The following is a 230,686-nucleotide window of genomic DNA, read 5'->3' as shown; positions in this document are numbered from 1 at the left end:
GCCATCGCGGCCACGGCCATCACCCAGCTCCTGCGCATACCCGGCACGCTAGCCGGAGTGGAGCTCTCCGGCACCGTTCGGCACGGGCTGCTGATTGCCTCGCTCCAGGAAGTGCAGCAGCTCCACCGGGATGGGCAGGACCAACGTGGAGTTCTTCTCGGCGGAGACCGCCATGACCGTCTGGAGCAGCCGCAGCTGCAGCGCGGCGGGGGTGTCGGCCATCTGCTGGGCGGCCTCGGCCAGCTTCTTGGAGGCCTGAAGCTCGGCGTCGGCGTTGATGATCCGGGCCCGGCGCTCCCGGTCGGCCTCGGCCTGGCGGGCCATGGACCGCTTCATCGTGTCCGGCAGGGAGACGTCCTTGATCTCCACCCGGTCGACCTGGATGCCCCAGCCGACGGCCGGGCTGTCGATCATCAGCTCCAGCCCCTGGTTGAGCTTCTCGCGATTGGAGAGCAGATCGTCCAGATCGCTCTTGCCGATGATCGACCTGAGCGACGTCTGGGCCATCTGCGACACCGCGAACTTGTAGTCCTCGACCTTGACCAGGGCGCTCTCCGCGTCGATCACCCTGAAGTAGACGACCGCGTCCACGCGGACGGTGACGTTGTCCCGGGTGATGCCCTCCTGGGCCGGGATCGGCATCGTCACGATCTGCATGTTGACCTTCTGCAGCCGGTCCACGAAGGGGATGATCAGCGTGAAGCCCGGCGTTCTCGCATCACCGGTGACGCGCCCGAGCCGGAACAGCACACCGCGTTCGTACTGCTTGACGACCCGCGCCGCCATCGCCAGATAGACCACGCCGGCGGAACCCGCCGCCGCGATGGCGCCCAGCAGCTCCTGGAGCATGGTGACCTCCTCACGGAGAGGTCTGCTTTTGTCCGCTGCTGTAACCATAAGCCGGTTCGGCCGCTCTGCCGAGGGGTCCGGGCGGACCGGGCCGGGATACCGAGGGGCGTCGGCATCCCGGCCCGGCATCCGGGCCCGGGGAAGCGGCCGTCAGACGGCCTGCGCCGCCGTGACCTTCACCGGTTCCGTCCCGGCCGCGCTGTGCCGCTCCGCCCAGTTCTCCAGGGCCGTACGGCAGGCGTGGTCGAGGTGGTGCAGGCCGGACAAGTCCAGCCGGACCGGGCGGTCCCGGGGGAGCGACTCCAGGCTGTCCAGGATCTTCGGCAGCCGCAGGAAGGTCGCGTTGCCCGCGAGGTAGGCGTCGACCGGGCCCGCGCCCTTGTCGATCACCTCCAGCTTGACGTGCGAGGCCTCCCAGGCCGTCTTGGCCACGGCGAGCGCGAGACCGATCAGCACCCCCTCGAACATGCTGACCGCCACGATGGACAGGGCGGTGACGGACAGGATCAGCGCCTCGCCCCGGTGTTCGCGCCACAGCCCGGCCAGCGCCCGGACCGGGACCAGCTTGGTGCCCGAGTGGATCAGGATGCCCGCGAGCGCCGGGATCGGGATGTAGGCCAGCACGCCCGGCAGCAGCGCCGCGAACAGCAGCAGCCATACCCCGTGCAGCACCCGCGAGGCCTTCGTACGGGCGCCCGCCTGGACGTTGGCCGCGCTGCGCACGATCACCGCGGTCATCGGCAGCGCGCCCAGCAGCCCGCACACCGTGTTGCCGGCGCCCTGGGCGAGCAGCTCCTTGTCGTACGCGGTGCGCGGCCCGGTGTGCAGCCGGTCCACGGCGGCCGCGCTGAACAGCGACTCGGCGGAGGCGATCAGGGTGAAGGCGACCACGGTACCGAGCAGTCCGACACTCGCCAGCTCGCCGAACGCGCTGAGCGGCGGCGGCTGTACGGCCGTCAGCAGGCCCTGCACCTCGACCGTGGCCACCGGCAGGTCCAGCGCGAACGTGGCCACCGTGGCCAGGCCGACCGCGGCCAGCGGGCCGGGCAGCGTCCGCGCCTTCGCCGGGACGTGCTTCCACAGCAGCAGCACCGCGATCGTGCCCGCGCACACCGCGAGCGAGGCCACCGCCTTGTCGTCGCCGAAGGCGTCCAGGAGCGCCCCGGGCAGCCCGGCGATTTTCCCCAGTCCGGAGTCGGGGGCCTTGGCCGCCAGCGCCGGGTACAACTGCCCGGCGACAAGCACCAGTCCGATTCCGGCCAGCATGCCCTCGACGACGGAGACCGAGATGGCGCGGAAGTAGCGGCCCAGCCGCAGCAGGCCCATGGCCATCTGGAGGACTCCGCTGGCCAGCACGAGCACGCCGAGCACGGGCAGCCCGAACTCCTTGACCGCCTCGAAGACGAGCACGGTCAGGCCGGCGGCCGGGCCCGACACCTGCAGACTGCTGCCACGCATCAGTCCGGTGACGAGCCCGCCCACGATGCCGGTGATCAGGCCGAGTTCGGCCGGGACCCCGGAGGCGACGGCCACGCCCACGCACAGCGGGAGCGCGACCAGGAAGACGACGAGAGAGGCGGCGAAGTCCTGCCGCAGATACGGGAAGCGGGACATGCGGGATATGAGGGTGGTGTCCTTGCTGGTCATCGGCGCGCTCACAGGGACTCGAAGGTGTCGGTCTGCGGGCGGTGCGTCCGTACGGCGCCGGTGTGCACCTCGTAGTACCAGGCATGCAGGCCCAGCCGGCCCGCGGCCAGCTTCCGCTCGACACAGGGGTACGAGCGCAGCCGCAGCAACTGGGTGAGGACGTGCGCCTGCACGCCCTGGGCGACCGCCGGATCCTCGACCGCGCCGGCCGGGCGCGGGGTGGCGTGCGCGAGCCAGTCACGCACGGCGGGTACGGCGGTCAGGTCGTCGCCGCGCACCAGCGCACCGACGGCGCCGCAGTGCGAGTGACCGCAGACGACGACGTCGCGGACGCCGAGTACTTCCACGGCGTACTCGATGGTGGCGGCCTCGCTGGTGGGGTGGAGCGAGTTGTGGGGCGGGACGATGTTGCCCGCGGTGCGCAGCTCGAAGAGCTGGCCGGGGCGGGCGCCCGTGATCAGGGCCGGGACGACCCGGGAATCGGAGCAGGTGATGAACAGGACCTGCGGGGACTGGCCTTCGGCGAGCTTGGCGAACTCCTCAGGGCGCTGTCCGAAGGTACGGGCGTTGTCGATGAGGGGCTGCATGTGTATGGGTTCCTCCTGGCGCGCCTGCACGGGCGCGTCGGACTTGAACGACATTTGTGGGGGGGGAAGGGCCCGGATTCCCCGGGCCGGTGCCACGGCTCCCTGACCGGGTGCCGCACCGGCTGGTCAGCAGCGGAAGACCTGAAGCGCTGCCGGGGTGTGGGCTCTGGAGGTTCTCGCGGCGTGGGGGTGCGGCCTGCCCGGGGTGTCCGGCGTGTCCGCACCGGCCGCACGGCCGGCTATTGACTCCGGCTGCTGGGCCCGGCCGGAGGCCGAGCCGCGCTGCCGGTCGCGAAGGTGTGGGGTGCTCACGGGGAGGCCCGGGCGGCACGGGGTGCGGGCCGAGTCCTTGTCCTCGCGCACCGGCGGTACGGAGGACGGCAGAACCGGCCCGGCCTTGGCCTGTGCATCACTGAGCGTGTGCGCGGATGCGAACGTTCCCGTGGGAGCGAAGAGTTGGAGTGCGAGCAGGAGCACGGCGAGGAGCGCGAAGCGGGTCGGGGTCGTCGTACCTCGGAACATGCGCCCCCCTTACGGATGCTCGCGCCTCTTGTCTAGACCAAGCATTGGTCAATGGATGGTCAAGAAGCACATTAACCCTGCAAAGTCCTTTGCAGGGTTAACAGCGCGTTACAAGCGCAAGGAAGCGTGAAAAGTGCCGGTCGCGTGGCGTGATCTGACTCTTGACCCGGAGTCCGCGAGAGGCTAAAGGCGTGAGTGGCTAGGAGCCCACGAGCCCCTTGGCGTCGCGGGCCAGCGCGGTGAGCCGGGATATCGCGCGGAAGTACTTCTTGCGGTAGCCGCCGTTCAGCATCTCCTCGCTGAACAGCTGGTCGAACGGCAGCCCCGAGGCCAGTACCGGGACCTCGCGGTCGTAGAGCCGGTCCGCGAGCACCACGAGCCGCAGCGCGGTCGACTGGTCCGGCACCGGCCGCACATCGGTGAGGCACACCGCCGTCAGTCCGTCGGTCAGCGCGCCGTACCGGCTCGGGTGCACCTTGGCGAGGTGCTCCAGGAGATGCGGGAAGTCGTCCAGCGCGGCGCCCTCGGTGGCGTACGCCGCCTTCGTCACCTCTTCGTCGGTGAAGGGCTTCGGCGCCTCGGGCAGACCGCGGTGGCGATAGTCCTCGCCGTCGATGCGCAGGGCGCGGAAGTGGGCCGAGAGGCCCTGTATCTCGCGCAGGAAGTCGGCCGCCGCGAACCGGCCCTCGCCCAGCTTGCCGGGCAGCGTGTTGGAGGTGGCGGCGAGCGCCACGCCCGCCTCGACCAGCTTGCCGAGCAGCGTCGAGACGAGGACCGTGTCGCCCGGGTCGTCCAGCTCGAACTCGTCGATGCACAGCAGGCTGTGGCCGGAGAGGGTCTGCACGGTCTGCTGGAAGCCGAGGGCGCCGACCAGGTTCGTCAGCTCCACGAAGGTGCCGAACGCCTTGCGGGCGGGCTCTGCGGGGGTGGCGTGCCACAGGGAGGCGAGCAGATGGGTCTTGCCGACGCCGTAGCCGCCGTCCAGGTAGACCCCCCGCGGGCCGGCCGGGGTCTTGGGCGCCCTGGGCCTGCCGAAACCGAAGAAGCCGCGCCGGCCGGCGCCGGAGGCGTGCGCCCCGCCGAGTCCGCCCGCGAAGCCTTCGAGGACCCGTACGGCCTCGGTCTGGCTGGGCTGGTTCGGGTCCGGTATGTACGTCGAGAAGCGGACCGAGTCGAAGCGCGGCGGCGGCACCATCTCGGCGACCAGCCGGTCCGCGGGGACGCGCGGCTCACGGGCGCACAGGGAGAGGGGGCCCGCGTCGGTCACAGGGCTGGGTCCGGGGGCGGCGGTGGAGGACGACACGGTTGTTCATGGTAAGCGCCGTGCCACACTGCACGACATGCGACGCCTGTTCCCTGTGACCTATGAAACACCAGCCCAGGCCTCCGGCGGGGCACCCGAGGGGGAGGGGGCGAGGGGGACCGGAGGGACCGGTGTGCCGGATGCGCCTGGGACTCGGGTGCCGCAGGGGCCCGGGGTTCGGGTGCCGGAGGGCTCCGGGGCACGGGTGTCGGATGCCCACGAGATCCCGGTGACGGGTGCGCCAGGAGCCCCGGAGTCGGGTGCGCCAGGGGCTCCGGTGACGGGTGGGCCCAAGGCTCCGGTGGCGGGTGAGCCCAAGGCTCCGGTGACGGACGTGCCCGGAGCCCGTGTGACGGATGTGTTCGGTGCGCCCGGTGCCGACGCGTTCGTCGATCGTGAGTGGAGCCTCGCCGAGCTGGCCGCCGTCTACGCCTACCCGGAGCCGGTGCCGGGCGCCCCCAGGTCCTGGCTGCGGGCCAACATGGTCTCCACGCTCGACGGCGCCGCCCAGCACGAGGGGCGCTCCCAGCCCATCTCCAGCGCCGCCGACATGCGGATCTTCGGCACGCTGCGGGCGCTCGCGGATGTGATCGTGGTGGGTGCGGAAACGGTGCGGCAGGAGGTGTACCGCCCCGCACGCGCGCGTGCCGAGTTCGCCGCGGCCCGCGAGGCCGCCGGCCAGGCCCCGGCTCCGGCGGTCGCCGTCGTCTCCGCGAGCCTGGACCTGGACTTCTCGCTCCCGCTGTACACCTCGCCCCTGGTGCCCACGCTGATCCTGACCGGGGCCGCGGCCGCCCCCGACCGGATCGCCGCCGCCGAGAAGGCCGGCGCCAAGGTCGTGATCGCCGGTGAGGGCAGGGGCATCGAGCCCGCGCGCGCGGTACGCGCCCTCGCCTCTCTGGGCCACACCCGGCTGCTCACCGAGGGCGGTCCCCGGCTGCTCGGCCAGCTGATCGCGGCCGGGGTGCTGGACGAGATGTGCCTGACCCTCTCGCCCATGCTCACCGCGGGGGACGCACAGCGCGTCGCCGGGGGGCCGTCGGTCGCCGTGCCGCGCCGGTTCGAGCTCGTGTCCCTCCTCGAAGACGCCGGATTTCTGTTCGGTCGCTACCGTCGCTCCTGAAATCAGCGGAATGTGTCGTTCCGTTTAGCTTCCGAGGGGCAGACTTAGTCCGGCAGAGCCCTGCGATCACGGGGCAGGATGGTTTCCGCAGGGGCCTCGTCCGGGCCCACGGAGGAGAAGAGGCGTTTGGTGTTCACAAGCGTTCTGATGATCGAGAAGGCCTTGACGTCCGCCGACGTGGAGTTCGTCACCACCTTGCACGGGGACGAGCAGGTCACTTTCCACGTGCTCCTCCAGCCGCGCGGCGACCAGGCGGACCGCCTGCTGCGGGCCATCGACGACATCGCGCTTGGCGAACTCGACGAGGCGGTGCGCGAGCGGGAGACCCCGGAGGGGGAGGACGCCAGGAGCGTCGGACGGCAGGCCCTGGACGTGTCCGTACAGGCCCTGCGGGCGGCCGGGAGTCAGGCCGAGGGGCGGTTGGTCGAGGACCATCCGCTGGATGCGCTGAAATCGCTGGTCGCGGAGGTGTCCGCGGACGAGGTGATCGTGCTCACCGACCCCCACTACGTGGAGGAGTTCTTCCACCGGGACTGGGCTTCCCGGGCTCGGCACAAGGTGGGGGTGCCGGTGCTGAAGCTGTTCTCGCACAGCAAGGCGTAGTGACCTCGGCTGTCGGAGAAAGTGCGGGGCTCGGCATAGGCTAGGCCTGCTTCAGCTCGTATTCGTCTCTGGGGAGATACGCATGGCACCCGGCCTTCCTGCCGCCATGGACCGACCGCACTTCATCGGCATCGGCGGCGCCGGGATGTCGGGGATCGCCAAGATCCTCGCGCAGCGTGGGGCCGAGGTGGCCGGCAGCGATGCCAAGGAGTCGGCGACCGCCCAGGCGCTGCGGGTGCTCGGGGTCACCGTGCACATCGGGCATGCCACGGAGCACCTCGCCGACGACGCGAGCTGTGTCGTCGTGTCGTCGGCGATCCGCGAGGACAACCCCGAGCTGGCCCGCGCGGCCGAGCTGGGCATCCCGGTGGTGCACCGCTCCGACGCGCTCGCCGCGCTGATGGAGGGGCTGCGCCCGATCGCCGTGGCCGGTACCCACGGCAAGACCACCACCACCTCCATGCTGGCCGTCTCGCTCTCCGAGCTGGGTCTGCGGCCGTCGTACGCCATCGGCGGCGACCTGGACGCGCCCGGCTCGAACGCGCTGCACGGCGACGGCGACATCTTCGTCGCCGAGGCGGACGAATCGGACCGCAGCTTCCACAAGTACGCGCCCGAGGTCGCCATCGTCCTCAACGTCGAGCTGGACCACCATGCCAACTACGCCTCGATGGACGAGATCTACGAGTCCTTCGAGACCTTCGCCGGAAAGATCGTGCCCGGCGGCACGCTGGTGATCTCCGCCGACCACGAGGGCGCGCGGGAGCTGACCCGGCGGCTCGCGGGCTTGGTGAAGACGGTGACGTACGGCGAGGCGGCGGACGCCGACGTGCGGGTGCTGTCGATCGTCCCGCAGGGGCTGAAGAGCCAGGTCATCGTGGTCCTGGACGGGCAGGAGCTGACCTTCACGGTCTCCGTGCCCGGCCGGCACTACGCCCTCAACGCCGTCGCCGCGCTCACCGCCGGTGCGGCGCTCGGCATCCCGGCCACGGAACTGGCGCCCGCGCTCGCCGCGTACACCGGGGTCAAGCGGCGTCTGCAGCTCAAGGGCGAGGCCGCCGGGGTGCAGGTCATCGACTCCTACGCCCACCACCCCACCGAGATGACCGCCGACCTGGAGGCCATGCGTGCCGCCGCCGGCGACGCCCGCATCCTCGTCGTCTTCCAGCCGCACCTGTTCTCCCGCACCCAGGAGCTGGGCAAGGAGATGGGCCAGGCGCTGGCCCTCGCCGACGCTTCCGTGGTCCTCGACATCTATCCGGCCCGCGAGGACCCGATCCCCGGCGTGACCAGCGAGCTGATCATCGAGGCCGCGCGCGCCGCCGGTGCCGACGTCACCGCCGTGCACGACAAGGACGGGATCCCCGCGGTGATCGCGGGAATGGCGAAGCCCGGTGATCTCGTTCTCACCATGGGCGCGGGCGACGTGACCGACCTGGGCCCGCTGATCCTGGACCGCCTGTCGCAGCAGTAGAGGGGCTGAGGCTCATGTCGTACGACGTCGAGAAGCCGGACGAGGAGTGGCGCGCGGAGCTGAACCCGGCCGAGTACGCCGTACTGCGCCAGGCCGCCACCGAACCGGCCTTCACCGGTGAGTACACGGACACCAAGACCAAGGGCGTCTACTCCTGCCGCGCCTGCGGAGCCGAACTGTTCACCTCGGAAACGAAGTTCGCGTCGCACTGCGGCTGGCCGAGCTTCTACGATGCACGCAACTCGGATGCGGTGGAACTTGTGGAAGACCGTTCCCACGGGATGGTGCGGACGGAGGTGCGATGCGCTCGGTGCGGGTCGCATCTCGGGCATGTGTTCGAGGGGGAGGGGTATCCCACTCCGACGGACCAGCGGTACTGCATCAACTCGATCTCGTTGCGCCTGGTCCCTGACGAGGGCTGATCACAGGGAGCGGCCACCCGGCGCATGGGCCATGCTGGTCCTGTCCCGGCGGGGCGCGCGGCGGAGTTGCGCCCCGCCGGAGGTGTTCGTCCACCGGCTACGTCCGTGAAGAGCAGCCCTCGGGTCCCCTAGGCTGGCGGAGTATCAACCGCACTACCGCAGTCGGGCGGATGAGGATTGTGCGTGCTCTGACCGAGGCGAGCCTCAAGAAGCTGGCCGGTGCTCGTTCCTTCGAGCGTGGCCTCGGGTACCTCGACGCGGTGTCCGGGGTCGAAGTCGGTGACGGCTGGGTCACCGCGACCGTTCACGGCACTGAACGGTACGAGGTGGAGCTGACCCTGGAGGGGCCCGGAGGATTGGCCGGCGAGTGCGACTGCCCGTTCGGCCTGGAGGGCAACTTCTGCAAGCACCTCGTCGCTCTCGGCCTGAGGGTGCTCACCCAAGGGGAGAGCCTGCCGCGGCAGAGGAAGGCGGCCCGGGAGCGTGCGCAGGATCTCGACGGATGGCTCTCTGTCCTGTCCAAGGACGAGTTGCTCGCTGTACTGCGGGAACAGATCGAGCAGGACCGGCAGTTGCGGCGGCGCCTGGAACTGCGGGCCGCGAGCGTGCGCGGGGATCTTGCCGCGGTCCGGGCCCGTATCCGCGATCTGCTCGACATCGGCCCTTTCGCGCAGTACGGGTACGTCGAGTACGCCGATGCCCGCGCCTACGCCGACCAGGCCGGGCAGGCGGTCTCCGCGATCAGGGCGCTCACCGGCTCCGGCCGGGGCGCCGACGCGATCACCCTGGCGAGGAAGGCGATGCGGCTGCTCGCCGAGGCGGTGGAGAGCGTCGACGACTCGGACGGCTGGCTCGGGCAGATCGGTGCGGACCTCGCCGACGCCCACCTCGAAGCGTGCCGTGCGGCACGCCCCGACCCCGAAGAGCTCGCGCGCTGGCTGGTCGGCCATGCGCTCGGCGACATCGACGACGGCCTGACCGACATCGACCCGCTCGATTACGAGGACGTTCTCGGCGAAGAGGGAATGGCCGTCCTGCGGAAGTCGGCCGTCGAGGCGTGGCGGGGCAATCGTCGTGGCTGGGCGGAGAAGTACCTGATGGAGCGTGTGGCCAAGGCGGGAGGCGATGTCGACACGGTGATCGCCGTCCACGCGGCCGACCTCGCGCCGAACGGCCACACGCACCTGGTCATCGCCCGCGAGCTGGACACCGCCCGGCGCTACGACGAGGCCCTGAGCTGGGCGCAACGCGGCATCCGGGAATCCGGGGACCTCTCCGCCGTCGACACCGCCCTCGTCGACTACCTCGCCGACCGCTACGCCCGAGCCGACCGTCTGCCGGATGCCGTCGCCCTGCGCCGCGACCACTTCGGTGCCCGCCGCTCTCTGCTCGCGTACCAGCAGCTACGGGCCGCCGCGCAGGCCGCCGACCGCTGGCCGGCGGAGCGCGACGGGGCGCTGGACCTGCTGCGCGCCGACGCGGGCCGGCACGAGGGCTGGTACGGCGGCCCTGTCCTGATCGACGCCCTGCTCGACGACAAGGACGTCGACGCCGCCTGGCAGGCCGCCACCCGATCCGGCGCCCACGACCGGCAGTGGCTCACCCTCGCCGACCAGGCACGCGACGGCCGTCCGGCCGACGCGCTCGGCGTCTACCGGCGCCTGGCCGAGCCACTGGCCAAGCAGACCGGCAACACGGTCTACGAGCAGCTCGTTGCCCTGCTGCTGAGCATCCGCGACTGTCACCGCCGCCTGGGCACAGACGAGGAGTTCGCTGCGTACGTCACGGCGCTGCGCACCGCCCAGAAACGCAAGCGGAACCTGATGCGGCTGATGGACGAACACGGTCTGTGAGCCGGACCGGTGGCATCTCTGCCACCGGATGGTGCTCTTCACGCTTTTCAGGTGAACAGCCGTGAGCGTTCTTCAGGCTGAGAACTGTGAATCCGAGAAGCACGACGGCTGGCCGAGCTTCTACGATGCACGCAACTCGGATGCGGTGGAACTGGTGTCCGACCATTCCCACGGAATGGTGCGCACGGAGGTGAGGTGTGCGCGGTGCGGGTCGCATCTGGGGCACGTCTTCGAGGGCGAGGGGTATCCGACGCCGACGGATCAGCGGTACTGCATCAACTCGATCTCGTTGCGATTGGTGCCGGACGAGGGGTGAGCCGGAGACCGGCCCCAGTCCTGCGGACGTTGCAGGTGCCCCCTCCTCGGCGAGCTGGACTGGCTCTACGACCGGGCAGCGGGGCGATCCTGCACCGGCTGGACGAGGCCGGACCGATCAACGTTTCGCGCGTCGTCTCGACTCGGCCCACGTGAGGGTGAAAAGAGCAGGACACGGTCTTGTGGCGCGTCGGGCAGCTCTGCTCGAATCGCACCGTCTCGTCGGATTCCAAGCCTGAGGGCTGTGAAGATGGCGCCATGATGCGGAGGGACGTACGCAACCATTTCTCGGGCAGGGCCGAGACCGTGGTGCAGGCAGGCACCATTGAAAACCTGCACGTAGGAGTCCAAGCATCACCCTTCGGCAGAGGGCACGTGCCGGTCCCCCTCATGGCGCCTGCGGTGCCGTCGCGGTTTGTCCCCAGGGATGACCAAGGCAGACTCTTGATGGCCGCTCTGCGGCGGCGCGAGCGGCATGTGGTGCTGCATGGTCCAGGAGGGTTCGGGAAGACGACACTGGCCAGCTGGGCTTGTGCCAGCGCCGAGGTACGCGAGTGGTACCCCGGTGGGATCTTGTGGGCAGAAGTCGGACAGAGGCCTGGAACGGACCGGGTTGTTCGTCTGCTGACCGGAATGGCGATCCTGCTGACTGGTTCCTCGTCTGACACATATGCCGATGTCGCCTCCGCTGCCCAGGCGGTGAGATCGGCGTTGGCGGGCCGTCGAGTTCTTGTCGTCGTCGACGACGCGTGGAGCGCAACGGACGTGAGTCCCTTTCTCAACCTTGGTGACAGTGTCTCTGTGCTCATCACTACTCGCCGCGGAGGGCTGCCGGGCGGAACCCACATCGCGGTGGGAGAGATGACGGTCGCCGAAGCCACCGAACTGCTCGGTGTGTGCGAGGGCGATGGACGTGCCGTGGAGCCGTTGCTGTGCCGGACCGGCCGTTGGCCGCTGGCCCTGGCCCTTGCCTCGGGACTGTTGCGTAATCTCGTGGACAGGCACTGCAAGTCCGTTTCCCTCGCCGTGGACGAACTGGCACGTGAGCTCGCCGACCAGGGCATTGCTTCGCTCGACGACCTGACTGTCGCCGATGCCGTAAGCGGTATTACGCGCACCGTTGAGTTGAGTCTTGAGGACCTCAGGGCACTCAAGGACAGCAGCGAAGGCCGCTTCGTCGACCTGGCGGCGTTTCCTCCGGGAGAGACGATCCCGTATCGACTGCTTCGGTTGCTCTGGGGGGTCAGTGAAGTGCGGGCTCGGGCGGTTGGAGAACGCCTCATCAGCCGGTCCCTGGTCGTTGATGTCGAAGGGGTGGGTCTTCGCCTGCATGATGTGATGCGTGAGGCGCTGCGTGCGATGAGGCCGGAGGGCGTGCGCAGCGCAGGCATTCGGGTTCTCGATGCTCTGCGGCCGCCCGGAGGATGGCACGGACTGGCCGAGGAGTACTGGTTCTTCGCGGACAGCCTGTCTTTCCACCTCATCCAAGTGAATCTGACGGAGGAACTCGGCTGCACACTACGGGACCTTCGGTTTCTGTCCCGGCGAATCGCGGTGTCCGGTCCGACCGCCGCCGATGCGGATCTCGTGCGGTACCGCGAACTGGTCGATACGGACGCGGGGTCTCAGGAGATGGTCGATCTCCTGAGGCGAGAGGCGCACTTGCTGACAGGCGCTCTCTCTCCACGCGACGTGGCGGTCACCCTCGAAAATCGCTCACTGGGGAACACGGCTGTCTGCGGCTGGCTGCGTGAATCAGGGCGGACTCACGGAAGGCGTGGACTATGGGCACTGCACCCGCCGATGGACCATGACGACAGGGCACTGACACGAACCCGTGCGGTGACCGCCCCGGGTGAGTGCCGTGACGTCGACTGGCATCCGGAGGGACGGCTGCTCGCGATCGCGGGGGCGATGCCGACCCTGGAGATTGTCGATGTGGATCGTGGGTGGGCGTCGGGCGCTGCCGTCGAAACCGTCTGCACGGCGGTGGATCGGGTGCTGTGGAGCCCTGACGGGTCCAGGTTGGCATTTCTCGGGCTGGGGAACCGCTGCCCGACAGCGCATGACAGAGAGAGCAACCCTCGGGAAGGGCTGCGCAATTTCGGCTATGACCTGTACGTCTACGACGTGGGGGCAGGTAAGGAGGTGAACGGGATTCACGTGCCTGCTCCCGCAGCGTTGCTGACTCTGACCGCGCCCGCCTTGTGCTGGTCCCCTGACTCGAGGACGCTGGCTGTGGCTCGTGAGTCCGAGGTGTGCCTGTGGGACTCTTCTGACGACGCCGGATTGAAACCGCTGACCGCCGGCCGTGGTTTCGACAGGGAGGGAGAACTGTCTCTCGCCTGGCACCCACGCCACGGTCTCGTCGCGCACACTCGCGTCAAGGACTCCAGCAAGCGTTCTGCCGGCGTACTGCGCAGGTGGGCTGATCCCGTGCACAGTCAAGACGAGCCGGACATCTGGCTCGCCGCGTCTCTGTCGGGTCGTGGCCGTTCCTTGGCGTGGAGGCCTGGCGGGAGCACCGCCGCATTGGAACTGGATGGCACGGTCGTCATCGTGGACCCGCTCGCACGTCGGGTCCTGTGGCGGGCGGCTCATCGTGCTGTGGCTACAGTCCATTGGTCGCCTGACGGCAGACGGCTCGCTGTGAGGGAGGCCGTCCCGTGGCCGCGGCGAGGGCACAGCACGCTTACGCTGTGGGATGTGCCCGCCGATGCCGATATGGATCGCGGCTCGGCGCCTGTGCCGTCACGGTCCATCTCACTGAGCAGAGAGCACAACAGCCGAGACCAGGTGGCCTGGCGCCCGGACGGCGGGTCCCTCACCACAACAGGCGATCGACGTGGGGTCCAGATCTGGGATGCCCGACGGCAGGATTCAGCGATTGCGTCGTCACATCGCGCAGTTGCTATGGCGTACGTCCGTTGGAGCCCCGACGGTCGGTCGCTGGCCGTTGCCGGTGAGAGGGGCGACTGGGTGACTCAGGGTCTCTGGTCGCAGGAGCCTGCTCAGGCTCACGACAGGTTCCCCTTCTCCGGACGAGACCCGGCCGGGCGCCACATGTGGCCCGAAGAAGTCGGTGTTCCGTCAGAGCTGCGGCCCCGCGGCGGGCCTCCCGTGGTTGTCGACTTCGCCGCTGATGACCAAGGCCACCTGGTCGGCGTATGGCGGCAACCTCTTCGGGTCTTCTCCGCGCCCGGGAGACCGCTGACCGAGCTGGCCCCTCCTGCTGGTGCTCGGATGTGGTGGGATGCCTGCTTCACACCGAGTGGCGACAGGGTTGTCGCAGCTGCCGGAGACGGCTCATGGAACGACACCGTCTTCGCCGTCTGGCCGGTGACGGGAGAGGCGGTGTCGGCGGCGACCGCGTGGTCGAGGCAGAGTGAAGCCCGCCCGGGCCGCAGCGGTGTGGTCTGGCGTATCTCGGCAAGTGAGACACATGCCGTGGTACTGGCCAACCCGGGATACGTCGGCCTCTTCCGGCTGACGGACATGACTCCGGTCTGCTGGGTCAGAGTCAACGGCTATGTGTACGACGCTTCCTTTGATCCGTCGGGGCACTACCTCGCGGTGACCGGTGACGGCGCCCTCCACGTGTTCGCAGTTCACGACGGTTTGCCGCGACGGGAGGCGTAGGCCTCAGCTGGTCTGGTTCGGAGTGACGCCGTCCGAGCTGTGGAATGTCAGGCTTGAGAAGGAATGCCCTTGGAATACCGGACCGTGCACCGTGCCACCAGTGATGCTGTTGTGTACCGTGACCGTTGCCCGGGCCTCCGCGGCAGGTGCGAATTCCTCGATGAGGAGCCGGAGTTCCTCGGCCGCCTCGGGATCCCGTTGCAGCAGACTCCGCAGTCGGAGCCGTACCGTCGCTGTGATGTCGGAGGTGAGGCCCTCCTCGTCGGGGGCCCCGGTCGCTGCGAGCAGGGCGTCACGGGACTGGTCCAGTTCCCCTTCCACCGTGGTCGCGTCGCTGCCGCGTGAGAAGAGCCGTACGAGGCGCTGCTTCGCCTGCTCCCATGTCTCGGTGACCATGAGGCCGACTGCCGTCGTCGCCCCGGTTGCGACGAGCGTCGCCAACTCCGCTTCCACAAGCGCTCCCCCTTGTCCTTCGGGCACCACGTGGCGTGTTCAGTCCGTCCACCGTAAGCGGAAGCCGCTGATGCCGCCATCGCGAGATGACATCAGCGGGGTTGGTCATGGTAGTAGGTTTGGATTCCGGTGGCGGGTCTGACGGAGGATGAGCAGGTGAGCGAGCACAGAGGTGGGGGAGCGGCGACGCACAATTCCCTGCTGTTCCACCATGCGTAGCGCCTCGCCAGGTCCCGCCGCCCAGCTCATTGTTCGTCAATCGCGAGACTGAGCTCGACCGTTTGCGCGCTACCGAGGCCGACCGCCGAACGGGCGGCACATCGGGCATCGTTGTTGTCTCCGGCCTCGGGGGAGTGGGCAAGACACAGCTGGTGGCGCAATGGGTTGCCAGGGCGCTCGAGCAGTCCTATCCCGGCGGCCACCTCTATGTGGATCTTGAGGTGGGACGACGGGACGGCGCTGTCGATGTGAGCGGCGTTGTCGCCGGCTTCCTGCGCTCCTTGGGGGTTCACCCGGAATTCATCCCGTCGAGCCTGGGTGAGCGCACCGCGCTCTTCCGTAGCGTCACCGCTGGGCGTGACACCCTCGTCGTCGCCGACAACGCCCGGCAGGCGGCCGAAGTCCGGCCCCTGATCCCGTCCGCCGGTCTGCTCGTGGCCACCAGCCGCAGCAGCCTGCCCGCTCTGTCGATGGACGGTGCGGTGCGTATCACCCTCAATCCGCTCGACGAGCGGGCCGGGGTCGAGTTCGTGCACAGCTGGCGGGTCGCAGACGCGGACGGCGCGGCCGCGGCGTTGGTCCGGCTCTGCGGCGGCCTGCCGCTGGCGTTGCGCGCCGTCGGTGAATGGCTGGCACGGCGCTCGCACCTGGGTCTGAACGACGCCGTGCGTGCGCTCGGTGCCAGTGGCTTACCGCACCTGGAGGACGGGACCACATCGGTGAACACGGTTCTTGGCATGGCCTACATGAGTCTTCCTGACCACACCCGGCGGCTGTACCAGCTGTTTGGCTGGTTGCCTGGAACGACGGTTACGGGCAGCCTTGTGGCAGCGGCCGGTGTGCCGGATGCGGACGACGCGATGGGTGATCTGCTCACCGCGCATCTGGCGGTCATCGTCGAATCCTCCGACAGGCCGCGTCGCCTTCAACTGCATGATGTCGTCCGGGCGCACGCGCGTGAGGTGGTGCGTGAACTCCCGGATGCGGAGCGCGCTGCCGCTCTGCGGGCCGTGGCTGACTTCTACACGGCCGCTGTAGCGCACGCGGACACCCTTGTACTCGGTCCAGGACGTTTCCGGCTCCAAGCGCCACCCGCGCGAGCCCTGGAGGAACTTTTCCTGGAAGAGGAGCTGTTCACCGACAGTGCGGACGCGCTGGAGTGGCTCGACGCCGAGCGCGGCAACCTGTTGGCCCTGTTGCGGGTCGCTTCGGAAGAGAGGTGGTACCAGACGGTGTGGCAGCTGTGCGAGTCGTTGTGGGCGCTGTACCACAGCCGCAAGCACCATCTGGACTCCATCGAAGCGCACCGCCTGGGCATCGAGGCGGCGCAGTGGGCCGGTCGTGGGGACGTCGAGGTACGGATGCGCAACCAGTTGGCGCGCGCGTACCACGGGTTGGGCGCGTACGACGAGGCCCGGCAGGAGCTGGCCGCAGCCGAGGAGCTGTTGGACACGGTCGCCGATGCGCGGTTGAGCGGCGTGATCTGGGAGACACAGGGCCTCGTTGCCCTGGCCACGGAGTGCCCTGCGGATGCCCGTGAGCTGTTCACACAGGCCCTTCAGGCCAACTCGGCCGCCAACGACCGCCACGGCGTTGTCGTGCAGACGTACAACATCGGGCAGGCCCTGCTTGCCGAGGAGCGCTGGCAGCAGGCTCTCGACGTGTTGGGCGAGGCGAGAGCGACGGCCGTCGACAGCGACCCGAGTGGTGCCTTCGCGAGGCCGAGGGAAATCCTGGTGCCGCGGTGCTGGTTGCCCGTATCGACGAGGCTTCGGCTGTCGTATGGCTGCGTGGCACTCTGCTCGAAGCTCGCACGGCGCGGCCCTGGGGTGTGTCGCAGCCGGCTCTCGACCCTCTGGTTCTGGGCGCGGCCGTCAATCTGTGGCTGATGGAGGGAAGGACCGGAGAAGAACTCTTGGCGGGACTGGTGGTTCGTACAGGACAGCGTCGTGTCCACGTGATGTTCGCCAGCCCCACTGGCGACGGAACCGACTGAGAGACTGCCCGCGGAATCCGACCGGTCTCGCCGCAGGACACCGGGAATGTCCGTACGTCGACGTATCTTCGGCGGCATGCATGAGAGCAGCAGAGCAAGCAACCACATCAACGGGACGGTCGGTGGTCCTGCTGTCCAGGCCAAGGTCGTCTACGGTGACGTGTCGATCACCGCACCGGCTCAGGTGGCGGACGCGATCCGAGGAGTCCGGTCACTGCGGATCACAGCGACCGTGTTTCGCCTCGTCGTCTCTCTCGCGGGCTGCGCGGCTGTCTACGGGGTGTGGCACGGCAGTACTCCGCTGTCGGGTCTGGCCAAGTGGTGCGACGCTTTGTCCGTCCCTTCGGACTGGACGAGCGCAGTGGCAGCATGGATGGACAACCACGCCGGAGGGCTAGGACTCGCCGCCACGGCGATGGTCACGTTCGGGCTGATCACGATGCCTGCCCCACGGCGCGTCGGTGAGGATCTGGGCAGGATCCTGGAGTGGCGCGGGCCGTCGACGACCGTCCTCGGACTCGCCGTGGCCGCACAGTGCGGAATACTGATGGATTTGGTGGTCCAGACACTCCTATGGTCTGCCGTCGCCCTCTGGCTTCTCGGTCGGTCCGAGGGAGGGCGGTTCAACAGGACAGGCCGTATGCGGGTCGCTGTCGTGGGTGTCCTTCTCGCGGTGCTGTTCACGCCGATCGCCCTGTTCGCCTGGGGCTACGGCAGGGATTCCGACAGTTCGGCCACGGCTGCCTGATGCAGATCGATCAGGGCTCTGCCGGGCAGGTGGTGCCCCATGAACTTCGTCGAGGAGGGTGAACACAGCAGAATCCACGCCGGTGAGCCTGCGCGCGCCGGCCGGTTCGTATCCAGGGTTGGCGAAGAACCTCAGATGCGACAGGTCTGCACCGAGCGCGGCCAGTGGTTGCTCGACGGATTGCGGATTCAGGGCCGTGCTCCGCGACTCCACGTGGAGAGCCACCTCGCGGCAGAACCGGGCGATCGGGATGTACGGCACCGACGTGTCGAGCTTCAGGGTCCCGGAGGCGAAGCCGCGGAGTACCTCGTCGACGGCGATGCTCAGGCGGCCGTCATAGGCCTTCTGCTCCGAGTGGCAGGCGGCGAGCACCCAGACACGGCGGCGCTCCGGTCGGACCAGCGACCGCAGATGCTCGGTCACCACGGCGCCGGAATGGCACAGATCGAGGATCAGCAGAACGGCCGGATCGCCCCTGCCGTCCGTCTCCTGGTGCTCCGCCATATTGACCCAACGGGCCAGCTCCTCAGTGAGGCGGCCGTACCCGCCCACCGCCTGGATACCGTAACCGTTGCGGGTCGGTTCTCCGTGTGCGAGGAGATGAATGACACGGTGAAGTCGGCCTGGCTGCTGATGGCCTGAGTCAGGGCGTCACCCAGCGCGGCGGCAGTAGTCGCGGGGTCGTGACCGGGCTCCAGGAGGACATAGGCGTACTCTTTCTCCAGTGCCTCAGCCACCCGTTGTGCTTTCGGCGCCGCATAGGTGAGCGGCTGCCACTGCGGGGGTGTGTCGTCGGCGGGGTCCGCGGCAGGTCCTTCGATGCCGACCACCAACGCCCGACGCCGCATGGCGCATCCCCGTTCTCGGGCTCCCCTGCCCGGTAGGCGGCACGTCGTTGTTCGAGTCCGTCGTTGAACTCCCTGACCGCGCGGGCCTCGTTTTCCTGCGCCGCCTGATGTGCGCGCTTCTTCTTCTGGACCATGGCACGGTGTTCGGCCTCCGCACGCTCATGGCGTGCCTGCGCCTTGCCGAACCGCTCCTCTTCCTGAGCCAGACGCTCCTCGTACCGCCGCCGACCACCGAAGAGAGCCGACAGGGCGCCGGGCTCGGGAGGTGCGAAGTCTTCCCAGCGTGGTGCGGGGCCGGGGCCCGACCAGTGCCCCTCGTCGAAACGCTGAGGACGGTGCACACGCCGCAAACCGTCGAACGAGACGAGAGGGTCCGCCACCACCGCGTGGCGGAGAAGCCGGCCGAGCTGCTCGGCCTCGTGCTCGACCGCCGTGGTGCGGTCGGCGGCGAGCTGCGTCTGCTGAGCCACGTAGGCCTGCTGTCGCTCCCGCTCCTGTCGCTTGCGCTCCTGTCGGAGTTGTTCGCGGCGGGCCACTGCCTGCTGGCGTTCCCACTCCCGTGCCCAGTTGTTCCCCCGGCGCTGCGCCACGGCACCCTCCCCCTGTACTGACTGCGGCGATTCGAAATGTTACGTGGTGTGAGCAGTAGTGGACCAACCGCCCGCTGGTCGCGGCCGACTAGCCGTGGCTAGGCTGATCGACTCGACGCGGTGCGGGCACGAAGGGGGACGGTCGGGTGGCTTCGGTATCCGGCGAGGAGCGGCGCAGGGCGGACGTGGTGCGGTTCTGGCGGGCGGTCGAGTTGTTCAGTCCGCAAAAGGTGCCCGCTGTGCGACCGGACGATCAGGTCTTCGCCGTCCGTCCGGACCGGCCGCTTCCCTGGCAGGACGGGACCCGGCTGCCGCCGCTGCGGTCGAAGCACACCTGGCAGCACACCATCTACTGCGGGGTGTTCCCCATCGAACGGGTGCGGGACGTGCTGGCCGAGGTCTTCCCCGACGCCACCGACGAGGACCGCGACGGGCGGATCGGCGGCGACAGCGCCCTGCTGTCCTTCACCGTCAACCAGGACGGCCTGCTCCTGAAGGACTCGGTCTTCTTCTCGGCCTGCGCTTGGGCGGTGGGACGCACCCGGTCGCCGGGACCGTCCGATGCGCGCTGGCTGGACGGCTTCGCCGAGGAGGCCGAGGCGTGCGCGCAGCGCATGCTGGACCTCGGGGACGGAAAGCTCAGGGTGAGCGGCGGCCGTTCCGGTGCTGGGGGACTTCTCGCGCTGGCGGGGACACTCGTCGTCGACGCGGTGGCCGGCGGGATGGTGACCGGTCTCGGTGAACTCGCGCGGGGTGTCGTCGGCGACGCGGTCTCCGGCACCGTCGGCAAGGCGGCGCAGTCGGCCGCCGGCAAGGCCACTGAGACGCTCGCTCAGGGTGCGATCGACGCGGCCCGCAGCGGGAGGGGCGCCGCGGGCGGTGAGGAGGGGGAAGGCGGGCAGCAGACGCCCGAGAGCCTTGGCGCCCGGCCCCTGGCCTTCGAGGACATCGCCGCGTTCACCGCATGGCTCGCCGACCGCCTCGGGGTGACCGAGGACCTGATCCCTGACGCCGCCCGGGTGAAGAGTGTCCAGGTGCGCGAGGACCGGGACGACGAGGCCGCGCCGCAGGACTTCCTCAACAGCTTCATCGCAGACGATCTGGATCGGGTCGCGGGGGAGCTGGCGCAGGGGCGGGCGGGCCGCGCTCTGGAGTCGTATCTGACCGACGCGGCCCGGATCGACACCCGGTTGCGTCAGGATGTACGCGAGCGGCCCGAGGTGGTGTGGGAGGGGGTGGCACCTGAGCACACCCCGCTCGGCAGATGGCCGTCGGCCACCGGCCGCTCGCTGGTGCTCAGCCAGCAGTTCGCGGTCAACACGCTCCTTGCCGAACTGGGAGAGGGCTACGGCGTGTTCTCCGTGAACGGGCCGCCCGGGACCGGCAAGACGACCATGCTGCGGGACGTCATCGCAGCCCTGATCACCAGGCGTGCCTGTGCCCTGTCCGAACTGAGCGACCCCCAGCAGGCATTCGGCCGGACCTACACCTGGCGCAGCGAGCAGTTCTCCCGGACCGTGCGGGAGCTGAAGCCGCAGCTGGCGGGCTACGAGATGGTGGTGGCGTCGGCCAACAACGGGGCGGTACAGAACATCACCGACGAGATCCCCTCCGCCGGAGCCATCGCCGACCAGTGGCGGGACGAGGCGGCGTACCTGTCCGAGCAGGCGTCGCTGATGCTGGGCGGCGCCGACGCGTGGGGCGCCATCGCGGCCCGGCTGGGCAACCGCAAGAACCGGGGGGAGTTCACCGAGAGCTTCTGGTGGGGCAACCTGCGTGAGCGGACCCCGCGCGGGGGAAACAGGCGCGTCCGCACCGACAAAGGTCTGTTCCATGTCCTCAGCGGCCGCGGTGAGCAGCCCGCCGAACCGGTGGACTGGCCGGAGGCCGTACGCCGCTTCAAGGCCGCGCGACGCGCGGTCGAGCGGATGCGCGACGAACGGCAGCACGTGGCACAGGCGCTACGAGAGCTCGGCCGGGAGCGTCCCGGGCTGGCCGAGGCGCTGCGGCGGGCGACGCAGCTCGCCGAGACGCTGCCTTCGCTGCGCCGGCGGGCAGCCGAGGCGCTGAGCGAGGTGCAACGGCTGGAAGCGGCCGAACGAGAGCACCGCGAACACCGCCACGCTCACCAGGCTGCCCAACCGGGCCTGCTCCAGAGCCTCTTCACCGGTGGCCGCGCCAACCGAAGCTGGCAGGACGAGGACGACCGCCTCGCCGCTCTCGCCGAGGCGGCCTCCGAAGCCGCGGCGCATGCGCGCGTCCGGCTCGACGCGGTCCGCGATGAAGCAGCGACGGCCCAGCGTCTGGTCGAGACCGCACGTGCCCGCCAAACACGGGTGGCCGAACGTGAATCGACGGTACGTCAGGCACGCGAGCGCTGGGGCGTGCACGTCCCCGACCCCGCGGACTTCACTCAGGACGCCGACCGGGAGAGCATCGAGCGCCGCGAGAAGTCCGCTCCCTGGGCCGACGAGGAGTTCGCGGCCGCACGAACCCGGCTGTTCCTGGAAGCACTGCGCCTGCACCGGGCCTTCCTCGGCGCGGCGGGGAACCTCATGTTCAAGAACCTTCAGGCGGCCATGGACGTCGTCGGCGGGGATGCTCCGAAGGATCTGAAGCCTGCGGCCGTACGGGCTGCCTGGCAGAGCCTCTTTCTCACCGTCCCGGTCGTCTCGACCACCTTCGCCTCGTACGACCGGCTGTTCTCGGGCCTCGGCCGCGAGGACCTCGGTTGGCTGTTCGTGGACGAGGCGGGCCAGGCCTCGCCGCAGATGCCCGTGGGGGCACTCTGGCGCAGTCGCCGAGCGGTCCTCGTGGGCGACCCTCTGCAACTGGAGCCGGTCGTCGTCCTGCCGTGGACGGCCCAGCAGCGGCTGCGGGAACACCACCGCGTCGCCCAGGAGTGGGCTCCCTCGTGGACCTCCGCCCAGCAGGTGGCGGACCGGCTGGGGCGCTGGGGCACGATGCTGCCCGCGGCGCTCCCCGACGGATCGACCCAGGTATGGGTCGGGTCGCCGCTGCGGGTCCACCGGCGATGCGACGACCCGATGTTCTCGGTGAGCAACGACATCGCCTATGGCGGACTGATGGTGCACGGAGTGCACGACAGGGGGGCCTTCGACCCGCTGCCCCGCAGTTTCTGGTGGGACGTGCGCTCCCAGGAGTCGACCGGGAAATGGGTGCCCGCCGAGGGGGAGGCGCTCGTCGACGCGGTCAACCGTCTCTTCCGCGAGGGACTGCCGAAGGACGAGCTCTACGTCATCAGCCCCTTCCGGGACGTCGCGGCCCGCGCCGCGCAGACACTCCGGGGCATGGTCGCCCCCGACCGTGTCGGCACCGTGCACACCGCGCAGGGCAAGGAGGCGGACGTGGTGATCATCGTGCTCGGCACCCACCCCGATGCCGCGGGGTCCCGACGCTGGGCCGCCGCCAAACCCAACCTCCTCAATGTCGCCGTCAGCCGGGCCAAGCGGCGTCTGATCGTGATCGGCAACCGCGAGTCCTGGCACGGACAGCGCCACTTCTCCGTCCTCGCCCGGCGACTTCCGCACTTTGCCCGGTGAGCGGGAAGATCGGCCGATGCCTCTGACAGGCCCTCTCGAGCGGGCAGGCGTAGGCGTGAGGCGGGCCGGCTGCGGCGTTGGCGGTGGCAAGTCGGCCCGGAGATTCCTGTGGCGCGGGAAGGGCACTGCTGGGTCGAAGGGTAGGCGGCTGGCCGAGCTTCTACGACCCCAAGGAAACCGACGCCGTGGAGCTGATCGAGGACCGCTCCCACGGCATGGTCCGTACCGAGGTGCGGTGCGCCCGCTGTGGCTCCCACCTCGGGCACGTCTTCGCGGGCGAGGGCTACCCGACCCCCACCGACCAGCGGTACTGCATCAACTCGATCTCCCTGCGGCTGACGCCCGACGAGGGCTGAGCGCGCCCGGCGGCCGCCTCCGCCGTGCCGGACCGGGCGTCCCCTCGATCGATCGACACTCCGAATCTGGCAAAAGAGATGCTAGACAGGGCCCGCTCGGTCGAAGATGAACGCCGTCGGAGATCGGAGCGGGAGGGGCGGGGGAGCGTGGGTACGGACGTTCACCACGATCCGGACCCTCGCTCCGAGTGCGCCGCGGCCACGCGGTGCGACATCCGGCCCACACCCTCGCACGGGGCTCCCGAGGGCGCTGGGAAGAATGCGGCTTGTGCCCCACTCGCCCCGTTAGAGAATCTGTGAGGATATTGGGTGTGGCGCGCTGGATTCAGTCCCGTCGCAGGCCTGTGCCCGCCGACAGCGGCCACCACCGTGAGAACGGCGCGGGCCGCGAGGGCACTGCGACGTCCGCGCAGTCCGGGGATCCCGCGGACACCGAGGGATCCCCGGATGCGACGGAGGGCGTGCCGGCTGTCGGTGCCGAGGCGGCCGGTGCGCGGCTGGGCGTGCTGCGGGACGCACTGGCCCACATAGGCACGACTCTAGACGAGGCGAAGACCTGCACCGAGCTGACCGGGGTCGCGGTCGGCCTGGCCGGCGGCACGGCCGCCGTGATGCGCCGCACCGGCCAGACCATCTCCGGGTACGAGGCGATCACCGGGGACGCCGACGCGCTGCCCGACGCCCGCTGGGCCGCCGCGGTGGCCCGCGAGGCCGCCGTACCGGCACTCGGCGTGGAGCCGGAGCCCTGGCTGGAGTACACGGCGGGCACCCGGCCCCGTACCGCCCTGTGCGCGCCGCTGACCAGCGGCGACGACGTGTACGGCGTCCTGGTGTGGGCGCGCTCCGGGGCGCCCCTGCACCCGGCCGAGGGCGAGCTGCTCAGCCTGCTCGCCGAGCGCGCCGCCTCCCACATCCGGCATGCGCGCGCCTACGAGAGCGTCAATCGCACCGCCGGTGACCTGCAGCGGGCCCTGCTCTCCGAGCCCGGCCGCCCGCACCCCAACCTCGACATCGCCATCCGCTACCTCCCGGCCGGCGGCGGTGTCCTCGTCGGCGGCGACTGGTGCGAGACGGTACGCCTGCACTTCGGGCGGAGCTTGCTGGTGGTCGGCGACGTCATGGGGCACGGCCTGGAGGCCGCCGTCGACATGAACGCCTACCGTTCCTCCCTGCGCTACATCGCCTCCGCCGACCTGCCCCCGCACCGGGTCCTGCGGCAGATGGACGAGATCTCCTCCAAGGAGGCGGAGCTGCGGCCCGCCACCTGTCTGCTCGCCCGGGTCGACCCCGGGCGCCACCAGGTCACGCTGGCCAGCGCGGGGCATCTGCCGCCGGTTCTCATCGCCCGGGACGGCGAGGCCTCGCTGCTGCCCGTCCCCGTCGGACCGCCGCTGGGCACCGGGCTCGGCGGGTACGAGTCGGCCAACCACCGGCTGGAGCCCGGGGAGACGCTCGTGCTGTTCACCGACGGGCTCGTGGAGCGCCGTGGTGAGGACATCGACAACTCCCTGGCCCGGCTCTCGGCCGTCCGCTTCCCCCTCGCGGGCGGGCTGGAGAACGTCCTGGACACGATTCTCAGCCGGCTGGACGCGCGGCATGCGGAGGACGACGTCGCCGCGCTGGCCGCGCGGCCGCACATCAGGCAGGGGCCGGCTGTCGACGCCGACGCGCCGTAGGGGCGGGGTGCGTCCGCGTCTGCGGGTCCGTTGCGGTCGCTCGCGCCCACCCGGCGGAGCCGCAGAGCGCTACGGCCCCGCGCCCTCGGGGGAGTCGCAGTAGTCGAAGATCCGGTCCCGGTCGGTGTCCGGGATGCCGGGCCCGGCCTTGGTCACCCGCACGCACACGCCGGCACCGTCGGCCGCGACCGTCAGGGAGACCGCCGTGCCGGGCGGGGTGTGTACGGCCGCGTCGGTACGCGGCTACGCCGACCTGTTCCAGTACGCGGCCGCCAACGAACCCGCCGAACGCGACCGCCATCTGGCCCGGCTGCGCGCCGAGGCGGCCCGGATGGGCGTCCTCCTGGACGATCTGCTGCTGCTCGCCCGGCTGGACGCGGCCGAGGCCGGGACTCCGCTGCGGTGCGCCGACACCGACCTGACGGAGCTGGTGCGCGAGGCCGCGGACGCGTTCGCGCGGGTCGGCCCGGCCACCCGCCGACCGTCGACACCGGCACCCGAGGTGCGCAGTTCGTGCGAGGCGTCCGCGACGAAGCGGCGCAGCCGCCGCTCGGCCTCCGCGCGCACCGCGAGGGAGTCGTCGATGTGCTCCAGCATCGTGTTGAGGGCTGTGCGCAACTCCTCCACCTCCGGGCCGCCGCCCTTGCGGTCGGCGCGCAGCAGCAGCCGGGCCATCAGCTCCTCCACCGCGAACGGCTTGACCAGACAGTCGTCCCCGCCCCGGGGCAGGCCCGCGCCCCGGTCGGCGACGCCGTCGCGCGCGGTGAGGAACACCACCGGCACCATCGTCCCCGAGCGGCGCAGCCGGTCCAGGACGCCGAAGCCGTCCACGTCGGGCAGCATCAGGTCGAGGACCACGATGTCCGGGCCGAACTCGGCGGCCCGGCGCAGCGCCTCCTCGCCCGAGTAGGCGCAGGCCGCCTCCCAGCCCTCGTACCTCGTACCGGGCGACGGTGGCCACCAGGTCGGCGATCGGCGGGTCGTCGTCCACGACCAGCAGGCGTCCTTTCTCCACCTTTCTCCCCCCGCCCATCCCGCGCCACCCGTTCGGACCCGTCCGGGCTGCCTGCCCCCGCCGGCCCTGTCGATACTCAAGTGAAAGTCGTCCGACAGGAGATCGAAGCCAACCGCGCGCGAAGCTCGTCACCCAGGACCCGATCAAGGAGCTGCCGTCCGTGACGACCCTCCAGACCCGTCCCGCACCCACCACGGCGATACGTCCCCGCGTCGTGGCCCGTACCGGCCTCTACACCCTGCTCGCCGCCAACGCGGCGGTGGTCGCCTGGTTCTTCGTCCAGGCCGGATTCGCCTCGAACCCGCTGATCGTGCTCGGCCGCCTCGCCGGCCTGTACGGCTCCCTCCTCATGGCCTTCCAGCTGCTGCTGGTGGCCCGGCTGTCCTGGCTGGACCGCCGGATCGGCATGGACCGGCTGACCTCATGGCACCGCTGGACCGGCTTCGGCATCCTGTGGACCCTGCTCACGCACGCCGTGTTCATCACCTTCGGCTACGCCCAGGCGTCCTCGATGGACCCGGTGAACCAGATCGTGGACCTCGCCGAGACCACCGAGGGCGTGCTGCGCGCCATCGTCGCGCTCACGCTGATCATCGTGGTCGGCGCCGCCTCGGCCCGCTGGGCCCGACGCCGACTCGCCTACGAGACCTGGCACTTCATCCACCTGTACACCTACGTCGCCGTGGTCCTCGCCTTCACCCACCAGGTCGCGGTCGGTACGACCTTCACCTCGTCGCCGACCGCGAAGACCTACTGGTACACGGTGTGGGGCGTGGCCCTCGGTTCGGTGCTGCTGGGCCGGCTGGTGCTGCCGCTGTGGCGGAACCTGCGGCACCGGCTGCGGGTCTCGGCGGTCGTACCCGAGTCCGACGACGTCGTCTCCGTCTACGTCACCGGCCGCGACCTGGACCGGCTGCCCGCCCGGGCCGGTCAGTTCTTCCTCTGGCGGTTCCTCACCAAGGACCGCTGGTGGCAGGCCAACCCGTTCTCCCTGTCGGCCGCCCCCGACGGCCGCACCCTGCGCCTCACCGCCAAGGCGTCCGGTGCCGGCAGTGCCGCCCTGCGGCACCTCAAGCCGGGCACCCGCGTCTTCGCCGAGGGCCCCTACGGCGCCTTCACCACGCTGCACCGCACCCGCCCGGAGTCCGTGCTGATCGCCGGCGGCGTCGGCGTCACCCCCATCCGGGCGCTGCTGGAGGACCTGGCGGGCCACGCCGTGGTCATCTACCGCGTGTCCAGCGACCGCGACGCCGTCCTCTACGACGAGCTGTGCGACCTCGCCCTCACCAAGGGGGCCGAGCTGCACCTGGTGACCGGGCCGATCGCCCCCGACAAGCTGGCGCCGAGCGAACTGGCCCGGCTGGTCCCGGACATCGGCGACCGCGACGTCTTCCTGTGCGGGCCGCCCGGGATGATGACCGCCGTGCTGCGCAGCCTGGGCGACCTGGGCGTGCCCAAGCGGCAGATCCACTTCGAGCGCTTCAGCCTCGCGGGCTGAGAGAGGCGTCCCACCGTGAAGCGAGCCATACCCGTCTTCCTCCTGACCGTCGCGGGTCTGATCCCCGTCTGGCGCTACCAGCCGTCGACCGGCACGTCGTCCACGACGCAGGCCGCAGAGCCCGCCGCGCCCCCCTCGCCCTCCCTGGCGACTCCCTCTTCCCCGTCCTCCTCCTCGTCCCATTCCCCGTCCTCTTCCTCGTCCCATTCCTTGGCCTCGACGTCCGCGAAGGTCGTCCCGGGTACCGCGGTGGACACCGTGAAGGGCGTCTTCCAGGTGGAGGTGACCTTCCGGGGCGACCGGATCGCGTCCGTGCGGATGCTGCAGGCGCCGCACCATCCGCAGACCAAGTGGGCCGTACCGGAGCTGATCGCGGAGACGCTGAAGGCGCAGAGCGCCCACATCGACTCGGTGTCCGGGGCCACGGTCACGAGCCGGGGCTACAAGGAGTCCCTCCAGGCCGCGATCGACGCCAAGGCCTCCTGACGTGCGGCGTGTCGAACACGTCATGGGGTTCCCCGTCTCGCTGCGCATCGACGACGAGGGAGACTTCGAGACTGACTTCGAGAGTGGCTTCGAGAGTGACTTCGAGGCGGCCGCGGACGCCGTGTTCGCCTGGCTGCGCGAAGTCGACGCCCGTTTCAGCCCGTTCAAGCCCGACAGCGAGGTGTCCCGGTACGGCCGCGGCGAGCTGGCGGAGGGCGAGCTGAGCGCGGACCTGACGGAGGTGCTCGGCCGCTGCGCGGACCTGCGCAGCGCGACCGGCGGCGCCTTCGACGTCCGGCTGCCCGGCCGGGACCTCGATCCCTGCGCGGTGGTCAAGGGCTGGTCGGTGCAGCGGGCCGCCGAGCTGCTGACGGCGGCCGGGGCGCGGCGGTTCTGCCTCAACGCCGGTGGGGACGTGGTCGTCTCGGGCGGGCCGTGGCGGGTCGGGATACGGCATCCCGAACAGGCCGACCGGGTCTGTGCCGTGCTGGCGGTCACCGACGGGGCGGTGGCGACGTCCGGGCAGTACGAGCGCGGCGACCACATCCTCGACGGCCGCACCGGACGCCCCGCGACCGGGCTGCTCAGCCTCACCGTGGTGGCCCCGACCCTGACCGAGGCGGACGAGACCGCCACGGCCGCCTTCGCCCTCGGCGCCGAAGGCCCGGCCTGGGCCGCCGCCCGCACCGGCTGCGAGATCTTCGCGATCGACACCGCACACCGCGTGCTCCGCACACCGGGGCTCCCGGTGGCGTAGCCATTCACCCGCCAAAACGCCGAAACACTCGCGGTCTAGACTCTCCCCGCAACGGCCTGCGCACCGACGACCTTGGCCGAAGACGGGCGGAAAGCTGCCAGACCCGAAGGGTGTTCGGCGTTTTGATACGCATAGATTCAGTCACGAAGCGGTATCCGGACGGCACGGTCGCGGTCGACCGGCTGTCGCTGGAGATACCGGACCGCGCGATCACCGTTCTCGTCGGGCCCTCCGGCTGTGGCAAGACGACGACCCTGCGGATGATCAACCGGATGGTGGAGCCCACCGAGGGCAGCATCCTCCTCGACGGCACCGACATCCGGCAGCAGCCGGTCAACACCCTGCGCCGTTCGATGGGTTACGTCATCCAGAACGCCGGGCTCTTCCAGCACCGCACCATCCTCGACAACATCGCCACCGTGCCCCGGCTGCTCGGCACGCCCAGGAAGGAGGCCCGCGCCCGGGCCACGGAGCTGATGGAGCGGGTGGGGCTCGACGCCACGCTCGCCAAGCGGTACCCGTACCAGCTCTCCGGCGGCCAGCAGCAGCGCGTCGGCGTGGCCCGGGCGCTCGCCGCCGATCCGCCGGTGCTGCTGATGGACGAGCCGTTCTCCGCCGTCGACCCGGTGGTCCGCAAGGGGCTGCAGGACGAACTCCTTCGCATCCAGGACGAGTTGGGCAAGACCATCGTCTTCGTCACCCATGACATCGACGAGGCGATCAAGCTCGGCACGATGGTGGCCGTACTGCGCACCGGCGGTCGGCTCGCCCAGTTCGCCCCGCCCGCCGACCTGCTCAGCGCGCCCGCCGACGCCTTCGTGGAGGACTTCCTCGGCGCCGACCGCGGCATCCGCCGGCTGTCCTTCTTCCCGTCCGCCGGACTGGAGCTGGAGACCACGCCGATCGTGGGCGTCGACGCCGACGCCGGCCGGATCGCCTCCCGGGCCGAGGGCGCCCCCTACCTCCTCGTCACCGACACCGACGGCAGGCCGCTCGGCTGGAGCGAACCGGAGCGGCTCACCGCCGGGGCCGTGGACCGGGGTCAACTCCTCGACCACGGGCGCCCGTTCGTGCCCGGCACCGACTCGCTGCGCACCGCGCTCGACGGCGCCGTACTCTCCCCGACCGGCTGGGCCGTCGCCGTGGACGGCGAAGGGCGCGCCGTCGGTGTCGTCTCCCAGCAGGTCATCGGCGAGGCCATCCGCGCCGCCCACAGCCGGGTCGCGGCCGACACCGGCGCCGAGCGAAGCCAGGACACGGCCGACGCCGACGCAGAGCGCCGGCAGGACGAGGACGACGCCGGCGCCGAGGCGGTCCGGTGAAGGGCTTCTTCGACCTCCCGAGCGACCTCCAGCACAGCTGGCTCGGACTCGTCGGCCTGCATGTGCGCGAGGGCCTGCTGCCGGTGCTGGCCGCCCTGCTCGTCGCGCTGCCGGTGGCCCAGCTCTGCGTACGCTTCCGCTGGGTCTACCCGCCCGTGCTCGGCATCACCACCGTGCTCTACTCGATTCCGTCGCTGGCCTTCTTCGTCGTCCTCATCGACTACTTCGGCCAGAGCGAGATGACGGTGATGATCCCGCTCGCGGTCTACAGCCTGGTGGTGCTGGTGCCCGGCATCGTGGACGGCGTCCGCTCGGTCCCGCAGGAGACCCTGGCCGCCGCACAGGCCATGGGCTTCGGCCCCGTACGCCGTTATCTCCAGATCCAGCTGCCCATCGCCGCGCCCGCGATCATCGCGGGCCTCAGGGTGGCGGTCGTCTCCAGCCTCTCCCTGGTCAGCGTCGGCATGCTCATCGGCAACCAGGGCGCCCTCGGCAACCTGCTCAACGACGCGACCACGTACCACCGTCCGGCCCTGGCCGTGAACTCGGTGCTGACGACGGCGGTGCTGGGCATCCTCGCCGACGGCCTGCTGGTCCTGGTCCGCCGTCTCCTCACCCCCTGGATGCCGAGGAAGGGTGCCACCCGGTGAACGTCCTCAACTTCGCGCACGCCTTCTTCAGCGACAGCGCCCACTGGCACGGCTATGACGGCATCCCCACCCGGCTCGCCGAGCACATCACGTACGCGCTGGAAGCGCTGCTGTTCGCCGCCGTGATCGGCCTGCCCATCGGCCTGATCACCGGCCACTACGGCCGCGGCGGCAACGCCCTCGCGATGATCGCCACCGCGGGCCGGGCCCTGCCCAGCTTCGGTCTCCTCGTCCTGATGTTCATCTGGATCGGCTTCGGACTGCTGCCGGTGATGATCCCGCTGGTCGTGCTCGCCGTACCGCCGATCCTGGTCACCACCTACGAGGCGATCCGCTCCGTCGACCCCTCGCCCGTGGACGCCGCGCGGGGCATGGGGATGCCCGAGGCGCGGGTGCTGTTCCAGGTGGAGGTGCCGGTCGCGCTGCCCCTCATCCTGAGCGGCCTGCGTACGGCGGCCATCCAGATCGTCTCCACCGCCACCATCGCCGCCTATGTCAGCCTCGGCGGGCTCGGCCGGTACATCATCGACGGCCTCTACCAGAAGAACTACGACAAGGTCGTCGGCGGCGCCACCCTGGTCGCGGGCCTCGCCCTGGCCACCCTCGTGGTGTTCTGGGCGGTGTCCCGGATCACGGTGTCTCCGGGCGTGCGCAGGAGCGGTTGAGGCGACTACCGCTCGGTGCGGGCCAGGGCCAGTTCGAGGACGACGAGCAGGGCGTCCCGCACCGAGCCGCGTTCGCGGGCGTCGAAGACCACGACCGGCACGCCGGCGGAGACGTCCAGCGCCCAGCGGACCTCCTCCAGGGTGTGTTCCACCGTGCCGTCGAAGGCGTTGACCGCGACGGCGAACGGGATGCCCTTGTGCTCGAAGTAGTCGACGGCCGCGTAGCAGTCGTCCAGCCGCCGGGTGTCGACGATGACGAGCCCGCCGACCGCGCCCTCCACGAGGTCGTCCCACATGAACCCGAACCGCTCCTGCCCGGGCGTGCCGAAGAGGTACAGCTTCAGCGTCGGGTCGATGGTGAGGCAGCCGAAGTCCATCGCGACGGTCGTGGTGGTCTTGCGCGGCGTGTGCGCGAGGTCGTCCACGCCTGCCGCTACCTCGGTGATCGACGCCTCGGTGGTCAGCGGCTCGATCTCCGAGACCGAACCGACGGTGGTGGTCTTGCCCACGCCGAAGCCGCCCGCGATGACCATCTTCACCGGCAGCGGCGGCCGTACGGCGGTGGGGGGTTCGGCCGGCGCGTCCCCGACGAGCGGTTCAGTCGATGTCACTCGGTATTCCTCGGGAGTCGGGGATGGCCCTGAGGCCATCGATGAGCCTGCGCAGGACGGACGCGTCGTGGGTGGCGGCGACGTCGGGCACGTACACCGCCAACTGGCCCGCCTCGCACAGATCTTCGGCGAGGACGCGGACCACGTTCAGATGCAGCCGCAGCCGGGCCGCGAGTTCCGCGAGCGACTGCGGCAGCCGGCAGGCGGCGACGATGTCGTGCCGCTCGAAGGAGAGCCGGCCGAGCGCGTCGAGCCCGGCGACGGTGGCGACAACCTGGGTCTCCAGGGGCATCGCCCGGCCGGAGCCGGTGTCCGCGATCCGGCCGGCGGTGACGAGGTACGGCCGCACGGCGGGCGCGGAGGAGGGGCGGACCGGGTCCGGGAGAGGAGTGCCGTCCGCCCTGTCCATCAGCCGTGTCCGCCCTGTCCGCCCGGTCCGAGCCTGCTCAGCGGCCCGACGCGGCGGCGACGGAGTTCTTCAGCTCCAGCACCAGCTGCGGGCTGAGCGCGGCGCCGGCGCGGTTGGCGAACAGGGTCATCTCGTAGGCGATGTTGCCGAGCTTCGCCTCCTTGCCGGTGACGACGCCGAGCACGGCGCCGCTGCCGATCGCGGAGACGATCACATGGCCGCCCTCGAGATCGATGATGACCTTGTTGAGGCCGCCCAGACCGTAGTTGCCGGAGGCGCCCGCGGCCAGGCTGGTGATGCCCGAGACGATCGCCGCGAGCCGCTCGGAGTCGGCGTGTTCGCGCAGCTCCGACACCGCGATCAGCAGGCCGTCGGAGGACACGGCGATCGCGTCCACGACGCCCGCGGTCCCGGTCGCGAAGCGGTTCAGCAACCAGGTGAAGTCGGCCGCGGCCGCCTGCAGATCGGCCGGCGCGGCGCCGCCGGGCGGGGTGTCACCTGTCGACGTGCTCAACTGTCGGCTCCTTCGGGGAGGGGGGTGTGCTGTTCGGGGGCGAGCGGGGGGCCGGCCTCGCCCGGGGCGGGCGGGGGTGCGGGGTGGTCGTGCGGCGGGCGGGGGTGGCTCGCCGTGTCGCAGTCGCGGTGGGCGCGGGCGACGGCGGCCTCGAACTCCTCCAGCGCGCGGCGCTCGGCCTCCGCGTCCCGGGTGCGGACCGCCTGCGGCACGGAGTGCGCCGCGCCGGCGGTCGTGGCGAGGGTGGCACCGCGGACGCGGCGGCGCAGCGGGCGGGAGGCGCCTGAGCCGGATCCGCCGAGAGGGGCCGGGCCGGCCGGGTCGGCAGGGTCGGCCGGAGCCGGTTCGCCGTGCGCGCCGGTGGCTGCAGGGGCGGAGGCGGGAGCGGGGTCGGGGCCGGGGGCTGCCGTTCCGCTGGGCGACAGGGGCGGTGTGTCCGGCGATGTCCCCCTGGCCGGCGTAACGGCCCCCGGGCTCACCGTCAGCAGCAGTGCGGCCGGCAACGTCGCCTTCGCCGTCACGCCGCCGCCCGGGGTGTGGGTCAGTTCGACGCCGATCGCCCGGCGGCGGGCCAGTGCGCCGACCACGAACAGGCCCAGCACCTTCGTCGGTACCAGGTCCAGGCGTTCGCGGCGGATCAGGCGGGCGTTCTCCTCGTCGAGCCGGTCGGCGCTCATGCCGAGGCCGTGGTCGGTGATCACCACGTGGGCACCTTGCGCGCCGCACCGGACCGTCACCTCCACCGGGCTGTCCTCGGGCGAGAACGACACGGCGTTCTCCAGGAGTTCGGCCAGCATCAGGGTGAGGTCGCCGATGATGTCGGGCTCGACCATCGCGTCCGATGCGACGTACAGCCGTACCCGCTGATAGCCCTCGATCTGCCCGAGCGCGGCCCGGACGACATTCGACAGCGCCGTCGGTGCACCGTCCAGGACGGTCTCGCGGATGCCGGCCAGCAGCATCAGACTGTCGGCGTTGCGGCGCAGTCGTACGGCGATGTGGTCGATGGCGTAGAGGCGTTCCAACAGCGCCGGATCGGTCTCACCGCGCTCCACCGAGTCGATCAGCGCGAGTTGACGTGTCGTCAGGTTGCTGACGCGGCGGCCCACGTTCCCGAACATCTCGGCGGTGTTGCGCCGGCTGAGCACCTGCCGCGCCAGCAGTGCGGCGGCGGTGGTCTGCACCCGGTTGAACGCCTCGGCCAGGTCGCCGATCTCGTCACGCGCGGTCACCGGCATGTCCCGCAGCCGGGGCGGCCCGTCGTCCTCGGCGTCGTCGTCGGCCACCCGGGCCAGCTCGCGCCCCGCCACCTCGGCGACCTCCCGCGCGGCCCCGGTGAGCGCCTGCACGGGCCGGATCACCGAGCGCCGTACCAGCACCGCGAAGGCGATCCACAGCGCGAACGCGATCAGCGCGCCGCTCAGCAGCAGCCAGGCCCGCCCCCGCGCGGAGCCGGCCGCGGCGTCGGCGCGGTCGGCGATCCGGCCGATCAGCGCGGTGGTGATCTTCAGTCGGGCGGCGGCCTGTTCGGGATAGTCCGGGTACTCGTTCAGTGCGGTCTGGACCGCCCGCTGGATCTTGGCCGGGGTGTCCGCCTGCAGTTGCCCGGCGTCGACCTGCAAGTCGGCGTAGGAGGCGGCGATACGGCGCTGCGCCGCGCTGTGCTCGATGCCGCCGAGCAACTCGGCCTGCGCATCGGAGGCGAACCGGGCGAACCGGTCGGCCTGGTGGGTGTACTGGTCGTAGGCGCCGACCGCGTTGGTGAACTCGATCAGCGCGTTGGTGTCCCCCGTGGTCGCGGCGAACACATTGGTCTCGAAGGCGCCGTGGGCCGCGTCCGCGCGCAGCAGCGAGTCCAGCAGATTGCCGGTGAAGGTGGTGGCCAGGTCCGCGTCGCGGTCCAGGCCGAGGCCGTCGATCAGCCGCTGGGCGGCGCTCGTGTAGGCGGGGTCGATGTTGTCGGCCGGCAGATACGACTGCTCCACCGTGCCGCGCAGGCTGGACAGTCCCGCCACCTCGCGCAGCGCCTGTGCCTCGCTGTCCGGCAGCCGGTCGCCGAAGGCCGCGCGCACCGTCGTCACCTGTGCGTCGACCGCCTCCTGCGCCGCGCGGTAGGCGGATGCGGCGGGCCGGGCGGACCCGGACTCGTAGCGCGCCGAGAGCAGGATGGCCTGCTGGTGTTCGGCCTCGACCCGGTCCACGAGCCGTGCCACCTGCGCGCTGTCCCGTACCAGCCGGGCAGCCGAGGCGGCGCCGGCCGACTCCTGCACCTGGTCGGTGAACAGGTACGACAGCAGGACGGCGATGACCGTCAGCGGGATGCCGACCAGCAGGTTGAGCTTGCGCCGGAAGGGCCAGCGGTCGGCGAAGCTCCCTGCACCGGCGAATCCCTGTGCACCGCCGCGTGCGGGGGCGTGCCGGGCGGGCGGGTCCACCTGCTTCGTGGACACCGGGCCTCCTTCATGGGTGTGTTTCCGACACCGAAGCGGGCCCCGTCACGCCGCTGTGGCCGATCTCAACTGCCCCAGAGACTACAGTCGCTTGAAGGATCAAGCAGTGTGCCTTTCATCAAGAATCAGTTACGAAGGGACCGCTGTCCGTACACAAGTGAGCACAGATCGAGGCCAATCGGTGACCTGCGGCCCTTGACTGACGGAGAACCGGCTGGATTGGATCAGTGGGTGACTTCCACCAACCGCATCAGCAGGTCCATCCGGAGGAACCGAGGCGCGACGATGGTCGCCCTTGCGGCGGCGACGGCTCTGCTGGCGGGCTGTTCCTCCACCGGCAAGTCCGGCGGCAACCCCCTGACGGACGACGGCAAGGCCGCCGACGGCAGCGTCATCGTCGGGTCCAACAACTTTCCCGAGAGCACCCTGCTCGCCGACATCTACGGCGAGGCCCTCAAGGCCAAGGGGATCAAGGTCTCGTACAAGCCGAACATCGGCAGCCGCGAGACCACGTACGGCCTGCTCAAGAACGGTTCCATCAAGGTGCTGCCCGAGTACAACGGCGCGTTGCTGGCCTACCTCGACCAGAACGCGAAGCCGAAGACGGCCGCCGCCACCACGACGGCCATCGAGGCCAAGCTGGACTCCAAGCTGGCCCTGCTGGAGCCCGCGGCGGCGCAGTCCAAGGACTCGGTGACGGTCAACGCGGCCACCGCGGCGAAGTACCACCTCACCGAGAAGTCCTCCATCGCCGACCTGAAGGACCTCGCGAAGGACCTGGTCATCGGCGCGTCGCCGGAGTTCCAGACCCGGCAGCAGGGCCTGGTGGGCCTGAAGTCCGTCTACGGCCTCGAGTTCAAGTCCTTCCGGGCGCTGGACGCGGGCGGCCCGCTCACCCAGGCGGCACTGAAGAAGGACGCCGTGCAGGTCGCGGACATCTTCACCACCGACCCGACCATCTCCACGCAGAAGTTCGTCGTCCTGCAGGACCCGAAGAACCTCTTCGGCTACGAGAACGTCCAGCCCCTCGTCTACAAGAGCGCCGTGTCCAAGAAGGGCGTCGACGCGCTCAACGCGGTCTCGGCCAAGCTCGACACCGCGACCCTGCTGGACCTGGACACCCAGGTGCAGGCCCAGAACAAGGACCCGCTGGACGTCGCCAAGGCCTGGCTGAAGTCCTCCGGCCTCTCCTGACGTCTCCTCCTCCGCCGCGACCCTGAACGCGCCGACGCGGGCGCCCCCGGAAACCGGGGGCGCCCGCGTCGTGCAGGCCCTGGCTCCCGGCGCCGGTGCACCCCCCCGGACCCCGTCGATCGCCGTGGGTTTTCCGCGGCGACAGCCGACGCGATGGAAGAAATCCGCAGACTGGCCGCTCCCGGTGGAGTCTGCTCGCCCGCCCCTCCCACGCTGGCCCCGGGCCGGTCGCTTCCGGTCCCGTAGCGAGCGTGAGAGGAACCCCATGACGACGCACCACCTGCCTTCGGCCACTCCCTACCGCCGGCGCTGGCCCGGCCTGGCCGCCCTGTTGCTCGGCGAGGCGATGAACCTGCTGGACGCGACCGTCGTCCAGGTGGCCGCGCCGGCCGTCCATGCCGACCTGGGCGGGCCGGTCTCCGACGTCCAGTGGTTCGGCGCCGCCTACACCCTGCCGTTCGCCGTGCTGCTCATCACCGGCGGCCGGCTCGGGGACATCGCGGGCCGGCGCCGGATGTTCGTCCTCGGCGTCACGGTGTTCACGGCAGCGTCCGTGGCCTGCGCCCTCGCACCGGCGCCGGGCCCGCTCATCGCGTTCCGGGCCGTGCAGGGCGCCGCGGCGGCGCTGATCATTCCGCAGACCATCGGGCTGATCAAGGCGATGTTCTCGGGGGAGGAGACGGCGAAGGCGCTCGGCAGCATCGGACCGGTGATGGGCCTGGCCGCCGTCTGCGGACCCGTCGTCGGCGGTGTACTGACCCACGCCGACCTGTTCGGCTCGTCGTGGCGGTCCGTGTTCCTGGTGAACGTGCCGGTGGCGGCGATCGTACTGACTCTCGCCCGCAACCTCCCGGAGAACCGCGCCCCGCACCGCCCGTCCCTCGACTGGCCCGGCACCGTCCTGGCGGCGCTGGGCACCGGCCTGCTGGTGTACCCACTGATCGGCGGCGACCTCCTCGAACTCCCCCTGCGTGACTGGTTGTCGCTGTCGGCCGGCCTGCTCGTGCTCGCTGGATTCGTCCACCGTCAGCGTGGTACGGCCCGCCCCCTGCTGGAGCCGAGCCTGTTCACACATCGCGGATTCCCGGCCGCGCTCGTGACCTCCACGGCCTTCTTCGCGGTGACCAACGGACTGACCGTCGTGGTCGTCCTCCAGCTCCAACTCGACGCCGGAGCAGGCGTGTTGACCTCCGGCCTGAGTCTGCTGCCGTGGTCGGCCGGGCTCGCGGTCGCGTCCTGGTGGGCGGGTTCGCGACTGGTACGGCGGTACGGGCGCCGGGTGATGCCGTACGGACTCGGGGTGCTGCTGGCCGGACTGCTCGCCGCCGTGGCCGCCTACCGGACGACGACCGAGCCGAGGCACTTTCCGCTCGCGCTGCTGCCCGCCCTCGCCCTCGTCGGCTTCGGCGCCGGCCTGTTCACCCCGGCCTTCTTCACCCTCGCCCTACGACCCCTGCGCCCCCACGAGATCGGCTCCGCGGCCGGGCTCCTCAACGCGGTACAGCAACTGGGCGCCACGCTGGGGGTGGCCCTGCTCGGCAGCGTCTACCTGACCTGGCCCAAGGCGCACGCACCAGAGGCCGCCTGCTGGGTGGCAACGGCACTCCTGACCGTGGCCTGGGCGGCGAGCGCCAGGGTCGGGACGGGAGAGGAGGCTTAGCCGGAGGATGCCTGGGCGGGGCGGCTGCACCCCCAGGGGCGCGGGGCTGTACCGATGTGCGGCTCCGCCGCGCCGGGGGTCCCCCGGATTCGAGCGAAGCCGAGAACTCGGGGGAGCGACCAGCCGCGACGCACCCGCGGTCGCGGCCGCTCTCAACCGGCCCCGTGGGCAGGCGCGCGCGGCCCCCGAACCAGGACCGGACTCGCCGCCTTGAGCGTGCGCAGCACCGGACTGGATTCCAGCGCGTCGATCTCCCGCAGCGAGCCGAGCCGCCGCGTCAGGTACCGGTGCAGGTCGGCCGGATCGCGGCACAGGGCCTGGGCGACCAGGTTGGTCCGCCCGGTGGTCGCGGCCACGAAGGCCAGCTCGTCATGGCCGGCCAGGGCGAGCGCGACCCGCTCCAGGTCCGCCGGACGCACCGACAGCCACAGCAGGGCCCGGGTGCGGACGCCGAAGAGTCCCGCGTCCACTTCCACGTCGAAGAACAGTGCGCCCGCCGCCCGCAGTTCGGCGAGCCGCCGGGCCACGGTCGTGGGCGACCAGCCGGTCGCCCGGGCCAGTTCCCCCTGCCCGGCCCGTCCGTCCCGTTCCAGCGCGGTGAACAACTCGGCGTCTGCCGAGCCCGGCGTACGCACCCCGTCCGTACCACCGCCCGACTCCGGCGCGGACGCCCCGGCGGGCTCCGGGCACTCCTGCCCGGCCGCCCCTCCCCGGTACGCCAGCGCCCGCTGCTGCTCCTCGTCGAGCGCCTCGGCGCTGCGCCTCCAGTTGGCGGAGCCGCCCAGGTAGGTATGGAGCAGGCAGTGCGCGGAGACGGCGGTGATGCCGCCGGTGCGCGGGATGTCGTGCAGCAGGAGGGAGCCGGGGGAGGCGTCCTCGGCCGGGGCGTGGATCACGGCCGTGATCTCCGTGCCCCCTGAAGTCAGCTTCACCCAGGACGTGTCCGCCCGCCGCACCAGCGCCCCGGCGATGTCCTGCGCCGAACGCGCCGTCGCCGTCAGCCGGACCAGCCACTGCGCGCGGCCCGCCCGGTCCGGGTCGGCGAGGCCCACCACACGCAGCCCGGCCTCCGCACGAAGCCGGCGATAGCGGCGGGCCACGGTCTGCGCCGAGACCCCGAGCACCTCGGCGATCCTGCTGAACGGCGCCCGGCCGTCCAGGTGCAGGGCGTGGATGAGGGCACGGTCGAGAGCATCGAGCATGCCCCCATCCTCGCGCGGTCCGGCAGGCTCAGAGGTCGAACTCGTGCGGCGGCAGGTCCAGCGTGTAGCACGCCTCGCGCACCACGGCCTGCTCCGTCTTGTCGAAGTCGCCGTCCGCGCCGCCGATGACGATGCCGATCTGGACCACGGCCCGCGCCTCGGCCGGCTTCTTCTTCGCCTTGGCGATCTCCTGCAGCACGCTCACCTTGCCGAAGTCGAAGTCGGTCGTCAGCTTGTGCAGATTCTCCTCGAAGCGGCGCCGTAGGTCGTCCGCCGGGAAGTTCTGCAACACCTCGTTCGTCGCGATGAGCTGGGCCACCCGCTGCCGCTCCGACGGGTCGACGGTCCCGTCCGCGGCGGCCACGAGGGCGCACATCGCCATGCTCGCGTCGCGGAACGCGCCGCTCTTCAGGTCGTTCTTCTTCGCCTCCAACTGGGTCTGCATCTGCGACGCGGACTCCTTGATGCGGTCCCACAGGGCCATGTGCACTCCTCGTATCTCACAGGAACTACCGGTGGCTCCCCCAGCACACCGGCGGCAACTTCTACAACACCGTAGAAACTCGCGGGGCGCCCGGGAAGTTCCTGCCGACCTAAACTGAATCCCCGCCCACAGACGGAACACGGCACGGCGAACAGACCGCACACGGCTCGACACACACGACACAGAGGAAGGCGACAGTGGTGACAGCGCCCGGTACCGGCCGGCAGGACCCCTCCGCCGAGGTGCTCGCCGAGGCGGCCGCCGCCTTCGGACTGCTCGCCTCGCCCGCCCGGCTGCACATCGTGTGGGCGCTGATCCAGGGCGAGAGCGATGTCACCGGGCTCGCCGAGCGGGTCGGCGGCGCGCTGCCCGCCGTCAGCCAGCACCTGACCAAGCTGAAACTCGCCGGACTCGTCCGCTCCCGTCGCGAGGGCCGCCGCCAGGTGTACTTCGTGGACGCCGCCGGACAGGCCGCCGTCGACGTCGTACGCCTGCTCGTCGGGCGGCTCACCGAACAGGACGCCGCCACCACGGCCCCGGCCCGCCGCCTCCGTGGCCTCTGAGCCGGCGGGCGCAGCGTCGCTCCAGGTGCTGCGACGCCTGGACACCGGCCCGCGCGGACTCACCGACGCCGAGGCCGCCGCCCGGCTCGTCGCCCACGGTGAGAACACCCCGCCCCGCACCCGCGCCCCCCTCCGCGCTCCGGCGCGCCCTGCGGGGCCTGCGCGACCCGTTCACCACCGTCCTCCAACCTCGGCAACGTCCTCGCCACGCTCGCCGCCGGACTGCTGCTGCCCTTCCTGCCGATGCTCCCGGTCCAGGTGCTCGCGCAGAACCTGTGCTTCGACACCGCCCAGCTCGCCTTTGCCCACGACCGCAGGCAGCCCGACGCCCCGCGGGAGCTGCGGCGGCCGGTCGCGCTGCGGCCGCCCGCCTTCCTGCGGTTCATCACCGGCTTCGGCGTGCTCGACGCGTTCGCCGACCTCGCGACCTTCGGCGTCCTCGCGTTCGCCCTGGAAGGCCCGGTCGCCCTGGAGGACGAATCCGCGTTCCACTCGGGCTGGTTCACCGAGAACCTGCTCACCCAGGCGCTGGTCATGCTGCTCCTGCGCGACGGCCTGCGCCTCGCGCGCGGCGGCCGGCCCGGACCGGTCGGCTGGGCCGCCGTCTTCCTCGCCGCCGTCGGAATCGCCGTACCGCCCGGCCCGCTGGGCGCGGTGCCCGGCCTGACCGCCCTGCCGGCCGCGTACCATCTGCTGCTCGCCGCCGTCCTCGGCCTGTACGCGCCGGCTCTCGTCGTGGCGAAGGCCCGCCCCGGCGGCTGAGGGTGCGGGTTGCGCAGTTGCGCAAAGGGGCTCGGTCACGGCGCCGTGGGCGGCGCCCACGGCGCCCACCGTGTCAGGCGGCCGTACCCGTCGCCCCCTCCGCCGCCCGTGCCTGCTTGCGGCGTTTGCGGCGGCTGACGCGCGGCTCCTGGTCGGGGAGCCAGCCGAAGGCGAGGCAGCTGCCGGTGATGCCGAGCAGGAGGCCGATGAAGAAGCCGCCCAGGTTGGACGTCAGCCAGCTGCCCAGGGAGAGCAGCACGCCGGTGATGGAGTAGAAGAGCCGCTGCGTGGGGTTGAAGAGGATCAGCAGACCCAGCAGCGCCATCAGCGTCGGCAGCAGATACCCGGCCAGCCCCTGCATGCCGATGTGCATCACGACCTTCAGCGATGCCTTCTCGGTCAGCAGGATCTCCCCGCCGGCCAGGGCGAGCAGCAGCCCGCCCCAGAACGGCCGGCGGGCCCGCCAGCCGCGGAACGCGGCCCGCGCTCCCCGTCGTGGACGGTCCGCCACCGGGCTCAGCAACCCGAGCCGCTGAAGCGGAGCTTGAGACCGGGAAGCTTGAACACACCGGCCGTCGTCGCGTAGTTGGTCTGGCGCAGGTTGGCGATGCGCACGGTGTCTGCCTGCTGGCTGAAGACCCCGATCGGGCCCTTCACACCCGCCTTGGTCAGCGTGCTGGCGTCGTTGCCGATCTCGATGTTGTTGAACGCCGCGTCGCCGGTCAACTGCGTGGAGTCGGTGGTCAGGTCGCTCGCCGTCACCTTGGTCGCGCCGCTGCCCGCCGTGATGAGCAGGTTGGTGCCGCCGAGGTCGACGCTCTGGCACAGATGGTCGAGCGTGGCGTTCCTGATGGCGGAGGTCACCACGAGCACCTGCCCGCCGGAGTCGCCGGCGTTCGGGCTGCCGTCCGCCATGTTGTCGAGGCCGCCGAACTGCTCGAAGCCGGTTCCGTTGAGCTCGGTCGCGGTGACCGTGAACGGCATGCCGGAGACCGCGAACTGCACACCCAGCGCCCCCTGCGCGGTGAGCACCGCGAGACCCGCGACGACGAGGGTGGCGGGCACCGCCATCACCGCGGCCCGGCGGGCCCGGACCCGGCCCCGCTTCTCACCGCCGGGGGTCTGCGCCGCCGCGGTGGTCTCCGGTGCCCCGGAGGCTCCGGCCGGCTGCGGCGCTTCGGACGGGGAACCGTTTCCCGGGTTCTCGGGGGTGTTGCCGGCGGACGGAACGTCCGGGGACGTGGCCATGTCTGCTCCCATGGGCAAAGTGCGGGTTGGGCTTCAGCGGCGCGGTGTCCTGGCGCGGACAGCGACTGTCGCGCACGCCTCCTCGCACCCCGGCGGAGCAAGGGCTTTCTCGTTACGCGGCAGTAGCCTTCCAGGAAGTTACCGCCGGTTACTTCGGGGGGTCAAGGGAGATGTGAAAAAAGGGTGTCGGATGTGCGTGGGACGCGACCACGGACCTGCAACTCCCTTGTCACACCTTGACGTTGATGGTTGATCAGGTCTACAACTTGCCCTGCTTCACGGATCCGTGGCGCCGGATCCGCCGAGCGGCATCGGCCGTGTTTCCCGGCCCTGTCATGCCGGCCGCTCACCACGGTTCACGGAAAGCGTTCCCTTCCCTGCGGCTGTGCACGGCCCCATCCCCCTGGCCGCGCCCGACCGCTCCGCCGGCCCGGTCGAAGACCTTTCCCCCGAGGTCTTCGACCGGCGCCCGGTCTGCCGCCGTCGCCGGTCCGTCGCGTACGGAGAAGGCGCCACGGCCCTGCGTCGGCGGCACCGCGCACACCATCACGCACCACCACGTGCACGTACCGCTGCGTGCACCCATCACGACGTGGACGCACCAGCACGTGCACCGATCACCACGTGCACGAGCAAGCACGTGCACCGATCACCACGTCCACGTACCGCCACGTCCACGTACCGCCACGTCCGCGCACCACCACGTGATGCCGCACGGCATCGTCCGTCCCCCACCGCCACCCCCACTCCGCCCCACCCCGCCCCACCTCATCCGGACCCCACCCAGGAAAGAGGCACCCGCATGCGTACTCGAACTCGATCCCTCCTCGCCCTCGCCGGCACCGCGACCGCGCTCGCCCTCGCGATGGCCGCCCCCGCCTCCGCCGACGGCGGCGCCGTCCTCACCACCGGCGGTGCGGGCGGCACCGCCGCGGCGACCGGTGACACCCTCACCGCACCCCTGGCGTCCGGCACCTCCGCGACGCTCTACTCCAGCGCGACCGGCACCAGCGGTGTCAGCTGCACGTCCTCGCAGTTCACCGCCAAGGTCACCGGCAATCCGACCGCCCCCGGCACGGCCACCGAGTCCGTCGCCGGGCACACCTTCGACGCCGCTTCCTGTACCAGCAATGTCGTCGGGGTCACCGGCGTCAGCAGCATCACCGTCGACAACCTGCCCTACACGGCGACGGTCGCCTCCGACGGCACCCTCACCGTCTCCCCGGCCAGCGGCTCGACCATTCAGACCACGGTCAAGCTGAGGACCCTGCTGGGCACCATCACCTGCGTCTACCAGGCGCCCTCCCTAACCGGGAAGGCGGACAACACCGACAGCAGCATCAGCTTCACCAGCCAGCAGTTCACCAAGTCCTCGGGTTCTTCGCTGTGCTTTGCCAGCGGCTACTTCACTGCCAAGTACGCGCCCGTGACGGACGGCGGTGCCCGGGTCTACGTCAACTAGGGTCGAGCAAAGGCAAGTTCAGCGTCGCCGTCAGCGGACGGTGAGGGCGGCGCCCTCGGTGCACATCGGCACCGTGGGGCGCCGCCCTTCGGCATGTGCGGAGTCTCCCGAGCCCGCGCTCTCGGCCTCGCTCCCCTCCTTCTGTCACCGCGCGAGCGCCCTCGCCGCCGCGGCGCACGGCTGATCCGGGGGCGTGAAAGTACCGACCGATTGGGATGTTTCGCGCCTGCTTCGAGGCCCCGTTGAGGAGCCGGCGGTCGGCCTCGTATCGTGGCGATCACGGGTCCGGCACCCGCGGCCCCTGCGGCTGTCGAGAACAGTCGGCAACCGCTGGGCAACGAAAGGGGGAACCGTCCTGGTTTCGTCCGCTCACGGACCGCCGAGGGGGCCGTTCGCTGTCGGATCCGCAGGTGACACGTGTCGTATCGCCGGCCCGCACCCCGGGACTCCCGCTATCGCTCGGTGAGTTATCGTGTGCAGGGGGTTAAAAAACATACCGCATGTCCTGTACTTTTCAGTCGCGAGGAGGGGTCCCAAGGATGGCGAGGCAATTACGCGCCGAGCAGACCCGGGCAACGATCATCACGGCCGCCGCCGATCTGTTCGACCGGCACGGCTACGAGTCCACCAGTCTGAGCGACATCGTCGCACACGCGAAGGTCACCAAGGGCGCGCTGTATTTCCACTTCGCCGCCAAGGAGGATCTCGCCCAGGCCATCCTCGAACTCAACGCCAGGGCCGGGAAGAAACTCGTCACCGAGGTCGAAAGCCGCGGTTACTCCTCGTTGGAGACCCTGATGCGCACCACGTTCGGGGTCGCCAGGCTCGCCGTGGAGGACCCGGTGCCCCGTGCCGCGATCCGTCTCGCCACCGCCGACATCGCCGTACGGCCGCCGCTCAGGCACCCGTTCACCGAATGGCTGGAATTCGCGAACCGCAAGTTCATGGCGGCGGTCAGGGAGTCCGATGTGCACAGCGATCTCGACGTCGGCACCGTCGCGCACTCCCTCGTCTTCTTCTTCGTCGGCACCCGGGTCGCCGGCCGTTCGCTCGAACCGGTCGGGCGGCTTCCGCGCCGGGTCGCCGAGATGTGGCACCTGCTGATCCGCGGTCTGGTCCCGGTGCACCGCCGCCCCCGCTACGTCACCCTCGCCACGCAGCTGGAGCGGGAGATCAGAACCGTCTGAGGCCCGCGATACGGTGACGGACATGCCCCACACCCCGCTCGCACCCGTGATCTTCGGCAACGAACCCGGCTCGTTCCCGCACAGCGTGCTGGCCGAGCGGCATCCCGCGATCATCCGGCAGGTGCGGGACGCCTTCCCGTACGGCCCCGGGCAGCACCGGGCGTTGGACGAGCTGCTGAGGAGCTGCACCGAGGGGACGGTCGAGCCGCTGCCCGCCGACGCCCCGGACCTGGACCGCTGGCAGGAATGGGGCCTGGCGGACTGCGTCGGGCGCTCCTGGTTCGACGTGCCGTGGCTGTGGTCCGAGAGCTACTTCTACCGCCGGCTGCTCGACGCGGTCGGCTGGTTCGGCCCCGGCGCCTGGCGGGGCATCGACCCCTTCCGCCCGTTCAAGCGCGCCGAGCTCGACGCCCCGGAGACCGATGCGGAACTGGCCGCGCTGGACGCCCTGCCCGGCCTGCCGGAGGAGGAGCGGGCGCGCGCCCTGCTGCACGGCTCGCTCTGGGGCAACCGCGCCGACCTCGGCTTCCGGCTCTCCGCCGAGGGCGTCGAGGCCCGGGACCCGGCGCCCGCCCTGGTGGCCGACGACAGCGCGGCCCTGTGGTCGCTGCTGCCGCCCGGCGGCGCGGCCACACTGGTCCTGGTCGCGGACAACGCGGGCCGCGAACTCGTCCCGGATCTGCTGCTGATCGCCCACCTCCTCGCCGAGGGCCGGGCCGCGCGTGCGGTGCTGCACGTCAAGCCGTACCCGTACTACGTCTCCGACGCCACGACCGCCGACGTCGTCGACGCGCTGCACCGGCTCCGTGCGACGCCGGGCGCGGCCGGCGAGTACGCGCGCGTGCTCTGGTCGGCCCTGGCGGACGGCCGCCTCGCGGTGCGCGCCCACCCCTTCTCCTGCGCCCCGCTGCCGTACGAGCGGATGCCGGACGACCTGCGCGCCGAGTTCGCCGCGGCCACGCTGACCGTCTTCAAGGGCGATCTCAACTACCGGCGCCTGGTGGGCGACCGGCTGTGGCCGCCGACCACGCCCTTCCGGGAGACGACCGGCTATTTCCCCGGCCCGGTCGCCGCGCTGCGCACCCTGAAGTCGGACGTGATCACCGGCCTGTCGGCGCCGACCGAGGCCGCGCTGGTGGCGGCCGAGGACCGGCGCTGGCGCACCAGCGGTACGCACGCGCTGATCCAGGCCGACATCAAGTGACGTGGACTCGCAGTGACTTGATGCCGTTGATGAAGTTCGACACGAGCCGCTCCGGCGGCGCGGCGAGCCGCGCCTCGGGGAGCGCGCGCAGCACCTCTTCGTAGAGCAGCCGCAGCTGCAGCCGCGCGAAGTGGGCGCCCAGGCACACATGCGGGCCGTCGCCGAAGGACACATGCGAGTTGGGGGAGCGGGCGAGGTCGAGCAGGGCGGGGTCGGGGAAGACCCGTTCGTCCCGGTTGGCCGAGGCATGGAAGACCACGACCTTGTCACCGGACCGGATCCTCCGCCCCGCCAGCTCGGTCTCCCGCGCGGCGGTCCTGCGGAAGGTCAGCACGGGCGGATGCCAGCGCAGCAACTCCTCGACAGCCGAGGGGAGTTCCATTTTTCCGTCGCGCAACGACGCGTACGACTCCGGGTGTTCGGCAAGAGCCAGCAGTCCGCCGGGGGCCGCGCTGCGCACGGTGTCGTTGCCCGCGACGGTGAGCAGGAAGAAGAACATCTCCAGCTCGGCGTCCGAGAGTTCCGCGTCGGCGGCGAGCGTGGTCATGACGTCGTCCGCCGGGTGGCGCCGTTTGTACGCGGCCAGCCGGCGCGCGTAGTCGAACATGTCCTTCAGCATCGCCGGGGAGCGGGGATTGACCGGCTCGCCCGCCTCGTCCAGCACCGGGAGACCGGCCTCGTCCGGGTCCTGGTAGCCGATGACCCGCTGCGTCCAGTGCAGCAGCAGCCTCCGGTCGCTCTCCGGGACGCCCAGCAGATCCGCCAGGTTGAGCAGGGCGTACTCGTCGGTGACCCGGGCCACCAGATCGACGGTGCCGTCCCCATCCCGCGCTTGCCGCAGCGCCCCGGCGAGCAGGGTGCGCGCCCGCTCCCGGGCGAGCGCCGCGAACCGGTCGATCCGGCCCGGAGTGAACGCCCGGCTCACCAGCCGCCGCAACCGGCCGTGCTGCGGCGGATCCTGATTGAGCATCGTGCTCCGGATGAACGGCAGGTCCGCCGGGTCCGGGTCACGGATCTGGGTCGCGCCGAGGTGGGAGGAGTACGTCGTCGGGTCCTTCAGCACCCGTACGACGTCCGCGTGCCGGGTCACCGCCCAGAACCCCGGCCCAGCCGGCCAGCCCAGCACCTCTGGCTCCTCCTGCCAGGCGACCGGATGGTGGTCGCGCAGTACGCGGTAGTCGTCGTGGGGCACACCGGCGGCGTACCGGCGCGGGTCGAACACGTCGGGCACGGGCGGGGCGTCGCGCGCACTCACGCCGGGTCGCTCTCGCCGGCCCCGGTCAAGGGATCCGCGGCGGCCGTGGTGTCCCTGGCGGATGTGGCGTCCGTGGCGGATGTGGTGGCGGTGGCGTCCGTGGCGGACGTGGCGTCTGCCGAGCCTGCGATGTCCGCCGTATACCCGGTGTCGGTGTCGGTGCAGGAGTCGGTTTCGGTGTCGGCCCGCAGGAAGTCCTCGACCACGCGGATCAGTTCCAGCGGGCACTCGTCCATGGCGTAGTGCCCGGCGAACGGCAGGGCCACGAGTTCCGCCCGCGGATACCAGGACAGCCAGGTCTGCCGCATGACCTCCGGTGAGAGGGCCGGGTCGAGTCCGCCGGCCACGGCCAGGGCGGGCACCTCGCTGCCCTCGACGTCGGCGTGGAAGTCGTCGCCCGCCCATGAGTCCAGCCAGGCCCGGAAGGCCTTCGCGTCGCTGCGCTCCAGCGAACGGGCCACCATCCGGTCCAGCCAGGCGGCGGGACGCCGGCCTCCGGTGGTGACGTCGAGGATCGCGCGCCGGTTCTCCGGCTTGTGCGCGGCGTCGGTGAACAGTGCCGCCTGCTCACCGGCCAGCGGCACGCCCGAGGCGGGCACCGGGGAGACACCGACGATCCGGCGCAGCCGGTGCGGGACGACGGCCGTCAGCCGCTGGGCCACCGCGCCGCCCATGGAGTGCCCGACCACCGAGAACCGCGCCCAGCCCAGCCGGTCGGCCAGCTCCACCAGGTCCGCGGCCGCCTCGGCCGTCGTGTACGGGCCCGCCGCGTCCCGGGCCTCGCCGTAGCCGCGCAGGTCGACCAGTGCGTAGGTGAAGGCGGCGCGGTCGAGGTCCGGCAGGACGGCGGCGTAGGCGGACCGGTCGGCGAACCAGCCGTGCACGGCGAACACCTTGTGGGCGCCGTCGCCGTGCACCTCATGGGGCAGCACAAAGGAGGTCATGCGCCTACCGTGGCCCGCGCGCGAGGACACGGCAAGGGCGCGCGCCGAGCCGTGAACGCCCGTGAACGACGCGGAAGTTCCCTGCTTCCGGGGCGGTTCACGCGATGGTGTGATCATGTGTGGCGCGGCGGATGGCCGTCGGAAGCCACGGGTAGGGCCCGGCCATGACGCAGCCGTTCGAACTCCCGCGCTTCTACATGCCGTATCCCGCGCGGCTCAACCCGCACCTCGACGAGGCCCGTGCCCACTCCACCGAGTGGGCGCGCGAGACGGGCATGCTGGAGGGCTCCGGGATCTGGGAGCAGGCCGACCTGGAGGCGCACGACTACGGGCTCCTGTGCTCCTACACCCACCCCGACTGCGACGGACCCGCTCTCTCGCTGATCACCGACTGGTACGTATGGGTGTTCTTCTTCGACGACCACTTCCTCGACATGTTCAAGCGCACCCAGGACCGCGCCGCCGCAAAGGCCCACCTGGACCGACTGCCGCTGTTCATGCCGCTCGACCCGGCCACCCCCGTGCCCGAGCCGCGGAATCCCGTCGAGGCGGGCCTGAAGGACCTGTGGGCGCGCACCGTCCCGTCGATGTCCGTGGACTGGCGCCGCCGCTTCTCCGTGGCCACCGAGCATCTGCTCAACGAGTCGATGTGGGAACTGTCGAACATGAACGAGGGGCGGATCGCCAACCCCGTCGAGTACATCGAGATGCGCCGCAAGGTGGGCGGCGCCCCCTGGTCCGCCGGGCTCGTGGAGTACGCGACCGCCGAGGTTCCCGCCGCCGTCGCCGGCACCCGGCCGCTGCGGGTCCTCATGGAGACCTTCGCCGACGCCGTCCACCTGCGCAACGACCTGTTCTCGTACCAGCGCGAGGTCGAGGACGAGGGCGAGAACAGCAACGGCGTCCTCGTCCTGGAGACGTTCTTCGGCTGTACGACCCAGGAGGCCGCCGAGACCGTCAACGACATCCTCACCTCGCGCCTGCACCAGTTCGAGCACACCGCCCTCACCGAAGTCCCCGCCGTGGCCCTGGAGAAAGGTCTCACCCCGGACCAGGCCGCCGCGGTCGCCGCCTACACCAAGGGACTTCAGGACTGGCAGTCCGGCGGCCACGAATGGCACCTGCGCTCCAGCCGCTACATGAACAAGGGCGCGCGCCCCGACGCGCCGTGGCAGCTCCTGACCGGCCCCGGCACCTCGGCCGCCGACGTCGGCGCGCTGCTCGCCTCTGCCGCCCGGGAACGGCTGCGCGCCTACAGCCACGTGCCCTACCAGCAGGTCGGCCCCTCGATCCGGCACGAGTTCCACATGCCGTACGAGCTGGGCCTGAGCCCTCATCTGGACAGCGCCCGGCGCAATCTCCTCGCCTGGTCGCACCGCATGGGCATCCTCGAAGAGGGCGTCTGGGACGAGGACAGGCTCGCCGCCGCCGACCTCGCGCTGTGCGCCGCCGGCATGGACCCGGACGCCACCCCCGAGGCCCTCGACCTCAGCGCCCAGTGGCTCGCCTGGAGGACGTACGCCGACGACTACTACCCGCTGGTCCACGGCCGCCGCCGGGACCTGGCCGGCGCGCGGCTGAGCACGGCCCGGCTGTCGGCGTGCATGCCCGTCGAGGGTGAACCGGCCGTCGTCCCTGCCGGCGCCTTGGAGCGCGGGCTGACCGATCTGTGGGCGCGCACGACGGCCGGGATGAGCGCCGAGCAGCGGCAGACCCTCAAGGACGCCGTGAACGTGATGACCGAGAGCTGGGTGTGGGAGCTCTCCAACCAGCTGCAGAACCGAATCCCCGACCCGGTCGACTACCTGGAGATGCGGCGCGCCACCTCCGGCTCCGACCTCACCCTGAGCCTGTGCCGGACGGGCCACGGCCCCGCGATCCCGCCGGAGGTGTACCGCAGCGGCCCGGTGCGCTCACTGGAGAACGCCGCCATCGACTACGCCTGCCTCGTCAACGACATCTTCTCGTACCAGAAGGAGATCGAGTACGAGGGCGAGATCCACAACTCCGTCCTGGTCGTGCAGAACTTCTTCGGCGTCGGCTATCCGGCCGCGCTCCGTGTCGTCCACGACCTGACGACCCAGCGCATGCAGCAGTTCGAGCACGTCGTCGCGCACGAACTGCCCGTGCTGTACGACGACTTCGAGCTGTCGGAGGATGCGCGGGCGGGCGTGGACGGCTATGTCCTCGATCTGCGGAACTGGCTCGCCGGGATCCTGAACTGGCACCGCGAGATCGACCGTTACCGGCCCGAGTGGCTCGGCCGCCGGGCGCACGGCTTCGTGCCCGACCGCGCGCCCGCGGTGCCGTTCGTACCGCCCGCCGAGCCGCCCGCTGTGCCGCCCGCTGTCCCGGCCCTGTCGCTCGGCTGACCGTCGCGGAATCTTCGCGTACGGAAGCGGGCATTCTGGGAACTTCAGTGAGTCCTCGGGAGTCTTGTGGAGTAAGGGGAACAACGGACCGAGAACACACGGGGGTGTTCGACCTTGACCGAGACCATCGGCAGGCTCACCGAAGAGACCACGGGAGACACGGGGGAGCAGGCGCGGGCGGCCGACGAACTGGAGCCGTACGTGGCGCCGTTGACCGTGCCGCCCCTCCTGCGTCCCGCCGCGGACGACGTCTTACGCGAGACCGAGATCGCCGTGCGCCCGACCTGGGTGCGCCTCCACCCGCAGCTCCCGCCGACCCTGATGTGGGGGTACGACGGCCAGGTGCCCGGCCCGACCATCGAGGTGCGCCGCGGACAGCGCGTCCGTATCGCCTGGACCAACCGCATACCGAAGGACGCCGAGTACCCGGTCACCTCGGTCGAGGTGCCCGCCCGCGCGCCCGGCACCCCGCCCGCCTCGACCGAACCGGGCCGCGAGGGCGTCGAGCCGGACAAGGACGTCGCCGCCCTGCCCGCCTGGACGGTGACCCACCTGCACGGCGCGCAGACCGGCGGTGGCAACGACGGCTGGGCGGACAACGCCGTGGGCCACGGCGACGCCCAGCTGTCGGAGTATCCGAACGACCACCAGGCGGTGCAGTGGTGGTATCACGACCACGCCATGAACATCACGCGGTGGAACGTGATGACGGGCCTGTACGGCACCTACCTCCTCCGTGACGACGAGGAGGACGCCCTTCATCTGCCGTCCGGGGAGCGGGAGATACCGCTGCTGCTCGCCGACCGCAACCTCGACACCGACGAGGACGGCCGTCTCAACGGCCGGCTGCTGCACAAGACGGTGATCGTCCAGCAGAGCAACCCGGAGACCGGAAAGCCGGTCTCCATCCCCTTCACCGGCCCGTACACCACGGTCAACGGCCGCATCTGGCCGTACGCCGAGGTGGACCCCGCCTGGTACCGCTTCCGGCTGGTCAACGCCTCGAACGCGCGCATCTTCCAGCTCGTGCTGATCGACGAGGACGGCAACCCGGTACCGGGTGTCGTGCACCAGATCGGCAGCGACGGCGGGCTGCTGCCGCGTCCGGTGCCGGTCGACTTCGACGGGGACCTGCCCACGCTGACCGCCGCGCCGGCCGAGCGCTTCGACCTGCTGGTCGACTTCCGCGCGCTGGCGGGCCGCACCCTGCGCCTGGTGAACAAGGGTCCGGGCCGGCCGGCGGGCGTGCCGGACCCGGCCGGCGACGTGCGCTACCCGGCCGTCCTGGAGTTCCGGGTCGGCGAGACCTGCGAGGAGGACACCTTCGAACTGCCCGAGGTGCTCTCCGGCTCCTTCCGCCGGCTGACCCACGATCTGCCGCACGGCCACCGCCTCATCCTGCTCACCCCGCCCGCCACCAAGGGTGCCGGCGGCCACCCGGAGATCTGGGAGCTGACCGAGGTCGAGGACCCGAGCGGCTTGCAGCTCCCGGCCGACGGCATCGTGCAGGTCACCGGGCCCGACGGCACCACGAAGACATACCGGCGCGGCTCCCGGACGTTCAATGACGGACTCGGCTTCACCATCCCCGAGGGCGGCTACGAACAGTGGAGCTTCCTCAACCTCGCGCCCATCGTCCACCCCATGCACATCCACCTGGCCGACTTCCAACTGCTCGGCAGGGACGCCTACGACGTCTCGGGCTTCGACCCGGCCGTCGGCGGCACCCGCACGCCGCTGCGGTACGACGCCGGCCGGACGATCCCGCTCGCGCCCAACGAGCGGGGCAACAAGGACGTCTTCCGGGTGCCGGGCAGTCAGATGCTGCGGGTCATGGGCCGCTTCGACGGGGCGTACGGCCGGTTCATGTACCACTGCCATCTGCTGGAGCACGAGGACATGGGCATGATGCGGCCGTTCGTCGTCATGCCGGCCGAGGCCATGAAGTTCGACCACGGCGCGGGACACGGCGGACACGGCGGGCACGGCGGCCATGGCGAGGGGCACATGGGCTGAGACACGACCCGGGGTCGACACCGTGTGGGCCGACACCCGCCCGGGGCGTGGTGGGCGTCGGCGTGCGGCGACGGTCCCGCCGGCCCGACCGCGCTCGGCCCCGGAGTCCTCGCCGTCCTCCCGCCAGCCGGCGTCACTCTGCGCGTGCTCACCCGTGCGGAGATCCCGGCCGCCGTCCCGCTGACCGCGCCCCGGGTCGTCCACCGCACGGAACTCGTCCACGGCGGAAGTCCCCGGGGAGCGGCGGCGGAGGAGGTGGTGCAGGGGCCGGGCCGGGTGGGCTGACGGCGGCGCTGTGAGGGTGGTCCCGAGCCGTCGGGAGCGCATTCCCGGGCGCTCGTCGTGGGCACGCCCCCAAGGATGATGGCTACCCTCCGCCGCCCTCCGGCAAGTCTCACTCGTTCGTGTCTCGTCGCGGCCCGGCACCCCGGGTAGGCACCAGCCGGAGGCGAGCGAACCATGGAACACACTGCGTTGCGTCCCAAGCCCATGCCGGGCCAGGACCGACGAGAGGCCGACACCCCCGGCCCCGCCCACCGCCCGCACGCCGCGCCCCGGCGCGGACGGCGACTGCGGACCGTGCTGTTCGGCCTGGTCACCGGCACCGTGCTGGTGCTGTCCGGCGTGGGCATCGGCACCGTCGGTGCCACGGTGATCAGTATGAGCAGGCTGGCCGAGCTGCAACGCCAGGCGTCGTCGGCCGCGCCGTCGGCCAAGGCCACGCCCACCACCCCCGCCGGCACTCCTGGCTCCGCCCCGGCCGCCCTGCCCTGGGCGACCCTGGGCATCGAGGCCGTCGACGCGGGCAAGCCGGGTGCGCTGGTCGTGGGCGTGCATGTGCCCGGACCCGGCTATACGGCCGGTCTGGTCCGCGGAGACGTCCTGCTGCAGTTCGGCTCCGCCCGCGTCGACACCGCCGCCGACCTCGCCCGGGCCGTGTCCCATGCCCGGCCCGGAAAGCCGGTGCTCCTCACCTTGCGTCACAGCGGCGGGGGCTATCAGCAGTTGGCGGTCGTGCCCGGGGTGGTGACCTGAGCCGGGGCGGCGCGAGCCCGTACCGCCGGCCCTCTCGGTGACGCCGGCCGCTCTCTCGGCCACCCCGGGAACCCGTTGGCCTGTCACCCCGGGAAATCTGTTGGCCGGGCACCCCGGGAAATCCGTTGCTCGGTAACTCCGGGAAACCCGTTGGTCACCATCCGCCCCGCGCGCCATGATGGCCCCATGCCGAGTCCCTTCCGTGCCGACCGCAGCCCTCGGGGTGCATCGGCGATCGGCTCGCGTGACCCGGTCCGGCCGGGCAGGATGCTGCCCGAGACGCCGTCGCCCGTTTCCGCACCCGCGCCCGGAGGCCCGGATGACCGGTAGTACGCCCGCGCCCTTCACCGCCGCCGACTACAGGGCCCGTATGGAGCGGGCCGCGCGCTCCGCGGCCGACGCCGGCCTCGCGGGGCTGCTCGTGGCACCGGGACCGGACATGGTCTGGCTCACCGGTTACACGCCCACCGCCGTCACCGAACGGCTCACCGTGCTGGTCCTCACCCCCGGCCACGATCCCGTGCTCGTCGTGCCGACCCTGGAGGCCCCGGACGCCGAGCACGCGACCGGCGCGTCCACGCTCACCCTGCGCGACTGGACCGACGGCAAGGACCCCTACGCCGTCACCGCCGCCCTCCTCGACGGCCGCGGCCGGTTCGGCATCAGCGACAACACCTGGGCGATGCACCTGCTGGGCTTCCAGCGGGCCCTGCCCGACACCTCCTACGCCGCTCTCACCGACGCCCTCCCCATGCTGCGCGCCGTCAAGGACGCCGCGGAACTCGAACTCCTCGCGGCGGCCGGAGCCGCCGCCGATGCAACGTTCGAGGAGATCCGGAAGGTTCCCTTCGCCGGCCGCCGCGAGTCCGACATCGGTCACGACCTCGCGGACCTGCTGCGCCGCTTCGGCCACTCCCAGGTCGACTTCACCATCGTCGGCTCGGGTCCCAACGGCGCCAATCCGCACCATGAGGTCGGCGACCGCGTCATCGAGCACGGCGACATGGTCGTCCTGGACTTCGGCGGCCTGAAGGACGGCTACGGCTCCGACACCACCCGCACGGTCCACGTGGGCGAGCCGAGCGAGGAGGAGAGCCGGGTGCACGACATCGTGCGCGAGGCCCAGGAGGCGGGCTTCTCGGCCGTACGGCCCGGCGCCGCCTGCCAGGAGGTCGACCGCGCCGCCCGCGCGGTCATCACCGACGCCGGATACGGCGCGTACTTCATCCACCGCACCGGGCACGGCATCGGCGTCACCACACACGAGCCGCCGTACATGATCGAGGGCGAGGAACAGCCGCTCGTGCCCGGCATGTGCTTCTCCGTCGAGCCCGGCATCTATCTGCCCGGCCGCTTCGGGGTGCGCATCGAGGACATCGTCACGGTGACCGAGGACGGCGGCCGCCGCCTCAACAACACCACGCGCGACATGGTCATAGTGGACTGAGAGACCACGGACGGACCCAGGAGACACCTCTTCGACGACATCCCGGAACGGCGACGCGCGACTCATGACCCAGGCACCGACCCCCACCGCGGAGACCGTCCGCAGGCTGGTCCGTTCGCTGCTCAAGGAGGGCGGCGGCGGTCCGGCGGGACCTGATGTGCGGCCTGTGACGGAGGGCGGTGAGCACTCCACGTGGTGGGTCGGCACCCGCCATGTGCTGCGGTTCGCCCCCGACCGCGAGGCTTCCCTGCGCCAGCGACGCGAACTGCGTCTGCGCGACCTGGTACGGCCGCACCTCCCCGTCGCCGTCCCGGCCAGCGTGGCGCACGGCGAGTGGGCACCGGGCCTCGGTTACACGCTCGACTCCGCGATCCCCGGCGGCAGCGCCGAGGAGCACGACGTCTCGGCCGTCGGCGAGGCCGACCTCGCTGCGCTGCTCACCGGAATGCGCGCGGTGCCCGTACGACAGGCCGAGGCGCTCGGCGTGCCGCGCACCGCCCCGCGCTCCCTGGAGGCGCTGCGCCGTATGGCCGTGCACGCGGCCGAACACCTCGCCGCCGCGGACGAGTTCGACGCCGCCCGGCTGCACCAGCTCACCCCGCCCGGCGCGGCTCAGCTCGCCGCACAGACCGGCACCGCCGTACTCGTCCACCACGACCTCAAGGGCGAGCATCTCGTGGTCAGTGCCGACGGCAGGGTGCGCGGCGTCCTCGACTGGACCGACGCGGCCCTGGGGGACCCGGCCGAGGACATCGCCGGGCTCGTCCTGGCCGTCGGCTCCGGCGCGGCGGTCCGCGCGGCCACCCTCGCCGGCTACGGCCCCCGCCCCTGCCTGCGCGGCTTGTGGCTGGCCCGCTGCGACACCGTCGTCCGCCTCGCCGACCGCCTGGCGGGCCGTGACGACAGCCCCCTGCCCCTGCTGCGCACCCAGCTGGAGCGCGCCTGGGAGCCGATCCTGCTGGAGCGCCTGACGGACTTCAAGGAGGAGGAGCAGGACCCTTAGGGACCGATCGCCGGTGCCCGCTCCCTGATGGCCGGCGGCGAGCTCCTGCGGGCCCCGGAGCCGTCATGGGTCCCTGGACCGCCCCACCGCTCACCTCAGGGTCCGGTCCGGCGCTGTCCTCGCCCCGGCCAGGCCGTAGGCCTCCCCGCCCCGGATCCAGGCCGTAGGTCTCGCCGCCCCGGATCCAGGCCGTAGGTCTCGCCGCCCCCGCTCAGGGCTGGCTGAGGATCACGCACGACTCTCCGGGGACGTGGAGGAGGCCGTCGGGGCCCGCGGGGTCGACCGGGTCCCAGGCGGCGAGGACCAGCGCGGGGCGGGTGCCCAGGGGGATCGCCGCCGCTTCCTTGCCGAGGTTCACCGCCACGCGTACGTCACCGCGCCGGAAGGCGAGCCAGCGGGACTCCTCGTCGTACGCCACCCGCGTGTCGGCCAGGTCGGGGTCGGTGAGGTCCGGCTGCTCGTGCCGGAGCGCGATCAGCCGCCGGTACCAGGCGAGCACGCGCGCGTGGGGCTCGCTCTCCGGTTCCGACCAGTCCAGGACGGAGCGGTCCCGCGTCGCCGGGTCCTGCGGGTCCGGTACGTCCTCCTCGGCCCAGCCGTGCGCCACGAACTCCCGCCGCCTGCCCCGCCGTACCGCCTCGGCCAGCTCCGGATCGGTGTGGTCGGTGAAGAACTGCCAGGGCGTGCCCGCCGCCCACTCCTCGCCCATGAACAGCATCGGCGTGAACGGCGAGGTCAGCGTCAGCGTCGCCGCGCAGGCCAGCAGCCCGGGGGAGAGGCGGGCGGACAGGCGGTCGCCCTGGGCGCGATTGCCCACCTGGTCGTGGGTCTGGCTGTAGCCGAGCAGCCGGTGCCCGGCCACCCGCGCGCGGTCCAGCGGGCGGCCGTGGTGCCGGCCCCGGAAGCTGGAGTACGTGCCGTCGTGGAAGTAGCCGCCGGTCAGTGTCTTGGCGAGGGCGGCGAAGGGAGCCTCGGCGAAGTCCGCGTAGTAGCCCTGCGACTCGCCGGTCAGCGCGGTGTGCAGGGCGTGGTGGAAGTCGTCGTTCCACTGCGCGTGCAGCCCGAGGCCGTGCTCCGCGCGCGGGGCGATGAGCCGCGGGTCGTTCAGGTCCGACTCGGCGATCAGGAACAGCGGCCGGCCCAGTTCCCCGGCGAGGCCGTCCACGGCCGCCGACAGTTCCTCCAGGAAGTGGTACGCGCGCGTGTCGTGCAGCGCGTGCACCGCGTCCAGCCGCAGCCCGTCGATCCGGTAGTCCCGCAGCCACGCCAGCGCGCTGCCGATGAAGTACGCGCGCACCTCGTCCGAGCCGGGCGCGTCCAGGTTCACCGCCGCACCCCACGGCGTGTGGTGCGTCTCGGTGAAGTACGGCCCGAAGGCGGGCAGGTGATTGCCGGACGGGCCCAGGTGGTTGTGCACGACGTCCAGGACGACACCGAGCCCCCGTTCATGCGCCCGGTCGACGAAGCGTTTCAGCGCCTCCGGGCCGCCGTACGGCTCGTGCACCGCCCACGGCGACACCCCCTCGTAGCCCCAGCCGTGCCGCCCCGGGAACGGACACAGCGGCATCAACTCCACGTGGGTGATGCCCAGTTCCACCAGGTGCTCCAGCCGGGCGGCCGCCGCGTCCAGGGTGCCCTCGGAGGTGTACGTGCCCACGTGCAGCTCGTACAGCACGGCACCCGGCAGCCCCCGCCCCGCCCACCGCGTACGCCACGCGTGGCGCCCGTGGTTCACGACCGCGCTCAGCCCGTCCGGGCCGTCCGGCTGGCGGCGCGAGCGCGGGTCGGGCCGCACCGGACCGTCGTCCAGCGCGAACCCGTACCGGGCACCGTCCCCGGCCTCCGCCTCCCCCGTCCACCAGCCCGCGCGCTCGGGATCGCGCGCCAACGCGCGCGTGGTGCCCTCGCAATGGAGCGTCACTCGGTCTGCCTGCGGTGCCCACACCTCGAACTGCACGGACGGTTCCCCTTCGTCTGTGATGGATCGCCTGCTCACCGTGATGTCCCGCGGTCCCCATCGTGCCCGCCCGGACGATCGATCCGCCTTCGAATATGCCCTTTCCCGGTGGTGTCGTGGGTGTACGCGCGGTTCGGCGCCGATTCCCCGTTTTCTGGACACCCAGGGTTCACTGACCGACAATCACCAGCGTGACGTCGTCTTTCGAGTTCTCCACGTACCCCGCGCGGCTGTCCGACGCGGAGCGTGACAAGGCGCTGCAGGTGCTGCGGGACGGCGTCGCCATGGGCCGGCTCTCGCACGACACGTTCGTGCGCCGCATGGAGCTGGCGCTGGCCGCCCGCCGCAGCGACGAACTGGCCGCCCTCGTCGCCGACCTGCCCCGCGAGAACCGTTTCTCCCGTGCCGTCCTCGGCACCGTCGAGGCCGTCTCGGGGTTCACCGTACGGCTGCGCCGGGCCTGGCAGGCCGAGCGGCTGCCCAAGCTGCTGCTGCCGAACCCCGCGCGCACCCACCCGCTGCGCATCGGCCGCGACCCGGCCAACGGGCTGCGCCTGAACCACGAGACCGTCTCCCGCGTGCACGCCGAACTCAGCCGCCAGGGCGGCATGTGGGTCCTGCGCGACCTCGGTTCCACCAACGGCACCACGGTCAACGGCCGCCGGGTGATCGGCTCGGTCGTCGTCCGCGAGGGCGACCAGGTCGCCTTCGGCCGGATGGCGTTCCGGCTCGCCGTGAGCTGAGCGTCGTCGGCCGGCCCTGCCCGAACTGGCGCTCCCCTGCGCGCGCGTGCCTCCCGATCGGGTGATCAGGTCTGTGGAACGGGGTCCTGTGTGCCGATGCTTCCGTCATGACGTACCTCACCCGAGTGACCTCGGCCGCCGGTGCCCTGCTGGCCTGTGCCGGCCTCTTCGCCGCGGCCCCGGCCCAGGCGGCACCCCGCGCGAGCTTCCCCCTCTCCGACAACTGGCTCTATCTCACCGTCGTCCGCGGTGAGACCCCCCAGTCCGGCGACAAGCACGGCACGCTGCTGCTGTGCGACCCGCTGCCCCTGGGATACGCACGCGCGGCGGAGGCCTGTTCCGAACTCGCGGCAGCGCACGGCGACATCGCACGCATCCCGCAGAAGAAGGAAGTCTTCTGTCAGATGATCTACGCCCCCATGACCGTCCACGCGCACGGGGTGTGGAACGGACAGCCGGTCGACTACGAGAAGACCTACCCCAACAAGTGCACCATGGAGGCACGGACGGGAGCGGTGTTCGACACGGGACACTGACCCCGGCTGGCGGGCGGCGCGGCGCGGCACGGGTCCGGGCGGGGCGGGGGCGGGCAGAGGGGCTCGGCTGGCGCGGGCAGGCGGCACGGGCGGTGCGAAGGCCACGGGCGGTGCGAAGGTCCTACACCATCCGCTCCCGGGCCTGCTGCGCCGCCACCAGCACCGTACGGGACTGGTGCTCCACCTGGTGCTCCAACGGCACCCAGCGGGCCCGGAACCGCGCCGCGAAGGCCTCGCACCAGGTGGCGACGAGCTGCTCCAGGTGCGGCGCCGCCCGGTCGTCCGTCTCCCGCAGCACCCGCAGCAGCATCGCTGCCGCCCGCAGCGGCAGCCGCCGGCCGAAGGCGTCCACACTGCCGACGTACGCCATGGTCGTGGCGGCGGGTGCGGTGTGGGTCCAGTCCTCGGCCAGGCCCGGGATCAGCTCCAACGCCCAGCGCGCCGCCCGCAGCAGCGGACCGTCCACGCCGTCGAGGCGGGGCAGCGCGTCGGTGAACACCCCCTCCACCTCCAGCGCGTCCCGCAGCAGCCGCTGCGCCAGGCGCCGCATCGCCGCCGCCGGTGCCGGGTGCGGCGCCGGGTCGTCCACCAGGTCGCTGGCCCACATCGGCACCTCCACCACGGCCGTCAGACCGCCGTAGCGATGCGCGTGGTACCAGGTGCTGTGCCGTGCGTCGTCCGGCATGCTCGGGTAGGCGGCGCCCGTCTCCGGGCCGGGCATGACATGCACCCCGGGGCCGGAGGCCGGCCAGCCGGCCGCGTCCGAGGCGCCCGTCTCCACCGGGATGTGCAGTTGCGCCGCGGACTTGGCGAACGGTTCGGCCAGCCCCGGCACGTCCCTGGTCAACTGCACCCAGCTGCCGCCCAGATCGGTGCCGTGCAAGGTCACCTGGAGGTAGGGCCGCAGCTCGTCGATGAGCCCGGTCAGCGCCCGGGTCTCGGGCGGCAGCCGGTCCGGCGGCAGCACGGACGGCGACCACTCCGGCTGCTCCGCGCCCGGCGGCCGGTAGAAGCCGAGGTGGTAGTCGAGCAGACTGCGCGGCGCCGGCGTCACATGCAGGCTCGCGCCGTCCGGATCCGCGCACAGCAGGAAGTGCCAGGACGTGTCCGCCCGCAACTCCCGTTCGGCCAGCACGCGTTCGGCGAGCACCCGCAGGGTGGAGCCCCCGGTCGGCTCGTTGGCGTGGGCACCGGCCACCACCAGCACCGCCCGCCGGGCGTGCCCCACCGACAGCAGGTGCAAGGGTCTGCCCGCGCGCGAGACGCCTACCTGCCTGAGCGAACACAGCCCTGGTCCCTGAGCGGCCAACGCCTGTGCGGAGGCGACCAGTTCGGGAACGCTGGGGTAGCGCAGCTCCGGCAGAAGACTCACCCCCGACTTGTTCCGCCCGGCTTCGCCCTCCAAGTCCCGCACGGGAAGGGTGAACTGTCAAGCATCCGGCGGGGGAGGCTACCGGGGGCGCCCGGACACAGGCGCGGGGCGCGCCGCGGGCCGTGCGTGCCGTGGGCTCACTGCTGATGCAGTCCGCGACCCGCGAGGGTCAGGAACACCTCGCCCACCGCCTCCGACAGGGTGGGGTGCGCGTGCACATGCCGGGCCACGTCCGCGGGCTCGGCGTCCCAGCCGACGATCAGCTGGCTCTCGGCAATCATCTCGGACACGTGCAGGCCGGCCACCGGAGCAGCCGAAGCCTTCGTGAACCTCCTGCAAGCCACCTGCGCCGAGCTGGGCGCACTGCCGGAACGGCCGTACGAGCGGTGCCGGCTGGCCACCGGCCCCCGCTGAGCCGCCTGCTCCTCCCCGACCCGCTCCGGCGGCACCACCGGCAGCCGGTCGAAGGGCTCGCAGCCGTAATGCCGTCAGGTGGACCAGGGCGGTGCCGAGGGCGTCGGCTCGGATGGGCGGCCCGGTGTCTTGCGGAACGCGGGCATGCGTTCGCCCGGCGGCGAACGCGGTCACCGCCTCCTCGTACGGCGGCTCCCTCTCCGTCCGGCCGGTGCACATGCCTGCCTCGGCATGGTTGCCCGCGGTCGCAGGAACATCCATGTTTCCGGCGCGGGTGTGCCGGGGCACAGAACTACTCTCAAGGCGGTGCGGCGCGCGGTGTCATCGTGGCTGCGGCAGTTCCGCGGAATCGGGGTTGGGGGCGGCCCGGTGTGAGGTACGTTGCGCCTCCAGGGGTGGGGTAAGTAGGGGGGAGCCGTGGGGACGACGGCGAAGCCACAGCTGTTGTTGGTACACGGGATCGGGGGATCACGCGACGCCGAGGAAGAGCGCCGCGACTGGAAGCGGGCCTTGGCCGAGGGTGCCCGCTCGGCGGGATACCAGAACCACATTTCAGCGTTGACGGCGGACTGGCTCGCGGACAGCCATTTCGCGGACTACAGCGATCTCTTCAGGCGTCGGGGTGCTCAGGGCGCCGCGGCGAACGGGGACGAACTCGACGACGACGCCGCACTGGTGACGCTCGCCCTGGTCGTCGAGTACATCGACACGATGGACGGAGCCGGTCCACCGTCGACGGAGCTGACACGCATTCGTGCGCAGGCCTGCCTCTATCTGGAGTCGGAACCCCGGGACAGGCGTGCTCAGGGACTTCTGTCCCCGGCGCGGCAGGCGGCCGCGGTGTGTGCCGCGTTGGCTCGCGTACCGGGGGTCCAACTGGGGCTGCAACGGGCCAGCGCGGCGCGGTGTCTGTCCATCCTGTCCCAGCCGGGCCGCTATCTGCGACGCAAAGAGCGGACAACCGACGAGAACGGGACCGTCACGACGCTGGACGAGCGGATCCGTCACCGGATCACGCGTGCCCTCGACCCTTCCCGGCCGGCGGTCGTCATCGGCCACTCGCTCGGCTCCGTCGTGGCTTTAGAAGCGCTGGCTTCCTATGCCGGGCAGGTGGAACTGTTCGTCACCGTCGGGGCGCCGATCGCCATGAACGCCTTCATATGGCCGCGCCTTAGCCCGCATCCGCCGGCCGTACCTTCCGGAGTGAAACGCTGGCTCGACGCCTGGGACGGGGATGACCCCGTGGTGCCACTGCGGCGCCTGTGCGACGTCATCCTGCCCAATGAGCACGGGGTGCTTCCCGAGCCCCTGGCGTTGTCGTCGCGAGCCTTCTGGACGCATTCGGCCCTGTCCTACCTTCGGCGACCTGAAATAGCGGGTCCGGTCATGCAGACGCTGACGCGCCTTGGGCAATCCGCCTCATGAGACGTGCTCTGGGAACCGAGTTAAGACATCCCCGGCATGCTCTGGTCGTGGCAACGCAATGCGCGGACGAGGACGAAGAGTTACCGGACCTGGCGGACACCGCCGCGGCACTGCACGCGGTGCTGACCGACCCCGCGCTCGGCGCTTGTGAGTCCAGCCCGGCGCCTCTGGCGTCGGAAGTCCGCTCGGGCCATGCGGCGAGCAGCACTGTGGAAGCGGCGGTCAAAGAGGCGATCATACGTGCCGGCGAGGCTCATGCCGTCCTGGTTCTGGCTTTCATGGGCCATGGACAGTCTCCGCCCGGTTCCAACACCCTCTATTACATGGCCGCCGACACCCAGTGCGAGGACATCACCTCCTCGGTGAACGTGAATCACTTGATTACGTGCGCGGTCGACCGAATGGGCATTCCGGGAGTCATCGTCCTTTTGGACACATGCAGTGCCGGTGCCGGACTTCCCGACTCGGCCGCTCTGCTCGGGGGCTATGCGCAGGGGCGAAAGCGCCTGTCCGTGCTCACGGCATCACAGTCACAACAAGCGGCTTACAACCTGGATTTCACCCGCGAGATCGTCCGGTGGATCAGTGACGGTTTCGACGACACCGACGAGTTCGTGCCGTTGCGCAGATATCGCCTGGCGCTCATGCAAAAGCTCGACCAGCAGGAAGCCGCGGCACTGGACTACGACGGGTCGCTGACCGCGGCCGAGGAAGGGCTGTGGCTGGCGCTGAACGCCCGGTATCACGCGCCGCAGTCCTCCGCTCAGCTCAGCGAGATCGGTGCCCTGGATCTGCGCGCCGCCCTGCGTGTCTGGCCGGAGGCATCGGGACCGTGGCCGTCGGACGGTCAGGTGGACCTGATGGACCTGCGCGAGCGGGCCCGGCACAGCAGCGCACTCGGTGCAGGGCGCGTCGTAGAGGTGACTCATGCGCTCATACAGGCATGCGAAGCGGAGAAATTTGCGACCGGCTGGCCCGGTAGAACATTGTCGACCTTTACAGTTACCCGTGCCATGAAGGAACTCAACAAACGTCGTCGCATCGGAACGAATCCTTTGCGACCTCCCGGTGACTTGCTGGGAGGTGACCTCCTGCGGTACTTCCTGCAGCACGAAGCCCTCAGAGGCATGAGCATGGACGGCATGTTCAATTGCGATCTCGCGCTGGCTCGGTGCATCGTGGCTCTCGCGCAGGTGTGCGGAATGAATCTCGACGACGTATCGCTCGACGACTGGGCGGCCAAGGGTGATTTCGGCGTGGCACTCAATGACGCGCGTGAAGAAGTCCGAGCAGCGCAGGAAGAGCAGCAGGCCAGTGCCGTGATCAGTTTGCATGCGGCGCGACTGGACTGGCCGGAATCCGTCTCGGCCTGGGTTCGGCACGGCAGTGGATGTTCCGCCCCGCGGCACTTTTCCTGCGGCCCCACTCAGGCCGGTGTGGAACAGGTGCTGCCCGAAGTGGTGCACTGGGCCGAGGATCAGCTCCCGGCGGGGGTGCGCCTCGGGCATATCGACATCGTCGTTCCGGCATCGCTGTTCCCGCATTGGCGGCCCGAGGAGATCAAGGTCGGTCTCTACCGGCTCGGTGTCGATCGCAGCGTCACATTGCGCTGGTCGGACCGGCTCCTGGAACCCAGGCATCTGAGAGGCATGAACGACCTCGCCCAACGTCAACTCGACGTGTGCAGCGCCGATGCCTTCAGCGACGTCGCGCCCATCGACTGGCTCGGTATGCAGCAGGTAGAGGACATCGAGCGACTGACGGATGCCTTGGCAATGGGGCGCTACCCTCGGGCCATCGGTGTCTGTGAACGCGACCAGAGCTTTCCTGTGCTCCTGCAGACATTGCTGCCGTATACGCCGGTCCTCCTCTGGCCGGCGGACGAGCAGACAATCCTTTGTGAACCGCTGGCGGAGTTGGTCCGTAACTGGGAACGACTGCCCGCTGAGTTCACACACGCCTACCGATGGCGCTGGTGCAAGGAGCACGGCGCCACCCAGGGGGTGATCGAGGACTGTGATCACACGAGCTGGGCCGAACTCGCCCTGCTGCGCGCGGCATGGCACGACAAGCCCTGGCTTGAATTCTGCCGCTGGTTCCAGACGAGTGCGGCACCGGCCGCGAGGAGTGTGTGATGGCTTGGAACAGCTTTTATCGAGGCACCGGCGAACCGCATGACACCGAACTGCCGCCCCCTCCACCTTGGCGGACCTTTCCGCGCCACTCCGCCCCGCGCACTTTCCAGCCGCCGAAGGGGCTGCCCGACGCCGTGAACGCGGCGCTCTTCCTGCACCGGCCACTGCTGATCACCGGTCCGGCCGGCAGCGGGAAGTCGTCAGTGATCGAGCAAGTGGCGGACGAGTTGCACCTCGGTCCGGTGCTGCGCTGGCACATCACCTCCCGCAGCACGCTGTCGGACGCTCTCTATCGCTACGACGCCCTGGGGCACATTCACACCCTGCGTCTTGCCCAGTCGATGGCGAAGGCCGACCCCGTCGAGGACGACATCGCGCAGTTCCTCCAACTCGGCCCGCTGGGCACCGCGCTGCTGCCGGGCGGCGACCGGCCTCGTGCGCTCCTGATCGATGAAATCGACAAGAGCGATCTCGACCTGCCCAGCGACCTGCTCGATGTCCTGGAACGAGGTCAGTACGAGATCCCGGAACTCGTGCGGCACGCCCGCAAGGAGGTGGAGATCAAACGATGGCGCGGGGACGGCGAGGACCCGTCGGGAGACTCCGAGCCCTACCCGGTCGTCAACGGCCAGGTCAGCTGCGACCGTTTCCCCTTCATCGTGATGACCAGCAATGGCGAACGGGAGTTCCCCGCCCCGTTCCTGCGCCGTTGCATCCGGTACGACATGCCCGCGATGACGCCCGACCTGTTGCGGGCCGCAGTGGCCGCACATCTCGAACTGGCCGTGAGCGAAGAAGCCGAGGCCCTCATCGAGGAGTTCGTGCACCGGATCGCCATGGGGGAGGCCCTCGCCGTGGACCAGCTCCTCAACGCGGTCAAGCTCATCACCGACAGCAACGCCCCGATCGAGGCTCAGCGCGACAGGCTGCTCGGCCTGCTCCTACGGGATCTGTCCAGTGCCTGAGCCGCTCGGGCGGGCCCTCGACGCCCTCATCGCCTGCCTGGACCAGGACGTCGACGCACGCACTCTGGCCGACGCCCTGTGGCTGGCTGCGGCTTCGTCGTCGTCGGCTGACCCCACGGCGCGCGCTGACCAGCGGCCGGATGCCCGAGAGGGCACCGCACAGGTCGCCGACGCCCCCACGAAGCCCGAACCGGAGCCTCAGGGCGCCGGCCCTTCCACCCGCCCCTCCGGCCCGGCGACCAAGCGGGTCCGCTCCTACCCGCTGTACGAGGAGTTCGAGGACATCTCCACCCCACTGTCCGGACCGTCCGTGTCCGTCGCGGCCGGGCGGGCCCTGTCGCAGACGGTGGAACTGGGACGCTCGCTACGCCCTTTCATGCGCCGCTACCCGCGGGGCCGGCAAACAGGGCTCGACATGCAAGCCACCATCGATTCCTACGCTCGTGGTGGTGAACTCATGCCGGTTCTCGCCCCGTTGCCGGAGCCGTGGTTCGACGTCGTAGTCGTGACCGACACTCATTTGACGACCGAGGTATGGCACGGCGCCATTGAGGAATTCATCAATCTGCTGGGAAACACGGGTGCCTTCCGCCACGTCCGTCGCTGGCATCTGACCACCGACGGACACGATCCCTATGTGACGGACGCACGAGGCCATTTCGTCAACGCAGTGCATGCGGCGGGTCCGGAGAACCGCCGTCTGTTCCTGATCATGTCCGACTGCACCGCGCCGGCCTGGTACGAGTCCGCGGTGTGGCAACTGTTGCGCCAGTGGGCCATGCGGGCTCCGCTGTCCATCGCCAATCCGCTTCCTTCAAGGCTCTGGCACCGAACCGCCCTCGACCTGCCTGCAGTGCATGTCCGCAACCGGATTCCAGGCAGCAGCAACGCGGCCCTGCGGGTGAAGCTTCCCCCACACTTGAAATGGGTGGTGAACCTCCGCGAGCCCTATATGGCCATTCCCACCCTCACCCTGACCGCCCACTCCCTGCAACGCTGGGCTCACGGGTTCGTCCGTGGCGCACCCGAGGGCTATGAGGCCGTTCTCGTCGGCCCTTACGGACACGCCACCTCGCCTTTCCTGCGCTTCAGCAGAGATATGACCGAGGCCGAGAGCGCTGAAGCTGCCGAGAACGCCGTGCAGGCATTCATGAACACGGCCGAGCCCGCGGCCGTGCGCCTGGCGGCCCTGTGCTCTCCGTTCCGTCGACTCAGCCTCCCGTTGTTGCAGCTCATCCGGCAGGAAGTCATCCGGGACGCCACGAACTCCGACGTCGCCGAGTTGCTGACCAGTAGCCTGCTGAACGTCGACACCTCGGGCACGGGACCGCCCGTGATCACTTTCACCGATCAGGCCCGCGCTCGACTGTCCTGCCTGGTCAGCCGGCACGATGCATGGCGCACCTATGAGACGCTCAGCCGCTATATCGCGCAGCGAACACGCCTGCCCGCACAGAGTCTCGACGCGATCGCGGCTTTCCCTGCCGATCGACTGCCTGAGGAACTGCAGCCCTTCGCCCATGCCTCACAGGAGCTGCTCAAGGCCCTGCGAAAAGGGGCGGCCAATCTGCATATGACGCACCAGGCGATCGGGGCCGACCGCCCACAAGAGCAGCACGTGCAGCACAGGGAAGCCTACTCGGAGGCGTTCTCCGAAGAGGCGTTCCCCGAATCTCCATCGCTTCGTGATCCACTCGTCGAGCAGGAATTCGGCCGCCTGCGTGGCGAGTTGTGGGAGGAAGCCGTTACCGATCAGTTCGGTGCGCACAGCCGTCAGGCGGCGGATCAGGTCCTCAGAGCCTTCCTCTACTTCCTCACAGACTGCCTCACCAGTCCGGAGGGAGAGCTGCGGTCCACGGAACTGCACACCTTCACCGCCCACCTGGCTCGCTTCGCGGAACTGTGCGGCGTTGTCGTCGAAGCGGGTACGGACCCCGCCTTCATGCTCCGTGCCAGTGCTCCCGGCATCGATGACAGCGTCACCGTGCTGGGGGAAATCTTCACCTTTGGCAGCCAATTCTCGCGCCCGCAGAGTTCGACCGACGCCGCCCCTGACGCCCGTGCCGGATTGCGGGTCGCTCCGTTCGCCATTCTCATCACCTTCTTGGAAGGCGGTGGTCACAGCGGTCCGGACGTACTCGGCAACTGTGTCGCCGTCGCCCGCAGCCGCACCGCCAAGGTGGTCGTCCTTCGCTTCCCGACCTGGCTCTCATCCCCGTCCTGAGCATGCGACCGGCCCGCACGACCCGGCGTTCCTCACTCCGCCCCGACGCGCTCCAGCAGCACCACCGGCAGCCGGTCGAAAAGTTCCGTCACGCGTGCGTGCCCCGTGAACTCCCGGCCCTCGGTGAGCACGTCCGACCACCGGCCCGACGGCAGCTCCAGCCGGGTCTCCCGCCAGCCGCCGGCCTCCGCGAGCCGCAGCGACAGCCGGGTCACCGCCGTCACCACCGCACCGGAGCGCGCGAACGCCACACAGTGGCCCGCCGCCGGGCCGTCGGCGGCCAGCGGCTCGTACGACGCCGCGGCACCGAAGGCGTCGGGGCGCCGGGCCCGCAGCCGTAGCGCCGCCGCCGTCAGCGCGTCCTTCTCGCCGGGCACCTCGGGCGGGAACGCGACCGGCCGGCGGTTGTCCGGGTCCACCAGCGTCCGGTACTCGCCCTCCGTGCCCTGATACAGGTCCGGCACCCCCGGCATCGTCAGGTGGACCAGGGCGGTGCCGAGGACGTTGGCCCGGATGTGCGGCTCCAGCGTCTTGCGGAACGCCGCCACGCGCTCGCCCGGCGGCCCGCACGGACCGGCGGCGACGAACGCGGCCACCGCCTCCTCGTACGGCGGCTCCTGCTCCGTCCAGCTGGTGTACATGCCCGCCTCGCGCACATGCTTCAGCAGCGCCTGCCGGACCCGCTCCTCCTCGGCGGGCCCCAGCCCGAACACCGTCTGCCAGGCCGCCCAGGCCAACTGCCCGTCCGGCACGCCCAGGTCCTCGCCGGAGCGGGTCACCCCGGCCAGCAACTCCGCCCACCGGTCCGGGCATTCGGTGAGCACGGCCAGTGCGGCGCGGACGTCGGCGCTGCGCTTGGTGTCGTGCGTGGAGACCACCGTGCCCGTGACCGGCCAATCACGCTGCACGCGCGCGCAGTACGCGTGGAAGTCCTCCGGGGACACCCCCGGCCGGCCCGGATCGCCGCCCACCTCGGTCGCCGACAGCAGCGGCACATAGCGGTAGAAGGCCGTGTCCTCCACCGACTTGGCGCGCAGCGCCGACGCGGTCTGCGCGAACCGGGTGCGGAACTCCGCGCGGTCGGCGTGGTCCGGCGCCGACGCGTCACCGGGCGGCTCGACCAGCAACCCGCGCACGATGCCGACGGCCGCCGCCTCCTCGGGCACCACGAACGCGAGCCGGGCCTCCTCGGCGGCCTCCTCGGTGACCACGGTGGCGGCGTCACCGGAGTCGTACGGCCGGTACACCCGCATCCGCACCAGTAGCTCCTCCACGGCCGTACGCAGCGCCCAGGGAGCCCGGTCGCGCAGCGCGAGGTCCGGCGCGGACGCGCACAGCCGGGTGGCGACCCGGGTGAGCCGGTCGGCCTCGGCGGCCAGCTCGTGCGTGAGCACCTTGTAGGCGGCGCGCCGTACCGTCGCGTCCCAGTTCCCGCCCCGGTCCGGCTGCGGGGCCGCGAACGCCCGGTACCGGCCCAGCAGTTCGTACGCCCCCGTCCGGTCCGTGAACAGGCCGTCGACCTGGCGCAGGGCGTCGTAGCCGGTGGTGCCCGCGACGGGCCAGGACCGCGGCAGCCGCTCGTCGTCGGCGAGGATCTTCTCCACCACCGTCCAGCGCCCGCCGGTCGCCTCGTGCAGCCGCGCGAGGTAGCCGTCGGGGTCGGCGAGCCCGTCGGGATGGTCGACGCGCAGCCCGTCGAGCACGCCCTCGTCCAGCAGTTGGAGGATCTTGGCATGGGTGGCGTCGAACACCTCGGGATCCTCCACGCGCACCCCGATCAGCTCCGAGATGCTGAAGAACCGCCGGTAGTTCAGCTCGGTACGGGCCAGCCGCCACCACACCGGGCGGTACCACTGGGCGTCCAGCAGCTTTGGCAGCGGCAGCCGGGCCGTGCCGGCGCGCAGCGGGAAGGCGTGCTCGTGGTAGCGCAGCACGTCACCGTCGACCACGAGGTGCTCCACCTGTGAGCCGACCGGACCGCCGAGCACCGGCAGCAGCACCCGCCCCTCCTGCGCCTCCCAGTCGATGTCGAACCAGCGCGCGTACGGCGAGCCGGGCCCCTCGCGCAGCACCTCCCACAGGGCGTGGTTGTGCCGGGGCACCATCGCCATGTGGTTCGGCACGATGTCGGCCACCAGGCCCAGACCGTGCTCCCGCGCGGTCCGCGCCAGCGACCGCAGGCCCTCCTCGCCGCCCAGTTCCGCGCGCACGCGCGCGTGATCCACGACGTCGTAGCCGTGCGTGGAGCCGGGCACCGCCTCCAGGACGGGGGACAGGTGCAGGTGCGAGACTCCGAGCGACGCCAGGTACGGTACGGCCGCGGCCGCGGCGGCGAACGGGAACGCGGGCTGGAGCTGCAGCCGGTAGGTGGCCGTGGGCACCCCCGGTCCGGGTCGTACAGACGTCATGGAGACCTACGTACCCAACCCGCCGCCTTTCGCGTCATCGGTCCCTGCGTGCACCCACGCACGCGTGCCTGGCTTCGAGTGAGGGAGACCACGGGGGCCATCCAGTTCGCCAGCGTGCTGCTCGCCGCCCGGAAGTGCGGCTCCCTGTCCGCCGAGGGGCTGACCGGCGGGGCCCTCGCGTTCGGCCAGGTGGCCTGCGGGCCGCTCGTGGGGCGGCCCGCCGACCGGCACGGGCAGCGCACGGTCGTCCTGGCCTTCTCACTCGCCAACGCACCTCGCCGTGGCCCTCTTTGGTCGCCGGGGCGCTCGCGGGCCTGCCTGCGCCCGTCCCGGCCCTTCTCGGGGCCGCCGCGGGCGCCACCGTGCCGCTCGTGGGCCCGCCGGCTCGTACCCGCGAGGTCGCCCTGGCCCGCCGCGCCGGCGCGCCCGAGGCCACCGTCGGCGCCGCGCTCTCCTTCGAGAGCACGCTGGACGACATGTCGTTCCTGCTCGGCCCGGCGCTCGTCGGCCTGGCGGCGGTCCTCGCCCATCCGGCCTACGCGATGGCCGGCGCGGCACTCCTGGTAGCCCTCTGCGGCACCGCCTTCGCCCTGCACCCCACGGCCCGCCTGGTAGCCCCCGCGTACCGGACGAGCCGGCGGGCACGGCCCCCTGGACACGCCTCCCTACGGCACCTCCCCGCTACGTCGGCCGCTGCAGCACCGCCAGGCTCCGGTCGGGCAAGGTGATCAGGTCACCCGCCGCGACCTTCGTGCCGGACCCCGGTGGCACCCCGTCCGGATGCGCCGTGTCGACGACCACCTGCCACTGCCGGCCGTGGTCGGCCGGCACCAGGAAGTCCAGCGGCCCGGGCGAGGCGTTGAACATCAGCAGGAACGAGTCGTCGCTGATGCGCTCCCCGCGCGGGCCGGGCTCGGAGATCGCGTTGCCGTTCAGGAACACCGTCAGCGCCGAGGCCCGCGCCGAGTCCCAGTCCCGCTGGGTCATCTCCGTGCCCTCCGGAGTGAACCAGGCGATGTCGGACAGCTCGTCATGAGTGCCCTCCACCGGACGGCCGTGGAAGAAGCGCCGCCGGCGCAGGACCGGATGGTCCCGGCGCAGCCACACCATCGCGCGCGTGAACTCCAGCAGCTCGCCCGGGTCCGCGTCGTCCTCGGGCCAGTGCACCCACGCGATGTCGTTGTCCTGGCAGTAGGCGTTGTTGTTGCCGTGCTGCGTGCGGGCGAACTCGTCGCCGTGGCTGATCATCGGCACGCCCTGGGACAGCATCAGCGTGGCGACGAAGTTCCGCATCTGCCGGGCGCGCAGCCGGAGCACCTCCGGGTCGTCGCTCTCGCCCTCCGCCCCGCAGTTCCAGGACCGGTTGTGGCTCTCGCCGTCCCGGTTGTCCTCGCCGTTGGCCGCGTTGTGCTTGTCGTCGTACGAGACCAGGTCGTCCAGCGTGAAGCCGTCGTGGCAGGTCACGAAGTTGATCGAGGCCAGCGGCCGGCGGCCGTCGTCCTGATACAGATCCGACGATCCGGTCAGCCGGGAGGCGAACTCGGCGAGCGCCCGCGGCTCGCCCCGCCACAGGTCCCGTACCGTGTCCCGGTACTTGCCGTTCCACTCGGTCCACAGCGGCGGGAAGTTTCCCACCTGATAGCCGCCCTCGCCCACGTCCCAGGGCTCGGCGATCAGCTTCACCTGGGAGACCACCGGGTCCTGCTGCACCAGGTCGAAGAACGACGACAGCCGGTCCACCTCGTGGAACTGCCGGGCCAGCGTCGCCGCGAGGTCGAAGCGGAAGCCGTCGACACGCATCTCGGTGACCCAGTACCGCAGCGAGTCCATGATCAGCTGCAGCACGTGCGGGGACCGCATGAGCAGCGAGTTCCCGGTGCCCGTGGTGTCCGTGTAGTAGCGCGGATCGTCCGCGAGACGGTAGTACGACGGATTGTCGATGCCCTTGAAGGACAGCGTCGGGCCCAGATGGTTGCCCTCGGCGGTGTGGTTGTAGACGACGTCCAGGATGACCTCGATCCCGGCCTCGTGCAGCGCCCGGACCGCCGACTTGAACTCCAGCACCTGCTGGCCGCGGTCGCCCCACGAGGCGTACGCGTTGTGCGGGGCGAAGAAGCCGATGGTGTTGTAGCCCCAGTAGTTGCTCAGGCCCAGGTCGGCCAGCCGATGGTCGTTCACGAACTGGTGAACGGGCATCAGCTCCAGGGCCGTCACCCCGAGCTTCGTCAGATGGTCGATGACCGCCGGATGCGCGAGCGCCGCGTAGGTGCCGCGCAGCTCCTCCGGCAGCCCCGGGTGACGCATGGTCAGGCCCTTGACATGGGCCTCGTAGATCACCGTGTGGTGGTACTCGGTGCGCGGCGGCCGGTCGTCGCCCCAGTCGAAGTACGGGTTGATCACCACGGATGCCATGGTGTGCGGCGCCGAGTCCAGGTCGTTGCGGCTGTCCGGGGCGCCGAAGTGGTAGCCGTACACCTCCTCGCCCCACCGGATCTCACCGCTGATCGCCTTCGCGTAGGGGTCGAGGAGCAGCTTCGCGGAGTTGCAGCGCAGACCGCGCCCGGGGTCGTACGGGCCGTGCACGCGGAACCCGTACCGCTGTCCCGGCATCACGCCCGGCACGTACGCGTGCCGCACGAAAGCGTCGCTCTCGCGCAGTTCCACTGCCGTCTCCGAGCCGTCGTCGTGCAGCAGACACAGCTCTACTCGGTCCGCGGCCTCCGTGAAGACCGCGAAGTTGGTTCCGGCGCCGTCGTAGGTGGCGCCGAGCGGATACGCCTGTCCAGGCCAGACCTGCATGGATACGACTCTCCCAGGTGTGCCGCCGTCCTGGGGCCGCGTTGGCCCCCGAGTCGGCCCGAAAGTGACGGAACCACCCGTGACTTACGTCCCTCTTACCCACCGACCGGCGCACGCGACGGCTGCCGTACCCGCCCGTACTGCTGACCGACCAACAGCCCGTGCCGGTGCACTGGCAGTGCTTCGCCGTCGCACCGCATCGCCCGGCGGGACGTCACCGCTATGAATCCGCTCACTCCCCGTGACCTGGCGTGACAGAACGGCCCTGGGGAATGGCGGAGTTGACGAAAACAGTTGAGAAACCGACCTGTCCATCGGGCTGCACCGCCCACCCCTCGCGGAGTACCCTTCCTTGATCGTTGAGACGGAAAGGCCCGGGGGGCGGAAGGCGGTGCACGGGTGGGCTCGGGAGGGCTGGAGCTGCCCCCTGGTGACGAGGGTCACGAGGGAACCTCCACAGACGTCCCGCCCGGCGCGGTGTCCCTGGCCAGACCGATGAACGCGGGATCCATCGGGCCGGAGCTGGACTGGGACGCCGACGCCTGGCGCGAGGTGCGCACCCGCGCCCAGCGGGCCGGCCGGGCCTACATCTGGCTGAACCTCGTCGAACAGCGGCTGCGCGCGGTCGTGGCCGCCGTACTGCGCCCCATCTACGAACCCGTCCACGGCGACGACTGGGTGGTCGCCGCGGCCGGACCGGCCGGTCAGGAGTGGGTGCAGCGCGCGGTCGCGGTACGCGAAGTCAGCCGCCGCAAGGGCTATCTGCTCGACCCGGCCGACGACAACGTACTCAGCTTCCTCACCCTGCCCCAGCTGCGCGAGCTGATGGTGCAGCACTGGCCGTGCTTCGAACCGTACTTCGACGAGCGCCGCGATCTGGAACTCGCCCTGGACGAGCTGGAGGTGACCCGGAACGTCGTCTCCCGCAACCGGGCGCTGTCCGAGGCCGTCCTGAGCCAGGCCGAGCGGGCCTCGGCCCGGCTGCTGGAGATGCTCGGCTCCGCCGGTGACGTGCCCTCCGCGCGCCGGCTGCCCGTGGACGCGGTCGAGGACCTGGTCGGCGACCGGTACGCCGACGTGGTCGCCGTCCACCCGGACCGGGTACGGCTCATGCGCCAGTTCCCGGCCGAGGACATCTTCGGCTCCGCCCGCCGCCTCGACGCCATCGGCATCGGCCTCAATCTGCTGGTGCAGAACTTCTCCGGCCGCCGCCTGGTCCGGCTCGCCGAGTCCGGCTGCCGGGTGCGGCTGCTCTTCCTCAACCCGGCCTCCAGCTCGGTCAAGCGCCGCGAGCGCGAACTGGGGATGAAACGGGGCGAACTGAGCCGGTCCGTCGAGATGAACATCCTGCACATGCGCCGGGTGCGCTCCCGGCTGCGCGACCCGGGCGCCTTCGAGATCCAGGTCTACGACGAGACACCGCGCTTCACCGCCTACCTGGTGGACGGCGACGGCGCCGACGGCATCGCCGTGGTGCAGTCCTATCTGCGCGGGGCGCGCGGGATGGAGTCGCCGGTGCTGGTGCTGCGCAACGGCGGCAAGCTTGTCAAGTCGGACGATGTGCTCGAAGCCGGACTCTTCCCGACATACCGCGAGGAATTCGAGCTGTCCTGGGCGGATTCGCGCCCGGTGTCCTGAACCGTCCGCTCCGGCAAGCGGAACGCGATCCTCGGATTGTCAGTGCCACGTGCGATGGTGGAAGCCACTGGGGGAAAGCACCACCAAGAAGGGGGGCCGCCCATGGGCTGGCACCGGGAGCTGCTGATCGGCTTCGACCTGGAGACGACCGGGACCGATCCGCGCGAGGCGCGCATCGTCACCGGCGCGGTGATCGAGGTCAGGGCCGGTGAGCCCATGGGCCGCAGGGAATGGCTGGCCGATCCGGGCGTGGAGATCCCGGCCGACGCGGTGGCGGTGCACGGCATCAGCAACGAGCGGGCGACGGCCGAGGGCCACCCGGCCGACCGGGTGGCCGACGCCATCGCCGACGTCCTGGTGGGGTACTGGAAGACGGGCGTCCCGGTCGTGGCCTACAACGCCGCGTTCGATCTCACCCTGCTCTCCGCCGAGCTGCGCCGGCATGCCCTGCCGTCCCTCTCCGACCGCCTCGGCGGCGCCCCGCCCGCCCCGGTCATCGACCCGTACACCATCGACCGCCGGGTCGACCGCTACCGCCGCGGCAAGCGGAACCTGGAAGCGGTCTGCGCCGAGTACGGCATACCCCTCGACGCGGCCCACACGGCCCCGGCCGACGCCCTCGCCGCGGCGCGGCTCGCCTCCGCGATAGCCGACCGCCACCCGAAGGTCGCGTCCCTGAGCCCGGCCGAACTCCACCAGCACCAGATCGAGTGGTATGCGGAGTGGGCGGCCGACTTCCAGGCGTTCCTGCGCCGCAAGGGGGATGCGGGAGCCGTGGTGGACGGGGCGTGGCCCCTAAGGGAGTTGACCGAGAGCGAGGGCCAGCCCGCGTAGACCGCGGGCGGCGTCCCCGCGCAGCTACGGGCAGTCGTGCCGCTGGGGTACCCCTGGGGGCACCCTCAGAACGGATACCACCGCACCGTCTCGTCCCCGTCCCGCAGGGACCCCACCCGCCGTCGGAACTCGGCCAACGCCTTCGGATTGCTCGGGGCGTGCTGGGCCACCCAGGCGCAGCTGGCCGTCTCCCGCGCGCCCCGCAGCACCGCACAGCCCTCCCATTCCCGCACGTCCCACCCGTACGCCGCGGTGAAGGTGTCGTACGCCTCGGCGGGCAGCCCGTACCGGTCCCGGGAGAGGGCCATGACCACCAGGTCGTGCTCGCGCAGGTCGGCGGAGAAGGTCTCCAGGTCGATCAGGACCGGTCCGTCCGGCCCTATGTGCACATTGCGGGGCAGCGCATCGCCATGGATCGGGCCCGGCGGCAGATGGGGCGTCAGCGCGCCCGCGGCCGCCGCGAAACCGTCCCGGCGCGCACGGAGAAACGCCGCGTCCCCGGGGTCGATCACATCGCCCGCGAGCCGCAACCAGCGCTCCACACCGCCCAGCAGCTCGCGGGGCGGCAGCACGAAGGAAGGAGAGGGAAGTGCGTGCACCATGCGCAGCAGCTCCGCCAGGTCCCGCGGCTCGGCCGGGCGTACGGGCTCCGGCAGCCGGTGCCACATCGTCACCGGGTGCCCGTCCACCAGCCGCGGCTTCGGCTCGGCCGCCCGGACCGCCGGCACGCCCGCCTCGGCCAGCCACCCGGCGATGTCCAGCTCGCGCCGGGCCCGCTGCAGCAGCTCGGCGTCCCGGCCCACCTTCACCACCAGATCACCGGCGGCGAACACCGCGTTCTCACCGAGGGCGAGGAGCCGCGCGTCCCGGGCGGCCGGGCCCGGCAGTACACCCGCCGCGGCCAGTACGTCCCGTGCCCGTGCCTCGTCCATCGTGCTTCCTCCGTGCCGTCCCGGTGTGGCGGATCTGCCGTACCCGGCCAGTCTTGCATTCGTACAGGTCGGACGGTGTACGCGGTCCCTTGACGCGGCATCGGGCCTTCAGGGCCATGAACACACCAACCCTCCTCGGCCGCGGCGGGCAACTGGTCGAAGAGGAACTGGTTGAAGGCGAAGCCCGCGGGCGGGGCGATCTCCGATGCGTGGGTGCGTGGTACTGGGCCCACCGCCGTCCCGCCGCCGGGTGGACGGAAAACACTTTGAACGATACGTCTCGTCTCGCCTACGGTGTCGATCATGACTACTCCTCCCGCCCATCTCGCCATGTTCTCCATCGCCGCGCACGGCCATGTGAACCCCAGCCTGGAGGTGATCCGCGAACTCGTCGCCCGGGGCCACCGGGTCACGTACGCCATCCCGCCGGCGTTCGCCGAGAAGGTGGCCGCCACCGGGGCCCGGCCCGTGCCGTACATCTCCACGCTGCCCGGACCCGACGCCGACCCGGCGGCCTGGGGGACCACCCTGCTCGACAACGTGGAGCCGTTCCTGGCCGACGCGATCCAGGCGCTTCCGCAGCTCATCGAGGCCTACGCGGGCGACGAGCCCGATCTCGTGCTGCACGACATCGCCTCCTATCCGGCCCGCGTCCTCGCCCATCGCTGGGGCGTCCCGGCGATCTCCCTGTCCCCGAACCTCGTCGCCTGGGAGGGATACGAGGAGGAGGTGGCCGAGCCGATGTGGGCGGAGCCGCGGAAGACCGCGCGCGGGCAGGCGTACTACGCCCGGTTCGAGGCGTGGCTGGCGGAGAACGGGATCACCCAGCACCCGGATCCGTTCGCCGGGCGCCCGGCCCGCTCGATCGTCCTCATTCCGAAGGCCCTGCAGCCGCACGCCGACCGGGTCGACGAACGCGTCCACACCTTCGTCGGCGCCTGCCAGGGCGACCGCTCAGACCAGGGCGACTGGCAGCGGCCCGCCGGTGCGGAGAAGGTCGCGCTGGTGTCCCTTGGCTCGGCGTTCACCAAGCAGCCCGCGTTCTACCGCGAGTGCGTCCGGGCCTTCGCCGACCTGCCCGGCTGGCACCTGGTCCTCCAGGTCGGCCGGCATGTGGATCCCGCCGACCTGGGCGACGTACCCGGCAACGTCGAAGTGCGCAGCTGGGTGCCGCAGTTGGCGATCCTGCGGCAGGCCGACCTGTTCGTCACGCACGCGGGCGCCGGCGGCAGCCAGGAGGGGCTGGCCACCGCCACCCCGATGATCGCCGTACCGCAGGCCGTCGACCAGTTCGGCAACGCCGACGTGCTCCAGGGCCTCGGCGTCGCCCGCCGGCTGGACACCGAGGAGGCCACCGCCGACCGCCTCCGCGAGGCCGCACTCGCCCTGGTGGGCGACCCGGAGGTGGCCCGCCGCCTGAAGGAGATCCAGGCACAGATGGCGCAGGAGGGAGGTACCGGCCGAGCCGCCGACCTCATCGAGGCCGAACTGACGGGAGCGGCACGGAAATAGGCGCGGGCCCGTCGGCAGCCGAGTGCCGACGGGCCCTTGAGGACGTGTCCGGGCGGGATCAGACGGGCAGTCGCTCGCCCTCCTCGCGCGTGGGCGGCGCGGCGGCCGGCTCCGGCGACTCGTCATGGGTGAGGTCGGGGAGGCGGTGCAGCCACTTCGGCAGGTACCAGTTGCGCTCGCCGAGCAGTGCCATCACGGCCGGCAGCAGCACCCCGCGAATGACGGTCGCGTCGATGAGGACCGCCGCGGCCAGGCCCACGCCCATCTGCTTCATGGACTGCATCGACAGCGTGCCGAAGATCGCGAACACGGCGACCATGATGACCGCCGCGCTGGTGACGACACCGGCCGTGGTGACCACGCCGTGCCGGATCGCGTCCGCCGTCGTACGGCCGCGCATGCGGGCCTCGCGGATCCGGGAGACGACGAACACGTGGTAGTCCATCGACAGCCCGAACAGGATCACGAAGAGGAACAGCGGCAGCCAGGTCACGATCGCGCCGACACCCTCCGCGCCCACCAGCGAGGCACCCCAGCCGTGCTGGAAGACGGCGACGAGGACGCCGTACGCGGCGCCCACCGACAGCAGGTTGAGCACGATCGACGTGAGCGCGACGGTCAGCGAGCGGAACGACAGCAGCATCAGCAGGAAGGCGAAGACGACCACGAACGCGAAGACCGGGAGGACGGAGCCGAGCAACTGGTCGTTGAAGTCGTGGCTGCCGGCGACCTGTCCGGTGACCGGCGCCTGCACGCCGTCCACCTTGCCGAGCGTGGCGGGCCGGACCTCGTCCCGCAGCTTGTCCAGGCTCTTGACCGCCCGGTCCATGTCGGAGCCGCCGACCAGTGGCACGGAGATCAGCGCGACGTTCTGCGCGTCGTGCAGCCGGATGTCGACCGGGCCGTGCGAGGCGCCCGAGGCGATCGCCTGCTTCTTGAAGTCGGCCAGTGCCTGCCGTACTTCGGGGGCGTTGATGTCCTTGGCCTTGACGACGACCTGGGCCGGCTCACTGCCGCCAGGGAAGGCCTCGTTGACCCGGTCGTACGTCTGCACCATCGGCAGTGACTTGCCGAACTCCTGGTCCAGGGTGAGCTGTTGCGTCTTCATGCCCAGCGCGGGCGCCGCGATCGCCAGCAGCGCACCGGCCGCCACGACGACGGAGACCAGCGGCTTGGCCAGCACGCCACGCAGGACGGCCGTCCAGAACCGGCTGCCCTCGTTCGCGCCGTGCTTGCGGCTCCGGCGGGCGAGGAACGGGATCCGCCCCTTCTCGACGCGCTCGCCGAGCAGCGAGAGGAGGGCGGGCAGGACGGTGACCGAGCCGACCATGGCGACCGCGACCACCATCATCGAGGCCAGACCCATCGCCTCGAAGGTGGCGAGACCGGTGAACAGCATGCCCGCCATCGCCACGCACACCGTGACACCGGAGACGATGATGGCCCGGCCGCTGGTGGCGGCGGCGATCCGCAGGGCGGTGCCCGGGTCCCGCCCGGCCTGCCGCTCCTCGCGCTCGCGGCGCAGGTAGAAGAGGCAGTAGTCGACGCCGACGGCCATACCGACCAGCAGCATCACGGAGTTGGCGGTGTCGCTCATCGGCTGCAGATGGCTGACGATGCCCATCAGGCCCATCGTCGCCATGATCGCGGTGATCGCGAGGGCCACCGGCAGCAGCGCCGCCACCAGCGCCCCGAAGGCGATCAGCAGGATGCCGAGCGCCACCGGCACCGCCGAGTACTCGGCCTGCTGGAAGTCGTCCCCGAAGGCGTCCTTGTACTGCTTCTGCATGCTGGCGCCGCCGATCTCCTCGATCCGCAGCGAGCCGTGCGCCTTCTGCACCCCCGCGACGGCGTTCAGCACCGGTTCGACCCGGTCGACGGCCGTCTTGGCATCGCCGCGCATGTCGAACTGCACCAGTGCGCTGCGGCCGTCACGGGAGATCGTGTGCGTGTCGTACGGCGAGGTCACGCCCGTGACCTTCCCGGTGTCCTGGACGGCCTTCACCACGTCGGTGACGGCGGCCCGGAACTCGGACCCGGTCGCCGTCAGGGTCGTGTCCTTGGACTGGATCAGGACGGTCTCGCCGGCCGGCTCCTTGATCCCCGCGTCATCGATGATCAGGGCGGCGGTGTGTGTCTCGCCCTTCAACTGGTTGTTCTCGTCCACGTCGACCCGGCCCGCCGCCGAGCCGAGCCCCATCGCCAGCACGACGAACAGCACCCATATGCCGACGGCCGCCCAGCGGTGCCGGGCGCTCCAGCCGCCGGCGCGGGCCGCCAGCCCCCGCACCCGCATGTCCCTGTTCCCCATCGCGGGTCTTCCCCCCTGTGTGCGGTGGCGGCCCCCTGCCGCCACATCTGCGCTTGCTCCGGTACGACCGTATGAGCCGGATAAACGCCGCTCCTCGTGCTGCCCGGTGAACTCTGCGGCCGGTCCGTCACCACTGGGGAGGACGACGGTCCCTTACACCTATCCGCACGTCTCGGGGACACGTCTCGGGGTTCGCGCAGCCGGCGCCACAACGAGAGGACATGGGTTGTCCGTTCTGCCGCCGGCGCGCGGTTTGTGATTACGAAGACTTGTTGAACAAGTCACAGGTGCGTGTAGAGGTTGATCCAGTGCCCGCCGATCGGCGAGAGTTTCGCGCAGTCCCGTCCCGCACGGGCCCGGCCGTCGTGCCCGCCCCCACGGGGCACGACGGCCGCAGGACCTGTCCGGCGATTCCCCCCCCACGCTCGGCTTCGCTCGCGCGGGGGGACCCCAGCGCCGCCGCGAGGCCCGCCTCCGGGCGGACGACGGGAATCGCCGGACAGGGCCTAGGGTGGCCGGATGACGACCTACGCGGCGCTGTTGCGCGGAATCAACGTCGGCGGCAGCAAGAAGCTCCCCATGGCCGACCTCCGCACTCTGCTCGCCGGACTCGGGCACACCGGCGTACGGACCTATCTGCAGAGCGGCCAGGCCGTCTTCACCGCCGGTCACGGGGATGAGGAGTCGCTGGCGGCGGAGCTGACCCGGGCGATCGAGGAGCGGTTCGGCTTCCCGGTCGACGTGCTCGTACGCGACCACGCCTACCTCCGGGCGGTCGCCGAGGACTGCCCGTTCCCGGCCGCCGACCTGGAGGCCAGGCAGTTGCACGTCACGTACTTCTCGGCGGCCGTCACCCCGGACCGCTACGCGGACATCGACCAAGCCGCCCATCTCCCCGAGGAGTTCCAGCTCGGCGACCGCTGCCTCTACCTCTACGCCCCGGACGGCCTCGGCCGTTCCAAGCTCGCCGAGGCGCTGTCCCGTCCGCGCCTGACCAAGGGCCTGATCGCCACGAGCCGCAACTGGAACACCGTGGTCAAACTGGTCGAGCTGACGGCTCCGGGAGCGTGACCGACCGCGGGCCGAGCAAGGGCGTGTGCGAGGCTCTGGTCCATGCGCTACATCATCATCGGGGCCGGCGCGGTCGGCGGGACCGTCGGCGGGCGGCTGGCCCAGGCCGGGCGCGAGGTCGTCCTCGTGGCACGCGGCCGGCATCTGGCGGCACTGGAGGAGCACGGGCTGCGACTACGGGTGCCGGAAGGGGAGTTGACGTACCGGCTGCCCGCCGTCGCCGGACCCGGCCCGCTCGGTGAACTGCGCGCCGACGACGTCCTCGTCCTCGCCGTGAAGACACAGGACACCGCGGCCGCCCTGGAGGCCTGGGCGGACGTGCCCGTCGCGGGCGGCGGCCGCGCCGCCGATCGGCTGCCGCTCGTCTGCCTGCAGAACGGCGTGGAGAGCGGGCGGCTGGCGCTGCGCCGCTTCCGTCAGGTGTACGGCGTCTGCGTCTGGCTGCCCTCGACCTTCGTGGAGCCCGGCGTCGTCTCCGCCGCCGGTACCCCGCTCACCGGCATCCTGCACCTCGGCCGCCTGCCGCACGGCGCCGACGACACCGCCCGCCGGATCGCCGCCGACCTGGCGGCCTCCCACTTCGAGGCTCCGGTCGTGCCGGACATCGACCGCTGGCAGTACGCCAAGCTGCTCTGGAACCTCGGCACCGCCTTCGAGGCGGTGTGCGGGCCGCCCGCCGACGAGGTGGCGCACGCTCTGCTTGCGCGTGTGCGGGCCGAAGGGGAGGCCGTGCTCGACGCGGCCGGCATCGCCCACGCGAGCGCCGGGGAACAGCGCGCGGCCCGTGGCGACAAGGTCACGCTGGTGCCGCTGGACGGGGCCCCGCGCGGCGGCGGTTCCTCCTGGCAGTCCCTCGCCCGGGGCACCGGCACCATCGAGGCCGACTATCTCAACGGGGAGATCGTCCTCCTCGGCCGGCTGCACGGCGTACCGACCCCGCTGAACGAGCTGCTCCAGCGGCTCGCCAACCGGTTCGCACGAGAGCGCCGGGCCGCCGGGTCCATGCCGGTCGCGGAACTGGAGCGCCTGGCGGACGAGACCGTGGCGGGCGTTCACTGACGAACGAATCGGTGGTGGGCGCCCCTTGATCGCGGCTCGCCGTCGACTGACGGTGATTCCGGTTGATCTTCCGGCCGGATTGGCGTTTCGTGGGCCCCGGCAGGTGCGTGGGCTGCTCGTGCAGGGGCGCGCGGGAAGAGCGGCGGGATGACGGGGGAACGGTGGACGACTGCACGGAGGATGTTGGGCGGCGGCTCGCGGCGCGGTTCGAGGCGGACCGGCCGCATCTGGCCGCCGTGGCCTACCGGTTGCTCGGCTCGGCCACCGAAGCCGACGACGCTCTGCAGGAGGCCTGGCTGCGGGCCCGCGAGACCGACCTCGACGAGATACGGAACCTCACCGGCTGGCTGACCACGGTGGTGACCCGGGTCTGCCTCAACCTGCTGCGGGCCCGCCGCAACCGGCGCGAGGAGTTCCTCGACGCCCAGGACGGCGCTCACGACACCGCCCTCGACGCCGCCCTCGAAACTCCGGCCTTTTCCGCCGAGGCCGGCGACCCCGCCCGGGAGGCGTTGCTGGCCGACGAGGTCGGGGTGGCGCTGCTGGTCGTCCTGGACACCCTGAGCCCGGCCGAGCGGGTCGCCTTCGTGCTGCACGACATGTTCGCCGTGCCCTTCGAGGAGATCGCCCCGCTGGTCGAGCGGACCCCGGCCGCCACCCGACAGCTGGCCAGCCGGGCTCGCCGCCGCGTCCAGGGCCGGCCGCCCGCGCCCGCCGCCGACGCCGTACGCAGGCGCCGGGCCGTCGAGGCGTTCCTGGCCGCCACCCGCGGCGGTGACTTCACGGCCCTGGTCGCCCTGCTCGACCCGGACGTGGTGCTGCACGCCGACGCGCTGGTCGTGCCCACACCCGCCCCGATCACGGTGCGCGGTGCCGAGCCCGTCGCCCAGGGCGCGATGGCGGCCATGGCTCGTGCCCAGTTCACCGGACTCGCCCTGCTGGACGGCGAGTTCGGCCTGGTCATGGCGCCGTACGGGCGGCCGCGCCTGGTGCTGGCCTTCGCCTTCGGTACGGACGGCCGGATCACCCGGATCGCGGTCGTCGCGGAGCCGGAACGCCTGGGCGGGACGGAGATCGCGGTCGTGGGCGCGGCGCAGGAGGGAGCCGGCGGGCCCGGCGAAGTGGCCCAGTGAATCGGGAGCTGATTGGCCCGCCCCACTGCGCCACCGCGCGACTAGCGTTGCCGTCATGACGTACCGCGACACCGCCGACGGCACCGCTGCCGACTCCGCCCCGACCCGCGTCGACTTCTTCTTCGACCCGGCCTGCCCCTTCGCCTGGATCACCTCCCGCTGGATGCTGGAGGTCGAGCGCCTGCGCAGGCTCGACCTCCGGTTCCGGGTGATGAGCCTGTATCTGCACAACGACGGCAACGAACTCCCCGACTGGTACCGGGACTTGGTGGACCGCTCCATCGGCCCGGTGCGGGTCGCCGTGGCCGCCGCCGAACGGCACGGGGAGACGGTGCTGCGCGACCTCTACACCGCGTTCGGCACCCGGATCCACGAACGCGGGATCAAGGACTTCGACCAGGTGATCGCCGAGTCGCTGGCCGAACTGGGGCTGCCCGCCGACCTGTTGATCGCAGCCGACGACCCGTCGTACGACGACGCGCTGCGCCGCAGCCATGCGGCCGGTGCCGAGCCGGAGTCGGGCGGCTATGTGGGTACGCCGACCCTCCACGTCGACGGCACGGTGTGGTTCGGCCCCGTGCTGCGCGCCGTGCCGCGCGGTGCCGAGGCGGCCGAACTCTTCGACAGCTTCCGGGTGCTGGCCCGCCACCCCGACCTCTTCGAACTCAAGCGCACCCGCACCGGCGCCCTTCGCTTCGACTGACCCAGGAAGCCCAGTGGCCGATAACCGCCCCTCAAACGGAACGCGTTCGCGGATCGTGTGACACACGGTCCGTGACCGGCGCAGAACGAAGAGCCGCCACGTTCCGACGTCACAGGGGAGCGCCGGACCGTGGCGGCCCCCCCTATCACGCCTCCGGCCCCCGAGGCCAGCGCTCACCGAACTACGCGACAAACCCAGGGGAGCGTCCCTAGGGTGAAGCGCGCGGACGGCCGGAGAGGGGGCGGATGAGCGTGACGGGCAGAGCGGCACCGGTGCTGCCGCGGTACCGCGGGCACGGGGCACCCCGGCGGCCGGGTCCGGGCATCGATCGCAGGCGGCCGAGCCCAGACGTCGGCCGTGCATCGGACGCCCGGCACGCGCGCGTGTCCGTGCGCCAACGCGCGGTCCCCGACCGCCGACGCGCCTGCCGCGGAGTGGCCGTGCCGGTCACGGTCCTCGGAGCAGTCGTACCGGTGGCGGTCCTCGCAACGGTCGTATCGACCGCGGTCCGCGTCGGTCTCCGGGACGCGGTCAACGGACACCGTTCACCCGGATGGGTGGCGGTTTTCGGCCCACTCGGCGCCCGAGCGGCCCCCGCGGCCGGCACAGCCGGGCCATGCGCACTCCCGCTGGAACCGGCCGGCGAGGCCGCGCCGCACCAGCGCGAATGCGCCAACATCCGGCCCCGCTCCATCCGCCCCCGTGCGGGCGAGGCCGCCCGCACCCAGCCGTTCCTCGGCAGGACCGGCAAGAACGAACAGGCGCCCCGCGCCCCCGGCAGCCACGCGCATCTCCACCCCGAGGTGACGCAGGCCGTTCCGGGGACGCCGGGCGCCGGCCTGGCCCATCGGCCGACCGTCCAGCCTCCCTGCTGCACACGGGAGTTGGGCGCGTCCGTGATGTCGCCGAGCGGCGTCGTCACCCCCGGCAAGGCGTTCCAGGCCGCCGGCACACACACCCTCAACATCGGTAACGTCAGCGGCAGCTTCGGCAACCGGCGCCCCATCGCCAAGGGCGGCCGGCAGACGCCCGGACCCCGAGGCGCATCCGCGCCCCCGTGCGGCCAGGGCCGCAGGAATCCCGGCCGCCCATGCCGAAGCCAACCCCCCACACCTGCAGGCCCCTTGGGTCCACAAGCGAGGACAGGACATGAGCACCTACAACTTCGGAAACGCAGGCGGCCCGGCCAACTTCGGTGACTTCGGCCGTTTCGACATGGACGGCACACCCGACCTCGAAACCCTCATGGCCGTGGCCGACCGGCTCACGGAGGCACTGCGGGCCGAGTACCCGGGGATCATCGGGTACGGAGAGGTCATCCAGGCCGAGCTGGCGCTGTCCGCCGAGGACGGCCTGCCGCCCAACCGGGGCCGGATCCGCACCGCGCTGGAGAACATCGCCATCGCGGCGGGCGCCGGTACCGGCAGCCTCACCTTCACCCGGCACCTCACGCACGCATTCGACCTGTGACCGCCGGAGCCCCGCCGCCACGGGGCTCCGCCCGCAGTCGCCGGAGCGGTCAGACCCGCCGGAGCGGTCAGGCGCCCAGCGCCGCCAGAGCCGGCCGGCGTGCCGCGTCGTAGCGCTCCAGGAGCACCCGCGCCACCTCCGGCGCGGGCCCGAGCACAGCCGCCCGTACGTCCGCCTCGGCCGCGCCCCGCGCGATGCGGTCCGGGAGGAAGCCGGGGGCCAGGACGTACGGCGCGACGGCGACCCGCTCGCAGCCGAGGGCGCGCAGCTCGGCCACGGCGTCCTCGGTGCGGGGCAGGGATGCGGAGGCGAACGCAGGCCGCACGGCGCACCAACCGGTGTGCCACCACTCCCGCGCGATGTCGGCGATCACTGCGATCGCCTCCGGGTCGGAGGACCCCGCCGAGGCCAGTACGACCCCGGTCGAGGACTTGTCGGCGGGCGTCAACCCCGCCTCGTACAGCCGCCGTTCCAGTGCCGACAGCAGCAGCGGGGACGGGCCGAGCACGTCCGCCTGCCGGATCCGCAGCCGGGCCGGCGCCGCCCGCAGTACGGCGGGGATGTCGGCCTTGGCGTGGAAGGCGCGGGTCAGCAGCAGCGGCAGGGCGACGACGTCCCGTACGCCCTCCGCCGCGAGCGACTCCAACACCCCGTCCACGGACGGGACGTTGAAGTCCAGGAAGCCGGTCTCGACGCGCAGCCCCGGACGCAGCGACCGTACCCGCTCCACCAGAGCGTGCACGGTCGCGGCGTGCCGTGGATCACGGCTGCCGTGGGCGATGACGAGAAGGACCGGGGCGCGCATGTCAGCCCTTCACCAGCAGGCCGCGGCTGCGCAGCACCCACCGCTCCAGCGGGCTGAAGATCAGCAGGTCGATGGCGATGCCGACGAACAGGATCAGGAAGATCGCCTCGAACACCATGGACATGGAGCTGGCGTTGCGGCCGTTCTCCAGCAGCGCACCCAGACCGATGCCCAGGTCGGGGGAGGAGGCGATGATCTCCGCGGCCATCAGCGAACGCCAGGAGAAGGCCCAGCCCTGCTTCAGGCCCGCCAGATAGCCCGGCAGCGCGGCCGGCAGCACGATGTGCCAGGCGCCCTTCAGGCCGGTCGCCCCCATCGTGCGGCCCGCCCGCAGGAACAGCGGCGGCACCTGGTCGATGCCGGAGACCAGGCCGTTGGCGATGGAGGGGACGGCGCCCAGCAGGATCACCGCGTACATCATCGAGTTGTTCAGGCCCAGCCAGATCACCGCGGGCGGCACCCATGCCACCGACGGCAGCGACTGCAGACCGGAGAGCACCGGACCTATGGCCGCGCGCAGGAACTTCACCCGGGCCACCAGCAGGCCCAGCGGGGTGCCGATGGCCAGCGCGAACAGGAAGCCCAGCAGACCGCGCGAGACGCTGGTCCAGATGTAGTCGAGCAGTGTGCCCTGCAGCCAGGCGGTCTTGAACTCGTTGCCGACGTCGGCGGGCGAGGGCAGCTTCGTCGGATCGCCGACGATCTTGAAGGAGATCAGTGCCTGCCACACCGCCAGCACCACCAGCGTGGCGACGATCGGCGGCAGGATCTTGTTGGCGAAGGTCTGCCGGAAGGGCGTCCGGCCGGTGACGGCGGTCTCCAGAGCGTCCAGGCCCGCCTCGACGCTTCCCGCGTCCGCGGGGGTCCTGGTCTCAGTGCTGGCCATGGCGGCGGATCTCCCCACGCAGGACTTCGGTGATCTCCAGGGACAGTTCGGCGACCGGCGCGTCCTCGATGCGCCGCGGCTGCGGGATGTCCACCTGCCACTCGCGTGCCACCCGGCCCGGCCGGGACGACAGCAGCACGACCCGCTGCGCGAGCCGCACCGCCTCGCGCACGTTGTGCGTGACGAACAGCACCGACAGGCCCGTCTCCGCCCAGATCCGGGTCAGTTCGTCGTGCAGCAGGTCACGGGTGATGGCGTCCAGCGCGGCGAACGGCTCGTCCATGAGAAGCAGTTGACTGTCCTGGGCGAGCGCACGGGCCATCGCCACGCGCTGGCGCATGCCGCCGGACAGCTCGTGCACCCGCTTGCCGTACGCGCCCTGCAGCCGGACGAGTTCGAGGAGGCGCTCGGCCCGCTCGCGCCGCTCGTTCTTGGGAACTCCCCGGAGTTTCAGGGCGAGTTCGATGTTCTTGCCCGCGGTCAGCCACGGGAACAGGGCGTGCTCCTGGAACATCAGAGCCGGCCGCCCGTTGGTCGTGATGCTGCCGGCGGAGGGCCGGTCGAGCCCCGCCACCAGGTTCAGCAAGGTCGACTTGCCGCAGCCCGAGGCTCCCAGGAGGGTGACGAACTCGCCCGGCGCGACATCGAGGCTGATGTCGTCCAGGACGAGCTGCTGCCCGCCGGGTCCCGGAAAGGACTTCGAGACGTGCTCGATGCGCGCCGCATGGTCTACGGACTCGGCGGCCTCGGCGAAGGTTGTGGCCATGGTCGTCACCTCCTGGGAACTCATCGGCTACGAGGGCTACTTGACGCCGAGACCGGCGTCGCTGACGGTGGGGCGGCCCTCGGCCTTGAGGACCTGGTTCAGGAGGGTGAGGTCATAGATGCCGTCCAGCTTCGGCTTGTCCAGGAGACCGGCCTTGACCGCGTGCTGCGCCTCGGAGTCCAGGGTCGCGGCCAGCGGATCGTCCGTGAACTGGATGGACTTCCACGCCGGGTCGAGGACCTTCGCCGGCAGTGCCTTGCCGGAGTCGTCCGCCAACTGCTTGTTCGCGGCGGTCTTCGCCGCGTCCGGGTTGGCGTTGATCCACTTGTTGGTCTCGGCCGAGGCCTTCAGGACCGCCTCGACGGCCTTCGGGTGCTGCTTCAGGAAGTCCTGCCGCACGATGATGTTCGTGATCACGAACTTCTTGTCCGGCCACAGCGACGACTCGTCCAGCAGCACCTTGCCGCCCTCGGCGACCAGCTTCGACGCGGTCGGCTCCGGCACCCAGGCGCCGTCGATGGAGCCGGACTTGAAGGCGTCCGGGGTCACCTTGTTGTCGGTGCGGACCACCGACACGTCGCCCTTGCCGCTCTGCGCGTCGACCTTCCAGCCCTGCGAGGAGATCCAGTTGAGGAACGCCACGTCCTGCGTGTTGCCCAGCTGCGGGGTCGCGATCCTCTTGCCCTTGACGTCCTGCAGGGACTTGATCTTCTTCGGGTCGACGACCAGCTTCACGCCGCCCGACGCCGAACCGCCGATGATGCGCAGGCTCTTGCCGTCGGACTTGGTGTAGCCGTTGATCGCGGGGGAGGGGCCGATCCAGCCGATGTCGATGGCGCCCGAGTTGAGGGCCTCGATCTCGGACGGGCCCGCGTTGAAGAGCTGGTACTTGGGCTGGGTGGCGCCCAGTTCCTTCTGGAAGATGCCCTGTTCCCGGCCGACCAGCGCGGTCGCGTGGGTGAGGTTCCCGAAGTAGCCGATCTTCACAGAGTCGAGGCCGTCGATCTTCTTGGCCCCGGCGGCCACCTTGGCGCTGTCGTCGTTCTTGGAATGGGACCCGTAGCCGCAAGCTGCGAGTGCGAGCAGGGGGAGTGCGGCGAGCACGGCTGTGCCGCGGCGGATGAGCTGTGAGCGGTTGGCAGGCACGGGAGGTGTTCCTCTCGTTGGCCCGGCGGTCACGGTCTCTCAGGTCGTGGCCGGGAGTTCGGCAGGGGTCTTCGTCGCAACCGGGACGTCGGGTGGGGGGTGAGGGCGCGCAAGCGGTGCGCGTACGTCAGCGCACACATCGTGCGACCCCGCCCTGCCCGCTGCCGAGGGCGCCGCTGCCGATGCGGCCGCCCTCCTTCGCGAACGTCGAGTAGACATCGGTCGTCGTCATGGTCAGAAGTCCCAGCCGTCGTCGTCGGCCGCGTCCTTGACCGGCTCGGGCGTGGCGAACGACTCGCCGACCATGCCCGCGGTCAGCGTGGTGCCGTCGCTCGGGTCGATCAGGATGAAGGAGCCCGTGCGGCGCGAGTCGGCGTAGGAGTCCACCGGAAGCGGCTCGGCGGTACGGATCTTCACCCGGCCGATGTCGTTGGCGACGAGCTGTCCCGGGTGCGGGTGCAGGGACAGGTCGTCCAGAGTCAGCCGGGACGGGATGTCCTTCACGATCGCCTTGACCGTGCGGGTGCCGTGCTTGAGCAGCACCCGGTGGCCGACGGTCAGGGGCGCGTCGGCGACATGGCAGACCGTGGCCTCGACGTCCTGTGTGGTGGCCGGGGCGTCCTTGGTCGGGACGATCAGGTCGCCGCGCGAGACGTCGACGTCGTCCGTGAGCAGGACGGTCACCGACTGGGTGGTCCAGGCCACGTCGACCGGTTCGCCGAGGAGGTCGATGGCGGAGATGGTGGTGGTGCGGCCGGAGGGCAGGATGGTGACCGGGTCGCCGACGCGGAACGTGCCGGCCGCGATCTGGCCCGCGTAGCCCCGGTAGTCCGGGTGCTCGGCGGTCTGCGGCCGGATCACGTACTGCACGGGCAGCCGGGCGTGGCAGTGCGCCAGGTCGTGGCTGACCGGGACAGTCTCCAGGTGTTCCAGCACGGTCGGGCCGCCGTACCAGTCCATTTTCGCGGACGGCTCCACCACGTTGTCTCCGGCGAGCGCCGAGATCGGGATGGCGGTGACCTCGGGGACGCCCAGTTCGGTCGCGTACGCCGTGAACTCCTCGGCGATCGCGGCGAACACGCTCTCCTCGTACGCGACGAGGTCCATCTTGTTGACGGCGAGGACGACGTGCGGGACGCGCAGCAGGGCCGCGATCGCGGCGTGGCGCCGGGTCTGCTCGACCACGCCGTTGCGGGCGTCGACGAGGATCACGGTCAGCTCGGCGGTGGAGGCGCCGGTGACCATGTTGCGGGTGTACTGCACATGGCCCGGTGTGTCGGCCAGGATGAAGCGGCGGCGGGGGGTGGCGAAGTAGCGGTAGGCCACGTCGATGGTGATGCCCTGCTCACGCTCCGCCCGCAGGCCGTCGGTGAGCAGCGCGAGGTCCGGGGCCTCCTGGCCGCGGCTCGCGGAGGCCCGTTCCACCGCCTCCAGCTGGTCGGTGAGGACCGACTTGGAGTCGTGCAGCAGCCGGCCGACGAGCGTGGACTTGCCGTCGTCGACGGAGCCGGCCGTGGCGAACCGCAGCAGGGTGGTGGCCGAGAGCTCCTCGGTCGTGATCGTGCTCATGTCTAGAAGTACCCCTCGCGCTTGCGGTCTTCCATCGCGGCCTCGGAGAGCTTGTCGTCGGCACGGGTCGCGCCGCGCTCGGTCAGCCGGGAGGCAGCGATCTCGGTGATGACCTGGTCCAGGGTCACCGCGTCGGAGTCGACGGCGCCGGTGCACGACATGTCGCCGACGGTGCGGTAGCGCACCTGCCGCTTCTCGACACGCTCGTCGTCCTTGGGCCCGCCCCACTCGCCGGCCGTCAGCCACATCCCATTGCGCTGGAACACCTCGCGTTCGTGCGCGAAGTAGATCTGCGGCAGCTCGATGTCCTCGCGGGCGATGTACTGCCACACGTCCAGTTCGGTCCAGTTGGACAGCGGGAACACTCTGACGTGCTCCCCGGGGGCGTGCCGGCCGTTGTACAGGTTCCACAGCTCGGGCCGCTGGCGGCGCGGGTCCCACTGCGAGAACTCGTCACGCAGTGAGAACACCCGCTCCTTGGCGCGGGCCTTCTCCTCGTCCCGGCGCCCGCCGCCGAAGACCGCGTCGAACTTCTCGGCCTGGATCTTCTCCGTGAGCGGGAGGGTCTGCAGCGGGTTGCGGGTGCCGTCGGGACGTTCCTTCAGCACACCGCGGTCGATGTAGTCCTGGACGGAGGCCACATGGAGGCGCAGCCCATGGGCAGCCACCACATGGTCCCGGTACTCAAGAACCTCAGGGAAGTTGTGTCCCGTGTCCACATGGAGCAGCGAGAACGGCACGGCCGCCGGCGCGAACGCCTTCAGCGCCAGGTGCAGCATGAGGATGGAGTCCTTGCCGCCGGAGAACAGGATCACCGGGTTCTCGAACTCGCCCGCCACCTCGCGGAAGATGTGCACCGCCTCGGACTCCAGCGCGTCCAGGTGCGAGAGCGCGTACGGAGCGCCCGTACCCTCCTCGGCCTCGGCAACGGTCGTCGTCATGCCAGTCCCCTCTCGGTGAGCAGCGCGTGCACCGACGCCGCCGACTCCTGCACGCTCTGGTGCTGCGACTCGATCCGCAGATCCGGCGTCTCGGGCTCCTCGTAGGGGTCGTCGACCCCGGTCAGCCCGGTCAGCTCACCCGCGGCCTGCTTGGCGTACAGGCCCTTCACATCGCGTACGGAGCACACCTCGACCGGGGTCGCCACATGCACCTCGACGTATGCCGTGTCGTTCTCCTGATGCCGCTTGCGCACCGCGTCGCGGCTGTCCGCGTAGGGGGCGATCACCGGGACGAGCGCCGTGACGCCGTTGCGGGCGAGCAGTTCGGCGACGAAGCCGATCCGCTGCACGTTGGTGTGCCGGTCCTCGCGGGAGAAGCCGAGGCCTGCGGAGATGAACTCGCGGATCTCGTCGCCGTCGAGCACCTCGACGCGCCGGCCCTCGGCGCGCAGCCGGCCGGCCAGCTCGTGCGCGATGGTGGTCTTGCCGGCGCTCGGCAGACCCGTGAGCCAGACGGTGGCTCCGCTCGTCACGTCGTTCTCCTGAATCTGATGGTTCGTCATCCGTGCAGCCCGCACTCGGTCTTGGCGCGCCCGGCCCAGCGGCCGGCCCGCGCGTCCTCGCCCGCAAGGACCCGCCGGGTGCACGGGGCGCAGCCGACGGAGGCGTAGCCGTCCATCAGCAGCGGGTTGGTGAGGACACCGTGTTCGGCGACGTAGGCGTCCACGTCGTCCTGCGTCCAGCGGGCGATCGGGGAGATCTTGACCTTCTGCCGCTTCTCGTCCCAGCCGACGACCGGGGTGTTCGCCCGGGTCGGGGACTCGTCGCGGCGCAGCCCGGTCGCCCACGCCTGGTAGCCCTTCAGCCCCTCTTCCAGCGGCTTGACCTTGCGCAGCGCGCAGCACAGGTCGGGGTCGCGGTCGTGCAGCTTCGGGCCGTACTCGGCGTCCTGCTCGGCGACCGTCTGCCGCGGAGTGAGCGTGATGACGTTGACGTCCATCACGGCCGCCACGGCGTCGCGGGTGCCGATGGTCTCCGGGAAGTGGTAACCGGTGTCGAGGAAGACGACGTCCACACCCTTGAGCACGCGCGAGGCGAGATGGGCGACGACGGCGTCCTCCATCGACGAGGTGACGCAGAACTTCGCGCCGAAGGTGCCCACCGCCCACTGCAGGATCTCCAGGGCGGAGGCATCCTCCAGGTCACGGCCCGCCTGCTCGGCGAGCGCCCGCAACTCGTCCGCCGTACGGTCTTGCTGAACCATCGTCATATCCGGTCGTCCCCTCCGCTGTCGGCTCGCCGAAGACCCCGGGCCAGCAGCCCGAGGAACTTCAGCTGGAATGCGCGGTTGCAGGCCCCGCATTCCCAGGCGCCGTGACTCCCTTCCAGAGCTTCGCTCGGCCGAAGGTCCTCGTCGCCGCAGTAGGGGCAGTAGAACGGTGCGGCGCGCTCGCTCATGACAGCGCCTCCTCGGAGGCACGCGCCGCCCAGGTGGCGAACCGCTCGCCGGCCTCGCGCTCGGCCTGGTAGCGCTTGAGGACCCGCTCGACGTAGTCGGGCAGCTCGTCCGAGGTCACTTTCAGGCCGCGCACCTTGCGGCCGAAACCCGGCTCCAGGCCGAGTGCGCCGCCGAGGTGCACCTGGAAGCCCTCGACCTGCTCGCCCTTGTCGTTCAGGACCAGCTGGCCCTTGAGACCGATGTCCGCGACCTGGATACGGGCGCAGGCGTTCGGGCAGCCGTTGATGTTGATCGTGATCGGCTCGTCGAAGTCCGGGATGCGGCGCTCCAGCTCGTCGATCAGCGCGATGCCGCGCGCCTTGGTCTCCACGATGGCGAGCTTGCAGAACTCGATGCCGGTGCAGGCCATCGTGCCGCGCCGGAACGGGGACGGGCTGACCGAGAGGTCCAGCGCCTCGAGACCGGCCACCAGGGACTCGACCTGCGCCTCCTCGACGTCCAGCACGATCATCTTCTGCTCGACGGTGGTGCGGACCCGGCCCGAGCCGTGTGCCTCGGCGAGATCGGCGATCTTGGCCAGCAGTGTGCCGTCGACCCGGCCGACGCGCGGCGCGAAACCGACGTAGAACCGGCCGTCCTGCTGCCGGTGCACACCGACGTGATCGCGCCAGCGCTCCACCGGCTGTGCGGGCGCCGGGCCGTCGGTCAGCTTCCGCTTCAGGTACTCGTCCTCCAGCACCTGGCGGAACTTCTCCGCGCCCCAGTCGGCGACCAGGAACTTCAGCCGGGCGCGGGTGCGCAGCCGCCGGTAGCCGTAGTCACGGAAGATCGAGATGACGCCCTCGTAGACGTCCGGGACCTCGTCCAGCGGGACCCAGGCGCCGAGCCGGACGCCGATCTTCGGGTTGGTGGACAGGCCCCCGCCGACCCACAGGTCGAAGCCGGGGCCGTGCTCGGGGTGGACGACACCGACGAACGCGACGTCGTTGATCTCGTGCGCCACGTCCAGCAGTGGCGAGCCGGAGACCGCCGACTTGAACTTGCGGGGCAGGTTCGAGAACGCCTTGTTGCCGATGATCCGGCGGTGGATCTCCTCGACGGCCGGGGTGCCGTCGATGATCTCGTCCGCGGCGATGCCGGCGACCGGGGAGCCGAGGATCACGCGGGGCGTGTCGCCGCAGGCCTCGGTGGTGGACAGGCCGACCGCCTCGAGCCGGTCCCAGATCGCGGGCACGTCCTCGATCCGGATCCAGTGCAGCTGGATGTTCTGCCGGTCGGTGATGTCCGCGGTGCCGCGCGCGAACTCCTGCGAGATCTCGCCGATCACCCGCAGCTGCCGCGTCGACAGCCGCCCGCCGTCGATGCGCACCCGCAGCATGAAGTACTCGTCGTCCAGCTCCTCCGGCTCCAGGATCGCGGTCTTGCCGCCGTCGATTCCCGGCCGGCGCTGGGTGTACAGCCCCCACCAGCGCATCCGGCCGCGCAGGTCGTTCGGGTCGATCGAGTCGAAACCGCGCTTGGAGTAGATCGTCTCAATGCGTGTCCGCACATTGAGACCGTCATCGTCCTTCTTGAACTGCTCATTGCCGTTGAGCGGGGTGAAGTGACCCACGGCCCACTGACCCTCACCACGGTGACGGCTCACCTTGCGGCGGGGCGCGGAGGCGGCGGGGTTCGGCGGGGTGGCGGCCATGGTTCTACGTCCTTCGGGACCGGTGGGCATCAGCTCTGACCTGCATAGGCGCGCGCACGCGGGCAGGCGTGCGCGTCCTTGCGCAAGAGGAATCAGGTGCGGGGGGTTCTCGGCGGTGCTGGGCGTCAGCTCGCCGGACAGATGGCGCTGGACATGCGGCCGAGGTCGACGTGCCGCCGACTCACCAAGGCAATTCCAGTTCCAGACATGACGGAAGCGTGTCACGGCAATCTGGACAGAGTCCAGCTTCGTCCGTCATGTGGACACCCTTGTCCCGGAATATGGGACGAGGGTGTCGTCGCTCACATGTGCCGCACGACGGCTTGTCCTGGCTGGTCAGGCGGGGTATCAGGCGGGACGGGCGCCGGGCCAGGGCCCCGGCGTGGCCACGTCGGGCTCCAGCTCGACCTTGGTGTCGAACAGCTGGAAGCCGCGCCGCCGATAGTTGTCCATGGCGAACTCGCCGTCCTTGCTGCACGTGTGCAGCCATACCCGCTTCGTCGGCGTCCGCCGCGGCCATCGCTCGGCCAGGTCCCAGGCGCGCGCCGTGCCGTAGGACAGCAGGTGGCCGCCGATGCGCCGGCCGCGGAAGGCGGGGATCAGCCCGAAGTAGACGATCTCGACCGCACCCTCGTCCTGTGGCTCCAGCTCCACATAGCCGGCCGGGGTGCCCCGGTCGTAGGCCACCCAGGTCTCCACGCCGGGCCGGTCCAGATACTCCTGCCACCGGGCGTACGTCCAGCCGAGCCGGTCGGTCCAGCGGATGTCGCCGCCGACCGAGGCGTACAGGAAGCGGCTGAACTCGGGGGAGGGGACCTCGGCCCGGACGATCCGGACCTCGCCCTCGGGCGCCGCGGCCGGCAGGAGGTCGCCCGGCGACGTCTGCTCCAGGGACCAGGTGGTGACAGGGACGCTGCTCATGCGGGCCAGGGAATCATCCCGCCGACCGGTCTGTCGATCGACCGGTCGTCCCGGGCATCCCGGGGGCGGCAGGGACGGCAGGGGTGGCCCGGGGTTGGTCGGCCGCCCCGGGCCCGACCGGATGATCGGCTCGGAGCGAGCCGGCCCCGGTCACCTCAGTGAGCGGTCCAGCTCGGCCAGGGGTATGGCGAAGAGCATGCGGTCGGAGAGGGACCACACCTCGCCCGTCTCCTGCCAGTAGGACAGGGACGCCGTCGACTGCGCCCAGCAGCGGTGTGAGCTGTCCGCGCCGCAGTGGGCCGCCTTCGCGCCGCCGGTGTCCTGCCGCCACAGCCCGCCGTGTCCGTCCCGCGAGTCGGGCAGACGTCCCACATACCAGGACGCGGCTTCCGCCTCGGGCTGCCAGTAGGACAGCACGCCCCGGATCCCGGCCGCCCGGGTCCGATACGCCTCCACCGGCTCCACCCGGCCCGCGGCGTCCGTGGCGAGCAGCCCGCCGCGCGCGGGACTCGTGCTGAACGTGTAGCGCCACAGCCGGGCGTTGCGGTCGCCGTCCGGCGCGGTCCACTCCGCGGCGACCAGGCTGTCCGGCGCGGTGCCCCGGTCCAGAGCCAGCGCGCCGGGGCAGGGCGGGCCGAGACGGGCGCAGCGGCCCGCGGTGAACCGGTACGAGCCGACCGCGGGCATCACATACCGGTAGCCGCCGGCGGACCAGCCGCCGGGCACCCGCCCGATCGCGGGCCCGTCGACGCTGGTGCGCTGGATCCGGTCGAGGTCGTAGACGTACAGCGCGTCGGCGCTGCCGGTCCTGGTGGTGACCAGCAGCTTGCCCTCGTGCCAGACCATGCCGGAGATCGCCGAGGACAGGCCCCGGTAGTCACGGCCGTCGTCCACCGGCACCACCAGCAGCACCCAGCGGTAGGCGAGGCGGGCGGGGTCGTCGGCGTCCACGAAGGCGACCCTGGCCAGACCCCGCTCGGCGGCGGGGCCGCTCGTGGCGCTGTGGGTCCAGCCGGCCAGGACGACCCGGTGGGTGCCCCAGACGCCGTCGTCGTCGGCGTCCCCCGAGGTGGTCACCGACGCCGGCCGCCAGTCGGTGCCGGTGGTGTCGGCCGGGTCCCAGCAGTAGGCGCGGGCGGCGGCCGGGGTCACGGGCAGGGACGCGCGGGCGGCGGCGGAACAGTGGGCGGACGTGCGCATCTCGCGGTCGGCGCTCGCGAGGACGGCGCCCACGCCGACCGGGCGGCCCATCGCGGCCGACAGCCGGTCCAGCGTGCGCGCGGGGACCAGTCGCTCCTGGAGCCGGAGCGGCGCGGTGTCCGCGGGGGAGGACAGCGGCCTGAGCGCGCCGGGGCTGTCGGTGACGTCCGCCTGGGACACGCTGATCAGGGTGGCGGCCGCGGTGAGCGCGAGCGCGGTCCCGGTCAGGAACGCCCGTAGTGCGGCGCCGCGCCTGCGCCGGCGGTGTCTGCCACGATGCTTCATGTCGTCCCCTTTTCCGGGACTCCTTCGCCGCCGAGGCACGCCGACCGGTGGCGGACCAACTGCGCCTGCTGATCCGTACGTTGACGTGAGAAGCGGTTGGGGAGGCCCCCTAGGGGATGCTACGGCAGCAACGGTCCGCGCAGGGCCGAGACCCCGCAAATATGCGGAAGAATCGCTCACCGGGACCCGGACGCGCCGCCCTGTGCGCCTGTCCGCCGTCGCGCGATCGCCGGTGCCGTCGAGGAAGGCAGCAGGTCACGAGGGTCCTCGGGGAGCAGCGTCTCGATCTCCGCGTCCTCGCGGAAACGATACGGCCGATGCTGGAGAAGTTCCCCGAAGTACCGCCGGATCCGCGACATCTCGGCCCGCACCGTCACCGTGCGTGACGGATCTCCGAACAGATCCCCGGCCAGGTCCGCCGCACCCCGGCCGGAGCGGTGCACGGCGAGTAGATACAGCAACTCGGCATGCCGCGGGCTCAGTTCACGCGACCAGGGCCCCGCCGAACCGGACACCGTCAGCGTACTGCGGCCCGGCCTGGCCAGGTCCAGCACGATCCGCGTGACGGTGCCGAGCGGCTCCTCCGCCGCCCGCAGCAACCAGCCCCCGGCCAGCGGCTCCACCGCGCACGAACCCAGCGACGGCAGCCACCGGCGCCCCGGCGCCAGCGACTTGGGCAGCGCCACCCGCCGCACGTACGGCATCCCGGACACGGCGGCCGACCAGCCGTCGCGGTCCACCACCAGCGCCCGCCCGTCCAGCCGGGCCAGCACCGGCGCCGCCACCGACCGCAGCCGCTCCAGAGCGTCCACATGCAGTTCCCGCAGCCGCGCCTCGGCCAGCTTGGCCACCGAGTCCACCCAGGCGAGGGTCGCCGGATGCATCGTCTCCAGCGGTCCGCTGATGTCCACGACCCCGATCAGCCGCCCGTCCCTCGGGTCGGTGATCGGCGCGCCCGTGCAGGTCCAGGAGGCGTGCGAGCGGACGAAGTGCTCGGCGGCGAAGACCTGTACGGGCCGTCGTACGACCGCAGGGGTGCCCACGCCGTTGGTGCCGACGACGTCTTCCCGCCAGTCCGCGCCGAGTTCGAAACCCAGGCCGTCCGCCTTGCGCAGCACCGGCGAGGCCCCCTCCCGCCACAGCACTCGCCCGTCGGCGTCCGCGACGACCATGATGTGCTGCGCCACGTCGGCGACCGAAAGCAGCCCCTCGCGCAGCACCGGCAGCACCGGCCGCAGCGGTGACTCCTCGCGCCGGCGCCGGACTTCGTCGGAGGACAGCAGGCCGGATCTGAAGTCGTGATCGGGATCGACACCGCTGCGCAGCATCCGTCCCCAGGACTGCTCGATCACCGGACGCGGCGCGATCCGCGCACGCTGACCGGCAAGTGTGGCGTCGCGTACCTCGCTCAGCAGCCGTGCCGCCTGTGTCGCGTCCACAGCGGCCAGGCGCGCCACGTTCAACGGCGGGTTCACCACGGGGGCCTCCCGAAAAGGGCTTCGAACATACTTGTCAAGCCGTGACGGGTGGCGGTTTCCGGTCCGGCTGTGCCTCTCATACTGCCGCTCCGAGCAGGCCGGAGGCACACACTCGGCGCACGTGCGCCGACAAGTTGCAACCCCCTGCAACCCTGGTGGACGGTCGGTGGGTGGCCGAGACTGGTCGCGTCCGAGGGCTCAACGGGCCCAGGTGGTGGGGGTGGTGCCGTGTCGGCGCAGCACCACCCCCACCGGGGGCTCGGCCGGATTCGCGGTTCCGGGTGCCTGGTGGGGGTGCGGTGGCGGGTGCGGGTCCGTTTCGGACGGGGCGCGCAGTTCCCCGTGCCCCTGGGTGGGACACCGCGCCCCTGGCTTCACGAGACCGGGCGTGCCCGTTCGACCATCACTTTCAGGTCCAGGCCTGTGGGCAAGGTGCCGAAGGATGCCCCGTGGTCGCCGCCCAGTCGCGCGGCGCAGAAGGCGTCCGCCACCTCCGGCGGAGCGTGGCGGACCAGCAGCGACCCCTGGAGGACGAGCGCGAGCCGTTCCGCGAGCCGTCGGGCGCGGCCCTCCACGGCGTCCAGGTCGGCGAGTTCGGTGAAGAGGTCCTTCACGGCGCGGTCGAGGCGGTGGTCGGCGCCGTGGGCGCGGCCGATCTCGGTGAGACAGGCGTCCAGCGCGGCCGGCTCGCGCTGCAGCGCCCGGAGCACGTCCAGCGCCTGGACGTTGCCGGCGCCCTCCCAGACGGAGTTCAGCGGGGACTCCCGTACCAGCCGGGGCAGGCCCGACTCCTCGACGTACCCGTTGCCGCCCAGGCACTCCGCGGCCTCGACCGCGACGGGCGCACAGCGCTTGGTGATCCAGTACTTGGCGGCGGGGATCGCCAGCCGCAGGAAGGCGCGCTCCTGCTCACCGCCGTCGTCGTAGGCGGCCGCGAGCCGCAGGGCGAGGGTGGTCGCGGCCTCGGACTCCAGCGCGAGGTCGGCGAGGACGTTGCGCATCAGCGGCTTGTCGAGCAGCCGGCCGCCGAAGGCCTCCCGGTAGGTGCAGTGGTGGATCGCCTGCGCCACCGCCTGTCGCATCAGGCCCGCCGAGCCGAGCGCGCAGTCCAGCCGGGTCGCCGCGACCATCTCGATGATGGTCCGCACCCCGCGCCCCTCCTCGCCGACCCGGCGCGCCCAGGTGCCCGCGAACTCCACCTCCGCGGAGGCGTTGGAGCGGTTGCCCAGCTTGTCCTTCAGTCGCTGGATGAGGAAGACGTTGCGGGCGCCGTCGGGCAGGACACGCGGCACCAGGAAGCAGGTGAGGCCCTCCGGGGCCTGGGCGAGCACCAGGAACCCGTCCGACATCGGTGCCGAGCAGAACCACTTGTGCCCGGTCAGCGCGTAGGTGCCATCCTCGGCGAGCGGCCGGGCCTCGGTGGTGTTCGCGCGGACGTCGCTGCCGCCCTGCTTCTCGGTCATGCCCATGCCGAAGAGGGCGCCGGACTTCTGCGCGGCGGGCCGCAGCTCACGGTCGTAGAGCGTGGACGTCAGCCGCGGCTCCCACTCGGCGGCGAGCCCGGGGTCGGTGCGCAGCGCGGGCACGGCCGCGTGGGTCATCGACAGCGGGCAGCAGTTTCCCGCCTCGACCTGGGTCCAGACCAGGAATCCGGCGGCGCGGCGGACATGCCCGGACGGCCGGTTCCAGGCGGCCGTCAGACCCGCCGAGACGCCCTTGCCGAGCAGCCGGTGCCAGGCCGGATGGAACTCGACCTCGTCGATCCGGTGGCCGTACCGGTCGTGGGTGCGCAGCCGCGGCGGGTGCTCGTTCGCCTGCACCCCCCACTCCTGCAACTGCGCCGAGCCCGCGGCGCGGCCCAGCAGGGACAGCTCCGCACGCACCTCGTCGAGCACGTCCGGACCGCAGTGCCGCTCCACGGCCGCCACCAGGGCCCGGTCGGCGGTGAAGAGGTCGTGGCCGACCAGCGGGGGCGGCTGGTTCGTCACGGTGTGGGTGGGGGTGCCTGCCATGATTGCGAACCTACCCGGGACAGCAGTGGTGAAGGCATCCAGAGTGGCACAGCGGCGTGGCCGGCGGCGCCGGATGAGGCCGTCCGCCCCGGAAGGTGAGGGCGGTCCTGTGCTGCGGATACCTTTGGGTCGTGCAGCCAGCAAGTGAATCCCCCGAGCCGCCCGCCGGTCGCCTCCACCGGGCCAGAGCCCTCTACCGGAACGTCTCCAAACGCAGGACCGCCTGGCTGCTGCTCAAGGACACCGTCAACTCCTGCGTGGAGTACCGCATCCTGGGCCTGGCGGCCGAGGCGGCGTTCTTCTCGCTGCTGTCCGTGCCGCCCCTGCTGCTCTGCCTCATCGGGCTGCTCGCCTACGTCGACAACTGGACCGGTGCCCACACCATCCAGAGCCTGGAGACCAACATCCTCGAAGCCTCGCGGACGGTCCTGTCCGACAAGGGCGTGAAGGAGATCGCCGAGCCGATCCTGCACGACGTGCTGAGGACCCGCCCCGACGTCATCTCCATCGGGTTCGTCTTCGCCCTCTGGTCGGGATCACGCGCGGTGAACGTCTTCATCGACACCATCACCGTCATGTACGGCCTCGACGGTGTCCGCGGCATCGTCAAGACGCGGATGATGTCGTTCCTGCTGTTCATCGTGGCCCTGTTGATCGGCTCGGTGGCGCTGCCGCTGATGGTCGCGGGCCCCGATGCCGTGGTCCGGGTGGTGCCCTGGTCGGCGACGGTGGTGCAGGTCCTGTACTGGCCGGTCGTCATCGTCCTGTCCATCGCCTTCCTGACCACCCTGTACCACGTGTCCGTGCCGGTCCGCTCCCCGTGGATCGAGGACGTCCCCGGCGCCCTGGTCGCCCTCGCCATGTGGGTCCTCGGCAGCTCCCTCCTGCGGATCTACCTCGTGCACACCATCGAGGGCGCCACGATCTACGGCTCTCTGGCCGCGTCCGTCGCCGTCCTGCTGTGGATCGGGGTGTCCGCCTTCGCCGTCCTCGTCGGCGCGGCGGTCAACGCCGCCATCGACCGGGTCTGGCCCGCCGCCGCCACCGCCGCCGCCCGCGCCGCGAACGAGCGGATCCGCGAGGCCCAGGTGGTCGAGTACGTTACCCGGGCCGCGGCCGCCCGCGAGACCGACCCCGACGACCCCGACATGCCCTCCGAGTTCCCCGAGCGCTGGTCCCGCTTCCTGCCCCCGGAGGACGTCACGGCCCGCCTGCGCACCCACGCCAAGCACGCCCACCACGCACACAAGGCCAACGGCCGGCCTGCCCACGAGGCCCACGAGGCCCATGAGGCCGACCAAGGGCATCCGTACGAGGCGGGCGGAGACGGGGGCACGGCACATCGGGGGAAGGGCCCCGGCGTGCCGTAGGCCATGGGCTGGGCGTGCCGTTTCGTGGGTTCCGTTCGGCAGGCAGTACGCGCGCGTGCGGGTCGGAGCAAGACACGCGCGCGTGCAGATCGGCAGGCCGTACGCGCGCGCAGGTCAGCGGAGCGTACGGGCCGCCCCGTCCCCGGAGGCGAAGGCCCGCCCCGGCGTCAGACCTTCCACGCCCCGGCCGCCGCGGCCTCCCGGGCGTAGTCCCCGAAGTCCCGCGGCGCCCGGCCGAGCACCTGCCGTACGCCCTCCGATACGTGCGCGTTCCGCCCGTCGAGCAGCGACGCGAACAGCTCGACCAGGAACTCCACCTCCTCGGGAGGCACCCCGAACCCGGCGAGCCGCTCGCCGTAGTCCCGCGGCGACACCGCCCGGTACGCCAGCTGCCGCCCGGCCGCCGCCGCGACCTCGCCGACCGCCTCACCGAAGGTCAGCAGCCGCGGCCCGGACACCTCCAGCGCCCGCCCCACGTACCCGTCGCCGTCGGTGAGCGCCGCCACCACCACGTCCGCGATGTCCCGCACATCGACGAACGGCTCCCGCACGGCCCCGCCCGGGAACACCAGCTCCCCGCCCGTCCGCAGTTCCTCCAGCAACGGCCCCTCGCTGAAGTTCTGCGCGAACCACGCGGCTCGTACGGCCGTCCACTCCGCCCCCGACGCCGCGAGCGCCTCCTCCGTCGGCAGGGCCTGCTCCTCTCCACGGGCCGACAGCAGCACCAGCCGCCGTACCCCGAGCCCCACCGCCGCACGGGCGAGCCGGCCGACCGCCTCCGGCGCGGACGGATCGCCCACGTCCGTCGGGTACACCAGATAGGCCGCGTCGGCGCCGCGCAGCACCGGTTCCCACGTCGAACCGTCCTGCCAGTCGAAACCGTGGGCGCGGGAGGCGGCGCGGACCGTCAGGCCCGCCGCCCGCGCCGCCGCCGCGACCCGGCTGCCGGTACGGCCGGACGCGCCGGTCACCACCACCGTCCGCACCCCCGTGTCCTTCGCCGACCGCGGCGTGAGGACCTGCCGCGTGCTCTGCCCGTGCTGCGTGCCCTGCCCGTGCTGCGTGTGCTGCCCGTGCTGCGTGTTCTCCGTGTTCTGGGTCATGTCCGTCAGTCAACTGCCCTGCGGGGAAGGGCGACATCGCCGAGCCGCTCGCTCCCATAAGCGTGCGTCTACGCTGCCGTCATGGACGCACTCGCCGGTCTGCTGGACGGTCCACGCGCGCACGGAGCCTTCATGATCCGGGCGTGCTTCGATCCGCCGTGGGCCGTGCGCGTGGCGGACGAGGCGCCGCTGACCGTGATGCTCATGGCGCGCGGCACCGCCTGGATCACCCCGGACGGCGACGGCGTGCCGCTACGGCTCGGCCCCGGAGACCTGGCGATCGCGCGTGGCCCGGACGCGTACACCTGCGGCGACGAGTCGGACACCGCCCCGCAGGCGCTGATCCTGCCGGGCGGCGAGTGCCGCCACCCCGACGGCACCTCCCTGAACGGCTCCATGGACCTGGGGGTACGCACCTGGGGCAACCGCACCGACGCCGCCACGGTCATGCTCATCGGTACCTATCTGATGCGCGGTGAGATCCACGGCCGCCTCCTCGACGCCCTGCCGCCGCTGCTGACGCTCCCCGCCGAGGTGTGGGACTGCCCGCTCACCCCCCTGCTGGCCGAGGAGATCGTGCGCGACGAACCCGGTCAGGAGGTCGTCCTGGACCGCCTGCTGGATCTGCTGCTCATCAGCGCGCTCAGGGTCTGGTTCTCCCGCCCGGAGTCGGCGGCCCCCGCCTGGTACCGGGCACTGGCCGACCCCGTCGTCGGCCGCGCGTTGCGCCTGCTGCAGGACGACCCGGCGCACCCGTGGACGGTGGCCGCGCTCGCCACCAAGGCCGGAGTGTCCCGCGCGGCCCTCGCCCGCCGCTTCACCGACCTCGTGGGCGAACCTCCGATGTCCTATCTGACCGGCTGGCGGCTCGCCCTCGCCGCCGACCGCCTCCGCGACACGGACCTCACCCTCGACACCATCGCCCGCCGCGTCGGTTACGGCAGTGCCTTCGCGCTCTCCACCGCCTTCAAGCGCGTGTACGGCGTGAGCCCGCAGGAACACCGGGCGGGCCGTGAGGGGCGTCCCTGAGGACGGCGCCCCAGGTCTCCACCCTCGCGTTCCACCTTTTTTCCACCCGACTCTCCACCCGTGCTCCGATCCGCCCGGCACCGCTGGGGATCTAGCGTTTTCCGCAGGTCGGCGCGGTCCGCCCGGCCGAAGACAAGCAGGCGAAGACAGCGCGCCGCGCAGGGAGGCGGAGGGGATGACGAACGTGGCGGAGGCGATGCCGGACACCGCGAACGCGGCGGACACTGCGAACGCGGCGGACACGGAGGACACGGGGGACGCGACGGGTCGGGTACGGCGGCCGGGCGCGGGGGAGCGGAACGGCGGTACGGCCTACGGCCCGCTGCTCTCGATCGCCGTCGACATCGTCCTGCCGCTCCTCGTCTACTACGCGGCTCGCGCCCTCGGCGCCGGACAGGGCCCGGCGCTGCTGCTCAGCGGCGCGCCACCCGCCCTGCGCCTGGTGACCGGTGCGGTGCGGCAGCGCCGGATCGACGGTGTGGACCTGTTCTTCACGGTGCTGCTGGCCGCCGCCGCGCTGGCCACCCTGGTCGGTGGCAGCACCCGGATCCTGCTGTTCAAGGACGCGGCGCTGTCCCTCGCGGTCGGCGCCTGGGTGCTCGGCACCGGCTTCACCGGCAGGCCGCTGGCCTTCCAGCTCGGCCAACGACTGCACCGGGGCCCGGCGGCCCGGGCACGGGCCCGAATATGGCAGGACTCGGCCGACTTCCGCCGAGGACTGCGCGTCCTGACGGTCGTCTGGGGGGCCGAGCAACTGCTCGACGGCAGCTGCGGCACACTCGCCGCCGCGACCTTGCCCACCGACACCGTGCCCCTGGTGACCAGGGTCCTCTCACTCCTGCTGCTGACCCTGACCGCCGCGGTCACCGCCGTCTACGCTCGCCGGTTCCGCACCCGGCACGGCGTTCCGCTGTTCGGCGGTCCCTGACACCGGAAGCGGGGGACCACGAGAACGCCGGACGCCCGGGTCTGCCAGCGACGTACGCTGCACGCATGTACGCGGAGCGGGCGTCCCGGCTGACCGGTGCGGTCGTGTGGACGAACAACCCGGACGGGACCGTCGGCGGGCCCGTGCTGCCGGACGGTTGCATGGACCTGCTGTGGAGCGAGGGCCGGCTGCTGGTCGCGGGCCCCGACACCCGCCCCTACGTCCCCGAGGGCCCGCCCCGCTCCTGGGCCGGCATCCGCTTCTTCCCCGGCACCGCCCCCACCCTGCTCGGCGTACCGGCACACGAACTACGCGATCTGCGGGTCGACTTGGCCGACCTGTGGCCCGCCGCCGAAGTCCGGCGGCTCGGTGAGCGGGTCGAGGCGGCGGCCGACCCGGCGACCGCGCTGGAGGACATCGCCCTGGACCGGGCCGCGCGGACCACGGCCCCCGACCCGATGATGCACCGGCTGGTGGAGCGCCTGGACGAGGGCCGCCCGGTGTCGGCGACGGCAGCCGAGCTCGGCATCGGCACCCGCACGTTGCACCGCCGCTGCCTGGGCGCGTTCGGCTACGGCCCCAAGACCCTGGCCCGCATCCTGCGGCTGCAGCGCGCGCTGGCGCTGGCCCGCGCCGGGACGCCGTATGCCGAGACGGCCCTTCGCGCCGGGTATGCGGACCAGCCCCATCTCGCCCGTGAGGTGCGGGAGTTGACCGGCAGGCCGCTCGGGACGCTACTCGGCGGCGGGTAGCGGGGCGAACAGGTCGACGCCGTTGCCGTCGGGGTCGTGCACGGTGGCGTACCGCTGTCCCCAGAACGCGTCCCACGGCTTCAGCTCCCCGTGGTACCCGGCGGCCACGAGGTTCTCGTACAGGGCGTCGACCTCGGCGGGCGAGCCGCACCGGAAGGCGAGCCCCACCCGCCCGCCGCCCTCGGGCGGCCGCCAGCCGGAGTGGAAGGAGCGGACGGTTTCCTCGGTGTCCAGGGCGAGCACCAGCCCACCGGGCAACTCGGCCTCGACGTGGGGCTGTTCCTCGGCGCCGGGAGGGAAGACCAGTCCGAGGCGACGGTAGAAGGCGAGTGAGGCGGCCAGGTCGGAGGCCACCAGGCCGATCACGGCGAATCGTGCAGTCATGCGGCCACCGTAGGCGGGCGGCCACCGCCCGGTCTTGAAGGAAACGGACACCCTCGGTGGACATCGTGGGAGCCCCCACCTGCTCCCGCACGACCACACGCGCCCACGCGTGTGTCTCAGCCGAAGGCGACCGGCCCGTTGGGGGTGTCCACGGTGAAGGAGAGTGCGACCGGTCCCGGGGTCAGCGTCAGCCCGGTGCCCAGGGCCGCGAGCGGACCGCGTACCTCCTCCGGGTCCGGCACCGTGGCGGTCACCTCCAGCAGCGAGGTGACCGGCAGGCCCGAGGCCGCCGGGTGGCGGGAGTCACCCCAGTCGATCAGGAACGGGACCAGACCGGAGGGATGCGCATGGTTGCCGTCGGTCAGTCGCCAGCGCAGCACGGTGCCGTCCGGCGTACGGCGGCTCATCGGGCGCGCGGGCCCGGGGTCGTAGCCCCGCGCGCGGGCTGTCGTGATCGCTGTGTCCAGGTCGGCCGGGCTGATGGCCCAGGTCAGCGTGCGCGGCCCGGCCGGCCCGTCGACTCCGAACGGCCGTGGCCCGGTGGGTTCGGGCTGCTCGGGATCGGGGCCGAGGATCTCCAGATAGCTCCGGCCGCCCAGCCCCACCAGATGGTTGCGGGTGCCGAGGCCGAGATGGACACCGCCGGGGACGGGCGTCACCCCGGTCCGCCGCGCGAACTCGGCGACCGTCGCCGCCAGGTCGGGCGTGGCGAGGACGAGATGGTCCAGGAGAGGGGGAACGGCGTTCATGCCCGGCGAGGCTACGGTCACCGCCCCGCCGCTTCAAGGGAGTTGGCCGGCGACAACCCCATAGGGCGGCGAGGGTCGGGCCCCGTGCGGGCGCTGCTCGGCCGTCGCCATGGATCAACCGCGGCCCGTTCGGTGGCGAGCCGTCGGCCGTTCGCCCGCCGGCCCGGCCGTGCTCGCGCGTCGTACCAGCAGGGTCGACAGCTCGGTGCGGGTGCTCTCCGGGCGTTCCCCGTGCATCATCCGCACCAGCAGCCGGAGCGCGGTCGCCGCCATCTCGCCGAGCGGCTGGCGGACGGTGGTCAGCGCCGGGGCGGCCCAGCGGGCCTCGGGCAGATCGTCGAAGCCCACCACGCTCATGTCGTCCGGCACCCGCAACTCCCGCTCCGCGAGCGCCTCGTACACCCCGAGGGCCATCCGGTCGGAGCACACGAACACCGCGGTCGGCGGTTCGGGCAGGTTCAGCAGTTCGTGCATGCGCATCCGGGCGGCGGCCTCGTCGAAGCCGGCGTGCCGCACGTACTCGGCGCGGTGCCGCACGCCGGCCGAGGCGAGCACGGAACGGTAGCCGGCCACCCGGGCGCTGCCACCCAGCGTGCGCCGCTGTCCGGCGATCACCGCGATCCGCCGGTGACCGAGCCCGAGCAGATGCTCGGTCGCGCTCACCCCGCCCTGCCAGTTGGCCGCCCCGACCGAGACCACCCCGGCCGGCGGCTCGTGCGCGGGGTCGATCAGCACATACGGGATGCGCCGCTGATCCAGCCACGCGTACTGCGCCGGGGACAGCTCCGCCAGGTTGAACAGCACGCCCGAGGAGCCGCGCGCGGTCAGCTTGTCCAGCCAGCCCCGCTCTGGCCGGCCGCACCGGGGCCGGGGCAGCCCGGCCGAGACCACCACCTCCAGGCCCGCCTCGTACGCCGCTGCCTCCACCCCGTGCAGCACGGCGCCCGACCATGTGCTGTCCAGCGAGTGCACCACCAGGTCGACCAGGCCCGGCGTCCTCGTGGTGTCGAAGCGGGGCCGGCGCACATAGCCAAGCCTGTCCAGGGCCTCGGTGACCCGGCGACGGGTCTCCGGCGCCACGTCCTCGCGGCCGTTGACCACTTTCGACGCGGTGGGCACCGACACCCCCGCCTCCCGGGCCACCACCGCCAGCGTCGGCCCGGCCGGCACGCGCGCACTCCCCGCACGGACCACAGAAGACCGCCTCTCCGACCCGCCCGCTTCCGGGGCCCGCTCACCGATGAAGAAAGCGCTTCCTAAGATAGATGCGTGTCAACACGGACGTGAAGACATGGGAATTGACGGGGTGGTACGCCGAACGGCCCAGTGCCGGGCCCGTGCGCCGGAATACATCCGCACACTGTGATGCTCTGTTGTTGACAGTGCACTCGGCGTGGCGGTGCAGGACGCAGGAGCACGGCGAAGGGCTGGTGGGCGATGACGGCAGACCAGACGGGCCCCGTGGTCAGGACGCCCCACGGGGCCGTACGCGGCCGGTACGAGAAGGGGCTCGCGGTGTTCCGGGGCATCCCGTACGCCGCCCCGCCCGTCGGCCCCCTGCGGTTCCGGCCGCCCGAGCCGGCCGAGCCCTGGGACGGCGTACGCGATGCCGGTGCCTTCGGTCCGACCGCGCCGAAACCGCCGTACTCCGAGGCGTTCGCCCAGTACCTGTCCGACCCCGAGATCCCCGGCGACGACTGCCTCAACCTCAATGTCTGGACCCCCGAACCGGACCCCGGCGCCCGGCTCCCCGTCCTCCTCTGGATCCATGGCGGCGCCCTGACCAGGGGGTCTTCCGCCGTCACCGTCTACGACGGCAGCACCTTCGCCCGGGACGGCGTCGTCTGCGTCTCGATCAACTACCGGCTGGGCGTGGAGGGCTATGGGCTCTTCCCCGACGCCCCGCCCAACCCCGGACTGCGCGACCAGCTCGCCGCCCTGCGCTGGGTCCACGAGACGATCGGTGCCTTCGGCGGCGACCCCGACCGGATCACCCTGTGCGGTCAGTCGGCCGGCGCCATCAGCGCCGGAACCCTGCTCGCCGCGCCCCAGACCCGCGGCCTGATCCGCCGGGCGGTGCTGCAGAGCGGCCCGCCCGAGATCGCCGAGCGCGACAAGGTACGGCGGATGGTGCGCCGTATGGCCGCCCGCCTGAAGATCCCCGCCACCGCCGAGGCCTTCGCCGCCGTCGACCGTGACCTGCTGCTGCGCGCCCAGGCCGAGGTCGGCCGGCTCAGCAGCCCGGTGCTGGGCGGACCCGCCTTCGGGATCGTCGTCGACGACGAGCTCGTCCCCCGCGACCCCCTGCAGGCGCTGATCGACGGGGACGCCGCCCCGGGCGTGCAGCTGCTCATGGGCTGGACCCGGGACGAGTACCGGCTGTGGCTGGTCCCCGGCGGACTCCTCGAACACGTCGACCGGCTCGGCCCCGTCTCCCTGGCCGGCGCCATGGCCCGCTGCCGCGCCGGCCACGAGGTGCCCCGCGGCTACCGCGCCCTGCACCCCGACGCCGGCACCGCCGAGATCGTCGGCCAGATGGTCACCGATCATCTGCTGCGCATCCCCCTGCACCGCCTCGCCGACTCCCGCCCCGGCGACTGCCACCTCTACGAGTTCGCCTGGCCGTCCGGCCGCCCCGCCCTCGGTGCCTGCCACGCCCTGGAACTGGGCTTCGTCTTCGACTCCGGAGCCACCCCCGAGTCGAAGAAGCTGGCCGGCGAGGACGCCCCGCAGGAGCTGTGCGACGCGATGCACGGAGCCTGGGTCCGCTTCGCCGCGACCGGCGACCCCGGCTGGGAATCCTGGGACGCGTCACACCCCGTAAGGATCTTCGGCGACGGCACGCCGTATACCGCATATGGTCCACGGGATGCCGAATTCGCCCTCTGGACGCCCGCCACCACCGTCCCCGAACCGGCACCGGCCACCGACACCGACGCCCGGCCCCCCGGGACGGAACTGGCAGCAGCGGTACGCCGCTTGCGCCGCACGGTGGCCGCCAGGCGCCGCTGACGGACGACGGTATGCGTCACCGCGCCCGACGGTATGCGTCACCGCGCCCCGCAAGGGGCGCAAAAGCGGCGCGGGGCCGTGTCTGACCCGCACCCGCCGGATATGCCCAGCCCCCTACGGCGAGTCGGCGAATCTCGTCAATGCCCGCGACCCGCACCCGCCGGATATGCCCAGCTCCCCACGGCGAGCCGGCGAATCTCACTGCCGCCGGAGGCAATCGCCGGATATGCCCAGCTCCCCACGGCGAGCCGGCGAATCTCACTGCCGCCGGAGGCAATCGCCGGATATGGCCAGCCCCCCACGGCTAGTCGGCGAATCTCACCGGCCGCCGGAGGCAATCGCCGTGATGCCCTCCGGTCCCACCCGGCAGCACCCCCCGATCAACCGTGCCCCCGCCTTCCGCCACGCCTCGACCTGGCCGGCGTTGAACGTCGTACTCCCGGTCCAGGCGCGCGCCCCGGCGTCCCAGGTCTCCCCGCTGTTCGGGTAGACCACGACCGGCTTGCCGGTGACGCTGGACGCGATCTCCACCGCGGGTGTCACGTCCTGCGGGGCGCAGCAGTTCACGCCCACCGCGATCACCTCGTCCACGTCCGCGGCCAGGGCGAAGGCCTCCTCCAGCGGCTGCCCGGCACGTGTGCGCCGGCCGTCGACCGTATACGAGAGCCATGCCGGCACCCCCAGCCCGCGCACCGCCCCGAGCAGGGCGGCGCCCTCGTCGGCGTCCGGCACCGTCTCCAGCGCGAGGACGTCCGGCGCGGCGGCGGCCAGCACCTCGATGCGCGGCCGGTGAAAGCGCTCCAGCTCCGCCACGCTCAGCCCGTACCGGCCCCGGTACTCGGAGCCGTCCGCGAGCATCGCCCCGTACGGCCCGACCGAGGCCGCCACCCACAACGGCCGGTCGATGCCCGCCTCCCCGGCCCGCCGGGCGGCCTCCCGGGCGAGCTCCACGCTCAGTGCGAGCAGCCGCGCCGCGTCCCCGTGGCCGATGCCGTACCGCGCGAAGCCCTCGAAGGTGGCCTGGTAGCTGGCGGTGATGGCGACGTCCGCGCCCGCCCGGAAGTAGGCGAGATGCGCCTCCGTGATCGCTTCCGGCCGCTCGGCGAGCAGCCGCGCCGACCACAGCGCGTCGCTCAGGTCGTATCCGGCCGACTCCAACTGGTTGGACATCCCGCCGTCGAGCACGAGCGTCCTGGCGGCGAGGGCGTCGACGAGGCTGGGGGAGGAGATGTTGCTGGTCATGTCACGACGCTAGTCGAAGCGAGCCGCCGGCCGACGGCCGGTGAGCCGCCGGAACCATTGACCCCGCACCGGCCCACCCCTACCTTGCCGAGGACTGGAAAGCGCTTGCCAAGAGCGGTACGGTCCAGCTGCCGGACCTTGCCGACCGCCGGAGGAGTTGAGTGAGACGATTCACCGCTGCACGCGGCGCCGTCCTGACGGCGGTCACCCTCTGCGCGGACTTCACGGCGGCCCCCGCCCAGGCCCACGCCGGCATCCGGGTCACCCCGGCCCGGCACCCCCGCCAGATCGTCCTGATCGGCGACTCCACCGTCTGCGACCAGCCAGCCGCCCCCTACTCCGGCTGGGGCCGGCAGCTGCCGCAGTATCTGCGCAAGGGCCTGTCCGTCGCCAACTACGCCGACTCCGGCGAGAGTACGGTCACCTATCTGGCGAACCCCCTGCTCCGGGACACCGTCCAGCCGCTGATCCGCCCCGGCGACCTCGTGCTCGTCCAGCTCGCCCACAACGACAGGGCCACCGACGAGGCCACTTACCGGGCCAACCTGGAGACCCTCGTCGCGGGCATCCGGGACAGGGGCGGCGAACCGGTGCTCGTCACCCCGGTCGTGCGCCGCTGGTTCAACGCGGACGGCACCCTCAACGACGGCACGGCCCTGCTGGTCAACGGTCTCGGTGTCGACCTCCCTGCCGTCATCCGCTCCGTCGCCGCAGCCGCACACGTCCCCCTGATCGACCTCACGGCGCAGACCAAGGCGCTGGTGGAGTCCCTCGGGCCGGAGGGCTCCAAGGCGATCCACCTCTACGACGAGAAGCGCGACAACACGCACACCTCCGTGCGCGCCGCCACCGTCTTCGCGGGCCTGGTCCGCGACGCACTTCTCGCCCTGCGCCTGGTGCCCGGGGGCGCCGTGCGGGCGGGATGAAACCCTGGGGCGCCCCGACCGGAACCGGGGCGTCCCAGGCCCCGCCAGGAAGGACAGCCATCGCCGTGCTCGAACTGCCCGCCGACGACCGCGCGTCCAGCCCGTACACCGGCTACACCCGCGCCCACTGGGAGGCCGCCGCCGACGCCCTGCTCGCCGCCGTCGAGCCCTACGCCACCCCCGACCGCGCCCTTTACCACCTCCCCGGCGACCATGTCAGCCGGTCCGGTCACCTCTCCGACGGCCTGGAGGGATACGCCCGTACGCTGCTGCTGGCCGCCTTCCGCCGCGACGAGACCGCGCTCGGCCGCTACGCCGACGGCCTCGCGACCGGCCCCGGCGGGGTCTGGCCGCGCATCGAGCACCGCAGCCAGCCACTCGTCGAGGCCGCGTCCGTCGCCCTCGCCCTGCGGCTGACCCGGCCGCTGCTGTGGGACCGGCTGGACGACTCCGCGCGGCAGCGCACCGCCGACTGGCTGGCGGACGCGCTCACCGCCGAACCCTGGCCGTGCAACTGGGAGTTGTTCCCCGTCACCGTCGGCGGTTTCCTGGCGGAGATCGGCCACCGGCCGGACGCGGCCCGCAAGGCGATCGACCGCGGCCTGGAACGGATCGAGGGCTGGTATCTCGGCGACGGCTGGTACACCGACGGCGACGGCCGGAAGTTCGACTACTACAACGGCTGGGCGATGCACCTGTATCCCGTCGTCCACGCATGGTTGGCGGACGACAGCGAACTGCTTTCCGTATACGGTCGGCGGTTGGCACGCCATCTCGCCGACTACGCCCACCTGTTCGGCGCCGACGGCGCCCCTCTCCGCCAGGGCCGCTCCCTGACCTACCGCTTCGCGACGACCGCCCCGCTCTGGCTCGGCGCGCTCATCGGCCAGAGCCCGCTCACCCCCGGTCAGACCCGGCGTCTGGCCTCCGGCGCGCTGCGCTACTTCCTCGACGGCGGCGCGGTCGACGAACGCGGACTGCTCCCGCTGGGCTGGCTCGGCCCCGACGAGTCGCTCGTGCAGAGCTACTCCGGCCCGGCATCCCCCTACTGGGCCGCCAAGGGGTTCCTCGGCCTGCTGCTGCCGCCCGGGCACGAGGTGTGGACGGCGACCGAGGAACCGGGCCCGGCCGAGCGCGCCGACGAGGTGCGGCCCGTCCCGGTTCCCAACTGGCTGCTCCAGTCGACCCGTTCGGACGGACTGGTGCGCCTGCACAACCACGGCAGCGAGGACGTCCGCTACGACCCCCACTACACCCGGCTCGCCTACTCGACCGCGACCATGCCCGACCCGGTGTCGTACGACAACAGCGTGATCGTCGGCGGCGAACCGAGCCGGACGGGGATCGAGCCGCTCGGCACGGGCGCGGGGTGGATCGCCTCCCGGCACACCGTGCCGGGCGGGATCACCGTCACCAGCCTCGTGCTCGCCGAGGGCGCGGTGGAGGTGCGGGCCCATCTGGTGGCGGGGGCCGGGCCCGGGACACCGGTACGGATCACGGGGTGGGCGGCACCGGACGGACTCCGGGCCGAACTGCTCCCGGTTTCAGGCCTGTCGGAGGAACTGACCGGCGAGACCGGGGCGGGCGGGGCCACGCTGTTCGTGGCGCTCGCCCGGCTGACCGGCGAGGCGGATCCCCGGCCGCTGACGGAGTCGGTGTCCGTGCGGGTGACCGCGGACCAGGTCAATCACGAGGTGGGCGTTCGGTGGGCGTCCTCCGGCGCGGAGCGCGTCTTCCGGTTCACGGTGTCAGACGGGCGATCCACAGGCTCGTCGTGGTCGGTGACGCCCCGCTGAGCGAGGTGGCGTAGGAGGGGGTGACGGGCGCGTAGGCCCAGGTGAGCGTGCCGTTCTTGAGTACCGCGAGGTCGCCGGTGAGCCGTGCGTCCACCACCTTGTCGGCGCTCGCGAACTTCCCGTTCCAGTCCAGGAGCCGCAGATGCGTGCCCGCGAACGTGCCGGTGCAGGTGCCCGCGGAGCACGTGGCGTTCTTCAGCGACTCCGGCGGCGGCGAGAGCGCCGATCGCGGGCCTGCGGGCCGCGCGGACACGGCGGTGACCTGAGGTGCGTCGTGCGTGAGTCATGCCCTGGGGCCGTCGCGGGTGCGGGAAAGGTTGTCTGCGGTTTCCGGAGCGTGCTCCGTGCCACGGGCGCCGGTCGCGCCCATCGTCCGACGGCTGCGGCCGTTCGCTCCTTGGTGCGGGGCCCATCGTTCGGAGGTCGCCGAAGCATTCCGGGCCTAGCGTGGCCGTATGACCCCACAGCCCACCGTGACGACGTTCGCCGGACTCCACCACCGGCCCGGCGAGCCGCTGCTGCTGCCGAACGCCTGGGACCATGCCTCCGCGGCCGCGCTCGCCGCCCGGGGTTTCCGCGCGATCGGCACGTCGAGCCTGGCCGTGGCGGCGGCGGCCGGTCTGTCCGACGGCGCGGGCGCGACCCGGGAGCACACCCTGAGCCTCGCCCTGACCCTCGGCTCGGAGCCGTATCTGCTCTCGGTCGACGCCGAGGACGGCTTCAGCCGGGATCCCGGCGAAGTGGCGGAGCTGGCACGGGAGTTGTGGGTGATGGGCGCGGCCGGGATCAACCTGGAGGACGGCCTGGGGCCGAGCGACCGGCTCGCGGCGAAGATCGCCGCCGTGAAGGCCGCCGTACCCGGCCTGTTCGTCAACGCCCGCACCGACACCTACTGGTGCGGCGACGGCGACGAACGGGAAACCCTGCGGCGCCTCGACGCCTACCAACAGGCTGGCGCCGACGGGGTGTTCGTGCCCGGACTGAACGAACCCGAGCGGATCGCGGCCCTCGTCCGGCGGCTCGACGCCCCCCTCAACATCCTCTACTCGCCCGCCGGACCCACCCTCGCCCAGCTGGCCGGCCTCGGCGTCCGCCGGGTCAGCCTGGGCTCGCTGCTCTACCGGCGGGCGCTCGGCGCGGCCCTGGACGCGGTGGCCGACATCGCCGCCGGACGCACCCCGGGCGGCACCACTCCCCGCTACGCCGAGGTCCGCGCGCTGGAGCGCAGCGTGTCGGTGAGCAGGTCCGCGAACGCCACCGGGTGATCCGCCGCGCCGAGGTGCCCGCCCGGGAACTCCACGAACGCACCGCCCAGCCGCTCGGCCAGCGCCCCGGCGGTCCGGTGCAGCACCTGGCCGCGCGAGTCGACGCCGGCGGCGAGCGTGAGGCCGCCCGGGGGAGCGGTGAAGGACGGCAGGTAGGAGGTGAACGGGCGCAGCACGCGTGCCAGGAACACTCCGAACGCAGTGGCAGCCGCACCGTCCGCGGGCGGGCGTTCGGGGCCGTCCAACTGCCCGATCAGCTCGGCCCGCCGCTGCGCCCCGTCCGGCAGCGCCGTCACGCACGGCGGTTCGTGCGCGACCACGTGCGCCGGCCGCCCGGGGTGCCGGGCCAGCAGATCCAGGGCGGCGATCCCGCCGGAGCTGGTCCCGAGCACACACGCGGTCCCGCCCGCCGGAAGCACCTCCTCCAGCACCCGGTGCGCACCCTCGCTCCAGTCCGCCACCCGCTGCTCGGGCACCGGCAGGCCGAGCCGTCCGTGGGCGAGGCCGAGCGGGTCGTACGTGACCACGGTGAAGTGCGCGGCCAGCCGCTCGGTCAGCGGCCCCAGCCCCATCGGATGCCCGGCCCCGCCCGGCAGCACCAGCAGCACGGGACCGCTGCCGGTGACGTCGTAGTGAAGCGGTTCAGTCGGCATTGCCGGTCTCCCGGGGCCAGTGGGTCAGGGCCAGGTGCAGGGCCTCGATCGCCTTGTCCCAGGAGGCCTGTACGTCCCGGTCGGCGCCGAAGCCGCCGGCGGACTCCAAGGCGCAGTAGCCGTGGAAGGAACTGCGCAACAGGCGTACGGCGTCGGTCAGGTCGGGCTCCGTGAGGCCGTAGGCGCGCAGCATGCCGTAGGTGATCTCGGCGGTGCGGCGCATCTCGGGGGAGTCGGCGAGCAGGGACTGGTCGATACGGATCTGGGTGGCGGCGTAGCGGCCGGGGTGCTCCAGGGCGTAGGCGCGGTAGGCGGCGGCGAACGCGGCGAGCGCGTCCTTGCCCGCGCGGCCGGCCACGGCCACCGCGATCCGGTCGATCAGCTCGCCGCCCGCGTGCAGCGCGAGCCGGGTGCGCAGGTCGGCGAGGCCCCGGACATGCGAGTACAGGCTGGCGTCCTTCACGCCGAAGCGGCGGGCCAGCGCGCTCAGGGTGACGTTCTCGAAGCCCGCCTCGTCGGCGAGTTCGGCGGCGGCCGTGACGACACGGTCCACGGTGAGGCCCGCTCGGGCCATGGGGCCTGCCTCCCCTACTTCCTAGAACCTCTAGTTTGAACACTAGGTATACCAGGAAATCGGCCGTACGACTCTCCCGCTCCGCCCTGGAGCCCGGCCTGCCTCTGCCGGGGCATCGACCGGCCGGTCGTCAGGAGAGGGACGCTCCCCTGCGCCTCCGTACCAGCAGCACGGCAGCGGCGGCGCCCAGAGCGAGGGCCCCGGCGCCCGCACCCGCCCACAGGGCCGTCGGCAGTCCGTCGTCATGGGCGGGGCGCCGGCCCTGCCCCTGGCCCTGACTCTGCCCCTGGGTGACGGTGAGGTAGCTGGTCTTCTTCACTCGCCCGCGGTGGCTGACGACGGTTACGGGATAGCTGCCCGGCTTCAGGCCGGGCTTGATCCGTGCCGGGCCCCAGAAGAGCGGGGGGTCCTCCTCATGGCCTTTGAGGACATCGAACGACAGCTTGGCCGGGGCCTGGAACGCCGGGGATGTCGCGGTCAGCCGCTCCTCCTCCCCTGGATCCGGGGACGCGTCCTGCCACTTCACACACATCGTGGTGCCTGCCGCGACCGTGAAGCCCTTGTCCCGGGAGTCGAGCGGAGAGCCCGTCCTGCCGAAGAACGCGGGGCCCTCGGTCCTGCCCAGGTAGTCGTCGTCGCCGGGGCGCGGCGAGTGCACCACCAGCCGGGTCCGGGCCTTCCGTCTCCCGTCCCCATCGGTCACCCATATCGGGTACGTCCCGTCATGGAGGGTGAACGGCAGCGGCACGTTCAAGGCGCTGAAGACGCGGGTGTTGTTCCAGGAGTCCTTGCCGCGTGTGAGGCGCACCGGCGAGGTGAACGCCGGGGAACGAGCCGTGAAGGAATCCCCGGTCTCTCCCGGGTACAGGTCGTCGAAGAACAGTCTCACCCGGGTGCCCGGCCGCTGTGCGCCGGTCCCGTCCACCTCGATGGACGGGCGCCTGGGCGGCCGGACGTCGATGGTGTCACGGGCCACGACCGTGCCCCCGGCCTTGATGACGAGCGGATACGAACCGGGCTTGGCCGACATCGGGATGGGCGCCTTGACGCCGAGCCCGTCGACCTTCGCGGCAGGGTCGTCCATCCGGATCGGGGCCGCGAAGACCGGCGACTCGGCCACCAGGTGCACGCCCGGCTTCGGTGCGTAGTTGATCAGACCGATGCCGATGGCCTCTCCGGGGCGGGGGCCCGCGTACGCCTGGCTGATCGTCGGAGGGTCCGCGTGGGCCGCGGCCGGCCCCGCCATGACGCCACAACTCAGCACCCCGCCGCACACCCCGACGGCAACCATCCGCAGCCGGCTCGCCCTCATGGCGCCCCCCTCTCGCTCAGAGGGGAAGAGGGCGAGACCGCCGCGGTGGTTGCCGACGACCGGGCGGATGTCCCGCTCAGCCGATCGGTGCGTACAGCACGCCCAGCTTGTCGATCTCGTCGCCCGCGCGGCCGGTGAAGCCGACGATCTGCCAGCCGGGCGGGGCGGTGAGGGTGGCGGTGTCCGCGGTCGCCTTGCCGGCGCCGAGGGTACGGCCCCGGTCGGTGGCGAAGTCGGCCGAGAAGATCCGGGTGCGGCCGTCCTTCTGGCCCTCCGTGAGTGTCACCGAGGTGAGGTGTTCACCGGCGGCGAGGGTGAGGGAGGCGGCCGTCCCGCCCGTGCCGCCGTGGCCGAGGACGGTGCCGTCGTCGTGGGTGAGGGACACCGCGTCCAGCCGCGCGTCGCCGCGCAGGGTGAGGGTGCGCGGGGAGAGGGCGGCCGGGAGGTCGTCGGCGTCGTTGAACGCCGTACCGTGCGGGCCGCCGAAGAACTCGCTCGCGCGCAGCTTCGGATTGACCGTGTAGGAGAAGCCGACGGTGTGCGGGAAGTGGTCGGAGAGGTTGCCGCCGCTTGAGTCGAGGAACTTCGCCCACTCGTCGTTGTAGCGGTGCGCGGTGAGCGAGACGAGGGCGCTGCTCCGGTACAGGACCTTGTCGACGACCTCGCAGTCGTTGGTCGGCGCCGACGTCGGGCACAGCAGCGGGTCGGCGCCCTGCGCGGGAGCCGTGCCGCCCTTGACCAACTGCACCCAGGCGTCGGTCAGGTGGTTGTCGTCGACGAGGGTGCGGATGTTGTCCGCGGTCCGCGTGTAGCGGGTGTTGGTGTCCCCCATGACGATCACCGCGTTGCCGGCCGAGTTGGCCTGGATGAACTGCGACAGCTGCGTGATGTTGGCGCGGCGGGCGGCGAGGGCGTCGTCGGTGTCGTCGGCGTTGGGATGGAGGTTGTACAGGTCGACGTACACACCGTCCGTCAGCCGCACCCGGGCCAGTGTGAAGCCTTTCGGTGTCAGGCAGTTGGTGCCGGTGCAGTCGTGCCACTTCACCCGCTCGAAGTCCTCGAAGGGGTAGCGGGAGAGGGTGTTGAGGCCGTCGCCGATGCCCGCGCCGCCGCTGGTCGCCGTGCGGTAGGGGTGGTCGTCGCCCGCGTACAGTGCCGCGTGGTAGTTGAAGTCCTCCTGGACGTTGACGATGTCGTAGCCCGCCAACCTGGGGGATATGAAAGGGGTGTTGGTGGCCGGATGGCTGGAGCTCAGCCCTTCCGGCAGGCCTGCCACGTTGTACGTCAGCACAGTGAACGTGCCCGAGTCGGCGGCCTGCGCCGGCCCGGCGGACAGGCCGAGCCCGGCGAGCACCAGCGCACCGGCGGCGAGGGCACCGAGAAGTCGTCTCATGGGTCGCATGCGACCCATGTTCATGTCAACTGGTAACTTTTTGAAGGGTAGTTGAGAAAATTGTTCAACATTAATGCATGACGAGGGGGAACGGTGAAGCGCGAGACGCGCAAGGGGAGCCGTCGCAGCGCCATGGAGGGACAGGAAGGACATCAACCCCTTTGGCGGCAAAGGGACTTCGCGGTCTTCTGGGGTGCCCAGACGCTCTCCGTCCTCGGTGACTCCTTCGCCCTGATCGCCCTGCCGCTGCTGGTGCTGGAGGCCACCGGGTCGGTGGCCCGGATGGGGCTGCTCACCGCTGTCGGCGGGGGCGCGGCCGTACTCGCCGCCGTCTTCGCCGGGACCGTGGTGGACCGGGTGGACCGGCGGCGGCTCCTCATCACCTGCGACCTGGTGCGCATGGTCCTGTACGGGCTGATCCCGCTCGTCTGGGCCTTCGGTCCCCGCATCTGGCTGCTGTACGCGGTGCTGCCGGTCTGCGAGGCCGTCGGCACGTTCTTCGCCGTCGGCTATGTCACCGTCGTCCGGGGGCTGGTCGGCACCGGCCGGCTCACCGAGGCCAACGGACTGCTGAACGCCACGGCCGCGGCCGCCGGAGTGCTCGGGCCGGTGTGCGCGGGGCTCCTCGCCGCCTGGGCCGGGCCGGCTGCCGCCGTCGCCGTCGACGCGGCCAGCTTCGCCGCCTCGGCCGCATGTCTGCGGTGGGTACGACTGCGCGCCCGGGCCGGTGACGACACCCCGGCGCCCGGCCGCAGCACCGTCCGGCAGGACCTGCGCACCGGAGTCGTCTTCCTGTACCGGCACCCGCTGCTGCGCTCGCTCACGGTGCTGCTGTTCGGCTTCAGCTTCGTCACCCTCGGCCTGAGCGACCTGGTCATCTACCACCTCAAGCACGACCTCGGGCACGACGACGGCACGGTCGGCACCGTCATGGCGGCCGGTGCGCTCGGCACCATCGCCGGGTCCCTGCTGGTCGCCCGGCTCCGCCGTCGGCTCGGCTTCGGCCCCGCCTGGATCGGCGCGACCGCGCTGTGCGGGCTGACCTGCGCCGGCCTCGGCTGGGTCGGCACCGTGCCCGCGGTCGCCGTCCTCGCCGCCGGGTTCCTGGCCGGCGTCGGCATCGCGGGCACCTGCTCGATGTCCCTGCGTCAGGAGGTCACGCCGGAGCACCTGCTCGGCCGGGTCACCTCCGCCTACTGGACCCTGCACTATTCCGCCGCCCCCGTAGGCGCCGCCCTGCTCACCTGGGCCGCCGGACGCTGGGGCACCGCCCCGGCCGCCCTGACCGCGGGCGCCACCTGCGTCCTGCTCGCCCTCGGCGCCCTGCTTACACCGATCCGCAGGGCCTGAACCCCCTGGGCGAGGGTTTCCGACTCGTCAACTGGCCTCCGGGCCACGGGTGGTGGAGAACACGAAGGAGAACTCCGCCGGTTCGGCTCGCAGATGGTACTGGGGCAGCGGGCCCGGGCCGCAGGACTGGGAGCCGATGCCGTGCTGGCCGTGGTCGAGGTTGACCCAGACCCCCGCGGCGGATGCGACCAGGGGGGTGAGGTCGGTCAGGTGTGTGGCGGCGTCCAGTTGCTCGGTGGTCCAGCGGCGGGCGGTCAGAAAGAACGCCGGGTCGCCCTCGATGCGCAGGCCGCCCAGCTCCGCCCAGCGGACGTCGATACGGGCGCCGTTCTCCTGGGGGCGCACGTACGGCGTCTGCATGCTGTCTACCGTCGACTGCCAACGGCCGATCGCCGACGCCGTCCTGGTGTCCGGGTACGCCTCGCCCGGGCCGCCGCCGAACCAGCGCACGGCGTCGGCCGTCGTCAGGCCGAAGCGGATGCCGAGCCGGGGCAGCGGGACCGTCCAGTCACCCTCCGGGACGGTGGATACGGTCAACCGCAGACGCTCTCCGTCCGACGTCCAGCGGTACACCGTCGACAGCCCCACCTCCCGTGCGGCCGGTGCCACCCGGGTCCGGACCGTCAGGGTGTGCTCGCCGGTCTCCACCGCGTCCAGCCGGTGCCGCATCCGGTGCAGGCCGAGCCCCCGCCACAGCAGGCCGTAGCGCAGGTCGGGCTGCCAGGGAGCCCCGTCGTCGTTGTCGGTGGTGGCCCGCCACACGTCCAGCTGCAGACCGGTGACCGGTACGTCGCCGATGGCCGTCAGGGCGCCGGTGCGCGCGTCGAAGGTGCCGGGGCCGAGGGTGACCACCCCGTCGTCGCCCGTGGCAGGGCGGGCGGTCGCCGCGACCGTCGGCACCCTTCGTTCCGACACCTGGACCTGGCCCCAGGCCACGACATGGTCCTTCGCTGCCCACGGGGTGTCGGCCGCCAGGGCCGCCCGGATCGTCCAGTGGGCCTCGCCGGCCGGTCCGCCGGCGGGCGGCGCGGGCAGTTTGACGTCGGCGGACTCGCCCGGCGCCAACGCCGGCACGGACAGCACGCCGGACTCCACCCGCTCCCCGTCGACCTCGTACGCCCACGAGAACGCCAGCGCGGACAGGTCGGCGAAGTCCTGCTTGTTGGTGATCCGGACCGTGCCGTCGCCGGGGTCGCCGCTGATGCCGACCGGTTCGATCACCTTCTTGTACTCCACCAGGCCGGGGGAGGGCCGCCGGTCCGGGAAGAGCAGGCCGTCGCAGACGAAGTTGCCGTCGTGCAGCTCCTCGCCGAAGTCGCCGCCATAGGCGAAGCCCAGCTCCGGATGCGCGATCCCGTGGTCGATCCACTCCCAGACGAACCCGCCCTGCAGCCGGTCATGCGACTCGAACAGCCCCTGGTAGTCGGCGAGTCCGCCGGGGCCGTTGCCCATGGCGTGCGCGAACTCGCAGAGAATGAAGGGGAGTTGACGGCGCCTGAGGGTGCCGCCGTCCAGGCCGCGGCCGATCCGCTCGACCTCGGCGTGGTCGGCGTACATGCGCGAGTACATGTCGGTGTCCCGGCAGGTGAGGTCGCCCTCGTAGTGGACGAGGCGGGAGGAGTCCCGGCCCTTGATCCACTCGGCCATCGCGGTCAGGCCGCGGCCGGTGCCCGCCTCGTTGCCCAGGGACCAGATGACGACCGACGGATGGTTCTTGTCCCGTTCGACCATGCGGGACGCCCGGTCCAGCAGCGCCGGGGTCCAGCGGTCGTCGTCGACGGGGTTGTCCCGCCAGTCCTGCTCGGTGAAGCCGTGCGTCTCCAGGTCGCACTCGTCGATCACCCACAGGCCGAGCTCGTCGCACAGGTCGAGGAAGGCCGGGTGCGGCGGGTAGTGGGAGGTGCGGACGGCGTTGATGTTGTGCCGCTTCATCAGCAGCACGTCCTCGCGCATGGTCTCCGGGCCGAGGGCGCGGCCCTGCTCCGGATGCCATTCGTGCCGGTTGACGCCCTTGAACAGCACCCGCCTGCCGTTGACCCTGATCAGGCCGTCCGACAGCTCGACGGTACGGAAGCCGATCCGCAGCGGCACCCGCTCGCCCTCGGTGGCCAGCTCGCCCCCGTACAGCCGTGGTGTCTCCGCCGACCACGGCTCGACCGGCACGGTCACGCTGTCGCCGGTCGCGATGTCGATGCCCAGCTCGGCCACGGTGACCCGGCCGTCCACGTCGGAGTCGACGCGCAGGGTGCCGGTGCCGGTCAGGTGGTCGTAGGAGGCGTGCACGAAGAAGTCGAGGGCGGCGCCCGCCGGGCGGTGCAGCAGGGTGACGTCACGGAAGATGCCCGGCAGCCACCACTGGTCCTGGTCCTCCAGATAGGAGCCGGCCGACCACTGGTGGACGCGGACCGCCAGGACATTGTCCGCGGCCTTCAGCAGATGGCCGACCGCGAACTCGTGCGGCAGCCGGGAGCCCTTGAACTCGCCCAGTTCCGTGCCGTTCAGCCACACGCGCGCACAGGACTCCACCCCGTCGAAGCGCAGCACCGCACCGCCCTCGGTGAGGTCCGGCCAGTCCGCGGGCAGGTCGAAGACCCGCAGATGGTCACCGGTCGGGTTCTCGGTCGGCACCCGCGGCGGGTCGACCGGGAACGGGTAGAGGTGGTTGGTGTAGATCGGGGAGCCGTGTCCCTGGAGCACCCAGTGGCCGGGGACCGGGAGCTGCGCCCAGTCACCGGCGTCGTACCCCTCGGCCGCGAAGGAGTCGTCCTCGGCGTCGGCCGTCGGCGACAGCCGGAAACGCCAGTTTCCGTTCAGGGACAGCGACGGGGCGTCCGAGGAGGCGTACCAGGCGCGCGGCGGCAGCGCCCCGGAACCCGGCGAGACGTCCTCGACGTAGTCGGTGACGGTGTGCGTGCGGAAAGACATCGGTCTCCTAGCTCAGCCCTTGATGCCCGTCTGCGCGATCCCCTGCACCAGCCAGCGCTGGAGGAAGAGGAACACGAACAGCAGCGGCAGGATGGAAATGGCGGTCGCCATGAAGATCAGGTGGTAGTTGACGGTCTGGTTGGTCATGTACGACGACAGCGCCACCTGGACCGTCCAGGCGTTCGGGTCCTGCCCGATCACCAGCGGCCACAGGAAGGCGTTCCAGCCGTTGATGAAGGTGATGGTGGCCATCGCCGCGAAGAAGTTGAGCGAGTTCGGCACCACGATCCGCCAGTACGCGCCCCAGTGGCCGAGCCCGTCCATGCGTGCCGCCTCCTCCAGCTCCTTCGGGAACCCGAGGAAGTACTGCCGGAACAGGAAGCAGGTGAAACCACTGAAGAGGCCCGGGACGATCAGGCCCCGGTAGCTGTCCACCCAGCCGAGTGACGACACCAGGACGAAGCTGGGGACGAAGGTGACGGCGGTGGGGACCATCAGGGTGGCGAGGACGGCGTAGAAGACCTTGTTGGCGTGCCGGTAGGGGATACGGGCGAGGCCGTACCCGGCGAGCGAGCAGATCAGCAGGATGCCGGCGGTCATGAGGACGGCGACGACCAGGGAGTTCACCATCGAGCGGCCGAAGTCGACCGTCGGGTCGTCGAACAGCTCGGAGATGTTGCCCCACTGCAGACGGGCGGGGAGGAACTTCCAGTTCTGGCCCGTGATCTCCGCGTCCGTGGACAGGGCGTTGCGGACGATCAGATAGAAGGGGATGAGGAACAGGACCGCGGCGACGCCCACGGAGAGGTAGAGCCCGGTGGTGCCCGCAGCGCTTCCCCGCCGGACCCGGCGTGCGCTGCCGGTCCGGGGTGCGTCGGTGGCTCGGGGTGCGGTGGTGGTCACCTGGCCTCCTCCCCCCTTCCGAAGCCCATGAACCTGCCCTGGAACAGGGTGACGACGCAGATCAGCACGGTGAGGATCACGGCGCCCGCGCTGCCGGAACCGTAGTCCTGGCTGGCACCGAGCGCCGTCTTGTACAGCACCATGAGAGGGGTCTGGGCCCAGGTCGCCTTGGTCCCGACGATGTTGTAGAACTCGTCGAAGGCCTGATACGCGGCGATGAGGAGCAGCAGGATCACCGCGGCCGAGGTGGCGCGCAGCTGGGGCAGAGTGATGTGCCGGAAGGTCTGCCGGCCGGGCCTGGCGCCGTCGATGGCCGCGGCCTCGTACAGCTCGCCGGGGATGTTCTGCAGGGCCGCCAGGAACAGGATCATGTAGAAGCCGGACTGCAGCCAGAGCCGTACGGTCACGATGACCAGCCAGTACCAGGGTGGGCTCGGGTCGGACACCCAGGCGATGTTCTCGGCGCCGAACCAGCCGATGGCCGTGTTGGCCAGGCCGAAGCGGACGCCGTTGAAGAGGGACATCTTCCAGATCAGCGCGGCGGCGACATAGCTGCACGCGGTCGGCAGGAAGAACACCGACCGGAAGAAGGCGCGCAGGAAGCGCAGCCGGTGCACCAGCAGGGCGAGACCCAGCGAGAGCGCCCAGGTGGTGGGCACGATGAACGCGGCGAACACCGTGAACGTCACCAGTGAGCCGGTGAAGTCGCGGTTCGTCAGCATGTGCCGGTAGTTGTCGAGGCCGACGAAATGGCTCGGCGTGACGGTGAAGCGGGCGTCGAAGAAGCTGAGCCAGACGCTCCAGCCGATGGGAACGAAGACGAAGATCACCAGGCCGATGAGGAACGGCCCGGTGAAGAGCCAGAAGTTGAACGTGTTGCTCGCCCGAAGGCCCCGCCGCGGCCGGGACCCGGCGGTCTTGGCCGGGGTGGGGCGGGCGAGGTCGCGCGGGGTGGTGGTCGACATGTCGTGGTCCGTCCGCCGGCCTATCCGAAGAGCTTCTTCAGCTCGCGGTCGACCGTCTTGTCGGCCTTGTCGAGCGCGGCCTCGGGGTCCCCGCCCTTGCGGACGCAGTCGGCTATGACCGAGTCCCAGGCACTCCACATGGCCTGGGTCCAGCCGATGTGGTCGAAGTGGCCGTAGGTGTTGAAGAGCTGGACGCCCTCGGCGCCCAGACCCGTCTTGAGCGTGCCGGCCTGCGCGGCGATGGACGTGCGCGGCGGGATGTGGAACCCGTAGGACGTGGCGAAGTCCTTCTGGTACTGCTTCTGGTCGATCCACAGCCACTTGACGTACTCCTTGGCCGCGTCCACGTCGCCGCCCTTGGCGTTGACGAACATCGACCAGCCGCCGTTGTAGACGGAGGGCCTGCCCTTGGCGCCGACCTTGGGGAAGGGGAAGACGCCGATGTCGTCGCCGAGCACCTTCTGCATCGCCGGTGTCGCCCACATGCCGCAGAACTGGATGGCACACAGCCCCTGGTTGATCGCCGAGGGGTCCCAGTAGTCGGCCGGGGAGTCGAGCAGCAGATGACCGCTGGTGAACAGCTGCCGTAGCCGGCGCAGGCCCTCGACGACCCCGTCCGTGTGGTAGCCGATCTCGTTCTTGGCGGTGAGGGTCTCGGCGCCGGCCGACCAGATCAGGGGCGCCTCGACGGCGTGCAGGTCGTTGCCGAGGAAGAGGCCCTTGACCTTGGACGTGGTGAGCTTGGCGGCGGCCTCGATCAGCTCGTCGAGGGTGGTCGGCACGGGGATGTTCGCCTTCTCCAGCATCGACTTGCGGTAGAAGAAGAACTGCGGGTCGTCGATCATCCGGACGCCGTAGATCTTGCCGTCGACCGTGTGCGAGGCGATGTCGGCCGGGTGGAAGTCGTCCTTGACCGGTTCGATGAGGTCCGTCAGATCCGCCACCTGGCCGCTCCTGACGAGCTGGATCTGCGGGTGGAACTCGAAGACGTCGGGCGCCTGCTGGGTGAGCAGGGCGGCGAAGAGCTTCGTCTCGTAGTCGTTGCTGGTGATCCACTGCGTGGACACGTCGGCCTTCGAGTAGGCCTTGGCGTAGCGCTTGACGGCCTGTTCGACCCCGGCCTCGCCGTACGCGTGGAAGAACTGGGTCAGCTGCTTGCCCGAACCGCTCCCGCCGCCCCGGCCGTTGTTGCTGCCGCACGCGGCGAGCGGTCCGGCGGCGGCCAGACCGGCGGCGGCCCGGAGTATCGATCGACGGTCCCACGTGCTGTGGCTCTGTTCCGACATGCTGACGTCCTTGTCTGTCGAAATACGGCGTGCGACTCGCGCTGCGGGTCAGGGGTGCGGCCGGCGGCCCCCGGTCCATGGGGGGGAGTGGGGCTACCCGGGGGAGTGGGGCTACCGCCTGGTCCAGGCCGAACTGCCCCGGCCGCGCTGGTCGAAGACGTACGTCGTGATCGACCGGGCGGCGAGCGTGGCGGTCACGGTCCCGTCGCTGACAGTCGGCCCCGCGACCTTCGCCCAGTTCTCGTCCGCCGAGGTCCGCACCGCCTGCGTGGCCCGCACCGGCGCCTTGCTGGTGAAGTGCAGGTTCAGCGGGGTGTCGGTGGTGTTGTGGTTGTTCACCACGACCACCCACCGCCCGCCCCGGTCGTACGACGACACCTCCACGCCGTCGGGAGCCCCGGTCACGTCGTGCGCGACCGAGCCCGGCCGGACGAACCTGCTGTACTGGCCCAGCGCGTAGTACCGCTTGGTGAAGTACAGCCGCTGGTCGCCGTTGGCCGCGTAGTCGGGGTCGTAGTAGATCAGGCCGTCGTTCCAGCCCTGGTCGTTCCTGGCGGCCGGGTCGGTGCCGTAACCGCTGGCGAGCGCCACCCACCACTGGAACGCCGAGTCGTGCGCGGTCGCGAAGTCCTTGTAGATGATCCGCGACATCAGCAGGGCGTTGTCGATGGTCGGGTCGTACTCCTGGTTCCAGCCCGTGGTGCCCTTGCCGAAACAGCAGATCTCGGTGGCCCAGGAGGTCTTGCCGAGCGACCTCGCCGTCGCGTAGACGTCGCCCAGCTTGCCGTCGTCCGGGTTGTCGTACGTGTGATGGGCCAGCTTGGAGACGTACTGCGCGGTGCCCGGCTGCGCCATCCACTGCGGGACCTCGCTGGTGAACTGCGTGGTCCTGCTGGACTCGTCCGCGATGACGCCGGTCCTCTGGTGCCGGGCCCGCTGCTCGGCGCCCAGCGCGCGCACGATGTCGTCGCGCTGCTCGACCGGCACCGGCATGCCCTCCTGGCCGCAGTCGGAGAAGCTGTTGTCCGGTTCGTTGAAGGGGCTGATGTAGTCGAGCCGTAGGCCCTGCCGGGTGAAGTGATCGGTGACGTCGGCCATGTACTTCGCGAAGTCCTTCTCGTTCTCCGCCTTCAACCGGCCGCCGCAGCTCTTGCCGTTGGTCGTCCACCGGGCCGGTGCACTGTTGACGAAGCCGATCAGGTCCTGCACGCCGTACCGCGCGGCGTACTTCAGGAACGTCCGGCCGCCGGTGTCCTTGGACCAGTCGTAGGAGCCGTCGGGGCTGAGGAAGTCCTCGGCGGCGCGGGCCGGGGTGGTGACCCCGACGCCACCGCCGCCGATGTTGTAGCGGTACGAGCTGAGGGCCAACCCTTCCTTGGAGAAGAGGAGTCGGGCGACCCGGGCCTGGACCTTCGGGTCGAAGTGCTGGAGGTCGTCGACCCACCAGGCGCCGGACGCGCCGATGTCGTCGATGGTCTGGGCGGCCTGCGGGGAGACCTCGGCGGGCGCCGGGGTGGCGGTGGCGCTCGCGGACGGGGAGGTGAGGAGGGCTCCGGCGACGGTCAGTGCGGCGGAGGCTGTCAGCAGCAGGGATCTCTTACGGGGGTGAGACACGTGCATCCCTTCCGTCGTCATGAAGGCGGTGCGGTACGGCTCCTTGCGGGGGTGGTGGTGCGCTTGACGGTGGTGCCGGTCCGCTGCCCGACGGACTGCAGCGCCCCTTCCAGCGCGAACGTGGCCGCGCCGAGGGACACCGGGTCGGTGGGGATCGGGGAGAGGACGATCTCGGTGGCGGCCAGCGGGCGGCGCAGCGCGTGCCGGGCGACGGCCTGGCGGACCTCGTCGAGCAGCGGCTCGCCCAGCCGGGCGGCGACCCAGCTGCTGAGCACGACCACTTCGGGATTGAGGAGGTTGATCAGGTCGGAGATGCCGGCGCCCAGGTAACGCGCGGTGTCCCGCACCACCTTGACCGCCACCGGATCGTCCGCGGCGACCGCGCGGGCCAGCGCGTCGACGGTGGCGGTCTGGTCCTCGGGGTGCAACAAGGGGGAACGCGGGCTCAGTTCGCGCAGATTCTGCATGATGCCCGGCGCGCCGACGTACGTCTCGACACAGCCGTGGTTGCCGCAGTGGCACAGCCGCCCGTCCAGCACGAGCGTGGTGTGGCCCCATTCGCCGGCGCTGTTGCTCACGCCCCGGTGCAGGCCGCCGCCGAGGACGAGACCGGCGCCGACCCCCGTGCCCAGATTGACCACGACCGCGTCCCCGCGGCCCCGCGCGGCCCCGAACCACAGCTCCGCCACCGCGCACGCGCGCAGCGGATTGTCCAAGTGCAGCGGATACGCGATGTGTTCGGCCAGCAGATCGAGCAACGGTACGTCGTGCCAGTCCCAGTTGGGCGCGTACTCGGCGACGCCGGTGTCCCGGTCCACCTGGCCCGGCACGCTCACCCCGACGCCCAGCACCCGGGCCGCCTCCACCCCGGCCTGCGCCACCACCGAGCCGACGGCGGCGGCGACGTGGCCGACCACCTGCTCCGGGCGGCTCTCGCCGGGCCGCATGTCCTCGTCGGCGCGGGCCAGCACGTTCAACGCCAGGTCGAACAGCTCGGCATGGACGTAGGTCTCCGCGATGTCGACGCCGATCAACGCGCCCCCCGACGCGTTGACGGCCACCAGGCCCCGGGGCCGGCCGCCGGCCGAGTCCTCGAAACCCACCTCGGTGATCAGGCGGAGCTCCAGCAGCTCGCCGACCAGCGTGGCCACCGTGGCCAGGCTCAGCCCGGTGGCGGCGGCCAGCTCCTGCCGGGAGGTGGGAGACTCGGCGATGATCTGGCGCAGCACCTCGTAGCGATTCGCGGTGCGGATGTCACGTGATGTGCGCTTCACGCAGCTGCCCCCTCCGATCCCATCCCGTCCCATCCCGTCCAGGCCAGGCCGGGGCGATGACGGCACCGGCGCGGGCGTCAGGCTATGGGCTGCGAGTCGCTTTCGACAAGGGGTTAGGAAAGGGGCTGGAGAAAGTCCCCGGTGCGGGAGGAGCGCTGCTGGGCCGACGCGAGGCGGTCAGCCCTCCAGGAGATCCCGCACGAAGGCGTTGGTGAACTTCCCGGCCGGATCCAGGGAGCGGGCCAGGCCCCGGAAGTCGGCGAGGCGTGCATACCGCCCACGGACGACCGCCGACGGGATCTCGTACACCTTCCCCCAGTGCGGCCGCGGATCGAACGGAGCCAGCGCCTCCTCCAGCCGGCGCACCACCGGCAGGACGGCCGCCTCGTCGCGTACCCAGGTGAAGTGCAGCGCCACCGAGTCCCGCCCGTGGGCCGGACTGAGCCACTGCGGGTCGGCGGCGACCGTACGCACTTCGCAGGTCTGCAGGACACCGGCGACCGCCGACCGGATACCGCCGATTGCACACAGCGCATCGATGGCGGTCGGACGCGGCAGCAGATACTCCGACTGGATCTCCTCCCCGCTGCTCGGCGTGAACTCCGCCCGGAAATGCGGCAGTCGCTCGTGCCACGGCCCCGGCACGCCCAGCTGCTCGGTGCAGTGGGTCGCGGGCATCCCCGGTATCGGGTGCACCGGCACCCGAGCGGGTGCCGCCCACGGGAAGTGCACCGTCGGCTGGTCGGTGCGCCGCTTGACCCACACATGCCTGAAGCCCGGCTCCCGCCAGTCGGTGAACAGGCTCACGCTGTATCCGGCGGCCGACACGGCGGTGAAGTCCAGCCCGTCCAGCGGGAGTTCGGTGAACACATGCTGCTCCACCTCGTACGCCGGCTCCAGGTCGAGCGTGAGCGCGGTGACGACGCCGAGCGCGCCGAGCGAGGTCACGGCACCGTCGAACCGGGCGTCGCCCCGGCCGAGTGTCACCGTCGAGCCGTCCGCGACGAGCAGCTCCACCTCCCGCACCGCCGAGGCCAGCGGCCCGTTGCCGATGCCCGAGCCATGGGTGCCGGTCGCCACCGAACCGGCCACCGAGATGTGCGGCAGGGACGCCATGTTGGGCAGGGCGAGGCCCCGGGCATGGACCGCGCGGGCCAGTTCGGCGTAGCGCACCCCGCCCGACACCCGGACCGTGCGCGCGGCCGTCGCGACCTCGATCAGCGGCGGCAGCCCGGCGGCGGACACCAGCACACCGTCCGGGCCCGGGTCGGCGATCCGGTTGAAGGAGTGCCCGCTGCCCAGCACCCGAACCCGCGCACTGCCCGCCACCAGCGCCGCGAGCGCGTCGAGCGTGCCCGGGCGGTGGAACGCGCGCGCCGTGTACGTGAGGGTGCGCGCCCAGTTCGTGACCGCCCCGGCGGTCTCGGCCGTCCCTGTCATCGGTGCGTCCCTCCCGAAGAGATGCGGGTGTGTACGGCTGCCCATGCGTGTGCCGACCCTCTCATCCATCCTGGCCCACCAGGGAAGCCCTCTGCGGATTTCGTCGTTAGGGCCGCATGGATCGACGCATTCGAAATATGGATGGCCTTCTGGACGCGATATCGGTACTTTCCGATCCATGACCCAGGAACCGCTTCCCGCCCGGCTGTCCGTCACCGACCGCACCCGTCACCGCAGGCTGCGCGAGCAGGGCAGCGTGGAGCGGGCGGAGCTGGAGGCGATCCTCGACGCCGCCTTCGTCTGTCATCTCGGCGTGCTGGTCGACGGGCGGCCGGTCGTCGTACCGACGGTGTACGGGCGGGACGAGCACCGGCTGTATCTGCACGGATCCGTGGCCAGCCGCAGCCTCGCCGGCGACACTGCGGTGTGTGTGACCGTGACCCACGTGGACGGGCTCGTGCTCGCCCGGTCCGTCTTCGAGCATGGCGTCAACTACCGCAGCGCCATGATCCACGGCACCGCCCGCAAGGTCACCGACCCCGAGGAGAAGCTGGCGGGCCTGCGCCTGCTGACCGAACACACCGCGCCGGGCCAGTGGTCGTACGCCCGCCGCCCCAGCCGCAAGGAACTGGCCGCCACCACGCTCCTCGCCCTCTCCCTCCAGGAGGCTTCCGTCAAGATCCGTACCGGCCCCCCGGACGACGGCGACGGACCCGACGCCGCGCTCGGCCTGTGGGCCGGCGTCCTGCCGCTCACCACGGTCTGGGGCACCCCGGAGCCCGACCCGGCGCTGCCGGCCCAGGTCGCCGTACCGGATCACATCGCGCGCCGTGCGGGGACCCGGCACGGGTGAGCCGCGGGCGGGGGCATACGGTGTGAGACGTACGCCTGAGCCGGGAGGAGACAGACGGATGGGCAGTCGTACCGCGCTGGTCGAGGATCTGATGGAGCGCTTCCCGCATGTGCCACGGGAAGCCGTCTTCAAGGAGGACCTGCTCCGCGGCGGCGTCGCCTTCGACCCGTCCGCCCTCAGCGACAACGAGAGCGGCGAGGTCAAGCCGAAGTCGTACTTCATCTTCTCCTTCGACCACGGCACCCTGCCCGAGCTGGGCGAGGCGGCGCTGCGGCGTCCACCGGAGGAGATCATCCTCACCGGCGGACCGTACGACCTGCGCCGCACCGTCGTCTCCGTACGGGTGAACCCGGCCTCGCCGTACCGGGTCGCCGCCGACGACGAGGGGCTGCTCGGGCTCTACCTCGACGGAAAGCGCATCGCCGACGTCGGCGTGCCGCCCATGCCGGAGTACTACCGGCACACCCTCTCCAACGGAAAGTCCGTGATGGAGGTGGCCCCGACCATCCAGTGGGGCTATCTCATCTACCTCACCGTCTTCCGGGTCTGCCAGTACTTCGGCGCCAAGGAGGAGTGCCAGTACTGCGACATCAACCACAACTGGCGCCAGCACAAGGCGGCCGGGCGGCCGTACACCGGCGTCAAGGACGTGGAAGAGGTCCTGGAGGCCCTGGAGATCATCGACCGGTACGACACCCAGAAGGCCTCCACCGCGTATACGCTGACCGGCGGTGCCATCACCAAGACGGTCGCCGGGCGCGACGAGGCCGACTTCTACGGCCACTACGCCAAGGCCATCGAGGAGCGCTTCCCGGGGCGGTGGATCGGCAAGGTCGTGGCCCAGGCGCTGCCGCGTGACGACGTGCAGCGGTTCAAGGACTACGGCGTCCAGATCTACCACCCCAACTTCGAGGTGTGGGACCGCCGGCTGTTCGAGCTGTACTGCCCCGGCAAGGAGCGCTATGTCGGCCGCGACGAGTGGCACAGGCGGATCCTGGACTCGGCGGAGATCTTCGGCGCGCGCAATGTGATCCCCAACTTCGTGGCGGGCGTGGAGATGGCCGAGCCGTTCGGCTTCACCACCGTCGACGAGGCCATCGAGTCGACGACCGAGGGCCTGCGCTTCTTCATGTCGCACGGCATCACGCCGCGCTTCACCACCTGGTGCCCGGAGCCCACCACCCCGCTCGGCAAGGCCAACCCGCAGGGCGCGCCGCTGGAGTACCACATCCGGCTGCTCCAGGCCTATCGCCAGACGATGGACGACTTCGGGCTCTCCTCCCCGCCCGGCTACGGCCAGCCCGGACCCGGCCGCGCGGTCTTCTCCGTCAGCTCCTTCATGGACAGCCTGCCCGCGGTTGAACCCACGGAGACGCCGACCCGGGTGTGATGCCGCACAGTCGCGCATCGGTTCGCCGGGACGGTGAGCGCGGCGGCGCCCGCATCCGTACAGAAGGCCGGAGTGAGGGGCTCGTCGCGTCGCGCATCCGCGTCACCACCAACGGTAACCGGATCTGAACAGCGCGCTTGTCAGTTGTGTCGAGAGCGTGAAAGGCTCTGTGCACTGCCGCGAGGTTCCCTTTAACTCCCTTTCCCCAGTGGTGAGTTGACCTCGCTCGTGGATGCAGGAGTTCCATGCCCGACCTGCCGACCCCCAAGGACGCCACCGAGGCCGCGCTGTTCTCGGAGGGCTGGGACGCGGTGCTCAGCTACGCGGACCTGTGCACCTCCGGATCCCTGACGGCCCATCAACTGGCCACCGAGGCCTTCACGCTCGGCATGCGCGAGGTCCGCGCCGCCGCCCGCACCCATGTGCGCGGCGCGGGCCGCCGTACCGCACGGCTGCCCACCATCCCGGCGCTGCTCACCGCCGTACGCGACACCGCAGCCGCCTGGGAGACCGAGGGGCAGGGGCACAAGCTCGACCCCGACCTCAGGCTGTGGCTCAACTCCGCGGCCGCCGCCCGCTATGCGAGTCGGCCGCTGGAGCGCCCGGTCGCGCTGCGCGGCCTGCGGGACATGCAGGAGGCCGACGCCGCGCTGCTGTGGCTGGCCGAGGTGGAGGCGCTGCCGCTGCCCGCCGTCGCCCGCCGGCTCGGCCTGGATCCGGCCACCGTCGCCGGCGAGCTCGACCAGGTCCGCACCCTGTTCCGGGACCGCTGCCACCGCGCCCATCTCGACACCCCGATGGACGCGCAGTGCCGCTCCTACGCCCGTCTGCTGGACGCGGTCACCCGCTCGCCGGCCGCCGACACCCCCGACGACCTCTCCCGGCACCTCGCCACCTGCGTGCGGTGTGCCGAGGCCGCCGCCTGTCTGCGCCTGCACGGCGGCGGGCTGCCGGCCGCGCTGGCCGGCGGGGTGATCGGCTGGGGCGGCCTCGCCTACCTGGAACGCCGCCGGCGCGCCGCCGAGGTCCGCCTGGGCGCGGGTCGCCCCGCCGACGCCGCGCCCGCCCCCGGCTCCGGAGATCCCGAGGAGGAGGGATCAGGCCGCAGCCGCGTCCTGCGCGGTGGCCTGCTCGCCGCCGCCGTACTGCTGTCGGCGCTGGCGCTCGGCGTGTCGATGATGCCGTCCGGCGGTTCCGGCGGCGATGCCGCGGCCGCCCGCGACGACACCGCCACCGCCCGTGACTACGGCCGGCCGGTCGCCGACCCCAGCGTCTCCACGACCCGGAAGCCCGCCTCGCCGACGGCGCCCGCCGCCACCCCCTCCGCGGCGCGTACGACAGCGGGCTCCGACCGCAGGAAGACGGACCCCGAACCCCAGGGCACCTCCTCGGCCACGGACGATCCCGGCCCCGTCGGCACCACCACCGCCCCCACCGCGACCTGCAGCGCCGCCTACCACCTCGTCAACCAATGGCCCGACGGCTTCCAGGCCACCGTCACGGTCAGCACCGACCGTCCCCTCACCGGCTGGGACGTCTCCTGGACCTTCCCCGACGGCCAGCAGGTCGGCCAGATGTGGGACGCCACCGCCCACCAGGACGGCCCCCACGTCACCGCCACCGCCGCCGACTACGACAGGGCCGTCCCGGCCCACGGCACCCTGTCCTTCGGCTTCCTCGCCACCTGGCAGGAAAAGAACCGGGCCCCGTACGGCTTCACGATGAACGGGAAGTCCTGCGCGACTGGTTGAGCCGTCGCAGGAGTTGAGCCGCCGTAGAGCGGCCTCGAAGGCCATCCGCGCGAGATTCAGGATCACGCTCACTGACGTCGGTCATGCCGTCGTCCGTGTATCCCCCTGGACGTCCGCGGACCCCGAGGTGGCGGTGACTATCAGGACGGCCTGGTCGTCGAGGGTGGCATGGCCTGCGAACCCGGTGACTGCCGCGGTGACGGACTTGACGAGGGCGGCGGCGGTGGGCGTGGTGGTCCGGACGGCGGCAAGCGCGTCCGCCAAGCGGTCCTCGCCGAAGAACTCGCCGTCGGCCGAACGGGCCTCGGTGATGCCGTCGGTGACCAGGACCAGGCTGTCGCCCGGGTGCAGTTCGATGTCGCACGGACAGACGCCGGGGTCCGGTCCGATGCCCAACAGCAGCCCCGGTTCGGCGAGTTCCACGACCGTGCCGTCGGCGCGGCGCACGAGCGGCGGGACGTGGCCTGCCCGGATCAGACTCAGCGCGAGGTGGGACGCGGTGTGCCGCAGCTCGCCGTAGGCGAGCGAGACGAACTGGTCCTCGTCGGCGGTGCCGCCCGCCAACAACGCGTCGTTGATGGCGGAGACCACCGCCGCCGGGTCGTTCAGGAGACGTGCGGCGGCGTGTGCGGTGTGGCGGACGATTCCGGTGGTCGTGGCGGCCAGCGCACCGCGCCCCGACACATCGCCGATCATGAGCGCCCAGCGGTCGCCGGGCAGCGGGAAGACGTCGTAGAAGTCGCCGCCGACATCGAGCCCTTCACCTGCCGGATGGTACGAGGCCGCCAAGGTGGCACCCGGAATTCCGGGCAACTCGGGAGGCAGCAGGCCCGCCTGCAGATCGCGGGCCAGCCGGACGCGGTCGCTGAACTGGTGGGCGTTGTCGGCACTCGATGCGGTCCGGCGGGCGAGCTCCTGCGCCAGGGCGATCGTGCGGCCGTCCAGGGGGAGGTCGGTGGCCAGCAGAGTCAGCACGCCGAAGGCCTGGCCCCGGGTGGCCAGCGGCACGCACACGTAACCCGTGACGCCGAGCTGCGCGCGGCGGCCGTCGGTGTGGACGGTCTCGGTGGTGCCGGAGGCCAGCACGCGGGCAACCGCGGCGTCCACCTCGTCACGCAGTGCGCGGGAAGAGAGGAGCTCTTCCCCGTCCCGGGTGGACGCGGCGACGGCGATGCGCTGCGCCTGGCCGCACTCGACCACGTGGACGCAGCACAGCGGCGCCAGAGCCGGAACGGTCAGCCGTGCCATGCGCTGCAGGGTGTCGGCATAGTGTGTCTCGCGCGCGATGGCGGTGCCGGCTTCCAGCAGGAAGGCCAGATCCTCACGGGCCGCCCGCTCGCGCTCCTGGGCGGCGTGGCTCGCGGCCACCGCGGCGTGGCGTTCGACGGCCAGCGCGGCGATGCGGGTGAACGCCGCGCTGAGCGCCATGTCCTTGTCCGTGGGAGCCATGGGGGTGCGGTGGTACATCGCGAAGGTGCCCAGCAGCCGGCCGTCCGCGTCCTGGATCGGAGTGGACCAGCACGCCGCGACCCCGGCCCGCGACGCCAGTTCGCGGTAGTCCTGCCACAGGGGATCGGTGGCGATGTCGGTGACGATCACCGGCCGGCGCCGGTGGGCGGCCGTGCCGCACGAGCCGACGCCCTCGGCGATGGGCGTCCCGTCGACCGCCTCGTTGTAGAAGTCGGGCAGGCGCGGGGCGGTGCCGTGCCGCAGGTGCCGTCCGTCGGCGTCGACGAGCAGTACCGAGACGATCACGTCCGGGGAGAGCGCCTCGATCGCCGTGGCCATGCCGAAAAGGATCTCCTCCAGCGGGGCGTCGCGTGCGATCTGCTCCAGCAGCAGGCGTTGCTCGGCGGCCAGGAGATGCGCGTGGTGGTACGCGGTGGTCTCGACCGCGATCACCACGACCCCCTCGGTCCGGCCGACCGCGTCCCGGCGGGGCTCGTAGGTGAAGTCGAAGAACCCCTCCCGCTGCCTGCCCGGCCCGCCCAGCAGGAGCCGCCCGTCCCGGGACCGGTACGCGACGCCGGTGCGGTAGACCTGGTCGAGCCGGTCGAGGACGCCCTGCGGAGCCAGTTCCGGCACCACCTGTGCGATCGGCTCGCCGACGCGGCCTCGGTCGCACCCGAGGGTCTCGAAGAACGCCGTGTTCGCCGCCTCCAGCAGGTGCCGGGGGCCGGTGAGCACAGCGAAGATCACCGGGGCTTGGTCGAACAGGTCCACGTACGCCTCGCTCCGCCGGTGGACCGTGACGGAGTGGGCTGTGGCCGGACTGCGCCGTTCGAAATAAGTGGACATGACAGGCACCCTCTCCTGTCTCGCTTCTCCACTCTGACACACGTTTTTGCGTCGCCGCCCGACAGTGCGCTGATCACTGTCACAGGTGGGGGCGGACGGAAAATTCGGTGGCGGCCGAGTGGCCGCGCTTCTATGGTGGTGCTGCTTCTCGCGGTGGCTGCCGGCCGCCGCTGTCGGCCCAGTGAGGAAAGGGAGGTGTGACCGATGGCTGTCTCTGTGACGGGCGCTGCCCGCAACCAGAAGTTCATCCACTCCACCTCCGTGGCCTCCGGCTGATCCTTCCTGCTTCTTCGCGCCCCGAGGGCGCGCGGCCGGGGCCGCCCTGTGAAGGGTTCCCCTTGAATCTCTTTTCTCTTTCGGCTTTTTCCGCTTCGCCTTCGTCGCACCCTCTGGCCCGCTACGGCTGGGACGAGGGATGGGAAGCGGAGTTCGCTCCGTATGCCGAGCAGGGTCTTCTGCCCGGCCGTGTCGTACGGGTCGACCGCGGCCAGTGCGACGTCGTCACACCGCTCGGCACCGTCCGCGCGGACACCGAGTTCGTCGTTCCCCGTGACCCGATGAAGGTGGTGTGCACGGGGGACTGGGTCGCCGTCGACCCGGAAGGCGGCGACCCGCGGTACGTGCGGACACTGCTGCCGCGGCGCACCGCCTTCGTGCGGTCGACGTCGTCCAAGCGTTCCGACGGCCAGGTGCTGGCCACCAACATCGATCACGTCGTCATCTGTGTGTCGCTCGCGGCCGAACTCGACCTTGGCCGGATCGAGCGGTTCCTGGCGCTGGCCATGTCCTGCTCGAACGGTGAGGCCCTGCTGCACGAGGCGGCACGCTCCGGCGAGTCCGCCGCCCAGCCCGTCGTCGTCCTCACCAAGGCTGACCTCGTGCCGGACCCGGTCACCCTCGGCCACCTGGTCCAGGACATCGAGACGAGCGCACCCGGCGTGCCCGTGCTCACCGTCAGCGCGCTGCACGACGAGGGGCTCGACGTCCTCGTCGCGCTCGTCGGCTCCGGTACGTCCGTGCTGCTCGGCCAGTCCGGCGCGGGCAAGTCCACGCTGGCCAACGCCCTCGTCGGCGCGGACGTCATGGACGTACAGGCCACGCGGGACGTCGACGGCAAGGGGCGGCACACCACGACGACCCGCAATCTGCTCGCCCTGCCCTCGGGCGGGGTCCTCATCGACACCCCCGGGCTGCGGGGTGTCGGGCTGTACGACGCCGGGAGCGGGGTCGGGCAGGTCTTCTCCGAGATCGAGGAACTGGCCGAGCGGTGCCGCTTCCACGACTGCGCCCACGAGAGCGAACCGGACTGCGCGGTGCGCTCCGCCGTGGAGAGCGGGGAGCTGGCGGAGCGGCGGCTGGAGAGCTACCGGAAGCTGGTGCGCGAGAACCAGTGGATCGTCGCCAAGACCGATGCGCGGGTCCGTGCGGAGCTGCGGCGGGACTGGAAGCGGAAGGGGGCCGAGGGCAGGGCCGCGATGGAGGCCAAGCGAGGGCGTCTTCGCTAGGAGCAGGTCAGCTGCACGCCTTCGACAGGCACGGGTCAGCTGCATGTCCGATTTCCGCTGGCCGAGGCCTCGGACGTCGCTCCACACTGGAAGACGTGCTGGAAGACGTGATGGACGACGACACCAGGTACGAGGCGGTGCGGAGTCGGGACGGGCGGTTCGACGGGGTGTTCTTCTTCGCCGTCGAGACGACCGGGATCTACTGCCGGCCGAGCTGCCCGGCGGTGACGCCGAAGCGGCACAACGTGCGGTTCTTTCCGACGGCCGCCGCCGCGCAGGGCGCCGGGTTCCGGGCCTGCCGGCGGTGCCGGCCGGACGCCGTGCCGGGGTCGGCGGAATGGAATGTGCGGGCGGACGCCGTCGGGCGGGCCATGCGGCTGATCGCCGACGGCGTCGTGGACCGCGAGGGCGTCGCCGGGCTCGCCGGGCGGCTCGGCTACAGCGCCCGGCAGGTCCAGCGGCAGCTCACCGCGGAACTCGGCGCCGGGCCCGTGGCGCTCGCCCGGGCCCAGCGGGCGCACACCGCGCGGGTGCTGCTGCAGACCACCGAGCTGCCGGTCACCGAGATCGCGTTCGCGTCAGGGTTCGCCAGCGTGCGGCAGTTCAACGACACCGTCCGGGAGGTCTACGCCTCGACGCCCACCGGGCTGCGGGCCGCCGCCCCCGCCACCCGGGGGCGCGCGGCGCGGCGGGCCGCCCCGGGCGCCGGGATACCGCTGCGGCTGGCCTACCGCGGCCCGTACCAGGCCGCCGCCGTCTTCGACCAGCTCGCGGAGGAGGCGGTGAGCGGGGTCGAGGAGGTCTCGGGCGCGCCCGGCGGCCGTACCTACCGGCGCACGCTGCGGCTGCCGTACGGCACCGGGATCGTCGCCGTCGAGGAACGGACGCGGACGGTGCGGACCGGCACCGGTACCCGGCCGGGCGGCTGGCTCGACGCCCGGCTGCATCTCGGCGACCCCCGGGATCTCACCACGGCGGTGCAGCGGCTACGGCGGCTGTTCGACCTCGACGCGGACCCGTACGCCGTGGACGAGCGGCTCGGCGGCGACCCACGGCTCGCACCGCTGGTCGCCGCCCGGCCCGGACTGCGCTCGCCCGGTGCCGTGGACCCGCTGGAGCCCGCTGTGCGCGCGCTGGTGGGGCGGGCGGGCGCGGAGGAACGGGTGCGGCGGTGCGGCAAGGTGCTCGACGCACCCTGCGGCAGCCTCACCCACCTCTTCCCCGAGCCCGCCGCCCTCGCCGAAAGCGAGCCGCCGGACGGTCCGCTGGGCGCGCTGGCCGCCGCCCTCGCCGACGGCACCGTACGGCTGGACCCGGGCGCCGACCGGGACGACGCACAGCGAGCCCTGCTCGCACTGCCCGGCATGGACCCGATGACCGTCGCCACCGTACGCGTGCGTGCCCTCGGCGATCCGGACGTCGCCCCGCCCGGCGCCGACGTATCCGACGACTGGCGGCCCTGGCGTTCGTACGCCGTCCAGCATCTGCGTGTGGCAGGGGAGTGGAGTCGATGACGGCCATGTACTGGACCCAACTGGGCGCCCCCGTGGGGACGTTGCTGCTCACCGCCGACGCGGACGGGGCGCTGACCTCGCTGTCCGTGCCCGGGCAGAAGGGCGGGCGGACCGCGGAGAGCCTGCAGGACGGGTGGCGGTGCGAGCGCGGGCCGTTCCGCGCCGCCGCGGAGCAGCTGGCCGCCTACTTCGCCGGTGAACTCAGGGAATTCCAGCTGCAGTTGAGCCCGCAAGGCACCGACTTCCGGCAGCGGGTGTGGGCGGCGCTGGACGAGGTGCCGTACGGCGCCACCGTGACGTACGGACAGATCGCCGCGCGGATCGGCGCGTCCCGTGCGGCGGTTCGCGCGGTGGGCGGGGCGATCGGTGCCAACCCCCTGCTGATCGTGCGCCCTTGCCATCGGGTCATCGGCGCGGACGGCTCGATGACCGGGTATGCGGGCGGAGTCGAGCGGAAGGTGTGGCTGCTGACTCTGGAGGGCGCCCTCGCGGGTTAGCCGCCATGGAGTGCCGGTCTAGGGGGCGTCCATGGGCCGGTCCCGGAAGATCCGGTCCAGGTGGTACGTGAGGACGCTGGTGGCCGAGGCCGCGTCGCGCTGGCCGACCAGGACGCTGGTGCCGAGCCCCGCGGACATGGCAAGCAGCCCGACCGCCTCGGCGGAGGCGTCCACCCCGGGCCGCAGCAGCCCGGCGTCCGCCGCCTGCCGCAACAGGCCGGTCACGGTGTCCTCGGCGGCGTCGGGGTCCTTGATGAACGGCTGGGCGGCGAGGGCTTCGTCGGTCATGGAGAGGACGGCATACGCGGTGTAGAGGTGGTGGAAGACGCGGCTCTCCTCGTCGACCGGCAGGGCCGCCGTCAGCAGCGCCTCGATCACCGCCCGCGGCCCGGGATCGGCACCGGCCGCGCGGACCCGGGCGGACACCCGCTCCCCGAACTTCCCGGCCAGATGGCGCAGTCCGAAGAGCAGCAGCTTCTCCTTCGACTCGAAGTAGTACTGCACCAGGCGGAGTGACACGCCCGCCTCGGCCGCCACGTCACGCATCCCCACCGCGTGCAGGCCGAGCCGTCCGGCGGCCCGGACGAGGGCCTCCGCGATCTCGGTGCGCCGCTCTGCGTGATCCACGCGCTTGGGCATCGTCCGGCTCCCCGCTCCTCGATGGCGTTCGTCGTCCGGTGCCGCTTCCGGCGGCCCGGCCACTCGTTTATGGTACAGCCGTACCACCAACATGGTACGTTCGTATCACAAAGACCGTCTGTCCCGGAGGTTGCCGTGCCCGAGTCCGCAAGCACCCGTCCCCGGCCCGACATCGGCCGCTACGTCAGCGACGCCTGGCGCGAGCGCTACTTCGCGGCGTGCGACGCGGTGTACGCGCTGGGCGCGGCCACGTCCTGGGAGCAGGACGTGGAGACGTCGTACGGGACCACGCACGTCTACCGCTACGACCCCGAGGACCCGGCAGCCCGGGAGCGCACCCCCGTCGTCCTCGTCCACGGCGCCGGCTCCTGCTCCGCCATGTGGTACCCGAACACCCCCGCCCTCAGCGCCGAACGGCCCGTCTACGCCATCGACACCCCGGGCGACCCGGGGCGCAGCGTGCAGTGCGCGCCCCTGCACGAGCCGACGGACGCCGCCCGCTGGCTGGACGAGACACTCGCCGGGCTGGGGCTCGACCGGGTGCATCTGGTCGGCTCCTCGTACGGCGGGTGGCTCGCGCTGAACCAGGCGTACCGCGGGCCGGAGCGCCTCGCCTCGGTCACGCTGCTCGATCCCGGTGGTCTGGAGAAGGTGGGGCTGCGCTTCTTCGTCTGGATCTTCGTCAGCCTGTTCGCGACCTTCGCTCCGAAGTCGCTGCGGCCCCGCCTCGCGTCCTGGCTGGAGCAGCCGGTCCTCGTCGTGCCGGAGCTGCGCGCCATGGTCAGGGCGGGGGTGCGCGCCTACCGCATACGCCGACCCGCGCCCCAGCCCCTGACCGAGGCCGAACTGGCCGCCGTCCGCACCCCGTTGTATCTGGTGCTCGGCAGGCGCAGCCTCCTGGTCCACCCGGACCGCCAGGTGGAACGCGTTCCCCGGCTGATCCCCGGCGCCCGGGCCGAGATCATCTCCCGCACCGGGCACGGACCGCAGATCGACCACGCGGAGCGGACCAATCGTCTGATGCTCGACTTCATGAACTCCGCCGAGCGCGGCCTGCCGGCGCTGCACTGAGCGCCCGGCCGCGGGGGGCAGACGGGGATCACCTCGTCGCCGCGTGCGGGCCCAAGTCCCGGTAGCCGAGGGGGCCGTGGGGCCGGGCCGCCATGACACGGGACGGCTCTGTGCCCGGTTGCGCCGAGCGGGTGGACCGTGCGCGAAGGTGCGGTGGTGGGGCCCGGACGTGTGGCACGGTCTGCTCCGACGAGGCACGGGGAAGGGCGGGTGCGGAGATGACCGAGGTCAGACGGGTCCTCGCGGTGCTGATGCTGGCGCTGCTGCCGGGTACGGGCGCACCGGCGGTCGCGGAGCCGGCGCCGCCCCCGTGGATCGGCAGCTGGGAGACCGCGCCGTCGGGCACCGCCGCCGCACTGCCCGGCGCCGCCGTCCGCAACGTCGTCCACCTCAGTGTCGGCGGTACGGCGCTGCGCGTCCGGCTCAGCAACCGGTTCGGTACCGCACCGCTGCGGCTCGGTGCGGTCACCGTCGCACTGCGCCGCGCCACCGGCCCGGACGCCGTGTCCGGCACCGTGCGCACGGCCACCTTCCAGGGCGCGCCGACCGTCACCGTCCCGCCCGGCCAGGACATCCTCACCGACCCGGTGCCGCTGCCCGTCCCGGCCGCCGCCGACCTCCTCGTCACCGTGTACACCCCCGACGACGACGGCCCCGCGACCTTCCACCAGACAGCCCTGCAGACCAGCTACGTCGCCCCGGCCGGCGCGGGCCGGGCCACCGACGAGGCCGGCACCGCCTACACCACCACCATCAGCCGCTGGTACTACGTCACCGGCGTCGACGTCGTCGGCTACGCCACGGGCAGCATCGTCGCGTTCGGCGACTCCCTCACCGACGGAAACGGCTCCACCCCCGACACCAACCACCGCTGGCCCGACCGGCTCGCCGAACAGCTCCGCGCGGACCGGCTCGGCGTCCTCAACGCCGGCATCTCCGGAAACCGGCTGCTGCACGACGGCACCGGACCGAACGCCCTCGCCCGCCTGGACGCCGACGCCCTGGACCGGGCCGGGGTACGGGTGCTGGTCGTCCTGGAGGGCATCAACGACATCAAGGGCACACCGGCCGCCGACGACGTCACCCTCTACGCCGACGCCTACCGTGCCCTCGTCGTCCGCGCCCACGCCCGGGGCATCCGGGTCGTCGGCGTCACCCTCACCCCGTACCGCGGCTTCACCGCGTACTCGGACGAACGCGAGACGGTACGGCAGCGGGTGAACGCGTTCATCCGCACCGGCGGCGCCTTCGACGCGGTCGCCGACGCCGACGCCGTCCTGCGCGACCCGGCCGACCAGACCCGCCTGCTGCCCGCCTACGATCCCGGCGACCACCTGCACTTCAACGACAAGGGCATGGCGGTGGTGGCGGACACGGTGCGCCGGGCACTCGGACCGACGGGGTGACGGCCGGCCGCTCAGCCCCACAGCACCGCTCCCAGCCAGGCTCCCGCGATCAGCAGGCAGGCGAACAGTTCCGTCAGCACGCTGGAGCCGCCCGAGCGCATCGCCGTGCGCAGGGCGGCCATCGCCTCGCCGTGCCGACCGAGGCGCAGCCGCTCGTGCAGATAGATCCCGGCCATGAACCCCGGCACCGCGCCGACCACCGGCAGCAGCACGAAGCCGAGCAACGCCCCCGCGCCCGCGTACGCCCCCATCCGCGGTGTGGCGCCGCTCTGCCGCAGCCGGCGCGGCGGCAGAGCGGCGCGCACCGTCAGCGACAGCAGCAGGACCACGGTGGCACCCACCAGCACCGCCCAGGCCGGCGGCCGCGGGTCCGTCAGCGCCCACCACAGCACCGCGGCCCACACCAGCCACGACCCCGGCACCCCGGGCACCAGCACTCCGCACAGGCCGAGCACGACGACCACGCCGACCAGCAGGAACTCCCACACTCCCATTCTGCCCAGAGTGCCGGAGAAGCCATGGAACGGCAGGCCCGTGACGGGCCGGATCAAGGGGCGGTCGTGAGGCGGTCGTGAGGGTGCGCGCGGCTACGCGCGGGTGACCCAGCCCCGCTCGTAGGCGTGCCAGCCCAGTTGCAGCCGGGTCGTCACCCCGGCCAGCTCCATCAGGCGCCGCACCCGGCGTTGCACCGTCCTGAGGCCCAGGTCGAGCTGCTTGGCCACGCTCGCGTCGGTCAGTCCGGCCAGCAGCAGAGACAGCACCTCGAGGTCGGTGGCATCCGGGCCGTCCGGCCGTTCCTCGGCCACCCCCGCAACGCCCACCCGCAACGGCAGTGCCTCCCGCCACACCGACTCGAACAGCCCGGCCAGCAGCTCCAGCAGCCCGCCGGCATGCACCACCAGCGCGGCCGGCTCCGCCGTGCGCGAGGTCAGCGGCACCATCGCGAGCGCACGGTCGGCGATCACCAGCTTCGTCGGCACCCGGTCCACCGCCCGCACCTGCTCGGCACGGCCGAGCGCCGCGGTCAGTTCGGTGAATCCGTGCGGCAGGTCCAGCACCGCACGCTCCACCACCACCCGGTAGCGCACCCCGCGCCCGGCCGCCTGCTCCTCCGCCTCGTTCTCGATTCCGGACACGACGACCGGATTGCCGGTCACCAGCGCGCACACCTCCTCGGCCGCCCCCAGCTGGAGCTGCAGAAAGCGCTGGGCGACCGCCGAGGCGCCGGTCACCACCTCCACCAGGTCGTGCACCGCCGGCTCGGCCGCGGCCGCCCGGTACTCCTCCGCGAGCAGTGCCGCCGTCAGCTCCGCCTGCTCCAGCTCGTGCCGTTGCCGGGTGAGCAGCGCGCCGAGCGCCACCCCGGGCGGCGCCGCCACCCAGCGGCCCGGCCGGACCGGGGACTGGGCGGCGAGCCCGTGCCCCTCCAGGCGGCGCAGCGCCCGCTCGGCGTCCGGCTCGGCCAGCGCCAGGCGTCGCGCAAGATCGGACACGTCGGCCGCGCCCACGGACACCAGCGCCCGGTACGCCGCCTCGTGCGTCTCGTCCAGCCCTATCGCTGCCAGCATCGGCCTACGTCCCTCCCTGCGACGGGCCCGAGACCAGGCCCGCGAACACACCACCGGCAAGCCCCCGCGACGGGCCTGCCCTGGCGGAAACCGGCCACGGCGCAAACCCGCCGCGGAACATCATCGCCGTACCGGAGCGCAGTCTGCCAAGGTGGCAGCACCCCGGGACGTGAGCGATGTTCTCGATTCACAGCCGCGTCCCAGGAAACCAAGCCACAATCCGGCCATCCGACCGGTGCCCAGTCGCGGCCCGGTCGCCCGGTCCGTAGCCCGGGCCCGGACGTGTGCGAACCACGCGAAGGGGATCCGGGGCCGGGTCACTTCGGACGTCGCCGGGCGGTCCTCCCGTGGGGGGTGGGGCTGTCCGGCGACCATCCGCCACCCCTCGTACGACAGTTCACTCCCTCACCCGGAGTGCCGTTCGCGGGGGCCGGGGACGCCGGTTTTTCCCGATGCCCCGTTTTCCCGCGGCCCGTGCGGTGGACAATTAGGGGCATGAGCCAGCAGGGGGGAAGGCCCGCCCGTCCCGAGGACGACTGGTGGGGACAGCTGTACGACGACTCCACGGAGGACACGGGCCCCACGGCCGCACCCGACACCCTGGACGACCGTTTCGCCTCCGCGAAGCACACGGTGACGGGCCGTCGGCCGTCGGCACCCCCGCACCGGCCGGTACCGACGGCGCGGGACGGCGCCGGGCCGGGAGACGGCGACGCGGGCGGCGACGGCGGCGTGGACAGCGGAGCCGAGGTGCGCGGCGGCGCGCGGGCGGCCGGCGGCGCCGGCGTGGACGAGGCCGCCGGTGTGGGCAGAGACGTCGGCACCGCGGGGCGCGGGGACGGCGACCCGCGCACAGCGCTGTCCAGCCGCCCGGCAGTGCCCGCGCAGCGCGCCCCCGAGCCCCCGCCCGTACCACCGCTTCCGGCTCCCCCGGCGCCGACCGACGCCCCGCCCCTCGGTCACACCTCCTGGGAGCGGCCCCCGGTCCCCCCCGAGCCACCCCGGCCGACCGAGCAGCGACCGCCCACACCGCCTGCACCGCCCACATCGCCCGCTGAACGCCCCGAGCAGGGCCTGTCGGCTGCCCCCTCCCCTGCCGAGCCATGGGACGGGTCCGCGTCGCCGCTGCCTCCGCAGCCACCGGATCTGTCCGCGCCCGCCCCGCTCCCCGAGCCGCAAGACCCACGGGCGCCCCTCCCGCCCCCACAAGCGCCCCCGGCCGCCACCGCACCCCACCCGCCCCGGCCCGCCGCGGAACGGCCCGCGCCCCCGCCGGCGTTCGTCCCCCCGCCCCCACCCCCCTCCGCCATCGACTACGTCGGCTCCGGGCCGCCCACCTACGACCCGGAGCCCACCGCGTTGCCCGGTGCTGATCCGGACGGGCTGGGGGAGTTGGTGGCGGACACCGTGCTGGACGGGGCCCGGTACGGGGCGTGCACGTTGCGAGCAGTGTCGCTGCGGGGGGACTCGGCGCGGTACCGGGGGGAACCCCGGCGGGATGCGCTGCTCACCGCCCGGTTCGGGTCGGGTGAGCAGGCGCTGGTGCTCGTCGCGATGGCGACCGGTGTGCGCGGCATGCGGGACGCGCATCTCGCGGCGGCCGAGGCGTGCCGGTGGATCGGGCATGCCGTGGGCCGCAGCCATCAGCGGCTCGTGGAGGACATCCGGGCCGCCCGGCGCGGCGATCTGAAGTCGGGGCTGCAGCGGCTGACCGACCGCAGCCTCGGCAGACTCCGCGCGAGCGCCGCCGAACAGGGCCTCGACCCGGAGGAGTACACGGCGAGCCTGCGCTGTCTGCTGCTGCCCGCCGACCCCGACTGCCGTACGCGCGTGTTCTTCGGTGTCGGCGACGGCGGCCTGTTCCGGCTGCGGGACGGCGCGTGGCAGGACGTCGAGCCGCACCTCACGCCGGACGACGGTCCCGAGGGCGACCGGTTCACCATGGACCTCGGCATCCCGACCCCGCCGAGCCCGTACGAGCCGGCGCCCGAGCCGCCCCGCGAACCGTTCCGGTTCCGCGCCTCGTCGGCCCGTCCGGGGGATGCGCTGGTCATGTGCTCCGCCGGCCTGGCCGAGCCGCTGCGCGGCGAGGCCGCCCTCTGCGCCTATCTGGCCCGCCGCTGGTCCGGCAGCACCCCGCCCGGCCTCGCCGCGTTCCTGGCCGACGCCCAGGTACGGGTGAAGGGCTACGCCGACGACCGTACGGCGGCGGCGGTGTGGGAGGCGTGACCGCTGCCCCTGTGAATGGATGGAACCGAGGGCCGTGGAGGTAAGCGGGACCACCGAAGGGGCACACGACAGAACATGGCCAAACAGAATGTAGCGGAGCAGTTCGTCGACATCCTCGTCCGCGCCGGTGTACGCCGCCTCTACGGCGTGGTCGGTGACAGCCTCAACCCGGTGGTGGACGCCGTCCGCCGGAACTCCGCCATCGACTGGATCCACGTACGCCACGAGGAGACCGCCGCGTTCGCGGCCGGCGCCGAGGCCCAGGTCACCGGGAACCTGGCCGCGTGCGCCGGCTCCTGCGGCCCGGGCAATCTGCACCTGATCAACGGCCTGTACGACGCACACCGCTCCATGGCCCCGGTGCTCGCGCTCGCCTCGCACATCCCGTCCAGCGAGATCGGCCTCGGCTACTTCCAGGAGACCCATCCCGAACGGCTCTTCCAGGAGTGCAGCCACTACAGCGAGCTGATCTCCCACCCGAAGCAGATGCCCCGGCTGCTGCAGACCGCCATCCAGCACGCGGTCGGGCAGAGCGGGGTCAGCGTGGTCGCGCTGCCCGGTGACATCGCCGCCGAACCGGCCCCGGAGAAGGCCGCGCAGAGCGCCCTCGTCACCTCCCGGCCCACCGTCCGGCCGGGCGACGCCGAGATCGACAAGCTCGTGGAGATGATCGACGAGGCCGGGAGGGTCACCCTCTTCTGCGGCAGTGGTACGGCGGGCGCGCACGCGGAGGTCATGGAGTTCGCCGGGCGGATCAAGTCCCCGGTGGGACACGCCCTGCGCGGCAAGGAGTGGATCCAGTACGACAACCCGTACGACGTCGGCATGAGCGGACTGCTCGGCTACGGCGCCGCCTACGAGGCGACCCATGAGTGCGACCTGCTGATCCTGCTCGGCACCGACTTCCCGTACAACGCGTTCCTGCCCGACGACGTGAAGATCGCCCAGATCGACGTACGGCCCGAGGTGCTCGGCCGCCGCTCACGGCTCGACCTCGCCGTGTGGGGCGACGTACGCGAGACGCTGCGCTGTCTGATCCCGCGCGTGAAGGAGAAGACCGACCGGCGTTTCCTCGACAAGATGCTGAAGAAACACGCCGACGCGCTGGAGGGCGTGGTGAAGGCCTACACCCGCAAGGTCGACCGGCACGTCCCCCTCCACCCCGAGTACGTGGCCGCCGTCCTCGACGAAGTCGCCGAGGACGACGCCGTGTTCACCGTCGACACCGGTATGTGCAATGTGTGGGCCGCGCGCTACATCTCGCCCAACGGCCGCCGCAGGATCATCGGTTCGTTCTCGCACGGGTCGATGGCGAACGCGCTGCCGATGGCGATCGGCGCCCAGTTCACCGACCGGCGCCGCCAGGTGGTGTCGATGTCCGGCGACGGCGGCTTCGCCATGCTGATGGGCGACTTCCTGACGCTCGTGCAGTACGACCTCCCCGTCAAGGTCGTCCTGTTCAACAACTCCTCCCTCGGCATGGTCGAGTTGGAGATGCTGGTCGCCGGGCTGCCCTCGTACGGCACCACCAACGTCAACCCCGACTTCGCCGCCGTCGCCCGCGCCTGCGGTGCCCACGGGGTGCGGGTGGAGAAGCCCAAGCAGCTCGCCGGGGCCCTCAAGGACGCCTTCAGGCACAAGGGCCCGGCGCTGGTGGACATCGTCACCGACCCCAACGCACTGTCCATCCCGCCGAAGATCAGCGCCGAGATGGTCACCGGATTCGCCCTGTCCGCCTCGAAGATCGTGCTCGACGGCGGCGTAGGCCGCATGCTCCAGATGGCCCGCTCCAACCTCCGCAACGTGCCGCGGCCCTAGCATCCCGCTCACCGGAGAGCTGCGTACTGGCCCGTAAGGGAATGAATTTCGGCCACTTTCACGGCGCGTGACGGTGTGCCGACGGCCGGTGCCGGGCGCATCTGCCTTGCCGTTCCGGGGCGTCCGTGGCGCCCAGCGCCCTGCGGGGGCCCGGTGATCCCGGTACGGCGGGGCCCGGCGGGCGGCCCGGACACCGTACGGCCGTGGCCGAACCCACGGTCATCCGGCGTGCGTCATGACTGCCTGTGTGCGGGCTGGGCAAGCATCCCCCGTGAACGTGTTCGACCAGGAGGGGCAGGGTCCAGCGGCGTGCGGGCGGGGGTCATGAAGAGTCAGGCACGAGGGGGCGGTCCCGCGGTCGTCGGAGGCTCCTCGCACACGACGCGGGAGACCACGGGGGAGATGACGGGGGAGACGACGGGGGAAGTGGCCGGCACCATCACGGGACACGCGCACCGGCTCCGGCGCAGACTGGGGCGGGCGGATCTCCGGGCGGTGCCCGAGGCCCGCCGGGAGGTGCGCGAACTGCTGCGGCACTGGGGCAAACCAGGCCGCTCGGAGATCGCCGAACTGCTCACCAGCGAACTCGTCACCAACGCGCTCGTCCACACCGACCACGACGCGGTCCTCACGGCCGTCGTGGAGCCGGACGGACTGCGCGTGGAGGTACGGGACTTCGTGGCACACAGACCGGAGCTGAGAGGCCCGGACACGGACGACGACACCCATGGGCGGGGCCTGCTGCTGGTCCAGTCCCTCGCGGACGCCTGGGGCGTACGGCCGCACGGCGTGGGCAAGTCGGTGTGGTTCGAACTGGGCGCCGAGGCCGCGTGACGGCACGAGCGACGGACAACGGGCCGGGGACGTGACCCGTGTGGTCACCCCCGGCCCGTCATGGGTCACGGTCCGAGCCCCGGCTCCGGCCGGGCCCTAGCCGAACTGCTGCTCCAGGTCCTTCAGCTTGCGCTCCAGGGAGTCCAGGCGCGGCAGGGCCATGGTGTCGTCCTCCGCGGTGAGGTCGACCGTCACCGGCTCAGCGGACGCGCTGCGGACCGGCTGCAGGGAGGGACGGGCGCGGACGGGCAGTTGCTCCGCGCCGGATATGGCAGGCTCCGCGGTCACCTCGGCGGGGCCCCGCTCCACCGCCTGCACCTCGACCTGCCGGCCGGCGCGCCCGACGATGCCACGGTGGCCCCGGCTGATCGCCTTCAACTGGGCCCGCTCCAGGCGGTGCTGCTCGCGCCGGCGCTGGCGGGTCTCCTCCTTGCTCCGCTTGTCCTCGCGGACCTCCTCGACCGCCTCGTCCAGGCTGCGCACACCCTCCAGCAGCATCAGCGACCAGGCCCTGTAGGTCTCGCGGGGAGCCCGCAGCCAGCGCACGATGCGGATCTGCGGCAGCGGGCGGGGCACCAGGCCCTGCTCGCGCAGCGCGGCCCGGCGGGTCTGCTTCAGCGCCCGGTCGAACAGGACGGCCGCGGACAGGGACATACCGGAGAAGAACTGCGGGGCGCCGTCGTGGCCGGCCCCCCGGGGCGCGTGCACCCAGTTGAACCAGGCCGCCGCCGCGGCGAACAGCCACACCAGGATCCGGGAGCCGAGCGCCGCGTCACCGTGGCTGGCCTCGCGCACCGCGAGGACGGAGCAGAACATCGCCGCCCCGTCGAGGCCGAACGGCACCAGGTACTGCCAGCCGTCCGTCAGCCCCAGGTTCTGCTCGCCGAAGCCGACGAGGCCGTGGAAGGAGAGGGCGGCGGCGACCGCCGCACAGCAGAACAGGAGCACGTAGGAGGCTGTGCCGTAGATGGCCTCCTTGCGTCTGCGGCGCTCCTCGCTGCGCTCCCAGGAGTCGTCCGCGCTCGCGTTCTCCCCGGAGGAGCGCTTGCCGCGCGCGAGCACCGCCACCGCTGCCAGCATGCCCAGGAGCAGTACGGCGCCCGGAAGCAGCCAGTTCAGCGATATGTCGGTCAGCTTCATCAGGGGTCCCTTGCATTGGGATAGGGCGTAACGCCCGCCATAGTGGCCCACTCCCGACGGCCCTCAGGGGGTTTCGGGGCAAGAGGCCGCCAAGGAAGTGCAAGGGGATGCCCAGGGCGGCGATCTGCTCGAACTGCCGCTTGAGGGGCGGGAGTTGAGTTCGAATAAGACTACCCGTACGGATGGTTCCGGGGAAACTTCCTGGGGTGGGTGAGGAAGGTGTGAAGTGTGTGTCCGGGCGCCCGCCCGGGTGCGGCTGTCGCGCCGATGATGATCTTAATGGACCCGGGGCCGTGATCGGGTGTACGGCCGGACGCCCGGCGGCGCGGTCGTACGAGATCGGTCGTACGCGATGATCGATGCAGATAGGTAAGGCTAACCTTGCTCACTCTGGGGTGAATTTGAACTATCGGCCCCGGCGCCTAAGGTGCTTGACGGACAAGTGACAAGTCGCCGTTAATGACCCAAGTGCCGACAAGCCGCCAGGAGGACCCGTGAAGCAGAGCGCGCAGGGCTCCGCCGAGGCGGGGACGTCGGAGTGCCACATGCCCGGTGGTACCCGGGTGCCCGCGCAGGTGCGCCCCGTGGACGCCCTCGACGGCTGCCGTGAGCGGGGCACCACCGTGCCGGCCGCGCGGGGCGAGCACACGCACGGTGAGCGGCCGATTCCGGAGCCGCGGCCGGCGGTGCAGCGCTCCTCGGTGCGCGGGCAGATCCTTGACGCGCTGCGCACCGCGCTGGTGACCGGGGAGCTGGCGCCGGGCGAGGTCTACTCGGCGCCGGTGCTCGGCGAACGGTTCGGCGTCTCGGCGACGCCCGTGCGGGAGGCCATGCAGCAGCTCGCCCTGGAGGGTGCGGTCGAGGTCGTGCCCAACCGGGGCTTCCGGGTGGTCGAGCGGGGGGCGCGGGAGCTGGCCGAGCTGGCGGAGGTGCGCGCGCTCATCGAGGTCCCGGTGATGCTGCGGCTCGCCCGGACGGTGCCGGGGGAGCGGTGGGCCGAGCTGCGGCCGCTGGCGGAGGAGACGGTGCGCGCGGCGGCCGACGGCTGTCCGGCGACGTACGCGGAGTCCGACCGGGCCTTCCACCGCGCCCTGCTCGCCCTGTCGGGCAACGAGCAGCTGGTCGGTATCGCGTCCGACCTCCACCGACGTTCCCAGTGGCCCCCGGTCCGCCGCGGCCACGCGTACCTGATCGCGGACGCGGCGGAACACCTGACCCTCCTGGACGCGCTCATCGCCGGGGACGTGGATATGGTGCGGGGGTTGGTGACGGGGCACTTCGCCGGGACCGGCTGAGGCGCGCATGCGAGTGCGGCGACTACAGCCCCCCAGGGGCGCGGGGAACTGCGCGATCAGCCCCCATCAGCCCTCACCGGCGGCCCGCACCGGCCCCCACCAGCCCGCACCCGGCAATGACACGGCACCCACCCGCCCCTACGCCGTAGCCACCCCCGGCGCCGGTGGAGTCAACTGCCGTGCCAGCCACGTCGGAACACCCCCGAGCAGCCGGAACAACCGTCGAGCCTCCTCCCGTAGCCGCGAGGCCTCCGGCTCGGATTCCGCGTCGGCCAGGGAGGCCAGTGCCGGCGCCGTGCCCACCAGATAGCCCAACTCCTCCCGGATGCGCAGGGATTCGGTGAAGCCGTGCCGGGCCTCCGTCAACTCCCCGTCCTGCAGGGCGAGTCCGGCGAGGTGGCGCCAGGTGAAGGACAGCAACAGCGGGTCGGCGTGCGCCGTGGCTCCCGCGTGGGCCCGGCGGTAGGCCGCCCGCGCCGCCTGCGGAGAGCGGGTCAGGTTCTCGGCGATCAGGCCCCGGCGGAAGTCCAGCAGGGCCCGGCCCGGAGCCCCCGGAGGGACCAGTGCCGCCGCCCGGCCGAGAGCCGCCCGCGCCTCGTCCGCGCGGTCCCGCACCCCGTGCAGCGTTGCCGTGTAGGCGAGTTGACCCCGCTCGCACGCGGCGGCGCCCCGCTCCTCGTCGCTGTGCGCGAGCGCCTCCGCCGTCCGCAGGGCGTCCTCCGCGTCCTCCCAGCCCCGTTCGGTGTACAGGCACCGTTCGACCAGCAGCGCGGCCCGCTGCAGGGCCGTCGCGGGGGCGTCCGGCGGCAGCAGGGCCGCCGCGTCCGTCCAGCAGGCCCGCGAGCGCAGCCGCCATACCGCGGTCTGGAGCGGATCGTCACCAGGGGTCGTTCCGTTACCAGACATGGCGGTATGCGCCACGTTGCCCTCCCCGAGCACGCCATCGAGCTGTTGAGTGGTGGCGGCATTCCAGCACCATTCGCCGGGCGGGGCCAAGAGGGTGGGTGAAAGATTTCACAAAGTCGTGGGGTGCGGGCGTGACCGGGTTCGGCCCCGCGCGCCCCCGCTGACCTCAGCTCATGCGCAGCGCGAGGAAGAAGTCCAGCTTGTCCTCCAGCCGGGACAGGTCCCGTCCCGTCAACTGCTCGATCCGGCCCACCCGGTAGCGCAGCGTGTTGACGTGCAGGTGGAGCCGGGTGGCGCAGCGGGTCCAGGAGCCGTCGCAGTCCAGGAACGCCTCCAGGGTCGGGATCAGTTCGGCCCGGTGCCGGCGGTCGTAGTCCGTCAGCGGGTCCAGCAGGCGCGCGGTGAAGGCGCGGCGGACGTCGTCGGGGACGAAGGGCAGCAGCAGGACGTGCGAGGCCAGCTCCTGGTGCCCCGCCGCGCACACCCGGCCCGGGCGGGCGGCCGCCACCCGGCGGGCGTGCCGGGCCTCCTCCAGGGCGCCGCGCAGGCCCTCCGCCGAGTGCACGGCGGCGCTGACGCCGAGGGTGAGCCGCCCGTCGTCGTTCAGGCCCGCCGACAGCGTCTGCCGCACCGACTGCAGGAGGGAATCGGCAAGAAGTCCCGTCTCCGAGCCGTCGTGCTCGGAGGAGACCGCCGGCAGCGGGACCAGGGCGATCGCCTCGTCGCCGGTGTGTGCGACCGCGATCCGGTCGGACGGCTCCGGGCCGGTCGCCAGCGGGTCGACCAGCACCTCCTCCAGCAGCGACTGGGCGACCGGGCCGCCCTCGACCTCGCTGTCCTCCCACTCCACCCGGGCCACCACGACCTGCCAGTGCGGGGCCGCGCCGAGCCCGGGCAGCAGCACCGGCGCGGCCACCCTGAGCCGGGCCGCGATCTCGGCGGGCGCGGCACCCGTCTGGACCAGCTCCAGCACCTCCTGGGCGAGCCGGCGCCGTACCGTGCGCGCCGCCTCCCGGCGGTCCCGCTCGACCGAGATCAGCTGGGTGACGCCCTGCAGCAGGTCGAGCCGCTCCTCGGGCCAGTCCCCGGCGTCCGCCTCGACGGCCAGCAGCCAGTCCGACAGCACCGTCTCGCGCACATCGCGGGCGCCCTGCGGGGAGCGGCCGGAGGAGCGGATCGGGAACAGCGAGTACGTCGTACCGGCCAGCAGGACCCGGTGCGGGCCGCGTCGGCCGGTGCGGGTGGCCGCCAGGTGCTCGGCGGCGAGCTTGGCGCAGGCCTCCGGGGGCAGCTCCGGTCCCGTCTCCTTGGAGCCGGCGATCAGCCGGCCGGTCGGCGCGAGCACCCAGGCGCGCAGGTCCAGGTCGGTGCCGAGCAGGTCCAGGACCACGTCCGGGCCGCCGCCCGCCGGGCCCGAGGTCATCATCCGCCGGTGCCGGTCCACCACGGCCGCCAGGTCGCCGGCCCGCTCGCTGGAGACCTGCCGTACGACATGCTCGGTGATCGTCGCGAAGGCCACCGACTCGTGCACCGCGAACAGCGGCAGCCGGTGCCGGGCGCAGGCGAGTACCAGGTCGTCCGGCACATCGCCCAGCTCCGCCTCACCGGCCGCGAGCGCCGCGACCCCGGCCTGCACCAGGATCCGGACGAACGACTCGGAGTCGTCGGCGTCCCGGCGCCAGGCCAGGCCGGTCAGCACCAGCTCGCCCCCGGAGAGGTAGCGGCTCGGGTCGCGCAGGTCGGTCGTCATGACCCCGCGCACCGACCGGTCCAGTTCGTCCTCGCCGCCGAGCAGCCGCAGGCCCAGCGCGTCGGTGTCCAGAAGTGCGCGCAGCCGCATCTCGTCGCCGCCGTTCTTTGTCTCGAAACCTACGATGGATCATGGAGGGGACGGGAGAGGGCCCGGCACAGGGCCGTACAGGGCGTTCTCCGGGGTCTCCGCGCTGTTTCCTGCGTTTCCCCAGGAAAAAGGAGAGGTTACCGATGACCTCCGTTCATACGAATCTACAAGATGCCCGCCGTGGCCAGCCAACTCCTTCATGGTTTCGGTGACTGACCACCCAGGAGCAGCGGGCGGTGTACTGAGTCCACTCCGCGTTAACAGGACATGAACGAGCCGGGCCCGCCGCACACGGATTGGCTCAATCTGTATGACCCACGAGACGAAGAAGAGAGCCGGTCATGGACTTCCTTCGCCCCGCCAGCTGGGAGGAGGCGCTCGCCGCTAAGGCCGAGCACCCCACCGCTGTGCCGATTGCGGGTGGCACCGATGTGATGGTCGAGATCAACTTCGACCACCGCCGGCCCGAGTACCTGCTCGACCTCAACCGCATCGGCGACCTCTACGAGTGGGAGGTCGGCGAGGAGAGCGTCCGGCTGGGTGCTTCCGTCCCGTACACCAGGATCATGGAGAATCTCCGTGCCGAGCTGCCGGGCCTCGCGCTCGCCTCGCACACGGTCGCCTCCCCGCAGATCCGCAACCGCGGCGGCGTCGGCGGCAACCTCGGCACGGCCTCGCCCGCCGGTGACGCCCACCCCGCCCTCCTCGCCGCCGGCGCCGAGGTCGAGGTGGAGTCCGCGGCCCGCGGCACCCGGCTGATCCCGATCGACGCGTTCTACACGGGCGTCAAGCGCAACGCGCTCCAGCCCGACGAGCTGATCCGCGCCGTCCACGTCAAGAAGGCGGACGGACCGCAGCAGTACTCGAAGGTCGGCACCCGCAACGCCATGGTCATCGCCGTGTGCGCCTTCGGCCTCGCGCTGCACCCCGAGACCCGCACCGTCCGGACCGGCATCGGCTCCGCCGCCCCGACCCCGGTGCGCGCCAAGGCGGCCGAGGAGTTCCTGAACGCGGCGCTCGAAGAGGGCGGCTTCTGGGACAACGGAAAGATCATCACCCCGTCGGTCGCCAAGCAGTTCGCGGAGCTGTGCTCCGGCGCCTGCAACCCGATCGACGACGTCCGGGGCACCGCGAGCTACCGCCGCCACGCGGTCGGCGTGATGGCCCGCCGGACGCTCACCTGGACCTGGGAGTCGTACCGCGGCACCCGCCGCACCACTGAGGGAGCTGCGTAATGCGCGTCAACTTCACCGTCAACGGACGCCCGCAGGAAGCCGACGACGTCTGGGAGGGCGAGTCCCTGCTCTACGTCCTGCGTGAGCGCATGGGCCTGCCCGGCTCCAAGAACGCCTGCGAGCAGGGCGAGTGCGGTTCCTGCACCGTGCGCCTGGACGGCGTGCCGGTCTGTTCCTGCCTGGTCGCGGCCGGCCAGGTCGAGGGCCGTGACGTCGTGACCGTCGAGGGCCTCGCCGACTTCGCCAAGCAGCGCACCGAGAGCGGCTGCGCGACCGGCGCCTGCGGCACGACCCTGCAGGACGCCCAGCAGTGGCGGGCCAAGGGGACCGACTCGCAGACCGGCGAGGGTGCCGAACTCTCCCCGATCCAGCAGGCGTTCATCGACGCCGGTGCCGTCCAGTGCGGCTTCTGCACCCCGGGTCTGCTCGTCGCCTCCGACGAACTCCTGGAGCGCAACCCGAACCCGTCCGACGCGGACATCCGCGAGGCGCTGTCGGGCAACCTGTGCCGCTGCACGGGCTACGAGAAGATCATGGACGCGGTCCGCCTGGCGGCCGCCCGCCAGTCCGAGGGAGTCTGACATGCCGACCAACGGCGCTCCTACGAAGATCACGCAGGGCTCGCAGACCAAGGGCGGCATCGGCGAGTCGACGCTCCGCCCGGACGGCACCCTCAAGGTCACGGGCGAGTTCGCGTACTCGTCCGACATGTGGCACGAGGACATGCTGTGGGGCCAGATCCTGCGCTCCACCGTCGCACACGCCGAGATCGTCTCGATCGACACCAGCGCGGCCCTGGCCACGCCCGGCGTCTACGCGGTCCTGACCTACGACGACCTGCCCACCTCCGTGAAGAACTACGGCCTGGAGATCCAGGACACCCCGGTTCTCGCGCACGGCAAGGTACGCCACCACGGCGAGCCGGTCGCGATCGTCGCCGCCGACCACCCGGAGACGGCCCGCCGAGCCGCAGCCAAGATCAAGGTCGACTACAAGGAACTGCCCGTCATCACCGACGAGGCCTCCGCGACCGCGCCGGACGCGGTCCTCGTCCACGAGAACCGCGACGACCACCACTGCGGGCACGTCCCGCACCCGAACATCGTGCACCGCCAGCCGATCGTCCGCGGCAACGCGGACGAGGCCGCCAAGCGTGCCGATGTGATCGTGCGGGGCGAGTACACCTTCGGCATGCAGGACCAGGCCTTCCTCGGCCCCGAGTCCGGCCTCGCCGTGCCGGAGGAGGACGGCGGCGTCCACCTCTACGTCGCCACCCAGTGGCTCCACTCCGACCTGCGCCAGATCGCGCCCGTCCTCGGCCTGCCCGAGGACAAGGTGCGGATGACGCTGGCCGGCGTCGGCGGCGCGTTCGGCGGCCGCGAGGACCTGTCGATGCAGATCCACGCCTGCCTGCTCGCCCTGCGCACCGGCAAGCCCGTCAAGATCGTCTACAACCGGTTCGAGTCCTTCTTCGGACACGTCCACCGGCACCCGGCGAAGCTCTACTACGAGCACGGCGCCACCAAGGACGGCAAGCTCACGCACCTGAAGTGCAAGATCGTCCTGGACGGCGGCGCCTACGCCTCCGCCTCCCCGGCGGTCGTGGGAAACGCCTCCTCCCTGTCGGTCGGCCCGTACGTCGTCGACGACGTCGACATCGAGGCCATCGCCCTCTACACCAACAACCCCCCCTGCGGCGCCATGCGCGGCTTCGGCGCGGTCCAGGCGTGCTTCGCCTACGAGGCACAGATGGACAAGCTGGCGAAGGAACTGGGCATGGACCCGGTGGAGTTCCGGCAGCTCAACGCCATGGAGCAGGGGACCATCATGCCGACCGGGCAGCCGGTCGACTCCCCGGCCCCGGTCGCCGAACTGCTGCGCCGCATCAAGGCGATGCCGCTGCCGCCCGAGCGCCAGTGGGAGTCCAGCGAGGGCGCCGACGTACGGCAGCTGCCCGGCGGTCTGTCCAACACCACGCACGGCGAAGGCGTCGTACGCGGTGTCGGCTACGCGGTCGGCATCAAGAACGTCGGCTTCTCCGAGGGCTTCGACGACTACTCCACCGCCAAGGTGCGCATGGAGGTCATCGGCGGCGAGCCGGTCGCGACCGTGCACACCGCGATGGCGGAGGTCGGCCAGGGCGGTGTCACCGTGCACGCGCAGATCGCCCGCACCGAACTCGGCGTCACCCAGGTCACCATCCACCCGGCCGACACCCAGGTCGGCTCGGCGGGCTCGACCTCGGCCTCCCGGCAGACGTACGTCACCGGCGGCGCCGTGAAGCACACCTGCGAACTCGTCCGCGAGAAGGTCCTGGAGATCGGCCGCCGCAAGTTCGGCAGCTACCACCCGGCCTGGGCCACCGCCGAACTCCTGCTGGAGGGCGGCAAGGTCGTCACCGACGGCGGCGAGGTCCTCGGCGATCTGGTCGACGTCCTGGACGACGAGGCCGTGGAGATCGAGGCGGAGTGGCGGCACCGGCCGACCGAGGCCTTCGACCTGGTCACCGGCCAGGGCAACGGCCACGTCCAGTACTCCTTCGCCGCGCACCGCGCGGTCGTCGAGGTCGACACCGAACTCGGCCTGGTCAAGGTCATCGAGCTGGCCTGCGCCCAGGACGTCGGCAAGGCGCTCAATCCGCTCTCCGTCATCGGCCAGATCCAGGGCGGTACGACCCAGGGCCTGGGCGTGGCGGTGATGGAGGAGATCATCGTCGATCCGAAGACCGCCAAGGTCAGGAACCCCTCCTTCACGGACTACCTGATCCCCACGATCCTCGACACGCCGACCATCCCGGTCGACGTGCTCGAACTCGCCGACGACCACGCCCCGTACGGGCTGCGCGGCATCGGCGAGGCCCCGACCCTGTCGTCGACTCCGGCCGTCCTCGCGGCGATCCGGAACGCGACCGGGCTGGAGCTCAACCGCACTCCGGTACGGCCCGAGCACCTCACGGGGACCGCGTAACAACCCCACAGCTCTCCGGGCGGCGCCGGGAACGTCACACACTCCGCCGCGCCGCCCGGAGGAACCCTCTTTGAGTTCCGCACCGCTCGCGGTCCTTGAAGCACCAGGAAATTCGTTCGTCTCGGGCCGTCCCCCGGGTCGTCCATTCCCCAAATCCCGTGACCGTCAGGGCGGTTGCACGGGTGCCCCTGTGAACCTTGGGAGATGGCACCATGACCCAGCAGTCAGTGGAGCCCACGAACACCGCCGAAGACGCGGGCGCGGGTTCGCGTCCGCCGGCCGGTAGGTCGTGGCTCGACCGGTACTTCCACATTTCCGAAAGAGGATCCACCGTCGCGACCGAGGTCCGCGGTGGCGTCACCACCTTCATGGCGATGGCGTACATCCTCCTGCTCAACCCGGTGATCCTCAGTGGCGCGGACAAGTCCGGCGACTCGCTGAGCCAGAAGGCCCTCATCACGGCCACCGCGCTCGGCGCGGCGTTCACCACCCTCCTCATGGGCTGGATCGGCAAGGTGCCGCTCGCCATGGCCGCCGGACTCTCCGTCTCCGGCGTGCTGGCCGGTCTGGTCATGGGAACCAAGGACCTGACGTGGGCCCAGGGCCTGGCGATGTGCGTCGCCTACGGTGTCGTGATCATGCTCCTGGTGGTCACGGGCCTCCGCGAGATGATCATGAACGCGATACCGCTGCCGCTCAAGCACGGCATCACGATCGGCATCGGTCTCTTCATCGCGTTCATCGGTCTGGTCAAGGCCGGATTCGTGCACGCCGGTACGGCCACCCCGGTCACGCTGGGCAACGGAGGCGAGCTCGCCGGCTGGCCCGTCCTGCTCTTCGCCGTGACGCTGCTGCTCATCTTCGCGCTGCAGGCGCGGAACGTTCCGGGTGCCATCCTCATCGGCATCGCCACCGGTACCGTGCTCGCGGTCGTCGTCAACGCGGCCGGCCTCGTCGACGACAAGGCCTGGGCCAACGGCTCGGGCCCCGCACTGCACGGCAGCGCCGTGTCGATGCCGGACTTCTCGCTCATCGGCAAGGTGTCCTTCAGCGGCCTGGGCAACGTGGGCTACATGACGGTCACCTTCATCGTCTTCACGCTCGTGCTCGCCGGCTTCTTCGACGCCATGGCCACCATCATCGGCATCGGCACCGAGGCCAACCTCGCCGACTCCCAGGGCCGGATGCCGGGCCTGTCCAAGGCGCTGTTCATCGACGGTGCCGGCGGCGCCCTCGGCGGCGCCGTGGGCGGCTCCGGGCAGACCGTGTTCGTCGAGTCCGCGACCGGCGTCGGCGAGGGCGCCCGTACCGGACTGGCCTCGGTCGTCACCGGCGGGTTCTTCGCCCTCTGCCTCTTCTTCACGCCGATCACGGCGATCGTGCCGCGCGAGGTGGCCTCGGCCGCCCTCGTCACCATCGGCGCGATGATGATGATGAACGCCCGTCATGTGGACTGGGGCGACCGCTCCGTCGCCATCCCGGTCTTCCTGACCGTCGTGATCATGCCGTTCACGTACTCGATCACCCCCGGTGTCGCCGCCGGTGTGATCTCGTACGTCGCCATCAAGCTCGCCCAGGGCAAGTGGCGGGAGATCGGCCCCTTCATGTGGGGTCTGACGGTCCTCTTCGTCATCTACTTCTCACTGAATCCGATCCGGGCGGCCCTGGGCGTGCACTGACGCCCGGACCCTCCACGCATCCCCTTGACCCGATCAGGAGGCCGAACATGCTGGACATCGCCGACGAGTTGCACCGGTGGGTCGAGCAGGGACGCGACTTCGCCGTCGCCACGGTGGTGGCCGTCGGCGGGAGCGCGCCCCGGCAACCGGGTGCCGCGCTCGCCGTCGACAGCGAGGGCACGGCCATCGGTTCGGTCTCCGGCGGATGCGTGGAGGGCGCCGTGTACGAGCTGTGCCGGCAGGCGTTGGAGGACGGCGAGACCGTCCTGGAGCGCTTCGGGTACAGCGACGAGGACGCCTTCGCCGTCGGCCTGACCTGTGGCGGCATCATCGACATCCTCGTCACACCGGTCCGGGCGGACGGTCCCGCCCGGCCGGTGGTCGCGGCCGCGCTGGCCGCCGCCGCCCGTGGGGAGGCGGCGGCGGTCGCGCGGATCGTGGAGGGGCCGGCCGAGCTGCGGGGCCGGGCCCTCCTCGTCCGCCCCGACGGTTCCCACGACGGCGGTTTCGGCGCCCATCCCGAACTGGACCGCACCGTCGCCGCCGAGGCCGGCGCCTTCCTGGACGCGGGCCGCACCGGCACCCTGGAGATCGGCGAACAGGGCTCGCGCTGCGGCGCCCCGCTCACGGTCCTGGTGGAGTCCTCGGTCCCCCCGCCCCGGATGATCGTCTTCGGGGCTATCGACTTCGCCTCCGCGCTGGTCCGCGTCGGCAAGTTCCTCGGCTACCACGTCACGGTCTGCGACGCCCGCCCGGTGTTCGCCACCCGCACCCGCTTCCCCGACGCCGACGAGATCGTCGTCGAGTGGCCGCACAAGTACCTGGAGCGCACCGAGACCGACGGCCGCAGCGTCCTCTGCGTCCTCACCCACGACGCCAAGTTCGACGTGCCGCTGCTGCAGGTGGCCCTGCGGCTGCCGGTCGCCTACGTCGGCGCGATGGGCTCCCGCCGCACCCACCTCGACCGCAACCAGCGGCTGCGCGACGTCGGCGTCACCGAGCTGGAACTGGCCCGGCTGCGCTCCCCGATCGGCCTCGACCTCGGCGCCCGTACGCCGGAGGAGACGGCCCTGTCCATCGGCGCGGAGATCGTCGCGAACCGGCGTGGCGGCAGCGGAACCGCACTCACCGGCGCGCACACCCCGATCCACCACGACACGGTGACACGCCCGGCGACGCGGATCGGCTCGGTGGCCTGAGCGGGGCGCTCCGCGCGAAGTGCCGTGATGCGCCGTCGCTCGTGTGCGGGCCCGTTGTGACTGGTCGGCGCCCCCTGGAGACGCGCAGGCTCATTCCCGTCTGAGCAGCCGGTTCGCCGCCCGGCCGAACATCACACGTGCCGCGCGCTCCAGTACGCCGTCGAAGGCGCGGGGCAGGAAACGCACCCGTAGCTCCTCCCGCCACACCACCCGGCTCCGGCCGCCGGGCCCCGGACGTACCTCGATCTCCGCCCAGCCGAGGACCACTCGGCCGCGTTTCTCCAGGCGGCACAGGGCGGGCTCGCCGTCCATGGGCGGGCGCCAGACGGTGACCTCCATCAGATCGTCGACGGTGAGCGGGCCGAGGCCCGAGCGGGCGACGAACCGCGTGCCCACCCGCGTCGGAGCGGGTGTGAGCACCTCGATCCGGGTCAGCGGAACCGCGTCGGCGTGGTGGGGCCAGTGGGTGAGCCGGCGCCAGGCCTCGTCGAGGGGGAGCGGGGCGGTGCGTTCGAAGGAGAAGATCGGCACGGCACGATCGTAGGCAATGCGAGCCGGGTCCCCTCTCACTCGCTCCCGGTGACGGGCGTCAGGGCCGGTACACCTTGCCCGGTGCCGCCTTGCCGGGCGCCAGCAGCTGAGGCACCGTCACGAAGGCGTAGCCGCGCTCCTTCAGCGCGTCGATGATGCCGGGCACGGCGGGCACGGTGCCGGCGTAGATGTCGTGCAGCAGGATGATCCCGTCCCGGGACGACTGCGCGAGGACGCGCTTCTTGATGAGTGCCGAGTCGTTCGTCGTGTAGTCCTTGGCGGTCACGCTCCACAGCACCTCGGCCAGGCCCAGCTCCTTGGCGATCTTGTGCACATGGGAGTCCGTACGGCCCTGCGGCGGGCGCATCAGCGTGGGCTGGTGCCCGGTCAGCCGTTTGATCGCGTCGTTCGGCCGCTTCAGCTCGTCGCGTACCTCGGCTTCCGGGATCTTCGTGAGGATCTTGTGGTCCCAGGTGTGGCTCGCCACCTCGTGGCCCTCGGCCGCCATCCGCTTGACCAGCTGCGGGTACTTCTCGATGTGGTTCTTGCCCAGCAGGAAGAAGGTGGCCGGGACCTTCTTGTCCTTGAGGATGTCGAGCAGCCGGGGCGAGTTCTCGCTGGGCCCCGCGTCGAAGGTGAGCGCGATGCACTTGGCCTTGCGGCAGTCGACGGTCCCGAACTTCGCCGACGTCCCCTGGGCCGCCCCGGCCCGCACGGTGCTCGGTGCGGTCGTGTCGACCTGGGCGCAGCCGGACAGGGTGAGCGCCACACCGAGGGCGGCCGAGGCGAACGCGGCCGGGCGGAACCTTTGGGCGGATTTGCACATCTTGCTGGTGGCGTGCGTCTTCCTGGCGGGGTGCCGCGGTGCCGGGATCGTGTCGGTGGGGTGAGACATATAGGTCACTATACGCTCAGTGTATAGACCTGGCGTTCGATCGTTCCGATAACGTCCGACCGGGCGCACCATGGAAGGAGAGGCTCTCCGCGGAGGAGGGACCAGCCATGCGCTTCCGGGACCGTGCCGAAGCCGGGCGGGAACTCGCCGGACTGCTGAGCGACCTGCGGGACCAGGGCGTCCTCGTCGATCCCCTCGTGCTCGCGCTGCCGCGCGGCGGCATCGCCGTCGCCGAGCCGGTCGCCCGCGCTCTGGGCGCCCCGCTCGACGTACTCGTCGTCCGCAAGATCGGTGCCCCGCACCACCAGGAGTTCGCCGTCGGCGCGCTCGTCGCGGACGATCCGCCCCTCTTCGACGCCCACTCCCTCGGCCTGCTCGGCCTGACCGAGGAATCCATGGCCCCGGCGGTCGAACGCGAGCGGCGGGAGTTGCGGCGGCGCGAGCAGCGCTATCGCGGTGACCGGCCCGCGCCGGATCCGGCGGGCCGTACGGTGATCGTCGTGGACGACGGGCTCGCCACCGGGGCGACCGCTCGCGCGGCGCTGCGCCACGTGCGGCGGCGCGGCCCGGCGCGCCTGGTCCTGGCCGTCCCTGTCGGTGCCCCGGATTCCCTGGATCTGCTCGCCGACGAGGCCGACATGATCGTGTGTCCGTATCGGCCGGTCGGATTCAGCGCGGTGGGGCAGTGGTACGAGGATTTCGAGCAGCTCACGGACGACGAAGTCCTGGCTGCGCTGCAGTTGCACCGGGCTTGAAGCCGGGACACCGCCGTGCGGGGTCGGGTGGGATTGCGGACAGTAGGTGTCCGCAATCCCCGCTAGCGTGCGGGCCATGACGAAGAGCAGTGTGAAGGGCAGTGCGACCGCGGCGCCCGTCCTGGAGGCGCGTGCCCTCAACCGCGCCACCCTGGAGCGGCAGCTGTTGCTGCGCCGCTCGGCGCTGTCCCCGCTGGACGCCGTGGCGCATCTGCTGGGGCTGCAGGCACAGAACGTCGCACCGCCCTACCACGCCCTCGCCGCCCGTCTCGACGGCTTCGCGCCGGAGCGGCTGTCCGCGTTGATGGCCGGCCGCGAGGTCGCCCGGATCGTCACCCTGCGCTCCACCCTGCACACCCACACCGCCGACGACTGCCTCACCCTGCGCCCCCTCGTCCAGCCGGCCCGGGTCCGCGAGCTGGCCGCCTTCCGCAAGGGCCTGGCCGGTGTCGACCTGGACCGGCTGGCCGTTCTCGCCCGCGAGCTGGTCGAGGCCGAGCCGCGGACCATGGCTCAGCTGCGGCAGGCACTGGGCGCCCACTGGCCGGACGCCGACCCGCGGGCCCTCGCCGTCGCCGCCCGCTGCACGCTGCCGCTGGTCCAGGTCACCCCGCGCGGGCTGTGGGGCCGCAGCGGCCAGGTCGCCCTGACCACCGCCGAGCACTGGCTCGGCCGCCCGGCCGGCGAGGCCCCCGCGGTCGAGGCCGTGGTCCTGCGCTATCTCGCCGCCTTCGGCCCGGCGTCCGTCCAGGACATGCAGGCCTGGGCCGGACTCACCCGCCTCCGGGCCGCCTTCGACCGGCTCCGCCCGCGGCTGCTGACCTTCCGGGATCCGAACGGCACCGAGCTGTTCGACCTCCCCGACGCGCCACGGCCCGACCCGGACACGCCGGCCCCGCCGCGCTTCCTGCCCGAGTTCGACAATCTGCTGCTGTCCCACGCCGACCGCGGCCGCGTGGTACCGCCCGCCCACCAGGGCCGCAACTGGCGCGGCAACCAGGCCTTCCGCACCCTCCTCGTCGACGGCTTCCTGGCCGGCCTGTGGAAGCCGGACACCGACGCCCTCGTCATCGAGCCCTTCGCCCCGCTGACCCGGGCGCAGCGTGAGGAGGTCACCGCGGAGGGGGAGCGGATGCTCCGTGTGCTGTACCCGGACGTGTCGTACGACATCCGGTTCGGGACGGTCGTGCCGCAGTGAGCCGCACGCCGCGACACCCCGGCCCTCTACAGTCGGGCCCATGGAACTCCGCCAGCTCAGCTATTTCGTCGCCGTCGCCGAGGAGTTGCACTTCGGGCGGGCGGCCGAGCGGCTGCACATCGTGCAGTCGGCGGTGAGCCAGCAGATACAGCGGCTGGAGCGGGAGCTGGGTGCCGAGCTGTTCGACCGCTCGCCGCGCCGGGTGCGGCTGACCGGGGCGGGGGAGCGGCTGCTGCCCGAGGCGCGGGCGGTGCTCGCGGCGGCGGAGCGGGCGCGGGCCGCGGTGGCGGCGCCCGCCGGGCTGCGCCTCGGCACCAGCACCGGGCTCGGCGCGCATCTGGACCGGGTGCTGGCCGCGTTCGCCGAGCGGGCGCCCCAGGTGCCGGTGGAACTGGTCTCGCTGCCGGCCGGCGAACGGCTGGCCCGGGTCGCGGCGGGCCGGCTCGATGCCGCGTTCGTCCGTTCGGCCGAACCCCCGGCCGGAGTACGGGTGGTGCCCCTGTGGTCCGATCCGCTGGTCGCCGCCCTGCCGGCCGCGCACCGGCTCGCCGGGCGGGACGAGATCGACCTCGCCGACCTCGCCGGGCTGCCCCTCGCCCTCGCCCCGCGCCGCGTCAACCCCGCCCTGGTCGACCTGGTCGTCGGCGCCTGTCACGCGGCCGGGTTCGAGCCGGTGCCCGGTCCGGCGGGCGGCACCCTGCACGACACCCTCGCCACGATCGGCGCCCGGCCGCTGTGGACGGTCGTCTTCGCCGCCCACGCGCGCGTGCTGGCCACGCCCCGGGTGGCGTACGTCCCCTTCCGCGCGCCCGGACTGGCCCTGCCCACCGGTCTCGCGGTGCCCGTCGCCGACCCCTCCCCGCATCTGGAGAAACTGCTCCTGGCCTGCAGTGATCACGAAATCTGATCGCTGCGGTCGCGGACTGCTTCTTGGTCGGGGGCGCCCGCCGCGATGGACTGGACCCACCGAACAGGACCACCGTTCAAGGGAGTTCAGTCATGCCGATCGTCACCATCCAGCAGGGCCCGCGCGATGTCGAGCTCAAGCGAGAGCTGGTCAAGCGGGTCACCGACGCGTTCGTCGACGCGTACCGGATCCCGGCGGAGACCGTACAGGTGTGGATCCACGAGGTCCCCGCGGACAGCTGGGGCGCGGCCGGGAGGCTCACGGCCGACAAGTAGCCCCGCGTCCCACGGGGGTGGACGTGGAGAGGGGAGCGCTGCGGGCCGCTCGTGGTGGCTCGCAGCGCCCCCCTGGCATCTACCCGAGGGGTGCTCGGGAGGTCTTCCGGGTCACGAGTTGACCTGTGCGGTCACGAGGTCCGAGAAGGTGGTCAGCCGGGTGTACACACCCGGGTAACCGGCCTCCGCGCAACCCTCGCCCCAGGAAGTGATCCCTGCCAGGACGCCCCCGATGAGCAGGGGACCGCCGCTGTCGCCCTGGCAGGTGTCTACGCCGCCGGTGGTCTGTCCGGCGCACACCATGTCGGACTGCACGAAGTCCGAACCGTAAGAAGTCTTGCAGCTGGAGTCGGCCACGATCGGAACGGTGGCGGTCCGCAGCTGGTTGGAGGAACTGCCGTTCTCCGAGGTGGTCCCCCAGCCGAGGATCCGGGCCGTGGCCCCGGCCGCGTACACGTCCTTCTGGGCGGAGGAGACGTACGACACCGGGCTGTACGGCAGCGCCGTCTCCAGGGTCAGCACGGCCACGTCGTGGCCGTTGGTGGCGTCCGTGTAGTCCGGGTTGACCCAGACCTTGCTGACGTTGCTGACGGTGCCGTCGGTGCCGTTCAGATAGGTCCGGCCGCCGACCACACGGATGCTGCCGGCGGACTCGCCGGCCATGCAGTGCGCGGCCGTCACGACCTTCTTGGCGGCCACCAGGGTGCCGCCGCAGAACTGGTTGCCGGATGCGTCGGTGACCTGCACGACGAACGGGTACTCCGCCGTGGTGGTGGTCGTCCCGCCGACGATCGGCTGCGGGGCGGCGCTCGCCGTGGGGGCGGCGAGCAGCGCGGTCGCCGCGGTGGCGGCGGTGGCCACCAGGATCGCGGCGGTCTTTCTGGCACGTCTGAGCCCGAACATGAGTCTCCTCAGTGGGGGTTGCACCGGTGGGGGGTCGCATCGGGCGGGGGTTTGCACGGGGGTCGCGGGACCGACCCCCGTGTGCCCGGGCGAGCGGTACGCCCATTACGCTAGGACCCGGAACCCTCGGCTCCCAATGAGGGAACCCCCTAGGGGGTTGGGTGAGGGAAAACCCTCGGTCCGGTTCAGTTAACCGGCCGCGTTCTCACTTCGCGCGGCGAGCTGCCGCCAATCGGACGATATCCACGCGGGACCGGATCCCCAGCTTGCGGTAGACCCGGGTCAGTGTCGCCTCCACCGTCTTCACGCTGATGAACAGGCGCGCGGCGATCTCCCGGTTGGTGGCGCCCTCCATGACCAGCGCGGCGACCTGACGCTCCATCGAGGCCAGCATCTCCAGCCCGGCCAGCCCCGCCAGGGCGTCCGGCACGGCCGGCGCCGGTGCCGGCGCGGGGGCGGCGAGGGATTCGTCCACTTGGCGGAGCCAGGGCAACGCCCGGCAGCGGCGGAACATCCGGGTCGCCTCGTCGTAGGCCGACGAGCCGGGGTGGCCGCCGCGCAGCCGGGCCAGCGCGAACGCGGCCCGCGCCTCCTCAAGCCCGTAGCCGAGCTTGCCGAGCCGGTGCTGAGCGGACGTCAGCTGGGCCAAGGCGGCTTCCCGGTCGCCCTGCGCGGCCCGTACCAGGGCCTCGGCGCGGTCCAGGACGGCGAGGACGCTCTCCCGGCCGAGCCGCAGCGCGTGCTCGCGGCTCGTGTCGATGACATCCTGCGCCTCGGCCGGTTCACCGATGCGGACCAGGGCCTCGGCGAGGTCGCCCTGCCAGCGGCCGCGCGCCGGGTCGGTGATGCCGAGCCCCAGCTCCAGCCGGCGCACCCGGCGCAGCGAGCGGACCGTGCCCGCCGGGTCCCCGGCCACCAACTGGGCGTACCCGAGCGCGCCCAGGGCCCGGGAGAGGTACATCTGGTCGCCGTCCTCCTCGGCGTGCTCCACGGCCTCCCGGGCCAGGGCGAGGGCCCGGTCCACATCGCCGCCGGAGGCCTCCGCGAGCGAGGTGAGCATCGCCGAGGCGGTCTCGCCGATCCCGGAGTCCCGGGCCAGCCGCAGGCTGTCGCGGGCCAGCTCCAGGGCGCGCCCGCAGTGCCCGGCGCGCAGCTCGGTCTCGGCGAGGCCGCGCAGGAAGTGCACCTCGCTCTCCACCGAGCCGCGCCGGCGCACCTCGCGCAGCAGCGCGGTGACCGTCGCCCGGGCCTCGGTCAGCTGGTCGCCCATGACCAGCCAGCGGAACCGGGCGCTGCCCGCCCCGTTGTGGTGCCAGGCCACCCGGGGGTCCTGAGGCTCCTTCAGGGCGCGTTTGATGGTGCGGGGCGCCTCCGGATGGCCCATCAGGGTCTCGGTCTGCGCCTGGAAGGCGAGGGAGAGCAGTTCGGTGCGCCGGTCCTGGCCGAGCGCGGCCAGCTCGGCGGCGTGCGCGGCGGCCTCGCGGGCCTCGGTGAAATCGCCCTCCACTATCAGCGCCCGCCAGGCCAGCTGGTAGTGGATCAGGCCCAGCAGCCGGGGGTCGTCGCCGGCGTCGGCGAGGGCCTGCGGGAAGATCGCGTCGACCTCGGCCATGGTGTGGCCGGCGCTGTCGATGACGATGATCCAGGCGCGCACCCGGTCGGCGGGCACGCTCGCCCGGGACAGCACCTCGCGGGCGATGTCCCGGGCCAGGTCGAGCTCGCCCGCGGTGATCGCGTCCTCGGCGGCCTGCAGCCGGCGTTCCTCCGGGCTCGGTGTGCCCTCGGCGGGGGTGTGCCGGGCGGCCAGCAGCCCCAGGTGGGCGGCGACCGAGGGGGCACCGCGGTCCCGGGCGAGGGCGGCCGCCTCGGCGAGCCGGGCGGCGACCTCCGGATCGGTGCCGCTGCTGGCCAGGGCCAGATGCCGGGCTCGTTCGATCGGGTCGGAGGCGGCCGTGGAGAGGGCCGCGTGCGCGGCGCGCCGCTCGTGCGCGGGTGCCTCCGCGTACAGCGCGGCCGATATCAGCGGGTGCGCGAACCGTACGGCCGGGGCGTCCGGCTCGGTGGCCAGCAGCCCGAGTTCGGCGGCCTGGGCGCACTCGGCCTCGGCGTTCTCCCGGCCGGCGGCGTGCAGCAGCGCCGGGGTGGGCCGGGCACCGGCACTGGCCACGAGCAGGGTGCGGCGGGCCTCGACGGAGAGCATGTCCAGGCGGCTCAGCACCAGGGCGCGCAGCGAGGTCGGCACCGGCAGCGGCTCGCCCGGCCGGGGCGGGGCGGGACGCTCGGCGAGGGCGCGGCCCAGCTCCAGGGCGAACAGCGGATTGCCGCCGCTGGTGCGGTGGATCTCGCGGACGGTGGAGCGGGGCAGCGAGCCATGGCCGCGGTGGTCGAGCAACTGGGCGACCTGGACGCGGGAGAGCGCACCGAGCCGGACCGCGAGGGTGCCCGGCGGGCAGGCGCGCAGATGCCGGTCGTACTCCTGGCTCTCCTGGCCCTCGGTGCGCACCGCGCACAGCAGCTGTACCGGGGTGCCCTCCAGGCGCCGGGCGGCGAAGCCGAGCAGTTCGGCGCTGGCCGGGTCCAGCCACTGCAGATCGTCGGCGACGACGAGGACCCCGCCCTCGGCGGCCAGCGCGCGCAGCGCGGAGAGCACCGCGAGGCGCAGGGCGAGGCCGTCGCGCTGCAGGCTGGACTCGCCGCGGCCGGTGAGCGCCGACTCCAGGGCGGTGCGCTGGGCGGCGGGCAGCCGGGGTGAGACCTCGTCGAGGACCAGGCCGAGGAGGTCGGCGAGGGCCAGGAACGGAAGGTGGGATTCGGACTCGGTGGCGGAGCAGCGCAACACGGTGCGCGCGGTCGGGCCGTATTCCTCGGCCAATGCCCGCAGGACGGCGGATTTTCCTATTCCGGCGGGACCGTGGAGCAGCACACTGCCGCCCGAGGCGAGCTGGTCACGGGCGCCGGTGAACAGTTCCTCGCGGCCGATGACCAGGTCGGGGCGGCACCTGGCAGGCTCCTGGAAGTCCCGTCGCACGGTCACCGCTCCCCTCGTGTGTCGTGTCCGGGCCAAATTCTAGGCAACGATCCTTCAAATTCGGACGGAAGCCGTGGTGAGGGAAATAACAAATGGTCAAGCATGAAGAAATTCAAGGCGCCCGCGCTTGAATGGAAAAGTTTCCTCGCGGCCTGTCCCGCACCTGCGGCCACTGCCCGGCTCACGGCAGCAGCCCCGCCCTGCGGGCCGCGGTCACCGCCTCCCCTCGGGTGTGCGCGCCCAGCTTCCGCATCGCCGAACGCAGATAGCCCTTGACCGTCTCCGGGCGCAGCCCCAGCCGCTCGGCCACCGCCGCGTTGGTCGCCCCCGCCGCCACCCAGGACAGCACGTCCAGCTCGCGCGGCGCCAGGGTCACGCTCCGGGCCCGCGGCGCGGCGGTCAGCAGACCGCAGGCCGCGAGCAGTTCGGCCCGCAGCAGCGGATCGGCGATGCGCGGGGCCAGGGCGCGCAGCGCCGCATGCGCCTCGCGCACCTGCTCCCAGGCGGCACCCCGGTCGAGCACGGCGGGCTCCGGCCGGGCCGCCGCCAGCAGCTCCCACGCCTCGTCCCGCACCACCAGTACCTGCTCCAGGTCCCGGGCGACGGCCATGGCCGCGCCCAGCGTGCGGTCGCCGAGCGGCTGGGCCGAACGCAGCGCGCCGTAGAGCACCCCGCGCACCCGGCGCCGTACCACCACCGGGACCGCGAGTACCGAGCGGATGCCCTCGGCGGCCACCTGGACGTCGTACTCGTGGCTGATCTGCCGGGAGTTGGAGTAGTCCGTCACCGCGCACGGCCGGGCCAGTGCCACCGCCTTGCCGCCGAGCCCGCTGCCGGAGGTCACCGCGAGCGAGCGCAGCGCGGCCGTGGTCGTGCCGCTCAGCTCGCTGATCCGGATCTGCGGCCGGCCGGACTCGACGAGGCCGCCGAAGGCGACGGGGAGTCCCGTCGCCCGCCGCAGCCGGGCCGGCGCGCCGCCGATCTCCACCGTCCCCGCCGCGTCTGCCGTCATCCGTCCGCTCCTTCTGCCGTCCCCACCCCCGTTCGGGGGTAGTGAGACCTGCATCACGGATTAGACGATGCCAGAGAGCGGCCCGGCAATGGTCCGGTAATGAGGAGGAGCCAGATGACGACGGCGACGGAGATGTTCCGCGGGGCACGGGACTTCCTGCTGGAGCACCGTGCGGACTACGCCACCGCCTACCAGGGCTTCGCCTGGCCGCGGCCCGCGCACTTCAACTGGGCGCTGGAATGGTTCGACGTGATCGCCGCCGGCAACGACCGGACCGCGCTGCACATCGTCGAGGAGGACGGTGCCGAGACCCGGCTGAGCTTCGCCGAGATGTCCGAGCGGTCGAACCGAGTGGCCCGATGGCTGCGGAAGCAGGGTGTCGCCGCAGAGGACCGCATCCTCGTCATGCTCGGCAACCAGACCGAGCTGTGGGAGACCGCGCTGGCCGCGATGAAGCTGCGCGCGGTGGTCATCCCGGCCACCCCGCTGCTGGGACCCGCCGATCTGCGCGACCGCGTGGAGCGCGGCCGGGTGCGGCAGGTGATCGCGCGGACCGAGGACACCGCCAAGTTCGCCGACGTGCCCGGCGATTACACGCGGATCGCGGTCGGCGGCCGGCCCGAGCCGGGCTGGGTGCCGTACGAGGACGCGTACACCGCCCCCGCCGAGTTCCGCCCCGACGGCCCCACCCTGGCCGACGACCCGCTGATGCTCTACTTCACGTCCGGTACGACCGCCCGCCCCAAGCTGGTCGAGCACACCCACACCTCGTACCCGATCGGGCACCTGGCGACCATGTACTGGATCGGCCTCCAGCCCGGTGACGTGCATCTGAACATCTCCTCGCCGGGCTGGGCCAAGCACGCCTGGTCCAATCTCTTCGCGCCGTGGAACGCCGAGGCGACCGTCTTCCTCTACAACTACACCCGCTTCGACGCGGCCCGGCTGATGGCCGAGATGGACCGGGCCCGGGTGACCACCTTCTGCGCCCCGCCGACCGTGTGGCGCATGCTCATCCAGGCCGACCTCGGCCTGCTCGCCACCCCGCCCCGCGAGGTGGTGGCCGCGGGCGAGCCGCTCAACCCCGAGGTCATCGAGCAGGTCCGGCGGGCCTGGGGCGTCACCATCCGGGACGGCTTCGGGCAGACCGAGACCGCCGTGCAGGTCTCCAACAGCCCCGGCCAGGTGCTCAAGACCGGTTCCATGGGCCGCCCGAGCCCCGGCTACCGCGTGGAACTCCTCGACCCGGTCTCCGGCGCGCCCGGCGCCGCCGAGGGCGAGATCGCCCTCGACCTGTCCGAGCGGCCGGCCGGTCTGATGACCGGCTACCACGGCGACCCGGACCGCACCGCGGAGGCCATGGCGGGCGGCTACTACCGCACCGGGGACATCGCCTCCCGTGACGCGGACGGCTATCTGACCTACGTCGGCCGCGCGGACGACGTCTTCAAGGCCTCCGACTACAAGATCAGCCCGTTCGAGCTGGAGAGCGCGCTGCTGGAGCACGCGGCGGTGGCCGAGGCCGCCGTGGTGCCCGCGCCGGACGAGCTGCGGCTCGCGGTGCCGAAGGCGTACGTCGTGCTCGCCGAGGGCTACGAGCCCGGACCGGACACCGCGAAGGTCATCTTCGAGCACTCCCGCCAGGTGCTCGCCCCCTACAAGCGCATCCGCCGGCTGGAGTTCGGCGCGCTGCCCAAGACCGTCTCCGGCAAGATCCGCCGGATCGAGCTGCGCGAGGCGACCGCCGCGGGCTCGGCCGACGAGTACCGCGAGGAGGACTTCCGGTGACCGCTCAGCCGTCGTACACGCACGGGACGAGTCCGACCGCCCTGCTCGGAGACACCATCGGCGCCGATCTGGACCGGGCCGTCGCGAGATGGCCGGAGCGCGAGGCACTGGTCGACGTGCCGTCGGGCCGGCGCTGGACCTATGCCCAATTCGGCGCCGATGTCGAGGAGTTGGCGCAGGCGCTGGTCGCCGCCGGCGTCGCCAAGGGCGACCGGGTGGGCATCTGGGCGGTCAACTGCCCGGAATGGGTCCTGGTCCAGTACGCCACCGCCCGCATCGGCGCGATCATGGTGAACATCAACCCGGCCTACCGCACCCACGAGGTCGAGTACGTCCTGCGCCAGGCGGGGATCTCCCTGCTGTTCGCCTCCCTGCGGCACAAGGCCAGCGACTACCGGGCGATGGTCGAGGAGGTGCGGGCCGGGTGCCCGCAGTTGCGGGAGACGGTCTACATCGGCGACCCGAGCTGGGAGGCGCTGCTCCAACGCCGCACCGCCGAAGTCTCGTACCCGGAACTGTCCTGCGACGACCCCATCAACATCCAGTACACCTCGGGAACCACCGGCTTCCCGAAGGGCGCCACGCTGTCCCACCACAACATCCTCAACAACGGCTACTTCGTCGGGGAGTCGCTCGGCTACAGCGAGCAGGACAGGATCTGCGTCCCGGTCCCCTTCTACCACTGCTTCGGCATGGTCATGGGCAACCTCGCGGCCACCTCCCACGGCGCCTGCGTGGTCATCCCGGCCCCGTCCTTCGAGCCGAAGGCCACCCTGGAGGCGGTGCGGCGCGAGCGCTGTACGTCCCTGTACGGCGTGCCGACCATGTTCATCGCCGAGCTCAACCTCCCCGACTTCGCGACGTACGACCTCTCCACCCTGCGCACCGGCATCATGGCGGGCTCACCGTGCCCGGTGGAGGTGATGAAGCGGGTCATGGCCGAGATGCACATGGCGGAGGTCGCCATCTGCTACGGCATGACCGAGACCTCCCCGGTGTCCCTGCAGACCCGCAGGGACGACGACCTGGAGCACCGCACCGGCACCGTCGGCCGGGTCCTGCCGCACCTGGAGGTCAAGGTCGTCGACCCGGCCACCGGCGTCACCCAACCGCGCGGCACGGCGGGGGAGTTGTGCACCCGCGGCTACAGCGTGATGCTCGGCTACTGGAACGAGCCCGAGAAGACCGCCGAGGCCGTCGACGCGGGCCGCTGGATGCACACCGGGGACCTGGCGACGATGCGCGAGGACGGCTACGTCGAAATCGTCGGCCGGATCAAGGACATGATCATCCGGGGCGGCGAGAACATCTACCCGCGCGAGATCGAGGAGTTCCTCTACGGCCACCCCGGGATCAGGGACGTACAGGTCGTCGGGGTGCCGCACGAGACGTACGGCGAGGAGGTCCTGGCCTGCGTCATCCCGCGGGATCCCGCCGCCCCGCTCACCCTGGAGGACCTGCGCGCCTACTGCCGGGGCCGGCTCGCGCACTACAAGATCCCGAGCAGGCTGCGGATTCTGGAGGCCTTCCCGATGACGGTGAGCGGAAAGGTACGCAAGATCGAACTGCGGGAGACGTACGCGACGCCGGGCACGGCGGCCGGATGACACGGGGCGCGGCGGACCGGCACGAGCCGGGGCCGGCGCGATCTCTCCCGCCTCTCCCGCGGGTATGCGATCAGGCTCCGTCGACGCTCAGGTCGCCCGCCGAGGCGTTGACCGGGCGGGGGGTGCCCGTGAGGTCGAGGACGAACAGGGGGACGCCCAGGGTGTCGGCCCGGCTGCGGGCGTCGTCCGTGTAGCCGGCGAGGGAGAAGTACACACAGTCCGCGGACTCCGTCATCGCCGTCAGCCACAGGCACTCCACGTCCCGGGGTGCCGCCGGGCGGACGGTCGGGTCCACCTGGGCGAGGACGCCGTGGCCGGCCAGCCCGATGCCGTTCGGCGGGCGCTGGTCGGCGCGCCGGATGTCCCGGTAGCCGAGCCAGCGCAGATAGAGCGCGGCGGTGGTGACGGCGTCGCGGGCGGTACGGATGGTGCGCGGCTGGAAGGCGGGGCCGCGGGCCGGGTGGGCGGGGCGGGTGCCGGACTTCGACTTGGTGGCCGACGCGGACGGGGGAGGCGGGGCCGACTCGGGTGACGAGGACGGCGAGGGTGACGGGGACGTCGGGGCCGTCGAGGCTGACGGGGCCGGCGAGGCTGGCGGGGGCTGTGATGCCGACACGGAGTGCAGGGACCCCGTAGCCACTCCCGGCTCCATACCCACTCCCGGCGTCGAGGCCGAGCCGGACGTGGGTTCCGGCATCGGGTCCGACCTCGATGCCGCCTTCGTGGTCTCCGTCGTGATCTCCTTCGTGGTCTCCGTCATGATCTCTGTCCCGGCCGGTAGGGACACCGGGATGCGCAGGACCGTGCCGCAGGGGCAGCCGAGCTCCGGGTGGGGCCAGTGGTTGCGGCGGGCGCAACGGGTGCACGGCAGCGCGATCCACTCGTCGTCCCAGGCCCGGTGCCCGGCCACGACCGGCGCCGCGGCCGGGTCGAGGCGCGGGGCGGTGGGTGTGCCGCACGCGCAGGGATACACCGGCGCGGTGTAGACGTGCTCGCGCCGACAGACGGGACAGCGCACCGGCATGCTCTCGGGCATGGCCACTCCCAGGCGTCGCGTCGGGACAGCGCCTCTCATCGTCCTCCTCCCGCACCCCGCTTGTCCGGCGCTTGCCATGTCTCCGGACCTCTCTTGACGACATTGACCGGCGCTTCTACATTGATTCCAGATAGTAGAAGTTAAGTTCCGCAATGCGGAAGTTTGACACTCGGGAGAGTGTGCTCACCGCGGGGCGCGACGGGAGTACGCATCCGACAGCCGAAGCAGGAGTACTCGATGGCTCGTATGACCGCTGCCCGCGCGGCAGTTGAGATCCTCAAGCGCGAGGGCGTCACCGACGCCTTCGGTGTGCCGGGCGCGGCGATCAACCCCTTCTACAAGGCCCTCAAGGAGGGTGGCGGTATCAACCACACCCTCGCCCGCCATGTCGAGGGCGCGTCGCACATGGCCGAGGGGTACACCCGCACCAAGCCGGGCAACATCGGCGTCTGCATCGGCACTTCCGGCCCGGCCGGCACCGACATGATCACCGGCCTGTACTCGGCCATCGGTGACTCCGTCCCGATCCTGTGCATCACGGGCCAGGCGCCCACCAGCGTGATCCACAAGGAGGACTTCCAGGCCGTCGACATCGCCTCGATCGCCAAGCCGGTGACGAAGATGGCGGTCACCGTCCTGGAGGCCGCGCAGGTCCCCGGCGTCTTCCAGCAGGCCTTCCACCTGATGCGCTCCGGCCGTCCCGGCCCGGTCCTGATCGACCTGCCGATCGACGTCCAGCTCACCGAGATCGAGTTCGACCCGGAGACGTACGAGCCGCTGCCCGTCTACAAGCCGGCCGCGACCCGCGCCCAGATCGAGAAGGCGCTCTCCTTCCTGCTGGCCTCCGAGCGCCCGGTCATCGTCGCCGGCGGCGGCATCATCGGCGCCGACGCCGCCGACCTGCTGGTGGAGTTCGCCGAGCTGACCCAGACCCCCGTCGTCCCGACCCTGATGGGCTGGGGCACGCTGGCCGACGACCACGAGCTGAACGCGGGCATGGTCGGCGTGCAGACCTCGCACCGGTACGGCAACGCCAACTTCCTGGAGTCGGACTTCGTCCTCGGCATCGGCAACCGCTGGGCCAACCGCCACACCGGCTACAAGCTCGACGTCTACCGCGGCGACCGCACGTTCGTCCACGTCGACATCGAGCCCACCCAGATCGGCAAGATCTTCCCGCCGGACTACGGGGTCGTCTCCGACGCCAAGGCCGCGCTGGACCTGTTCGTCGAGGTCGCCAAGGAGCTGAAGGCGGAGGGCAAGCTGCCCGACCGCGCCGACTGGGTCGCCTCGACGCAGGAGCGCAAGGCGACGCTCCTGCGCCGTACCCACTTCGACAACGTGCCCATGAAGCCGCAGCGCGTGTACGAGGAGATGAACAAGGCCTTCGGTCCGGAGACGCGCTACGTCACCACCATCGGCCTCTCCCAGATCGCCGGCGCGCAGATGCTGCACGTCTACAAGCCGCGCCACTGGATCAACTGCGGCCAGGCCGGCCCGCTCGGCTGGACCATCCCGGCCGCGATCGGCGTCGCCAAGGCCGACCCGGACGCCCCGGTCGTCGCGCTCTCCGGCGACTACGACTTCCAGTTCCTGATCGAGGAACTGGCCGTCGCCGCCCAGCACAGGATCCCGTACGTCCACGTGCTGGTGAACAACGCCTACCTGGGCCTGATCCGCCAGGCGCAGATCGGCCTGGACATCAACTTCCAGGTCAACCTGGAGTTCGAGAACATCAATGCGCCCGAGCTCGGCGTCTACGGCGTGGACCACGTCAAGGTGGCCGAGGGTCTGGGCTGCAAGGCGATCCGGGTCACCGAGCCGGACCAGCTGGGCGCCGCCTTCGAGGAGGCCAAGAAGCTGGCCGCCGAGTACCAGGTGCCCGTCGTCGTCGAGGCGATCCTGGAGCGGATCACCAACATCTCGATGAGCCGCACCATGGACATCAGCGACATCTCCGAGTTCGAGGACCTGGCCACCGAGCCGGGCCACGCGCCGACGTCGGTCAAGCCGCTGAAGGTCTGACACCGAAGGTCTGACACCGTCAGGCGCACCAAAGGGCGGCCCGTCCGTAAGGACGGGCCGCCCTTTCGCGTCCCCCGTGGCACCCCCGTGCTTCCCCCGTCGCGGGGCCCGCCGCCCCCGTGCCGACGGGCCCCGTGATGCACGTAATCTGCCCCACCGCGGGGGCGGTTGAAGCCTTCGGCCCCGTCTTCAGAGCTTCATTTGAGGATGGCGTAGCCCGCCTACGACCGCTGTCGTACGCCCAGCCGCTACAGCTCGTGCTCCGACAGCCCGGGCCAGTCGTCGGGCCCGCCGCCCTGCCACTCGATGAGATCGCTCTCCTCCACCTCGATCCGGTCCAGGTCGGCCAGCCGGAGGATCTCCACGACATCGTCCAGATGCGAGGCGATGCCCAGGGTCACGTCCCCCTCGGTGACCCGCCGGGAGCCGTCCAGGGCGGGGGAGTGGACCACGATGTGCGGATACTGCGCATTGGCCATGTCTTCAGCGTGCGGCGGATACGGCGGACCCGCACGCGGGGCCCGGACAGCACGAAGCGCTCCCCCTGGACCGGGGGAGCGCTTCGTGTCCGTATGGTGACCGTCCGACGGCGCGAGGCTGGGCGCGACAGGACGTTCGCGCCGCCGGACGGAGCGAGCGGCCCCCGTGGAGGGGGCTGGGTGGGACCGCGGCGGATGCGACGGAACCGGGATCCCCTCCCCTCTGGTCGAGAAGGGGACCCGGTCCTTCACCACCGCACTGGCTCGCACGCCGCCGCGGTCCTCGCCCTGCCCGCGCCCACCGCCGTACGGCCACCCCTCATCCGGGCCGCCAGGCGTGTCGCGCGGGCCGCGTACGGAACCTGACCTCCCGTCAGGTTCCGTACGCTGCTTGCGGGTTACTGGTCTCAGTCCTCGCGCAGGGCGCGGACCGCCTCCTCCACGCGCTTGCCGTAGTCCGGGTCGGCGGCGTGGAAGTGGGCCAGGTTCTTCTCGATCACGTCGTCGCGGGAGACCTGCGAGAGGCCGCCGGCGATGTTCGCGACGAGGCGGGACTTCTCCTCCTCGGACATCAGGCGGTACAGCTCGCCCGCCTGGAAGAAGGCGTCGTCCTTGGTGTGCAGCGGTGCCTCGTGGTTGCCCGTGTAGCCGGAGACCGCCAGGGGAGCCGACAGCGGGCGGCCGGTCTCCGCCGGGCCGTCGTAGGAGTTCGGCTCGTAGTTCTTGGCGCCGCGGCCCTGGCCGTTGACCGCCATGAAGCCGTCGCGGCCGTAGTTCTGGGCGCCGCCCGCGACCGCCTTCGGGGCGTTCACGGCGAGGTGGGTGTGGTTGACGCCCAGGCGGTAGCGGTGTGCGTCCGCGTAGGCGAACAGGCGGCCCTGGAGCATCTTGTCGGGGGAGGGGCCGATGCCCGGAACGAAGTTGTTCGGGGAGAACGCGGCCTGCTCGACCTCGGCGAAGACGTTGTCGGGGTTGCGGTCGAGGACCAGGCGGCCCACGCGCTGCAGCGGGTAGTCCTTGTGCGGCCAGACCTTGGTCAGGTCGAACGGGTTGAAGCGGTAGTCCGCCGCCTCGGCCGCCGGCATGATCTGGACGTAGAGGGTCCAGGACGGGTGCACGCCCCGCTCGATGGCCTGCAGCAGGTCCGTCTGGTGCGAGCCCGGGTCCTTGCCCGCCAGCTCCGCGGCCTGCTCGCTGCTCAGGCAGCGGATGCCCTGGTTCGTCTTGAAGTGGTACTTGACGAAGAAGGCCTCGCCCTCCGCGTTCGTCCACTGGTAGGTGTGCGAGCCGTAGCCGTTCATGTGCCGGTACGACGCCGGGATGCCGCGGTCGCCCATCAGCCAGGTCACCTGGTGCGTGGCCTCGGGGGCGTGTGCCCAGAAGTCCCAGACGTTGTCCGGCTCCTGCTTGCCGGTGAACGGGTCCCGCTTCTGCGAGTGGATGAAGTCGGGGAACTTGATCGGGTCCTTGATGAAGAACACCGGGGTGTTGTTGCCGACGAGGTCGTAGTTGCCCTCCTCGGTGTAGAACTTCAGCGCGAAGCCCCGCGGGTCACGGACGGCGTCCGCGCCGCCGAGGGAGTCGGCGACCGTGGAGAAGCGCAGGAAGACCTCGGTGCGCTTGCCGATCTCGCTCAGGAAGTCGGCGTGGGTGAAGCCGGTGACGTCGTCGGTCACCTCGAAGTGGCCGTACGCGCCGGAGCCACGGGCGTGCACCACGCGCTCCGGGATCCGCTCGCGGTTGAAGCGTGCGAGCTTCTCCAGGAGCTGCTGGTCCTGGATCAGGAGCGGGCCGCCGACGCCGGCGGATGCGGAGTTCTGGTTGTCGGCGACCGGGGCGCCGGCCTCTGTCGTGAGCACGCGCTTCGACATCGTGGACCTTCCGTGCGGATGGCAGCGGAAATCTTCTTCCGCTTTGTGGAGCCTAGAAGTCTTGTGAGCCTAGAAGTGGGGCAATCTGAACGTCAACAGTTTGTTGAAGTCGATCTGAGCCTGGTCTGCGGGTGATCTGCGGGTGGTTCCGGACGGCGCCGGCGCCTGGGCGCGACAGGACAGGTGTCAGCGGCGGCGCCGCCCGGAAGTCTCAGGGGCGCGTCAGACCTGGGCGCCGGACAGGCGCTCCACGGCCCGCAGCAGAGCCGAGTGGTCCAGACCGCCGTCGCCCTGGGCGCGCAGCGAGGCGACCAACTGCGCGACCACGGCACCGACGGGCAGCGCGGCACCCACGTTGCGGGCGGCGTCCGTGACGATGCCCATGTCCTTGTGGTGCAGGTCGATACGGAAGCCCGGCTTGAAGTCGCGGTTGAGGAAGTTGTCCTTCTTGCGGGTCAGCACGGTCGAGCCCGCGAGGCCGCCGCCCAGGACGTCCAGCGCGGCCGCGAGGTCCACGCCCGACTTCTCCAGGAAGACCACGGCCTCGGCGCACGCCTGGATGTTCACGGCCACGATCAGCTGGTTGGCCGCCTTCACGGTCTGGCCGGAGCCGTGCGGGCCGCACAGCACGATGGTCTTGCCCAGCGCGTCGAAGATCGGCTTGGCCTGGTCGAAGTCGGCCTGCTCACCGCCGACCATGATCGACAGTACGGCCTCGATGGCGCCGGCCTCACCGCCGGACACCGGGGCGTCGAGCACCCGGATGCCCTTGTCCTTGGCCGCGGCGGCCAGGTCGACGGAGGTCTGCGGGGTGATCGAGGACATGTCGATCAGCAGGGCGCCCTGCCTGGCGTTCTCCAGGATGCCGTCGGGGCCGTAGGAGATGGCCTCGACCTGCGGGGACGCGGGCACCATCGTGATCACCACGTCGGCGTCGCGCACGGCCTCGGCGATCGAGCCGGCCACGGTGCCGCCGGCGGCGGCCAGGCGGTCCAGCTTGTCCTGCTCCAGCGTGAAGCCGGTGACGTCGTAACCCGCCTTGATCAGGTTCTCGGACATGGGGGAGCCCATGATGCCGAGGCCGATCCACGCGATCGCAGGGCGGGCCGGGCGGGAGGAATCGGAAAGGTTGCTGCTCATGATTGGGGGTGCCTCTCTCAACTGCCTTGCAAAGTCGGGGGGTTCAGCGGGCGGCACGCGCCTCGCGCGGGAGCCAGTCGAAGGACTCGGCGCTCGGGCGGTCGCCGGCCTTGTACTCCAGACCGACCCAGCCGTCGTAACCGGCCTTCCTCAGCTGGTCGAGCAGCTCCTCCAGCGGGAGCGAACCCGTCCCGGGGGCGCCGCGGCCGGGGTTGTCGGCGATCTGGACGTGGCCGGTCTTCGCCGCGTACTGCTCGATCACCGACGGCAGGTCCTCGCCGTTCATCGACAGGTGGTACAGGTCCATCAGGAACTTCGCGTTCCCGAGACCCGTCGCCTCGTTGACCTTGTCGACGATCTCGATCGCCTGGGGCGCGCTCACGATCGGGCACTTCGGCGACTCGGGCTGGTTCAGGGCCTCGACCAGGATCGTCCCGCCGACCCGGCCGACCGCCCGGGCCGCGAGGACCAGGTTCTCCAGGGCGAGGGCGTCCTGCTCGGCCGGGTCCACACCGTCGACGCGGTTGCCGTACAGGGCGTTGAACACCGTGCAGCCGAGGGACTGGGCGAAGGCGATGGCCACGTCGATGTTGGCGCGGAACCGGTCCGACTCCTCGCCCGGGACCGACAGGGCGCCGCGGTCCGGGCCCGGCAGCTGTCCGGCGTAGAAGTTCAGGCCCGTGAGCTGGACGCCCGCGTCCTCGATCGCCTTCTTCAGGGCGTCGAGCTCGGACTGCTCGGGGGTGGGGGAGTCGACCCAGGGCCACCACAGCTCGACCGCCGTGAAGCCCGCCGCGGCGGCGGCCGCGGGGCGCTCCAGGAGCGGGAGTTCCGTGAAGAGGATCGACAGGTTGACGTTGAAGCGCTGGTCTGCGGCTGTGCTCCATTCGAAACCTGGCATTCGGGCCGCGCTCCCTTCCGTGGGTCGATATTCCGCATTACGGAAGTTCGTTTCTGCTTAATGGAAGATTGCCGTCGTGTGTCGGCGCTTGTCAAGGGGGGTTCGTTGCCGACCGCCCGAAAAGCGCCGGCGGGCGCTAGGTTGAGCGCGTGCGATTGAGAGTGGAGTTCACGACCGAACCCTTCGATCTGGACGAGGCGCCCGCGCACGCCCTGGTGGCGCGGGAGGTCATCGAGACGGCCGAACTGGACGCCGTCGACGTCGGACCGTTCGGTAACACGGCCGAAGGCGGCGCGGACCGCGTGCTCGATGCCGTGGACGCGTTGCTGCGCAAGAGCCTGGCGGCCGGTGCCACCCGGATCTCGCTCCAGGTCAACGTGGTCGACGACGGGAACGGGGAGGGCGATAGATGAGCGCGGACGAGCCCTTCATCACGGCCGTGAAGCCGCTGGTCGACGCCATGGGCGGGCGGCTGGTCCCGCCGGACGAGGCCGGCCCCGACGATGTCGTCCTCGCCTGGGAGGGTGTCGACGTCGTCGCCGTGCGCCTGCCTCAGCTCGCCGACTCCCTCGATCACATCCTGGCCGCCATGGAGCGCCGGCAGGGCCGGCCGCTGGCCGACCTGGACCGCAAGGCGAAACAGGAGATCGTGCGCATACTGGAAGCCCGCGGCGCCTTCGCCGTGCGGCACGGCGTGGAGACCGTGGCGGGCGCGCTCGGCGTCAGCCGCTTCACGGTCTACAACTACCTCAACCGTGAGAAGGGTGCCTGATCGGCCACGGGGGCGGGGCGGTAGCACGGCTCCGGAGCCATACGTCTTGTTACGCGGAATTTTCAACAAAGTGTTGACGTGGCGTTTCCGGGGGCGTTAGCTATCGGCAGCCCGCTCAAGCACGAAGGCCGAATCCGGCCACGGAGGCTCCCGTGACTTCGACTTCCACGCCCCCGGGCCTGGCCCGGTTCAACGACCTGGAGGAGCGCGCGGCCCTCGCCGCCCTCCACGAGGCGTGTGCCTCCACCACGTGGGCCCGGCGACTGCTCGCCGCCCGCCCCTACGCCGGCGCCGACGAGCTCTACGCCGCCAGTGACGCCGCCATGGCCGAGCTGACCACGGCGGACCTGGAGGAGGCCATGGCGGGGCACCCGCCGATCGGCCGCCCCAAGCCCGGCGACCCCACCTCCGCCCGCGAGCAGCGCGGCATGGCCGGCGCCTCGGAGGCACTCAGGACCGAGATGCTCGAACTCAACCTGGCCTACCAGGACAAGTTCGGCCATGTGTTCCTGATCTGCGCCACCGGTCGCACCGGCGAGCAGATGCGCGACGCCGTCAAGGAGCGGATCGGGAACGCGCCGGAGCAGGAGCGGGAGATCGTCCGCACCGAGCTGGGCAAGATCAACCGCATCCGACTGGCCCGACTCGTCGAAGAGGACGCCTGACACCATGAGCACCAGCACCACCGCCTCCGTGTCCACCCACATCCTGGACACCTCGGTCGGCCGCCCCGCCGAGGGCGTCGCCATCCAGCTCTCCGCCCGCAGCGGCCGGGCAGCGGACTGGCAGGCGCTCGGCGGCTCCGCGACCGACGCCGACGGCCGGTGCAAGGACCTGCCGGCACTGCCGGAGGGGACCACCCACGTACGGCTCGACTTCGCCGTCGAGGCGTATTTCTTGCAGTCCGAGAACAAGCAAGCCGATGCGCAGCAGGACGCCCCCGCGAATCGGGACAGCGGTGCCGTGTTCTTCCCCGAGGTGGCGATCACTTTCGCCGTGCACCCCGGGGAGCACTACCACGTGCCGCTGCTGCTCAACCCGTTCGGCTACTCCGTTTACCGAGGGAGCTAGCTAAATGCCCACCATCCTGGGACAGAACCAGTACGGCAAGGCCGAGAACCGAGTCGTAAAGATCACGCGGGACGGCGCCACCCACCACATCAAGGACCTCAACGTCTCCGTCGCGCTGAGCGGCGACATGGACGAGGTCCACTACTCCGGCTCCAACGCCAACGTCCTGCCGACCGACACCACCAAGAACACGGTGTACGCGTTCGCCAAGGAGTACGGCATCGAGTCCGCCGAGCAGTTCGGCATCCATCTCGCCCGCCACTTCGTCACCTCGCAGGAGCCGATCCACCGCGCCCGGATCCGGATCGAGGAGTACGCCTGGGAGCGGATCGAGACCTCCGACGCCAACTCCAAGTTCATCGGCGCGGACGAGGTCAAGCACTCGTTCGTCCGCAAGGGCCAGGAGACCCGCGTCACCCAGATCACCTACGACGGTGAGCAGTGGGAGGTCGTCTCCGGTCTGAAGGACCTGGTCGTGATGAACTCGACGAACTCCGAATTCTGGGGTTACGTCAAGGACAAGTACACGACCCTGCAGGAGGCGTACGACCGCATCCTGGCCACCCAGGTCTCCGGCCGCTGGCGGTTCAACTGGACCGACGACGAGCAGAGGATGCCCAACTGGGAGAAGTCCTACGAGCAGGTCAAGAAGCACATGCTCCAGGCCTTCGCCGAGACGTACTCCCTCTCCCTGCAGCAGACGCTGTACCAGATGGGTGCGCGCATCATCAACAACCGCAGCGAGATCGACGAGGTCCGCTTCTCGCTGCCGAACAAGCACCACTTCCTGGTCGACCTGGAGCCCTTCGGGCTCAAGAACGACAACGAGGTCTACTACGCCGCCGACCGGCCCTACGGCCTGATCGAGGCGACCATCCTCCGGGACGGCTGTGAGCCGAAGATCCCGGTCGACATGACCAACCTCTGACGAGGGACGCGTGTCCCCGGTCCCGCCACCCGGGCCGGGGACACGTGACACCGGAGGGATCACCATGGCACAGCCTGCAAAGGGGCCGGCAGAAGTCCCCTGTTCCACCCCGCCGGTGCACACCGAGGACGCCGTCACGGCCGTCGCGTCCGTGCACCCGGTGGACGAGAAGCTGCCTGTCGCGCGACTCTTCCCCGCCGCGCTCCAGCACATCGCCGCGATGTACGCAGGTGTGGTCACTCCTCCGCTCATCATCGGCCAGGCCTGCGGACTCGACCTGGCCGCCCGCACCCGGCTGATCGCCGCGAGCCTGCTGATCGCGGGTGTCGCGACCGTCCTGCAGACCATCGGCGTCAAGGGCTTCGTCGGCAACCGGCTGCCCTTCGTCAACGCCGCCTCCTCGGCCGGCATCGCCCCGATCCTCGCGATCGCCGAGACGAACAGCAAGGGCCACCAACTCCCCGCCGTCTACGGCGCGGTGATGGTCGCCGGTGCCTTCTGCCTCGCCGTCGGACCCTTCTTCGGGCGACTGCTGCGCTTCTTCCCGCCGCTCGTCACCGGTGTCGTCATCACCCTGATCGGCGTCACCCTGATGCCCGTCCCGGTCAGCTGGGCTCAGGGCGGCGACAAGACCGCCGCCGACTTCGGCGCCATGCACAACCTTGCGCTCGCCGGCTTCACGCTCGCCGTCATCCTGCTGATCCAGCGGTTCGGCCGCGGCTTCGTCAAGCAGGTCGCCCTGCTGCTCGGGCTGCTCGTCGGCACCCTGGCCGCCGTCCCGTTCGGGATGGCCGACTTCGGCGCCCTGAAGTCCGCGCCCGTCGCCGCGCTGCCGACGCCGTTCGCCTTCGGCGCGCCGGCGTTCCAGCCCGCCGCCGTGCTGTCGCTGTGCATCGTGATGCTGGTGCTGATGACCGAGTCCAGCGCCGGCATGCTCGCCCTCGGCGAGATCTGCGGGCGCCGCACCGACGCGCGGACCCTCACCCGTGGTCTGCGCACCGACGGCATCGCCACCCTGCTCGGACCCGTCTTCGGCGGCTTCCCGACCTCCGCCTTCGCCCAGAACGTCGGCGTGGTGTCGTTGACCCGGGTACGCAGCCGCTATGTCGTCGCCGTCGCCGGCGGCGCCCTGCTGGTCCTCGGCGCCTTCCCGGTCCTCGGCGCGGTCGTCTCCCTGGTCCCCCTGCCGGTCCTCGGCGGCGCGGGCATCGTGCTCTTCGGCTCCATCGCCGTCAGCGGCATCCGTACCCTCTCGGAGGCCGGGCTCGACGACAGCTCCAACATCGTCCTGGTCGCCGTGGCGCTCGGCGCCGGCATCATCCCGCTGGCCGCACCGGCCTTCTACGCCGGCTTCCCGGCCTGGGCGCAGACCGTGCTCGGCTCCGGCATCAGTGCGGGCGCGCTCGCCGCCGTCCTGCTCAACCTGTTCTTCCATCATCTCGGCACCCGGAGCGGCAGAACCGCCCCGGCACTCAAATCCTCCTAGGGTCCTGCCGTGCCCTCCCCGTGGACACCCCTTCGGTTCACGGGCCGCCACCGAAATCCGCCACCAAAAACAAGGAAGCACCATGGCATCATCGGCAGCCCAGCGCATCGTCATCGAGAACTGCGCCATCGCGACCGTGGACGCGGGCGACACCGAGTACGCCTCCGGGTATCTCGTCATCGCCGGCAACCGCATCGAGTCGCTCGGCGCGGGCCAGGCTCCCCAGGGCCTCGAGGACGTGGTGCGCCGGATCGACGCGAGCGGTCACCTGGCCACGCCCGGCCTGGTCAACACCCACCACCACTTCTACCAGTGGATCACCCGGGGCCTGGCCACCGACCACAACCTGTTCAACTGGCTCGTCGCGCTCTACCCCACCTGGGCGCGCATCGACGAGCAGATGACCTACGCGGCCGCGCAGGGCTCCCTCGCCATGATGGCCCGCGGCGGTGTCACCACCGCCATGGACCACCACTACGTCTACCCGCACGGCTCCGGCGACCTGTCCGGCTCGATCATCCGCGCCGCCGCCGAGATGGGCGTCCGCTTCACGCTGGCCCGTGGCTCGATGGACCGCAGCGAGAAGGACGGCGGCCTGCCGCCGGACTTCGCCGTCGAGACCCTGGAGGGCGCGCTCGCCGCGACCGAGGAGACCGTCAAGCAGCACCACGACGCCTCCTTCGACGCCATGACCCAGGTGGCCGTAGCCCCCTGCTCCCCCTTCTCCGTCTCCACCGAACTCCTCAGGCAGGGCGCCGAGTTGGCCCGCCGCCTCGGCGTACGGCTGCACACCCACGGCTCGGAGACCGTGGAGGAGGAGAAGTTCTGCCACGAACTGTTCGGCATGGGCCCGACGGACTACTTCGAGTCCACCGGCTGGCTCGGTGAGGACGTGTGGATGGCGCACTGCGTCCACATGAACGACTCCGACATCGCCGCCTTCGGCCGTACGAAGACCGGTGTCGCCCACTGTCCGTCCTCCAACGCCCGTCTCGCCGCCGGTATCGCCCGCGTCCCCGACATGCTCCAGGCCGGCGTCCCGGTCGGCCTCGGCGTCGACGGCACCGCGTCCAACGAGTCCGGCGAACTCCACACCGAACTGCGCAACGCCCTGCTGATCAACCGCCTCGGCGCCCACCGCGAGGCTGCCCTCAACGCCCGCCAGGCGCTGCGGCTCGGCACCCACGGCGGTGCGCAGGTCCTCGGCCGTGCCGACCAGATCGGCTCGCTGGAGGCCGGCAAGCTGGCCGACGTGGTGCTGTGGAAGATGGACACCCTGGCCCACGCCTCCATCGCCGACCCGGTGACCGCACTGGTCTTCGGTGCGGCGGCCCCGGTCACCGCGTCCTTCGTCAACGGCAGGCAGATCGTCGCGGGCGGCCGCCTGGTCACTGTCGACGAGGACACCATCGCCCGCTCCACCCGCGAGGAGGCCCAGCGCCTCGCCCGGATCGCGGCCCAGGCCTGATCCCCACCGACGCCGGAGGCCGGCCGCTCCCACGGCCGGACCACCGGACCCCTTCGGCGAAACCGCCCCGAGCGGCCCCGCCGGAGAACCCGACGGCCGCCCCGCACGGGCGGCCCGTCGGCCAACTCCACAGACTGGCCGCCGACCCCGCACGGGTGGCGCGCCGGCAAAACCGACAGACTCGGCGGTCGCCCCGTACAGGCGACTCGCCGGAAAACGTGGCGGACGCCCGGTACGGGCGACTCGCCGCAGGCCCCGGCAGGCCGGAACATGCGGCCGGTCTGCCGCAGTGCTCGGCAGTTCGCCACCGTAAGGGTGGCCTGCCAGAGGACTCGGCAGTTCGCCCCGCACGGGCGGCCTGCCGGAAAGACGCGGCGGTCGCCCCTGCGGGCGGCTCGCCGGAAACGCTCCGGCCGGGAGGGACGGCTCCCGGCCGGGGTCCGTGGACCCGAGCGGGGTCCATGGCAGCCGTTCCGGGGCGCGTGTGGACGCACGCGCCCCGGAACGGTCACCGCTCGACCCGCTCAAGCGCCACCCCGTCCCCGGTCCCGCACGACCACTCGCACCACCTCCATGAAACCCGCGTCGACGACGACGTGTTACCCGACCGGAGGAGCCGCCGTGGCCGCCCATCCCGTAGACGAGAAACTCCCCGCCCTGAAAATGGCGACCAGTGGCCTGCAACACGTGGCCGCCATGTATGCCGGAGTCGTAGCCCCACCCCTGATCGTCGGTGCGGCCGCAGGCCTGTCCGCCACCGATCTGACCTTCCTCACCGGAGCCTGTCTGTTCACCGCCGGGCTCGCCACCTTTCTGCAGACGCTCGGCGTCTGGAAGATCGGCGCCCGCCTCCCCTTCGTCAACGGCGTCACCTTCGCCGGTGTCGCCCCCATGACGGCGATCGTCGCCTCCGCCAAGGACAAGTCCGACGCCCTGCCGATGATCTTCGGCGCGGTCATCGTCGCCGGCCTGCTCGGCTTCCTCGCCGCCCCCTTCTTCAGCAAGGCCATCCGCTTCTTCCCGCCCGTCGTCACCGGCTCGGTCATCACCCTGATCGGCGTCTCCCTGCTGCCCGTCGCCTTCGGCTGGGCCCAGGGCCCCAACCCCGCCGCGCACGACTACGGCTCGACGACCAACCTCACCCTGGCCGGCATCACCCTCCTCATCGTCCTGCTGCTGCGCCGCTTCACCCGCGGCTTCGTCAAGCAGATCGCGGTCCTGCTCGGCCTGATCCTCGGCACGCTCCTCGCGATACCCTTCGGCGCCACGGACTTCGGCCCCGTCGCCCACGCCGACGTCGTCGGCTTCCCGACCCCCTTCCACTTCGGTGCCCCGACCTTCCACATCGCGGCGATCCTGTCGATGTGCGTGGTCATGGTCGTCTCCATGACGGAGTCCACGGCCGACATGCTGGCGCTCGGCGAGATCGTCGAACGCCCCGCGGACGAGAAGACCATCGCGGCCGGCCTGCGCGCCGACACCCTCGGCTCCGCCCTCAGCCCGCTCTTCAACGGCTTCATGTGCAGCGCCTTCGCCCAGAACATCGGCCTCGTCGCCATGACCCGGATCCGCAGCCGCTTCGTCGTCGCCGTGGGCGGCGGCTTCCTGGTCCTGATGGGCCTGTGCCCGATGGCCGCCTCGCTCATCGCGGTCGTCCCCCGCCCGGTCCTCGGCGGCGCCGGCGTCGTCCTGTTCGGCTCGGTCGCCGCGAGCGGCATCCAGACCCTGGTCCGGGCCGGACTGGAGAAGGACAACAACGTCCTGATCGTCGCCGTCTCCCTCGCGGTCGGCATCATCCCGATCACCACGCCGGGCTTCTACCACGCCTTCCCCGAGACCGCGAAGATCGTCCTGGACTCCGGCATCTCCACCGGCTGCGTCACCGCCGTCCTCCTCAACCTCGTCTTCAACCACCTGGGCAAGGGCAACGAAGCCGAGGACGTCACGCATCCGATGGAGGCGGGCCAGGAACTCACGCCGGCCCACTGAACACCCGCCCGGGGCACGGCAAGTGCCGTGCCCCGCGCCGCCCAAGGCGGAGTACGAACTCGCGCCCGTCGCCGTAGACCTCCGGCGCTACAGGCCGAACAGGCCCGGGTCGGCCGTCAGTTCCTTGAAAGCCCTGCCGGGATCGGCGATCAGCTTCCGCGCCTCCAGGTCCAGCAGGCCGGCGACCGCGGTGATCTCGGCCGCCACGGTGCCGTCCGTCTTGCGGACCTCCTGCCGGATCCGGAAGGTCTTCCCCTCACCCCACTCGAACCCGCAGGTGACGTCGACCTCGTCACCGGCGAGCAGTTCCTGCCGGTAGCGGATCGTCGTCTCCAGCGACACCGGCCCCACACCCCGGCCTATCAGCTCGGCCTGGGTCACTCCGGCCGCCTTGAGCAGGGACCAGCGGGCGTGCTCCGCGTAGTTGAGGTACACCGCCTGGTTCAGATGCCCCTGCACATCGGTCTCGTAGCCGCGGACGGTCACGCGCACGGAAAACGGTTCGCTCACGGTTTCCTCTTCTCTGTACGGCACGCTGCCCCTTCTCTGTACGGCACGCTGGCGCTCCGATCCTGGCACGCTGTTCACACCCGGCGTGGCGAGGCCAGCAGATAGCGCACCCTCGTCCGCGGCTCGGTGTACTCACCGGCCTGCCAGCCCGCGCGCTCCAGGGTGGCCGCGCAGGCCGCGAGGCTCTCCGCGTCCGGCGCATGCACGGCGACCGCCTCCGGCTGCGGGGTCGCGCGCACCCGGTAGCCGTCCGCGTCCCCGCCCGCCGGACGGTGCCCGGCCGCCTCCAGGGCGAGCGCGGCGGCCCGGACCAGATGCGCCCGCTCCCAGCCGCACGGCCGGTCCACGGCGCCGTCCGGGTTGGTCATCCGGCGCAGCTCCAGCAGCCCCTGCCAGGCACCGTGCACCTCACGCAGCCGCGCCGCACCGTCCCCGGGCGGCTCCTCCTCGCCGCCGACCCGCGCCGCGAACACGCCGGCGTCAGCCGCGGGTTCCCGTGTCACCGGCTCGGGCACGGCCTCCCGTATGCGGTGGCCCGCCGGGGTCAGAAAGTGCTCGTGCGGCGGGCGCGGATGCCGGAAGGCCAGCCCCCGCTTCACCAGCGCCGCCAACTGCGCCTCCGTACCGCGCAGCCGCCCCGTCACCGGATCGGCGCCCTCGATCACCCGCCGCTGCGCGGCGCTCGGCGGTCGGGTCACAGCGCACTCCTTCCGCTCCCGTCCCCTCGCCCGGGACGCCCGGAAGACGCCCCATTCGAAGAGTACGGTCCGGGACTGACAACGCCCGGGGACGCGGTACGGGGACCCCCGTCAGGGGACCCCCGTCAGGGGACCTCCGTCCGGCCCCTACGCGGGCGGCCGGATGTTCCAGCCCGCCACCACCGGCCGGTCGTGCTCCGTGCCCAGCCGGCCCAGCGCCCCCGTCGCCAGCTGGAACAGGGCCCCGTGCCGGGGCGGCAGGCCGAGGCGGCGGGCGGTGAGGACGCGCAGGAAGTGGCCGTGGGCGATCAGGACGACGACGCCCTCGGTGTTGCAGAGGGCGGCGTCGGCCTTGGCCAGCATGCGGTCGGCGCGCTCGCCGACCTGCTCCGGGGTCTCGCCCGGATGCTCCGGCGGCCCCGGCGCGACCCCGTCCGTGAACAGGAACCAGCCGGGCCGGGTCCGCTGGATCTCCACGGTGGTCACGCCCTCGTACCCGCCGTAGTCCCATTCGCGCAGGTCGGTATCGACCCGGGCGTCATGGATCCCGAGCAGCTCGGCGGTCTCCCGGGCCCGCTGCAGCGGGCTGACGAACGCGGCCCCGATGCGGTGCGAGCGGATCAGGGGCACCAGCCGGCGCGCCTCCTCCCGCCCGTGCTCGGTGAGGGGCACGTCCGTCCAGCCGGTGTGCCGTCCGGAGCGCGACCACTCGGTCTCACCGTGCCGGACGAGAAAGAGGTCACCCACGTCAGCGCCCTTCCCGCTCGCCTGTCAGCACCGTGTCACAGGGAGTCGGCCGCCCGCAGGACGGACTGCGCCAGACGGCCGTTCTCCCAGCCGGCGCCCACCCCCGAGGGGAAGCCGAACCGGCGCCGGGTGTAGGCGTACGCGATGCCGTTCTCCGGGTCGGCGAAGCCCAGCGAGCCGGTCGCACCGCTGTGCCCGAAAGTGCCGGCGCCGAGGAACGGGAAGAGCGAGGGGGTGTGCTCGAAGCCGCGCGCGAAGTGGTTGTCGCTGCCGGTGACCAGGTCCGGCCCGCCCGGGGTGCGGAGCGCGCCGAACTCGGCCGCCGTCTCCGGCGTGAGCAGCGCCGGCCTGCCGTCCACGGTGCTGATGGCGGCCGCGTACATCCCGGCGACACCGCGCGCGTTGCCCACCCCGCCCGAGGACGTCGGCCCGAGCGCCTTCACCCGGGGGTGATTGCCGAAGGCCACCAGGTCGATCGGCTCCGGCGCGTGCGCGCCGAAGGCGATGCCCCGGATGCTGTCCGGGGCGGCCGCCCGCTCCTTGAGCAGCGCCGCCTCCTCCGGGGTCGGCACCAGCGGCTGTACGTCCACCCAGCGCGCCTCGGCCGCCGCGGGCAGGCCCAGGTGGTAGTCGAGGCCGTACGGCGCGCGGATCCGCTCCTCGTACAGCTCCTGGATCGACCGGCCGGTCACCCGGCGGACCACCTCGCCGGTGAGGGCGCCGATGACGAAGGCGTGATAGCCCCAGGCGCTGCCGGGCTCCCACAGCGGTTTGCGCTGCGCCAGCCGGGCCGCCGTGATCCGGTCGTCGGCCAGCTCCTCCACGGTGAAGGGCTGTTCGGCGTCGCCGACGAGTCCGGCCCGGTGCTCCAGCAGTTCGCCCAGCGTCAGCCGGTCCTTGCCGTGGGCGCCGAACTCGGGCCAGTACGCGGCCACTTCACGGTCCAGGTCGAGCACCCCGTCCTGGACGAGGAGCGCGACGACGAGGTGCGCGGCGCCCTTGGCGATGGAATACAGCGTCGTCAGCGAGTCCCCGTCGATGCCGTCGCCGCCCCACAGATCCACCACGCGCCGCCCGTGCCGGTACACCACGAGCTGGGCGCCCGGATCGTCCCGCTCCTCGGCGAGCACCGCCGCGAACTCCTCGCGTACGCCCTCGAATCCCTCGGCGACCGTGCCGTGCACGTCGATCGGCATAGGTGATTCCCCCTGTCCGGTGATGGCCGTTCCCCTGTCCGGTCTCGGCCGACGGAGATCATCAACGGGCGGCCACCGCCGGGCATTCCCGGTGCCCGTGCCGCAGTTCGGCGCGGCGCGTCCGGTACGGCGGGTGTGCGGCGCAGATCCACGGTGACCGTCGCCCGCGCGGGCAGGGCGACGGCGGCGGGGGCGTCGCGCGCCTTGCTGTCCCCGGTCGCGCGCTGGATACGGGGCGTGCGGGTCAGGTGCCGGGGCTGACCAGCGTGGTCTCGGTGCCGAGGGCCTTGGCGCCGACTCCCCTGTAGAGGGTCAGCCCGCCGTCGGACCGGACGACGAGCAGATCGCCGACCGGTCGCCGGTGTCGGCGGCCGAGGTCGGCCGCGCGGCCCTGCGCTGCCGGGCGGCGCCGCCCGGCAACGGGTTCCTGAGCGCCGAATAGGGCGGCAGGTCGTCGGGCGGGTCCTGGTTCGTCACCGCGTTGGCGAGGAGGTTCGCGGCGTCGCCGCCGAATGCCGGGGCGTAGCTGACGTAGTCGACGTTGGCGTCGTTGCCGCCGCCGTTGTAGCCGCCGAGGTTGCCTACGACATGGCCGCCGCGCCCGTCGTCCTTGTAGTCGGTGATCCACGGGCTGCCGGACACGCCGCCGTAGTAGCCGCCGCAGGTCATCGACATCTGCCGGTAGCCGGAGAGCTGCCGGGTCGGCACCGTGCACTTGACGGCGCGTCCGGCGCCGTTGTGCCGGTAGGAGGGATAGCCGACGACGGTCACGTTCTTGTGGGTGTAGCCGGCGGCGGGCGTGAAGGTCAGTCCGCCGCCGACCGCGTCCTGGAGGCGCTGGCCGCGCTGGTTGGCCGACACCCTGGCGAACGTGGTGTCCAGGTCCGACACCGGCTTCTTCGTGGTGTTCGACCCCTTGTCGGGCACATAGCGGGGGTCGGTGAACAGCCGCTGGACGTGGAAGATGCCGTACGGCTGCTTGTCGGGGCTCGCGCCCTTCGCGAACTTGGGGACGAAGACGTAGTCGCCCTTCATGTTCAGCGCGCAGTGGGCGGCGGTGAGGACGATGTTCCGCGCCGGGGTGTCGATCACGCTGCCGGTGCACTGCCAGGTGGTGCCGCCGGGCCCGTCGGATCCGAAGAACGTGCCGATGAGCCGGGTCCCCTGGAACAGGGTGCCCTGGGGCCGGCCCGCGGCCGCGACCGACTGCCGGCCGCCGTCCGGCGCCTTGCGCAGGCCGTCCAGCGGCGGTGCGTCGGCTATGCGCCGCGCGGTCCAGAACCGTGCCGCCTCGCGGGCCTCCTGCCCGGCGGTCGGGCCCGACGGCACGGGTTCCGCCGCCTGCGCGGCCGGTGCCGCGAGCCCGACCGCGGCCCCGCACATCGCGGCCACGGTCACGGCCGTCCAACGCGTTCGGTACGACAACACACGTGCTCCCCGTGGTCTGATGGATCCTGACCAGGGAGAACAGCGGTGCGGCGCTGGTCGGGCGCGCACCGGGGAGCCCGCGGGTCCGCTGTGTCCCGAAGTTCTCCTGGTCGTGCGGGGCGATCTTCGCACGAAGCCCGCCGCCCGGGTCAAGAAGGGCACGGCGCCGGGAGTCATGTCTTCCGGACCGCGACTCCGCAGCCGCCCCTACTGCCGGTATCCGCCGAGGAAGCGGCCGATCCGGCCGATCGCCGCCTCCAGGTCCTCCGCGTGCGGCAGGGTGAGGATGCGGAAGTGGTCGGGGGAGGGCCAGTTGAATCCGGTGCCCTGGACCACCTGGATCTTCTCGCGCAGCAGCAGGTCGAGGACGAACTTCTCGTCGTCGTGGATCCGGTGCACCTTCGGGTCGATGCGCGGGAACGCGTACAGCGCGCCCTTGGGCTTCACGCAGGACACACCGGGGATCTCGTTGAGCCTCTCCCAGGCCACGTTCCGCTGCTCGTACAACCGGCCGCCGGGCACGATCAGTTCACGGATGGACTGGCGGCCGCCGAGCGCGGCCTGGATGGCGAACTGGGCCGGAGCGTTGGCGCACAGCCGCATGGAGGCCAGCATGGTCAGGCCCTCCAGATAGTCCTTGGCGTGCTGCCTGGGACCGGTCACGACCAGCCAGCCGGAGCGGAAGCCCGCCACCCGGTACGTCTTCGACAGGCCGCAGAAGGTGAGGACGACCAGGTCGGGGGCGAGCGCGGCGGCCGAGTGGTGGACCGCGTCGTCGTACAGGATCTGGTCGTAGATCTCGTCGGCGAACACCATCAGGCCGTGCCGGCGGGCGAGGTCGAGGATGCCCTCGACGACCTCCTTGGGGTAGACCGCGCCGGTCGGGTTGTTCGGGTTGATGATCACGACCGCCTTGGTCCGGTCCGTGATCTTCGACGCCATGTCGGCCAGGTCCGGGTTCCAGTCGGCCTGTTCGTCGCACAGGTAGTGGACCGCCTTGCCGCCCGCCAGGGTCGTCGCGGCCGTCCAGAGCGGGAAGTCCGGGGCGGGGACGAGGATCTCGTCGCCGTCCTCGACCAGCGCGGTCACGGCCATGGAGACCAGCTCCGAGACGCCGTTGCCGAGGAACACGTCGTCGACGCCCACCTCCAGGCCCAGGTTCTGGTAGCGCTGGGCGACCGCGCGGCGGGCGGAGAGGATGCCGCGGGAGTCGGTGTAGCCGTGCGCCTGCGGCAGCATCCGGATCATGTCCTGGAGGATCTCCTCCGGCGCCTCGAAACCGAAGGCCGCGGGGTTGCCGGTGTTCAGGCGCAGCACGCTGTGCCCCGCCTCCTCCAGCGCGTTGGCGTGCTCGATCACCGGGCCGCGGATCTCGTAACAGACCTCGCTGAGCTTGTTCGACTGCCGGAACTCCATGCGCCCCTCCGGAAACTTGTGATGCTTGGTTTTACCAAGTGGGAGCTTGGAAAGTCCAACAACGTGTCTAGACTGCGTCGCATGTCACCACGCCGAAGCTACGACCAGTACTGCTCCGCCGCCCGCGCCCTCGATCTCGTCGGCGGCCGCTGGACCCTGCTGATCGTCCGGGAGCTGCTGGCCGGCCCCCGCCGCTACACGGACCTGCACGCGGACCTGCCCGGCGTGAGCACGGACGTCCTCGCCTCCCGGCTCAAGGACATGGAGCGCGACGGCCTCACCACCCGACGCCGGCTGCCCCCGCCGGGCGCGGCCTACGTCTACGAACTCACCCGGCGCGGGCGGGAGTTGCTGCCGGTACTGCAGGCCCTGGGCAGCTGGGGCGCGGCCGAGCTGGGGGAGCGGCGCCCGACCGACGCGGTCCGTGCGCACTGGTTCGCCCTGCCGCTGCTGCGCGGCCTGGAGGCGGAGGGGCTGGTCGAAGTCCACCTGGAGGAGGGGGACTTCCATCTGCGGGCCGGCGCCGAGGAGGGCCCGGTGTACGGCGACGGACCCGCGCCCGGCGAGGCCGACACCCGCCTGACGATGGACGCCGCGACCTGCGAGGCCGTGGCCCGGGGCGAGCTGAGCCTGACGGAGGCGGTACGGGCCGGACGGGTGACGGTGACGGGGGACGGCCCCCTGGCCAAGGCGCTGCGGGAAGGATGAGAAGACGAAGGCCCGCCGAAGCGGCGGGCCTTCAGGGAGAGTTGCGGGCTGTACGGCTCAGACGCCCGGCGGCACCCGCGACGGCCGGCCGGATCCGCGCGTCAGCGCATACCCCCCGATCCCGGCGAGGGCCGCCAGCACGGCACCGATCCCGGTCCACACCCACCGGTCGGACCACCACCCGGAGGACCAGCCGTCGTGCGAACCGAAGCTGGACAGCACTGCCGTCTTCGAACCGTCCGTCTTCTCCGCGGACTTGACGGCGATACCGGGCACCAGCGGCTTGCCCAGCGAGCCGTCCGCCGCGGCCGAACCGCCGATGTCCTTGGAGTCGACGCGCACCTCCGCGCTCACCGGCTGACCGAGATCGGCGGCGCCGAGGTCCACGACGGTCAGCCGGATGTAGTACGTGCCCGGCAGCGGGTCGTCGGCCGACGGCTCCGCCCAGCCGCGCACCGTACGCAGTACGCAGGCCAGCTCGACCGAGGAGGCGTCCTGCTCGGCGGTACGGGGGTCGGCGCCGTACTGGCAGGCCTGTCGGCGCCGCAGCCCGTCGTACACGTCGAGCTGCCAGGTCTGCGCGCCGTGCGTCCGCGGGAGCTTCACCTTCGCCCTGACGGTGGGCCGCCGGCCGATGTCGGCCGGGAACGACCAGTACAGGTAGTCACCGGTGGAGCCGGACGCGGTGGCCTGCTGCCCCTGCTCCAGCTCCGTCGCCGTACGGAAGGAGGTGCCCGCCTTGGTGGGTGCCGAGCCGTCGGCGGAGGCGCTCGGCGAAGGGCTCGGGGTGTCGGCGGCGGCCGGCCCGGCGGCCAGGCCCAGCGCCAGCAGCGCGCCGCCCAGGACACGTGTGATCCGCATCAGTTCGTCCTCCAGATCGCGACCCGCCAGCGCGACAGCCAGCCCCACAACAGCCCCGCCAGGAAGCCGGTCAGCACCAGCGTGCCCAGCAGCCACCAGCCGCGGCCGAGGCCGAAGGACGCCACGTCGTGATGGCCCGACGGTCCGGCCACGACGTCGACGGTCAGCTCCAGCGGCAGACCGGGCGTGGTCTTGACGCTCGCACCGGCCGCGAAGGAGTTGGTGACCTGCAGACACACCGTCTCCGCGGGCGCGTTGTCGTCGTCGCTCGCGGCCTTCGGGTAGCGCAGACCCGTCGAGATCGCGTCCGTACGCCCCGTGCCGTCGGCCTCGCCGCGCACGATCTCCCGTCCGCTCGCGGTCACCGCCCGCAGCAGCACCCCGTAGTTCGGGCCCACGGCGCGGTCGTCGGCCACGCTCACCGAGGCGCGCAGCTCCTTGCCGGGAGCGACGTCGACCTTGTACCAGCGCTGCTGTCCGAACTCCTCGCGGTCCGTGTACAGCCCGGACTTCAGCGTCGGCGCCTTCTCGCACTGGGCGGCGCCCTCGGTGGCCACCGGTGTCACCACCGGATCGGCCGCCCGGTCGACCAACTGCCCGACACGGCTGCTCAGTTGCTCCCTGTGCCGTACGTCGGTGTAGGTGCCGCCGGTGGCGTCCGCGATGCAGCTGAGCTGGTCGCGGGTCTTGGCGTCCGGCACCAGGCCGAGGGTGTCGATGGTCAGCCCGACGCCCTTCGCCGCTATCTCGCGGGCCACCTCGCACGGGTCGAGCGGCTGGCAGGTGTCCTCGCCGTCGGTGATCAGGACGATGCGGCGCGTTCCGCCGCCGCTGTTCAGGTCGTCGGCCGCCTTCAGCAGCGCCGGCCCGATCGGCGTCCAGCCGGTGGGCTGCAGCGTGGCCACCGCCGTCTTCGCGTCGGTCCGGTTCAGCGGGCCGACCGGGTAGAGCTGCGCGGTGTCCTTGCAGCCCTCCTTGCGGTCGTTGCCGCGGTAGTTGGCGCCCAGGGTGCGGATGCCGAGCTGGACCTCCTGCGGGGTCGCGTCCAGCACCTCGTTGAACGCCTGCTTCGCCGCGGCCATCCGGGAGCCCCCGTCGATGTCCTGGGTCCGCATCGAACCGCTGACGTCCAGCACCAGTTCGACCTTCGGTGCGGCCGTCTGTGTCTCGTCGGCGACGGCTCCGCCGGGGAACGCGATCCCGGCCGCCAGGGCGGCGAGCAGAGCACAGACCCCCGCCGCCAGCCGTTGTCTTGTGATCATCGCCGGATCTTATGGAGCGGACGGGCCGGCCGCCAAAACGAACGGATTCGGCAGGGACGTCCACTGGTCGCCCGATGTCCGCGGGGACAACCGCATCAGCGTCAACGCCTTCGCTGGCAGCGGGCCTTCGCGCACGGCGCGCAGGTCCGCGGAGTCCACCAGGTCCGGTACGACGGCGGACAGTGCCGCCCCCAGCGCCGGGCCCGAACCCGCCGTGGCGGCCAGGGCGCCCCCGACCAGGGAGCCGAACAGCTTGCGGCGCAGGGCCGTTTCGTCGTCGGTGATCAGGCGGCCGGTGAGCGGCGGCGGGGCGATGCCGTGCCGCCTCAGCCGGGCCGGGCTGATGCGGATGTCGGCCAGATCGCGGTAGACGAGCCGCACCGGGGTGCCGTCGGCCGCCAGGATCACCAGCAGGTTCTGCCCGTGCGCCTCCAGTGCCACACCGAGGCCGAGAAGGCACAGGCCCACGGTCAGCGTGAGCCGGGTGAACGCGGGCAGCCAGCCCGGCGCGTCCGGCAGGCCGGTCGTCGGGAGCGCGGCCACCGGAAGGACCCGCTCGCCCGGACCCGCGTACCCCTCGGGTGACTCCCGCAGCAGCGCGGCCAGGTCGGGGGCGTGGGCCGAGACCGCGCCCAGCGTGCGGGTGACGTGCAGCAGGCCGTCGGTGCGCGCCGCCAGCTCCTCGGCGAGGGCGGACAGCGGCGCGGCGGCCCGCACCGAGTACAGGGAGATGTCCCGCACGGAGGACGTCAGCCGGGCGCTCAGCGCGGTCTTCACATGCGGCCCGTCCGGCAGCGCGAGGGTGCGCAGGGACAGCAGCGGGCGGGCCGGGCACCAGGCGTCGTACGACCGCTTGAGGATGTGCTCGGCCTGCCACGGGTGCACGGGCACCAGCAGCCGCTCGCCGTCCCGCAGGTCCGCCGGCCAGTCGCCGCTCACCAGGCACTCGTCCGCCGGCACCGGCACCGTCCCGAGCTCCACCACCGGCCGGTGCTCGGGGCCGTACGCCAGCTGCTCCGCCACCGAGAAGCCGGGCCGGGAACGGCAGTTGGGGTGGAACGGATGGCCGTCGGTCACCCGTTGCTCCCACGCCCAGTCGCTTTCCGGCCACTCCTTGGAGTGATCCGCGTCGGCCCGGGACAACGCCAACGAGGCGACGCTGCCGGCCAGTTCCGTCGCGAACGCGGCGCCGTGCGGCACGGCCAGGGCGGTCATCAGCTCGGCCGGGTCCACCTGGCGCTCCCGGTCCAGGCGGACCCCGGTGACGTACGCGCTCGTGGCGTACGGGTCCGCGTGCGGCCCGTACAGCGTCCGTCCGTCGGCGAGGCGCAGCGCGAGGCTGTGCGCGCCGTGCACCCGGCCGGTGATCCACGGCAGCGGCTCATGGGCCAGCGCCCGCCATAGCCGGGTCAGTACGGCGGCACGGGCGCCCGGCAGCTCCGCCGTGTACCCGGGCAGCAACGCGGGCCGGACGGCGGCCAGTTCCTCGGCGACGGCCTCGGCGGCGGGGGGACGGTGCACGGCGGCTCCTCAGGGACGCGGGCGGCGGAGGACGACGGGGCGTGGGGCGATGGAGTGGGTGCTGGGGGAGAGGGCGCTGGGGTGGCGGACGGGCGCAGGACGATTGTCGGGGACGAGAGAGATACTGAGCGCGACGACCCCCGACGAAACGAACGGATCGCGTGGACCTCACACCCCCCACCGACTCGGTCGGCCCCCGCGCCGACGCCTACGCGGCCGCGCCCCTGCTGAACTGCCTGCTGCGCGAGGTGGCCGAGCCGGTCACGGCCGCCGGCGACCCGCGGGTCCACCGGCTGCCCAGCGGGCGGCTGCTGCGGGTGCGGGCCGGCCGCCGCCCCGCCGACCCCGAGGTGCACACCGACGGGACCTGGCACCGCGTCGGCCACACCGAACTGGTCAAACTGGTGGCGGAGGAACTGCGCCGGCACACAGGGGTACCGGGCGGCGACCTGCCCGCCGAGATGGTCGACAGCCGGGACGCGGTCGCCGCGCTGCTCACCGCCCGCGCCCGGGCGACGGCTCCCGCGGACCCCTATCTGCGCTCCGAGCAGTCCCTGATCACCGGCCACCCCTACCACCCGGCGCCCAAGGCGCGCGGCGGCGGCCCGGTCGCGTCCTGGCTGCCGTACGCCCCCGAGGCGCATGCCCGCTTCCCGCTGGTGCTGCTCGCCGTCCGCGAGGACCAGGTGGCCGAGGAGGGTGACACCAGCGCCCTGGACGCCCTCGGCACGGCGCCGCCCGGCTACCGGCTGCTGCCGGCCCACCCGTGGCAGCTGGACCTGGTGGGCCGGGAGCTGGCGGCGGCCTTCGCGGACGGCCGGCTGCTCCGGCTCGGCACGACCGCCTTCGACGGCCGGCCGACGGCGGCGATCCGCACGGTGTACGAGCCCGGGCGCGATCTGTTCCTGAAGTTCAGCCTGGACGTCCGCATCACCAACGACATCCGCCGGCTGTGGGGCCACGACCTGCGCAGACTGCGCCGTACCGACACGGCTGCCAAAGACGCCTTCGTGGCGCTGGGCCCGCCCGCGGCCTGGCTGAGCGACCGCGGCTACCGCACGGCCGCCTTCGCCTTCGAGGAACTGGCCGTCCTCGTCCGGGACGGGCTGCGCGGCCATCTGCTGCCGGGCGCGACCCCGCTGCTCGCCGCAGGCCTCGCCGAGGGCTTCGACGGCAGCCCGCTGGCCGCCGCGGCCGACCCGGACGCCTGGTGGGAGGCGTATCTGCGCCAGGTCGTCCCGCCCGCGCTGAAGGCGTTCGACGACCACGGGGTCGTCCTCGAAGCCCACTTGCAGAACACCCTCGTCGCCGTGGACGCGGCCGGCACGCCCGTCCAGGCGCTGTTCCGGGACGCCGAGGGCACCAAGCTGCTGCCGGAGGTGACCCGGGCGGCGGGCTGGGAGCGGCTGGTGTACTGCCTGGTCGTCAACCATCTCACCGAGATCGCCGCCGCCCTCGCCGACCACCACCCCGGTCTCGACCCCTGGCCCGCCGTCCGCCGTGAACTGACCCGGCACGACCTGCCCGAGATCCCGGCCCTGCTGGCCTCGCCGACCCTGCCGGGCAAGACCAACCTGCTGCTGCGCTGGACCGGCGCGGACGGCGCCGCCGCCCGCTACCTGCCCGTGCCGAACCCGCTGGCGGACCGCTGACCTGCTGTGCCGCCGACCCGGTGCAGGCCTGCCGACCTGGCGGCCTGCTCCGGGTCCACGGGGGCCGGCGAGGGCCGGCGGGGCTACCGGGCCGTGCCGAAGTCCTGGGTCCAGTAGCTGCCGGGCTGTGCGAGACCGACGCCGATCTCCTTGAACGAGCAGTTGAGGATGTTGGCCCGGTGCCCGGGGCTGGACATCCAGCCCGCCATGACCTGGTCCGCGGTGGTGTAGCCGTAGGCGACGTTCTCGCCGTAGGCGCTCCAGTCGTAGCCGGCCCGCGTGATGCGGTCGCCCGGGGCCGAGCCGTCGGAGCCGGTGTGCGACATGTTCTGGTGGGCCGCCATGTCCGCGCTGTGGGCCTGCGCGGCCTTGGTCAGCTCCGAGTTCAGGGCCAGGTCCTGGCACCCCGCCTTGGCCCGCTCGGCGTTGACGAGCTGCAGGATGCGCGCGGTGACGCCGGACGCCGTGGGGGTGGGCTTCGGGGTGCTCGACGCGGCGGGGGCCTTGGCGGCGGTGGCGGCGGGCTTGGGCGCGGCGGTCCGCTGGGGCTGGTGGGCGGTCGGGTTCCTGTCGCCGCTCGGGTGTTCCGTGGGCGACCCGGTGGCCCGCGGCGTGTGCTGATGGCCGTTGCGATGGTGATGCCGGTGTCCGTGGTGCTTCTGCTGCTGGGGCGCGCTCGTCGCGGCGGCGTCGGCCTGGTCCGTCCGGTCCGTCCTGCCGTACGGCCAGTCGGAACAGGCCAGCGCGACGGACGGTATGCCCACGGCGCCGATGGCGACGGACGCGACGACTATTCGCCGGAAACGCTGCGTCTTGCGGTGCTTGGCCATGCGTGAACCTCACTCGGTGATCGCCGAGCGCCCATTTTCAGAACGGCCTCACATGGAGCGCAAAGGGCGCTTCTACTATCGCACCTCGTAGACCCGGACAGCCCTTGCCAGGAGAGCCGTGAGATGCCGCCTTCGCGTCCGCGATGTTTGCTTGTGTCTGACGCCCCATCAGGAGGCATCGCATGGCGACGAATACGAGAGGGCGTCGAGCGGGCGGCGGGCGGCTGCTCGTAGGGACACCTCATGTCCACAGCAAGACGGACAAATCCCCTATGTCGCCGGAGCCGTATCTACTATCCGGCGCGCCTAGTTGCAGAGGTGGCTGTGATGGATCTCACGCCGGGCGGTGCAACCGATCCGGCCCTCCCGGTGGAGCGCCTACGCTGATCGATGTGCTGCGCGACGTGACTGCTGTTCGATACGTGACCCCGCTGCGGTCCGGCGGCTCCGTGCCCGGAGTCGTCGAGGCCGACGACGACGGCACCTATGTCGTCAAGTTCACGGGTTCGGCGCAGGGGCACAAGGCGCTGGTCGCCGAGGTGATCGTCGGGGAACTCGCCCGCGCGCTCGGGCTGCGCTTCCCCGAGCTGGTCCTCGTCCACTTCGACCCCGCGATCGCCGACTCCGAACCGCACCAGGAAGTGCGGGAGCTGCACGGCGCGAGCGCGGGCGTGAACCTCGGCATGGACTATCTGCCGGGCGCCCGCGACTTCACCCCGGAGATCGCGAAGCGCTTCCCCGTGGACCCGCTGGAGGCCGGCCGGATCGTCTGGCTGGACGCGCTGACCGTCAACGTGGACCGCACGGTCCACAGCTCCAACCTCATGGTCTGGCCCACGCTCGGCACCGCACCGCCGCGCCTGTGGCTCATCGACCACGGCGCCGCCCTCGTCTTCCACCACCGCTGGGACACCACGGCCCCGGGCAAGAGGTACGACTTCCGGCACCACGCCCTCGGCCACTACGGCCCCGACGTCCGCGCCGCCGACGCCGAACTGGCCCCGCGGGTGACCGAGGAGCTGCTGCGCGGCATCGTCGCCGAGGTCCCGGACGCCTGGCTGGCGGAGGACGCCGGCTTCGCGACCCCGGACGACGTCCGCGCCGCCTATGTCGACTACCTGCTCGCCCGGGTGCGCCTGTCCGAGGAGTGGCTGCCCGCCGACTTCCCGAGCCGCGAGCAACTCGCCGCGGAAGAGGCCCTGCGCGCGGCGAAACGCCAGGCGGGCCGCCCGGCCTGGCTGAAGACGGTCCCCGACCTGCACGGCAAACCGGCCGCGGAACAGGACTGGTCGGCCCACCTGGGCTGAGATGCGGCCGAGCGGCCCGGGGACGGTGCGTTCCCGGAGCCGCTCGCACGCGCGGGCTGCTCAGCCGCGCAGCTGCTCGTACGCCGGCAGGGTGAGGAAGTCGGCGTAGTCGTCGTCCAGGGAGACCCGCAGCAGCAGATCGTGGGCCTCCTGCCAGTGGCCGGCGGCGAAGGCCTGCTCGCCGATCTCCTGGCGGATGTTGGACAGTTCCTCGGCGGCGACCTTGCGGGCCAGTTCCGGCGTGGCCTTGTCGCCGTTCTCGAACTCGACGCCCGCGTTGATCCACTGCCAGATCTGCGAGCGGGAGATCTCCGCGGTGGCCGCGTCCTCCATCAGATTGAAGATGGCGACCGCGCCGAGCCCGCGCAGCCAGGCCTCGATGTACCGGATGCCGACCTGGACGGCGTTGACGAGACCGTGGTACGTCGGCTTCGCGTCCAGCGAGTCGACCGCGATCAGGTCGGCCGCCTCGACGTGGACGTCCTCGCGCAGCCGGTCCTTCTGGTTCGGCTTGTCGCCGAGGACCCTGTCGAAGGACTCCATGGCGATCGGGACGAGGTCGGGGTGGGCGACCCAGGAGCCGTCGAAACCGTCGTTCGCCTCGCGGTCCTTGTCGGCGCGGACCTTCTCGAACGCCACCTTGTTGACCTCGGCGTCCCTGCGGGACGGGATGAAGGCCGCCATGCCGCCGATCGCGTGCGCGCCGCGCTTGTGGCAGGTGCGGACGAGGAGCTCGGTGTACGCCCGCATGAACGGGGCCGTCATCGTGACCGCGTTGCGGTCCGGCAGCACGAACCTGGCGCCGCCGTCCCGGAAGTTCTTGACGATGGAGAACAGGTAGTCCCAGCGACCGGCGTTCAACCCGGCGGCGTGGTCGCGGAGTTCGTAGAGGATCTCCTCCATCTCGTACGCGGCCGTGATCGTCTCGATCAGGACGGTGGCGCGGACGGTGCCCTGCGGGATGCCGACGTAGTCCTGGGCGAAGACGAACACGTCGTTCCACAGCCGCGCCTCGAGGTGCGACTCGGTCTTGGGCAGGTAGAAGTACGGGCCCTTGCCGAGGTCCAGCAGCCGCTGGGCGTTGTGGAAGAAGTAGAGGCCGAAGTCGACGAAGGCACCGGGGACCGGCGTGCCGTCGGCGTCGACGAGGTGCCGCTCGTTCAGGTGCCAGCCGCGCGGCCGCATGACGACGGTCGCCAGCTCCTCGTTCGGGCGCAGGGCGTACGACTTGCCGGACCTCGGGTCGGTGAAGTCGATGTTCCGGGTGTAGGCGTCGACCAGGTTGATCTGGCCGAGGACCACGTTCTCCCAGGTGGGCGCGGAGGCGTCCTCGAAGTCGGCGAGCCAGACCTTCGCGCCCGAGTTGAGCGCGTTGATGGTCATCTTGCGGTCGGTGGGGCCGGTGATCTCGACGCGCCGGTCGTTCAGCGCGGCCGGGGCCGGGGCGACCCGCCAGGAGTCGTCCGCGCGGATCGCGGCTGTCTCGGGGAGGAAGTCGAGCGTGGAGGTGCGGGCGATCTCGGCGCGGCGCTCGGCCCGGCGGGCGAGGAGTTCGTCACGGCGCGGGGTGAACCGCCGGTGCAGCTCCGCCACGAAGGCGAGCGCCGCGTCCGTGAGGACCTCTTCCTGCCGGGGCAGGGGCTCGGCGTCGACGATGGCCAGCGGGGACGGCGCTGGTGCGGACATGAGCTGTCACTTCCTTCAGCGGTGGCACCGGGTGCCTTGTGGCACGAATAGGGCAAACAGCGCCGACTGTGCGGGCAGGCGCTTCTGAACAGTGGATAGTAGTTTTCTCATTGTGGAACTTCAATGGTTTGTTGATGTCGAGATTCTCTGAGTCGAGGCAAGGTGGCGCCCAGTGCCACCCTCTTCACTCAAGGTGGCGCAGGTCGGCCTCGGTGTCGATGTCGTACGGTTCGGCCACGTCCGCGCACTCCACGAGCCGGATCTGAGCCGCGTGCTCCTTCAGATAGGCGCGGGCGCCACGATCCCCGGTGGCGGTCGCCGCGATGTCCGCCCAGTGGGCCGCGCCGAACAGCACCGGATGCCCGCGCAAGCCGTCGTAGGCGGCCGAGATCAGCGATTTCTCGCCCTCGTACGCGCCGAGTACCCGTGCCACGGCCGACGCCCCGATGCCCGGCTGGTCGACAAGGCTGACGAGGGCGGCCCGCGCCCCCGTTCCGTCGAGCGAGGCCAGTCCGGCCCGCAGCGAGGAACCCATGCCCTCGGCCCAGCCGGGGTTGTCCACGAGCACGCAGCCGCTCAGGTCGGCCCGCGCCCGCACCTCGTCGGCGCGGGCGCCCAGGACGACGTGCACCCGCGCGCATCCGGCCGCGCGCAGCACCCCGACCGCGTACTCGACCAGTGGCCGCCCCCGGTGCGTCAGCAGCGCCTTGGGCCGCCCGCCGAGCCGTCTGCCCCCGCCGGCGGCGAGCAGCAGCCCGGCGACCTCCTCGTACTGGTTCTCCGTCATGCGTCCTGCATACCCGACCGGAGGGCAGGCGGCCGGATCCCCTTGGGCTGAATTTCGGTCCGCGCTGTGGCGCTCCCGGACGCGGTGGCGTTTACTGGCCCGCGCACGACGGCGTGAGGGGGAGGGCTGTGTTGCGGAGCTTGGGGCAGAGACCGGTGACCGGCAGCTACGAGGACCCGAAGGTGGCGGAACTGCGGACCGCGGTGTCCCGGCTGCGCCGCGAACTCGCCGCGCTCCCGTCCGAGTTCCCCGACCGCGCCATAGCCGAGGACGAACTGGCGGCCCTGGCCGCGATGGCCTCCGACGGTTCACCGGAGATCCCACGCTTGCGCAAGTCCCTGTTACTGATCGCCGGGGCCATTGGTTCGGTGAGCGCCCTGGCGGGGGGCTTGAGCGGGGTCCGGGAGGCAGTGGACCTGTTCGGGGGACCAGCGCAGCGGGGCTGAGTGTGCCGATCGAGCTCTCAGGCGCCCGAACTGGCCAGCGCCTGAGACAGCTCAAGGGCGATCTGCTGCAACACCGGCACGATCTTGTCGGTCGCCGCTTCGGTGACACGTCCGGCCGGCCCGGAGATGGAGATCGCGGCCGCGGTCGGGCTGTCCGGGACGGACACCGCGAGGCACCGCACCCCGATCTCCTGCTCGTTGTCGTCGACGGCGTACCCCGTCCGCCGCACATCGTCCAGCGCCGCCAGGAAACCCTCGGGCGTGGTGATGGTCTTCTCCGTGGCCGCGGGCATCCCGGTGCGCGCGAGCAGCGCCCGCACCTCGTCGTCCGGCACCCCGGCGAGCAGTGCCTTTCCGACACCGGTGGAGTGCGGCAGCACCCGTCGGCCCACTTCCGTGAACATCCGCATCGAGTGCTTCGACGGCACCTGCGCCACGTACACGATCTCGTCGCCGTCGAGCAGCGCCATGTTCGCGGTCTCGCCGGTCTCCTCGACCAGCCGGGCGAGATACGGCCGTGCCCAGGTGCCGAGCAGCCGGGACGCCGACTCGCCGAGCCGGATGAGCCGGGGGCCGAGCGCGTACCGCCGGTTCGGCTGCTGGCGGACGTAGCCGCAGGCGACCAGCGTGCGCATCAGACGGTGGATGGTCGGCAGGGGCAGCCCGCTGGTCGCGGACAGCTCGCTGAGCCCGACCTCGCCACCCGCGTCCGCCATCCGCTCGAGCAGGTCGAAGGCGCGCTCCAGGGACTGGACACCGCCCCCGGCGGCGGGCTTGGCGGAGTCGGTGGTGCTGGCGCTGGACGTCGGCACGGCGCGTTCCTTTCGGGGGCTGGCAGGAGTGCAGAAGCCTACCCGGCAGTCGGTTGACTCCCTGCTTGTGCGTAGCTACGTTCTGCTTGCTGGAATTCTAATTCCGCTTTGTGGAAACGTCCAGAGTGAGTGCAGGGTGCGCGCTGTCCAGCAGTGTGCCCCTTGACGGCGGAGAAGTGGGAGTGAAGACTCCTTCAACAGAACGTTGAAATCCGTTACGTGGGTGTAAATCCCGTTTCTGGGGCGTAAAACGGCGGTACAGAGAGGGGTTCGGGTGTCCGACGCTGAACTGGTCCTGCGCTCGACGCGCGTCATCACTCCGGAAGGGACGCGGGCCGCCTCGGTCGCCGTGTCCGCCGGGAAGATCACGGCCGTCCTGCCGTACGACGCGCAGATCCCGGCCGGCGCACGGCTGGAGGACTTCGGCGACCACGTCCTGCTGCCCGGCCTGGTCGACACCCACGTGCACGTCAACGATCCCGGCCGCACCGAGTGGGAGGGCTTCTGGACCGCCACCCGCGCGGCGGCGGCCGGCGGCATCACCACGCTGATCGACATGCCGCTCAACTCCCTCCCGCCGACCACCACGGTCGAGAACCTGCGGGTCAAGCAGCAGGTCGCCGCCGACAAGGCGCACATCGACGTCGGTTTCTGGGGCGGCGCCCTGCCCGACAACGTCAAGGACCTGCGCCCGCTGCACGACGCCGGCGTCTTCGGCTTCAAGGCGTTCCTGTCCCCGTCCGGGGTGGACGAGTTCCCGCACCTGGACCAGGACCGGCTCGCCCAGTCCCTGGCGGAGATCGCCGGCTTCGGCGGCCTGCTGATCGTGCACGCCGAGGACCCGCACCACCTGGCCGCCGCCCCGCAGCACGGCGGCCCCAAGTACGCCGACTTCCTCGCCTCCCGCCCGCGCGACGCCGAGGACACGGCCATCGCGAACCTCGTCGCGCAGGCCAAGCGGCTCCGTGCGCGCGTGCACGTGCTGCATCTGTCCTCCAGCGACGCGCTGCCGCTGATCCGCGCCGCGCGCGCCGAGGGCGTCCAGGTCACCGTGGAGACCTGCCCGCACTACCTCACCCTCACCGCCGAGGAAGTCCCGGACGGCGCCAGCGAGTTCAAGTGCTGCCCGCCCATCCGCGAGGCCGCCAACCAGGACCTGCTCTGGGAGGCGCTGGCCGACGGCACCATCGACTGTGTCGTCACCGACCACTCGCCCTCCACCGCCGACCTGAAGACCGCCGACTTCGCCACCGCCTGGGGCGGCATCTCCGGCCTCCAGCTCAGCCTGTCCGCCGTATGGACCGCGGCACGCGCGCGTGGGTGCGGCCTGGAGGACGTCGTGCGCTGGATGTCCACGCGGACGGCCGCACTCGTGGGCCTGCGGGACAAGGGCGCGATCGAGGCCGGCCGCGACGCCGACTTCGCCGTCCTCGCCCCCGACGAGACCTTCACCGTCGACCCGGCCGGCCTCCAGCACCGCAACCGGGTCACCGCGTACGCCGGCAAGACCCTGTACGGCGTCGTGAAATCCACCTGGCTGCGCGGCGAACGGATCGCCGGTGGCGGCGAGTTCAGCGAGCCGAAGGGCACCCTCCTCGCCCGCCCCCAGTAAGCCACCTCCGCCCCCGCACCCGGCCGACGCCCGGAAAGGAACCCCTGATCACCGTGACGGCGCTGCATCAATCGAGTTTGACCAGCTTCACCGGCGACGCGAACCCCTACGGAGGCGGCGACCCGTACGCGGACTACCGCACCGCCGACTTCCCCTTCACCCAGTACGCCAACCTCGCCGACCGGCAGCTCGGCGCCGGCGTCATCGCCGCCAACGACGAGTTCTTCGCCCAGCGGGAGAACCTGCTGGTGCCCGAGCCGGCCGAGTTCGACCCCGAGCACTTCGGGCACAAGGGCAAGATCATGGACGGCTGGGAGACCCGGCGCCGGCGCGGTGTCTCCGCCGAGCACCCGTGGCCGACCGCGGAGGACCACGACTGGGCGCTGGTCCGCCTCGGCGCGCCCGGCGTGATCCGCGGGATCGTCGTCGACACCGCCCACTTCCGGGGCAACTACCCGCAGGCCGTCTCCATCGAGGGCACCTCGGTACCGGGCTCCCCCTCGCCCGAGGAACTGCTCTCCGGCGACGTGAAGTGGACGACCCTCGTCCCGCGCACCCCGGTCGGCGGCCACGCGGCGAATGGTTTCGCCGTATCGGTCGAGCAGAGCTTCACGCACCTGCGGGTCAACCAGCACCCCGACGGCGGCATAGCCCGCCTGCGGGTCTACGGCGAGGTCGTGCCCGACCCCCGGTGGCTGTCGGTCCTGGGCACCTTCGACGTGGTCGCCCTGGAGAACGGCGGCCGGGTCGAGGACGCCTCCAACCTCTTCTACTCCCCGGCCACCAACACCATCCAGCCGGGCCGCTCCCGCAAGATGGACGACGGCTGGGAGACCCGCCGCCGCCGTGACCAGGGCAACGACTGGATCCGCTACCAGCTGGTCGCGCAGGCGCAGATCCGCGCGATCGAGATCGACACGGCCTACCTGAAGGGCAACAGCGCCGGATGGGCCTCGGTCTCCGTCAAGGACGGCGAGAGCGGCGAGTGGACCGAGATCCTGCCGCGCACCCGCCTCCAGCCCGACACCGACCACCGCTTCGTCCTCGCGGCCCCGGCCGTCGGCACGCACGCGCGGATCGACATCTTCCCCGACGGCGGCATCTCCCGCCTGCGCCTGTACGGCTCCCTCACCGACCAGGGCGCGGCAGGCCTCGCCGCCCGCCACCAGGAGCTGGGCGGCTGACCCACCCCCTGCCCGCGCGGGGCGCCCCGGCCTGGACAGCACCGGGCGCCCCGCGTGTCACCCGTACGGACCCGGTTCCCGCCGCCTGGAACTTACGGGTCCGTCTTCCGCGTTCTTTCCCACGTGACCCTTCAGCAAGAGATCGTCGGCAACGCCATGCAGATGGCGGTCGTGAACCTGCAGCCCGGCCAGACCGTGTACTGCGAGGCCGGAAAGTTCCTGTTCAAGACCACGAACGTGACCATGGAGACACGGCTGTCAGGCCCGTCGGGCAACGGCGGCCAGCAGCAGAGCGGCGGGGGCGGTGGCATGGGCGGCATGCTGCGCCAGGCCATGGGCACCGCCATGCAGGTGGGCCAGCGCATGCTCGCGGGCGAGTCGCTCGCGTTCCAGTACTTCACCTCCCAGGGCGGCGCGGGCACGGTCGGCTTCGCCGGTGTGCTCCCCGGCGAGATGCGGGCCCTGGAACTCGACGGCACACGCGCGTGGTTCGCCGAGAAGGACGCCTTCGTGGCCGCCGAGTCCAGCGTCGAGTTCGGCATCGCCTTCGCCGGCGGCCGCACCGGCATGAGCGGCGGCGAGGGCTTCATCCTGGAGAAGTTCACCGGGTACGGCACGGTGATCATCGCCGGCGCGGGCAACTTCATCGACCTCAACCCGGCGGACTTCGGCGGCCGTATCGAGGTGGACACCGGCTGCGTGGTCGCCTTCGAGGAGGGCATCCAGTACGGCGTCCAGCGCATCGGCGGCCTCAACCGCCAGGGGATCATGAACGCCGTGTTCGGCGGCGAGGGCCTCTCCCTGGCCACCCTGGAGGGCAACGGCCGGGTGATCCTGCAGTCCCTCACCATCGAGAGCCTCGCCAACGCCCTGAAGAAGGCCCAGGGCGGCGACAAGCAGGGCCCGACCGGCGGACTGTTCTCCACCCACGCCGGATGAACCGATGAGTTGCGGGTGCCCGCGGGGTCTGCACTGATGACCACAGACCCCGCACCCGGAAGAAGGCACTCGCCATGGGCAAGCTCGTCTCCACCATCTTCGTCACCCTCGACGGCGTCTACCAGGCGCCCGGCGGCCCCCAGGAGGACACCAGGGGCGGCTTCATCCACGGCGGTTGGAGCTTCGTGTACGGCGACGAGGACTTCGGCCGCTTCGTCACCGAGGTCTTCGACCGCGCCGGCGCCTTCCTGCTCGGCCGCCGTACGTACGACATCTTCGCCGGCTACTGGCCGAAGGTGACCGACCCGGCGAACCCGATCGCCGGCAAGCTCAACGCACTCCCGAAGTACGTCGTCTCCTCCACCCTCCAGGCCCCGCAGTGGTCCGGCACCACCGTGCTCGACGGCGACCTCGCCAAGGACGTGCAGGCCCTGAAGGAGCGCACGGACGGCGAACTCCAGGTCCACGGCAGCGGCGCCCTGGTCCGCTCCCTGATCGACCTCCGGCTCCTCGACACCCTGCACCTGCTGACCTTCCCGGTCGTCCTCGGCACCGGCCACCGCCTCTTCACCGAGGGCACGGCTCCCACCGGCTTCCGGCGCACCGGCGGCCGTGTCACGGGCGCGGGCGTCTCCATCCAGACGTACGACCTGGCGGGCGACCCGGAGTACGGCTCGTACGAACTCCCCGAGGACGCGTGAGCCGCCCACGCCCCCTGACCGGGGAGCACGGCCGCGTCGATACGGAGAATCGGGATCTCTGAACCATCAGCGGTTGTCCAACCGCCTCGAAGCGAGGTGCTGCCGCTGATGGGTCGCCCAGACCGGCAGGCGGACGGTGACCGGGATGCCGACCGGGGCGGGACTGGCCCGGCTGTGGCCGTACCGGCGGGCCCATGCCTTCTTCTCCGAGGCGTCGTGGGATCGGACTGCGCCTGGCCCGCGCGGGCGTCGAGGCTCTGCTGCCGGCGCATGCGCCGGTCTTGGCCGTCATCGACGACACCCTGCTCCACCGCGTCGGCAAGAAGGTCTTCGGAGCGTTACGGCCGCACGGAGTTCGTGTGGATCGCCGACTTGGCGTGCCACACCATCGTCGTGCTGTGGTTCACCGCCCACGGCCACCACCCGGCCGACATCAGGGAGCGGCGGACCTCGCAGCCCTGGTACATGACCAAGACGACCCCGCGCCGAGGGGAACCTCAACCCCCGCACGGGCCCCGTCGTGTTTCCGCAGTGCGGGTTCAGGCACCCTTTTTGATCTTGAGCGGCCCCTGCGGCTGGGACAGGCTGGCGAAGGCCACGCGAACCTGCTGTGAACACGGCGCACGGAGCGCGGGCCTCGTCTGACGCATATGTCTGACGCACCAGCATCCAGAGAGGCAGTACCACCGTGCTTCGCCGTCTGTTGATACCCGTGATACCCGCTGTCCTCGTCGGGTCCGCCCTCCTCGCCGGGTCCGCCCTCCTCGTCGGGTCCGCCCTCCTCGCCGGTTCGACCGCGCACGCCACCGACATCGGCTGGGATCTGACCCGTCCCAGCGCGCCGACCGCCGCCTGAGGACGACACCCATGACCACCATCCCTCCGTTCCTGCATGTGCCGGCCGCCGACACGCTGCGGGCGCTGGCCACCCACTCCGACGAGGAGCTGAAGTCCTTCCGGGAGACCTGGGAGGACCTGCCCGTCGACGCGTACATGAAGGACGGCGCCGACTACCGGCGCCGTCGCTACGGCTCGTTCCGCGGTGTGGACCGCATGGAGCCCGACCGGCACGGCGCGTTCCACCAGTCCGTCGACGTCAACGCCCTGCACGGCGGCGTGGACCGGCTCTTTCCGCCGCTCGCGGAGGAGTTCGCGACCTCCGGTGTGCTGCGCACCCTGGTCGCCGCCCTCGCCGACCGGCTCCCCGGCGAGTTCGACCGGGCGGGCGGAGGTGTCGGCATCCACCAGATCCGGATCACCGCCACCCGCGACGCCGACGGTCTGCCCGCCCCCGAGGGGATCCACGAGGACGGCCACCACTTCGTCGCGCAGGTCTTCATGGGCCGCGACGGTGTCCAGGGTGGCGGCTCGCAGATCTACGACCGCGAGATGCGGCTGCTGCTGCGCACCACGCTGACCGAGCCCTTCGAGACGATCATCATCGACGACCGGCGGGTCTTCCACGGCGTCGACGCCATCGAGCCGGCCGACGGCTACCGCACCGGCGTCCGCGACATGCTGCTCGTCGACTTCTTCCCGCGCGCCGATGACTGACCGTTCCGCCTCGGTACCGGACGGCTTCCTGCGGGAGTTGACCGAACGGCTGCCCGGCGCCCGTACCGACGCCCTGACCCGGTCCGCGTACACCTCGGACGCATCGATCTACCGTGTCGTCCCGCGTGCCGTCGTGGAACCCCGGGACGCCGAGGAGGCCGCCACCGCCGTGGCGGTCGCCGCGGCGCACGGGGTCGGCGTCACCGCGCGCGGTGGCGGCACCTCCATCGCGGGCAACGCCATCGGTGCCGGTCTGGTGCTGGACTTCTCCCGGCACATGAACCAGGTGCTCGCGATCGACCCGGACGCCGGTACGGCCTCCGTGCAGCCCGGCGCGGTGCTGGGCACCGTGCGGGCCCGCGCCGCCGAGCACGGACTGACCGTCGGCCCCGACCCGTCGACGTACTCGCGCTGCACCATCGGCGGCATGATCGGCAACCATGCCTGCGGACCCCACTCCGTGGCCTGGGGCACCACCGCCGACATCACCGAGCGCGTCGACCTGCTGCGTGCCGACGGACGGCTGCTCAGCGTGGGCGCCGGCACCACCGGCGACCGCGAACTCGACGAGCGGCTGCGCGGGCTGCGCGACAGGCATCTCGCCGAGATCCGCACCGAGCTGGGCCGCTTCAGCCGCCAGGTCTCCGGCTACGGTCTCGGCCGGCTGCTGCCCGAGCACGGCTTCCACGTGGCGCGCTCGCTCGTCGGCTCCGAGGGCACCTGCGGCCTCGTCGTGGGCGCGACGATCCGTCTGGTGCCGCTGCCCACCGCCCGGGTGCTGCTGGTCCTCGGCTTCCCGGACGTGTACGACGCCGCCGCGGCGGCCCCCACCCTGGCGCGGGCCGGTGCCCTCACGGTCGAGGGCATGGACGCCGCCCTGGTGGACGCGCTGCGCGCGCGGCCCGGACAGGCGGCGGGCGTCGACCTGCTGCCACCCGGCGGGGCCTGGCTGTACTGCGAGATCGAGGGCACCGGCCCGGCGGACGCCGAGGCACGGGCGCGGCGGATCGGGCGGGAGAGCGGTGCGCGCTGGGAGGTCTTCGGCGACACCGAACGCACCGACGCCCTGTGGAGCATCCGGCGCAACGGCGCCGGCATCGCCACCCGTATGGCCGACGGCCGGGAGGCCTGGCCGGGCTGGGAGGACTCCGCAGTGCCCGCCGAGAACCTCGCCGGATATCTGAAGGACCTGCACGCCCTGATGGCCGAGCGGGAGCGGCGGGGCACCATCACCGGGCACTTCGGCGAGGGCTGTCTGCATCTGCGCGTCGACTGGGACCTCACCAGCGAGGCGGGCATCGCCGACTACCGCGCCTTCATCGAGACCGCCGCCGACATCGCTGTCTCGCACGGCGGCTGCGCCTCCGGCGAGCACGGTGACGGGCGGGCCCGTTCCGAGCTGCTGACCCGCACCTACTCGCCTGAACTCCTGGGCGCCTTCAGGGAGTTCAAGGAGATCTGGGACCCGAAGGGGCTGCTCAACCCGGGCATCCTGGTCGACCCGGCCCCGCTGGACGCCGATGTCCGACCCGGCCCGGGGCACGACCGGCATGCGCTGCCGCTGCTCACCCTGTCCGCCGACAAGGGCTCGATGGCAGGCGCGGTACGCCGCTGCATCGGCGTCGGCAGCTGCCGCAACGCCACCGGTGCCATGTGCCCGTCGTTCCAGGCGACCAAGGACGAGGTGCACTCCACGCGCGGCCGGGCCCGGGTCCTCGGCGAGATGCTGCGCGGTGAGACGCTGCCGGATGCCTGGCGTTCCGAGGAGGTCCGCGAGGCGCTCGACCTGTGCCTGTCGTGCAAGGCGTGCAAGAGCGAGTGTCCGGTCAACGTCGACATGGCCGCGTACAAGGCGGAGTTTCTGCACCAGCACTACAAGGGGCGGCTGCGCCCCCGGGCGCACTACGTGCTCGGCTGGCTGCCGCTGCTCGGCCGGCTCGGCTCCCTGGCGCCGGGCGTGGTCAACGCGTTGGCCGGGCGGCCGGGGATCGCCCGGCGGCTGTCGCGGCTGGCCGGTCTGGAGACCCGGCGCGGGCTGCTGGGCGTCGCTCCGCGCACCTTCCGGCAGTGGTTCACGGCCCGGCGGCCGGCGGCCGGTGCCGGGCAGCAGACGGTCGTGCTGTGGCCGGACACCTTCTCCAACTTCCTCGACCCGTCCGGCGCGCAGGACACCGTCGAGGTGCTGGAGGCGCTCGGCTACCGCGTCGTCCTGCCGGACGGCCCGGTCTGCTGCGGCCTGACCTGGTACTCCACGGGGCAGTTGGGCGTGGCCCGCAAGGTGCTCGCGCGCTCCCTGAAGTCCCTGGAGAAGCATCTCGCGGCCGGGCACACGGTCGTCGGCGTCGAACCGTCCTGCACCCAGGCGCTGCGCGAGGAGTCCGTCGAGCTGCTGCCCGACTCACCGGTCGCCCGGCGGCTCGCCGCGCAGACGACCACGCTCGCCGAACTCGTCGCCGGGCACGAGGGCCCCTGGCCCTTCGGCACCCTCGACAGCGACGCCGTACTCCAGCCGCACTGCCACCAGGAAGCGGGCCCCGGGCACCAGGCCGAGCTCGACGTCCTCAAGCGGCTTGGCGTGGACACCGACGTGGTCACCGCCGGCTGCTGCGGGCTGGCCGGCAACTTCGGCTATGAGCCCGGGCACTGGCAGGTCTCCCAGTCCTCGGCGGAGCGCGAGCTGTACCCGAAGGTGCGGGCGGCGGGCGAGGGCACGGCGATCGTCGCCGACGGCTTCTCCTGCCGTACGCAGGTCTCCCAGGGCACCGGGCGCACGGCGACGCATCTGGCGGCACTGCTACGCAAGGCGCTGGGCAACAGCGGCAGTTCACAGCGAGAGAACGGATGACGCATGCGCATCGTGAGGTATCGGGAAGCGGCGGGAACCGAGGGGGTGTACGGCATCCTCGGCGCCGACTGGCTGATCACGCCGTTGGACGGGGACCCGTATGGCACCCGCCGCCCGGCCGGGGACCGCCGCCCTCTGGACGAGGTGACGCTGCTCGCCCCCGTGGAGCCCTCCAAGGTGATCGCGGTCGGCCGCAACTTCGCTGCCCATGCCGCGGAGTTGGGCAACCAGGTGCCGGAACGGCCACTGATCTTCCTCAAACCGTCCACCAGCGTCGTCGGCCCCGGGGAGGACATCGTCTTCCCCGGGTACAGCGACGAGCTCCACCACGAGGCGGAGCTGGCGGCGGTCATCGGAGTGCACTGCCGCGATCTGCAGCCCGAGGACGTTCCGGGAGCGCTCCTCGGCTACACCTGCGCCAACGACGTCACCGCGCGCGACCTGCAGAAGCCCGACGGCCAGTGGTGGCGGGCCAAGGGCTCGGACACCTTCTGCCCGCTCGGCCCCTGGGTGGAGACCGACCTGGACCCGGCCGCGTTGAGGGTCACCGCCACCGTCAACGGCGAACTCCGGCAGGAGGGCGGCACCCAGCAGATGGTCCGCCCGGTCAACGAGCTGATCGCCCACATCAGTGCGGCGATGACGCTGCTGCCCGGCGATGTGATCCTCACCGGCACCCCGGCGGGCGTCTCCCGGATGCACCCCGGCGACACGGTCACGGTCGCGGTCGAGGGCATCGGCGAACTCACCAACTCCGTGGTGCGGGCCTCATGACCGCCGCCGTCATCGCCGGTGTGTTCCTCGTCCTCACCCTGGCCTCGGTCATCCGTACCACGGCCGGGTTCGGCTTCTCGCTCGTCGCCGTGCCGCCGCTGACGCTGCTGCTCGACCCGGTGACGGCCGTCGTCGTCGCCGCGATCATGGCGGCGCCGCTCAGTCTGTGGATCGCCGTGAAGGACTGGCGGCACGTGCACAGGCAGATCACCGCCGTCGCGCTCGGCGCAGGCCTGGTGGGCGTGCCGTTCGGGGTGTGGCTGCTGCACGTGCTGCCCGCCCGGGTGCTGTCGCTGGTCATCGCGGTTGTCGTGCTGCTGTGCACGCTGATGGTGTGGCGCCGGGTCAGAGTGCGCGGCGGACTCGCCGCGGTTGCCTGGATCAGCGTGTTCTCCGGCGCTTCCTTCGCCTCCACCGGCATCGACGGCCCGCCGATGGTGGCCGCGATGCAGAGCCTGCGGCTGGAGCCCCGGGTGCAGCGCGCCACGCTGGGCGTGGTGTTCTCCGGAACGAGCCTGGCGTCGCTCACCGGTTACGCGGTCAGCGGGCGCCTCACCGCCGACGTCGGGTGGGCCCTGCTCGCCGGGGTACCCGCGCTGTTCATCGGCATCGTGGTCGGCGAGCGCATCTTCGCCCGCTTCGACTCCGAGCACTTCCGGCGAGCCGTCCTGGGGCTGCTCGTCGTCAGCTCGGTGTCGGTGATCGCCGGCGTGATCTCGGGCTGACCTTCTCACTCCCTTCCCCCACTTCTTTCCCCGTACGACAGATAGGAGCCCCGCATGCGCCTCGCCGCACGCGCGAACTCCGTGTCCGGATCCAAGACCTCCGGTACCCGCAACAAGGCCGAGGCCCTGCGCGCCCAAGGCGTCGAGATCGTCAACTTCGCCGCGGGAGAGCTGGACTTCGCCCCGCCCGGCGAGATCGTCCGCGCCCTGCACGCGGCCGCCGACGCGGACACCCACCGCTACACCGACACCGCCGGACTGCCCGCCCTGCGCGAGGCGCTGGCCGAGCGGATCACCCAGCTGTCCGGGGTGCCGTACGCGGCGCAGGAGGTGGTCGTCACCACCGGCGCCAAGCACGGCTTGCACCTCGCCGCGCTCGCCCTGCTCGACCCGGGCGACCAGGCGCTGGTGCCCAACCCGGGCTGGGGCACCTTCGCCGCGCAGATCCGCATCGCGGGCGGCGAGCCGGTGCCGGTCGAGACGTCCGACACCGGCTTCGTACCGGACGTGGACCGCCTGGAGGCGCTGCGCACCCCGCGCACCCGCCTGCTGGTACTCAACACCCCGAACAACCCGACCGGCTCGGTCTGCCCGCCCGAGCAACTGGCCCGCATCGCCGCATGGGCGGTCGCCCACCGCATATGGATCGTCTTCGACGAGTGCTACGGCGAACTCGTCCTGCCCGGCGCGGCCCACGCCCACCCCGCGGCCCTGGTCCCCGAGGCCCGCGACCTCACCGTGGGCATCGGCTCGTTCTCCAAGAGCTTCGCCGTCACCGGCTGGCGCGCCGGGCATGTGCACGGCCCGCGTGCGCTGATCGACACGGTGAAGAACCTGCAGAGCCACACCGCCTCGAACGTCACCAGCGTCGTCCAGCACGCCCTGCTGCCGGCCGCCCGGGGCGAGCTGGACGGCTTCCCGGAGCAGGTCCGCCAGGTCCTGGCCCGGCGCCACCGGTTGGTCGGCGAGGCCCTCACCACCATCGACCACATCCGGCCCGCCACCACGCCCCAGGGCGCCTTCTACTACTTCCTCGACGTCCGCGACGTGCTCGGCCGTAAGCTCGGCGGCGAACCGGTCCCGGACACCGACACCCTCACCGGCGTCCTCATGGAACAGGCCCGCGTCGCCCTGACCCCGGGCACGGCCTTCGGTGCCGAGGGCTTCGTACGGTTGTCGTACGCGATCGCCGAGGACCGCATCGTGGCGGGGCTCGCCTCGCTGCGGGAGGTGATGACCGGTGTCGAGTGACCGCAGGCCGCTGGTTCTCTACTTCGGCGCCGTGCAGCGCCCCGAGTTCTACGCCGGCCTGCTGGACTCGGGGGTGGCGCTCGGTGTGCTGCGGGACTCCGGCAGCGTGCACACGCTGGAGCCCGAGGAGTTCGATCTGGTCGAGCGGATGCCGTTCGCCGACGGCGCCGACGCTGTCGCACGACGGATCCGGGAGATCGGCCGGCACTGGCGGATCGACTCCGTGCTGAACGTGGACGAGACGCTGGTGCCGCTGTGGGCCGAGGTGTGCGCGCGGCTCGGGCTGCCCGCGATGAGCCGCGACGCGGCGGCCGCGGTGCGCAGCAAGAGCGCGATGCGGCGCAGGTTCGCCGAGCACATCGGGGAACATGCCTCCGCTCGCTCGACCGTGGTGACGACCGAGGAGGAGGTGCTGGCCTTCGCGGCCGGCACCGGATACCCCGTCGTCCTCAAACCCGGGAATCTGTGGGGCAGTTACTTCGTCTCGCGGTGCGCGAACGCCGCCGATCTGGCGGCCGCCTTCCGTGAACTCGCAGCCATCCTCCCGGAGTTCAGCGCCGGGCAGCGCATCGAGGACACCCCTGTGGAGATCCTCGTCGAGGAGTTCCTGACCGGCACCAACCACTCCGTGGAGTGCCTGGTGCTGGACGAGAAGGTGTGGACGACCCCGGTCGTGGACGTCGTCACCGGCACCGACCTCGGCGGAACCGACTTCCACCACTTCGCCCGCGTCACCGCCACCCGCCTCGCCCCCGCAGAACGGGACCGGATGCGCGCCCTGGCCGCCGACGCGATCCGTGCCCTCGGCATCCGGCGCGGTCTCGCCCACGTCGAGTTCGTACACGGCCCCGACGGCCCCCGGCTGATCGAGGTGGCCGGCCGCCCCGGCGCCAACCGGGCTCCGCTGCTGCGCGAGGCGTACGGCATCAACCTGATCGCCGGCTACCGGGACGTCCTGCGCGGCGTGGAGCCGGACGTGGAGCCGGTGCGCGACGGGGCCGCCGCGGTCGTCACGCCCTACCCGGAGCGGGCCGGAAAGCTCGTCGCCTACCACGGCCTGGACCACGTCCGCGCCCTGTCCGCCACTGCCCAGGTCGACGTGTACAAGCACCCCGGCGACCTGGTCCAGCCGCGCCACGAGGGCGCCGCCTCCCCTCTGCGGATCGAGCTGCGCGCCGACACGCCCGAGCAACTCCTCGCGGATCTGGACCGGTTGACGGCGCTGAGCGAGGAACTCTTCGTGGTGGAAGTGGTGGACACGGAGGCAGGTGGGTGAGCGGCCGGCACGTCGTCTTTCTGGAGAGCAACCTCACCGGCAGCGGCTACGAGGCCATCGCCGCCGCTCGCCGCGCCGGCCACCGGGTCACCTTCCTCACCCGGGATCTGTCGCTGTATCTGGCGCCCGGTCACGAACGCCTGGACCTCAGCCAGGTGGACGAGGTCGTCACCTGCGAGACCAACGACCCGGCCGCGGTGGTCGACGCCGTACGCGGCCTGGCCCGCCCCGCCGACGCGATCGTCGCAGTCGGCGAATGGCACATGATCAGCGGCGCCGAGGCCTCCCGCGCCCTCGGGCTGCCCGGCCCCGACCCGGCCGGGGTCCGCGCGGCCCGCGACAAGTCCGAGACCCGTCGACTGTGCGCGGAGGCGGCGGTGCCGATGCCCGGCCATGCCCGCGTCGAGACGCCGGAGGAGGTGTCCGGCCTTCGCCTGGCGTACCCCTGCGTGGTCAAGCCGCTCGACGACGGCGGCAGCAACGGCGTACGCCTGTGCCGCGACGCTGACGACGCTGCCGACCAGGTGCGGCTGGTGCTGAAGGAGACCCACAACGAGCGCGGCCAGCGCAAGATCCCGGCGGCTCTGGTCGAGGAGTACGTCGACGGGCCCGAGGTCAGTGTCGAGGCGCTGGTGCGTGGCGGCGAGGTGTCCGTGCTCGCCGTCACCTGCAAGGAGCTCGGCGAGCTGCCATACTTCTGCGAGACCGGTCATCATGTGCCCGCCGCACTCGGCTCCGGCCTGGACGAGCGCTGCGCGGACGTGGCGGCCGCCGCGGTGCGCGCCGTCGGCTTCGACTTCGGCGCCGCCCATGTCGAACTGCGGCTGGCCGCCGACGGCCCCCGTCTCATCGAGGTCAACTGCCGTCCCGCGGGCGACCGGATCACGCAGCTCGTCGCGATGGCCACCGGGGTGGACATCCCCGCCGAACTCGTCGCGCTGTATCTGGAGCCCGGGGACGTACGCCCCCTGCCCGCGCCCGGCCGGCACCAGGCCGCCGCCATCGCCTTCCTCCCGGCGGCCGAGGGTGTCGTCACCGCGGTCACGGGCGCCGGGACCGCGGCCCGGATGCCCGGGGTCGTCGACGTCGACCTGTATGTCGGATCCGGCGCCCGCAGCACGCCGCCGCCCAACAACACCGCCCGGTACGGGCACGTCGTGGCCACTGCCGCGAACGGGCCGGACGCGCTGCGGCGGGCCCGCGAGGCGGCGGAGGCCATCACGGTGACCACCGCCCCGAACTGACGCCTCTTCCTTTCTCACCCCACTCCACATCGAGGAGCACCGCCATGCTCGCATCCCCCCGCCACCCCTCCTTCCGCTCCGTCCTCGCCGCACGCCGTGCCGCCGGGGGCGCGGTGCGGGTCGCCGGCGCGCACGACGCGCTGGGCGGCCGGCTCGCCGAGTCCGTCGGCTTCGACGCCGTATGGGCGTCCAGCCTGGAGGTGTCCGCGGCCCGCTGCCTGCCCGACGCCAGCGTGCTGACGATGACCGAGTACCTGGAGGCCGCGGCGAACACCCAGAAGGCTCTGGGCATCCCCGTCGTCGCCGACGTCGACACCGGCTACGGCAACAACCTGAACGTGGCACACATGGTCCGCGAGTACGAGGCCGCCGGAATCACCGCGGTCGCCATCGAGGACAAGCAGTTCCCCAAGATGAACAGCTTCGTGGCCACCTCCCACACCCTCCTGGACACCGAGGCGTTCTGCTCCAAGCTGCGCGTGGCCAAGCAGGCCCAGCGCACCGAGGACTTCTTCGTCATCGCCCGCACCGAGGCACTGATCGACGGGCTCGGCGTCGAGGTCGCCCTGGAACGCTGCCACGCGTACGTGGACGCGGGCGCCGATGCCGTGCTGGTGCACTCCAAGAAGCCCACCAACGAGCAGGTGCTCGCCTTCCTCGCCGAGTGGCAGGACCGCGCTCCGGTGGTGGTCGTCCCGACGACGTACCCGGATTGGCACATCGACGACGCCGTCAAGGCCGGGGTGTCCACGGTGATCTACGCCAACCAGGGCCTGCGCGCCACCATCCGCGCGCTGCGCGACACCTACGGCGCGATCCTCGACCACGGCGCGACCACCGAACTGGAGGACCGCATCGCCTCCGTGAAGGACATCTTCGCGCTGCAGCAACTGACCGACTGGCAGGAGCTGGAGTCGGCGTGACCGCGGTGGTCACGCCACCAGGGCAGGGAGCGGCCGACGTGCGGCAGCCGCTCCCGCCCGCGTTCTGGCTGCTGTTCGCGGGGACGCTCCTCAACCGGCTGGGCATCCTCGTCCCGGCCTTCCTCTCGCTGTATCTGGCCGCCGAGACGGGGCTGTCCGCCGGCACGATCGGGGTGCTGGTGGGCGTGTGGGGCGCGGGGTCGGTGGCGGGGTCGCTCGCCGGCGGCGCGCTGGCCGACCGGGTCGGGCCGCGGGCGGCGGTGTGGTGTTCGCAGGCGATCTCGCTGGCCGCCTCCCTCGCTCTGGCCTGCACCCACCGCGCCGGCATTCTGGCCGGGGTCGTGCTGCTGTCCGGCTGCGCGTCCACGCTCCACAAGCCGGCCGGTGCCGTCGTGGTCTCCAGGGCCCTGCCCAAGTCCGGTCATGTGCGCGCGTTCGGGCTGCTCTACTGGGCGTCCAACATCGGCGCCGCGATTTCGCCGGCGGTCTCCGGTGTCCTGCTCGAACGGGGAGCCGGGTGGCTGATCGTGCTCAATGCAACGACGGCCGTGTGCTACAGCGCGGTAGCGCTGCGCCTGCCCGGACGGGCGCCGGGCGGGCGGCAGAGCCGCGATGCCGTGCGCGGCCTGCTGTCCCCCTTCAGCTCCGGGCCGGTGGCCCGTTTCCTGTGCCTGTCCTTCTGCCTGGCCCTGATCTACCTGCAGAAGCAGTCGACCCTGCCGCTGGACATGGCGGCACACGGGCTCAGCCCGCACGCCTACGGCCTGGTCGTCTCCCTCAACGGGCTGCTCATCATCGTGCTGCAGCCCGTCGTCTCCCGGCTGGCCGAACGGCTCGGTATGGACGTCCAGTTCGTCCTCGCCGGGCTGCTGGTGGCGCTCGGCTTCGGCGCGAACGCCGTCGCCGGGAGCGCGGGGTCGTACGCCGCCGCGCTCACCGTGTGGACGCTGGGCGAGATCCTGCTGGTGCCGCAGGCGTCGGCGTTCCTGGTCCGGCACGCGCCCGAGGGCCGCGCGGGGACCTATCAGGGCGCGTACCAGTTCGTGTGGAACCTCGGCCTGGTGCTGGGCGCACCGCTGGGCATGACGGTGCGTCAGGCATACGGCGGGGACATCCTGTGGATGGCGTGCCTGGCGCTCGGGACCGGCGTGGTGGCGGTGTACGCGGTGTACGCGATGCGGGCGCGGGCCGGTCGGGCGGTGACCGAGAGCGAGGAAGCCTGAACGGTGACCTCCTCGGGGTCGTCCGGCGGCCCCCCTTCCAGCATCCCCGACTTGGCGATCAGGTAGCCGAGCTGTGCCCGGCTGCGGCTGCCGAGCCGGGCTGAGATCCGCGCGATGTACTCCTGGCAGCGCCGGACGCTGATGCCCAGCTGCTGGGCGGTCACGGCGTCCTTGTCACCGGCGACCACGTGCCGCAGGATCGCAAGCTCCATCTCGTCGGTGATCCGCGCCGTCGCCCGGTCCCGGCCCGGCGGGGTGAAGGGGACGGCGCGGATCCAGGACCGTTCGAAGACCACCGCGAGGAAGGAGACGACCGCCGGGATGCGCACCTCGACTGCCACCGAGCGGTCCTCCGTGCCCGGGATGAAGGCGACCTTGCGGTCGAAGATGATCAGCCGGTCGAAGTTCTCGTCCAGGGTGCGCACTTCGGCGCCTTGCTCCTCGATGGCCCGCACATACGCCTGCGTGGCGGCGCCGGAGCGCGCGTTGTGCTGGTAGAGCGTCTTCATCCGGGCCCCGCGCCTGAGCATGTCGAGCGTCGGGGGCAGTGCGGTCGACAGCACCTCGGCGGAGCGCGGTCCGCCCGGCTGCGAGGTCAGGATCTCCTCGTGGCACTCGCGGGTGGCGATCTCAATGGCGGCGTTGATGTTCGGCAGCCCCGAATGCACCTCGTACCCGCCCGAGTTCCGCTGCCGCCGGTAGGCGTCCACCGCCGGAGCCAGCGTTTCCTGGGTGCTCTGCAGGCGCCCGATCACCTCCCGCGCCTCGTCGAGGATTCCCTTCACCCACAGACTGCACACGAGGGCGGGATTCACGGCGGTGTACGCGATGCCGTCACGGCCGTCGGCGGCCTTGTCGCTCAGGTGCAGCAGCCCGTGCGCGACCAGCCGTCGCACCGCCTCCGGCGGCGCCCCGTCGACGGGTCCGGGCAGCCGGGGCAGCAGCGAGGTGTAGATCGCGATATCCTCCTGGCTCAGTAAAACATCCTGATTACTCATGGTTCCCCCGAAATGTGACACGATTGTTCATCGTCTCGCTGTCTTCACTGCCTTCAAATGTAACCACCGTTACCCTCGGTGACACATGACAAGCTTGTGACAGGCGCCTCTCGCCGCGTGCGGATGCAAGGATGTTGCGGGCGGAGAACGCCCGCCTGTCCAAGGCCGAGAAGGAGTGGCAGCGGGAGCGGGAGATGCTGCTGCGGCGGCTGTTTCGCAAAGGAGATGAAGTGAAGGCCCTCCGCCGGGACTTCATCTCCGACGATCGCGCCGGTTTCGGTGGGCAGCGGATATGCCGGGTTCTTCAGGTCTCGCGCTCGGGTTACTGGCGGCGGCCGGCCGGGGTCGTTCCTCAGTCACGGTCGGCAAATCCATGCAGAGACTGCCGCCGGTGACCGCCGCGCGCGGGATCGGCTGCAGAAGTCGCGGGATCGCCGGCTTTCGTACGGCTCCCGCACGGCAAGCGTCGGGGTCCGGGTCGGCGCCGGCCCGGGACGCCGCTCGCCCCGCGGCCCGGAGTGTGGGGAGGGCCGCGGGGCGAGCTGGACGGGTACTCGAGTACTTCCGCCGCGATACGTCGATCGCGTTACTTCTGTCGCGCTGTTCTTCCGGGTCGTGGCGTCCGGCTCAGCAGCCGAAGTCGACCAGGTTGAAGGTGGCGTAGTGGTCGGAGGTGTAGTAGTCCTCCTGGGACTCCTCGCCGGTGACGATGCGCCGGGCGCCGCGCGTGGGCGAACCGGGCGTGATCACGGTGTACTCGTGATAGTAGCCGGAGGCCTGGCTGGGTAGGACGCCTTCCTTGTTCGTGAAGACGGTGCCGTCCTGCGAGTACGGGTACGGGCCGCCCTGGGCGATCAGGTTCAGGGTGTCGTGCGCCTGCGACGGCAGGGCGCTGTAGCAGATACTGCCGACCGAGTCGGCCGCGGCGTTCGCCGTGGTCGCGGAGACGGTGCCGCCGACGACGAGGGCGGACAGGAGCGCGGCGGCGGCGCCGATACGAGTTGCGCGTGGGGGGAATCTCATGCACCCATGATGACGCGCGTAGACGTTGGCATGTCAACGACAAGATTGAAGATTTTCCTATGAAGTCCCATGAGTTTTCAGGAAGTTAACCTGGCCTGTGGCTCCTTCGAGAGGCTTCCGCTGGGACAGTGGGCTGCTTCTGCAGCAGCGCGAGGCGGAGCCGTGCCCGGCCTGCTTCCTGCCACTCGTTGTGGTCGTGCGCATGGTCGAAGAGCACGGAGTGCGAGGTGTCCGTGCGCAGTTGGCGGCGGTGCGGCTGGGACGCGGACGCGATGGCGACGTCTCCGGGTGCCGTGCGCGGCCGGAAGGCCGCCGGGAACGCGGCCGGCCGAGGGCGACGGACTGAGTCTGCGGGGACGCACGCCGGCCTGGTGTTCCGGCATGCCGGGCCTGGTGCGACGGGGCGCCGCCGGAATCCATGCGTCCGCGACTGCCGGGAGTCCCTGCTTCCAGGGCTGCCGAAAGTCCATGCGGTCGCGACTTTGGTAGCCGATCCCGCGCAGAATGCGGTCGGCGCCCCGTGACCTGCGTACATTGGTCGACCGTGAACGAGAACGGGCTGGGCCACACCATGGCGAGCTGGGCAGGAGCCCGCCGGTGGATGCTGCCCTCGGCTCTGCTCCACGGGCTCGACCCGGACGCCGGCCCCGACGGCCGACGGCCCCGGCGTACCGCGCGGGACTGGGTCGTCGACACCTGCTGCTTCGTGCTGGCCGGACTGCTGTTCCTGGCGACCGCCGCCGACGTGCTCGAGCACCCGGACGTGCCGGACGGCCTCGTCGTGCTCGACGTGGTCCTCGGCGCCCTGTCCTGCGGCACCGTCTGGCTGCGCCGTCGCTGGCCGGTCGGCATCGCCGTCGCCATGGTCGCCGTCGGCTTCGTGTCCTCCACCGCGGGCGGCGCGGGCCTGGTCGCCCTGTTCACCCTGGCCGTGCACCGGCCCTTCCGGTACGTCGCCTGGATCGGCGGGGTGAACCTCGCCCTCGTACCCCTCTACTACTGGCTGCGCCCCGACAACGGCCTGCCCTACGCGGGTTCCGTCGTGTTCGCCGTGCTGCTCGCCGTCTCCGTCATCGGCTGGGGCATGTTCGTACGCTCCAAGCGGCTGCTGATGCTGAGCCTGCGCGAACGGGCCCGCCGGGCGGAGAGCGAGGCGCGGCTGCGCGCCGAGCAGGCGCAGCGGCTCGCCCGCGAGGCCATCGCCCGCGAGATGCACGACGTCCTCGCCCACCGGCTCACCCTGCTCAGCGTGCACGCGGGTGCCCTGGAGTTCCGGCCGGACGCACCGCGCGAGGAGATCGCCCGGGCCGCCGGGGTGATCCGGGAGAGCGCGCACGAGGCGCTGCAGGATCTGCGGGAGATCATCGGTGTGCTGCGGGCCGGCGAGTCCGAGGACGCGGCCGGCGAGCGGCGCCAGCCGACCCTGGCCGCACTGGACGCCCTCGTCGCCGAGTGCCGCGAGGCGGGCATGAAGGTCACCCTGGACCACCGCGTCGCCGATCCGGCCGCGGTTCCGGCCTCCGTCGGCCGCACCGCCTATCGCATCGCCCAGGAGGCCCTGACCAACGCCCGTAAGCACGCCCCCGGCGCCGAGGTCACCCTGAGCCTCACCGGCACCCCCGGCGACGGCCTCACCCTCACGATCACCAACCCGCCGCCCAGCGCCGAGCCCACGCCCGTCCCCGGCTCCGGCCAGGGCCTGATCGGCCTCACCGAACGCGCGACCCTCGCCGGCGGGCGTCTGGAGCATGGCAGCACGGCCGACGGCGGGTTCGCCGTCCGGGCCTGGCTGCCGTGGGGACAGACCGGACCGACGCCCTGATGACCACGCCAGTACGCCGATACGCCCCCCACACGCCGCCCGCACCGTGATTACGTAAGGCCCATGACGCCGATCAGACTCCTCCTCGTCGACGATGACCCGCTGGTCCGGGCCGGACTGGCCCTGATGATCGGCGGGGCCGAGGACATCGAGATCGTCGGCGAGGCCGCGGACGGCGGTGAGGCCGAGGAACTCGTCGCGCGCACCCGGCCCGACGTCGTCCTCATGGACATCCGGATGCCGTCGGTGGACGGGCTCACCGCGACCGAGCGGCTGCGTGCCCGGGCCGACGCCCCGCAGGTCGTGGTGCTCACCACCTTCCACGCCGACGAGCAGGTGCTGCACGCCCTGCGCGCGGGCGCCGCCGGGTTCGTGCTGAAGGACACCCCGCCCGCCGAGATCGTCGACGCCGTGCGCCGGGTCGCGGCCGGCGACCCCGTACTGTCGCCCGCCGTCACCCGGCAGTTGATGCGGCACGCGGCCGGCAGCGCCGCCGACGCACGCCAGACACGCGCCCGCGCGCGGCTCGTCGTCCTCAACGACCGCGAGCGCGAGGTAGCCGTCGCCGTCGGCCGCGGACTCGCCAACGCCGCGATCGCCGCCGAGCTGTACATGAGCGTGGCCACGGTCAAGACACACGTCTCCCGCATCCTCGCCAAGCTCGGCCTCGACAACCGCGTGCAGATCGCCCTGCTGGCGTACGACGCCGGACTCCTCGAAGAGGACGGGCACTGACCGGGCGCCCCGGACGTTGTGCGGGCAAGGGGTGCTGCTGTCCTGGCCTCGGGGGCTGCTTCGGGAGGACGGGAACGTCATGAAACGGATCGATCTGGAGGAGTACGGCGAGGAGTTCCGCCGCGATCCGCACGCGGTGTACGCCCGGCTGCGCGAGCAGGGCCCGGTCCACCGCGTCCGGCCACCGGGCGCCGGAGAGGAGTACGAGAGCTGGCTCGTCGTGGGGTACGAGGAGGCCCGCGCCGCACTCGCCGACCCCCGCCTGTCCAAGGACGGCAGCAAGATCGATGTGCGTTTCCTCGACGAGGACCTGATCGGCCCGAACCTGCTGACGGTCGACCCACCGCAGCACACCCGGCTGCGCGGCCTCGTCGCCCGCGCGTTCACGATGCGGCGGGTGGAGCGGCTGCGCCCGCGCGTCCAGCAGATCACCGACGACCTGCTGGACGAGATGCTCCCGGCCGGCCGCGCCGACCTGATCGGGTCCCTCGCCTACCCGCTGCCCATCACCGTCATCTGCGAACTGCTCGGCGTCCCCGAGATCGACCGCGACGAGTTCCGCAAGATGTCGACGGAGACGGTCGCACCGACCAACGCGCAGACGGAGTACGACGCCGTCGTCCGCCTCGCCGCGTATCTGACGGAGCTGATCGAGGACAAGCGGTGCTCCGGCCCGGCCGACGACCTGCTCGGCGACCTGATCCGCACCACCGCCGAGGACGGCGACCGGCTCTCGCCGGAAGAACTGCGCGGCATGGCCTTCCTCCTCCTGATCGCCGGCCACGAGACCACGGTCAACCTCATCGGCAACGGCGTCCTGGCCCTGCTCACCCACCCCGGCCAACTCGCCGCCCTGCGCGCCGACATGACGCTGCTGGACGGAGCGATCGAGGAGATGCTGCGCTACGACGGCCCGGTGGAGACCGCCACGTTCCGCTATGCCGCCGAGCCCCTGGAGATCGCCGGCGTCCCCATCGCGCAGGGCGACCACGTGATGGTCGGCCTCACCGCATCCCAGCGAGACCCCGCCCGCTACGCCACCC

Annotated in this window: 191 protein-coding genes and 12 pseudogenes (2 of these 203 only partly in view); 112 read left to right on the top strand and 91 right to left on the bottom strand. The window is 71.7% G+C overall.

Annotation, left to right across the window (positions count from 1 at the left end; genetic code table 11):
• From AB5L52_RS10995 to zapE, 6 genes are all read right to left on the bottom strand, one after another.
• Positions 1 to 38: the 5' end (the start) of a YbhB/YbcL family Raf kinase inhibitor-like protein gene (locus tag AB5L52_RS10995; RefSeq protein WP_369363664.1), read on the bottom strand. 511 nt of this gene lie to the left of the window's left edge; 38 of the gene's 549 nt are visible here — the first part of the coding sequence; its start codon is at positions 36 to 38; its stop codon lies off the left edge, out of view.
• A gap of 10 nt (positions 39 to 48) precedes the next feature.
• Complete coding sequence (locus AB5L52_RS10990) at positions 49 to 849, bottom strand: slipin family protein (protein WP_351569404.1); 801 nt, start codon at positions 847 to 849, stop codon at positions 49 to 51.
• Between the two features lie 150 nt (positions 850 to 999).
• Positions 1,000 to 2,496, bottom strand: a complete 1,497-nt coding sequence (locus AB5L52_RS10985) for a SulP family inorganic anion transporter (RefSeq protein WP_369363662.1) — start codon at positions 2,494 to 2,496, stop codon at positions 1,000 to 1,002.
• Between the two features lie 8 nt (positions 2,497 to 2,504).
• Positions 2,505 to 3,083 (bottom strand): carbonic anhydrase, encoded by a 579-nt coding sequence (locus AB5L52_RS10980; RefSeq protein ID WP_351015616.1) that lies wholly within the window; start codon positions 3,081 to 3,083, stop codon positions 2,505 to 2,507.
• A gap of 126 nt (positions 3,084 to 3,209) precedes the next feature.
• Positions 3,210 to 3,605, bottom strand: coding sequence for a hypothetical protein (locus AB5L52_RS10975; RefSeq protein ID WP_369363660.1), 396 nt, complete (start codon positions 3,603 to 3,605; stop codon positions 3,210 to 3,212).
• A gap of 199 nt (positions 3,606 to 3,804) precedes the next feature.
• The gene (gene zapE, locus AB5L52_RS10970) at positions 3,805 to 4,908 is read right to left on the bottom strand and encodes a cell division protein ZapE (RefSeq protein WP_369363658.1); all 1,104 of its coding nucleotides are present in this window, start codon (positions 4,906 to 4,908) and stop codon (positions 3,805 to 3,807) included.
• Positions 4,909 to 5,257: 349 nt separating this feature from the next.
• Between zapE and AB5L52_RS10965 the strand changes: the two genes are divergently transcribed.
• The 7 genes and pseudogenes from AB5L52_RS10965 to AB5L52_RS10935 all read left to right on the top strand — a co-directional run bounded on the left by AB5L52_RS10965 (position 5,258) and on the right by AB5L52_RS10935 (position 14,337).
• The gene (locus AB5L52_RS10965; RefSeq protein ID WP_369363656.1) at positions 5,258 to 6,031 is read left to right on the top strand and encodes a pyrimidine reductase family protein; all 774 of its coding nucleotides are present in this window, start codon (positions 5,258 to 5,260) and stop codon (positions 6,029 to 6,031) included.
• 129 nt (positions 6,032 to 6,160) lie between these two features.
• On the top strand, positions 6,161 to 6,634 hold the full coding sequence (locus AB5L52_RS10960) for an indole-3-glycerol phosphate synthase (protein ID WP_369363654.1): 474 nt from the start codon (positions 6,161 to 6,163) through the stop codon (positions 6,632 to 6,634).
• Positions 6,635 to 6,716: 82 nt separating this feature from the next.
• Positions 6,717 to 8,108 (top strand): UDP-N-acetylmuramate--L-alanine ligase, encoded by a 1,392-nt coding sequence (gene murC, locus AB5L52_RS10955; protein ID WP_369363652.1) that lies wholly within the window; start codon positions 6,717 to 6,719, stop codon positions 8,106 to 8,108.
• A gap of 14 nt (positions 8,109 to 8,122) precedes the next feature.
• Positions 8,123 to 8,530 (top strand): peptide-methionine (R)-S-oxide reductase MsrB, encoded by a 408-nt coding sequence (gene msrB / locus AB5L52_RS10950; RefSeq protein ID WP_351015599.1) that lies wholly within the window; start codon positions 8,123 to 8,125, stop codon positions 8,528 to 8,530.
• 179 nt (positions 8,531 to 8,709) lie between these two features.
• Positions 8,710 to 10,383 (top strand): hypothetical protein, encoded by a 1,674-nt coding sequence (locus tag AB5L52_RS10945; protein ID WP_351569467.1) that lies wholly within the window; start codon positions 8,710 to 8,712, stop codon positions 10,381 to 10,383.
• 106 nt (positions 10,384 to 10,489) lie between these two features.
• Positions 10,490 to 10,699: pseudogene (locus AB5L52_RS10940) on the top strand (peptide-methionine (R)-S-oxide reductase); the annotation flags it as partial.
• 257 nt (positions 10,700 to 10,956) lie between these two features.
• On the top strand, positions 10,957 to 14,337 hold the full coding sequence (locus AB5L52_RS10935) for an NB-ARC domain-containing protein (RefSeq protein ID WP_351569382.1): 3,381 nt from the start codon (positions 10,957 to 10,959) through the stop codon (positions 14,335 to 14,337).
• A gap of 3 nt (positions 14,338 to 14,340) precedes the next feature.
• Here the strand turns inward: AB5L52_RS10935 and AB5L52_RS10930 are convergent, their stop codons facing one another.
• Positions 14,341 to 14,790 (bottom strand): hypothetical protein, encoded by a 450-nt coding sequence (locus AB5L52_RS10930; RefSeq protein WP_351569380.1) that lies wholly within the window; start codon positions 14,788 to 14,790, stop codon positions 14,341 to 14,343.
• 248 nt (positions 14,791 to 15,038) lie between these two features.
• Here AB5L52_RS10930 and AB5L52_RS10925 point away from each other — a divergent pair, with 248 nt between their 5' ends.
• From AB5L52_RS10925 to AB5L52_RS10915, 3 genes are all read left to right on the top strand, one after another.
• Positions 15,039 to 16,898, top strand: coding sequence for a hypothetical protein (locus AB5L52_RS10925; RefSeq protein ID WP_351569377.1), 1,860 nt, complete (start codon positions 15,039 to 15,041; stop codon positions 16,896 to 16,898).
• A gap of 183 nt (positions 16,899 to 17,081) precedes the next feature.
• Positions 17,082 to 17,753, top strand: a complete 672-nt coding sequence (locus tag AB5L52_RS10920) for a hypothetical protein (protein WP_351569374.1) — start codon at positions 17,082 to 17,084, stop codon at positions 17,751 to 17,753.
• 39 nt (positions 17,754 to 17,792) lie between these two features.
• The gene (locus tag AB5L52_RS10915; protein WP_351569371.1) at positions 17,793 to 18,395 is read left to right on the top strand and encodes a hypothetical protein; all 603 of its coding nucleotides are present in this window, start codon (positions 17,793 to 17,795) and stop codon (positions 18,393 to 18,395) included.
• A gap of 1 nt (position 18,396) precedes the next feature.
• On the opposite strand, the gene AB5L52_RS10910 is transcribed toward AB5L52_RS10915, so the two are convergent.
• A complete protein-coding gene (locus AB5L52_RS10910) occupies positions 18,397 to 19,191 on the bottom strand; it encodes a hypothetical protein (RefSeq protein ID WP_369363648.1) in 795 nt (264 codons plus the stop codon).
• Positions 19,192 to 19,337: 146 nt separating this feature from the next.
• On the opposite strand from AB5L52_RS10910, the gene AB5L52_RS10905 reads away from it, so the two are divergent.
• From AB5L52_RS10905 to AB5L52_RS10895, 3 genes and pseudogenes are all read left to right on the top strand, one after another.
• Positions 19,338 to 22,754 (top strand): DEAD/DEAH box helicase, encoded by a 3,417-nt coding sequence (locus tag AB5L52_RS10905; protein WP_369363647.1) that lies wholly within the window; start codon positions 19,338 to 19,340, stop codon positions 22,752 to 22,754.
• Positions 22,755 to 22,900: 146 nt separating this feature from the next.
• A pseudogene (locus AB5L52_RS10900) lies at positions 22,901 to 23,110 on the top strand (peptide-methionine (R)-S-oxide reductase); the annotation flags it as partial.
• Positions 23,111 to 23,421: 311 nt separating this feature from the next.
• Positions 23,422 to 24,786, top strand: a complete 1,365-nt coding sequence (locus tag AB5L52_RS10895; protein ID WP_369363645.1) for a PP2C family protein-serine/threonine phosphatase — start codon at positions 23,422 to 23,424, stop codon at positions 24,784 to 24,786.
• 69 nt (positions 24,787 to 24,855) lie between these two features.
• On the opposite strand, the pseudogene AB5L52_RS10890 reads toward AB5L52_RS10895, so the two are convergent.
• Positions 24,856 to 25,005 (bottom strand): annotated as a pseudogene (locus AB5L52_RS10890) (hypothetical protein); the annotation flags it as partial.
• 13 nt (positions 25,006 to 25,018) lie between these two features.
• Here AB5L52_RS10890 and AB5L52_RS10885 point away from each other — a divergent pair.
• Positions 25,019 to 25,240: pseudogene (locus AB5L52_RS10885) on the top strand (sensor histidine kinase); the annotation flags it as partial.
• A gap of 209 nt (positions 25,241 to 25,449) precedes the next feature.
• On the opposite strand, the pseudogene AB5L52_RS10880 reads toward AB5L52_RS10885, so the two are convergent.
• Positions 25,450 to 25,819 (bottom strand): annotated as a pseudogene (locus AB5L52_RS10880) (response regulator); the annotation flags it as partial.
• Positions 25,820 to 25,961: 142 nt separating this feature from the next.
• Here AB5L52_RS10880 and AB5L52_RS10875 point away from each other — a divergent pair.
• Positions 25,962 to 27,299 carry a ferric reductase-like transmembrane domain-containing protein gene (locus AB5L52_RS10875; RefSeq protein ID WP_369363643.1) on the top strand — a complete coding sequence of 446 codons (1,338 nt, stop codon included), beginning with the start codon at positions 25,962 to 25,964 and terminating at the stop codon, positions 27,297 to 27,299.
• 74 nt (positions 27,300 to 27,373) lie between these two features.
• Here AB5L52_RS10875 and AB5L52_RS10870 read toward each other — a convergent pair whose 3' ends face one another.
• Complete coding sequence (locus AB5L52_RS10870; protein ID WP_369363641.1) at positions 27,374 to 27,556, bottom strand: hypothetical protein; 183 nt, start codon at positions 27,554 to 27,556, stop codon at positions 27,374 to 27,376.
• Between AB5L52_RS10870 and AB5L52_RS10865 the strand changes: the two genes are divergently transcribed.
• The 5 genes from AB5L52_RS10865 (at position 27,549) to AB5L52_RS10845 (ending at position 31,179) form a co-directional block, all read left to right on the top strand.
• Entirely contained in the window at positions 27,549 to 27,785 is a 237-nt protein-coding gene (locus AB5L52_RS10865; protein WP_351015317.1) for an FMN-binding protein, read from the top strand. The two genes, AB5L52_RS10870 and AB5L52_RS10865, sit on opposite strands and share 8 nt — an antisense overlap.
• A gap of 1 nt (position 27,786) precedes the next feature.
• On the top strand, positions 27,787 to 28,542 hold the full coding sequence (locus tag AB5L52_RS10860; RefSeq protein WP_369363639.1) for an FAD:protein FMN transferase: 756 nt from the start codon (positions 27,787 to 27,789) through the stop codon (positions 28,540 to 28,542).
• A 122-nt stretch (positions 28,543 to 28,664) separates the two neighbouring features.
• Entirely contained in the window at positions 28,665 to 29,864 is a 1,200-nt protein-coding gene (locus AB5L52_RS10855) for an ABC transporter ATP-binding protein (protein ID WP_369363637.1), read from the top strand.
• Positions 29,861 to 30,514, top strand: a complete 654-nt coding sequence (locus tag AB5L52_RS10850) for an ABC transporter permease subunit (protein ID WP_351015309.1) — start codon at positions 29,861 to 29,863, stop codon at positions 30,512 to 30,514. The genes AB5L52_RS10855 and AB5L52_RS10850 overlap by 4 nt, the downstream gene beginning before the upstream one ends.
• Entirely contained in the window at positions 30,511 to 31,179 is a 669-nt protein-coding gene (locus AB5L52_RS10845; RefSeq protein ID WP_351015307.1) for an ABC transporter permease, read from the top strand. Before AB5L52_RS10850 ends, AB5L52_RS10845 begins: the two co-directional genes overlap by 4 nt.
• Positions 31,180 to 31,184: 5 nt before the next feature.
• Here AB5L52_RS10845 and AB5L52_RS10840 read toward each other — a convergent pair whose 3' ends face one another.
• The 4 genes from AB5L52_RS10840 to AB5L52_RS10825 are packed head-to-tail and all read right to left on the bottom strand — an operon-like array spanning position 31,185 to position 35,163.
• On the bottom strand, positions 31,185 to 31,790 hold the full coding sequence (locus tag AB5L52_RS10840; RefSeq protein ID WP_351569349.1) for an ATP/GTP-binding protein: 606 nt from the start codon (positions 31,788 to 31,790) through the stop codon (positions 31,185 to 31,187).
• On the bottom strand, positions 31,777 to 32,199 hold the full coding sequence (locus AB5L52_RS10835; RefSeq protein WP_369363634.1) for a DUF742 domain-containing protein: 423 nt from the start codon (positions 32,197 to 32,199) through the stop codon (positions 31,777 to 31,779). The genes AB5L52_RS10840 and AB5L52_RS10835 overlap by 14 nt, the downstream gene beginning before the upstream one ends.
• Before the next feature lie 37 nt (positions 32,200 to 32,236).
• A complete protein-coding gene (locus tag AB5L52_RS10830; RefSeq protein ID WP_351015298.1) occupies positions 32,237 to 32,713 on the bottom strand; it encodes a roadblock/LC7 domain-containing protein in 477 nt (158 codons plus the stop codon).
• Positions 32,710 to 35,163 (bottom strand): ATP-binding protein, encoded by a 2,454-nt coding sequence (locus tag AB5L52_RS10825; RefSeq protein ID WP_369363632.1) that lies wholly within the window; start codon positions 35,161 to 35,163, stop codon positions 32,710 to 32,712. The genes AB5L52_RS10830 and AB5L52_RS10825 overlap by 4 nt, the downstream gene beginning before the upstream one ends.
• A gap of 231 nt (positions 35,164 to 35,394) precedes the next feature.
• On the opposite strand from AB5L52_RS10825, the gene AB5L52_RS10820 reads away from it, so the two are divergent.
• Complete coding sequence (locus AB5L52_RS10820) at positions 35,395 to 36,357, top strand: ABC transporter substrate-binding protein (protein WP_351015292.1); 963 nt, start codon at positions 35,395 to 35,397, stop codon at positions 36,355 to 36,357.
• A 265-nt stretch (positions 36,358 to 36,622) separates the two neighbouring features.
• Positions 36,623 to 38,017 (top strand): MFS transporter, encoded by a 1,395-nt coding sequence (locus AB5L52_RS10815; RefSeq protein ID WP_369363630.1) that lies wholly within the window; start codon positions 36,623 to 36,625, stop codon positions 38,015 to 38,017.
• A gap of 152 nt (positions 38,018 to 38,169) precedes the next feature.
• Here AB5L52_RS10815 and AB5L52_RS10810 read toward each other — a convergent pair whose 3' ends face one another.
• Both AB5L52_RS10810 and AB5L52_RS10805 read right to left on the bottom strand, forming a co-directional pair.
• Positions 38,170 to 39,219 (bottom strand): Lrp/AsnC family transcriptional regulator, encoded by a 1,050-nt coding sequence (locus tag AB5L52_RS10810; protein WP_369363628.1) that lies wholly within the window; start codon positions 39,217 to 39,219, stop codon positions 38,170 to 38,172.
• A 28-nt stretch (positions 39,220 to 39,247) separates the two neighbouring features.
• A complete protein-coding gene (locus AB5L52_RS10805; protein WP_351569332.1) occupies positions 39,248 to 39,703 on the bottom strand; it encodes a TerB family tellurite resistance protein in 456 nt (151 codons plus the stop codon).
• Between the two features lie 197 nt (positions 39,704 to 39,900).
• Here AB5L52_RS10805 and AB5L52_RS10800 point away from each other — a divergent pair, with 197 nt between their 5' ends.
• The 3 genes and pseudogenes from AB5L52_RS10800 to AB5L52_RS10790 all read left to right on the top strand — a co-directional run.
• Positions 39,901 to 40,266: a metalloregulator ArsR/SmtB family transcription factor gene (locus AB5L52_RS10800; protein ID WP_351569329.1), complete on the top strand. Its 366-nt coding sequence runs from the start codon at positions 39,901 to 39,903 to the stop codon at positions 40,264 to 40,266.
• A pseudogene (locus AB5L52_RS10795) lies at positions 40,256 to 40,342 on the top strand (hypothetical protein); the annotation flags it as partial. The gene AB5L52_RS10800 and the pseudogene AB5L52_RS10795, both read left to right, overlap by 11 nt.
• A gap of 104 nt (positions 40,343 to 40,446) precedes the next feature.
• A pseudogene (locus tag AB5L52_RS10790) lies at positions 40,447 to 41,028 on the top strand (cation transporting ATPase C-terminal domain-containing protein); the annotation flags it as partial.
• Positions 41,029 to 41,101: 73 nt separating this feature from the next.
• Here AB5L52_RS10790 and AB5L52_RS10785 read toward each other — a convergent pair.
• Both AB5L52_RS10785 and AB5L52_RS10780 read right to left on the bottom strand, forming a co-directional pair.
• Entirely contained in the window at positions 41,102 to 41,539 is a 438-nt protein-coding gene (locus tag AB5L52_RS10785; protein WP_351015277.1) for a DUF6114 domain-containing protein, read from the bottom strand.
• Between the two features lie 5 nt (positions 41,540 to 41,544).
• Positions 41,545 to 42,276 carry a DUF6230 family protein gene (locus AB5L52_RS10780; protein ID WP_369363625.1) on the bottom strand — a complete coding sequence of 244 codons (732 nt, stop codon included), beginning with the start codon at positions 42,274 to 42,276 and terminating at the stop codon, positions 41,545 to 41,547.
• An 802-nt stretch (positions 42,277 to 43,078) separates the two neighbouring features.
• Between AB5L52_RS10780 and AB5L52_RS10775 the strand changes: the two genes are divergently transcribed.
• The 3 genes from AB5L52_RS10775 (at position 43,079) to AB5L52_RS10765 (ending at position 46,129) form a co-directional block, all read left to right on the top strand.
• Complete coding sequence (locus AB5L52_RS10775; protein WP_351015274.1) at positions 43,079 to 43,738, top strand: Tat pathway signal sequence domain protein; 660 nt, start codon at positions 43,079 to 43,081, stop codon at positions 43,736 to 43,738.
• Between the two features lie 539 nt (positions 43,739 to 44,277).
• Positions 44,278 to 44,925 carry a ScbR family autoregulator-binding transcription factor gene (locus AB5L52_RS10770; RefSeq protein WP_351015271.1) on the top strand — a complete coding sequence of 216 codons (648 nt, stop codon included), beginning with the start codon at positions 44,278 to 44,280 and terminating at the stop codon, positions 44,923 to 44,925.
• Between the two features lie 22 nt (positions 44,926 to 44,947).
• A complete protein-coding gene (locus AB5L52_RS10765) occupies positions 44,948 to 46,129 on the top strand; it encodes a damage-control phosphatase ARMT1 family protein (RefSeq protein ID WP_369363623.1) in 1,182 nt (393 codons plus the stop codon).
• Here the strand turns inward: AB5L52_RS10765 and AB5L52_RS10760 are convergent.
• Entirely contained in the window at positions 46,122 to 47,384 is a 1,263-nt protein-coding gene (locus AB5L52_RS10760; protein ID WP_351015265.1) for a cytochrome P450, read from the bottom strand. The genes AB5L52_RS10765 and AB5L52_RS10760 overlap by 8 nt on opposite strands.
• Positions 47,385 to 47,563: 179 nt before the next feature.
• Positions 47,564 to 48,328: pseudogene (locus AB5L52_RS10755) on the bottom strand (alpha/beta fold hydrolase); the annotation flags it as partial.
• A 164-nt stretch (positions 48,329 to 48,492) separates the two neighbouring features.
• On the opposite strand from AB5L52_RS10755, the gene cyc2 reads away from it, so the two are divergent.
• From cyc2 to AB5L52_RS10725, 6 genes are all read left to right on the top strand, one after another.
• On the top strand, positions 48,493 to 50,700 hold the full coding sequence (gene cyc2 / locus AB5L52_RS10750; protein ID WP_369363621.1) for a germacradienol/geosmin synthase Cyc2: 2,208 nt from the start codon (positions 48,493 to 48,495) through the stop codon (positions 50,698 to 50,700).
• Positions 50,701 to 50,814: 114 nt separating this feature from the next.
• Entirely contained in the window at positions 50,815 to 52,716 is a 1,902-nt protein-coding gene (phsA, locus tag AB5L52_RS10745; RefSeq protein WP_351015259.1) for an O-aminophenol oxidase PhsA, read from the top strand.
• Positions 52,717 to 52,740: 24 nt separating this feature from the next.
• Positions 52,741 to 53,001, top strand: a complete 261-nt coding sequence (locus tag AB5L52_RS10740) for a hypothetical protein (RefSeq protein ID WP_369363619.1) — start codon at positions 52,741 to 52,743, stop codon at positions 52,999 to 53,001.
• Positions 53,002 to 53,175: 174 nt separating this feature from the next.
• Positions 53,176 to 53,751, top strand: a complete 576-nt coding sequence (locus AB5L52_RS10735) for a PDZ domain-containing protein (protein WP_351015253.1) — start codon at positions 53,176 to 53,178, stop codon at positions 53,749 to 53,751.
• Positions 53,752 to 54,070: 319 nt separating this feature from the next.
• Positions 54,071 to 55,198, top strand: a complete 1,128-nt coding sequence (locus AB5L52_RS10730; protein WP_369363616.1) for an aminopeptidase P family protein — start codon at positions 54,071 to 54,073, stop codon at positions 55,196 to 55,198.
• Between the two features lie 64 nt (positions 55,199 to 55,262).
• The gene (locus tag AB5L52_RS10725) at positions 55,263 to 56,201 is read left to right on the top strand and encodes an aminoglycoside phosphotransferase family protein (protein ID WP_351015247.1); all 939 of its coding nucleotides are present in this window, start codon (positions 55,263 to 55,265) and stop codon (positions 56,199 to 56,201) included.
• Between the two features lie 211 nt (positions 56,202 to 56,412).
• Here AB5L52_RS10725 and treZ read toward each other — a convergent pair whose 3' ends face one another.
• Positions 56,413 to 58,158: a malto-oligosyltrehalose trehalohydrolase gene (treZ, locus tag AB5L52_RS10720; protein ID WP_369363614.1), complete on the bottom strand. Its 1,746-nt coding sequence runs from the start codon at positions 58,156 to 58,158 to the stop codon at positions 56,413 to 56,415.
• Between the two features lie 191 nt (positions 58,159 to 58,349).
• On the opposite strand from treZ, the gene AB5L52_RS10715 reads away from it, so the two are divergent.
• Both AB5L52_RS10715 and AB5L52_RS10710 read left to right on the top strand, forming a co-directional pair.
• Complete coding sequence (locus tag AB5L52_RS10715; RefSeq protein WP_351569299.1) at positions 58,350 to 58,901, top strand: DUF1707 and FHA domain-containing protein; 552 nt, start codon at positions 58,350 to 58,352, stop codon at positions 58,899 to 58,901.
• A 107-nt stretch (positions 58,902 to 59,008) separates the two neighbouring features.
• Positions 59,009 to 59,437, top strand: a complete 429-nt coding sequence (locus AB5L52_RS10710) for a subtilase-type protease inhibitor (protein ID WP_351015238.1) — start codon at positions 59,009 to 59,011, stop codon at positions 59,435 to 59,437.
• Between the two features lie 121 nt (positions 59,438 to 59,558).
• Here the strand turns inward: AB5L52_RS10710 and AB5L52_RS10705 are convergent, their stop codons facing one another.
• Both AB5L52_RS10705 and AB5L52_RS10700 read right to left on the bottom strand, forming a co-directional pair.
• Positions 59,559 to 60,809: a M14 family zinc carboxypeptidase gene (locus tag AB5L52_RS10705; protein WP_351015235.1), complete on the bottom strand. Its 1,251-nt coding sequence runs from the start codon at positions 60,807 to 60,809 to the stop codon at positions 59,559 to 59,561.
• A 137-nt stretch (positions 60,810 to 60,946) separates the two neighbouring features.
• Complete coding sequence (locus AB5L52_RS10700) at positions 60,947 to 61,153, bottom strand: hypothetical protein (protein WP_369363611.1); 207 nt, start codon at positions 61,151 to 61,153, stop codon at positions 60,947 to 60,949.
• 487 nt (positions 61,154 to 61,640) lie between these two features.
• Between AB5L52_RS10700 and AB5L52_RS10695 the strand changes: the two genes are divergently transcribed.
• The 4 genes from AB5L52_RS10695 to AB5L52_RS10680 are packed head-to-tail and all read left to right on the top strand — an operon-like array spanning position 61,641 to position 67,972.
• Positions 61,641 to 62,648, top strand: coding sequence for an alpha/beta fold hydrolase (locus tag AB5L52_RS10695; protein WP_369363609.1), 1,008 nt, complete (start codon positions 61,641 to 61,643; stop codon positions 62,646 to 62,648).
• A 47-nt stretch (positions 62,649 to 62,695) separates the two neighbouring features.
• Positions 62,696 to 64,783 carry a hypothetical protein gene (locus AB5L52_RS10690; protein WP_369363608.1) on the top strand — a complete coding sequence of 696 codons (2,088 nt, stop codon included), beginning with the start codon at positions 62,696 to 62,698 and terminating at the stop codon, positions 64,781 to 64,783.
• Entirely contained in the window at positions 64,783 to 65,748 is a 966-nt protein-coding gene (locus tag AB5L52_RS10685; RefSeq protein ID WP_351015223.1) for an AAA family ATPase, read from the top strand. The genes AB5L52_RS10690 and AB5L52_RS10685 overlap by 1 nt, the downstream gene beginning before the upstream one ends.
• On the top strand, positions 65,741 to 67,972 hold the full coding sequence (locus AB5L52_RS10680) for an SAV_2336 N-terminal domain-related protein (RefSeq protein WP_369363606.1): 2,232 nt from the start codon (positions 65,741 to 65,743) through the stop codon (positions 67,970 to 67,972). Before AB5L52_RS10685 ends, AB5L52_RS10680 begins: the two co-directional genes overlap by 8 nt.
• 32 nt (positions 67,973 to 68,004) lie before the next feature.
• On the opposite strand, the gene treY is transcribed toward AB5L52_RS10680, so the two are convergent.
• Positions 68,005 to 70,380 (bottom strand): malto-oligosyltrehalose synthase, encoded by a 2,376-nt coding sequence (treY, locus tag AB5L52_RS10675; protein WP_369363604.1) that lies wholly within the window; start codon positions 70,378 to 70,380, stop codon positions 68,005 to 68,007.
• 371 nt (positions 70,381 to 70,751) lie between these two features.
• Here treY and AB5L52_RS10670 point away from each other — a divergent pair, with 371 nt between their 5' ends.
• Positions 70,752 to 71,108 (top strand): hypothetical protein, encoded by a 357-nt coding sequence (locus tag AB5L52_RS10670; protein ID WP_369363602.1) that lies wholly within the window; start codon positions 70,752 to 70,754, stop codon positions 71,106 to 71,108.
• On the opposite strand, the gene glgX is transcribed toward AB5L52_RS10670, so the two are convergent.
• Entirely contained in the window at positions 71,062 to 73,179 is a 2,118-nt protein-coding gene (glgX, locus tag AB5L52_RS10665) for a glycogen debranching protein GlgX (protein ID WP_369363600.1), read from the bottom strand. The two genes, AB5L52_RS10670 and glgX, sit on opposite strands and share 47 nt — an antisense overlap.
• Before the next feature lie 399 nt (positions 73,180 to 73,578).
• On the opposite strand from glgX, the gene AB5L52_RS10660 reads away from it, so the two are divergent.
• Positions 73,579 to 74,817: an SAV2148 family HEPN domain-containing protein gene (locus tag AB5L52_RS10660; RefSeq protein WP_351015210.1), complete on the top strand. Its 1,239-nt coding sequence runs from the start codon at positions 73,579 to 73,581 to the stop codon at positions 74,815 to 74,817.
• 102 nt (positions 74,818 to 74,919) lie between these two features.
• Entirely contained in the window at positions 74,920 to 75,651 is a 732-nt protein-coding gene (locus AB5L52_RS10655) for a 3'-5' exonuclease (RefSeq protein WP_351569271.1), read from the top strand.
• 65 nt (positions 75,652 to 75,716) lie between these two features.
• On the opposite strand, the gene AB5L52_RS10650 is transcribed toward AB5L52_RS10655, so the two are convergent.
• A complete protein-coding gene (locus tag AB5L52_RS10650; protein ID WP_351015207.1) occupies positions 75,717 to 76,583 on the bottom strand; it encodes an aminoglycoside phosphotransferase family protein in 867 nt (288 codons plus the stop codon).
• 266 nt (positions 76,584 to 76,849) lie between these two features.
• On the opposite strand from AB5L52_RS10650, the pseudogene mgt reads away from it, so the two are divergent.
• Positions 76,850 to 78,095: pseudogene (gene mgt / locus AB5L52_RS10645) on the top strand (macrolide-inactivating glycosyltransferase).
• Positions 78,096 to 78,153: 58 nt separating this feature from the next.
• Here mgt and AB5L52_RS10640 read toward each other — a convergent pair.
• Entirely contained in the window at positions 78,154 to 80,406 is a 2,253-nt protein-coding gene (locus AB5L52_RS10640; RefSeq protein ID WP_369363597.1) for an MMPL family transporter, read from the bottom strand.
• Positions 80,407 to 80,925: 519 nt separating this feature from the next.
• Here AB5L52_RS10640 and AB5L52_RS10635 point away from each other — a divergent pair.
• The 5 genes from AB5L52_RS10635 to AB5L52_RS10615 all read left to right on the top strand — a co-directional run bounded on the left by AB5L52_RS10635 (position 80,926) and on the right by AB5L52_RS10615 (position 85,842).
• Positions 80,926 to 81,477 (top strand): DUF1697 domain-containing protein, encoded by a 552-nt coding sequence (locus AB5L52_RS10635; protein WP_369363596.1) that lies wholly within the window; start codon positions 80,926 to 80,928, stop codon positions 81,475 to 81,477.
• A 42-nt stretch (positions 81,478 to 81,519) separates the two neighbouring features.
• Positions 81,520 to 82,536, top strand: coding sequence for a ketopantoate reductase family protein (locus tag AB5L52_RS10630; protein ID WP_369363594.1), 1,017 nt, complete (start codon positions 81,520 to 81,522; stop codon positions 82,534 to 82,536).
• Positions 82,537 to 82,697: 161 nt separating this feature from the next.
• Positions 82,698 to 83,669, top strand: a complete 972-nt coding sequence (locus AB5L52_RS10625) for a sigma-70 family RNA polymerase sigma factor (RefSeq protein ID WP_369363592.1) — start codon at positions 82,698 to 82,700, stop codon at positions 83,667 to 83,669.
• A 55-nt stretch (positions 83,670 to 83,724) separates the two neighbouring features.
• Entirely contained in the window at positions 83,725 to 84,372 is a 648-nt protein-coding gene (locus AB5L52_RS10620; RefSeq protein WP_369363591.1) for a DsbA family protein, read from the top strand.
• Positions 84,373 to 85,521: 1,149 nt separating this feature from the next.
• Positions 85,522 to 85,842 carry a hypothetical protein gene (locus AB5L52_RS10615; RefSeq protein WP_351015191.1) on the top strand — a complete coding sequence of 107 codons (321 nt, stop codon included), beginning with the start codon at positions 85,522 to 85,524 and terminating at the stop codon, positions 85,840 to 85,842.
• A gap of 67 nt (positions 85,843 to 85,909) precedes the next feature.
• On the opposite strand, the gene AB5L52_RS10610 is transcribed toward AB5L52_RS10615, so the two are convergent.
• The 15 genes from AB5L52_RS10610 to AB5L52_RS10540 form a co-directional block, all read right to left on the bottom strand.
• On the bottom strand, positions 85,910 to 86,647 hold the full coding sequence (locus AB5L52_RS10610) for a sirohydrochlorin chelatase (protein WP_351569253.1): 738 nt from the start codon (positions 86,645 to 86,647) through the stop codon (positions 85,910 to 85,912).
• Between the two features lies 1 nt (position 86,648).
• A complete protein-coding gene (locus tag AB5L52_RS10605) occupies positions 86,649 to 87,533 on the bottom strand; it encodes an ABC transporter permease (protein ID WP_351569250.1) in 885 nt (294 codons plus the stop codon).
• Positions 87,520 to 88,323 (bottom strand): ABC transporter ATP-binding protein, encoded by an 804-nt coding sequence (locus AB5L52_RS10600; protein WP_369363590.1) that lies wholly within the window; start codon positions 88,321 to 88,323, stop codon positions 87,520 to 87,522. Before AB5L52_RS10600 ends, AB5L52_RS10605 begins: the two co-directional genes overlap by 14 nt.
• A gap of 12 nt (positions 88,324 to 88,335) precedes the next feature.
• Positions 88,336 to 89,445, bottom strand: a complete 1,110-nt coding sequence (locus AB5L52_RS10595) for an aliphatic sulfonate ABC transporter substrate-binding protein (protein ID WP_369363588.1) — start codon at positions 89,443 to 89,445, stop codon at positions 88,336 to 88,338.
• A 234-nt stretch (positions 89,446 to 89,679) separates the two neighbouring features.
• Complete coding sequence (locus AB5L52_RS10590; protein WP_369363586.1) at positions 89,680 to 91,014, bottom strand: sulfate adenylyltransferase subunit 1; 1,335 nt, start codon at positions 91,012 to 91,014, stop codon at positions 89,680 to 89,682.
• 2 nt (positions 91,015 to 91,016) lie between these two features.
• Complete coding sequence (cysD, locus tag AB5L52_RS10585) at positions 91,017 to 91,955, bottom strand: sulfate adenylyltransferase subunit CysD (protein ID WP_369363584.1); 939 nt, start codon at positions 91,953 to 91,955, stop codon at positions 91,017 to 91,019.
• Positions 91,952 to 92,488, bottom strand: a complete 537-nt coding sequence (gene cysC, locus AB5L52_RS10580; RefSeq protein ID WP_351015172.1) for an adenylyl-sulfate kinase — start codon at positions 92,486 to 92,488, stop codon at positions 91,952 to 91,954. The genes cysD and cysC overlap by 4 nt, the downstream gene beginning before the upstream one ends.
• A 26-nt stretch (positions 92,489 to 92,514) precedes the next feature.
• Positions 92,515 to 93,225: a phosphoadenylyl-sulfate reductase gene (locus AB5L52_RS10575; protein WP_369363581.1), complete on the bottom strand. Its 711-nt coding sequence runs from the start codon at positions 93,223 to 93,225 to the stop codon at positions 92,515 to 92,517.
• Positions 93,222 to 93,413, bottom strand: coding sequence for a hypothetical protein (locus tag AB5L52_RS10570; protein WP_351015166.1), 192 nt, complete (start codon positions 93,411 to 93,413; stop codon positions 93,222 to 93,224). Before AB5L52_RS10570 ends, AB5L52_RS10575 begins: the two co-directional genes overlap by 4 nt.
• The gene (locus AB5L52_RS10565; RefSeq protein ID WP_369363579.1) at positions 93,410 to 95,107 is read right to left on the bottom strand and encodes a nitrite/sulfite reductase; all 1,698 of its coding nucleotides are present in this window, start codon (positions 95,105 to 95,107) and stop codon (positions 93,410 to 93,412) included. The genes AB5L52_RS10570 and AB5L52_RS10565 overlap by 4 nt, the downstream gene beginning before the upstream one ends.
• A 125-nt stretch (positions 95,108 to 95,232) precedes the next feature.
• Entirely contained in the window at positions 95,233 to 95,316 is an 84-nt protein-coding gene (locus AB5L52_RS10560) for a putative leader peptide (protein ID WP_309486338.1), read from the bottom strand.
• A gap of 139 nt (positions 95,317 to 95,455) precedes the next feature.
• Complete coding sequence (locus tag AB5L52_RS10555) at positions 95,456 to 96,028, bottom strand: GNAT family N-acetyltransferase (protein ID WP_369363577.1); 573 nt, start codon at positions 96,026 to 96,028, stop codon at positions 95,456 to 95,458.
• A gap of 150 nt (positions 96,029 to 96,178) precedes the next feature.
• The gene (locus AB5L52_RS10550; RefSeq protein WP_369363575.1) at positions 96,179 to 97,513 is read right to left on the bottom strand and encodes a hypothetical protein; all 1,335 of its coding nucleotides are present in this window, start codon (positions 97,511 to 97,513) and stop codon (positions 96,179 to 96,181) included.
• 176 nt (positions 97,514 to 97,689) lie between these two features.
• The gene (locus tag AB5L52_RS10545; protein WP_369363573.1) at positions 97,690 to 98,991 is read right to left on the bottom strand and encodes a GAF domain-containing protein; all 1,302 of its coding nucleotides are present in this window, start codon (positions 98,989 to 98,991) and stop codon (positions 97,690 to 97,692) included.
• A gap of 374 nt (positions 98,992 to 99,365) precedes the next feature.
• Positions 99,366 to 101,003, bottom strand: coding sequence for an acyl-CoA dehydrogenase family protein (locus tag AB5L52_RS10540; protein ID WP_369363572.1), 1,638 nt, complete (start codon positions 101,001 to 101,003; stop codon positions 99,366 to 99,368).
• A 131-nt stretch (positions 101,004 to 101,134) separates the two neighbouring features.
• On the opposite strand from AB5L52_RS10540, the gene AB5L52_RS10535 reads away from it, so the two are divergent.
• Positions 101,135 to 102,373, top strand: a complete 1,239-nt coding sequence (locus AB5L52_RS10535; RefSeq protein WP_351015149.1) for a YihY/virulence factor BrkB family protein — start codon at positions 101,135 to 101,137, stop codon at positions 102,371 to 102,373.
• 167 nt (positions 102,374 to 102,540) lie between these two features.
• Here the strand turns inward: AB5L52_RS10535 and AB5L52_RS10530 are convergent, their stop codons facing one another.
• Entirely contained in the window at positions 102,541 to 103,476 is a 936-nt protein-coding gene (locus tag AB5L52_RS10530) for an NmrA family transcriptional regulator (protein WP_369363569.1), read from the bottom strand.
• 81 nt (positions 103,477 to 103,557) lie between these two features.
• Between AB5L52_RS10530 and AB5L52_RS10525 the strand changes: the two genes are divergently transcribed.
• The 3 genes from AB5L52_RS10525 to AB5L52_RS10515 all read left to right on the top strand — a co-directional run bounded on the left by AB5L52_RS10525 (position 103,558) and on the right by AB5L52_RS10515 (position 106,185).
• Positions 103,558 to 104,505: an AraC family transcriptional regulator gene (locus AB5L52_RS10525; RefSeq protein WP_369363568.1), complete on the top strand. Its 948-nt coding sequence runs from the start codon at positions 103,558 to 103,560 to the stop codon at positions 104,503 to 104,505.
• A gap of 175 nt (positions 104,506 to 104,680) precedes the next feature.
• Positions 104,681 to 105,433 carry a VC0807 family protein gene (locus AB5L52_RS10520; RefSeq protein ID WP_369363566.1) on the top strand — a complete coding sequence of 251 codons (753 nt, stop codon included), beginning with the start codon at positions 104,681 to 104,683 and terminating at the stop codon, positions 105,431 to 105,433.
• 65 nt (positions 105,434 to 105,498) lie between these two features.
• A complete protein-coding gene (locus AB5L52_RS10515; RefSeq protein ID WP_369363565.1) occupies positions 105,499 to 106,185 on the top strand; it encodes a helix-turn-helix domain-containing protein in 687 nt (228 codons plus the stop codon).
• Here the strand turns inward: AB5L52_RS10515 and AB5L52_RS10510 are convergent.
• The 3 genes from AB5L52_RS10510 to AB5L52_RS10500 form a co-directional block, all read right to left on the bottom strand.
• On the bottom strand, positions 106,168 to 106,569 hold the full coding sequence (locus AB5L52_RS10510; RefSeq protein WP_369363564.1) for a VOC family protein: 402 nt from the start codon (positions 106,567 to 106,569) through the stop codon (positions 106,168 to 106,170). The two genes, AB5L52_RS10515 and AB5L52_RS10510, sit on opposite strands and share 18 nt — an antisense overlap.
• Positions 106,570 to 106,685: 116 nt before the next feature.
• Positions 106,686 to 107,318 (bottom strand): VOC family protein, encoded by a 633-nt coding sequence (locus tag AB5L52_RS10505; protein WP_369363562.1) that lies wholly within the window; start codon positions 107,316 to 107,318, stop codon positions 106,686 to 106,688.
• Positions 107,319 to 107,432: 114 nt separating this feature from the next.
• The gene (locus AB5L52_RS10500) at positions 107,433 to 108,512 is read right to left on the bottom strand and encodes a LacI family DNA-binding transcriptional regulator (RefSeq protein ID WP_369363560.1); all 1,080 of its coding nucleotides are present in this window, start codon (positions 108,510 to 108,512) and stop codon (positions 107,433 to 107,435) included.
• 243 nt (positions 108,513 to 108,755) lie between these two features.
• On the opposite strand from AB5L52_RS10500, the gene AB5L52_RS10495 reads away from it, so the two are divergent.
• On the top strand, positions 108,756 to 110,330 hold the full coding sequence (locus AB5L52_RS10495; protein WP_369363558.1) for a carboxylesterase/lipase family protein: 1,575 nt from the start codon (positions 108,756 to 108,758) through the stop codon (positions 110,328 to 110,330).
• A gap of 318 nt (positions 110,331 to 110,648) precedes the next feature.
• On the opposite strand, the gene mmuM is transcribed toward AB5L52_RS10495, so the two are convergent.
• Positions 110,649 to 111,572: a homocysteine S-methyltransferase gene (mmuM, locus tag AB5L52_RS10490; RefSeq protein WP_369363556.1), complete on the bottom strand. Its 924-nt coding sequence runs from the start codon at positions 111,570 to 111,572 to the stop codon at positions 110,649 to 110,651.
• Between the two features lie 254 nt (positions 111,573 to 111,826).
• Here mmuM and AB5L52_RS10485 point away from each other — a divergent pair.
• Positions 111,827 to 112,498: pseudogene (locus AB5L52_RS10485) on the top strand (rhamnogalacturonan acetylesterase); the annotation flags it as partial.
• Positions 112,499 to 112,563: 65 nt separating this feature from the next.
• Positions 112,564 to 114,294, top strand: a complete 1,731-nt coding sequence (locus AB5L52_RS10480; RefSeq protein WP_369363554.1) for a DUF2264 domain-containing protein — start codon at positions 112,564 to 112,566, stop codon at positions 114,292 to 114,294.
• Here AB5L52_RS10480 and AB5L52_RS10475 read toward each other — a convergent pair.
• On the bottom strand, positions 114,239 to 114,547 hold the full coding sequence (locus AB5L52_RS10475) for a hypothetical protein (RefSeq protein ID WP_369363552.1): 309 nt from the start codon (positions 114,545 to 114,547) through the stop codon (positions 114,239 to 114,241). The two genes, AB5L52_RS10480 and AB5L52_RS10475, sit on opposite strands and share 56 nt — an antisense overlap.
• A 202-nt stretch (positions 114,548 to 114,749) precedes the next feature.
• On the opposite strand from AB5L52_RS10475, the gene AB5L52_RS10470 reads away from it, so the two are divergent.
• Positions 114,750 to 115,559: an isocitrate lyase/phosphoenolpyruvate mutase family protein gene (locus tag AB5L52_RS10470; protein ID WP_351569187.1), complete on the top strand. Its 810-nt coding sequence runs from the start codon at positions 114,750 to 114,752 to the stop codon at positions 115,557 to 115,559.
• Here AB5L52_RS10470 and AB5L52_RS10465 read toward each other — a convergent pair.
• The 4 genes from AB5L52_RS10465 to AB5L52_RS10450 all read right to left on the bottom strand — a co-directional run bounded on the left by AB5L52_RS10465 (position 115,493) and on the right by AB5L52_RS10450 (position 119,491).
• A complete protein-coding gene (locus AB5L52_RS10465) occupies positions 115,493 to 116,212 on the bottom strand; it encodes an alpha/beta fold hydrolase (protein ID WP_369363550.1) in 720 nt (239 codons plus the stop codon). The genes AB5L52_RS10470 and AB5L52_RS10465 overlap by 67 nt on opposite strands.
• A complete protein-coding gene (locus tag AB5L52_RS10460) occupies positions 116,202 to 116,786 on the bottom strand; it encodes a TetR/AcrR family transcriptional regulator (RefSeq protein WP_369363548.1) in 585 nt (194 codons plus the stop codon). The genes AB5L52_RS10465 and AB5L52_RS10460 overlap by 11 nt, the downstream gene beginning before the upstream one ends.
• Positions 116,787 to 116,916: 130 nt before the next feature.
• Positions 116,917 to 118,098, bottom strand: a complete 1,182-nt coding sequence (locus AB5L52_RS10455; protein ID WP_369363546.1) for a hypothetical protein — start codon at positions 118,096 to 118,098, stop codon at positions 116,917 to 116,919.
• A 76-nt stretch (positions 118,099 to 118,174) separates the two neighbouring features.
• Complete coding sequence (locus tag AB5L52_RS10450; protein WP_369363545.1) at positions 118,175 to 119,491, bottom strand: jacalin-like lectin; 1,317 nt, start codon at positions 119,489 to 119,491, stop codon at positions 118,175 to 118,177.
• 132 nt (positions 119,492 to 119,623) lie between these two features.
• Between AB5L52_RS10450 and AB5L52_RS10445 the strand changes: the two genes are divergently transcribed.
• Positions 119,624 to 120,841, top strand: coding sequence for an MFS transporter (locus tag AB5L52_RS10445; protein ID WP_351569455.1), 1,218 nt, complete (start codon positions 119,624 to 119,626; stop codon positions 120,839 to 120,841).
• Between the two features lie 27 nt (positions 120,842 to 120,868).
• On the opposite strand, the gene AB5L52_RS10440 is transcribed toward AB5L52_RS10445, so the two are convergent.
• The 7 genes and pseudogenes from AB5L52_RS10440 to AB5L52_RS10410 all read right to left on the bottom strand — a co-directional run bounded on the left by AB5L52_RS10440 (position 120,869) and on the right by AB5L52_RS10410 (position 131,248).
• A complete protein-coding gene (locus AB5L52_RS10440) occupies positions 120,869 to 123,766 on the bottom strand; it encodes a glycoside hydrolase family 2 TIM barrel-domain containing protein (protein WP_369363543.1) in 2,898 nt (965 codons plus the stop codon).
• Between the two features lie 12 nt (positions 123,767 to 123,778).
• The gene (locus tag AB5L52_RS10435; protein WP_351569169.1) at positions 123,779 to 124,669 is read right to left on the bottom strand and encodes a carbohydrate ABC transporter permease; all 891 of its coding nucleotides are present in this window, start codon (positions 124,667 to 124,669) and stop codon (positions 123,779 to 123,781) included.
• Positions 124,666 to 125,634: a carbohydrate ABC transporter permease gene (locus AB5L52_RS10430; protein WP_369363541.1), complete on the bottom strand. Its 969-nt coding sequence runs from the start codon at positions 125,632 to 125,634 to the stop codon at positions 124,666 to 124,668. Before AB5L52_RS10430 ends, AB5L52_RS10435 begins: the two co-directional genes overlap by 4 nt.
• 20 nt (positions 125,635 to 125,654) lie before the next feature.
• A complete protein-coding gene (locus AB5L52_RS10425) occupies positions 125,655 to 126,920 on the bottom strand; it encodes an ABC transporter substrate-binding protein (protein ID WP_369363539.1) in 1,266 nt (421 codons plus the stop codon).
• 126 nt (positions 126,921 to 127,046) lie between these two features.
• Positions 127,047 to 128,540 (bottom strand): annotated as a pseudogene (locus AB5L52_RS10420) (glycoside hydrolase); the annotation flags it as partial.
• Between the two features lie 11 nt (positions 128,541 to 128,551).
• A complete protein-coding gene (locus tag AB5L52_RS10415; protein WP_369363537.1) occupies positions 128,552 to 129,841 on the bottom strand; it encodes an ROK family transcriptional regulator in 1,290 nt (429 codons plus the stop codon).
• A gap of 144 nt (positions 129,842 to 129,985) precedes the next feature.
• Positions 129,986 to 131,248, bottom strand: coding sequence for an FAD-binding protein (locus AB5L52_RS10410; protein ID WP_369363535.1), 1,263 nt, complete (start codon positions 131,246 to 131,248; stop codon positions 129,986 to 129,988).
• A 178-nt stretch (positions 131,249 to 131,426) separates the two neighbouring features.
• On the opposite strand from AB5L52_RS10410, the gene AB5L52_RS10405 reads away from it, so the two are divergent.
• The 3 genes from AB5L52_RS10405 (at position 131,427) to AB5L52_RS10395 (ending at position 135,242) form a co-directional block, all read left to right on the top strand.
• The gene (locus AB5L52_RS10405) at positions 131,427 to 132,101 is read left to right on the top strand and encodes a pyridoxamine 5'-phosphate oxidase family protein (RefSeq protein WP_369363533.1); all 675 of its coding nucleotides are present in this window, start codon (positions 131,427 to 131,429) and stop codon (positions 132,099 to 132,101) included.
• 58 nt (positions 132,102 to 132,159) lie between these two features.
• Positions 132,160 to 133,491, top strand: a complete 1,332-nt coding sequence (locus tag AB5L52_RS10400; protein WP_369363531.1) for a radical SAM protein — start codon at positions 132,160 to 132,162, stop codon at positions 133,489 to 133,491.
• 245 nt (positions 133,492 to 133,736) lie between these two features.
• Positions 133,737 to 135,242 carry a cellulose binding domain-containing protein gene (locus AB5L52_RS10395; RefSeq protein WP_369363530.1) on the top strand — a complete coding sequence of 502 codons (1,506 nt, stop codon included), beginning with the start codon at positions 133,737 to 133,739 and terminating at the stop codon, positions 135,240 to 135,242.
• 81 nt (positions 135,243 to 135,323) lie between these two features.
• On the opposite strand, the gene AB5L52_RS10390 is transcribed toward AB5L52_RS10395, so the two are convergent.
• Positions 135,324 to 137,540: a SpoIIE family protein phosphatase gene (locus tag AB5L52_RS10390; protein WP_369363528.1), complete on the bottom strand. Its 2,217-nt coding sequence runs from the start codon at positions 137,538 to 137,540 to the stop codon at positions 135,324 to 135,326.
• 338 nt (positions 137,541 to 137,878) lie between these two features.
• On the opposite strand from AB5L52_RS10390, the gene rsgA reads away from it, so the two are divergent.
• The 3 genes from rsgA to AB5L52_RS10375 all read left to right on the top strand — a co-directional run bounded on the left by rsgA (position 137,879) and on the right by AB5L52_RS10375 (position 141,056).
• Positions 137,879 to 139,045, top strand: coding sequence for a ribosome small subunit-dependent GTPase A (gene rsgA, locus AB5L52_RS10385; RefSeq protein ID WP_369363526.1), 1,167 nt, complete (start codon positions 137,879 to 137,881; stop codon positions 139,043 to 139,045).
• A 110-nt stretch (positions 139,046 to 139,155) separates the two neighbouring features.
• Positions 139,156 to 140,559, top strand: coding sequence for a DNA-3-methyladenine glycosylase 2 family protein (locus AB5L52_RS10380; RefSeq protein WP_369368849.1), 1,404 nt, complete (start codon positions 139,156 to 139,158; stop codon positions 140,557 to 140,559).
• Entirely contained in the window at positions 140,556 to 141,056 is a 501-nt protein-coding gene (locus AB5L52_RS10375; RefSeq protein ID WP_369363524.1) for a methylated-DNA--[protein]-cysteine S-methyltransferase, read from the top strand. The genes AB5L52_RS10380 and AB5L52_RS10375 overlap by 4 nt, the downstream gene beginning before the upstream one ends.
• Before the next feature lie 18 nt (positions 141,057 to 141,074).
• Here AB5L52_RS10375 and AB5L52_RS10370 read toward each other — a convergent pair whose 3' ends face one another.
• On the bottom strand, positions 141,075 to 141,695 hold the full coding sequence (locus tag AB5L52_RS10370) for a TetR/AcrR family transcriptional regulator (RefSeq protein ID WP_369363523.1): 621 nt from the start codon (positions 141,693 to 141,695) through the stop codon (positions 141,075 to 141,077).
• A 135-nt stretch (positions 141,696 to 141,830) separates the two neighbouring features.
• On the opposite strand from AB5L52_RS10370, the gene AB5L52_RS10365 reads away from it, so the two are divergent.
• Both AB5L52_RS10365 and AB5L52_RS10360 read left to right on the top strand, forming a co-directional pair.
• A complete protein-coding gene (locus tag AB5L52_RS10365; protein WP_369363521.1) occupies positions 141,831 to 142,766 on the top strand; it encodes an alpha/beta fold hydrolase in 936 nt (311 codons plus the stop codon).
• A gap of 218 nt (positions 142,767 to 142,984) precedes the next feature.
• Complete coding sequence (locus tag AB5L52_RS10360; protein WP_369363520.1) at positions 142,985 to 144,172, top strand: SGNH/GDSL hydrolase family protein; 1,188 nt, start codon at positions 142,985 to 142,987, stop codon at positions 144,170 to 144,172.
• Between the two features lie 11 nt (positions 144,173 to 144,183).
• Here the strand turns inward: AB5L52_RS10360 and AB5L52_RS10355 are convergent, their stop codons facing one another.
• Both AB5L52_RS10355 and AB5L52_RS10350 read right to left on the bottom strand, forming a co-directional pair.
• Positions 144,184 to 144,666 (bottom strand): DUF456 domain-containing protein, encoded by a 483-nt coding sequence (locus AB5L52_RS10355; protein WP_369363519.1) that lies wholly within the window; start codon positions 144,664 to 144,666, stop codon positions 144,184 to 144,186.
• 93 nt (positions 144,667 to 144,759) lie between these two features.
• Positions 144,760 to 145,740, bottom strand: coding sequence for a helix-turn-helix domain-containing protein (locus AB5L52_RS10350; RefSeq protein ID WP_369363517.1), 981 nt, complete (start codon positions 145,738 to 145,740; stop codon positions 144,760 to 144,762).
• Positions 145,741 to 146,235: 495 nt separating this feature from the next.
• Here AB5L52_RS10350 and AB5L52_RS10345 point away from each other — a divergent pair, with 495 nt between their 5' ends.
• From AB5L52_RS10345 to AB5L52_RS10335, 3 genes are all read left to right on the top strand, one after another.
• On the top strand, positions 146,236 to 147,969 hold the full coding sequence (locus AB5L52_RS10345) for a protein phosphatase 2C domain-containing protein (protein WP_369363515.1): 1,734 nt from the start codon (positions 146,236 to 146,238) through the stop codon (positions 147,967 to 147,969).
• 75 nt (positions 147,970 to 148,044) lie between these two features.
• Positions 148,045 to 149,787, top strand: a complete 1,743-nt coding sequence (locus AB5L52_RS10340) for a pyruvate dehydrogenase (RefSeq protein WP_351569123.1) — start codon at positions 148,045 to 148,047, stop codon at positions 149,785 to 149,787.
• A gap of 402 nt (positions 149,788 to 150,189) precedes the next feature.
• A complete protein-coding gene (locus AB5L52_RS10335) occupies positions 150,190 to 150,621 on the top strand; it encodes an ATP-binding protein (RefSeq protein WP_369363513.1) in 432 nt (143 codons plus the stop codon).
• A 96-nt stretch (positions 150,622 to 150,717) separates the two neighbouring features.
• Here the strand turns inward: AB5L52_RS10335 and AB5L52_RS10330 are convergent, their stop codons facing one another.
• Positions 150,718 to 151,761 carry a DUF2637 domain-containing protein gene (locus tag AB5L52_RS10330; protein ID WP_351031204.1) on the bottom strand — a complete coding sequence of 348 codons (1,044 nt, stop codon included), beginning with the start codon at positions 151,759 to 151,761 and terminating at the stop codon, positions 150,718 to 150,720.
• A gap of 494 nt (positions 151,762 to 152,255) precedes the next feature.
• On the opposite strand from AB5L52_RS10330, the gene AB5L52_RS10325 reads away from it, so the two are divergent.
• On the top strand, positions 152,256 to 153,056 hold the full coding sequence (locus AB5L52_RS10325) for a GntR family transcriptional regulator (protein WP_369363511.1): 801 nt from the start codon (positions 152,256 to 152,258) through the stop codon (positions 153,054 to 153,056).
• 138 nt (positions 153,057 to 153,194) lie between these two features.
• Here AB5L52_RS10325 and AB5L52_RS10320 read toward each other — a convergent pair whose 3' ends face one another.
• Both AB5L52_RS10320 and AB5L52_RS10315 read right to left on the bottom strand, forming a co-directional pair.
• Entirely contained in the window at positions 153,195 to 153,962 is a 768-nt protein-coding gene (locus AB5L52_RS10320) for a hypothetical protein (protein ID WP_369363510.1), read from the bottom strand.
• A 166-nt stretch (positions 153,963 to 154,128) separates the two neighbouring features.
• Positions 154,129 to 155,802 carry a PucR family transcriptional regulator ligand-binding domain-containing protein gene (locus AB5L52_RS10315; protein WP_351031211.1) on the bottom strand — a complete coding sequence of 558 codons (1,674 nt, stop codon included), beginning with the start codon at positions 155,800 to 155,802 and terminating at the stop codon, positions 154,129 to 154,131.
• A 341-nt stretch (positions 155,803 to 156,143) separates the two neighbouring features.
• Here AB5L52_RS10315 and AB5L52_RS10310 point away from each other — a divergent pair, with 341 nt between their 5' ends.
• The 5 genes from AB5L52_RS10310 to AB5L52_RS10290 all read left to right on the top strand — a co-directional run bounded on the left by AB5L52_RS10310 (position 156,144) and on the right by AB5L52_RS10290 (position 162,882).
• The gene (locus AB5L52_RS10310; RefSeq protein ID WP_351031213.1) at positions 156,144 to 157,037 is read left to right on the top strand and encodes a xanthine dehydrogenase family protein subunit M; all 894 of its coding nucleotides are present in this window, start codon (positions 156,144 to 156,146) and stop codon (positions 157,035 to 157,037) included.
• On the top strand, positions 157,037 to 157,618 hold the full coding sequence (locus AB5L52_RS10305) for a (2Fe-2S)-binding protein (RefSeq protein WP_351031215.1): 582 nt from the start codon (positions 157,037 to 157,039) through the stop codon (positions 157,616 to 157,618). The genes AB5L52_RS10310 and AB5L52_RS10305 overlap by 1 nt, the downstream gene beginning before the upstream one ends.
• A gap of 1 nt (position 157,619) precedes the next feature.
• Positions 157,620 to 160,004 (top strand): xanthine dehydrogenase family protein molybdopterin-binding subunit, encoded by a 2,385-nt coding sequence (locus AB5L52_RS10300; RefSeq protein ID WP_369363507.1) that lies wholly within the window; start codon positions 157,620 to 157,622, stop codon positions 160,002 to 160,004.
• Positions 160,005 to 160,216: 212 nt separating this feature from the next.
• Positions 160,217 to 161,683 carry an NCS2 family permease gene (locus tag AB5L52_RS10295; protein ID WP_369363505.1) on the top strand — a complete coding sequence of 489 codons (1,467 nt, stop codon included), beginning with the start codon at positions 160,217 to 160,219 and terminating at the stop codon, positions 161,681 to 161,683.
• Positions 161,684 to 161,730: 47 nt separating this feature from the next.
• Positions 161,731 to 162,882: an XdhC family protein gene (locus AB5L52_RS10290; RefSeq protein WP_369363503.1), complete on the top strand. Its 1,152-nt coding sequence runs from the start codon at positions 161,731 to 161,733 to the stop codon at positions 162,880 to 162,882.
• A 90-nt stretch (positions 162,883 to 162,972) separates the two neighbouring features.
• On the opposite strand, the gene AB5L52_RS10285 is transcribed toward AB5L52_RS10290, so the two are convergent.
• Together AB5L52_RS10285 and AB5L52_RS10280 are read right to left on the bottom strand one after the other, a co-directional pair.
• Positions 162,973 to 163,413 (bottom strand): SRPBCC family protein, encoded by a 441-nt coding sequence (locus AB5L52_RS10285; protein WP_351031223.1) that lies wholly within the window; start codon positions 163,411 to 163,413, stop codon positions 162,973 to 162,975.
• A gap of 58 nt (positions 163,414 to 163,471) precedes the next feature.
• Positions 163,472 to 164,239 (bottom strand): polysaccharide deacetylase family protein, encoded by a 768-nt coding sequence (locus AB5L52_RS10280; protein WP_369368848.1) that lies wholly within the window; start codon positions 164,237 to 164,239, stop codon positions 163,472 to 163,474.
• Between the two features lie 176 nt (positions 164,240 to 164,415).
• Here AB5L52_RS10280 and AB5L52_RS10275 point away from each other — a divergent pair, with 176 nt between their 5' ends.
• From AB5L52_RS10275 to dmpI, 4 genes are all read left to right on the top strand, one after another.
• On the top strand, positions 164,416 to 165,063 hold the full coding sequence (locus AB5L52_RS10275; RefSeq protein ID WP_369363501.1) for a phosphoribosyltransferase: 648 nt from the start codon (positions 164,416 to 164,418) through the stop codon (positions 165,061 to 165,063).
• Between the two features lie 76 nt (positions 165,064 to 165,139).
• A complete protein-coding gene (locus tag AB5L52_RS10270; RefSeq protein ID WP_369363500.1) occupies positions 165,140 to 166,261 on the top strand; it encodes a winged helix DNA-binding domain-containing protein in 1,122 nt (373 codons plus the stop codon).
• A gap of 40 nt (positions 166,262 to 166,301) precedes the next feature.
• Positions 166,302 to 167,168: a LysR family transcriptional regulator gene (locus tag AB5L52_RS10265; protein WP_369363498.1), complete on the top strand. Its 867-nt coding sequence runs from the start codon at positions 166,302 to 166,304 to the stop codon at positions 167,166 to 167,168.
• A 92-nt stretch (positions 167,169 to 167,260) separates the two neighbouring features.
• Positions 167,261 to 167,443, top strand: a complete 183-nt coding sequence (gene dmpI, locus AB5L52_RS10260) for a 4-oxalocrotonate tautomerase DmpI (RefSeq protein WP_351569092.1) — start codon at positions 167,261 to 167,263, stop codon at positions 167,441 to 167,443.
• Positions 167,444 to 167,554: 111 nt separating this feature from the next.
• Here dmpI and AB5L52_RS10255 read toward each other — a convergent pair whose 3' ends face one another.
• The 3 genes from AB5L52_RS10255 to AB5L52_RS10245 all read right to left on the bottom strand — a co-directional run bounded on the left by AB5L52_RS10255 (position 167,555) and on the right by AB5L52_RS10245 (position 172,386).
• Complete coding sequence (locus tag AB5L52_RS10255) at positions 167,555 to 168,346, bottom strand: serine protease (RefSeq protein ID WP_351031233.1); 792 nt, start codon at positions 168,344 to 168,346, stop codon at positions 167,555 to 167,557.
• Positions 168,347 to 168,551: 205 nt separating this feature from the next.
• Entirely contained in the window at positions 168,552 to 171,380 is a 2,829-nt protein-coding gene (locus tag AB5L52_RS10250) for a LuxR family transcriptional regulator (RefSeq protein ID WP_351569089.1), read from the bottom strand.
• A 175-nt stretch (positions 171,381 to 171,555) separates the two neighbouring features.
• Positions 171,556 to 172,386, bottom strand: coding sequence for a response regulator transcription factor (locus tag AB5L52_RS10245; RefSeq protein ID WP_369363495.1), 831 nt, complete (start codon positions 172,384 to 172,386; stop codon positions 171,556 to 171,558).
• Between the two features lie 114 nt (positions 172,387 to 172,500).
• Here AB5L52_RS10245 and AB5L52_RS10240 point away from each other — a divergent pair, with 114 nt between their 5' ends.
• Complete coding sequence (locus AB5L52_RS10240; protein WP_369363494.1) at positions 172,501 to 174,174, top strand: AMP-binding protein; 1,674 nt, start codon at positions 172,501 to 172,503, stop codon at positions 174,172 to 174,174.
• Complete coding sequence (locus tag AB5L52_RS10235; RefSeq protein WP_351031749.1) at positions 174,171 to 175,781, top strand: AMP-binding protein; 1,611 nt, start codon at positions 174,171 to 174,173, stop codon at positions 175,779 to 175,781. The genes AB5L52_RS10240 and AB5L52_RS10235 overlap by 4 nt, the downstream gene beginning before the upstream one ends.
• Positions 175,782 to 175,851: 70 nt before the next feature.
• On the opposite strand, the gene AB5L52_RS10230 is transcribed toward AB5L52_RS10235, so the two are convergent.
• Complete coding sequence (locus AB5L52_RS10230) at positions 175,852 to 176,817, bottom strand: hypothetical protein (protein ID WP_369363492.1); 966 nt, start codon at positions 176,815 to 176,817, stop codon at positions 175,852 to 175,854.
• A gap of 237 nt (positions 176,818 to 177,054) precedes the next feature.
• Here AB5L52_RS10230 and gcl point away from each other — a divergent pair, with 237 nt between their 5' ends.
• Positions 177,055 to 178,842, top strand: coding sequence for a glyoxylate carboligase (gcl, locus tag AB5L52_RS10225; protein WP_369363490.1), 1,788 nt, complete (start codon positions 177,055 to 177,057; stop codon positions 178,840 to 178,842).
• Positions 178,843 to 179,090: 248 nt separating this feature from the next.
• Here gcl and AB5L52_RS10220 read toward each other — a convergent pair whose 3' ends face one another.
• The 4 genes from AB5L52_RS10220 to AB5L52_RS10205 all read right to left on the bottom strand — a co-directional run bounded on the left by AB5L52_RS10220 (position 179,091) and on the right by AB5L52_RS10205 (position 183,233).
• Positions 179,091 to 179,321 (bottom strand): hypothetical protein, encoded by a 231-nt coding sequence (locus tag AB5L52_RS10220; protein WP_351031756.1) that lies wholly within the window; start codon positions 179,319 to 179,321, stop codon positions 179,091 to 179,093.
• Positions 179,322 to 179,728: 407 nt separating this feature from the next.
• Positions 179,729 to 181,192 carry a catalase gene (locus tag AB5L52_RS10215; protein ID WP_351031758.1) on the bottom strand — a complete coding sequence of 488 codons (1,464 nt, stop codon included), beginning with the start codon at positions 181,190 to 181,192 and terminating at the stop codon, positions 179,729 to 179,731.
• 222 nt (positions 181,193 to 181,414) lie between these two features.
• Positions 181,415 to 182,332, bottom strand: a complete 918-nt coding sequence (locus AB5L52_RS10210) for a 2-hydroxy-3-oxopropionate reductase (RefSeq protein ID WP_351031761.1) — start codon at positions 182,330 to 182,332, stop codon at positions 181,415 to 181,417.
• Between the two features lie 43 nt (positions 182,333 to 182,375).
• Complete coding sequence (locus tag AB5L52_RS10205; RefSeq protein ID WP_369363487.1) at positions 182,376 to 183,233, bottom strand: TIM barrel protein; 858 nt, start codon at positions 183,231 to 183,233, stop codon at positions 182,376 to 182,378.
• Between the two features lie 149 nt (positions 183,234 to 183,382).
• Between AB5L52_RS10205 and AB5L52_RS10200 the strand changes: the two genes are divergently transcribed.
• From AB5L52_RS10200 to AB5L52_RS10165, 8 genes are all read left to right on the top strand, one after another.
• Positions 183,383 to 183,646, top strand: coding sequence for a hypothetical protein (locus tag AB5L52_RS10200; RefSeq protein ID WP_351031766.1), 264 nt, complete (start codon positions 183,383 to 183,385; stop codon positions 183,644 to 183,646).
• Positions 183,643 to 184,005 (top strand): helix-turn-helix domain-containing protein, encoded by a 363-nt coding sequence (locus AB5L52_RS10195; protein ID WP_369363485.1) that lies wholly within the window; start codon positions 183,643 to 183,645, stop codon positions 184,003 to 184,005. The genes AB5L52_RS10200 and AB5L52_RS10195 overlap by 4 nt, the downstream gene beginning before the upstream one ends.
• Before the next feature lie 152 nt (positions 184,006 to 184,157).
• A complete protein-coding gene (uraD, locus tag AB5L52_RS10190) occupies positions 184,158 to 184,670 on the top strand; it encodes a 2-oxo-4-hydroxy-4-carboxy-5-ureidoimidazoline decarboxylase (RefSeq protein ID WP_351031770.1) in 513 nt (170 codons plus the stop codon).
• Positions 184,671 to 184,674: 4 nt separating this feature from the next.
• Positions 184,675 to 185,076, top strand: coding sequence for a hydroxyisourate hydrolase (gene uraH, locus AB5L52_RS10185; protein ID WP_351031772.1), 402 nt, complete (start codon positions 184,675 to 184,677; stop codon positions 185,074 to 185,076).
• A gap of 4 nt (positions 185,077 to 185,080) precedes the next feature.
• On the top strand, positions 185,081 to 186,004 hold the full coding sequence (gene pucL / locus AB5L52_RS10180) for a factor-independent urate hydroxylase (protein ID WP_351031775.1): 924 nt from the start codon (positions 185,081 to 185,083) through the stop codon (positions 186,002 to 186,004).
• Between the two features lie 64 nt (positions 186,005 to 186,068).
• On the top strand, positions 186,069 to 187,490 hold the full coding sequence (locus AB5L52_RS10175) for a nucleobase:cation symporter-2 family protein (RefSeq protein ID WP_369363482.1): 1,422 nt from the start codon (positions 186,069 to 186,071) through the stop codon (positions 187,488 to 187,490).
• Positions 187,491 to 187,572: 82 nt separating this feature from the next.
• A complete protein-coding gene (locus AB5L52_RS10170) occupies positions 187,573 to 188,958 on the top strand; it encodes an 8-oxoguanine deaminase (protein WP_351569061.1) in 1,386 nt (461 codons plus the stop codon).
• Positions 188,959 to 189,579: 621 nt separating this feature from the next.
• Positions 189,580 to 190,947, top strand: a complete 1,368-nt coding sequence (locus tag AB5L52_RS10165) for a nucleobase:cation symporter-2 family protein (RefSeq protein WP_369363480.1) — start codon at positions 189,580 to 189,582, stop codon at positions 190,945 to 190,947.
• Between the two features lie 87 nt (positions 190,948 to 191,034).
• Here AB5L52_RS10165 and AB5L52_RS10160 read toward each other — a convergent pair whose 3' ends face one another.
• From AB5L52_RS10160 to AB5L52_RS10135, 6 genes are all read right to left on the bottom strand, one after another.
• On the bottom strand, positions 191,035 to 191,457 hold the full coding sequence (locus AB5L52_RS10160) for an acyl-CoA thioesterase (RefSeq protein WP_351030142.1): 423 nt from the start codon (positions 191,455 to 191,457) through the stop codon (positions 191,035 to 191,037).
• A 74-nt stretch (positions 191,458 to 191,531) separates the two neighbouring features.
• Positions 191,532 to 192,155 (bottom strand): hypothetical protein, encoded by a 624-nt coding sequence (locus AB5L52_RS10155; protein WP_351030144.1) that lies wholly within the window; start codon positions 192,153 to 192,155, stop codon positions 191,532 to 191,534.
• A 147-nt stretch (positions 192,156 to 192,302) separates the two neighbouring features.
• Positions 192,303 to 192,902: a histidine phosphatase family protein gene (locus AB5L52_RS10150; RefSeq protein WP_351030145.1), complete on the bottom strand. Its 600-nt coding sequence runs from the start codon at positions 192,900 to 192,902 to the stop codon at positions 192,303 to 192,305.
• Between the two features lie 35 nt (positions 192,903 to 192,937).
• Positions 192,938 to 194,098: a serine hydrolase domain-containing protein gene (locus AB5L52_RS10145; RefSeq protein ID WP_351030146.1), complete on the bottom strand. Its 1,161-nt coding sequence runs from the start codon at positions 194,096 to 194,098 to the stop codon at positions 192,938 to 192,940.
• A gap of 312 nt (positions 194,099 to 194,410) precedes the next feature.
• A complete protein-coding gene (locus AB5L52_RS10140; RefSeq protein WP_351030147.1) occupies positions 194,411 to 195,523 on the bottom strand; it encodes a trypsin-like serine protease in 1,113 nt (370 codons plus the stop codon).
• 210 nt (positions 195,524 to 195,733) lie between these two features.
• The gene (locus AB5L52_RS10135) at positions 195,734 to 196,942 is read right to left on the bottom strand and encodes a pyridoxal phosphate-dependent aminotransferase (RefSeq protein WP_369363477.1); all 1,209 of its coding nucleotides are present in this window, start codon (positions 196,940 to 196,942) and stop codon (positions 195,734 to 195,736) included.
• An 81-nt stretch (positions 196,943 to 197,023) separates the two neighbouring features.
• Between AB5L52_RS10135 and AB5L52_RS10130 the strand changes: the two genes are divergently transcribed.
• On the top strand, positions 197,024 to 197,650 hold the full coding sequence (locus tag AB5L52_RS10130; RefSeq protein WP_369363475.1) for a winged helix-turn-helix transcriptional regulator: 627 nt from the start codon (positions 197,024 to 197,026) through the stop codon (positions 197,648 to 197,650).
• A gap of 57 nt (positions 197,651 to 197,707) precedes the next feature.
• On the opposite strand, the gene AB5L52_RS10125 is transcribed toward AB5L52_RS10130, so the two are convergent.
• From AB5L52_RS10125 to AB5L52_RS10115, 3 genes are read right to left on the bottom strand one after another with little or no spacing between them, the layout of a single operon-like run.
• Entirely contained in the window at positions 197,708 to 198,511 is an 804-nt protein-coding gene (locus AB5L52_RS10125; RefSeq protein ID WP_351030151.1) for a hypothetical protein, read from the bottom strand.
• Positions 198,511 to 199,773, bottom strand: a complete 1,263-nt coding sequence (locus AB5L52_RS10120) for a VWA domain-containing protein (protein WP_369363473.1) — start codon at positions 199,771 to 199,773, stop codon at positions 198,511 to 198,513. Before AB5L52_RS10120 ends, AB5L52_RS10125 begins: the two co-directional genes overlap by 1 nt.
• Before the next feature lie 9 nt (positions 199,774 to 199,782).
• Positions 199,783 to 201,294 carry an IucA/IucC family protein gene (locus AB5L52_RS10115; protein WP_369363471.1) on the bottom strand — a complete coding sequence of 504 codons (1,512 nt, stop codon included), beginning with the start codon at positions 201,292 to 201,294 and terminating at the stop codon, positions 199,783 to 199,785.
• A 161-nt stretch (positions 201,295 to 201,455) separates the two neighbouring features.
• Here AB5L52_RS10115 and AB5L52_RS10110 point away from each other — a divergent pair, with 161 nt between their 5' ends.
• Positions 201,456 to 202,946 carry an IucA/IucC family protein gene (locus tag AB5L52_RS10110; RefSeq protein ID WP_369363469.1) on the top strand — a complete coding sequence of 497 codons (1,491 nt, stop codon included), beginning with the start codon at positions 201,456 to 201,458 and terminating at the stop codon, positions 202,944 to 202,946.
• 83 nt (positions 202,947 to 203,029) lie between these two features.
• Here AB5L52_RS10110 and AB5L52_RS10105 read toward each other — a convergent pair whose 3' ends face one another.
• A complete protein-coding gene (locus tag AB5L52_RS10105) occupies positions 203,030 to 203,776 on the bottom strand; it encodes a CAP domain-containing protein (protein ID WP_369363467.1) in 747 nt (248 codons plus the stop codon).
• Positions 203,777 to 204,168: 392 nt separating this feature from the next.
• On the opposite strand from AB5L52_RS10105, the gene AB5L52_RS10100 reads away from it, so the two are divergent.
• Positions 204,169 to 205,083, top strand: a complete 915-nt coding sequence (locus AB5L52_RS10100; protein WP_369363465.1) for a HipA family kinase — start codon at positions 204,169 to 204,171, stop codon at positions 205,081 to 205,083.
• Between the two features lie 60 nt (positions 205,084 to 205,143).
• Here the strand turns inward: AB5L52_RS10100 and aceB are convergent, their stop codons facing one another.
• Together aceB and AB5L52_RS10090 are read right to left on the bottom strand one after the other, a co-directional pair.
• Positions 205,144 to 206,769, bottom strand: a complete 1,626-nt coding sequence (gene aceB / locus AB5L52_RS10095; protein ID WP_369363464.1) for a malate synthase A — start codon at positions 206,767 to 206,769, stop codon at positions 205,144 to 205,146.
• A 184-nt stretch (positions 206,770 to 206,953) separates the two neighbouring features.
• Positions 206,954 to 207,556, bottom strand: a complete 603-nt coding sequence (locus AB5L52_RS10090; RefSeq protein ID WP_369363462.1) for an NTP transferase domain-containing protein — start codon at positions 207,554 to 207,556, stop codon at positions 206,954 to 206,956.
• A 128-nt stretch (positions 207,557 to 207,684) separates the two neighbouring features.
• Here AB5L52_RS10090 and AB5L52_RS10085 point away from each other — a divergent pair, with 128 nt between their 5' ends.
• Complete coding sequence (locus AB5L52_RS10085; protein WP_351030163.1) at positions 207,685 to 208,002, top strand: DUF5955 family protein; 318 nt, start codon at positions 207,685 to 207,687, stop codon at positions 208,000 to 208,002.
• 17 nt (positions 208,003 to 208,019) lie between these two features.
• On the opposite strand, the gene AB5L52_RS10080 is transcribed toward AB5L52_RS10085, so the two are convergent.
• Entirely contained in the window at positions 208,020 to 208,814 is a 795-nt protein-coding gene (locus AB5L52_RS10080) for an IclR family transcriptional regulator (RefSeq protein ID WP_351030164.1), read from the bottom strand.
• Between the two features lie 274 nt (positions 208,815 to 209,088).
• Here AB5L52_RS10080 and allB point away from each other — a divergent pair, with 274 nt between their 5' ends.
• The 15 genes and pseudogenes from allB to AB5L52_RS10005 form a co-directional block, all read left to right on the top strand.
• Positions 209,089 to 210,426 (top strand): allantoinase AllB, encoded by a 1,338-nt coding sequence (allB, locus tag AB5L52_RS10075; RefSeq protein WP_351574543.1) that lies wholly within the window; start codon positions 209,089 to 209,091, stop codon positions 210,424 to 210,426.
• A 53-nt stretch (positions 210,427 to 210,479) separates the two neighbouring features.
• Positions 210,480 to 211,610, top strand: coding sequence for an allantoicase (alc, locus tag AB5L52_RS10070; protein WP_369363460.1), 1,131 nt, complete (start codon positions 210,480 to 210,482; stop codon positions 211,608 to 211,610).
• A 123-nt stretch (positions 211,611 to 211,733) separates the two neighbouring features.
• A complete protein-coding gene (locus AB5L52_RS10065; protein ID WP_351030169.1) occupies positions 211,734 to 212,549 on the top strand; it encodes an AIM24 family protein in 816 nt (271 codons plus the stop codon).
• 74 nt (positions 212,550 to 212,623) lie between these two features.
• Positions 212,624 to 213,250, top strand: coding sequence for a dihydrofolate reductase family protein (locus tag AB5L52_RS10060; protein WP_369363458.1), 627 nt, complete (start codon positions 212,624 to 212,626; stop codon positions 213,248 to 213,250).
• A 712-nt stretch (positions 213,251 to 213,962) separates the two neighbouring features.
• Positions 213,963 to 214,106: a hypothetical protein gene (locus AB5L52_RS10055; protein WP_369363457.1), complete on the top strand. Its 144-nt coding sequence runs from the start codon at positions 213,963 to 213,965 to the stop codon at positions 214,104 to 214,106.
• Positions 214,107 to 214,117: 11 nt separating this feature from the next.
• The gene (locus tag AB5L52_RS10050; RefSeq protein WP_351574531.1) at positions 214,118 to 214,804 is read left to right on the top strand and encodes a 2OG-Fe dioxygenase family protein; all 687 of its coding nucleotides are present in this window, start codon (positions 214,118 to 214,120) and stop codon (positions 214,802 to 214,804) included.
• Positions 214,797 to 217,649, top strand: a complete 2,853-nt coding sequence (locus tag AB5L52_RS10045) for an FAD-binding and (Fe-S)-binding domain-containing protein (RefSeq protein WP_369363454.1) — start codon at positions 214,797 to 214,799, stop codon at positions 217,647 to 217,649. Before AB5L52_RS10050 ends, AB5L52_RS10045 begins: the two co-directional genes overlap by 8 nt.
• A 3-nt stretch (positions 217,650 to 217,652) precedes the next feature.
• Positions 217,653 to 218,423 (top strand): fumarylacetoacetate hydrolase family protein, encoded by a 771-nt coding sequence (locus AB5L52_RS10040; RefSeq protein WP_351030176.1) that lies wholly within the window; start codon positions 217,653 to 217,655, stop codon positions 218,421 to 218,423.
• Positions 218,420 to 219,148, top strand: a complete 729-nt coding sequence (locus tag AB5L52_RS10035) for a sulfite exporter TauE/SafE family protein (RefSeq protein ID WP_351030178.1) — start codon at positions 218,420 to 218,422, stop codon at positions 219,146 to 219,148. Before AB5L52_RS10040 ends, AB5L52_RS10035 begins: the two co-directional genes overlap by 4 nt.
• A 54-nt stretch (positions 219,149 to 219,202) precedes the next feature.
• Complete coding sequence (locus tag AB5L52_RS10030; RefSeq protein ID WP_369363452.1) at positions 219,203 to 220,399, top strand: aminotransferase class I/II-fold pyridoxal phosphate-dependent enzyme; 1,197 nt, start codon at positions 219,203 to 219,205, stop codon at positions 220,397 to 220,399.
• Complete coding sequence (locus tag AB5L52_RS10025) at positions 220,389 to 221,675, top strand: ATP-grasp domain-containing protein (protein ID WP_369363450.1); 1,287 nt, start codon at positions 220,389 to 220,391, stop codon at positions 221,673 to 221,675. The genes AB5L52_RS10030 and AB5L52_RS10025 overlap by 11 nt, the downstream gene beginning before the upstream one ends.
• A complete protein-coding gene (locus AB5L52_RS10020; protein ID WP_351030182.1) occupies positions 221,672 to 222,919 on the top strand; it encodes an ATP-grasp domain-containing protein in 1,248 nt (415 codons plus the stop codon). Before AB5L52_RS10025 ends, AB5L52_RS10020 begins: the two co-directional genes overlap by 4 nt.
• Before the next feature lie 44 nt (positions 222,920 to 222,963).
• The gene (locus tag AB5L52_RS10015; RefSeq protein WP_351030183.1) at positions 222,964 to 223,842 is read left to right on the top strand and encodes an isocitrate lyase/phosphoenolpyruvate mutase family protein; all 879 of its coding nucleotides are present in this window, start codon (positions 222,964 to 222,966) and stop codon (positions 223,840 to 223,842) included.
• A complete protein-coding gene (locus AB5L52_RS10010) occupies positions 223,839 to 225,065 on the top strand; it encodes an MFS transporter (protein WP_351574511.1) in 1,227 nt (408 codons plus the stop codon). The genes AB5L52_RS10015 and AB5L52_RS10010 overlap by 4 nt, the downstream gene beginning before the upstream one ends.
• 1,132 nt (positions 225,066 to 226,197) lie before the next feature.
• Positions 226,198 to 226,395: pseudogene (locus tag AB5L52_RS10005) on the top strand (IS3 family transposase); the annotation flags it as partial.
• Between the two features lie 295 nt (positions 226,396 to 226,690).
• Here the strand turns inward: AB5L52_RS10005 and AB5L52_RS10000 are convergent.
• Complete coding sequence (locus AB5L52_RS10000) at positions 226,691 to 227,086, bottom strand: ribonuclease domain-containing protein (protein ID WP_351574508.1); 396 nt, start codon at positions 227,084 to 227,086, stop codon at positions 226,691 to 226,693.
• A gap of 571 nt (positions 227,087 to 227,657) precedes the next feature.
• Here AB5L52_RS10000 and AB5L52_RS09995 point away from each other — a divergent pair.
• The 3 genes from AB5L52_RS09995 to AB5L52_RS09985 form a co-directional block, all read left to right on the top strand.
• On the top strand, positions 227,658 to 228,908 hold the full coding sequence (locus tag AB5L52_RS09995) for a sensor histidine kinase (RefSeq protein WP_369368847.1): 1,251 nt from the start codon (positions 227,658 to 227,660) through the stop codon (positions 228,906 to 228,908).
• A gap of 63 nt (positions 228,909 to 228,971) precedes the next feature.
• Entirely contained in the window at positions 228,972 to 229,643 is a 672-nt protein-coding gene (locus tag AB5L52_RS09990) for a response regulator transcription factor (protein WP_351030188.1), read from the top strand.
• Between the two features lie 79 nt (positions 229,644 to 229,722).
• A protein-coding gene (locus AB5L52_RS09985; protein WP_351030190.1) for a cytochrome P450 crosses the window boundary here: on the top strand, positions 229,723 to 230,686 show its 5' portion. It continues 218 nt past the right edge of the window; only the first 964 of its 1,182 coding nucleotides appear in the window; its start codon is at positions 229,723 to 229,725; its stop codon lies beyond the right edge, outside the window.

The sequence above is a fragment of the Streptomyces sp. CG4 genome (assembly GCF_041080655.1).
Lineage (GTDB): Bacteria > Actinomycetota > Actinomycetes > Streptomycetales > Streptomycetaceae > Streptomyces.
This window is presented reverse-complemented; position numbering and strand designations above follow the sequence as displayed.

Bases quoted from the DNA above. Each gene is read 5' to 3' on its own strand.
- AB5L52_RS10990 (WP_351569404.1), bottom strand. From the start codon at position 849: ATGCTCCAGGAGCTGCTGGGCGCCATCGCGGCGGCGGGTTCCGCCGGC.
- AB5L52_RS10985 (WP_369363662.1), bottom strand. From the start codon at position 2,496: ATGACCAGCAAGGACACCACCCTCATATCCCGCATGTCCCGCTTCCCG.
- AB5L52_RS10980 (WP_351015616.1), bottom strand. From the start codon at position 3,083: ATGCAGCCCCTCATCGACAACGCCCGTACCTTCGGACAGCGCCCTGAG.
- AB5L52_RS10975 (WP_369363660.1), bottom strand. From the start codon at position 3,605: ATGTTCCGAGGTACGACGACCCCGACCCGCTTCGCGCTCCTCGCCGTG.
- murC (WP_369363652.1), top strand. From the start codon at position 6,717: ATGGCACCCGGCCTTCCTGCCGCCATGGACCGACCGCACTTCATCGGC.
- msrB (WP_351015599.1), top strand. From the start codon at position 8,123: ATGTCGTACGACGTCGAGAAGCCGGACGAGGAGTGGCGCGCGGAGCTG.
- AB5L52_RS10935 (WP_351569382.1), top strand. From the start codon at position 10,957: ATGATGCGGAGGGACGTACGCAACCATTTCTCGGGCAGGGCCGAGACC.
- AB5L52_RS10920 (WP_351569374.1), top strand. From the start codon at position 17,082: ATGCATGAGAGCAGCAGAGCAAGCAACCACATCAACGGGACGGTCGGT.
- AB5L52_RS10915 (WP_351569371.1), top strand. From the start codon at position 17,793: ATGAACTTCGTCGAGGAGGGTGAACACAGCAGAATCCACGCCGGTGAG.
- AB5L52_RS10835 (WP_369363634.1), bottom strand. From the start codon at position 32,199: ATGGACAGGGCGGACGGCACTCCTCTCCCGGACCCGGTCCGCCCCTCC.
- AB5L52_RS10815 (WP_369363630.1), top strand. From the start codon at position 36,623: ATGACGACGCACCACCTGCCTTCGGCCACTCCCTACCGCCGGCGCTGG.
- AB5L52_RS10810 (WP_369363628.1), bottom strand. From the start codon at position 39,219: ATGCTCGATGCTCTCGACCGTGCCCTCATCCACGCCCTGCACCTGGAC.
- AB5L52_RS10805 (WP_351569332.1), bottom strand. From the start codon at position 39,703: ATGGCCCTGTGGGACCGCATCAAGGAGTCCGCGTCGCAGATGCAGACC.
- AB5L52_RS10780 (WP_369363625.1), bottom strand. From the start codon at position 42,276: ATGGCCACGTCCCCGGACGTTCCGTCCGCCGGCAACACCCCCGAGAAC.
- AB5L52_RS10775 (WP_351015274.1), top strand. From the start codon at position 43,079: ATGCGTACTCGAACTCGATCCCTCCTCGCCCTCGCCGGCACCGCGACC.
- AB5L52_RS10770 (WP_351015271.1), top strand. From the start codon at position 44,278: ATGGCGAGGCAATTACGCGCCGAGCAGACCCGGGCAACGATCATCACG.
- AB5L52_RS10765 (WP_369363623.1), top strand. From the start codon at position 44,948: ATGCCCCACACCCCGCTCGCACCCGTGATCTTCGGCAACGAACCCGGC.
- cyc2 (WP_369363621.1), top strand. From the start codon at position 48,493: ATGACGCAGCCGTTCGAACTCCCGCGCTTCTACATGCCGTATCCCGCG.
- AB5L52_RS10735 (WP_351015253.1), top strand. From the start codon at position 53,176: ATGGAACACACTGCGTTGCGTCCCAAGCCCATGCCGGGCCAGGACCGA.
- AB5L52_RS10730 (WP_369363616.1), top strand. From the start codon at position 54,071: ATGACCGGTAGTACGCCCGCGCCCTTCACCGCCGCCGACTACAGGGCC.
- AB5L52_RS10725 (WP_351015247.1), top strand. From the start codon at position 55,263: ATGACCCAGGCACCGACCCCCACCGCGGAGACCGTCCGCAGGCTGGTC.
- AB5L52_RS10710 (WP_351015238.1), top strand. From the start codon at position 59,009: ATGACGTACCTCACCCGAGTGACCTCGGCCGCCGGTGCCCTGCTGGCC.
- AB5L52_RS10685 (WP_351015223.1), top strand. From the start codon at position 64,783: ATGGCTTGGAACAGCTTTTATCGAGGCACCGGCGAACCGCATGACACC.
- treY (WP_369363604.1), bottom strand. From the start codon at position 70,380: ATGACGTCTGTACGACCCGGACCGGGGGTGCCCACGGCCACCTACCGG.
- glgX (WP_369363600.1), bottom strand. From the start codon at position 73,179: ATGCAGGTCTGGCCTGGACAGGCGTATCCGCTCGGCGCCACCTACGAC.
- AB5L52_RS10655 (WP_351569271.1), top strand. From the start codon at position 74,920: ATGGGCTGGCACCGGGAGCTGCTGATCGGCTTCGACCTGGAGACGACC.
- AB5L52_RS10650 (WP_351015207.1), bottom strand. From the start codon at position 76,583: ATGGACGAGGCACGGGCACGGGACGTACTGGCCGCGGCGGGTGTACTG.
- AB5L52_RS10640 (WP_369363597.1), bottom strand. From the start codon at position 80,406: ATGGGGAACAGGGACATGCGGGTGCGGGGGCTGGCGGCCCGCGCCGGC.
- AB5L52_RS10635 (WP_369363596.1), top strand. From the start codon at position 80,926: ATGACGACCTACGCGGCGCTGTTGCGCGGAATCAACGTCGGCGGCAGC.
- AB5L52_RS10630 (WP_369363594.1), top strand. From the start codon at position 81,520: ATGCGCTACATCATCATCGGGGCCGGCGCGGTCGGCGGGACCGTCGGC.
- AB5L52_RS10620 (WP_369363591.1), top strand. From the start codon at position 83,725: ATGACGTACCGCGACACCGCCGACGGCACCGCTGCCGACTCCGCCCCG.
- AB5L52_RS10615 (WP_351015191.1), top strand. From the start codon at position 85,522: ATGAGCACCTACAACTTCGGAAACGCAGGCGGCCCGGCCAACTTCGGT.
- AB5L52_RS10610 (WP_351569253.1), bottom strand. From the start codon at position 86,647: ATGCGCGCCCCGGTCCTTCTCGTCATCGCCCACGGCAGCCGTGATCCA.
- AB5L52_RS10605 (WP_351569250.1), bottom strand. From the start codon at position 87,533: ATGGCCAGCACTGAGACCAGGACCCCCGCGGACGCGGGAAGCGTCGAG.
- AB5L52_RS10600 (WP_369363590.1), bottom strand. From the start codon at position 88,323: ATGAGTTCCCAGGAGGTGACGACCATGGCCACAACCTTCGCCGAGGCC.
- AB5L52_RS10590 (WP_369363586.1), bottom strand. From the start codon at position 91,014: ATGAGCACGATCACGACCGAGGAGCTCTCGGCCACCACCCTGCTGCGG.
- cysD (WP_369363584.1), bottom strand. From the start codon at position 91,955: ATGACGACGACCGTTGCCGAGGCCGAGGAGGGTACGGGCGCTCCGTAC.
- AB5L52_RS10575 (WP_369363581.1), bottom strand. From the start codon at position 93,225: ATGACGATGGTTCAGCAAGACCGTACGGCGGACGAGTTGCGGGCGCTC.
- AB5L52_RS10570 (WP_351015166.1), bottom strand. From the start codon at position 93,413: ATGAGCGAGCGCGCCGCACCGTTCTACTGCCCCTACTGCGGCGACGAG.
- AB5L52_RS10565 (WP_369363579.1), bottom strand. From the start codon at position 95,107: ATGGCCGCCACCCCGCCGAACCCCGCCGCCTCCGCGCCCCGCCGCAAG.
- AB5L52_RS10560 (WP_309486338.1), bottom strand. From the start codon at position 95,316: ATGTCTGGAACTGGAATTGCCTTGGTGAGTCGGCGGCACGTCGACCTC.
- AB5L52_RS10555 (WP_369363577.1), bottom strand. From the start codon at position 96,028: ATGAGCAGCGTCCCTGTCACCACCTGGTCCCTGGAGCAGACGTCGCCG.
- AB5L52_RS10550 (WP_369363575.1), bottom strand. From the start codon at position 97,513: ATGAAGCATCGTGGCAGACACCGCCGGCGCAGGCGCGGCGCCGCACTA.
- AB5L52_RS10540 (WP_369363572.1), bottom strand. From the start codon at position 101,003: ATGGCAGGCACCCCCACCCACACCGTGACGAACCAGCCGCCCCCGCTG.
- AB5L52_RS10530 (WP_369363569.1), bottom strand. From the start codon at position 103,476: ATGACCCAGAACACGGAGAACACGCAGCACGGGCAGCACACGCAGCAC.
- AB5L52_RS10525 (WP_369363568.1), top strand. From the start codon at position 103,558: ATGGACGCACTCGCCGGTCTGCTGGACGGTCCACGCGCGCACGGAGCC.
- AB5L52_RS10520 (WP_369363566.1), top strand. From the start codon at position 104,681: ATGACGAACGTGGCGGAGGCGATGCCGGACACCGCGAACGCGGCGGAC.
- AB5L52_RS10515 (WP_369363565.1), top strand. From the start codon at position 105,499: ATGTACGCGGAGCGGGCGTCCCGGCTGACCGGTGCGGTCGTGTGGACG.
- AB5L52_RS10510 (WP_369363564.1), bottom strand. From the start codon at position 106,569: ATGACTGCACGATTCGCCGTGATCGGCCTGGTGGCCTCCGACCTGGCC.
- AB5L52_RS10505 (WP_369363562.1), bottom strand. From the start codon at position 107,318: ATGAACGCCGTTCCCCCTCTCCTGGACCATCTCGTCCTCGCCACGCCC.
- AB5L52_RS10495 (WP_369363558.1), top strand. From the start codon at position 108,756: ATGACGGCAGACCAGACGGGCCCCGTGGTCAGGACGCCCCACGGGGCC.
- mmuM (WP_369363556.1), bottom strand. From the start codon at position 111,572: ATGACCAGCAACATCTCCTCCCCCAGCCTCGTCGACGCCCTCGCCGCC.
- AB5L52_RS10470 (WP_351569187.1), top strand. From the start codon at position 114,750: ATGACCCCACAGCCCACCGTGACGACGTTCGCCGGACTCCACCACCGG.
- AB5L52_RS10465 (WP_369363550.1), bottom strand. From the start codon at position 116,212: ATGCCGACTGAACCGCTTCACTACGACGTCACCGGCAGCGGTCCCGTG.
- AB5L52_RS10460 (WP_369363548.1), bottom strand. From the start codon at position 116,786: ATGGCCCGAGCGGGCCTCACCGTGGACCGTGTCGTCACGGCCGCCGCC.
- AB5L52_RS10455 (WP_369363546.1), bottom strand. From the start codon at position 118,098: ATGAGGGCGAGCCGGCTGCGGATGGTTGCCGTCGGGGTGTGCGGCGGG.
- AB5L52_RS10450 (WP_369363545.1), bottom strand. From the start codon at position 119,491: ATGAGACGACTTCTCGGTGCCCTCGCCGCCGGTGCGCTGGTGCTCGCC.
- AB5L52_RS10445 (WP_351569455.1), top strand. From the start codon at position 119,624: ATGGAGGGACAGGAAGGACATCAACCCCTTTGGCGGCAAAGGGACTTC.
- AB5L52_RS10440 (WP_369363543.1), bottom strand. From the start codon at position 123,766: ATGTCTTTCCGCACGCACACCGTCACCGACTACGTCGAGGACGTCTCG.
- AB5L52_RS10430 (WP_369363541.1), bottom strand. From the start codon at position 125,634: ATGTCGACCACCACCCCGCGCGACCTCGCCCGCCCCACCCCGGCCAAG.
- AB5L52_RS10425 (WP_369363539.1), bottom strand. From the start codon at position 126,920: ATGTCGGAACAGAGCCACAGCACGTGGGACCGTCGATCGATACTCCGG.
- AB5L52_RS10415 (WP_369363537.1), bottom strand. From the start codon at position 129,841: ATGGGACGGGATGGGATCGGAGGGGGCAGCTGCGTGAAGCGCACATCA.
- AB5L52_RS10410 (WP_369363535.1), bottom strand. From the start codon at position 131,248: ATGACAGGGACGGCCGAGACCGCCGGGGCGGTCACGAACTGGGCGCGC.
- AB5L52_RS10405 (WP_369363533.1), top strand. From the start codon at position 131,427: ATGACCCAGGAACCGCTTCCCGCCCGGCTGTCCGTCACCGACCGCACC.
- AB5L52_RS10400 (WP_369363531.1), top strand. From the start codon at position 132,160: ATGGGCAGTCGTACCGCGCTGGTCGAGGATCTGATGGAGCGCTTCCCG.
- AB5L52_RS10395 (WP_369363530.1), top strand. From the start codon at position 133,737: ATGCCCGACCTGCCGACCCCCAAGGACGCCACCGAGGCCGCGCTGTTC.
- AB5L52_RS10390 (WP_369363528.1), bottom strand. From the start codon at position 137,540: ATGTCCACTTATTTCGAACGGCGCAGTCCGGCCACAGCCCACTCCGTC.
- AB5L52_RS10380 (WP_369368849.1), top strand. From the start codon at position 139,156: ATGGACGACGACACCAGGTACGAGGCGGTGCGGAGTCGGGACGGGCGG.
- AB5L52_RS10375 (WP_369363524.1), top strand. From the start codon at position 140,556: ATGACGGCCATGTACTGGACCCAACTGGGCGCCCCCGTGGGGACGTTG.
- AB5L52_RS10370 (WP_369363523.1), bottom strand. From the start codon at position 141,695: ATGCCCAAGCGCGTGGATCACGCAGAGCGGCGCACCGAGATCGCGGAG.
- AB5L52_RS10360 (WP_369363520.1), top strand. From the start codon at position 142,985: ATGACCGAGGTCAGACGGGTCCTCGCGGTGCTGATGCTGGCGCTGCTG.
- AB5L52_RS10355 (WP_369363519.1), bottom strand. From the start codon at position 144,666: ATGGGAGTGTGGGAGTTCCTGCTGGTCGGCGTGGTCGTCGTGCTCGGC.
- AB5L52_RS10350 (WP_369363517.1), bottom strand. From the start codon at position 145,740: ATGCTGGCAGCGATAGGGCTGGACGAGACGCACGAGGCGGCGTACCGG.
- AB5L52_RS10345 (WP_369363515.1), top strand. From the start codon at position 146,236: ATGAGCCAGCAGGGGGGAAGGCCCGCCCGTCCCGAGGACGACTGGTGG.
- AB5L52_RS10340 (WP_351569123.1), top strand. From the start codon at position 148,045: ATGGCCAAACAGAATGTAGCGGAGCAGTTCGTCGACATCCTCGTCCGC.
- AB5L52_RS10335 (WP_369363513.1), top strand. From the start codon at position 150,190: ATGACGGGGGAGACGACGGGGGAAGTGGCCGGCACCATCACGGGACAC.
- AB5L52_RS10330 (WP_351031204.1), bottom strand. From the start codon at position 151,761: ATGAAGCTGACCGACATATCGCTGAACTGGCTGCTTCCGGGCGCCGTA.
- AB5L52_RS10320 (WP_369363510.1), bottom strand. From the start codon at position 153,962: ATGTCTGGTAACGGAACGACCCCTGGTGACGATCCGCTCCAGACCGCG.
- AB5L52_RS10315 (WP_351031211.1), bottom strand. From the start codon at position 155,802: ATGCGGCTGCGCGCACTTCTGGACACCGACGCGCTGGGCCTGCGGCTG.
- AB5L52_RS10310 (WP_351031213.1), top strand. From the start codon at position 156,144: ATGGACTTCCTTCGCCCCGCCAGCTGGGAGGAGGCGCTCGCCGCTAAG.
- AB5L52_RS10305 (WP_351031215.1), top strand. From the start codon at position 157,037: ATGCGCGTCAACTTCACCGTCAACGGACGCCCGCAGGAAGCCGACGAC.
- AB5L52_RS10300 (WP_369363507.1), top strand. From the start codon at position 157,620: ATGCCGACCAACGGCGCTCCTACGAAGATCACGCAGGGCTCGCAGACC.
- AB5L52_RS10295 (WP_369363505.1), top strand. From the start codon at position 160,217: ATGACCCAGCAGTCAGTGGAGCCCACGAACACCGCCGAAGACGCGGGC.
- AB5L52_RS10290 (WP_369363503.1), top strand. From the start codon at position 161,731: ATGCTGGACATCGCCGACGAGTTGCACCGGTGGGTCGAGCAGGGACGC.
- AB5L52_RS10280 (WP_369368848.1), bottom strand. From the start codon at position 164,239: ATGTGCAAATCCGCCCAAAGGTTCCGCCCGGCCGCGTTCGCCTCGGCC.
- AB5L52_RS10275 (WP_369363501.1), top strand. From the start codon at position 164,416: ATGCGCTTCCGGGACCGTGCCGAAGCCGGGCGGGAACTCGCCGGACTG.
- AB5L52_RS10270 (WP_369363500.1), top strand. From the start codon at position 165,140: ATGACGAAGAGCAGTGTGAAGGGCAGTGCGACCGCGGCGCCCGTCCTG.
- AB5L52_RS10265 (WP_369363498.1), top strand. From the start codon at position 166,302: ATGGAACTCCGCCAGCTCAGCTATTTCGTCGCCGTCGCCGAGGAGTTG.
- dmpI (WP_351569092.1), top strand. From the start codon at position 167,261: ATGCCGATCGTCACCATCCAGCAGGGCCCGCGCGATGTCGAGCTCAAG.
- AB5L52_RS10255 (WP_351031233.1), bottom strand. From the start codon at position 168,346: ATGTTCGGGCTCAGACGTGCCAGAAAGACCGCCGCGATCCTGGTGGCC.
- AB5L52_RS10245 (WP_369363495.1), bottom strand. From the start codon at position 172,386: ATGACGGCAGACGCGGCGGGGACGGTGGAGATCGGCGGCGCGCCGGCC.
- AB5L52_RS10240 (WP_369363494.1), top strand. From the start codon at position 172,501: ATGACGACGGCGACGGAGATGTTCCGCGGGGCACGGGACTTCCTGCTG.
- AB5L52_RS10230 (WP_369363492.1), bottom strand. From the start codon at position 176,817: ATGCCCGAGAGCATGCCGGTGCGCTGTCCCGTCTGTCGGCGCGAGCAC.
- gcl (WP_369363490.1), top strand. From the start codon at position 177,055: ATGGCTCGTATGACCGCTGCCCGCGCGGCAGTTGAGATCCTCAAGCGC.
- AB5L52_RS10220 (WP_351031756.1), bottom strand. From the start codon at position 179,321: ATGGCCAATGCGCAGTATCCGCACATCGTGGTCCACTCCCCCGCCCTG.
- AB5L52_RS10215 (WP_351031758.1), bottom strand. From the start codon at position 181,192: ATGTCGAAGCGCGTGCTCACGACAGAGGCCGGCGCCCCGGTCGCCGAC.
- AB5L52_RS10210 (WP_351031761.1), bottom strand. From the start codon at position 182,332: ATGAGCAGCAACCTTTCCGATTCCTCCCGCCCGGCCCGCCCTGCGATC.
- AB5L52_RS10205 (WP_369363487.1), bottom strand. From the start codon at position 183,233: ATGCCAGGTTTCGAATGGAGCACAGCCGCAGACCAGCGCTTCAACGTC.
- AB5L52_RS10195 (WP_369363485.1), top strand. From the start codon at position 183,643: ATGAGCGCGGACGAGCCCTTCATCACGGCCGTGAAGCCGCTGGTCGAC.
- uraH (WP_351031772.1), top strand. From the start codon at position 184,675: ATGAGCACCAGCACCACCGCCTCCGTGTCCACCCACATCCTGGACACC.
- pucL (WP_351031775.1), top strand. From the start codon at position 185,081: ATGCCCACCATCCTGGGACAGAACCAGTACGGCAAGGCCGAGAACCGA.
- AB5L52_RS10175 (WP_369363482.1), top strand. From the start codon at position 186,069: ATGGCACAGCCTGCAAAGGGGCCGGCAGAAGTCCCCTGTTCCACCCCG.
- AB5L52_RS10170 (WP_351569061.1), top strand. From the start codon at position 187,573: ATGGCATCATCGGCAGCCCAGCGCATCGTCATCGAGAACTGCGCCATC.
- AB5L52_RS10145 (WP_351030146.1), bottom strand. From the start codon at position 194,098: ATGCCGATCGACGTGCACGGCACGGTCGCCGAGGGATTCGAGGGCGTA.
- AB5L52_RS10135 (WP_369363477.1), bottom strand. From the start codon at position 196,942: ATGGAGTTCCGGCAGTCGAACAAGCTCAGCGAGGTCTGTTACGAGATC.
- AB5L52_RS10130 (WP_369363475.1), top strand. From the start codon at position 197,024: ATGTCACCACGCCGAAGCTACGACCAGTACTGCTCCGCCGCCCGCGCC.
- AB5L52_RS10125 (WP_351030151.1), bottom strand. From the start codon at position 198,511: ATGCGGATCACACGTGTCCTGGGCGGCGCGCTGCTGGCGCTGGGCCTG.
- AB5L52_RS10120 (WP_369363473.1), bottom strand. From the start codon at position 199,773: ATGATCACAAGACAACGGCTGGCGGCGGGGGTCTGTGCTCTGCTCGCC.
- AB5L52_RS10105 (WP_369363467.1), bottom strand. From the start codon at position 203,776: ATGGCCAAGCACCGCAAGACGCAGCGTTTCCGGCGAATAGTCGTCGCG.
- aceB (WP_369363464.1), bottom strand. From the start codon at position 206,769: ATGTCCGCACCAGCGCCGTCCCCGCTGGCCATCGTCGACGCCGAGCCC.
- AB5L52_RS10090 (WP_369363462.1), bottom strand. From the start codon at position 207,556: ATGACGGAGAACCAGTACGAGGAGGTCGCCGGGCTGCTGCTCGCCGCC.
- AB5L52_RS10060 (WP_369363458.1), top strand. From the start codon at position 212,624: ATGGGCAAGCTCGTCTCCACCATCTTCGTCACCCTCGACGGCGTCTAC.
- AB5L52_RS10050 (WP_351574531.1), top strand. From the start codon at position 214,118: ATGACCACCATCCCTCCGTTCCTGCATGTGCCGGCCGCCGACACGCTG.
- AB5L52_RS10045 (WP_369363454.1), top strand. From the start codon at position 214,797: ATGACTGACCGTTCCGCCTCGGTACCGGACGGCTTCCTGCGGGAGTTG.
- AB5L52_RS10040 (WP_351030176.1), top strand. From the start codon at position 217,653: ATGCGCATCGTGAGGTATCGGGAAGCGGCGGGAACCGAGGGGGTGTAC.
- AB5L52_RS10035 (WP_351030178.1), top strand. From the start codon at position 218,420: ATGACCGCCGCCGTCATCGCCGGTGTGTTCCTCGTCCTCACCCTGGCC.
- AB5L52_RS10030 (WP_369363452.1), top strand. From the start codon at position 219,203: ATGCGCCTCGCCGCACGCGCGAACTCCGTGTCCGGATCCAAGACCTCC.
- AB5L52_RS10015 (WP_351030183.1), top strand. From the start codon at position 222,964: ATGCTCGCATCCCCCCGCCACCCCTCCTTCCGCTCCGTCCTCGCCGCA.
- AB5L52_RS10000 (WP_351574508.1), bottom strand. From the start codon at position 227,086: ATGAGATTCCCCCCACGCGCAACTCGTATCGGCGCCGCCGCCGCGCTC.
- AB5L52_RS09995 (WP_369368847.1), top strand. From the start codon at position 227,658: ATGGCGAGCTGGGCAGGAGCCCGCCGGTGGATGCTGCCCTCGGCTCTG.
- AB5L52_RS09990 (WP_351030188.1), top strand. From the start codon at position 228,972: ATGACGCCGATCAGACTCCTCCTCGTCGACGATGACCCGCTGGTCCGG.